Genomic DNA, 226,723 nt, shown 5'->3' on the forward strand with positions numbered 1-226,723 from the left:
TCGACCTCCTGGGGCACCAGCACCGCGGTCGGCTCGTCCAGGATCAGCGTGGTCGCCCCGCGGTAGAGCACCTTGGCGATCTCCACCCGCTGCCGGTCACCCACGCCCAGGTCCTCGACCAGGTCGTCGGGCTGCAGCCCCAACGCGTAGGCGTCGGAGATCTCGGTGATCCGGCGGCGGGCGGCGGCACCGATGCCGTGCGCCTTCTCCGCGCCCAGGACCACGTTCTCCAACACCGTCAGGTTGTCGGCCAGCATGAAGTGCTGGTGCACCATGCCCACGCCGGCCGCGATCGCGTCCCCGGGGCTCTTGAAGACGACCTCACGGCCGTCGAGCAGGATCTGCCCCTCGTCGGGGCGGTGCATGCCGTACAGGGTCTTCATCAGCGTCGACTTGCCGGCGCCGTTCTCCCCCACGATCGCGTGCACCTCACCGCGGGCCACCCGCAGCTCGATGTCTGAGTTCGCGACCACCCCGGGGAACCGCTTGGTGATCCCCCGCAGCTCCACCGCGAGGGGTGCTGACTCCGTCACTGGGTGCCTCTCTCGACGCCGTCTCGGTCGTGCCTCGTGGTCCTGCCCGGCCGCACGATCTGCGGCGGTGCGGGCGCGCAGGCCCGTCGTCGTCCCGACGGGAGGACGGTACACAGCAGAAACGGCGGGCCCGGACGTGTACCGCCCGGGCCCGCCGTCGCTGTGCAGGGAGTGCTGAGACCTCCGGTGCCGCGATCAGCGGCCCGAGGTCACGGGGTCTCGGGGACCGTGATCTCGCCGTCGACGATCTGCTGGGTGTAGTCGTCGATGGTGCTCTGGATGTCGTCGATGAACCCACCGGAGTAGGACAGGCCCACGCCCTCGGTGGACAGGTCGTTGACCACGTCGACGCCACCCTCGACGGACCCGTCGACGACGGTGCCGATGTAGGCCTCCACCGCGTTGTCCACGCGCTTGAGGACCGAGGTCATGATGACCGACTGCAGCGAGGCGTCACCGACGGTCTCGTACTGGTCGGAGTCGACGCCGATCGCCCGGCCGCCCGAGGCGGCAGCGGCCTGGAAGACACCGGTGCCCGAACCGCCGGCGGCGGCGTAGACGATGTCCGCGCCACCGTCGAACATGCCCTGGGCGACGACCTGGCCACGGGCCGGGTCGTTGAAGCCGGAGAAGTCACCGGCCGGGGAGATGTACTGCACGTCGACGATGACGTCGGGGTTCACGGCCTGCGCACCGGCGGTGAAGCCGGCCTCGAAGGACTGGATCAGCGGGGTCTCGACGCCACCGACGAAGCCGACGTGGTCGGTCTCGGACTTGGTGGCCGCCGCGACGCCGCCGAGGAAGGAGCCCTCGTTGGCGGCGAAGAGCAGACCGGTCACGTTGTCGGCGACGTCCACACCGGTGGAGTCGACGACCGCGAAGTCGACGTCGGGGTACTGGGTGGCGACCTCGCCGATGACGTCGCCGTAGGCGAAGCCCACCGCGATGATCGGGTTGAAGCCCTGGTCGGCCAGCTGGGTCAGCAGGTCCGCCCGGTTGGAGGCGTCGCTGTTGGGCGAGAGCTCCTGGATGTTGTCCTCGGCCGTGCCACCGAAGGCCTCCACCGCAGCCTCGACGCCGGCGTAGGCGGAGTCGTTGAAGGACTTGTCACCCCGGCCGCCGGTGTCGTAGGCGAGACCGATCTGCGGCATCTCGCTGCTGTCACCGCCGCCGCTGCCACCACTGCCGCTGGTGTCCTCGTCGCTGGCACACGCGGCCAGGGCCAAGCTGCCGGCCAGCAGCAGGGCTGCGGCCTTCATCCCACGCGCTCGGCGCAAGACGATCTCCTCTCGTATGGGGCTCCCGCCCACCCGCGGGTGGAGGGGTGCCCCGGGGTGTGCACTCCGGTCCCGCTGCCCGCAGCCACGCAGAAGACCGGTGGCGCCAGCAACGACTCCGGCACGCTAACCGCGGGCGCTCGGGCTGCGGGGGGTCCGGCCGGACACCGAGACCCGATCGTTAGGACCCGGCAACACCCACCACACACCCGGTCCCGGCCCAGCGCCCCGATCATCAGGACCCGGCAACACCCACCACACACCCAGTCCCGGCCCAGCGCCCCGATCATCAGGACCCGGCAACACCCACCACACACGCGCGCCGGGCCCCGCCCCGAGGACGCCGCGGTTAACGTCACCCCCCATGCGATCCCTGCTGCCCGCCGGGCGGACGGCCCGCCCGGCCCTCCGGGGGCTGGCCCTCACCCTGGTCGCCGGCCTCGCCGTCCTCGGCGCGGCACCGGCCGCCCTGGCCGAGGACGCCTCGGGCAGCGCGGCCCGGTTGACCGTCGACCCGGCGGCCCCGACCCCCACCGCGCCCCCGGACGGCGGTCCGCCGCAGGGCACCGCCCCCGACGGCAGCACGGTCGGCGGGGAGGGCCTGGACACCCGCGGCCTGGTCACCGTGGACGGCGCCCCGGCACTGCCCGAGGGCATCGACGCCCGAGGCTGGCTGGTCGCCGACATGGACACCGGCGAGGTGCTCGGCACCCAGGACCCGCACGGCCGCTACTACCCGGCCAGCACGCTCAAGACCCTGACGCTGCTCACCCTGGCACCCCAGCTGGACCCCGCCCTCGTCGTCGAGGGCACCCGCGAGGACGAGTCGGTCGAGGGCAGCCGGGTCGGGCTGGTCGCCGGCGGCCAGTACCCGGTGTCACTGCTGTTCGACGCCCTGGTCATGCAGTCGGGCAACGACGCGGCCAACGCCCTGGCCCGCGCGGCCGGTGGGGTCGAGGCCACGCTGGCCGCGATGAACGCCAACGCCCAGCGGATCGGCGCGCTGGACACCGTCGCCGGCACCCCGTCCGGACTGGACGTGGCCGGGCAGAGCTCCTCGCCCTACGACCTGGCCCTGGTGATGCGCCAGCTGGTGGAGGACCCCACGACCGCGGCGGTCCTGCAGACCCGCACCGCGCAGATGCCGGCCGTCCCCGGGCTGACCGAGGGCTACCAGATCCAGTCCCAGAACACCCTGCTCACCGAGTACCCGGGCACCCTGGGCGGGAAGACCGGGTTCACCGACGCTGCCCGGCACACCTTCGTCGCCGCCGCCGAGCGCGACGGGCGCCGCCTGGTGGTCAGCCTGATGCAGACCGAGCGCTTCCCCGTCTCCACCACCGAGCAGGCCGAGCGCCTGCTCGACTGGGGCTTCGCCACCCCGGGCGGGGACGCCGGGAACCCGCAGCTGGGCCGTCTCGTGGACCCCGGGGAGACCGAGCCGGTGGCGCTGCCCTCGGCCGCCACCCCCGCCGACGGCTCGCTGTCGGCCGAGGAGGCGGTCGCCCCCAGCCCCGCGTCGGCCGCGTCCACCACCGACGGGGAGTCCCCGCTGCTGCCGATCGGGCTCGCCGTCGGCGCGGTCGCCATCGTCGGCGCGACCGTCGTCGGACGACGTCGCGCCATGCGGCCGGTGGCCGTCGGCGCCGGGCTCAGCGCTCGGTCGGGACGTCGTCCCGGACCGGGCGACGCACCCGCAGACGGGGCAGCACCCTCGACGAGACGGCCCCCACCACAGCGCCGACCCCGACCAGACCGGCCGCCAGCCCCCAGGGCGTAGGTCCGCGTCCGCGCTCGTCCACGAGCACCACGTCGGGCAGCCGGGTCGGGGCCTCCGGGCCGAGCGGGACGTCGGTGTCGGCGTGCTCGACGGCCGGCAGGGTCGCCGTCCACGCGGCGGTGAAGAAGGCGAAGCGGGCCACCACGTTGATCCAGATGACCAGGCCGACGAAGCTGCCCAGCGCCGCGACGGTGACGTTGCCCGACAGCACGCGCAGGTAGTAGCCGCCCAGGAACTTCAGCAGCTCGAAGCCCACCGCGCCGAAGACGGCACCGGGCAGCAGCTCGCGGACCCGGTAGGGGGTGTTCGGCACGCCCTTGAGCACCCAGAGGAACACCAGGGTGTCCCCCACCAGGGCCAGCCCGATGCCCAGCGCGGCGGTGAGCAGGAAGAAGCCGGGCACCTCGTCGACGCCCAGCAGGTCCAGCACCCAGGACGAGGCCGCCGTCGTCCCGGTGGTCAGCGCGATCGAGGTGATGCCCGCGACGGCGAAGCCCAGCAGCACGACGAGGTCCTTGAGCCGGTCGCCGATGAAGTCGGGCTGGTCGGGCTGCCCGCGCCAGACCACGTCCATGCCGACCCGCAGCTTGTCCATCGCACCCAGGCCGACGAACAGGAACCCGACGAGCCCGATGACGCCGGTGGTGCCGCGGTTGTCGATGGCCCGGGTGACCTCCTGGGCCAGCGAGTCACCGGTGCCGCCGGGCACCGCGTCCCGGATGGCGTCGATGAGCTGCACCTGCAGCAGCGGGGACCCGGCCAGCACGAAACCGGCGATGGAGGCCAGCAGCAGCAGGACCGGGAACAGCGCCAGGAAGGCGTAGTAGGTGACGCTGGAGGCCAGCACGTCGCCCTGGGCCCGGTTGTACGTGCCGCCGGCGTGCACGGCGTGGTCCAGCCACGGGTGCCGGGCGCGCTGGTGGCGCAGCTGGTCGCGCAGGCGGTCCACCAGCCGGGTGATCACGTTGCCCTGCTGCTCGGGCGCGGGTGTGGTCACCGGGCCGATCTTCGCAGCTGGGGGTGGGCCGCGCCCGGCGGGCTCAGCGGGTGGGACCGGTGAGCGGGTACTGGCGGGCCACGGCCCAGGTGCCGTCGGGCAGCTGCTCGAACTCGGTGAAGTGCTCGACCCGGAAGTCCGCGGCCAGCTCGGCGAGCTCGCCGGCGGCCATGTCGAGCATGTCGGTGGGCACGTCGTGGGCCACGGTCACGTGCGGGTGGTACGGGAACGTCAGCGGCCGCTGCAGCGGTCCGCTGCGCACGTCGGCGGCGATCTGCGCGCAGTCGGGCACGCCCGCGGCGACGGCGACGTAGACGACCTCGGAGACCGGCCGGAAGGTGTCGGTGCCGCGTAGTCGCAGGTCGAAGGACGAGTGCCGGCGGGCGACCTCGGCGAGGTGCCCGGCGATGGTGGTGCGGTCAACGGTCGGCACCTCGGTGGGCGGCAGCAGCGTCACGTGCGGCGGGACCAGGCTGGCCTGGGGGTCCCCGCACTTGGTGCGCCACTCCACCAGCAGCTGCGCCCACGGCTCGGGGACGTCGACCACCACGCCGATCACCGCGGTGTCGGCGGTGCTGCGGCGGGCCCGACGCGGGACGAACGTGTCGTCGTGACGACGCGGGACCGGGCTCACCGGACCACCCTCCCCGTGCTCACGGGGCCCCCACGGGCCGCAGGAAGCCGATCCGGTCGTACACCGTGGCCAGCGTCGGGGCGGCGACCGCGCGGGCCTTGGCGGCGCCGGCGGCGAGCACCTGCTCGAGCTCGGTGGTGTCCGCCAGCAGCTCGGCGGTGCGGGCCTGGACCGGGGCGTAGGCGTCGGTCACGACGTCGGCGAGCTCCTTCTTCAGGTCGCCGTAGCCACGCCCGGCGAAGCGCTCCTCGAGGGCGGCCACGGTCTCCCCGGACAGCGCCGAGTGGATGGTGAGCAGGTTGCTCACCCCGGGCTTGTCCTGCGGGTCGAAGACGACCTCGCGGCCGGTGTCGGTGACCGCGCTGCGGATCCGCTTGGCGGTCACCTTCGGGTCGTCGAGCAGGTTCACGCAGCCGGCCTCGGGCAGGCTCTTGGACATCTTCTTGTCCGGCTGCTGCAGGTCCAGCACCTTGGCCGCACCCTGCGGGATGAAGGCCTCGGGCAGCACGAAGGTGTCGCCGAAGCGGCTGTTGAACCGGGTGGCCAGGTCGCGGGTGAGCTCCAGGTGCTGGCGCTGGTCCTCACCGACCGGCACCCGCTGCGCCTGGTAGAGCAGGATGTCCGCGGCCTGCAGGATCGGGTAGGTGAACAGCCCGACGCTGGTGCCCCCGGTGCCCTGCCGGGTGGACTTGTCCTTGAACTGGGTCATCCGACCGGCCTCGCCGAAACCGGTGAGGCACTGCAGCACCCAGCCCAGCTGGGCGTGCTCGGGGACGTGGCTCTGCACGAAGAGCGCACTGCGCGAGGGGTCGACGCCCAGCGCGAGCAGCTGCGCGGCCGAGACCAGGGTGCGGCGACGCAGCACCGCCGGGTCCTGCTCGACGGTGATGGCGTGCAGGTCCACCACGCAGTAGAAGGCGTCGTGGTCGGCCTGCATGGAGACCCACTGCCGCAACGCACCCAGGTGGTTGCCGAGGTGGAAGGAGTCCGCCGTCGGCTGGATGCCGGACAGCACGCGGGGGGCAGGCACGTCCCTCATCGAACCACGCGCCACACCCGCACCGGTCCCGGACCCGCGGGACCGGTCCCACCGGGTCAGGCCGGAGAGCCGACGCCCAGCACCTCGGGGGCCACCGCGTCCAGCGCCTCGAGGAAGACGTCGTCCTCCTCCGGGGTGCCCACGGTCACCCGCAGCCCCTCCCCGGCGAAGGGCCGGGTGATGACGGCGCGGGCCTCCAGCGCCGCGGCCAGCGCGGCCGTCCGCTCCCCCACCGGCAGCCACACGAAGTTGGCCTGGCTGTCGGCCAGGACGTGCCCGCGCTCGCGCAGTGCGGCGGTCAGGCGGGTGCGCTCGGCGGTCACCTCGGCCACCCGGCGGCGCACCTCGTCCTCGCTGGCCAGCGCCGCGACGGCGGCGGCCTGGGCGACCATCGAGACGCTGAAGGGCACGTGCGTCTTGCGCACGGCCTCGGCCACGGCCGGGTCCTCGGCGAGCAGGTAGCCCACCCGTAGACCCGCCAGGCCCCAGGCCTTGGAGAACGTCCGCAGCACCGCGACGTTGGGCCGCCCGCGCATCAGCACCACGCCGTCGGGCACATCGGGGTCGGTGACGAACTCGCGGTAGGCCTCGTCGAGCACCACCAGGGTGGACGCGGGGACGGCGTCCAGGAAGCGCTCCAGCTCGGCCCGCCGGACCGCCGTCCCGGTGGGGTTGTTCGGGTTGCAGACCAGCACCACGCGCGTGCGCTCGTCGATCGCGGCCAGCAGAGCGTCCAGGTCGTGGGTGTCGGCCACCCCGCCCTCGGCGCCGGCGGTCAACGACACCTGCACGGCGTCGGCACCGGCGACCTGGGCCAGCAGCGGGTACATCTCGAAGGACCGCCAGGCGAACACCATGCTGGTGCCCGGCTCGCTGTAGGCCTGCGCGACCTGCTGCAGCAGCGTCACCGCACCGCACCCGGTCGCCACCTGCCCGGGGTCGACGCCGTAGCGCTGCGCCAGCGCCGTGGTGAGGACGGCGGCGCCGTTGTCCGGGTACCGGTTGGACTCCCCCACCGCGGCGGTGACGGCCGCGACCACGGCGGGCAGCGGCGGGAACGCCACCTCGTTGGAGGCCAGCTTCACCGCCCTCGGGACGCCGATCTCGCGGGCCAGGTCCGCCGGGTTGCGACCGGGCCGGTAGACGGGCAGGGCGGACACGGCGGGGCGGGGGCTGACCACGGTCTCGAGCTCCTCCGGTGGGTGGCAGGCTGTGCGCATGCGAGTTCTGGTCGCCGGTGGAGCCGGCTACATCGGCAGCGTAGTCACGGCCTCCCTGCTGGAGGGCGGTCACGAGGTGACCGTGCTGGACGACCTGTCCACCGGTCACGGCGACGCCGTCCCCGACGGCGCGACCCTGGTCCGGGCCTCCCTGCACGACTCCGGCCCGGTACTGGCCGACGTCCGGCCCGAGGCGGTGCTGCACTTCGCCGCCAAGAGCCTGGTCGGGGCCAGCCAGGTCTCCCCGGAGGACTACTGGCACACCAACGTCGGTGGCTCGCTGGCGCTGCTGGAGGCCATGCGGGCGGTGGACTGCCGGCGCATCGTCTTCTCCTCCACCGCGGCCACCTACGGCGAGCCCGAGTCGGTGCCGATCACCGAGGACGCCCCCACCCGGCCGACCAACACCTACGGCGCCTCCAAGCTGGCCGTCGACCACATGCTGACCTCCTACGCGGTGGCGCACTCCTTCGCCGCGGTCAGCCTGCGGTACTTCAACGTCGCCGGCGCCGGGCACGGCCGGGGCGAACGGCACGCCACCGAGACCCACCTGATCCCGATCGCACTGCAGGTCGCGGCCGGCACCCGAGACGCGATCACCGTCTACGGCGAGGACTACCCGACCCCCGACGGCACCTGCGTCCGGGACTACGTGCACGTGCTGGACCTGGCCGACGCCCACCTGCTGGCCCTGCCGGCGCCGGCGCCGGGTGAGCACCGGGTCTACAACCTGGGCAACGGCACCGGGTTCAGCGTGCAGCAGGTCGTCGACGCCGTCCGCGAGGTCACCGGGCACCCGGTGCCCGTCGTCGTCGGCGCCCGGCGGGCCGGGGACCCCGCGCAGCTCGTCGCCTCCTCGGCGCGCATCCGGGCGGACCTGGGCTGGACCCCGCAGCACGCCGAGCTGACCACGATGGTCCGCGACGCCTGGGAGCTCGCCCGCCCGGCCTGACCCCTCCCGACCACCACGGGCCCCGGCGCTGCTGCGCCGGGGCCCGTGTCGTCAGCGCTCGGTGGCGGCCGCGCCCGCGCGCAGGGTCTCGCCGTCGATCTCCGGCGGCGGCGCCGGGGACACGCTGAGCCGGGCGATCCGCCGTCCGTCGAGCTCGGTGACGGTGAGCTCCCGGCCCTCCACCTCGACGGAGTCCCCGACGGTGGGGATGCGGCCCAGCTCGGCCAGCACCCAGCCGGCCACCGTCTCGTAGGGCCCCTCGGGCAGGTGCAGGCCGGTGGCCTCGGCGAAGTCGTCCAGGTTCAGCAGGCCCTCGACGTCGTGCGGGCCCTCGGCGGGGTCGTCGGTCTCGGGGGCGGCGTCCTCGTCGTACTCGTCGTAGATCTCGCCGATGACCTCCTCGATGAGGTCCTCCAGCGTCACGATGCCGTCGGTGCCGCCGTACTCGTCGACGACGATCGCCAGGTGCTGGCTCTCCTTGCGCATCTCCGACAGCGCGGTCAGCACCCCGGCCGTGCCGGGCAGCTGCTTGACCTCGCGCGCCAGGTCCCCGACGGTCGCGGCCCGCCCGGCCGGGTGGTTGGGCAGGAACAGGTCGCGCACGTGCACGAAGCCGACGACGTCGTCCTGGCTCTTGCCGACGACGGGGTAGCGGCTGCGGCTGGACTCCGCGACCTGCTTGGCCGCGCGGCTGGCGGTCGTGGAGGCCTCCAGGAAGTCGACCTCGGTGCGCGGGGTCATCACCTCGCGGACCTCCCGGTCACCGGCGCGGAAGACCTCGTCGATGAGCCGGCGCTCGTCGCTGGACAGCGACTCGTGCGCCGCGACCAGGTCGCGCAGCTCCTCCTGGCTGATCGACTCCCCGCTCTGCTTGGGGTCCCCGCCCAGCAGCCGGACCAGCAGGTCGGTGGAGCGCGACAGCAGCCAGATGACCGGCCGGAACGCGGTGGCGATCCGGTTCAGCGGCCCGGCGACGACGAGGGAGAAGCCCTCGGCCCGCTGGAGGGCCAGGCGCTTGGGGGTCAGCTCACCGACGACGAGGGACAGGTAGCTGATCCCGATCGTCACCAGCACGAAGCTCAACGGGTCCGCCACCCCCTCGGTCAGCCCGACGGAGACCAGCCACTCCCCCAGCGGTGCCGAGAGCGTGCTGGCACCGAAGGCGGCGGAGAAGAAGCCGGCCAGGGTGACGCCGACCTGCACCGCGGCCAGGAACCGGTTGGGCTCGCTGAGCAGCTTGGTCAGCGCGGTGCCGCGCTTGCCCTTCTCCCCCAGCGCGCGGACCTGGGACTCGCGCAGCGAGACCAGGGCGATCTCCGCACCGGCGAAGGCCCCGCCGATGAGCACGAAGACGACGACCATGACGATGTTGAGCCAGACGTCGCTCACCGGCGGCGTGCTCCTCTGTGGTTCGGGGCGGGTGCGGGACGGGGTGTCGTGCGCTGCGGAGCAGGCCCCAGGGTCCCGTGTCCAGGACGGACGGTCCACCCGGCAACGGCCGGACGGGCACCCGCGTTCCACAGGTGTTGCTGGTCACGGGCCTGCCGGCCACGCTCGTCGCTCTGCGTCACCGAGGGTGCACACGCTCCGCACACGGTTACGGTCCACCCCCATGACCGGACCCGGCAGACCCCGCCCTCGGCGCTCCGCCCGCAGCCTCGGCTCCCTGCTCAGGACGGGGTCCCGGCGGCGTTGGGTGCCCGCCGTCGTCGCCCTCGCCGTGCTCGCCCTGATCGGCGGCGTGCTGTGGCTCGTGCCCGGGTCCACGGACGCGACCCCGGCCGCGGCGGCCGGTTCGACCACCAGCCGGGCCACCACGTCGTCCGCGGCCACGTCCACGACCGTCCAGACACCGCCGCCCACGACGACCGCCGAGACGACGGCCGAGACGACGACGGAGGCCGTCCCCACCACTGCGGCGCCCACCACCACCGAGCCGCCCGCCGCCGCCGGCTCTGCGGCCGCTCCCCCGCCGGTGGAGGCACCGGCGCCTGCACCGGCACCGGCACCGGCAGCCGCGCCTGCACCGGCCCCCGCACCGGCCGGTGACCCGGGACTCGAGGGTGCCGTGCTCGACCTGGTGAACTCCGAGCGCGCCGCGGCCGGTTGCGGGCCGGTCGTCGCCGACACCGGTCTGGCCGCCGTGGCCCGGGCGCACAGCGCCGACATGCGCGACCGCGGGTACTTCAGCCACACCACGCCCGACGGGCTCAGCCCCTGGGACCGGGCAGCCGCGGCCGGGGTGTCGGGTGCCAGCGGTGAGAACATCGCGAAGGGCTACGGCGACGCGGCGTCGGTGATGGCCGGCTGGATGGCCAGCCAGGGCCACCGCGACAACATCCTCGACTGCGGCAACACCCGCCTGGGCACCGGCGTGGTCCAGGGCCCCGGTGGCCCCTGGTGGACCCAGCTCTTCGGTCGCTGACCACCCCGGTCTCGGGGACATCGGGCCCCAGGCGGCTCGTCAGGCCCCGCTCCCGTCCTCCGCCAGCTGACCGGGTACGCCGTGCCAGGCGCCGTCGCGCTCCAGGGCCACCCGCAGCTCGGGGAAGGCGAGGTCGACCCGCGCCGGCCAGCGACCCTCGTCGTCCCGGACCTCGAACTGCGGGACGGCGACCAGTCCGGCCAGCGCCAGGTGCACCCGCGTCCGCGACTCGGGCAGCGACTCGGGCAGCGACGCGGCGCGCGCGTCGGCCAGTCCCACCGCCCGTTCGGCCCGCCGCCAACCGGGACCGGCCCCGGCCGCTGCGACGCGGGCCCGCAGCTCGGCCGGTCGCACGAGCCCCCCGGGAGAGGAGGACGTCGAGCAGCGCGACCGCCTCGGCAGTCGGTTGGTCGCACGCCGTCCGCAGGGCAGTGGTGCGCCGACCGCCACCGGTCACGGCGACCTCGGCCCCGGGGATCTCCGACTGCCGGATCACCAGGCCGGTCACCGGACCGAACCGGTGGGCACGGGGGACGGTGACCTGCACGGGCGTCCCGGGCCCCGCCGCCTCACCCACCCCGAGCAGCCACGCGGCGCTGCGGCCGCTGAGCACCCCGGCCGGTGGGAGCAGCAGGCGAGCGCCTGCGACCCGGACACCGTGTGTGTCCGGCACCGCGGCATCGACGTGGACGCCTCGGAAGAGCCGCCGCCACGCAGAGCTGCGGAGCTGGTCGGCGGTCAGCAGCCCACACCCGACCACCCGGTCACCGCGGACGACGCTGCCGACGAGCTCGCCGGCCCGGGCCCCGGTGTCCCCGACACCGGGCGCCGGTCGAGAGACCCAGCACGCGCGACGGCCCCCTCGACCGCGGGGGTCGAGGGGGCCGTCGCGTGGAGCGCCTGCGTCAGGCCATGGCCTTCTGGAGGTTGGTGTCGATCGCGGCGAGGAAGTCCTGGGTGGTCAGCCAGGGGGCGTCCTTGCCGATGAGGAGGGCGAGGTCCTTGGTCATCTGGCCGCCCTCGACGGTCTCGATGCACACGCGCTCGAGGGTCTCGGCGAACTCGGTGACCTCGGGGGTGCCGTCCAGCTTGCCGCGGTGGGCCAGGCCCCGGGTCCAGGCGAAGATCGACGCGATCGGGTTGGTCGACGTCTCCTTGCCGGCCTGGTGCTGGCGGTAGTGCCGGGTGACCGTGCCGTGCGCGGCCTCGGCCTCGACGGTCTTGCCGTCCGGGGTGGCCAGCACCGAGGTCATCAGGCCCAGCGAGCCGAAGCCCTGCGCCACGGTGTCGGACTGGACGTCGCCGTCGTAGTTCTTGCACGCCCAGACGTAGCCGCCCTCCCACTTGAGGTTGGCCGCGACCATGTCGTCGATCAGGCGGTGCTCGTAGGTGATCCCGGCCGCCTCGAACTTCTCCTTGAACTCGGCGTCGAAGATCTCCTGGAAGATGTCCTTGAAGCGCCCGTCGTAGACCTTGAGGATCGTGTTCTTGGTCGACAGGTACACCGGGTAGTTGCGGGCCAGGCCGTAGTTCAGCGAGGCCCGGGCGAAGTCCCGGATCGAGTCGTCCAGGTTGTACATCGACAGCGAGATGCCGGCCGACGGGGCCTGGAAGACCTCGCGCTCGATGGTCTCGCCGCCGTCCTCGGGGGTGAAGACGACCTTCAGGGTGCCCGCGGAGGGGAACTTGAAGTCGGTGGCGCGGTACTGGTCGCCGTAGGCGTGACGGCCGACGATGATCGGCTTGGTCCAGCCCGGCACCAGGCGCGGCACGTTCTGCATGATGATCGGCTCGCGGAAGATGACGCCGCCGAGGATGTTGCGGATCGTCCCGTTGGGCGAGCGCCACATCTGCTTGAGGCCGAACTCCTCGACCCGCGCCTCGTCCGGGGTGATCGTGGCGCACTTGACGCCGACGCCGTGCTCCTTGATGGCGTTGGCCGCGTCGATCGTCACCTGGTCGTCGGTAGCGTCGCGGTTCTCCATGCCCAGGTCGTAGTACTCGAGGTCGACGTCGAGGTACTTGAGGATCAGCTCGTCCTTGATGAACTGCCAGATGATCCGGGTCATCTCGTCGCCGTCGAGCTCGACGACCTTGCCCTGCACCTTGATCTTGCTCACGAAACGCTGTCCCTCTCTGTTGGGGACCGACCCGTCAGGGGTCGGCTCTCACATGTCGGCGATGTCCGCCTGCTTGGCTCGTACGGCCTCGGCTGCCTCACGCAGCCCGGCCAGCTCGTCGTCGGTCAGGTCGCCCTCGACCACGCGGCGCACGCCACCGCGGCCGATCTCGGCCTCCACCCCCAGGTACACCCCGGAGATGCCGTACTCGCCGTCGACCCACGCGCACACCGGCATGACCGCACCGGAGTCCTCGATGACCGCCTTCGCCATCCGGGCCGCGGCCGCGGACGGCGCGTAGTAGGCCGAACCGGTCTTGAGCAGCGCCACGACCTCGGCGCCGCCGTTGCGGGTCCGGTCCACCAGGTGGGCGATGCGGTCGGCGGCCAGCACCTCGGACAGCGGCTTGCCGTCGACGGTGCACCGGCTGGGGACCGGGACCATGGTGTCGCCGTGACTGCCCAGGGTCAGCGTGCGCACCGAGGCCACCGGGACGCCGAGCTCGCGCGCGACGTTGTCGGTGAACCGGGCGGTGTCCAGCATCCCGGCCTGGCCCAGCACCTTGCTCGTGGAGAACCCGGTGGCCAGCTGCGCCAGCGCGGTCATCTCGTCCAGCGGGTTGCTGACCACGATCACCACGGCGTCCGGCGAGGTCCGCGCCACGTTCTCCGCGACCTGCCGGACGATGCCGGCGTTGGTCTCGATGAGGTCCATCCGGCTCATCCCGGGCTTGCGGGGCAGGCCCGCGGTGATGACGACGACGTCGGAGCCCTCGGTGCCCTCGTAGGAGCCACCGCCGACGCCCACGACCTCGGTCTCGAAGCCCTCGATGGACCGGGACTGGTTGATGTCGAGGGCCAGGCCCTCGGGCTTGCCCTCGACGATGTCGGTGAGCACGACGGTGTCGAACACGTCGTACTCCGCGAGACGCAGAGCGGTCGTGGAGCCGTAGAAACCGGCGCCCACGACGGTGACCTTGCCAGTACGGGGCTGCGCTGCCATGGCGCCAAACCTAGCGGCGATCAGGGGTTCCGTGCCCGCCGGGGCGCTCACACCGCGGGGATGGCCAGCGCGACGCCGGTGAGCAACAGCCCGGCACCCAGGCTCAGCACGACATCGGTGGTCTGGCTGCGGATGGCGAGGAACCCGACCCGGCGCACCGGCAGCAGCATCCGCAGGACCGCGGCGACCACCAGGGCCAGGCCCATCAGCACCAGACCGCGCCGCCAGTTGCCACCGGTCACGCTCAGCAGGCCGGCTGCCACCACCAGGAGCACGACGGTCAGGGGCAGCTGCCGCAGCACCCCGGCCAGCACCGGCCGCCGGAGGTACAGCGGGGTCCGCGTGACGGTGGGCACGACGCTCAGCCGACGACGACGGCGGGAGCCTGGGCCTGCTCGGCCAGGGCCACCACGTTGGACAGCAGCATCGCCCGGGTCATCGGCCCGACCCCGCCGGGGTTGGGCGCGACCCAGCCGGCGACGTCCCACACGTCGGCGGCCACGTCACCGGCGATCTTGCCGTCGACCCGGCTGACCCCGACGTCCAGGACGGCGGCACCGGGCTTGACCATGTCGGCGGTCAGCAGGCCCGGCACCCCGGCGGCGGCGACCACGACGTCGGCGGACCGGGTGTGGACGGCGAGGTCACGGGTCCCGGTGTGGCAGAGGGTGACCGTGGCGTTCTCGCTGCGCCGGGTGAGCAGCAGGCCCAGCGGGCGGCCGACGGTGACGCCGCGGCCGACGACGGTGACCTCGGCGCCGGCGAGCTCGACGCCGTGCCGGCGGAGGATCTCCACGATCCCCAGCGGGGTGCACGGCAGCGGGCCGGGGACGCCCAGCACGAGCTTGCCGAGGTTGGTGGGGTGCAGGCCGTCGGCGTCCTTGGCCGGGTCCATCGCGGCGAGGACGGCGGCCTCGGACACCTGGCGGGGCAGTGGGAGCTGGACGATGTAGCCGGTGCAGGCGGGGTCGGCGTTGAGCTCGGCGACGACGGCCAGCACGTCGGCCTCGGTGGCGTCGGCGGGCAGCTCCCGCTGGATGCTGGCGATGCCGACCTGGGCGCAGTCGGAGTGCTTGGCGTTGACGTACCAGCGGCTGCCCGGGTCGTCCCCGACCAACAGGGTGCCCAGACCCGGGCGCCGGCCGGCCGCGGCGAGGGCGGCCACCCGCTCGGTGAGCTCGGTGCGGATCGCCGCTGCGGTGGCCTTGCCGTCGAGTCGGGATGCGGTCACCGCGCCAGTCTGCCGCACGGACCGGGCGCCCATAAGCTCGTCCGCGCAGGAGCGGCGCTCCCCCGCCGCGGGATCTGCAGAGGAGACCCGATGACCGAGCCCCGCCCCCAGCCGACCGGCGCCACCGGCAGTGCCGCGGACCCGACCCGTCCGGTCGGTGCGTCCCCGGCACCGGTGGACCCCGCCCCGCGCGCCGACGCCGGCCCCGAGGACCGCACCCGGGTCGACCAGACGCGGGTGGACCACACCCCGCCCCGGGACCCGGTCGCCGAGCAGACCACCGCGGTGCACCCGCTCCCCGAACGGCACCGCGACGAGACGCTGCCGGGCACGACCCGCGCCGCGCACGTGCCCACCGACCCGGCGCCCGAGCGCACCACCTGGCACCCGGACTCCGACGTCGACCGCACCACCCCGGCCTGGTCCACCGAACCGGTCGCGGTCCGCCGGGCGGACTCGGTCGCGGCGTTCCTGCTGCTGCTGGCCGGGGTCGCCGCGGGCATCAGCCTGCTGCTGCCGTGGACGCCGGAGGGCCGCACCGGGCTGGACCTGCTGCGCGACGGGCTGGACCAGCTGGCCACCGACTGGACGGGCGTGTTCGACGCCGGCCTGTGGCAGCCGCTGGCCGTGGTGTTCGGCGGCGGGGTGCTCTTCCTGCTCGGCCTGCTGCTGCTGGTCCCCGCCAAGTCGCACCGGTTCCTCGGCGTGCTCGCACTCCTGGTCGCCCTGGCCGTGCTGGCCGGGGGCCTGGTGCCCCTGGCCGACACCGGCTGGGACCTCGCCGACTACGACATCGGCTTCTCCTTCGCCCTCGCCGTCGCCGGCCTGGGCCTGCTGGGCGCCCTCAAGGCCGCCTTGACCGGGCGGAAGCACGCCTGAGGCCCGCCGGCCCCCGTGCAGGGCCCCGGTCCGCGCGGAGCGTGGACCGGGGGGCACGGGGGTCCTCTCTCAGTGCGCGAAGTGCCGGGTGCCGGTGAGGTAGAGCGCGATGCCGGCTGCCGCGGCGGCTGCGGTGACCTCCTCGTCGCGGACCGACCCACCGGGCTGGACGACCGCGGTGACCCCGGCCTCCAGCAGCACCTGCAGGCCGTCGGCGAAGGGGAAGAACGCGTCGGATGCGGCGACCGAGCCCGTGGCCCGCTCCCCGGCCCGCTGGACGGCCAGGCGGGCGGCGTCGACCCGGTTGACCTGGCCCATGCCGACCCCGACGGTCGCGCCGTCGGCGGCGAGCAGGATGGCGTTGGACTTCACCGCGCGCACCGCACGCCAGGCGAAGACGAGGTCGTCGAGGGTGTCGGCGCTGACCGGGTCGCCGGTGGCCAGCGTCCAGGTGGTCGGGTCGTCGCCGGCGGCGTCGATGCGGTCGGGCTGCTGGACGAGCAGTCCGCCGCTGATCGGGCGCAGCTCGACTGCGTCGGTGCCGGCGCCCTCGGGCAGCCGCAGCAGCCGGATGTTCTTCTTCCGGGTCAGCACGGCCAGCGCGTCCTCGGTGAAGGACGGCGCGACGACGACCTCGGTGAACACCTCGGCGATCTGCTCGGCGGTGGACAGGTCGACCTCACGGTTGGCGGCGATCACGCCACCGAAGGCCGACACCGGGTCGCAGGCGTGCGCCTTGCGGTGGGCCTGCGCCAGGTCGTGGCCGGTGGCGATCCCACAGGGGTTGGCGTGCTTGATGATCGCGACGCAGGGCTCGTCGTGGTCGGCGGCGGCCCGGCGGGCGGCGTCGGTGTCGACGTAGTTGTTGTAGGACATCGGCTTGCCGTGGAGCTGCTCGGCCTGCGCGAGCCCGGTCGCCGTCCCGGCGGTGCGGTAGAGCGCCGCGGCCTGGTGCGGGTTCTCCCCGTAGCGCAGCACGTCGGCGCGGTCCCAGGACCCGCCCCACCAGGCGGGGAAGCCGGTCTCGTCGTCGGGGGCCAGCGTCGTCCCCATCCAGGAGGCGACGGCGGTGTCGTAGGCGGCGGTGTGCCGGAAGGCCGCGGCGGCCAGGCGCTGCCGCTGGCCCAGCTCGAACCCGCCGGCCCGGACGGCGTCGAGGACGTCGGCGTACCGGGCCGGGTCGACGACGACGGCGACCGAGGGGTGGTTCTTGGCGGCGGCGCGGACCATCGCCGGCCCGCCGATGTCGATCTGCTCCACGCACTCGTCGGGGGTGGCCCCGGAGGCGACGGTCTCGCTGAACGGGTAGAGGTTCACCACGACCAGGTCGAAGGCGGCGATGCCGAGCTCGTCGAGCTGGCGGACGTGGTCGGGCTTGCGGCGGTCGGCCAGGATGCCGGCGTGCACGGCCGGGTGCAGGGTCTTGACCCGCCCGTCCAGGCACTCGGGGAAGCCGGTGACCTGCTCGACGGGCGTGACCGGGATGCCGGCGGCGGCGATCCGGGCGGCGGTGGCCCCGGTGCTCACCAGCTCGACCCCGGCGTCGGCCAGGCCACGGGCCAGCTCCTCGACCCCGGTCTTGTCGTAGACACCGACCAGGGCGCGGCGGACGGGGGTGCGGTCGCTCATCGGGGTGCTCTCGTTCCTGGTCGGGGGTGCGGTCACGGCTGTGCGGTGCGGGTGGTCAGGGAGGTGACGGTGTCCACGAGGAGCTCGCGCTCGACGGCCTTGACCCGCTCGTGCAGCCGGGCCTCGTCGTCCCCGGCGAGGACGGGGACCGGCGCCTGGGCGAGCACCGGTCCGGTGTCCAGGCCGGCGTCGACCAGGTGCACGGTCGCGCCGGTCACCGGGACACCGGCTGCCAGGGCGTCGCGGACGGCGTGCGCACCCGGGAAGGCGGGCAGCAGCGAGGGGTGGCTGTTCACGAGCCGGCCACCGAAGGCGGCGAGCACGGCGGGGCCCAGCAGCCGCATGAACCCGGCGCAGACGACCAGGTCGGGCCGGTGGGCGGCCAGTTCGCGGGCCAGCGCGTCGTCCCAGGCGGCCCGGTCGGGGTGGTCGGCGGGCCGGACGACGAAGGTCGGCAGCCCGCGCTCGCGGGGGGCGGCCAGCCCGGCGGCCTCGCGGTCGGCGCCGACGGCCACGACCGTGAAGGGGCCGGGCTCCTCGCCGGGACCGGCCTGGGCCTGCAGCAGGGCCAGGCACAGCGACCCGACCCCCGAGACCAGCACGACCACCCGGGCGGGGGGCTCGCGGTCGACCGGCACGTGCAGGGACCCTACCGCCGCGCGGGCGGGCCGCCGACCGGTCAGCTGCTCCGGCGCCAGCGGGTGACGGCGGCCGACACCGCGGCGGCGAGGCCGGCCTGTGCGGCGATCGCCAGTCCGGTGGCCAGCGGGGGTGCGCCGACCTCGGCCAGACCGCCGTCCCCGAGCTGCCCCGAACCGGCGGCCACGACCAGACCGGCGAGCACACCCACCCCGACGCCGGCGACGACGCCCCACAGCGCGGCGGTCAGCGCACCGCCGTCGACGAGGGTCAGCCGGCGGGCCAGGGCCACCCCGGTGACCAGGCCGGCCAGCACGGGCAGCGCCTGGGAGAGGAAGGCCAGCAGCGGGACGGCCTGGGTGTCGGGCAGCGCGGCCAGCAGCGGGAGTGCGGGCACCGCCCCCAGGGTGACGCCGCCGGTGGACACCAGGGTCCCGGCGCCCACGAGGAAGCCGGGGCCGGCTGCCAGGCCGAGCACGGCGGCGGCGGCGTTGGGCAGCAGCAGGGCACCCAGCCCCAGCAGGCCGACCGCGCCGGCACCGGCGCCGCCCAGCCCGGTGGCCAGGGCGGCAGCGCCGCGGGCGTCACTGGCCAGGGCCACCGCGACGACGACGAGGGCCAGCGCGAGCAGGGTCAGCAGCCCCGCGAGGGCGCCCCGCGCCAGCGCGCGGGCCGGACCGGGCACGCGGTCGGCCAGCGCCCCCGCGAGACCGGACTCCCGGAGCGCTCCCCAGCCGCCGGCGGCCAGCACGAGCAGCAGCGCGCCGGTGAGCACCGGCACCAGGGCCACCCGCGCCCCGGGGGTGTCGACCAGGGCTGCGAGCGCAGCGGTCCCGGCGAGGTGGACGACGACGACGGCGCCGAGCACCTGGCCGACCGGGCGGGCGTCCCGCAGGTCGGCCCCGGCGACCACCGACCGGACGGCGCGGGAGAGCCCCCACGCCGCGCCGAGGGTGAGCAGCAGCGGGGCGATCGCCAGCGGACCGGACGCCAGGTCCAGCCGCCCGCCCTGGGCGAGCAGCCAGAGCTGGCCGGCCAGCCGGGCGTTCTCCCCCAGCGACAACCCGCCGTCGGGGTCCAGCGCGGCCACCACGACCAGCGCCAGGGCCAGGCCCAGCACCCCGACGACCGGGACGGCCAGTGCGGTCAGCGCGGCGAGCCCGGCTGGGTGGACGGCCCGACGGCCATCGCCGTCCCGCGCCGACGGACCCCGGCCGGGGAGTCGGGCGAGCAGGGAGGTCACCCCTCCACTGTCCCAAGTGCGGCGGCCTCGTGGGTGGTGCACGCGCCGTCGGCCGGGACTTCGCGGCGTCGGTGACGGATCGGTCACCCCCGACGGGTGGGTGGTGGGGTCGGGACGGGTGCGCCGGACGGCGGAGACCCGCCCCGGCAGGCGCCGGGGCGGGTCTCTGGTCGTGCGGGTGGCGGTCGGGGCACGGGCCCCGGCCGGTCAGCTCTCGCTGGGCCGCGGGCGGTCCGGGTCGGACCCGTCGCGGTCGGCGTCCCCGGAGGGGGTGGCCGAGGCACTGGTGCTGCCGGTGCTCCCGCTGCTCGCGGGCGGCGGCGGGGTCGACGGGGCGGCGTAGGTCGGCGGGGCCGGGGGCTGGCCCGCGGGCTGCGCCCACCCGCCCTGCTGCCCGGACGGCGTGCCGGGACCCTGCTCGGCGCCGGGCTGCCCCCAGCCCGCGGAGGGCTGGCCGTAGCCGGCGGAGGGCTGGCCGTAGCCGGCCGGCGGGGTCTGCTGACCGTAGGGCTGCGACGGCTGGCCCGGCTGCCCGTAGGACTGCTGCCCGTACGAGGACTGCCCGTAGGACTGCTGGCCCGGGGCCTGCTGGGCCGGGGCCTGCTGGCCGTGACCCTGCTGGGCCGAGGACTGCTGGTCGGAGCCCTGCTGAGCCTGCTGGCCGTACCCCTGGGGGGCGGGACCCTGCTGGCCGAAGCTCTGCTGGCCGTAGCCCTGCTGGGCCTGCTGGCCGTAGCCCTGCTGGCCGTAGCCCTGCTGGCCCTGCGGACCGTGGCCCTGCTGGCCGAACTGCGGTGCGGGCTGGTTGGCCCACTGGGAGGCGTTGGCCAGGCCGCCCGACAGCTGCGGCCGGTTTTTCAGCTCCGGGAGCAGCCCCAGCACGGCGAAGGCCAGCGCAGCACCGGAGACCAGGAAGGCCAGCAGCGCGAAGAAGCTGAAGCCGACCTCGAAGGTGCTGATCCACTCGACCAGGGTCAGCAGGAACGCCAGCCCGGTGAGACCCACGGTCACGAACCCGCGCGGGAAGGGCACGGCGAGGTCGATGACGGCCGGGAGCAACGCCCACACCGCGGCGACGAGCAGCAGGACGAAGGCGAAGACGACCAGCCCGGAGTCGAAGCCGTTGAAGGAGTACCCGAAGGAGAAGGAGTACCAGGGGAACAGCGCGGCGATCAGGTAGACGATCGCGGCACCGCCGACCACGTAGTCGGCGAGCTTCAGCTTCTTGAGGTCGAACCCGGCCCCCGCGGACTGCCCGGGAGCGCCGGCCACCTGCTGCCCGTAGGGCGGCTGGCCCTGGGGCTGGCCCCAACCGCCTGATCCCTGCTGCGGCCCCTGCTGCTGACCCTGCTGCGACTGGCCGTACGGGGACTGCCCGTAGGGCGGCTGACCGTAGGCGGCGGGCCCCTGTCCCGGCTGGCCCTGCTGCGGCTGGCCCTGCTGCGGCTGGCCCTGCTGCGGCTGGGACGGCGCCCACCCGCCGGACGGCTGGCCGCCGGGCTGGGACCAGCCGGGCTGGCCCTGCGGTGACTGGCTCTGGGGCGACTGGCTCTGCGGGGAGTCGCCCTGCGGGGACCGGCCCTGCCCGGGCTGGTCCCAGCCGCCGGGCTGCTGGGCCTGCGGGGCGCCGTACCCGGACGGACCCTGCTGCCCGGGACCACCCGGTGTCTGGTCGGGTCCACTGGTCGTCATCGCGCGGATTCTCCTGAGGTGTGGCGGGACTCGACACGGTGCCGTGTCGATCTTCCTCCGCGCATGGTCTCGACCCCGCCCTGCCGATGCAAACGCGGCGCGCGCGTCCCACCCGACCGGGTCGGGGGCTCCCGCGGCCACACGCACCGCTGCCCGGCACCCCACGAAGGGGGTGCCGGGCAGCCGGTGACGTGCTGGAACGGTCCCGTCGCAGGGCCCCGGGACGCGCGCAGCGTGTCCTGGGGGCGACGGGGTCCTCGTTCAGGCCCCGAGCAGCTCGCGCATCAGGCGGGCGGCCTCGGACGGGGTCTTGCCGACCTTGACGCCCGCGGCCTCGAGGGCCTCCTGCTTGGCCTGCGCGGTGCCGGCCGAGCCGGACACGATGGCGCCGGCGTGGCCCATGGTCTTGCCCTCGGGGGCGGTGAAGCCGGCGACGTAGCCGACGACGGGCTTGGTGACGTGAGCCTTGATGAACTCGGCCGCACGCTCCTCGGCATCGCCACCGATCTCACCGATCATCACGATGGCCTCGGTCTCCGGGTCGTCCTGGAAGGCCTGCAGCGCGTCGATGTGCGTGGTGCCGATGACCGGGTCGCCGCCGATGCCGATGGCGGTGGAGAAGCCGATGTCCCGCAGCTCGTACATCATCTGGTAGGTCAGCGTGCCGGACTTGGAGACCAGCCCGATCTTGCCGGCCTGGGTGATGTCGGCCGGGATGATGCCGGCGTTGGAGCGGCCGGGGCTGATCAGGCCGGGGCAGTTGGGCCCGATGATCCGGGTGCTCTTGCCCTGGGCGTAGGCCCAGAACTCGGTCGAGTCCTTGACCGGGATGCCCTCGGTGATGACGACGCACAGGCCGATGCCGGCGTCGATGGCCTCGGTGACGGCGCCCTTGGCGAACTTCGGCGGCACGAAGACGACGGTGACGTCGGCCCCGGTCTCCTTCATGGCCTCGGCGACGGAGCCGAAGACCGGCACGGAGGTGCCGTCGAAGTCGACGGTCTGGCCGGCCTTGGAGGGGTTCACGCCGCCGACGACCGCGGTGCCGGAGGCCAGCATGCGCTGGGTGTGCTTGCGGCCCTCCGAGCCCGTGATGCCCTGGACGATGACCTTGCTGTTCTCGGTGAGGAAGATGCTCATGTTCGAAAAGTCCTTCGGGGTCAGCAGGTCGGGATCAGGCGGCGGCGAGCTCGGCGGCCCGGCGGGCGGCGCCGTCCATGGTGTCGACCACGGTGACCAGCGGGTGGGCGGCCTCGGCGAGGATCCGACGGCCCTCCTCGACGTTGTTGCCGTCGAGCCGGACGACGAGGGGCTTGGTGGCCTCGTCGCCGAGGATCTCCAGCGCGGAGACGATGCCGTTGGCCACGGCGTCGCAGGAGGTGATGCCGCCGAAGACGTTGACGAAGACGCTCTTGACCGCGGCGTCGCCGAGGATGATCCCCAGGCCGTCGGCCATGACCTGCGCGGAGGCGCCGCCGCCGATGTCGAGGAAGTTGGCCGGGCGGACCCCACCGAACTCCTCGCCGGCGTAGGCGACGACGTCCAGGGTGCTCATGACCAGGCCGGCACCGTTGCCGATGATCCCGACCTCGCCCTCGAGCTTGACGTAGTTGAGGCCCTTCTCCTTCGCGGCGGCCTCGAGCGGGTCGGCGGCCGCGGCGTCCTCGAGGGCGTCGTGCCCGGGCTGCCGGAAGGCGGCGTTCTCGTCGAGGGTGACCTTGCCGTCCAGGGCCAGGACGGTGCCGTCGGGCGCCTTGGCGAGCGGGTTGACCTCGACCAGGGTGGCGTCCTCCTTGGAGAACACGTCCCAGAGCTTGATGGCGATCTCGATGACCTGGTCACGGACCTCGGCGGGGAAGGCCGCCGCGTCGACGATCTCCTCGGCCTTGGCGCGGTCCACGCCCACGGTGGCATCGACGGGGATGCGGGCCAGCGCCTCGGGCTTGGTCACCGCGATCTCCTCGATCTCCATGCCGCCCTCGACGGAGGCCATGGCCAGGAAGGTGCGGTTGGAGCGGTCGAGCAGGTAGGAGAAGTAGTACTCCTCCGCGATGTCGCTGGCCTGGGCGACCATCACCTTGCGGGTGACGTGCCCCTTGATGTCGAGGCCGAGGATGTCCGTGGCACGGGCCTTGGCCTCCTCGGGGTTGTCGGCGAGCTTGACGCCTCCGGCCTTGCCCCGGCCGCCGACCTTGACCTGGGCCTTGACGACGACCTGGCCCGCGATGTCGCGGGCGATGGCCTCGGCCTGCTCAGGGGTCTCGGCTACGCCGCCGGGGAGCACGGGGACGCCGTGCGCTGCGAACATGTCACGGGCCTGGTACTCGAAGAGATCCACGAAGAGGGACCGTAACGCGACCGGCACGTGCCTGCCGATGACGTCGGACGCACAGTGCGCGGCATCACAGGGTCCGGGGCACCTGGTCGCAGCCGGTCAGCGGGGCACGAAACGCTCGGCGGGGTCCTCGTCACCGGGCCGGACGGGGGCCGGCCGCCAGCGCCAGGCGAGCGCGGTGAGCCCCAGCGCCAGCAGGCCGACGACCAGCAGGCCGATCCCGGGGACGGTCCAGTCCAGGGCATCGGAGTGCAGCGCGTCGCGCCAGCCCGCCAGACCGGCCGCCAGCACGGCGACGGCGACGGCGAGCAACCCGCCGACAGCGCCGAGCCTGGGTCGCAGCGAGGGCGCGACGACGGCGGACAGCAGCAGCGCCCCGGCCAGCAGCAGCCCGCCGAGCAGGGCCAGGCCGGGCCGCTCGAGCAGCGCCCGGGGCCCCTCGGCCGAGACCACGGTGACCAGTCCGGTGGTGGGATCGGTGACCAGCCGGTCGGGGACGTCGGCGGCGGGCAGGGCGAGGCACAGCACGGCGCCGACACCCAGGAGCACCGCGCTGCCGGCGAGCACCGGGCGCAGCGGGTCCAGGGTGCCGGCGTCCTCCATGACGGTGCGGCCCCACGCGGCCAGGGCCACGACGCCGGCCAGCACGGTGAGCCCGAGGGCCACCACGCCGAGCGTCCAGCCCGCGGCGGTCTCGACCGAGGAGGTCACGACCAGGTCGCCGGCCAGCACCTCGGTCCCGGCCCGACTGGTCGAGGCGCTCCCCTGGTGGAGCTCGATGAGCAGTCGTCCGACGGCGAGGGACCCGGCGACGGCCGTGTAGGCCAGCCCGAAGCGCGGGACCCGGCCCAGTGCGAGGCCGACCCCCACGGCGACGGCCACCAGCGGGGCGACCAGCGCGACGAGCACGTCGGAGGGACCGGTGGCGAGAGACAGCTCGCGACCGCCCACCACCAGGTAGGTGGGCAGGGTCGCGGCGGCACCGACCAGTCCGGCCAGCGCGAGCGCCACCCCCGCGACCCTGGCGAGCACGGGCACGTCGCCGAGGACCAGCGTCTCCGGCGCACCGCTGTCGGCGACGGCGCGGGCCCGGGCGGCGCGCCGCTCGGCAGCGGTCCGTGGCGCGTCCGCGGGCCTCGCCCCGGACCGCCGTGCCGAGGCCGCGCCACCCGTCGTGCGTGCGCCGCGGGTGCGACCGCCGGTGCCGCTCGGGCCCCCGGTGGACCGGTCTCCTGGCTCGCGCTGTGCCACGCGGGTCCCTCCTCGGTGTCGCTGTGGGTCGTCGGGTGGCCTGGGTGGCCGGCGCCGCCGCGATGCCCGTCTCCGGGGCCGACCTGCGGCGAGTCCGTGCTGGTGGGCGGGCCGTCCGGTCGTGACCGGACCGTGATCGTGTCGCACCCCGGTGTGTGACGCTCGGCACACGCGGGCATTACCGTGTCGTGAACGGGGCAGGACGAGTGGGCTCCGACACACCCGTGCGGGCGCCGGCCCACCCCGCGGGCCCACCCGGACCGAGGAGGCGCACGTGACCACCCTGCACGTGGCAGCCAACACCGCCGGTCCGTCCCCAGCCTGGCACGACAGCGGGTCCGAGCCGCCGAACGGGGGCGTCGGCGGGTCCGCCGTCGCGACCGTGGCCGGCGCCGCCCGCGCCCTGCGGTCGCTGTGCACCCCCGCCACCGTCACCGGCGGGCTGACCGAGCTGGCCTGGGTCGGCGCGCACGCCCTGCTGTGGCCCCTGGGCACCCGGACGCAGCAGCGCGAACCCGACGCCGCGGTGCGCCCGGAGTGGCAGCCACCCGCCGTCCGGGCCTTCTTCGCCGAGGACCCGCTGGCCGCCCGGGTGCCCGTCGTCCTGGTGCACGGCATGGTCGACAACCGCTCGGTCTTCACCGTCATGCGGCGTGGCCTGCGTCGCCGCGGCTTCTCCTGCGTCGGCACCTGGGACTACAGCCCGCTGGTGCAGGACGTGCGCGAGGCCGCCGACCAGCTCGGCGCGCACCTCGAGCAGGTGTGCCGGGAGACCGGCCACGACCGGGTCAACGTCGTCGGGCACAGCCTGGGCGGCCTGGTCGCCCGGTACCTGGTGCAGCGGCTGGACGACAGCCGGGTCCGGTCCCTGGTCACGCTCGGGTCCCCGCACAGCGGGTCGCTGTGGGCACACGCGCTGCCCATCCCGCTGGCCAGGCAGCTGCGGCCCGGGTCAGCCCTGGTCCAGGAGCTCCAGCTGCCCGCGCCCGGCCGGCACACGCCGATCACCGCGGTGTACAGCGACCTGGACCAGCTGGTCGTGCCCTCGTCCTCGGGGCGGGTCGACCACCCCGACCTGCGCGCCCGCAACGTGCTCGTCCGCGGCGTGGGGCACATGTCGCTGCCCATCCACCGGGGCGTGGTGGAGGAGGTGGCGGCGACGTTCGCCGGTCACCGGTCGGTCGACCGTGAGCCGTCCGACACCGCGGTCGCCTGACACCGCGGTCGCCCGCCCGCCGCACGACCCCGCAGGTCAGCCCGGGTTGCGCCCCGGCCCGCCGACCGGGTCACCGAGCGTGACCTGAGGTCGACTCGGCGACACGCCGCGCGCCTCCGGGACCTCGGCACTCACCGGTGGTCACAATGCGATCACGCCGTCGGCAACCCCTGCCGGCGCACGTCGGACCCCTGACGTACCAACTGACACGACGTCGAACGCCCCGCACCCCGCCCGCCACGGTGGGGTGCACCCGCTCCCCCGGTGCGGACGACGTCTGGAGAAGGTGCCCGTTTGTCGCGCCAACGTGAGCTGGTGGGCCGCACCCGGCCCGGCCGCCCGGTCCGGGACCGGACCGCGGTCGAACCCCTGGTCGGCGACCCCGCCGGAGGACCCGTCGGGCTGCTCGACCGCCCGCTGACCGACCCCGGCACGCCGCGCGTCCCGCGCCCCCGGGGCGCCGACCCGACCGACACCGGCGCCCGCACCACCGGCCGCGATACCGCCCGCGACACCGACACCGACCTGCCGATCGTCCGGGTCCTGCAGGCCACCCCGGCCGGGGACGGCCGACGCGACACCGGGCCCGCCGGCACCGCCGCCGGGGCGAGCGGCCCGGCCCGCCGCCGTTCCCTCCCCCGCCCGCCCGGACGCCGCGCCCCGCTGCTGCTGGTGGCCCTCGTGGTCGGTGCCGTCATCGCCGCGCTCCCCGGGGGGATCGGCTCGCGCGCCGCCGCCCCGGCGCCCGTCGCCGCGGCCGGCGACTACGGCCTCAGCGCCGAGGACGCCAACTTCGCCGGCGGCATGGACGACGTCTCGGCGCGCCGGGAGATCACCGCCGCCGAGGCCGCAGCCCGCCTCGACGCCCTGGCCGCCTCCCGCGCCGAGCGCGAACCGGACTTCGTGCTGCCCACCGAGGGCCGGATGAGCACCTGCTTCTGCATGCGCTGGGGCACCATGCACTGGGGCGTGGACCTGGCCGCCCCGCTGGGCACCCCGATCCTCGCCGCGGCCGACGGGGTCGTCCTGCGCTCGGGCCCGGCCAGCGGCTACGGCAACGCCATCTACATCCAGGACGCCGACGGCAACGTCGAGATCTACGGCCACATGCGCTACCTCTACGTCGAGGCCGGGGACGTCGTCTCCGCCGGTGACCTGATCGCCAAGGTCGGCAGCGAGGGCCAGTCCACCGGGCCGCACCTGCACTTCGAGATCCACCTGGGCTCCATGACGGGCCGTCCCACGGACCCGCAGGAGTGGCTGGCGGAGCGGGGCATCGAGATCGGCTGAACCCCAGCCACAGACGCCACCGGGCGGTCACCCCTCGTGGGTGACCGCCCGGTGGCGTCCGTGGCTCCAGGGTGCCGGAGCCCGACGCCCTACAGCTTGACGAGGGGTGCGTACCGGAGCACCAGGCGCTTGGTGCCACTGGATCCGAAGTCCACGGTGGCCTGGGCCTTGTCGGCCGCACCGGTCACCTCGACGACGGTGCCCAGCCCGAACGCGTCGTGGCTGACCCGGTCGCCGACGTCGACGCTGATCACCTTGCGGTTGCCCAGCCCACCGCGCAGGCCGCCGGTGGACAGCCCCGTCGAGGCCACCCGCTGCTGCGCGGAGCCGTACTGCGCGCTGGGCTTGGGGTCGATGCCGGTCCAGTGCACGGTGTCCTCGGGCAGCTCGTCGAGGAACCGGGACGGCGGGTTGTACGCCGGCTGCCCCCAGCTGGTGCGCACCGTGGCACGGGACAGGAACAGCCGCTCGCGGGCACGGGTGATGCCGACGTAGGCCAGCCGGCGCTCCTCCTCGAGCTCCTTGGGGTCGCCCAGCGCACGCAGGTGCGGGAAGACGCCGTCCTCCCAGGCGGTCACGAAGACCACCGGGAACTCCAGGCCCTTGGCGGTGTGCAGGGTCATCATCGTGACCACCCCGGCGTCGTCGCCGGTGACCGGGATCTGGTCGGCGTCTGCGACCAGGGAGACCTGCTCGAGGAAGTCGGTGACCGTGCCCTCGGGGTTCACCACCTCGAACTCGGCGGCGACGCTGACCAGCTCGTGCAGGTTGTCCACCCGGCCCTCGTCCTGCGGGTCGGTGGAGGACTCCAGCTCCGAGAGCAGGCCGCTGCGCTCCAGGATCGACTCCAACAGTGCGCTGGGGCCCGAGCCGGTGGCGAGCAGGTGCTCGAACTCCTCCAGCAGCGACACGAACTCCTGGATCGCCTTCAGCGACCGGGTGGCCAGACCGGGGGCGTCCGCGGCCCGCCGCAGCGCGGTGGCGAAGGCGATCCGCTCCCGGTCGGCGAGCTGCTCCACCGCGGCCTCGGCGCGGTCGCCGATGCCGCGCTTGGGGGTGTTGAGCACCCGGCGCAGGCTGACCACGTCGGTGGGGTTGCTGACGACCTTCAGGTAGGCCAGGGCGTCCCGGACCTCCTTGCGCTCGTAGAAGCGCACCCCGCCCACGACCTTGTAGGGCATGCCGACCCGGATGAACACCTCCTCGAACACGCGGGAGGCGTTGTTGGTCCGGTAGAAGACCGCGATGTCGCGCGGCTTGGCCTTGCCCTCGTCGACCAGGGCGTCGATCTGCTCGGCGACCCAGGCGGCCTCGTCGTGCTCGTTCTCCCCGACGTAGCCCTCGATGAGCTCGCCGTCCCCGGCGTCGGACCACAGGTTCTTGGGCCGCCGCGCGGTGTTGCGGGAGATGACCTGGTTGGCGGCCTTGAGGATGCGCTGGGTCGAGCGGTAGTTCTGCTCCAGCACGATCGTGGTGGCGTCGGGGTAGTCGCGCTCGAACTCGTCGATGTTGCGGATCGTCGCGCCCCGGAAGGCGTAGATCGACTGGTCGGCGTCACCGACGACGCACAGCTCCGCGGGGGGCACCGGGCTGTCGCCGTAGCCGACGATCTCCCGGACCAGCGCGTACTGGGCGTGGTTGGTGTCCTGGTACTCGTCGACCAGCACGTGCCGGAAGCGGCGGCGGTAGTGCTCGGCGACGTCGGGGAAGGCCCGGAAGAGGTTGACCGTGGTCATGATCAGGTCGTCGAAGTCCATCGCGTGGGCCTCGCGCAGCCGCCGCTGGTAGAGCTTGTAGACGTCGGCCAGGACCTTCTCCGGCGGGGTGACCGGGGCGAAGGACTCCTCGTCGACCAGCTCGTTCTTCAGGTTCGAGATCTGCGCGGCCAGGCTGCGGCCGGGGTAGCGCTTGGCGTCGAGCTCCAGGTCCCGGGCCACCATCGTCATCAGCCGGACCGAGTCGCCCTGGTCGTAGATGGTGAAGCTGGTCTTCATCTGCAGCTTGGCGGCCTCGGCCCGCAGGATGCGTACGCACATCGAGTGGAACGTCGACACCCACATCGCCCGGGCGCGGGGCCCGACGAGCTGGGCGACGCGCTCCTTCATCTCACCGGCGGCCTTGTTGGTGAAGGTGATCGCCATGATCTCCCCGGGCGTGGCCCCGCGGGCGCCCAGCAGGTAGGCGATCCGGTGGGTCAGCACCCGGGTCTTGCCCGAGCCGGCGCCGGCCACGATGAGCAGCGGCGAGCCCTCGTGGACGGTCGCCTCGCGCTGGGGGCCGTTGAGCCCGGCGAGCATCCGCTCCAGCTCCCGGCCCACCTGCCCGCGGGGCTGACGGGGCAGGGCGGCGGTCCCGGGCAGGGAGGTCTGGGGGCTGCTCATGTCCCTCCCATCGTAGGCCGGACCTCCGACACCGACCGGGCGCTGTGGACGGGTCTGGCCCTCCTCCCGGGGCCTGTGTCAGACTCCACACGTGCTCAGCCAGCGAGAGTTCGCCTACGGCCACCGGGATCCGGTCGCCGTCTCGCCGAGCTAGCCGCTCACCGACACAGCCCCGGGCCCGATGCGCCCGGGGCTGTTCTGTGTCCGGGGCGCATGGGCCTCCCCCACCTGGAGGACCGACATGAGCACCACCGTGGAGAACACCGTGCCGAGCACCCCGTCCAGCGCCCCCGAGGGCAGCACCGGCAGCACCGGCCCCGAGCCCACCGCCCCGGCCGAACGGATCGCCGAGCTGCGGGCCGAGATCGACGCCTGCGACGCCGCGATCATCGCCGCCGTGCAGCGCCGGCTGGAGGTGTCCCGCGAGATCGGGCAGCTGCGCCGGGCCGCCGGCGGGACCCGCCTGTCGCTGGCCCGTGAGCAGGCCGTGCTGGCCACCTTCTCCGCCGCGCTCGGGCCGGCCGACGGGACGACGCTGGGCATGATGCTGCTGCGCCGCGGGCGCGGCGCCCTCTGAGCCCGCGGGGAACACCCCGGCCCGTGGCGGGCTTCCACGGTCTGTGACCCAGCCGAAGCAGCCCGCCGCCCACGTCGACCGGGTCCTCTGCGTCCTGGCCCACCCCGACGACGTCGACTTCGGCAGCGCCGGCACCGTCGCCACCTGGACGGCGGCCGGCACCGAGGTCGTCTACTGCATCGTCACGAACGGCGACGCCGGCGGTTTCGACGACACCCCGCGGGAGCAGATGCCGCTGCTGCGCCAGGCCGAGCAGCGCGCGGCGGCCGCAGCGGTCGGCGTCACCGACGTCCGGTTCCTGGGCTACCCCGACGGCCGGCTGGAGCTGACCCTGGACCTGCGCCGCGACATCAGCCGGGTGATCCGCCAGGTCCGCCCGCAGCGGGTGCTGACGTCGTCCCCGGAGCGCATGTACGACCGCATCGGGGCCAGCCACCCCGACCACATGACGGCCGGGGAGTCCACGCTGCGCGCGGTCTACCCCGACGCACGCAACCCCTTCGCCCACCCGGAGCTGCTGGCGGAGGAGGGCCTGGAGGCCTGGACGGTGGACGAGGTGTGGCTGGGTGCCAGCCCGCGGGCCGACCACGCCGTCGACGTCACCGACGTGGTCGAGCAGAAGTTCGCCGCGCTGGAGTCCCACGTCACCCAGGTCGCGCACCAGCCCGAGGGCCAGCTGCGCCAGTTCGTCACCGGCTGGATGGCCCAGACCGCCCGCACCCACGGCCTTCCCGAGGGCCGGCTGGCCGAGGCCTTCCAGGTCGTGCACACCGCCTAGGCAGCACCGCTCAGAGCAGGCGGTTCGTCGCCGCCCAGCGGGTCAGCTCGTTGCGGTTGGACAGCTGCAGCTTGCGCAGCACGTTCGAGGCGTGCGACTCCACCGTCTTGACCGAGATGAACAGCCGCTGGCCGATCTCCCGGTAGGTGTAGCCCCGGGCCAGCAGCTGCATCACCTCGCGCTCGCGGGCCGAGAGCAGGTCCAGACCGGGGTCGACGTCGGGCTCGGGCGCGGGGGCGGCCGGTCCGGCGGCGAAGGCGTCCAGGACGAAGCCGGCCAGCCGCGGGGAGAAGACCACGTCGCCCTCGGCGACCCGGGCCACGGCGTCGCGCAGGTCCGGCCCGGAGATGGTCTTGGTGACGTACCCGCGGGCGCCGGCCCGGATGACGGCGATGACGTCCTCGGCGGCGTCGGACACCGACAGCGCCAGCCACCGGACGTCGGGCAGCTCCGGGCGCAGCTGCTCCAGGACCGCACGCCCTCCCCCGCCGGGCAGGTGCACGTCCAGCAGCACGACGTCGGGCCGGGTCTCGCGGACCCCGGCGACCGCACCGGCGACGTCGGCGGCCTCACCGACCACCTCGACGGCGTCGCCCAGTTCGGCGCGCACGCCGGACCGGACCATCGAGTGGTCGTCGACCAGGAAGACACGGGTCACGACGACGCTCCTCGCTCGCTGCGCGGCAGGGTAAGTTCCACCTCGGTGCCCTCCCCGGGGTCGGAGTGCACGACGGCGGTCCCGCCGACGCGCTGCAGGCGGCCGACCACGGAGTCCCGCAGGCCGCGCCGGTCCAGCGGCACCCGGGTCGGGTCGAACCCGGTCCCGCGGTCCCGGACGAACACGGTCACCGCCGACGCGGTGACCTCGGTGTAGAGCGCCACCTCGGTGGAGCCCGAGTGCTTGGCGGCGTTGACCACGGCCTCGCGGGCGGCCTGGCCCAGCGCGGCGACGGCGTCGTCCACCGGCAGGTCGCCGACGACGACCGGGTCGACGGTGACCACGTGGTCGGCCTCGACCTCGGCCACCAGCCGCTCCACCAGACCTGCCCAGGTGCCGCCGGTGGCGACCTGTGGGGCGTACAGCCAGCTGCGCAGCTCGCGTTCCTGGCTGCGGGCCAGCCGGGCCACTTGGGTGGGGTCGGCGGCGTGCCGCTGCACCAGCGCCAGCGTCTGCAGCACCGAGTCGTGCAGGTGGGCGGCGACCGCGGCGCGCTCCTCCGAGCGGATCCGGGCGGCCCGCTCCTCGGCGCGGGAGTCCAGCAGCCGGCGCCACAGCGGGGCGGTGGCCAGCCCGATGCCGACCAGCACCACCAGGGTCGCGGCGAAGCCGTTGCGGGCGTTGACCAGCTGCCCGGTGGTGGCCAGCAGCAGCACGACCCCACCCACGCCCAGCAGCACCCCGACGACCAGCCCCCAGCGGGCGGTGGAGCGGGCCAGGGTGCGCTCGGTGTCCAGCTGGTACCAGATGACCGCCAGCCCGACCCCGGCCAGCAGCAGCGGCACGAGGACGTCGCCGCGGCCCCAGCTGGACAGCCGGCTGGTCAGCACGACGGCCACGACGCCGAGGAGCACCACGCCGACCAGCTGCCGCCGGCTCGGCGCGTCCGCCGCGGGCGGCCGCTCGGAGTCCGCCGGGGCGGCCTTCATCGACAGCCACAGCAGGGCGTAGGCGATGACGCCGATGCCCCCGACCGCCAGCAGCCCGAAGGCGACCCGCACCAGCACCGGGTCCAGCCGCAGGTGGTCCGCGGTGCCGGCGGCCACCCCGCCGAGCAGCCGGCCCGAGCGCGGGCGCAGCAGCGGCGGCCGGGCCGGGAGGACGGCGGCGGCCGGCGGCAGCGTCGTCGTCCCCGGGTCGGTCACGTGATCATCGTGTCACCGGCGACGGCCGCGCCACACCCGGTGACACCCTGAGTCCACCCGGGGCAGGACCAGGGTGTCCCCCGGTTCCGCCGGGCGCCGCGGGCGCGCAGGGTCGGGACGTGTCCCTCCACGGTCTGGCCCTGGCGTTGTGGTCCGCGCCCGCCGGACCGGCGCCGCTGGCCCGCTTCGCCGCCTCCGGTGGCACCGCCACGCTGGTGCAGTCCGCGGTGTTCCTGCTCGCCGGGGGCAGTCAGGCCGCGAACCTGCTCGCCACCGCGGTGGGGACCGTGCTGGCGAACGAGCTGCACCGCCGGGTCACCTTCCACGCCGGCGGCCGGACGACGTGGTGGCGGGCGCAGTGGACCGGTGGCGGGGTGGCCCTGGTCGGCCTGGCCGCCAGCAGCTCGGCCCTGGCCCTGTGGGAGACCTGGGCCCCGGGCGCGTCGGCCGCGGCCGCACTCGCGGTGCTGCTGGGGGTCACGACGGCCGTGGGGCTGGCCCGGTTCCTGGTGCTGCGCCGGGTGCTGTCCCCCACCCCGACCCGCGCCTGACCACCGGGAGAGACCAGGGTCGGGTCCGGGGGTTCCCCGATGGTGCGGGGCCCCCTCCCGTCGGCAGGCTGGTCCCCATGACGAGCACCGCCCCCCCGCTGCCCCCCGCACCCGAGGCCCCCGCCGCTCCCCCGCCGCCGCCCGGCGCGGACGGGCTGCGGCCCCCGCTCCGTCGCAGCCGCACCGACAAGGTGCTCGGCGGCGTCAGCGGCGGGCTGGCCGAGTACACCGGCATCGACGCGCTGCTGTGGCGGGTCGGGTTCATCGCGCTGGTCTTCGCCGGCGGCACCGGCGTGCTGGTGTACCTGCTGCTGTGGGTGCTCATGCCGCGCCGCCGCGACACCGACGGTGTGGCCCCGGTGCGGGTGGAGACCGGACCGCCCGAGCCGCGCTCACCCGTCCCGGGCATCACCGTGGCGGTGCTCCTCATCGTCGTGGGGATCATGGCCCTGGTCGCCCGCACGACGGCCTGGTCGCCCGACGCGACGCCGTTCCTGGCGGCCGCGCTGATCGTCGTCGGCGTCGGCCTGGGCGTCGGGGCGTTCGTCTCCGGCCGCAGTGCCCGCGGGCCGCTCATCGCCCTGGGCGTGCTGCTGTCCTTCTCCCTGCTGGTCAGCTCGGCCACCGACGGCGGCTTCCGGTCCGACGCCGGCCGCGGCGGGGTGGGCGACCGCGTCGAGACCCCGCTGACCGTCGACGACGTCCAGGACCGCTACCAGTCCGGGGTCGGGGACTACACCCTGGACCTGAGCGCGATCGACCTCAGCGACCTGGACGGCCCGATCCGCACCCGGGTCGACGCCGGTGTCGGTGACGTCGACGTGGTGCTGCCCACCTCGGCCGACGTCGAGGTCACCGTCTCCAACGGGCTGGGTGACGCCGACGTCTTCGGCCGGAGCTCCAGCGGCGGCACCTACGCCGGCCGTGGGTCGCAGCCGTGGACCGGCGACGACACCCCGGAGATCGTGCTCACCGTCGAGGCCGGCATCGGCGACGTGACGGTGTCCCGTGGCTGACCCGACCGACCGGCCGACCGCCGTCCCCCCGCAGGACCACCCCGCCGATCCTCAGGAGACCGCCGTGCACCCCACCGCCGAGCACCCCACCGCCGAGCACCCCACCACCGAGCACCCCACCACCGTGCTGCCGACCTACGAGGCACCGACGTACGGGCAGCCCACCGCGGAGCGGTCCGGCCCCGGGCGGCCCGGCCCCGGGCACCCCGTTCCCGAGCACCCCACCGGGATCCCGCAGCCGCAGTACGCCGGCTGGCACGACACGGCGGTGCTGCCCGGGGCACCCGAGGTCACGGCCACCGCACCCGGACGCCGGTCCCCCGACGTCGTCGCCCTGGTCGCCGGTGCGCTCTTCGTGCTGATCGCCGTCCTCGGGCTGATCGGGACGTCGCTGCCGGGCTGGGTGTTCGGCGGCGGCCTGGTGGCCGCGGTGCTGGTCGCGATCGGCGCCGTCCTGCTGGTCACCGAGCTCCGCCGCCTCCGCCGCTGACCCCCCGGACACAGCCGTCCTCCCCCCGCGCTGCGGAGGGAGGACGGCTGCATGGTCACGAGGCGGCGGGCTGGAACGGCCCGGCTGCAGGGGCCCAGGGCGTGCGGAGCGCGTCCTGGGGGGCAGCCGGGTCCTTCAACTCACTCCCACTCGATGGTGCCCGGGGGCTTGCTGGTCACGTCCAGCACCACCCGGTTGACCTCGGCCACCTCGTTGGTGATCCGGGTCGAGATCCTCGCCAGCACGTCGTAGGGCAGCCGGGTCCAGTCCGCGGTCATCGCGTCCTCGCTGGAGACCGGGCGCAGCACGACCGGGTGGCCGTAGGTGCGGCCGTCGCCCTGCACACCGACGGAGCGGACGTCGGCGAGCAGCACCACGGGGCACTGCCAGATCTCCCGGTCCAACCCGGCCGCGGACAGCTCGGCCCGAGCGATGGCGTCGGCCTTGCGCAGGACGTCCAGCCGCTCCGCGGTCACCTCACCGACGATCCGGATGCCCAGCCCGGGGCCCGGGAAGGGCTGGCGCCAGACCATCGACTCGGGCAGCCCGAGCTGGACGCCGACCTCGCGGACCTCGTCCTTGAACAGCGTGCGCAGCGGCTCCACCAGGGAGAACTGCAGGTCCTCGGGGAGCCCGCCCACGTTGTGGTGGCTCTTGATGTTCGCGGTGCCGGTGCCGCCGCCGGACTCCACGACGTCGGGGTAGAGCGTGCCCTGCACCAGGAAGTCCACGGTCTCGCCGTGCGCCGAGGCGTCGGCGACGACGTCGGTGGCGGCCTGCTCGAAGACCCGGATGAACTCCCGCCCGATGGTCTTGCGCTTCTGCTCGGGGTCGCTGATCCCGGCGAGCGCGCCGAGGAACTGCTCGCGGGCGTCGACCACCCGCAGGTCGACCCCGGTGATGGCGACGAAGTCCCGCTCGATCTGCTCGGTCTCGCCCTCGCGCATCAGCCCGTGGTCGACGTAGACGCAGGTCAGCCGGTCGCCGATGGCGCGCTGCACGAGGGCCGCGGCCACCGCGGAGTCCACGCCGCCCGACAGTGCGCACAGGGCGCGCTTGTCGCCGATCTGGGCGCGGATCGCCTCGACCTGCTCCTCGACGACGTTGGCCATCGTCCAGGTCTTCTCCAGGCCGGCGATGTCGAACAGGAAGTGCTCGAGGACGGTCTGCCCGTGCGCGGTGTGCCGGACCTCGGGGTGGAACTGGACGCCGGCGAGCTTGCGGTCGACGTCCTCGAAGGCCGCGACGGGGGCACCGGTGGAGGTGGCGGTGACGGTGAACCCGGGCGGAGCCGCCGAGACGGCGTCCCCGTGGCTCATCCACACCGACTGCTCCAGCGGGGTCTCCCCGAACAGCCGGTTGGCGGTGGTGACGGTCAGCGGGGTGCCGCCGTACTCCCGGTCGCCGGTGTGCGCGACGGTGCCACCGAGGGACTGGGCCATGGCCTGGAAGCCGTAGCAGATGCCGAACGCCGGGACTCCGGCCTCGAAGAGCGCCGGGTCGACCTGCGGGGCACCGTCGGCGTAGACCGACGACGGGCCGCCGGACAGCACGATGGCGGCCGGCTTGCGGGCCAGCACCTCCGCGACCGGGACGTCGGAGCCGACCAGCTCGGAGTACACCCCGGCCTCACGGATCCGGCGGGCGATGAGCTGGGCGTACTGCGCGCCGAAGTCGACGACGAGCACCGTGGGGAAGTCCATGCTCAGCCCCCGATGACCAGGTCGACCCGCTGGAACTCCTTGAGGTCCCGGTAGCCGGTCTTGGCCATGGTGCGGGCCAGCGCGCCGAACAGGTTGGTGCGGCCGTCGGAGTCCAGCGCCGGGCCGTGGAGCACCTGCTCCAGCGGCACGGTCGCCGTCACCGGCGCGGACACCTCGCCGCGCGGCAGCCGCGGGTGCGCCGCGACCGAGTCCCACCAGGCACCGCCGGCCGGGGCCTCGGCGGCCGAGCGCAGCGGCTCACCCAGCTGCACGGCGTCCGCACCGCAGGCCAGGGCCCGCGCGATGGCGCCGGAGGTCTCGATCCGGCCGTTGGCGATGACGTGCACGTAGCGGCCACCGGTCTCGTCCAGGTAGTCCCGGCGGGCCGCGGCGGCGTCGGCGATGGCGGTGGCCAGCGGCACCCGCACGCCCATGACGGCGTCACCGGTGGAGGCCGAGTCCGCACCGATGCCGACGATGACGCCGGCGGCGCCGGTGCGCATCAGGTGCAGCGTGGTCTGGTAGTCCGCGGCCCCGCCGACGATCACCGGGACGTCGAGGTCGGCGATGAACTCCTTGAGGTTGAGCGAGTCACCGGTGGTGGTGACGTGCTCGGCGGAGACGATCGTGCCCTGGATGACCAGCAGGTCGACCCCGCCGGCCAGCACCGCGGGCGCCAGCGCCTCGGTGTGCTGCGGGCTGATCCGCACCGCAGAGGTCACCCCGGAGTCGCGCAGCTCCTTGACCCGGGAGGTGACCAGGTCCGGCTTCACCGGCTCGCTGTAGAGCTGCTGCAGCAGCGCCACCGACGACGTCCCCGACGCCGCCGCCTCGCGCAGCTGGCGGTAGACGTCGGTCGGGTCGTCGTAGCGGGTCCACAGGCCCTCGGCGTTGAGCACGCCCAGCCCGCCGGCCCGCCCGACCCCGACCGCGGTGGCCGGGCTCATGACGGCGTCCGAGGCGCTGGCGACCAGCGGGATCTCGAAGCGGAAGGCGTCGATCTGCCAGGCCGTCGAGACGTCGTCGACGTCCCGGGTGCGGCGGCTGGGGACGATGGAGACCTCGTCGAGGTCGTAGCCACGGCGGGCGAAGCGGTTCAGCCCGATCTCGACGTTGTCACGCACAGGCACAGGGGGTCACCGGGTCCGGTTCTGGGGGGCGGGCGGGGTGGGGCGGGTCGAGCGGCTCATCGGGCCCGGTAGTTCGGGGCCTCGACGGTCATCTGGATGTCGTGCGGGTGGCTCTCGGTGAGGCCGGCCGCGGTGATCCGGGTCAGCTGGCCCTTCTCCTGCAGCTCGGCCACGGTCGCGGCACCCGCGTAGCCCATGGCCGCGCGGAGACCGCCGACGAGCTGGTGAGCCACACCGGACAGCAGGCCGCGGTAGGGCACCTGGCCCTCGATGCCCTCGGGGACGAGCTTGTCATCGGAGAGGACGTCGTCGGCGAAGTAGCGGTCCCGGCTGAAGGACTGGCCGCCACCGCGCTTCTGCATGGCCCCCAGGGAGCCCATGCCGCGGTAGGACTTGTACTGCTTGCCGTTCATGAAGACCAGGTCGCCGGGGGCCTCCTCGACGCCGGCGAACAGGCTCCCCAGCATCACGGTGTCGGCACCGGCCACCAGGGCCTTGGCGATGTCACCGGAGTACTGCAGGCCGCCGTCGGCGATGACCGGGATGCCGGCCGGGCGGCAGGCCAGCGAGGCCTCGTAGACCGCGGTGACCTGCGGGACGCCGACGCCGGCGACCACGCGGGTGGTGCAGATCGAGCCCGGGCCGACGCCGACCTTCACGCCGTCCACACCCGCGTCGACCAGGGCCTGCGCCCCGGCCCGGGTCGCGACGTTGCCGCCGACGACCTGGACGCCGAAGTCCTTCTTGACCCGGGCGACCATCTCCAGCACCGCGCGCTGGTGGCCGTGGGCGGTGTCGACGACGAGCAGGTCGACACCGGCGTCCACGAGCAGGCCGGCGCGCTTGTAGGCGTCCTCGCCCACGCCCAGGGCGGCCCCCACGACGAGCCGGGCGTCGGCGTCCTTGGTGGAGTGGGGGTACTGGTCGCGCTTGACGAAGTCCTTGACGGTGATCAGCCCGCGCAGCCGGCCGGCCTCGTCGATCAGCGGCAGCTTCTCGATCTTGTGCTGGCGCAGCAGGCCCAGGGCGGTCTCGCCGTCGACCCCGACGGGGGCGGTGACCAGCGGCAACGGGGTCATCACGTCGCGGACCAGGCGGTGCTGGTCGGTCTCGAAGCGCATGTCCCGGTTGGTGACCATGCCGACGAGCACGCCGTCGGCGTCGACCACGGGGGCCCCGGAGATGCGGTAGCGGCCCGAGAGGGCGTCGACCTCGGCGAGGGTGTTGTCCGGGGAGCAGGTCACCGGGTTGGTGATCATCCCGGACTCCGAGCGCTTGACCAGGTCGACCTGGCCGGCCTGCTCCTCGGCGGCCAGGTTGCGGTGCAGGATGCCCACGCCACCGGCCCGGGCCATGGCGATGGCCATCCGGGCCTCGGTGACGGTGTCCATGGCGCTGGAGACCAGCGGGATGGACAGCCGGATGCCGGTGGTCAGCCGCGAGGACGTGTCGACCTCGGCGGGGACGACGTCGGAGGCCCCCGGGACGAGCAGCACGTCGTCGTAGGTCAGGCCCAGCGGGGCGAACTTGGCCGGGAGCTCGGGGACCGTGGCTTCGGGCTGCATGCGTGCCGCCACCTCTCGTGTAGTGGTGCGGCGCCGGGGGCGCCCGACGGTGGAGCGCCGGGGTCGGCGCGCGAGGACCGCCCCCGATCGTAGGCTGCCAGGCCCGTCACACCCCCAGGCCGCCTACGCTGACCCCGTGACCTCGTGGGACGACGCGTTCGGGACCGACGGCGCCGGTGACTCACCGGCCCCTCCCCCGCTGACGATGGAGGAGCGCGCCGGGGTCCTCGACGACCTGGCGGAGCTGGAGGTCTTCCGCACGCTTCTGGAGCCCACCGGGGTCAAGGGCATCGTCGTGGACTGCCCGGACTGCGACGAGGAGCACCACGTCGACTGGGCGCTGATGCAGGCCAACCTGCGGCAGCTGCTGGACGAGGGTCAGACCGGCCGGCACGAGCCGCCCTTCGACCCCGACCCCGACGACTACGTCAGCTGGGACTACGCCAGCGGGTACGCCGACGGCGTGGCCGCCCGCGCCGAGGCCGAGGAGCCCCGCGAGGGCCGCACGCCGGGCCGGCACGCCCGCGAGGACTGACTCAGCTCATCATCCCCCGGCGGAAGCCGGTGGCGACGGCCTCGGCGCGGTCCTTGGCGCCGAGCTTGCGGAACAGCCGGCGCGCGTGGGTCTTGATGGTGTCCTCGGACAGGTAGAGCTCGCGGCCGATCTGGGCGTTGGACTTGCCCTGGCTCATGCCGGTGAGCACCTGCATCTCCCGGACCGACAGCGAGACCGCGGGGACGTCGACCCGGACCGCGGCCCGGACGGTGGTGGGGCCGGCGCCGGCGAGCGCGCTGGAACCCGACCAGGAGGCCGGCGCCGAGGAGGCGCCCACGGTGGACAACGGGCCGGCGTGCGGGGGGCGCAGGGGCTCGGCGCGCAGTCCGGCCCGGGAGACGCCCAGGCCCATCTCCACGGGCGAGGCGTCCCAGCGCAGGTAGCCGCGTGCCCCGAAGGCGACGGCGGCGCGGACGGTCTCGGCGTCGTCGGGGGCGCCCAGCACCAGCACCGACAGGCCCGGGTGGGAGCGCAGCACCTGGGTGGCGACGGCGAGGCCGTTGTCGGTGGCCCGCTGGGTGCCGACCAGCAGCACGTCGGGCTGGCGGGTGGCCAGTCGGGCCAGCAGCGAGGCGGGGTCGCCGACGGCCTCCACCCGGCCCACGAAGGGCAGGGCGACCAGCCGGGAGGCGACGTCGTCGCGGACGCGGCGGCGCTCGTCGAACACCCACACGACCGATCCGCCCGAGGAGGGCGCTGCCGCCCCGCCGTTGACGCCGGTCCGGGTCCTGTCCTCGATCACTGAGTACCTCCGTCGATGCACCGGCCACCCGGGGGTGGGCCGGCGGGGTGCCGGTGGCCGGGTGTCGCCCGACCGTGGCCGCACCGACCGGGGGGTCCCGGACGGCGGCGCCCCGGGACCACCCGCACGTGTCCGGCGGGGTGTCGCGGTGTCGCCCACCCAGGTGGTCGGCAGGGCCGGACACCACCTTGATCCACTCGACCGGGCGAGGACAGGGGATGTCACTCAGCGGGGTGAGACCGACACGGATGGTGGGCCCGCGCTGGTGGGGCGCCTACCAGGTGCGACCGACGGCGGGTCCGGTGGGTGGTCATCGCACACACCCGGGGTGCCCGCAACAGAAAGACCGGGTCTGGTGCGTTTGCGGGTGATCAACGTGGGACATACCCGGGTTGCGGCCGGGCAGCACCCCCGGCCGACCGAGTTGAGGAGGACCCCCCATGGCCGACATCCGCCGCCTGCCCACGCCCGTCGCCGAGGTCTGGGACTGGCAACTGCACGGCGCCTGCCGTGGTGAGTCCACGTCGCTGTTCTTCCACCCCGACGGTGAGCGCGGCCCGGCCCGCGCCCGTCGCCAGGCCGCCGCCAAGGCCGTCTGCGGCACCTGCCCGGTCGTCGAGGCCTGCCTCAAGCACGCCCTCTCCGTCCGCGAGCCCTACGGCGTCTGGGGGGGCATGAGCGAGGAGGAGCGCACCCGGCTCATCGCCGCCGAGCCCGCCCCCGTCGCCGCGGGCGTCTGAGCTCCCACTCCCCCCGCACCACCCCGGGACCCACGGGTCCCCCACGAACCCCCAGAGGGCCGGTCGACCACGGATGGTCGACCGGCCCTCTCGGCGTTCTTGGTGACGTGCTGGAACGGCCCCCTCGCAGGGCCCCGGGGTGCGCGCGGAGCGTGCACCCCGGGGGGCGAGGGGGTCCTTCTTCAGTGGCTGTGCCCGTGCCCGCCGCCGTGGCCGTGGGTGTGGTGCCCACCGCCGGCGTGCTCGTGGCTGTCCTCGGGCGCCTCGACGACCGCGGAGTCGGTCGTCAGGATCATCGCGGCGATCGAGGCCGCGTGGCCCAGGGCTGCCTTGGTGACCTTGACCGGGTCGATGACGCCCTCGGCCGCGAGGTCGCCGTAGACGCCGGTGGCGGCGTTGAAGCCGTTGCCGACGCCCAGCTCGCGGACCCGGCCGACGACGACCGCACCCTCGAAGCCGGCGTTGGAGGCGATCTGGGTCAGCGGGGCGTCCAGCGCCTTGCGGACCGACCGGGCACCGGTGAGCTCGTCGCCCTCCAGGGTCAGCGCGTCGACGGCGGTGGCGGCGTGCACCAGCGCGGAGCCACCACCGGGGACGACGCCCTCCTCGACCGCGGCGCGGGTCGCGGCGATCGCGTCCTCGATGCGGTGCTTCTTCTCCTTCATCTCGACCTCGGTCGCCGCCCCGACGCGGATGACGCCGATGCCGCCGGCCAGCTTGGCCAGCCGCTCCTGCAGCTTCTCGCGGTCCCAGTCGGAGTCGGTGTCCTCGATCTCGCGGCGGATCTGGGCGACCCGGTCGGAGACGGCGGTGGGCTGGCCGCCACCGTCGACCAGGACGGTGTCGTCCTTGGTGACGGTGATCCGGCGGGCGGTGCCCAGCACCTCGAGGCCGACCTCGGAGAGCTTGAGGCCGACGTCCTCGCTGACGACCTGGCCGCCGGTGACGATGGCGAGGTCCTGCATGAAGGCCTTGCGGCGGTCACCGAAGAACGGGGACTTCACCGCGACGACCTTGATGGTCTTGCGGATGGAGTTGACGACCAGGGTCGACAGCGCCTCCCCCTCGACGTCCTCGGCCACGATGAGCAGCGGGCGGGCGCCCGAGCCCAGCACCTTCTCCAGCAGCGGGAGCAGGTCGGGCAGCGAGCTGACCTTTCCGGCCACCAGGAGCAGCAGGGCGTCGTCGAGGACGGCCTCCATGGACTCCTGGTCGGTGACGAAGTACGGGGACAGGTAGCCCTTGTCGAAGGCCAGGCCCTCGGTGACGACCAGCTCGGTGTCCAGGGTGTTGGACTCCTCGACGGTGATGACGCCGTCCTTGCCGACCTTCTCCATGGCCTCGCCGATCAGGTCGCCGATGACGGCGTCCTGGGCGGAGATGGTGGCGACACCAGAGATGGCGCGGCGGTCGTCGACGGGGATGGCGACGGCGTCCAGGGCGGCCTGCACGGCGGCGACGGCGGCGTGGATGCCGCGGCCCAGGGCCGTGGGGTTGGCGCCGGCGGCGACGTTGCGCAGGCCCTCGTGCACGAGGGCCTGGGCCAGCACGGTCGCGGTGGTGGTGCCGTCACCGGCGACGTCGTTGGTCTTGGTGGCGACGTTCTTGGCCAGCTGCGCGCCGAGGTTCTCGAAGGGGTCCTCGAGGTCGACCTCACGGGCGATGGTCACGCCGTCGTTGGTGATGGTGGGGGCACCGAACTTCTTGTCGATGACCACGTTGCGGCCGCGGGGGCCGAGGGTCACGCGGACGGCGTCGGCCAGCTTGTCGACGCCGCGCTCGAGGCCGCGACGGGCGTCCTCGTCGAACCGGATGATCTTGGGCATGGGGACCTCTCGATCGGGGGGTGGCTTGGGGGTCACGCAGACCGCCCCGGGACCCGGTGGTGCTCGGGTCGCCCGGGGCGGTCGGTGGTGCGGCTCGCGGTGGTGCTGCTCGCGGGAGTGCTGCGCGCGTGGTGCTGGGTGTCGCGGTGGTGCTGTGCCCCGGGGGGCTCAGCTCACTTGACGACGACGGCCAGCAGGTCGCGGGCGGAGAGCACGAGGTAGTCCTCGCCGGCGTAGCGCACCTCGGTGCCGCCGTACTTCGAGTAGACGACGACGTCGCCCACGTTGACGTCCAGGGGGACGCGGTTGCCGTTGTCGTCGATGCGGCCGGGGCCCACGGCGATGACGGTGCCCTCCTGGGGCTTCTCCTTGGCGGTGTCCGGGATGACCAGACCGGAGGCGGTGGTGGTCTCGGCCTCGTTGGCCTGGACCACGACACGGTCCTCGAGCGGCTTGATGCTGACCTTGGTGGCGGTGGTCACGTCGTGACTCCCCCTTCAGTTCGTCGAGCAGGGCGTGATGGGGTGGTGCTGGTCGAGCTGATGCTGTGGCACGGGGTCGACGCACCTGCCGTCGCGGGGGTCAGGCACGACCCGTGTCGATTGGCACTCTACCCATCCGAGTGCCAGCCGCCAACACCGGTCGGAGCCGGGCCCGGCCGGTGGGCGAGGCTGTCGGGGTGGCAGAGGACCAGACCGCCGAGACGCTCCGTCAGCTCCGGGCCCTGGCGACGCCCGCGGGGGCGGCCGCACTGGCCCGGGCCGGCGAGCTGCTGGCCGCCCGCACCGACGTGGTCACCGCGCTGTCCCGGTTGCGCGCGGAGTTCGGCCCCGAGGTCGGTGGCCCCGCCTGGGGCGTGGCCCGCCAGCGGGAGAGGGCACGGCCCGCGTTCGGCGCCGACACCGACCGGCTGCTGTTCACCGGGGACACCCTGGAGCAGGCCGGCCGCCCGGAGCTGGCCGCCCGCCGGGCCGCCCGGCTGCTGGCCGGCGGTGCCACCTCGGTCGCCGACCTGGGGTGCGCCTCGGGCACCGACACCGTCGCGCTGGCCCGGGCCGGCGCCCGGGTGACCGCCGTCGACCGGGACCCGGTGGCCCGCGAGCTGACGGCGCTGAACACCGCGGCGCTGGGCCTGGGCGGGGTCACCGTCACCGACGCCGACGTGGTCGACCTGGTCGCGGACGCCGCCGACGGGCGGGTCGCCGGGTGCGAGGCCGCCGTGCTGGACCCCGCGCGGCGGGCCGGCGGTCGCCGGGTGCTGGACCCCGACGGCTGGTCCCCGCCCTGGTCGACGGTCACCGCGCTGCTGGAGCGCGTGCCGGCCTGCGTGGTGAAGGTGGCGCCCGGACTGGACCACGACCGGGTGCCGGCCGGGATCGAGGCCGAGTGGGTGTCGGTCGGCGGGTCGATCGTCGAGGCGCTGTTGTGGGGCCACGGCCCGTCGCAGACCTGGCGGCGGGCCACCCTGCTGCGCGCCGGCGTCCGGCACGAGCTCACCGCCGACGCCGACCCCGGCCGGGCACCGGTCGCGGCCCCCAGGGAGTGGCTGCACGAGCCCGACCCCGCCGTCATCCGGTCCGGGCTGGTCGCCACCGTCGCCGCGCAGCTCGGGGCCACGCTCGTCGACGAGCAGATCGCCTACCTGACCTCCGACGCCCCGGCCGACTCCCCGTGGGTCAGCTCCTACCGGGTCACCGACGTGCTGCCCTTCGCCGTCAAGCGGGTCAGGGCGCTGCTGCGCGAGCGCGGCATCGGCAGCGTGACGGTGAAGAAGCGCGGCTCCGCGGTCGAGCCGGAGGCGCTGGTCAAGCAGCTGCGCGGCAAGGGCGACGGGCACGCGGTCGTCGTCGTCACCCGGGTGCTCGACGTCCCGACCGTGCTGCTGTGCGAGCCCCTCAGACCGAGACCGTCGTGACCTGCAGGGAGCTGTCCGCGCCCAGGTCCGGCGCCGAGGGCGCCACCCCGGCCTCGACCAGCCGCGAGCCCAGCGCCGCGACCATCGCGCCGTTGTCGGTGCACAACCGGGGGCTGGGCACCCGCAGCACGATGCCCGCGGCGTCGCAGCGCTCCTGGGCCAGCGCGCGCAGTCGGCTGTTGGCCGCCACTCCCCCGCCGATCACCAGGTGGTCGACCCCGTGGTCCCGGCAGGAGCGGACCGCCTTGGCGGTCAGCACGTCCACGACGGCCTCCTGGAACGCCGCGGCGACGTCGGCCACCGGCACCGGCTCCCCGGCCCGCTCCCGGGCCTCGACCCAGCGCGCCACCGCCGTCTTCAGGCCGGAGAACGAGAAGTCGTAGGGGGCGTCCCGGGGGCCGGTGAGCCCGCGCGGGAACGCGATGGACCGGGGGTCGCCGTCGCGGGCGGCCCGGTCGATGGGCGGACCGCCCGGGAAGGGCAGGCCCAGCACCCGGGCGACCTTGTCGAAGGCCTCCCCCGCGGCGTCGTCGACGGTCTGGCCCAGGGGCTGCACGTCCTGGGCCAGGTCGGGCACCAGCAGCAGCGAGCTGTGCCCGCCCGACACCAGCATCGCGATGCTGGGCTCGGCGAGGCGCCCGTGTTCCAGCTCGTCGACGGCGACGTGCGCGGCCAGGTGGTTGACCCCGTACAGCGGCACGTCGAGGGCCAGCGCGTACGCCTTGGCCGCGGCGACGCCGACCAGCAGCGCGCCGGTGAGCCCCGGGCCGCTGGTGACGGCCACCGCGTCGACGTCGGCGAACCCGACGCCGGCCTCGGCGAGCGCCGCGTGCACGGTGGGGACCATGGCCTCCAGGTGTGCCCGGGAGGCGATCTCGGGGATGACCCCGCCGAAGCGCTCGTGCTCGGCCATGGACGTGGCCAGCGCGTCCGAGAGCAGGGTCTGGCCCCGGACCAGGCCGATGCCGGTCTCGTCGCAGCTGGTCTCGAAGCCGAGCACCAGCGGCCGGCTGTCAGCCACGCTTCATCACCACCGCGTCCTCGCCGCTGTTGGGGTAGTAGCCCGGGCGCACCCCGATGGGCACGAACCCGCGCCGGGCGTAGAGGCCCTGGGTGGCCTCGTCGGTGGCCCGGACCTCCAGCAGCACCACCGGGCTGCGGGTGTCGGCCTCGGCCAGCAGCGCGTCCAGCAGCCGGCCGCCGATCCCCTGGCCCTGGCGTGCACCGGTGACCCCGATCGTGGCGACGTGGGCCTCGTCGGGGTAGGCGATGAGCCCGGCGTAGCCGACCAGCTCCTCGCCGTCGACGGCCACGGTGTAGCTGCGGGTGTCGGTCATCGACAGCTCCTCCAGGTACATCGCCCGGGTCCAGGTGTCGGGGGCGAAGAGCTCCTCCTCCAGCCGCATGACGGCGGTGAGGTCCTCCCGGGTCATCGCGCGCAGCTCGATCACCGGGTCACCGGCTTGCGGACGACGTTGGGCACCGCGTCGGGGCGGCGCAGGTACAGCGGCACCAGCGGCGCCGCCGGGTGTGCCAGCAGCGGCGCGGCCGTGCGCAGCAGCCCCGCGGTGTCCACGTCGGCCGGGGTGACGTCGCGCCCGAGCCGCTCGGCGAACCGGACGTCGCCCACGACCGGCAGGTCGGGCAGCTCGACGACCTCGGGCCGGCCGACGGAGGGCCCGGTGAGCGGTGCGCCGTCGGCGTCGTAGGCGCGCCAGTGCACCTCCTTGCGCCGGGCGTCGGTGACGACGACCCGGGCACCGGAGCCGACCGCGTCCAGCGAGCACACGCCGTGCACCGGCAGCCCGCGGGCGTCCCCGAGCGCCGCGGCGGTCACGATCCCGACCCGCAGGCCGGTGTAGGGGCCCGGGCCCAGCCCGACGACCAGCGCCCCGACGTCGGCCAGGGTGACCCCGGCCCGGGCGAGGACGGCGGTGACGGTGGGGCTCAGCAGCTCGGCGTGCCGGGTGCCCGAGGCCTCGGCGGCCTCGGCCAGCACCCGGCCACCGGGGCCCGGCTCGCCGACGCCGACCACCAGGGTCGGGGTAGCGGTGTCGATCGCCAGGGTGAGCACGACGGAGAAGGCTAGTCGGCGGCCGGGGCCGGGACGGAGGACTCCTCGACGTCGGGCAGCTCGCGTGGCCAGGCCCCGGGGGTGCCGGCCAGGTCCCACAGCTCCGGCAGCAGCGCCGGCCAGACCGGCTCGGTGGCGTCCGCGAGCTCAGCACGGGTCCACCAGCGGTGCCCCAGGACGGTGCGCTGCTCGTCCTCGGTGAAGCCCACGGTGGACACCGCGAACGCCGGCACCCGGACGACGTGGAAGGCGTCGGCCTGGTCGACCAGCACGTCGCTGTAGCCGTGCACCACCTGCCGTCGGGCCAGCGGGCCGGCCACGTCGGCCCGGTCCACGACCAGCCCGGTCTCCTCGGCGACCTCGCGGACCACCGCGGTGACCTCGTCCTCGCCGTCCTCGATGCCGCCGCCGGGCGTCATCCACCAGCTGGCCGCCGGGTCCTGCGGGTCCAGGCCGGTGTCGCTGTCCCGGAACAGCAGGACCCGCTCCTCGCCGTCGTCACCGCGGGCCAGCAGCAGCACCCGCACGGTGGCGCGGGAGCGGCGCGGGCGCGGGTCGGCGGCGGCGAGCCGGGCGGTCCAGGACGGGCCGTGCGGCACCAGCACCGCGGTCCGGACGTCGTCGTCGGCCCGGTCGAGCTGCACGACGAGGTGCTCGTCGGCGAGCTGCTCGACCAGCCCGTGGCCCCACTCGACGACGGTGACCGCCTCCTCGGCGGAGGCGTCCAGGTCCAGGTCGTCGACGTCGGCGACCGAGCCGAGCCGGTAGGCGTCCACGTGCACCAGCGGCAGCCGCCCGCCGCGGTGCACCCGGGCCAGCACGAACGTCGGGGAGGTGACCGGGCCGGGCACGCCCAGACCCGCACCGATGCCCTGGGTGAGCGCGGTCTTCCCGGCACCCAGCGGTCCGGACAGCAGCACCAGGTCCCCGGCCCGCAGCAGCCCGGCGAGCTCGACGCCGAACGCGCGGGTGTCGGCAGGGGTGGCCAGCACCCGCCTCACCGGCCGACCTCGGCGGCGATCGTCGCCAGGTCCTCGACCAGCGCGGCCCGGGGGGCCCCACGCGGGCCGAACCGGATGGCCGCGCTGGGGTGGTAGGTCACCCACACCCGGCGGCCGTCGACCTCGTGCGCGCGGCCACGCGCCTGCCCCAGCACGGTCCCCGGCCCCAGGAACCACTTCGCCGAGGACAGCCCCAGCGCGAGGACCGCGGGCGGGTCGAGCAGGTCCAGCTGGCGGCGCAGCCAGCCGCTGCACCGTGCCACCTCGGGGCTCTTCGGCGTCCGGTTGCCCGGGGGACGGCACTTGACCACGTTGAGCACCGCGGTCTCGGCCCGGTCCAGGCCGGCCTCGCCCAGCAGCTGGTCCAGCAGGGCCCCGCTCCGTCCCACGAACGGCCGGCCGGTCTCGTCCTCGGTCGCGCCGGGGGCCTCGCCGATGATCGCCAGCCGCGGCCGACCCGAGACCGGGACGTCGCCGACCACCACGTGCTGCCGGGCGGCGGCCAGCTCCGGGCAGGCGGTGCAGGTCGAGGCGGCGGCGGCCAGCGTCGGCCAGTCCATGACGGCGGCGCGCTCGGTCAGCTCGAGCGCGACCGGGTCCGGGGCCCTCACCGGGACGCCCGCTGTCCGGCGCCGACCCGGCGCAGCAGCCGGGTGATCGCCGCGGTGACCTCGGCGGGACGCTCCAGGGGCACCAGGTGCCCGGCGACCGGGACGACGACGTACTCCTCGGGGCCCGCGCCCAGCTGCTCCATCCGGGCCACGATCCGGTCGCTGTGCCCGCGCGGGATCATCTTGTCCTCGTCGCCGGTGAGCACCAGGACCGGGATGCGGGTCAGCGGCTCCAGGGCGGCGTCGGCGTCCAGGCCGGCGATGGCCGGGTAGAACTCGGCGATGACGTCGACCGGGGTGCCGGCGATCATCGCGTCCACGTAGCGCACCAGCGCGGGGTCGACGTCGTCCCCGGCGAAGGACAGCGCCTTGACCGCGGCCGAGACCAGGTCGCGGGCGATCCGGCGGGTGCGCTCGGCCCACTGCGGGCGGTGGCGCATCGTGTACGCCGCGATCGGGAAGACCGCGGTGCGGACCCGGGTGAGCACGTGCGGCAGCCCGAGGTCCAGGTCGGCGAGCCCCCCGCTGGACGTGGACAGCAGCCCGACGCCGACGACCCGGGGGCCGAACAGCTCGGGCCGGTGGGCGGCCAGGGAGAGCACGGTCATGCCGCCCATCGAGTGCCCCAGCAGCACCACCGGCCCGCGCGGGACCCGGGCGTCCAGCACGCTGGCCAGGTCCTCGGCGAGCTGCTCGATGGTGGAGTGGTCGGCGGCCCCGCGGCCCGAGGAGCCGTGCCCGCGCTGGTCGTAGAACACCAGCCGGGCGTCGGGCCGGTGCCCGTTCCCGGTGGCCAGGGTGGCGGCGAGGTCGCGGCGCTGGAAGGTCCAGGAGGCCATCGACAGCGAGTACCCGTGCACGAAGACCACGGTCAGCGGCGCGTCGCCCGGGCCGATCTCCTCCACCGACAGCAGCACGCCGTCGGTGGTCTGCACCAGCGCCGTCCGGTCGGGCTCGCGGCTGCCCGCGCCGAGCGGGTCGTCCTCCCGCTGCACCGCCGCCGGGCGGTCGGTGGGGTCGACCGCGGCGGGCAGCTCGGCACGCTCGGCGGCCGGACCGAGCTGGGCGGCCGCGACCCGTCGTCCGGCCGCACGGGTGACGGCGACACCGACCGCGGCACCGGCAGCGGCCAGCCCGACGACCCCGCCCAGGATGCCGACGGTGCGGGGCGTGGGGTGCGGCACCGGGATGGGCGCCGGGCGCCGGTGCGGCGGCCGGGCGCTCACGCCGGCACCCCGGCCGTGCCGGTGTACGAGCGGGTGAAGCGCCCGCCGACCCGGGTGACCAGCTCGTAGTGGATGGTGCCCAGCGCCGTCGCCCAGTCCTGCGCGGTCGGCTCGCCGCGGTCGCCGGGACCCCAGAGCACCACCTCGTCGCCGGGGGCCACCTCGTCGTCGCCGACGTCGAGCACGAACTGGTCCATGCAGACCCGGCCGGCGATGGTGCGCTGGGAGCCCGCGGCCAGCACCCGGGCGGTGTTGCCCCCCGCCCGCGGCACGCCGTCGGCGTAGCCGACGGGGACCAGCGCGAGCGTGGTGTCCGCGGCGGTGTGGTGGGTGTGGCCGTAGGAGACCCCGGTGCCGGCCGGCACCCGCTTGGTCAGCGCGACCCGGGCGCGCACGGTCATCGCCGGCCGCAAGCCGTACTGCGCGGGGTCGCCCTCCAGCGGGTCCAGCCCGTAGACGGCGACGCCGGGGCGGACGGTGTCGTACCAGGTGTGCGGCAGCGCGATCGTGGCCGCGGAGTTGGCCAGGTGCCGGCGGGCCTCGGTGAGCCCGGCGGCCCGGGCCAGCGCGGTGGCCTCCTCGAAGACCGCGACCTGGGCGGCGATCGTCGGGTGCGTCGGGGCGTCGGCGTACGCCAGGTGGCTCCACAACCCGACGACGACGACCTCGCCCTCGGCCTGCGCCCGGGCGGCGGCCGCGACCAGACCCGGCCAGTCGGCCCCGGTGGCGCCCTCGCGGGACAGCCCGGTGTCGACGAAGAGCTGCACCCGGGCGGTGCGGCCGGTGGCCCGCGCCGCGTCGACGACCTCGGCGAGCGCCCACTCGGCGTTGACCGACAGCTCGACGTCGGCGGCGAGCCCGGCGGCGTAGTCCTCGCCCGGGCCGTGCTGCCAGGACAGCACCGGGGCGGTGACCCCGGCCGCCCGCAACGCCAGCGCCTCCTCCAGCACGGTGACCCCGAGGGCGTCGGCGCCGCCGGCCAGCGCGGCCCGCGCCGCGGGCACCAGCCCGTGGCCGTACCCGTCGGCCTTGACCACGGCCATCAACGGCCGGCCGGCCCGCTCGCGCAGGGCGGCGGCGTTGGCCGCGATCGTGTCCAGGTCGACCACGACCTCGGCCCTGCTGTGCTCGCTCACGTCGCCCAGTGTCCCAGCACCCTCCGCCCGGGCCCTGCTCCCGGGCCCCGGGCCCTCACGTGCCCGAACGCAGGCGGTGCAGCGTCTCGGGCAACCGGCGGACCAGGTCACCGGCGATCAGCGGGCCCCCGGCCGCGGCGAGCTGACCGGCCCGGCCGTGCACGTGGGCGGCCACCGCGGTGGCCTCGGTGGCGTCCAGCCCGGTGGCCAGGAGGGCCCCGGTGATCCCGGCCAGCACGTCGCCGGTGCCGGCGGTGGCCAGCCAGGGCGTGCCGGTGCCGTTGACGAACGTCGTCCCGTCCGGCCCGGCGACGACGGTCGCGTCGCCCTTGAGCAGCACGGTGACGCCCAGGTCGACGGCCGCGGCCCGGGCCGCCCCGATCCGGTCGCCGCCCAGCTCCCAGCCGAACCGGGTGAACTCCCGGTCGTGAGGGGTCAGCACGGTGGGCGCGCCGCGGCCCCGGGCCAGGCCGGGGTCCGCGGCCAGCAGGGTCAGACCGTCGGCGTCGACCACGACCGGCAGGTCGGTGGCCAGCACCTCGGCCAGCACGCTGCGGGCCTCGTCGTCGGTGCCCATCCCGGGACCGACCACCCAGGCCTGCACCCGCCCGGCACCGGCAGGGCGGCCCGCGGTGACGATCGCCTCCGGCCAGGCCGCCCGCACCCCCTCGGCGGCGGTGCCCGCGTAGCGGACCAGACCGGGTCGGGCCCGCAGCGCCGCTCCGGTGCAGAGCACCCCGGCGCCGGGGTAGGTCGCCGAGCCCGCGACGACGCCGACCACGCCCTGGCTGTACTTGTCGTCTCCCGAGCCGGGCTCGGCGAGCCGGTCGGCGACGTCGCCGTCGGTGAGCTGCCGGGCCGAGGGGGCCGGCAGCCGGAGCCCGATGTCCACGAGGTGCACCGTGCCCGCGTACCCCCGCCCGGCGCCGACCACGAGGCCGGGCTTCACCGCCCCGAAGGCCACCGTGTGCTGGGCCGGGAACGCCTCCCCCTCGACCGCACCGGTGTCGGCGTCCACCCCGCTGGGCAGGTCGACGGCGACCAGCAGGCCCGGCCCGGCCACCGCGGCGGCGATCGCGGCGGCGGCGTCGGCCCGCAGTCCCCCGCGCCCACCGATGCCGACGATGCCGTCCAGCACCAGGTCCGCCCGGTCCAGACCGGCCTCCTCGAGGCTGGTGGTCACCCGCCCACGCGCCCCGCGCAGGGCGGCGAGCCCGGTCCCGTGCGCCCGGTCGGGGGCCAGCAGCAGCGCGGTGACGGCGGCCCCGCGACGGGCCAGCAGCGCACCGGCCCACAGCGCGTCGCCGCCGTTGTCCCCGGCGCCGACCAGCAGCACCACCCGCAGGCCGTGCGCCCGGCCGGTCAGCCGCAGGCACACCGTGGCCAACCCGGTCGCCGCCCGCAGCATGAGCGCACCCACGGGCAGCGAAGCCAGCAGCGGCGCCTCCGCCGCCCGCACCTGGTCGGCCGTGTACAGCCCGGTCACGAGTCCGCCTCGGCGATCACCACGGCCGAGGCGATGCCCCCGTCGTGGCTCAGCGACACGTGCCAGGACGTGACTCCCAGCTCCTGCGCCCGCCGGGCCACCGTGCCCCGGACCTCCAGCAGCGGACGGCCCCGGTCACCGACCACCACCTCGGCGTCGTGCCAGTGCAGGTCGCCGGGGGCACCGAGCGCCTTGGCCAGCGCCTCCTTGGCCGCGAACCGCGCGGCGAGGGACTCCCCCGTCCGCTGGGCGCCCGAGGGCGTCACCTGCTCGGCGGCGGTGAACAGCCGGTCGCGCAGCCCCGGCGTGCGCACCAGCGAGGCGGCGAACCGCTCCACCGGGCACACGTCGATGCCGACCCCGACGATCACTCCACGGTGACGGACTTGGCCAGGTTGCGGGGCATGTCGACGTCCAGGCCGCGGGTGTCGGCGATCTCGCAGGCCAGCACCTGCAGCGGGATCGTCGTGACGACGGGGGCCAGCAGGGTCGGCGTCCGGGGCACCCGGATGACGTGGTCGGCGTAGGGCAGCACGTCGTCGTCGCCCTCCTCGGCGATGACGATGGTGCGCGCCCCGCGGGCCCGGACCTCCTGGATGTTGGACACGACCTTGCCGTGCAGCGACTCCCGCCCGTGCGGGGACGGCGCGACCACGATGACCGGGGTGCCCTCGCCGATCAGCGCGATCGAGCCGTGCTTGAGCTCGCCGGCGGCGAAGCCCTCGGCGTGGATGTAGGCCAGCTCCTTGAGCTTGAGCGCACCCTCCAGGGCCACCGGGTACCCGACGTGGCGGCCCAGGAACAGGATCGTGGACTCGGTGGCCAGCGACCGGCCCAGCGCCCGCACGTCGTCGAGCCCGGCGAGCACCTGGGTGACCTGCTCGGGCAGCTTGCGCAGCTCGGTGACGACCGCAGCGACCTCGTCCTCGTACTTCAGCCCGCGGACCTGGGCCAGGAACAGCCCGACGAGGTACACGGCCACCACCTGGGTCAGGAAGCCCTTGGTGGAGGCGACGGCGACCTCGGGTCCGGCCCGGGTGTAGAGCACCGCGTCGGACTCGCGCGGGATGGTCGACCCGTTGGCGTTGCAGATGGCCAGCACCCGCGCCTGCTGCTCCTTGGCGTGCCGCAGCGCCATCAGGGTGTCCATGGTCTCCCCGGACTGGGAGATGACCACGACCAGCGTGGAGCGGTCCAGCACCGGGTCCCGGTAGCGGAACTCGCTGGCCAGCTCGACCTCGACCGGGATGCGGGTCCAGTGCTCGATGGCGTACTTGGCGATCATGCCGGCGTGGTAGGCGGTGCCGCAGGCGATCACGAAGACCTTCGTGATCCCGCGCAGGTCCTCGTCGGAGATCCGCACCTCGTCCAGCACGATCTCCCCGCGGTCGCCCAGGCGACCCAGCAGGGTGTCGGCGACCGCCTGCGGCTGCTCGGCGATCTCCTTGAGCATGAACCAGTCGTAGCCGCCCTTCTCGGCGGCCTCGGCGTCCCAGTCCACCGAGTAGGCCAGCGGCTCGACGACCGTGCCGGCGAAGTCGGTGACGGTCACCCCACGGGTGCGGTGCAGCTCGACGACCTGGTCCTGCCCGAGCTCCAGGGCGTTGCGGGTGTGCCCGATGAACGCGGCGACGTCGGAGCCCAGGAAGTACTCTCCGTCCCCGACGCCGACGACCAGCGGGGAGTTGCGGCGCGAGGCGACGATCGTGTCGGGCTCGGCGACGTGGCTGGCGACCAGGGTGAAGGCACCCTCCAGCCGGCGGGAGACCACCCGCATCGCCTCGGCGAGGCGGCCTCCACCCTCGGGCAGCGTCGGGTAGACCGCGGCCAGCAGGTGCGCCACGACCTCGGTGTCGGTCTCGGAGGTGAACTCGACGCCGGTCGCCTCGACCTCGGTGCGCAGCGCGGCGAAGTTCTCGATGATCCCGTTGTGGATCACCGCGACGGTGCCGTCGGCAGAGGTGTGCGGGTGCGCGTTGCGGTCGGTCGGGCCACCGTGGGTGGCCCAGCGGGTGTGCCCGATGCCGATCGTCGAGGGCGGGAGCGCCTTCTCGGCCAGCTCCTTCTCCAGGTTCGCGACCTTGCCGGCCTTCTTCGCCGTGGCCAGCGCCCCGGCGGCCAGGACGGCGACCCCGGCCGAGTCGTACCCGCGGTACTCCAGCCGGCGCAGGCCCTCCAGGACCACGTCCAACGCGTTCTGAGGACCGACGTACCCCACGATGCCGCACATTCCAGCCAGGGTACCGGTGCCCGCCCGGACGCCGGCCCCGCTGCAGGACCCCGCGGCGAGCCTGCAGCCCGTACGGGTGACGCCCTCAGACGGCCGCGACGACCTCGGCGAGCCGCTGGGCGACGGCGTCGGCCTGCTCCTGGGTGGGGGCCTCGACCATCACCCGGACCAGCTGCTCGGTGCCCGAGGGACGCAGCAGCACCCGGCCGCTGTCCCCGAGCTCGGCCTCGACGTCGTTGACCGCCCGGGCGACGTCGTCGCTCTCCACGACGGCGAGCCGGTCGCTGACGGGCACGTTGACCAGGACCTGCGGCAGCTTCTGCACCACCGACGCCAGCTCGGCCAGCGACTGGCCGGTGGCCGACATCCGGGACAACAGGGCCAGTCCGGTGAGCAGGCCGTCCCCGGTGGTCGCCCAGTCCAGGAAGACCAGGTGGCCCGACTGCTCGCCACCCAGCGAGAGCCCGCGGGAGCGCAGCGCCTCGAGCACGTAGCGGTCCCCGACGGCGGTGGTGGCCACGGTGATGCCGGCGTCGCGCATCGTGTGGTGGAAGCCCAGGTTGCTCATCACCGTGGCGACGACGGTGTCGTCCACCAGGTTGCCGCTCTCGTGCAGCGCCAGGGCGCAGATAGCCAGGATCTCGTCGCCATCGACCAGGTCGCCCCGGGCGGTGACGGCCAGGCAGCGGTCGGCGTCGCCGTCGTGGGCGATGCCGATGTCGGCCCCGGTCCGGGCGACGGCGGCCTGCAGCGGTCCCAGGTGGGTGGAGCCGATGCCCTCGTTGATGTTCCACCCGTCGGGCTCGCCGCCGATCACGTGCACGGTGGCACCGGCCCGGCGGTAGACCTCCGGGGCGCAGCGCGAGGCTGCCCCGTGCGCGCAGTCCACGACGACGCGCAGCCCGGACAGCGGCTGCCGCAGCGCCGACAGCACGTGGTCGGTGTAGTCCTCGGCGGCGTTCGGCAGGTCCCGGACCCGGCCGACCCCGCCACCGGTGGGCCGGTGGTCGGGGGCGTCGGCAGGGGTCAGGTGGCCGGCGATGCGCCGTTCGATGGCCGCCTCGACCGCGTCGGGCAGCTTGTGCCCGCCGCGGGAGAACAGCTTGATGCCGTTGTCGGGCATCGGGTTGTGACTGGCGGAGATCATCACGCCCAGGTCGGCGCCGGTCCGACCGGTGAGGAACGCGACGGCCGGGGTGGGGACGACGCCCACCCGCAGCACCTCGGCACCGGCGCTGGTGAGGCCCGCGACGACCGCGGCCTCCAGCATCTCCCCGCTCGCGCGGGGGTCGCGGCCGACGACCGCGACGGGACGCGAGGTCCCGTCGCGGTCGGCGAGCACGCTGGCGGCAGCACGTGCCACCGAGAGGGCCAACTCCGGCGTGAGGTCGGCGTTGGCCCGACCCCGGACGCCGTCGGTCCCGAAGAGGCGACCCACGGACTACCCGGTCAGCGCTTGGAGTACTGGGGCGCCTTGCGCGCCTTCTTCAGGCCGTACTTCTTGCGCTCGATGACCCGGGGGTCACGAGTCAGGAAGCCGGCCTTCTTGAGGGCCGGACGGTCCTCGGGCTCGACCTCGATGAGCGCGCGGGCGATCGCCAGGCGCAGCGCGCCGGCCTGCCCGGAGACGCCGCCGCCGTTGAGCAGCGCGACGACGTCGTACTGCTCGCCCTTCTCCAGGATGGTGAAGGGCTCACGGATGAGCTGCTGGTGGACCTTGTTCGGGAAGTACTCCTCGATGGTCCGGCCGTTGAGCTTGAACTGGCCGGTGCCGGGGAGGAGCCGGACCCGGACGATGGCCTCCTTGCGGCGGCCCACCGTCTGGATCGGGCGGCCGTCGGCGTCGGTCACGGTCTGGGGCGCCGTCATCGGGGTGGTCACTGGGACACCTGCTTGATCTCGTAGGTCTGGGGCAGCTGGGCCTGGTGCGGGTGCTCGGGCCCGGCGTAGACCTTGAGCTTGGAGAGCATCTGCCGGCCCAGCGTGTTGTGCGGCAGCATCCCCTTGACGGCGCGCTCGATCACGCGGTCGGGGCGGGTCTTCAGCTCGTCGCCGACGTTGATCGCCCGCAGACCACCCGGGTAGCCCGAGTGGCGGTAGGCGATCTTGGCGTCGCGCTTGGAGCCGGTCAGCGCCACCTTGCCCGCGTTGATGACGACGACGAAGTCGCCGGTGTCCACGTGCAGGGCGTACTGCGGCTTGTGCTTGCCGCGCAGGAGCTGCGCGGTCTGGCTGGCCAGTCGACCGAGCACCACGTCGGTGGCGTCGATGACGTGCCAGGCCCGGGTGATGTCACCGGGCTTGGGGCTGTATGTGCGCACGGGGGCCCACTTCCTCGTCGTCGGGTGGCTGGTGGATCGCCTCACCGAGCACGGGAGACCGATCAACAGCGCGCGTGCACCAGCCGGCAGCGCGCGCCAACGGAGAACAGTACCAGCCCCGCCCCGGCGGCTCAGCCGTCGATGAGGTCGCGCTGGCGCGGGAGCAGGTCGTCCATCTGGGCCGTGTCGTCGATGGCGTCCAGCCCGGTGACGTCGACGCTGGCCAGGTAGGACCCGTACCCGACGTAGCAGCGCTGGTAGAAGCTGCCGCCGCCACCGTCGAAGGCGAAGCACGGGGCCTCCGGCAGCGCCGGCAGGACGAAGGGCGCCCCGCCGAAGGCGGTGGCCTCCAGCTGGGCGAAGCCCAGGTAGGCGGCGTTGGACTGCGCGGAGCTGGGGAAGGCGTACAGCGCCACCGCGAAGTCCAGCCCCAGCCCCTCGTCGGTGGACTGCTTGGCGAAGAAGCCGCTGAGCCCGTTGGTGGTCAGCAGCTCGCGCTCCACGACCGGGTCGATGGCCAGCCGCAGGTAGCCCTCCAGGTCGTAGGTGCCGGTGAACCGGTTGAGGTCACCGGGAGGGTCCAGCGCGAAGGCGGCCAGGCCCAGGTGGTCGTTGGGCAGGTCGGGCACCTGCGCCTGCGGGGTCGGGGTGAAGGTGGCCAGCAGGGCCAGCTGGTCGGTGAGCTGGCGGGTGATCAGGTCCGGCCCGCCGCCGGCCGGGGCGTCCAGGTAGGCGTAGGCCAGCAGGCGACCGGTGGGCACCCAGGCCTGGATCGTGTCCACGGAGCCACCCGCGGAGTCCGACCCGCCGGTGGTCTGCGCGGCGGTGACGCCGAGGCCGGTCAGCTCGACGGGCTGGTGGTCCCCGGCCTCGAAGTCCAACGCGATCTCGTTGAGGGCGGTGGCCGCAGCGACCGCCGAGTCCGGGTCCGACACCTCGGCGACCAGGGTCAGCGTCCCGTTGTTCGCCGCGTCCTGGGCGCAGTTGCCCCAGCCGGCCACGAAGCCCCACCGGTCCAGCTCCTGCTCGACCCGGCCGTCCCCGAAGTAGAGGGAGTCGACGCTGCGCGCGGTCCCGAAGGGCCCGCTGGGGAAGCAGGAGTCGGTGCGGTCCGGGCTGGTGCTGGCCGCCAGCGACGTCACCGAGGCCAGCCGGCGGGCCTCGGCACCGGTGCCCGGCCCGACCTCGGGGGCCGGGGTGACCTGCCCGGACGGGGCGGCCGTGGTGCTGGGGGCGGCGGTGTCCGAGGGCGGCGCACTGGTCGGGACGGCGCTGGCCGTGCCCTCGACGGTGGACGAGCAACCGGCCAGCAGCGTCACGGCCGCGACGGCGGCGGTCGCCAGGACCCCCCGCGTGCGCACGGTCAGACCACCTCGCGCAGCGCGCCGGTGGTCACGTCGTAGACCGTGCCGCGGACCTCGTGCGAGAGCAGGTAGGGCGTGGCCCGCAGCAGCCGCAGGGACTCCCGGACGTCGTCGTCGACGTCGGTGAAGGTGCGGCCCACCCACGGCGGCCGGTGTCCGGTCGCGGCCTCCACCAGGTCGGCCAGCCCGGCGTCGTCGGTCTTCTGCATCCCGCAGTCGGTGTGGTGCACCAGCACCGTCTCGCGGGTGCCCAGCAGGTGCTGGGAGATGGTCAGGGACCGCAGCGTGTCCTCGGTGACGACGCCACCGGCGTTGCGGATGACGTGGGCGTCCCCGACCTCCAGGCCCAGCAGCGGGAACAGCGGCATCCGGGAGTCCATGCACGCCACCACGGCGACGTGCCGGGCCGGGCGCACCGGCCGGGACCCGGGGAACTGCGCCACCCAGGCGGCGTTGGCGTCGAGGATGCGGTCGATCTCGGTCACCGGGGCAACCTATCGACCCCCGGGCCCCCCGTCACGACGGCCACCGGGCCGCCCGGGCCGCCCGCGGGTGAGGATGGTCCGGTGCGCACGGTCGAGGAACACCAGCAGGTCGTCGCCGCGCTGCTCCGGCAGCCCGGCACCGAGGAGGTGCCGCTGGCCCACGCCGCCGGCCGGGTGCTGGCCGAGGACGTGACCGCCGCCGTCGGGCTGCCCGTCTTCACCAACTCCGCGATGGACGGGTACGCCGCCCGCTGGGCGGACGTCGCGACCGCCTCCGACGACGCCCCGGTCCACCTGCCGGTCGCCGCCGACCTGCCCGCCGGTCGCACCGACGTGCCCGACCTGGCGCCCGGCACCGTGCACCGCATCATGACCGGCGCACCGATGCCCCCGGGCGCCGACGTCGTCGTCCCGGTCGAGCGCACCGACGGCGCCACCGACACCGTCAGGATCAGCAGCGCCCCGGCCCGCGACACCCACGTCCGGCACGCCGGGGAGGACATCGCCCGGGGCGAGGTCGCGCTGTCGGCCGGCGTCGTGCTCGGGTCCTCCCAGCTGGGTCTGGCCGCCTCGGTGGGCCGCTCGACCGTCGTGGTCCGCCGGCGTCCCCGCGTGCTGGTCCTCTCGACCGGGACCGAGCTGGTCGCCCCGGGCGAGCCGCTGGCGCCGGGGCAGATCTACGAGTCCAACTCGCTGCTGCTGGCCACCGCCGTCGAGGCCGCCGGCGGCGAGGCCCGCACACTGCACTTCGTCCCCGACGACGTCGACCAGTTCCTGTCCACCGTGCGGGCGGAGCTGGCCACCGCCGACCTGCTGGTCACCAGCGGCGGGGTCAGCATGGGCGCCTACGAGGTGGTGAAGGACGCCTTCGGGGCGCTGGGCACCGTCGAGTTCGTCAAGGTCGCCATGCAGCCCGGCGGCCCGCAGGGCTGCGGCACCGTGGACGGCGTCCCGGTGGTCACCCTGCCCGGCAACCCGGTGAGCTCCTTCGTGTCCTTCGAGGTCTTCGTGCGGCCCGCCCTCCGCGCCGCGATGGGCATCACCCACCCCCAGCGGCTGCGCACCACCGCCCGGCTCGTCGGCCCCCTGGTCTCCCCCGCCGCCCGCCGCCAGTACCTGCGGGGCTGGTTCGACGCCGGCGAGGTGTCCCAGGTCGGCGGGCCCGGCTCGCACCTGGTCGCGCACCTGGCGCGCGCGAACTGCCTCGTCGTCGTCCCCGAGGACGTCACCGAGCTGCCGACCGGCAGCGAGGTCGAGGTCGTCCTGATCGAAGGAGCCCTGCAGTGAGCACCGGATTCACCCACCTCGACGCCGCCGGCGCCGCCCGGATGGTCGACGTCACCGGCAAGGAGGTCACCGCCCGGGTGGCGACGGCGGCCGGCCGGGTGCTGGTCAGCCCCGAGGTCGTCGCGCTGCTGCGCGGGGAGGGCGTGCCCAAGGGCGACGCGATCGCCGTCGCCCGGATCGCCGGCATCGCCGGGGCCAAGCGGACCCCCGACCTCATCCCGCTGTGCCACCCGGTCGCCCTGCACGGGGTCACCGTGGACCTCGAGGTCACCGACGAGGCCGTGGAGATCACCGTCACCGCCCGCACCGCGGACCGCACCGGGATCGAGATGGAGGCCCTCACCTCGGTCGCCGTCACCGGGTTGACGGTCATCGACATGGTCAAGGCCGTCGACCCGCGCGCGGTCATCACCGACGTCCGGCTGCTCGCGAAGTCCGGCGGCAAGAAGGGCGACTGGACCCGATGACCCTCCCCACCGGCGCCCGCGCCGTCGTCGTCACCGCCTCCAACCGGGCCTCGGCCGGGGTCTACGAGGACCGCTCCGGCCAGGCGCTGGCCGCCGGGCTCCGCGAGCTCGGCTTCGCCGTCGAGGGCCCGCACGTCCGCCCCGACGACGTCGAGGCCCTCGCCGCGGTGCTGCGCGAGGCCGTGGCCTCCGGCGCCGACGTCGTCCTCACCACCGGCGGGACCGGGCTCACCCCCACCGACGTCACCCCCGAGGCGACCCGGCTGGTGATCGAGCGGGAGGCACCGGGCATCGCCGACGCCGTCCGCCGGTACGGGCAGCCCGCCGTGCCCACCGCCGTCCTGTCCCGTGGGCTCGCCGGCACCGCCGGGCGCACCCTGGTGGTCAACCTCCCCGGGTCCACCGGCGGGGTCCGCGACGGGCTCGCGGTGCTCGGGCCGCTGCTGCCCCACGTGGTGAGCCAGCTCCGCGGCGGCGATCACTGAGCCGGGAGCACCAACCGGCGGGTGTGGCTGTAGACGTTGCACCCGTCGCCGCGGAGGAAGCCGATCAGCGTGATGCCGGTGGACTCCGCCAGCTCCACGGCCAGCGAGCTCGGCGCCGACACCGCCGCCAGCACCGGGACGCCGGCCATCGCGGCCTTCTGGGTCAACTCGAAGCTGGAGCGCCCGCTGACCATGAGCACGTGCCCGGCCAGCGGCAGCCGCCCGGCACGCACCGCGTCCCCGACCACCTTGTCCACCGCATTGTGCCGGCCGACGTCCTCCCGCAGGGCCACCAGCTCGCCCTCGGCGGTGAACAGGCCCGCGGCGTGCAGCCCACCGGTCCGGTCGAACACGGCCTGAGCCGCACGCAGCCGGTCCGGCAGCGCCAGCAGCGTCGCCAGCGTCAACCGGGTCTCGTCCCCGGGGACGTCGAAGACCGTCTTGGTGCGGATCGCGTCGATGCTGGCCTTGCCGCAGACCCCGCACGAACTGGTCGTGTAGAAGTTCCGGTCCAGCGCCGTGTCCGGGGCCTCGACACCGGGCGCCAGGTCGACGTCGACCACGTTGTAGGTGTTGCGGCCGCTGTCGTCGACCGAGTCGCAGTAGCGCAGCGAGGAGACGTCGTCCAGGGACCGGATGACGCCCTCGGTGGCCAGGAACCCGTGCACCAGGTCGAAGTCGTCGCCGGGGGTCCGCATGGTGACCGCGAGCGGCGTCCCGTCCAGCCGGATCTCCAGCGGCTCCTCGCTCGCCACGGTGTCCGGGCGGGTGACGTGCTGGTCGCCCCGGATGCGCAGCACCGGTGTCCGGCTGGTGACTCGTCCCACGCGGACGACCGTACCCACCGTCGGCCACCTAGCGTCTGCCCCGTGGACGAGCAGGCACCGGACGACGACCGGGCGGGGCGGCTGCCCGCCTACGCCGCCCTCGTGCTGGCCGGTGGCCGCGCGGCCCGGCTGGGCGGGCAGCCCAAGCCCCAGCTGCAGGTCGGTGGGCGGTCGATGCTCGAGGCGGTCCTCGCCGCCGTGGCCGACGCCGACGAGCGGGTCGTCGTGGGCCCGCCCCAGCCCGTGCCGACGGGGGTGACCGTGGTGCGGGAGCAGCCCCCCGGCGGCGGGCCGGTACCCGCGATGCGCGCGGGTCTGGCCGCCGTCACCACCGAGGTGGTCGCCGTCCTCGCGGCGGACCTGCCGTTCCTCACCGCCGAGGTGGTCAGGGCCCTGCGCGAGCGGCTCACCGGAGACGGCGTCCTGGTCGTCGACGCCACCGGCCGGGACCAGTTCCTGCTGGGGGTCTGGCGCACCGCCGCCCTGCGCGCAGCCGTCGCCGACGTCCCCGGCCCCACCTCGGTACGGGCCGTGCTGTCCCCGCTCGCCGTCCGCCGGTACCGGCCCGACCTGGTGCCGGGCACCCCGCCGCCCTGGACCGACTGCGACACCCCGGCCGAGCTGGGCCGCGCCCGGGCCGCAGCACCGCCCGCCTGAGCCCCGGCACCCGCCGACGAGCGGTGTGACGCCGGGCGCTGACTGCCCGACCGCCCCCGGGGTACGTGTCCCCCATGCGCATCGTCATCGCAGGAGCCCACGGACAGATCGCCCGACGCCTCACCCGGCTGCTCACCGGACGCGGGGACACCGTCGTGGGCATCGTCCGCAACCCCGACCACACCCAGGACCTCACCTCCGACGGCGCCGAGCCCGTCGTCCTCGACCTCGAGCAGGCCTCCGTCGACGACGTCGCCGGCGTCCTCCGCGGCGCCGACGGGGTGGTGTTCGCCGCCGGCGGCGGACCCGACAGCGGCACCGCCCGCAAGGACTCCGTCGACCGCGGCGCCGCCGTGCTGCTCGCCGACGCTGCCGAGGCCGCCGGTGTGCGCCCCTACCTGCTGGTGTCCTCCGTCGGTGTGGACGCCGTCGCCGACGGTGCCACCCCCGAGGGCATGGGCGAGGTCTTCGTGGCCTACCTGCGCGCCAAGCTCGCGGCCGAGCAGGCCGTGCTCCCCCGCCCCGCACTGGACGTCACCGTCGTCCGACCGGTCACGCTCACGGACGACCCCGGCACCGGCCGGGTCGAGCTCGCCCGGCACGTCGAGCACGGCGAGGTCACCCGGGACGACGTCGCAGCCGTCCTCGTCGCCCTGCTCGACGACCCCAAGACCGGTGCCGTCGTGGAGCTGCGTGGCGGCGACGTCCCGGTGGTGGAGGCCGTCGCCGCCGTCGTCTGAGCGTGGCGCAGCGGTCAGTCGTCGTCGCGGCGGGCCCGGGTCACCCGGGTCCGCGCGGCGAGCTGGTCCTCCGGCGGGTAGTCCACCCGGATGAGCGTGAGCCCGCCGGCAGGTGCCACCGGCACGTCGTCGGCCCGGCTGGTGCGGCTCAGCAGCGACGCCGGCCAGTCCGGTGGGCGCCGCCCCTCCCCCACGGCCAGCAGCCCGCCGACCAGGCTGCGCACCATCGAGTGGCAGAACGCGTCGGCCGACGCCGCGACCGTCACCAGGTCGCCGTCGCGCACGACGTCCAGGTCGGTGAGGACCCGGATCGTGGTCGCGCCCTCACGGCGCCGGCAGAACGCCGCGAAGTCGTGCTGGCCCAGGAGCAGCGCCGCCGCCACCCGCATGGCCGGGACGTCGAGAGTGCGCGGCCAGCCCACCGTGTCCGCGCGCCGCAGCGGAGGAGGGCCGGCGACCGCATCGGTCAGCCGGTAGACGTAGTGCCGCCCCAGGGCGGCGAACCGGGCGTCGAAGTCCCCGGGCACCACCTGGGCCGAGGTCACCGCGATGTCACCGCTCAGCACGCCGCGCAGTCTGCGCAGCAGCTTGGGCTGGTGCTGGGACCACAGGTGGGCCGGCAGGTCGGTGTGGGCCACCTGACCGGTCGCGTGGACACCGGCATCGGTGCGCCCGGCGACGGTCAGCCCCACGTCGTGCCGCAACACCATCGCCAGGGCCAGCTCGAGCTCTCCCTGCACGGTGCGCTGGTCGGGCTGCCGCGCCCAGCCGTGCAGCGCCGTGCCGTCGTAGGACACCCCCAGCCGGACGCGGACGAGCCCGCCACCGGTGTCGGTGGCGGGCTCGTCGGCCGTGCTGTGGTTCAGCGCTGCGTCACTTCGGGTCGGGCTGGGACTCCCCGCCGGGGGCGGCGTCGCCGGTGGTGGCGGCGTCGCCCACCTCGGCGGCGTTCACCTCGGCAGCAGCGGCCTCGGCGACCTCGGGCGAGAGGGCGTCGTCGGCGACGACGACACCGTTCTCGGCCGTGGGCTGCGCGTCGGTGGTGTTCTCGTCCTGGACCTCACCGTCGGGGGTGAAGACCTCGGTCGTGGTGGCCTCGGCGTCGGCCTGGTCGCTGGCCTCGTCGGCGATCTCCTCGCTGGAGGCAGTGACCTCGCCGGCGGCGGAGGCAGCCCCGGCCCCGGCCGCGAAGCGGGTGCCGCGAGCGCGCTCGGCCTCGCCGACGGCCTGCTGGCCGACCGTGAGGGCCTCGACGAGCTCGATGACGGCCATCGGCGCGTTGTCGCCCTTGCGGGGGCCGACCTTCGTGATGCGGGTGTAGCCACCGGGGCGGTTCTCGAAGCGAGGACCGATCTCGGCGAAGAGGTGGTGCACGACGTTCTTGTCGCGGACGGTCGTCATGACCTGGCGACGGGCGTGCAGGTCGCCCTTCTTGGCCAGCGTGACGAGCTTCTCGGCCAGCGGACGCAGCCGCTTGGCCTTGGTCTCGGTGGTGGTGATCCGGCCGTGCTCGAACAGCGCGGTGGCCAGGTTGGCCAGCATCAGCCGCTCGTGCGACGGAGATCCGCCGAGGCGGGGGCCCTTGGTGGGGGTGGGCATGTCGATCCCTTCTCAGGCCGCCGGAGAACTGTGCCGGCCGCGCGTCTTCTGATGGGTGGTGCTCCGGTCCCGGTGGTCCGGGGTGCCGGCGGGACCCCGCCGACGACGGCCCCGAGGGGCAGTCGCCGGCGGAGTCCGTCGATCAGAGCTGCTCGGTCTCCCGGAAGTCGCCCTCGGTGTACTCCTGGCCGTCCGCGTACTGCGTCTCGCCCGGGAAGCTCTCGTCGTAGGTCTCGTCGTAGCTCTCCACCGAGGTGGGGACGAATCCGGGCGGGCTGTCCTTGAGCGCGAGGCCCATGGCGGCCAGCTTCAGCTTGACCTCGTCGATGGACTTCGCGCCGAAGTTGCGGATGTCCAGCAGGTCGGCCTCGGAGCGGGTGACGAGCTCACCGACGGTGTGCACGCCCTCGCGCTTGAGGCAGTTGTAGGACCGGACGGTGAGGTCCATGTCCTCGATCGGCATCGAGAAGTTGGCGATGTCGGCGGCCTCGGCCGGGCTGGGGCCGACCTCGATGCCCTCGGCGTCGACGTTGAGCTCGCGCAGCAGGCCGAAGAGCTCCACCAGGGTCGAGCCGGCGGAAGCGATCGCGTCACGGGGCTCGATGGAGGGCTTGGTCTCGACGTCGACGACCAGACGGTCGAAGTCGGTGCGCTGCTCGACGCGGGTGGCCTCGACGGCGTAGGTCACCTTCAGCACCGGGGAGTAGATCGAGTCCACGGGGATCCGACCGATCTCCTGGCCGGGCTGCTTGTTCTGGGTGGCCGGCACGTAGCCACGGCCACGCTCGACGACGAGCTCGATCTCCAGACGGCCCTTGGCGTTCAGGGTCGCGATGTGCAGCTCGGGGTTGTGCACCTCGACACCGGCCGGGGGCGCGATGTCGGCGGCGGTGACCTCACCGGGGCCCTGCTTGCGCAGGTACATCGTCACCGGCTCGTCGGAGTCGGAGCTGACGACCAGGCCCTTGAGGTTCAGGATCAGCTCGGTGACGTCCTCCTTGACCCCGGGCACGGTGGTGAACTCGTGCAGGGTGCCCTCGATGCGGATGCTGGTGACAGCGGCGCCGGGGATCGAGGACAGCAGGGTGCGGCGGAGCGAGTTGCCGAGGGTGTAGCCGAAGCCGGGCTCCAGCGGCTCGATGACGAACCGCGAGCGCTGGGCGTCGATCGTCTCTTCGGTCAGGGTGGGGCGCTGTGCGATGAGCATGTGGTTCTCCTCCAGGTCCGCCGGCGACCGCTATATGACGCCGAGGGGGATGGTGCCGGCGGGACGGACATCTGTCCGTCCGTCCCGCCGTCGTGCTGCCGCGTGGTGCTGCGGGTCGTTCAGTGGTGCAGGTGCGTCACTTGGAGTACAGCTCGACGATCAGCTGCTCCTGGACGGGGGTGTCGATCACCTGACGGGCCGGGATCGAGTGGACCAGCACCTTGAGCTGGCTGCTGATCACCTCCAGCCACGCCGGGACCGGACGCGAGCCGGCCTCGGCCTGCGCCACCTGGAACGGGACCATCTCGACGGACTTCGCAGCCACCTCGACGATGTCGTTCGCGGTCACCCGGTAGGACGGGATGTCGACCTTGCGGCCGTTGACCTTGATGTGGCCGTGACGCACCAGCTGGCGCGACATGTCACGGGACTTCGCGAAGCCGGCGCGGTAGACCACGTTGTCCAGGCGGGACTCGAGGATCTGCAGCAGGACCTCACCGGTCTTGCCCGACTTCTTGTTGGCCTCTTCGTAGTAGCCGCGGAACTGCTTCTCCAGCACGCCGTAGATGCGACGGGCCTTCTGCTTCTCACGCAGCTGCAGGAGGTACTCGCTGTCCTTGGTGCGACCGCGACCGTGCTCACCCGGGGGGTAGGGACGGATCTCGATCGGGCACTTGGCGGACTCGCACTTGCTGCCCTTGAGGAACAGCTTCATCTTCTCGCGCCGGCACAGGCGGCAGTCGGCTCCGGTGTAACGGGCCACGGTGGTGTCTCCCTGTTTTTCTAAGAGTCAGGAGCGTCGGGTCAGACCCGGCGACGCTTCTTGGGGCGGCAGCCGTTGTGCGGCTGGGGGGTGACGTCGGAGATCTGCCCGACCTCCAGGCCCGTGGCCTGCAGGGAGCGGATGGCGGTCTCGCGGCCGGAGCCGGGACCCTTCACGAAGACGTCGACCTTCCGCATGCCGTGCTCCTGCGCCTTGCGCGCGGCGCTCTCGGCAGCCATCTGCGCCGCGAACGGCGTGGACTTGCGGGAGCCCTTGAACCCGACGTGGCCGGCCGAGGCCCAGCTGATGACGTTCCCCGTGGGGTCCGTGATCGACACGATCGTGTTGTTGAAGGTGCTCTTGATGTGCGCCGCACCGTGAGCGACGTTCTTCTTCTCCTTGCGGCGCACCTTCTTGGCGCCTGCCGCGCGTGCCCTGGGAGGCATGACTCTCTTCTCTGTTCGTGGCCTGGGTGGAGCAGGGGTGGAGCGCCCGGTCGCCCCCTCTGCGGGGGCACGACGACCGGGCCGAGGCGCCTAGGCCCTCAGCGGGCCTTCTTCTTGCCGGCGATGGTCTTGCGCGGGCCCTTGGACGAACGCGCGTTGGTCTTGGTGCGCTGTCCGCGCACGGGCAGACCGCGGCGGTGACGCAGACCCTGGTAGCAACCGATCTCCACCTTGCGGCGGATGTCGGCAGCGACCTCGCGTCGCAGGTCACCCTCGACGCGGAAGTGCTCGTCGATGTAGTCGCGGAGCTTCAGCAGGTCCTCGTCCGAGAGGTCCTTGGCACGCAGGTCCGGGCTCACGCCCGTCGCCTCCAAGGTGGCCTTCGCCGAGGTCCGGCCGATGCCGTAGATGTAGGTGAGCGCGATCTCCATGCGCTTCTCGCGGGGGAGATCGACGCCAGCCAGTCGTGCCATGTCCTGTACTCCCTCAGCCCTGGCGCTGCTTGTGCCGGGCGTTGTCGCAGATGACCATGACCCGGCCGTGCCGGCGGATCACCTTGCACTTGTCGCAGATCTTCTTGACCGACGGCTGGACCTTCACCGGGCCGCCCTCATTTCCTGGTAGTTCGTGGGTCGCGGCGCCACCGTGTCGGGGCGCACCGCGGAGGTCACTTGTAGCGGTAGACGATGCGACCGCGCGTGAGGTCGTAGGGCGAGAGCTCCACGACGACGCGGTCCTCGGGCAGGATGCGGATGTAGTGCTGCCGCATCTTGCCGCTGATGTGCGCGAGCACGCGGTGCCCGTTCTGCAGTTCCACTCGGAACATCGCGTTGGGGAGCGGCTCGACGACTCGACCCTCGACCTCGATGGCCCCGTCTTTCTTCGCCATTCCCTACACGGCCTCCCGATCTGGTGTGCTCCAGTGCTGGTGCACTGACTCGCGTGCACCCATGCCGGAGGCACGGGTGTGTGGTGCTGGGTGTCTGGTGCGGGCGGTCTCGCAGAGGGCGCCCGCCGGTGTGCGGCCACAGCACGACGACGGACGGCGCGAACGCCAGCGGTCACTGTACCCCGCCAGCCTCAGCCGTTCCAACCCCGGTGCAGGTGACCCCCGCGACCCACCTCGACGGTGTCGAGGAGGACCGGGGACGGAGGACTGCCTCAGGTGCGGGCGGTGATGCCGAAGGGCGCGAGACCCGCCACCCCGCCGTCCTCCGCCGTGAGGACCCAGGGGCCCTCGGGCGTGATCGCGACGGTGTGCTCGAAGTGGGCGGCCCGCGAACCGTCCTTGGTCACCACGGTCCACCCGTCCTCGAGTTCGAGGGTGTCCGGCGACCCGACGGTGACCATCGGCTCGATGGCCAGGGCGAGCCCCGGGACGAGCTTGGGTCCACGACCGGCGCGCCCGTAGTTCAGCACGTGGGGGTCCTGGTGCATCTCGGTGCCGATGCCGTGGCCGCCGTAGTGGTCGACGATGCCGTAGTCGTGCTCGTGCGCCGAGATCGACTCCTCGACGGCGTGACTGATGTCGGTCAGCCGGCCACCGACCACAGCCCTGGCCAGCCCCGCCCACATGGACTGCTCGGTCGCCGCCATCAGGGCCGCGTCCTCGGCGGAGGGCTCCCCCACCGTCACCGTGATGGCCGAGTCACCGTGCCACCCCTGCAGGATCGCGCCGCAGTCGATGGAGATGTTGTCCCCGAGCTCCAGCACTCGGCTGGAAGCCGGGATGCCGTGCACGATCTCGGCGTTGATCGAGGCGCAGATGCACCCCGTGAAGCCGTGGTACCCCAAGAACGAGGGGATGGCCCCCGCGCTGCGGATGTGGTCCTCGGCGATGGCGTTCAGCTCACCCGTGGTGACCCCGGGCGCCACCCCGGCGCGCACCGCAGCCAGGGCGCCGGCGACCACCAGCCCCGCCGCCCGCATCAGCTCGATCTCGTGCGCGGTCTTGATCTGGATCATGCGTCCACTCCACTTCGCCAGCAGCGGCAGACGGGACAAGAGGTCAGCGCTCACGGCTCGACCCCCGTCATCGCCGTGCGGGCTGTCCGGCCGTCCCGTCGTCGTCGGACCCGGCGGCACCTCGCAGCGCCTCCAGGGCACGCCCGGTGACCTCGCCGATCTCGCCGATGGCGTCGATCGTCGCGAGCAGCCCCTCCTGGCGGTACCAACCCGACAGCGGAGCGGTCTGCTCCCGGTAGACGTCCAGCCGGTGCCGGACGGTCTCGGGCTTGTCGTCACCGCGCTGCACGGGCTGACCGTCGACGATCACGACGCGACCCGACAGGCGGCGCACCAGCTCGTCCTCCTCGACGACGAGCTCCAGGACACAGTCCAGGTGCTGCCCCAGGTCGACCAGGGAGTCCCGCAGCTGCTCGGCCTGCGCGATCGTCCGGGGGAACCCGTCGAGCAGGAAGCCCGCCTTCGCGTCGGGCTCGGCCAGCCGGTCGCTGACCATGGCCACGGTGATCTCGTCGGGGACGAGGTCGCCGGCGTCCATGTAGGCCTTGGCCTTCTCGCCGAGCTCGGTCTTGCCGGACACGTTGGCCCGGAAGATGTCTCCGGTCGAGATGGCCGGGACGCCGAGCTCACCGGCGATGATCTGCGCCTGGGTGCCCTTGCCCGCGCCGGGCGGCCCCAGCAGGACGACGCGCACTACTTCAGGAACCCTTCGTAGTTGCGCTGGTTCAGCTGCGTCTCGATCTGCTTCACCGTCTCCAAGCCCACTCCCACCATGATCAGCACCGCGGTCCCGCCGAACGGGAAGTTCTGGTTCTGCCCCTCTTGGGTCACCGAGAGGAACAGGTTGGGCAACACTGCCACCAGCCCCAGGTAGATCGAGCCCGGCAGCGTGATCCGGGAGAGCACGTACTGCAGGTACTCGGCGGTGGGCCGGCCCGGACGGATGCCGGGGATGAAGCCGCCGTAGCGCTTCATGTCCTCGGCGCGCTCCTCCGGGTTGAACGTGATCGACACGTAGAAGTACGTGAAGAAGACGATCAGCCCGAAGTAGATGGCGATGTGCACCGGGCTGGACTGGTTGATGACGTAGTTCTCGAAGAACCGTCGCACCGCGCCCGTCGAGTCACCCTGCAGCTGGCTGATGAGCTGCGGGAGGTACAGCAGCGAGGAGGCGAAGATGACCGGGATGACACCGGCCTGGTTCACCTTCAGCGGCAGGTACGTCGACGTGCCGCCGTACATCCGGCGACCGACCATGCGCTTCGCGTACTGCACGGGGATGCGCCGCTGCGCCTGCTCGACGTAGACGACCGAGGCGATGACCACCAGCGCCAGCACGCAGACCAGGCCGAAGATCAGGCCACCGCGGGTCTGCAGGATCGACCCGCCCTCGGCGGGGATGCGTGCAGCGATCGAGGTGAAGATCAGCACGGACATGCCGTTGCCGATCCCCTTCTCGGTCAGCAGCTCGCCCAGCCACATGATCACGGCCGTGCCGGCGGTGAGGGCGATGACCAGGACGACGGTGGTCCAGATCGAGTCCGAGGGGATGAGGTCCTGGGCGCAGTTCGGGAACAGCTGGCCGCTGCGGGCCAGGGCGATGATCCCGGTGCTCTGCAGGACCGCGAGCGCGATGGTCAGGTAACGGGTGTACTGGGTCAGCTTCTGCTGGCCCGACTGCCCTTCCTTCTTCAGCTGCTCGAAGCGTGGGATGACCACGACCAACAGCTGCACGATGATGCTGGCCGTGATGTACGGCATGATCCCGAGCGCGAAGATCGACAGTCTCAGCAGCGCCCCACCGGAGAACAGGTTCACCAGCGAGTAGACGTCTCGCTGGTCGGAGGCCTGCGCCTGGTCCAGACAGCTGTTGATGGCCTCGATGGAGACACCGGGACCGGGGACGCTGGCGCCCAGCCGGTACACGGCGATGATCGCCAGGGAGAACAGGATCTTGCGCCGGAGGTCTGGCGTCCGGAACGCCGCGGCGAACGCCTGCAGCACGTGCCCTCCCCGAGTCGGTCGTGTGAGGTTAGCAACGGGCCGGGAGGCCTCGACGGCGGGCTGTCCCCGGAGGGGAGGCTGCCGTGACGTCGGCGACGTCGTCCCGGTGGTGCCGGTCTCCGCCGGAGGCGGGGCCGGGCAGCAGACGACCCCCGGGGCGCAGGTGCACCCCGGGGGTCGTCGGCGGTCAGATCTGGGTGGTGCTGCCCCCGGCCGCGGCGATCTTCTCAGCCGCGGAGGCGGAGAAGGCGTGCGCGTGCACGGTGACATTGACACTGCCGAGCTCGCCGGTCCCGAGGACCTTGACGGGCTGGCCGCGCCGCACGGCGCCGACCTCGACCAGCGTGTCCGGGTTGACGGACCCGCCGTTCGGGAACAGTGAGGCGATCTTGTCCAGGTTCACGACCTGGAAGACGACCTTGTTCCGCGGGGTGAAGCCGGAGAGCTTGGGCAGACGCATGAACAGCGGCGTCTGACCACCCTCGAAGCGGGCCGAGACCTGGACACGAGCGCCCGAGCCCTTGGTGCCGCGACCGGCCGTCTTGCCCTTGGAGCCCTCACCACGACCCACGCGGGTCTTCTTGGTGTGGGCGCCCGGGGCGGGACGCAGGTGGTGGACCTTCAGAGTCATCGTCTTCCCCTGCTCAGCTGATCTCTTCGACGGTGACCAGGTGCGGCACCGTCGCGACCATCCCGCGGATCTCGGGACGGTCCTCCTGCACGACGGAGTCGTTGATCCGCTTGAGACCCAGCGAACGCAGCGTCTGGCGCTGGTTCGGCTTGGTCCCGATCGCCGACTTGGTCTGGGTGACCTTGATCTGGCTCACGTCAGGCCCCCTGTCCCGCACGGGCCCGCAGCATGGCGGCCGGCGCGACGTCCTCGAGGGGCAGACCGCGGCGGGCCGCGATCTCCTCGGGACGGACGAGGTCCTTCAGGGCCTGCATCGTGGCGTGCACGATGTTGATCGGATTCGAGGACCCGAGGCTCTTGGAGAGCACGTCGTGGATCCCGGCACACTCCAGCACGGCACGCACCGGGCCACCGGCGATGACGCCGGTACCGGGGCTGGCCGGCTTGAGCAGCACGACACCGGCCGCCGCCTCACCCTGCACGGGGTGCGGGATGGTGCTGGCGATGCGAGGCACCCGGTAGAAGTGCTTCTTGGCCTCCTCGACGCCCTTGGCGATCGCCGCGGGCACCTCCTTGGCCTTGCCGTAGCCGACACCCACGGTGCCGTCGCCGTCGCCCACGATCACCAGGGCGGTGAAGCTGAAGCGACGACCACCCTTGACGACCTTGGACACACGGTTGATGGCCACGACCCGCTCGAGGAACTGGCTCTTCTCGGCCGGGCCGCCGGGGCCGCGGCCCCCGCCGTCACGACGGTCGCGGCGGTCGTTGCCGCCCTGACCGCCCTGGCCGCCCTGTCCGCCGCCGGCGCCACCGGCACCACCGCCGCGTCGCTGTGGTCCTGGCATCAGAGGTCCCTCTCGATCTTCGTGTCAGTCATCAGAAGTCCAGCCCGCCCTCGCGGGCACCGTCGGCCAGCGCCGCGAGGCGGCCGGCGTACCGGTTGCCACCACGGTCGAAGACGACGGCGGTGATCCCCGCGGCCTTGGCGCGGTCGGCCACCAGCGCGCCGACCTGACGGGCGAGGGCGGACTTGTCGCCCGCAGCGCCCTTCAGGCTGGCGTCCATCGTGGAGGCGTGCACCAGGGTGCGCCCCTGGGTGTCGTCCACGACCTGCACATGCACGTGGCGCGAGCTGCGCTTGACCACCAGGCGCGGACGCTCGGCGGTACCGGCGACGCGCTTGCGGAGCCGGTTGTGTCGGCGCAGTCGCGAGGTGCGACGCGCGGTGCTGGCGTCGGTGCCCACGGGCTTGTGCACCCGGGACGCCTTCTCGTTGGTCTGTGTCTGTGCCATCACTTGCCCGTCTTCCCGACCTTGCGCTTGATGACCTCGCCCTGGTACCGCACGCCCTTGCCCTTGTACGGGTCGGGCTTGCGGAGCTTGCGGATCTTGGCGGAGACCTCGCCGACCAGCTGCTTGTCGATGCCGGCGACCCGGAAACGGGTCGGGGCCTCGACGGTGAAGGTGATCCCCTCGGGGGCCTTGATGAGCACCGGGTGGCTGAAGCCGAGCGCGAACTCGAGGTCCGAGCCGCGGGCCTGCACGCGGTAGCCGACGCCGACGATCTCGAGGGTCTTGGAGTACCCCTCGGTGACGCCGGTGATCATGTTGGCGATCAGAGTGCGGGACAGACCGTGCAGCGCACGGCTCTCACGCTCGTCGTCGGGGCGCTGCACGAGCAGCGCACCGTCGTCGCTCTTCTCGACGAAGATGGGCTGGGCCACCGTGTGGCTCAGTGCGCCCTTGGGGCCCTTCACGTTCACCGTGCGGCCGTCGATCGCGACGTCGACCCCACCGGGCACCGTGACCGGGAGTCGTCCGATCCGTGACATCTCGAGCTCCCCTTACCAGACGTAGGCGAGGACTTCCCCACCCACGCCCTTCTTGTTCGCCTGCTTGTCGGTCAGCAGACCGGTCGAGGTGGAGATGATCGCCACCCCGAGGCCGCCGAGCACCTTGGGCAGTGCGGTGGACTTCGCGTAGACCCGCAGACCGGGCTTCGACACGCGCCGGACACCGGCGATGCTGCGCTCACGGTTGGGGCCGTACTTCAGGTCGACCACCAGCTCCTTGCGGGTCTGGCCGTCCTTCTCGACGTCGTTGACCTTCCAGCCGGCGATGTAGCCCTCCTGCTGGAGGATCTCGGCGACCTTGGTCTTCAGCTTCGACGAGGGCATGGCCGCTGCGTCGTGGTACGCCGAGTTGGCGTTGCGGATCCGCGTGAGCATGTCCGCGATCGGGTCGGTCATCGTCATGTGTCGGTCGTGCCTCTCTCACCGCGGTTCCGCACGCGTCTCGCGCGGGCCTCTCGGCGATCGGTGGTGCAGGGGAGGTGCGGTGCCGTCCGGACGGGTGCCCGGACCGGCTCCGGTGCCGGGCCCGCACGAGGCGGGCCCGGCACCGGTCAGGTCACCAGCTGGACTTGGTCACGCCGGGCAGCTCGCCCGCGTGGGCCATCTCCCGGACGCAGATCCGGCACAGGCCGAACTTGCGGAAGACCGCGTGCGGACGACCGCAACGCTGGCAACGGGTGTAACCCCGCACCTTGAACTTGGGCGTACGAGCCGCCTTGTTGACGAGCGCCTTCTTGGCCATGGTGTCTCCTCGTCCCGGGTCAGCGGGTCGTCTGCACGACGGGCCGGCCGGCGAAGGGGAAGCCCAGGAGGCTGAGCAGCTCGCGACCCTCCTCGTCGTTCGTGGCGGTGGTGACCAGCGTGATGTCCATGCCACGCGGGCGGTCGATCCGGTCGACGTCGATCTCGCGGAACATCGACTGTTCGGTCAGGCCGAACGTGTAGTTGCCGTGTCCGTCGAACTGGGTCGAGGACAGGCCACGGAAGTCGCGGATGCGGGGCAGGGCCAGGCTCAGCAGCCGGTCCAGGAACTCCCACATGCGGTCGCCCCGGAGGGTGACCTTCGCGCCGATGGGCATGCCCTCGCGCAGCTTGAACTGGGCGATGGACTTGCGGGCCCGGACGACGGCCGGCTTCTGGCCGGTGATGGCGGTGAGGTCGCGGACCGCACCGTCCATCAGCTTCGCGTCGCGGGTGGCCTCGCCGACGCCCATGTTGACGACGATCTTCGTCAGACCGGGGATCTGCATGACGTTGCTGTAGCCGAACTCGCTCATCAGCGCCGGCGCGATGTCCGAGCGGTAGTGGGCGAGCAGCCGGGGCAGCTCACGGGTGGGTGCACTCATGGTGATCAGAGGTCCTTACCGGAACGCTTCGAGACCCGGATGCTGCGTCCGTCCTCGTCCTTGCGGTGGCCGATGCGGGTCGGGGTGCCATCGGAGTCGATGACCATCACGTTGCTCACGTGGATGGCGGCCTCCTGCGTCACGATCCCGCCCGACTGGGCGCCGCGCTGACTGGTGCTCACGCGGGTGTGCTTCTTGACGCGGCCGATGCCCTCCACGAGCACCTTGCCGGTCTTGGGGAAGGCGGCGATGACGCGGCCCTTCGCCCCCTTGTCCTTGCCGGACAGGACGACGACCTGGTCGCCCTTCTTGACCTTGAGAGACGGGGTCTTCTCAGCCATGGTCACAACACCTCCGGGGCGAGCGAGATGATCCGCATGAAGCGCTTGTCGCGAAGCTCACGACCGACGGGCCCGAAGATGCGGGTCCCACGCGGGTCGCCGCTGTCGCGGATGATGACGGCTGCGTTCTCGTCGAACCGGATGTACGAGCCGTCGGGACGACGACGCTCCTTCACGGTCCGGACGATGACGGCCTTGACGACGTCGCCCTTCTTGACGCCTGCGCCCGGGAGGGCGTCCTTCACGGTGCCGACGATCACGTCGCCGATGCCCGCGTAGCGCCTACCCGAGCCGCCGAGAACACGGATGCACAAGATCTCCTTGGCACCGGTGTTGTCGGCGACGCGCAGTCGCGACTCCTGCTGGATCACAGCTCTGCTCCTGAATCTGTCTGCTCGGTGACCGCCGGGTCCTGGTGGTGAAGCGGCGGTCGGGACTCACGTGCGACAGCCGGCGGCTCTCGCCGCCGGCCGTCAGGTCCCGGATGGGGCACACCCTCAGGTGCGCCAGTCGTCCAGAGTACGCGCGGCCACTCCCCCGGTCATCACCGGGGTCGTGGCCGCGACGGACTGGTTCTTACTTGGCCTTCTCCACGACGGACACCAGGCGCCAGCGCTTGGTGGCCGAGGTGGGGCGCGTCTCCATGATCTGGACACGGTCGCCGATGCCGGCGGTGTTCGCCTCGTCGTGCGCCTTGAGCTTGCTGGTACGGCGCAGCACCTTGCCGTAGAGCGCGTGCTTCACGCGGTCCTCGACCTCGACGACGATGGTCTTGTCCATCTTGTCGCTGACGACCAGGCCCTCACGGACCTTGCGGTAGCCGCGCCCGGCCAGGCCGGGACCCGAGGCGACGGCCTCGTTGGTGGTCTCGCTCATGCCACACCCTCGCTCGGTGCGACCGACAGACCCAGCTCGCGCTCGCGCATGATCGTGTAGATCCGGGCGATGTCGCGGCGGACGGTCTGCAGTCGCCGGTTGTTGTCCAGCTGGCCGGTGGCCACCTGGAACCTCAGGTTGAACAGCTCTTCCCTCGACTCACGCAGACGCGTGGCGAGCTCGTCCACCGAGAGCTCACGGAGCTCCGGGGCAGTGAGGCCGGCAGCCATCACACCTCTCCTTCACGGGTGATGAAGCGGCACTTCATGGGGAGCTTGTGGATGGCGCGGCGCATCGCCTCGCGGGCGATGGGCTCGTCGACACCGGACAGCTCGAACATGATGCGGCCGGGCTTCACGTTGGCGACCCACCACTCGGGCGAGCCCTTGCCCGAACCCATGCGGGTCTCGGCGGGCTTCTTCGTCAGCGGACGGTCCGGGTAGATGGAGATCCAGACCTTGCCGCCACGCTTGATGTGGCGGGTCATGGCGATACGAGCGGACTCGATCTGACGGTTCGTCACGTAGGCGGGCTCGAGAGCCTGGATCGCGTACTCGCCGAAGTTGATCGCGGTGCCGCCCTTGGCCCGACCAGTGCGGTCGGGACGGTGCTGCTTGCGGTGCTTGACGCGACGCGGGATCAGCATCTGTCAGCCCTCCGTGGTCTCGGCACCCGCGGCCTGCGCGGTCGCGGTGCCCTCGGCGCCGACGGCCTCGCCGACGCTCTGCGCGGGAGCGGCCTCGACCGTGGGCTCCACCGTGGTGACGGCGGCGTCCTCGGCGGGCTGCTCAGGGGCACCGGTGCCCGGGGCGGCCGCAGCGCGGCCGGCCTCGGTGCCACCGGCGGTGGTGCCGGTCGAACCCGACCGGCGCGGACGCTGGGCCCGCTCGCGACGCTCCTGGCGCTGGGCCAGGGCCTGCAGGGCCTCGCGCTCGGCCCGGGAGCCGCTCGCGTCACCCTTGTAGATCCAGACCTTGACGCCGATCCGTCCGAAGGTCGTGCGGGCCTCGTAGATGCCGTAGTCGATGTTCGCGCGCAGCGTGTGCAGCGGCACACGACCCTCGCGGTAGAACTCCGACCGGCTCATCTCCGTGCCGCCCAGACGCCCGGAGCACTGGACCCGGATGCCCTTGACCTGCGGGCTGCGCTGGGCCGACTGCATGGCCTTGCGCATCGCACGACGGAAGCTGACACGGCTGGAGAGCTGCTCGGCGACGCCCTGGGCGACCAGCTGCGCGTCGGACTCGGGGTTCTTCACCTCGAGGATGTTCAGCTGCACCTGCTTGCCGGTGAGCTTCTCCAGCTCGCCGCGGATGCGGTCGGCCTCGGCGCCACGACGCCCGATGACGATGCCCGGGCGGGCGGTGTGGATGTCGACGCGGACGCGGTCACGGGTGCGCTCGATCTCGACCTTCGAGATGCCGGCGCGCTCCATGCCCTTGCCCATCAGCTTGCGGATGGCGACGTCTTCCTTGACGTACTCCGCGTACTGCTTGTCGGCGAACCAGCGGGACTTGTAGTCCGTGGTGATGCCCAGGCGGAACCCGTGCGGGTTGACCTTCTGACCCACTAGCGGGTCCCTCCCTTCGAGTTGGACTGCGTCGGCTGCCCGGTCTGGGTGGCCGGGCCGGTCTGGCCGGTCTGACGGCGGGCCTTGCGGGACCGCAGGGCCAGCTCGGCGCTCGAGGCGACCTCACTGACCTCGACGGTGATGTGCGCGGTCCGCTTGTTGATGCGGAAGGCGCGACCCTGGGCCCGCGGACGGATCCGCTTGAGCGTCGGGCCCTCGTCGACGTAGGCGGCGCTGACGACCAGCGCGGCCGGGTCGAGCTGCAGGTTGTGCTCGGCGTTGGCCACCGCCGAGGCGACGACCTTGGCCACGGGCTCGCTGGCCGTCTGCGGGGCGAAGCGCAGCAGCGCGAGCGCCTCGTCTGTGGGCAGGTAGCGGATCATGTCGATCACGCGACGCGCCTTCATCGGGGTGACGCGGACGAACCGGGCCGTGGCCCGGGCGACCGGTGCGTCGGTCCCCAGCTGGGAAGTCATCTCAGGTTCTCCTCGTCCGCTCAGCCGCGCCGCGACCGGCGGTCGTCCTTGACGTGCCCGCGGAAGGTGCGGGTGGGCGCGAACTCGCCGAGCTTGTGCCCGACCATCGCCTCGGTCACGAAGACCGGGACGTGCTTGCGCCCGTCGTGCACGGCCATGGTGTGGCCGAGCATGTCGGGGATGATCGTCGAACGCCGCGACCAGGTGCGGATGACGTTCTTGGTGCCCTTCTCGTTCTGGGCGTCCACCTTGGCGAGCAGGTGGTCGTCGACGAACGGGCCCTTCTTCAGGCTGCGTGGCATTGTCTGTCGGCTCCTCTACCCGCTCAGCGCTTCTTGTTCGCGCGCCGGCGGCGCACGATCATCGCGTCGGAGGCCTTGCGCTTGCGCGTACGGCCCTCCGGCTTGCCCTTGGGGTTGACCGGGTGGCGTCCACCGGAGGTCTTCCCCTCACCACCACCGTGCGGGTGGTCGACCGGGTTCATGGCGACACCACGGACGGTGGGGCGCTTGCCCTTCCACCGCATGCGGCCGGCCTTGCCCCAGTTGATGTTCGACTGCTCGGCGTTGCCGACCTCGCCGATGGAGGCGCGGCAGCGGACGTCCACGTTGCGGATCTCGCCCGAGGGCATCCGCAGCTGGGCGAAGCGGCCCTCGCGGGCCACCAGCTGGACGCTCGTGCCGGCCGAGCGGGCGATCTTGGCCCCGCCACCGGGACGCAGCTCGATGGCGTGGACCACGGTGCCGACCGGGATGTTGCGCAGCGGCAGGTTGTTGCCGGGCTTGATGTCGGCGTTGGGGCCGCACTCGACCAGGTCGCCCTGCTTGAGCTTCGCCGGGGCGATGATGTAGCGCTTCTCGCCGTCTGCGAAGTGCAGCAGCGCGATGCGCGAGGTGCGGTTCGGGTCGTACTCGATGTGCGCGACCTTGGCCGGCACACCGTCCTTGTCGGCCCGACGGAAGTCGATGAGGCGGTAGGCACGCTTGTGCCCGCCACCCTGGTGACGCGCGGTGACGCGGCCGTGGACGTTGCGGCCGCCCCGGCCGTGCAGCGGGCGGACCAGCGACTTCTCGGGGTGGTCGCGGGTGACCTCGGCGAAGTCGGCGACGGACGAGCCGCGGCGGCCCGGCGTCGTCGGCTTGTACTTACGGATGGCCATGGTTCCTACTCAGTCCCTGTCTGGTCTCGGTGCAGTCGCTGGTCCGCGGACGCCGTCAGGCGCCCGGGCCGCCGAACAGCTCGATGCGGTCGCCAGGGGCCACGGAGACGATGGCGCGCTTGGTGTCCTTGCGCTTGCCCATCACGGCGCCCTTGGAGCGCTTCCGCTTGCCCTGCCGGTTGATCGTGTTGACGGCGAGGACCTTCACGTTGAAGACCTGCTGCACAGCGATCTTGATCTGCGTCTTGTTCGCGTCCGGGCGGACGATGAACGTGTACTTGTTCTCGTCGAGCAGCCCGTAGCTCTTCTCCGAGATGACCGGGGACAGCAGGACGTCCCGGGGGTCGCGGACGCTCATGCCTTCTCCTCGGTGGTCGCGGGTGCCACGGACGGCACCTCGCTGTCGATCTCGTGGGTCTCGAGGTCGGGCAGCTCGGAGCTGCTCGCGCGGCCCCGTCCGCCCTTGGCGGGACCGGCCACGTACTCGGCGAGTGCGGTCTCGGTGAAGACCACCTCGTCGGCACACAGCACGTCGTAGGTGTTCAGCTGGCCGGCCTCGATGAGGTGCACGTGCGGCACGTTGCGCAGGCTCACCCAGTTGAGGACGTCGTCGCGGTCGAGCACGACGAGCACCCGCTTGGCGGTGCTGATCGTGTTCAGCGCGGCCAGAGCGGCCTTGGTCGAGGGCGCGTCACCCTCGACGAACGCGGACACGACGTGCACGCGGTCCTCACGGGCCCGGTCGGAGAGGGCACCGCGCAGGGCGGCGGCCTTCATCTTCTTGGGGGTCTTCTGGTCGTAGTTGCGCGGCTGCGGGCCGTGCGACACACCACCACCCTCGAACTGCGGGGCGCGCAACGAGCCCTGACGGGCGCGGCCGGTGCCCTTCTGGCGGTACGGCTTGGCACCGGTACCACTGACCTGGGCGCGGGTCTTCGTCGCGTGCGTGCCCTGGCGGGCGGCAGCCAGCTGGGCCACCACCACCTGGTGCATCAGCGAGACGTTGGCGTTGGCGTCGAAGAGCGCGCCCGGCAGCGTGGCCGTGCCCGACTTCTCGCCGGCCGGCGTCCGGACGTCGACGGTCCGGTCGGTCCGCTCGGTCGTCGTGATGGTCACTTCGCGTCACTCCCCACGGCGCCGCCCTTGACCGCGGAGCGGACGAGCAGCAACCCACCGCGCGGGCCCGGGACGGCGCCCTTGATCAGGACCAGTCCCTTCTCCGCGTCCACCTTGTGCACCTTGAGGGACAGGGTGGTCGTGGTGACCGCACCCATCCGACCGGCCATGCGCATGCCCTTGAAGACACGACCCGGGGTGGCACAGCCACCGATCGAGCCGGGCGACCGGTGCTTGCGCTGGACGCCGTGTCCTGCGCCCAGGCCCTTGAACCCGTGGCGCTTCATGACACCGGCGGTGCCCTTGCCCTTGCTCTTGCCGATCACGTCGACCGTCGCCAGACCGGCGAGGACGTCAGCGGTCAGCTCCTGGCCGACCGTGTAGTCAGCAGCGTCCTTCGTGCGCAGCTCGACCAGGTGCCGTCGCGGCGTGACGCCCGCCTTGGCGAAGTGCCCGCCTTCGGGCTTGTTCACCTTGCGGGGGTCGATCGCGCCGAACCCGATCTGGACGGCCGAGTAGCCGTCCACCTCGGGCGTGCGCACCTGGGTGACCACGCACGGGCCCGCCTTGACCACGGTGACCGGCACGATGCGGTTGTTCTCGTCGAAGACCTGGGTCATCCCCAGCTTCTCGCCGAGGAGACCACGGAATGTGCTCGCCATTGTCTCGGTGCCCCTACTGGATGTTGACGTCGACCGAGGCCGGCAGGTCGATGCGCATGAGCGCGTCGACCGTCTTCGGCGTCGGGTCGAGGATGTCGATGAGCCGCTTGTGCGTACGCATCTCGAAGTGCTCGCGCGAGTCCTTGTACTTGTGCGGCGAGCGGATGACGCAGTACACGTTCTTCTCGGTCGGCAGCGGCACCGGGCCGACGACGCGCGCTCCGGTCTTCGTCACCGTGTCCACGATGCGACGCGCCGAGGCATCGATGGCCTCGTGGTCGTATGCCTTCAGCCGGATGCGGATCTTCTGTCCCGCCATCGCCTTGTCTCGCTCCTGCCGATCGGGTGTTGCTGGAAGACGTACTGGGTCGGTTGACCCGGGGGTTCCCGGGACGACCCGGGGTGGTGGGTGGCGGCCAGTCGGGGCCGCCACCCACCGGGGGACTACTGGTTGATCTTCACGACCCGGCCGGCGCCGACGGTGCGGCCACCCTCGCGGATGGCGAAGCGCAGGCCCTCCTCCATGGCGATCGGCTGGATCAGCTCGACCGACATCTCGGTGTTGTCGCCGGGCATGACCATCTCGGTGCCCGAGGGCAGCGTGACCACGCCGGTGACGTCCGTCGTCCGGAAGTAGAACTGGGGACGGTAGTTGTTGAAGAACGGCGTGTGACGACCGCCCTCGTCCTTCGAGAGGATGTAGACCGAACCCTCGAAGTTGGTGTGCGGGGTGATCGAGCCGGGCTTGACGACGACCTGGCCGCGCTCGACGTCCTCGCGCTTGATACCACGCAGCAGCAGGCCCACGTTGTCGCCGGCCTGGCCCTGGTCGAGCAGCTTGCGGAACATCTCGACGCCGGTGACGGTCGTCTTCGACGAGGTCGGGCGGATGCCGACGATCTCGATCTCCTCGGAGACCTTGACGATGCCGCGCTCCACACGACCGGTCACGACGGTGCCGCGGCCGGTGATGGTGAAGACGTCCTCGACGGGCATGAGGAACGGCTTGTCGATCTCACGCTCGGGCTCGGGGATGGAGCTGTCGACAGCGTCCATGAGCTCCATGAGCTTGTCGCCCCACTCGGCGTCGCCCTCGAGCGCCTTCAGCGCCGAGACGCGCACGACCGGGAGGTCGTCGCCCGGGAACTCGTACTCGGAGAGCAGCTCGCGGACCTCGAGCTCGACGAGCTCCAGGATCTCCTCGTCGTCGACCATGTCGGACTTGTTCAGCGCGACGACGATGTAGGGGACACCCACCTGGCGGGCCAGGAGCACGTGCTCCTTGGTCTGCGGCATGGGGCCGTCGGTCGCCGCGACCACCAGGATCGCGCCGTCCATCTGCGCGGCACCGGTGATCATGTTCTTGATGTAGTCGGCGTGCCCGGGGCAGTCGACGTGCGCGTAGTGGCGGTTCTCGGTCTGGTACTCGACGTGGGCGATGGAGATCGTGATCCCACGCGCCTTCTCCTCGGGCGCCTTGTCGATCTGGTCGAACGCAGACGCCTCGTTGAGGTTCGGGTACTTGTCGTGCAGGACCTTGGTGATCGCCGCGGTGAGCGTCGTCTTCCCGTGGTCGATGTGCCCGATGGTGCCGATGTTGACGTGCGGCTTGGTCCGCTCGAACTTGGCCTTGGCCACTGGGTTCCTCTCTGAAGTGTGATTCGCAGTCAGCTGCTGAGTCTGGGGTGCGGGCGGGCGCCCGCTGGGTCGGGCCGCCTAGGAGCTGCGGCCCGGCCCGGTCACTCTCCGGTCGCCTTGGCGATGATCTCCTTGGCGACGTTCGACGGGACCTCAGCGTAGGTGTCAAACACCATGGTGTAGCTCGCCCGTCCCTGGGTGCGGCTGCGCAGGTCTCCCACGTAGCCGAACATCTCCGACAGCGGGACCAGGGCCTTCACGACGCGGGCGCCGGAACGCTCCTCCATCGCCTGGATGGTGCCGCGGCGGGAGTTGAGGTCGCCGATGACGTCGCCCATGTTCTCCTCGGGCGTGACGACCTCGACGGCCATCATCGGCTCGAGCAGCGCGGGGTTGGCCTTGCGGGCCGCCTCCTTGAAGGCGATCGACCCGGCGATCTTGAAGGCCATCTCCGAGGAGTCGACCTCGTGGTACGCGCCGTCGAGCAGCGTGGCCTTGACCCCGACCATGGGGTAGCCGGCGAGGATGCCGTACTGCATGGCGTCCTGCATGCCGGCGTCCACCGAGGGGATGTACTCGCGGGGGATGCGGCCACCGGTGACCTTGTTCTCGAACTCGTAGGTCGCCGAGTCACCGCTCATGACGAGGGGCTGCAGGGCGATCTGCACCTTCGCGAACTGGCCGGAACCACCGGTCTGCTTCTTGTGCGTGTAGTCGTAGCGCTCGACCGTGCCGCGGATGGTCTCGCGGTAGGCGACCTGGGGCTTGCCCACGTTGGCCTCGACGTTGAACTCACGCCGCATGCGGTCGACCAGGATCTCCAGGTGGAGCTCGCCCATGCCGGAGATGACCGTCTGACCGGTCTCCTCGTCCAGGCGGACCTGGAAGGTGGGGTCCTCCTCGGCGAGCTTCTGGATCGCCGTGCCCAGCTTCTCCTGGTCGCTCTTGGTCTTCGGCTCGATGGCCACCGAGATGACCGGCGCGGGGAAGGTCATCGACTCGAGGATGACGGGCTTCTGCGGGTCGCAGAGGGTGTCACCGGTGGTCGTGCCCTTCATGCCGTTGACGGCGACGATCTCGCCGGCGCCGACGCCCGCACGCTCTTCACGCTTGTTGGCGTGCATCTGGTAGATCTTGCCGACCCGCTCCTTGCGGTCCTTGGTGCTGTTCAGCACCGGGGACCCGGCGTCGAGGCGCCCGGAGTACACGCGGATGTAGGTCAGCTTGCCCAGGTGCTGGTCGGTCTGGATCTTGAAAGCCAGAGCCGAGAAGGGCTCGGTCTCGTCGGCGTGACGCAGGACCTCGGTCTCGCCGTCCAGCGCGGTGCCGACGATCGCCTCGACGTCCAGCGGGCTGGGGAGGTAGTCGGTGACGGCGTCGAGCATGGGCTGGACGCCCTTGTTCTTGAACGCCGAGCCGGTGACGACCGGGTTGACCTCGCCGGCGATGGTGGACTTCCGGATCGCGGCCTTGAGGGTCGCGACGGAGATCTCCTCACCACCGAGGTAGGACTCCATGATGTCGTCGTGGAAGTCGGCCAGGTTCTCGAGGAACTTGGTCCGGTACTCGGCGGCCTGGTCGGCCAGCTCCGCCGGGATCTCCTCGACGGCGTAGTCCTCACCGAGCTTGGTCTCACCACGCCACGTGAGAGCGCGCATCTCGACCAGGTCGACGACACCGATGAAGTCGCCCTCGGCACCGATCGGGATCTGCAGGACCAGCGGGTTGGCGGCGAGCCGCTCCACCATCATGTCGACGCAGCGGAAGAAGTTCGCACCGGTGCGGTCGAGCTTGTTGACGAAGCACATGCGCGGGACGCCGTACTTCTCGGCCTGACGCCACACCTGCTCGGTCTGCGGCTCGACACCGGCGACACCGTCGTAGACGGCGACGGCACCGTCGAGCACGCGGAGCGAACGCTCCACCTCGACGGTGAAGTCGACGTGCCCGGGGGTGTCGATGATGTTGATGTCGAAGCCGTTCCAGGTGCACTTCGTCGCGGCGGACGTGATGGTGATGCCGCGCTCCTGCTCCTGCTCCATCCAGTCCATGGTGGCCGCGCCGTCGTGGACCTCACCGATCTTGTAGTTGATCCCGGTGTAGAAGAGGATCCGCTCGGTGGTGGTGGTCTTGCCGGCGTCGATGTGCGCCATGATCCCGATGTTCCGGGTCTTAACGAGGTCGGCCATGGGTGTTCCTCCTGCTCTGGGTCCTGATCGCGGGGCCCGGGGGTCTGCCCGGGGGCGCCGCGGGGTGGCGGCTGGTGGCGCTGGTGGGTGTCACCAGCCGCCGGTGGTCACCAGCGGTAGTGCGCGAAGGCCTTGTTCGACTCGGCCATCTTGTGCGTGTCCTCGCGGCGCTTGACCGCGGCACCGAGGCCGTTGCTGGCGTCGAGCAGCTCGTTCATGAGGCGCTCGGTCATGGTCTTCTCACGACGCGAGCGGCTGTACTGGATGAGCCACCGCAGGCCCAGGGTGGTGCTGCGCGAGGGACGGACCTCGATCGGCACCTGGTACGTGGCGCCACCGACGCGACGGCTGCGCACCTCGAGGGCGGGCTTCACGTTGTCCAGCGCACGCTTGAGGGTCACGACCGGGTCCGTGTCGTTCTTGGCCCGGACGCCCTCGAGGGCGCCGTAGACGATCGCCTCGGCGATGGAGCGCTTGCCGTCGACGAGCACCTTGTTGACGAGCTGGGTGACCAGCTGCGACTGGTACACCGGGTCGACGACGAGCGGACGCTTCGGCGCGGGGCCCTTGCGCGGCATTAGCTCTTCTCCTTCTTCGCGCCGTACCGGCTGCGAGCCTGCTTGCGACCGCGGACCGCCTGGGTGTCCAGGGAGCCACGGATGATCTTGTAACGGACGCCGGGGAGGTCCTTCACTCGGCCACCACGCACGAGCACCATGGAGTGCTCCTGCAGGTTGTGACCGACACCGGGGATGTACGCGGTGACCTCGACGCCACTGGTCAGCCGGACGCGAGCGACCTTGCGCAGCGCCGAGTTCGGCTTCTTCGGCGTCGTCGTGTAGACGCGCGTGCACACGCCGCGGCGCTGAGGGGATCCCTTCAACGCCGGGGTCTTGGTCTTCTCGACCTTGTCCTCGCGGCCCTTGCGGACCAGCTGCTGGATCGTGGGCATGGGTGGCCTTGATCTCCTGCCTGCGCTGGGTCGTGCTGTGGATGAGTGCGGTGCTGAGTGCCGTGGTGCCTGGGTCTCACTGGTGCTGCTCCCGGGTCCGCCCAGGCCTGTCGTCCGACCCCCGCACTCGGGCGTGTCGCCTCGTGCGTGGATCGGCCAGCGGGTGAGCCGGACTCGGTCGCCCCTCGCGCCTGGTGCACCGGGCAGTCAGTCCGCGGCGTGAGCCAGCGGGCTGGAACCCCTTGTGACCAGGCGGTCCGAGGACCGACCGGGCACACAGGTGCGCCGCGAACGGGAGCAGTCCCAGGTCTCCCTGGGCACGGCTGACCACGATACCCGGGCGGGTGGACCCGGTCAAAGCCGGGTCCGTCACGCCTGCGCTGGGCACCGTGACCGACGTCGTGCACCACCGGTACCCGGAGGCCGGACGTGGTGCGGACGACGGTCCCTGGGTGCCCGGCCACTGCGAGGGGAGACCCCGGGCAGCGGCCGGCCGGGACCAAACCAGAGGCGACGGTACCCGGCCCCCGGCCCCGTGTCAGGTGACGCGACCGCCGGGCCGCCCGATCGCTCCTGTCAGACCCTCCCCCTACCGTCGGGAGTCGAACGGTCACACCGGCCCGGGACCCACCCGGCTGGACCGCCCCCAGGAGGCCACCGTGCACGTCGACTCCGCCCGCGAGCTGAAGGCCCTGCTGTCCCGCCGGCTCTCCGAGGCGCCTCCCGGGTCGGTGGTGGCCAGTGGCGTCCCCTCGGGCTCGGACTGGAGCGGCGTGGCGCTCGGGCTGACCCCCGTCGGGCCGGGCCAGGTGCACCTCGCGGTCCGGCTGGTGGCCGAGACCGACGCGGCCCGCGTGCTCGAGGGGCTCGGCGAGGCTGCACGCAGCGAGGTCGACGTCCGGGTGATCGGCCCCGTCCGCCCCCTCACCTCCCCCACACCCGGGCAGCTGCAACGCCGCACCCGCCCGCTGGTGCCGGGTCTGTCGATCGCCCAGCGGGACGTGACGGCCGGGACGCTGGGAGGCTTCGTGCGTCGCGCCGGGGCGGGCGGGCTGCTCGTGCTGTCCAACAACCACGTGCTGGCCGACAGCGACCTGGCCACCGTCGGGGACCCGGTCCTGCAGCCCGGGCCGGCGGACGGCGGCACCGCACAGGACCGTGTCGGCGTGCTCACGGCCGCCCAGCGCTTCTCGGCCACCGGCAACCTCGTGGACGCCGCGGTCGCCGCCCTCGACGACGGGGTGGACGCCGACCCGGCCGGCTACCCGGGTGGCCCGCTGCTGGGCATCGTCGCTGCCGCGCTGGACGTGGACCCCGACGAGGACGTCGAGAAGGTCGGCCGGACCACCGGCCACACCCACGGCCGGATCACCGCCGTCGAGGTCGACGGGGTCGGCGTGCAGTACGACGAAGGCGTCTACACCTTCGACGACCAGATCGAGATCGAGGGCCGCACCGGCTCCTTCAGCGAGGGCGGTGACTCCGGCTCGGTCATCTGGCGCAGCCGGGACCGGGCCGCGCTGGGCCTGCTGTTCGCCGGCTCGACGACGGGTGGGGCCAACGGCGGGGGCGTCACCTTCGCCAACCCGCTGGCCACCGTCCTGGACGTGCTGGGGCTGGAGTGGGTCGCCGACTGACCCGTCCAGCCGGGTGAGGTCTGGGCAGGACCGCTTCCCGGGTGGACCATGGGTGCATGACCGCTGCCCACCCGGACCGCTCGGCCGCCCGTGCGGCCAAGACCGAGCTCGCCGCACGGCTGGCGGCCGAACCCGGCGTCGTGGGTGTGGGGCTGGCACGGCGGGACACCGAGTACGTGGTCCGCGTCGACCTGACCGACAGCGGTGCGGGCTCGCGCGTACCGGGGACGGTCTCGGGCGTCAGGGTCGTCACCCAGGTGATCGGCGGCGTCCGGGCCCTGCCCGCGACCTGACCCCGCTCCCCCGACACCCGCCGTCCACCACACCCGCTCCACCAGCCCACGCACTCCGCGACACCCGCTCCTGCATGAGCTCGCCGCCGGGAGGAGGCGCGTGTCACAGTGCCGGCAGACGGCGATCGTCGCCGCCGGCGAGGGGGCACACGTGCGCATCGGCATCCAGGCGGCCTACGCAGGGGACTTCCGGCAGACCGCGAGCGAGATCGCCGACCTCGAGCAGGTCGGCCTCGACGTGGCGGTCTGCGCGGAGGTGTACACCTTCGACGCGGTCAGCCAGCTCGGCTACCTCGCCGCGGTCACCGAGCGGGTCGAGCTGATGAGCGGGATCCTCCCCCTCTACAGCCGGACCCCGGCGCTGACGGCGATGACCGCGGCCGGCCTGGACTTCGTGTCCGGTGGCCGGTTCACCCTGGGTCTGGGCGCCTCGGGGCCGCAGGTCGTCGAGGGCTGGCACGGCGTCCCCTACGACGCACCGCTGGCCCGCACGCGCGAGCTGGTGGAGATCTGCCGGCAGGTGTGGCGCCGCGAGAAGCTGGAGCACGCCGGCCCCAAGTACACCGTTCCCCTGCCCGCGGACCAAGGCACCGGCCTGGGCAAGGCGCTCAAGCTGATCAACACCCCGGTCCGGGAGCGCATCCCGGTCATGCTGGCCGCGATCGGCCCCAAGAACGTCGAGCTGGCCGCGGAGATCGCCGAGGTCTGGGAACCCATCTGGTTCCACCCCGAGCGCGCAGCGGACGTCTGGGGGGACGCGCTGACCGCCGGGCGGGCCCGTCGCGACCCCGCCCTCGGCGAGCTGGGCATCGTGGCCGGTGTCCCGGTGGCCATCGGCGAGCACGTCGACCACCTGCTGGACGCCGTCCGTCCGGCCCTGGCCCTCTACGTCGGCGGGATGGGTGCCAGGGGGAAGAACTTCTACAACGACCTCGCCGTCCGCTACGGGTACGCCGAGGCCGCCGCGACCGTGCAGGACCTCTACCTGTCCGGCCGGAAGGACGAGGCGGCGGCCGCACTGCCCGAGGACCTGGTCCGGGCGGTGTCACTGGTCGGGCCGGAGTCCTGGGTGGCCGAGCGGATCGCCGCCTTCGCCGAGGCCGGGGTCACGGTGCTGACCTGCCAGCCGCTGGACGACAGCCGGGAGGGTCGGCGGGCGACCGTCGAGACCATGGCCCGGCTCTGCCACTGACCCGACCGGTGTTGCGTCACGTGACGCTCACGCGGGCGACCCCGGACGCAGAGAGGCCCCGCAGACCGGGTGGTCTGCGGGGCCTCTCCCACGTGCTGGGTCAGGCTCCCTGACGGGAGCCTGCCGTCAGCTCCGCCAGTCGTACTCCTCCAGGCGCACGGCCTCACCGGTGCCGGAGCCGAAGACGTCCGGGCTGTAGTACTGCCCGTCGTCGTAGCCCGCCATCGTGTAGACCGCGGCGCGGGCCTCCTCGGTGGGCTCGACCGTGATGTTGCGGTAGCGGCTGATCCCGGTGCCGGCCGGGATGAGCTTGCCGATGATCACGTTCTCCTTGAGCCCGAGCAGGCTGTCGCTCTTGCCCTGGATCGCGGCGTCGGTGAGCACCTTGGTCGTCTCCTGGAAGGAGGCGGCGGACAGCCACGACTCCGTCGCCAGCGACGCCTTGGTGATCCCCATGAGGACCGGACGGGCCGAGGCCGGCTCGCCGCCCTCGGACACCACCCGACGGTTCTCGGTCTCGAAGAGCGTCCGCTCGACGAGGGCACCGGGCAGGAACTCGGTGGCACCCGAGTCGATGATGGTCACCCGCTTCAGCATCTGGCGGATGATCACCTCGATGTGCTTGTCGTGGATCGACACGCCCTGGCTGCGGTAGACCTCCTGGACCTCGCGCACCAGGTGCAGCTGCACCTCGCGCGGGCCCATGATCCGGAGCACCTCGTGCGGGTCGACAGCACCCTCGGTCAGCTGCTCGCCGACCTCGACGTGGCCGCCGTCCTCGACCCGCAGCCGCGAACGACGCGACAGCTTCTCGTAGACGACGTCGTCGGAGCCGTCATCGGGGGTGATGGTGAGCTTGCGGAACTGCTCGCCGTCCTCGATGGAGACCCGGCCGGCCAGCTCGGCGATCGGGGCCTTGCCCTTGGGGACACGGGCCTCGAAGAGCTCGACGATGCGGGGCAGACCGTGGGTGATGTCGTCACCGGCCACACCACCGGTGTGGAAGGTGCGCATCGTCAGCTGCGTGCCGGGCTCGCCGATCGACTGGGCGGCGATGATGCCGACCGCCTCGCCGACGTCCACGAGCTTGCCGGTCGCCAGCGACCGGCCGTAGCAGGTGGCGCAGGTGCCCAGCAGCGACTCGCAGGTCAGCACGCAGCGGACCTTGACCTCGCTGATGCCGGCGTCGACCAGCTCGGCGATGAGGACGTCGCCCAGGTCGGAGCCAGCCGTCGCGACGACCGTCCCGTCCGAGGCCTCGACGTCCGCAGCCAGGGCGCGGGCGTAGACGCTGGTCTCCACGTGGGCGTCACGGGTGACCGTGCCGTCGACGACGGTGCCGATCGGCATGAGCACGCCGCGCTCGGTCCCGCAGTCCTCCTCGCGGATGATGACGTCCTGCGACACGTCCACCAGACGACGGGTGAGGTACCCGGAGTCGGCGGTGCGCAGCGCGGTGTCGGCCAGGCCCTTGCGGGCGCCGTGGGTGGAGATGAAGTACTCCAGCACGGACAGACCCTCGCGGAAGTTCGCCTTGATGGGCCGCGGGATGATCTCGCCCTTGGGGTTGGCGACGAGACCACGCATGCCGGCGATCTGGCTGATCTGCATCATGTTGCCTCGGGCACCCGAGTTGACCATGACCCAGACGGGGTTGGTGGTGGGGAAGTTGTCCACCATCGCCTGGCTGACCTCGGCGCGGGCCCGGGTCCAGATCTCGATGAGCTCGGCACGACGCTCGGAGTCGGTGATGACGCCGCGCTCGTACTGCTTCTCGATCTTGCGGGCCTCGTCCTCGTGACGCTCGAGGATGGCCGCCTTGGCCGGCGGGGTCACGACGTCGTCGATGGCGATCGTGATGCCCGCGCGGGTGGCCCAGTGGAACCCGGCCGCCTTGAGGGCGTCCAGCGTCGCCGCGACCTGCACCTTGGGGTAGCGCTCGGCGAGGTCGTTGACGATCGCCCCGAGCTCCTTCTTCGGCACCTGGTAGTTGACGAAGCGGTAGTCCTCGGGGAGCGCCTCGTTGAACAGCACCCGGCCCAGGCTGGTGTGCACCAGCGCGGGCTGACCCGGCTCCCAGCCCTCGGGGGCCTCCCACGCGTCGTTCTTCGGGCCGTTGTCGACGCCGAAGACCTCCGCGAGGCGGATCCAGACGCGCTCCTGGATGCCGAGGGCACCACGGTCGTAGGCCATGACGGCCTCGGACGTGGAGGAGTAGGCCTCCTTGAGCTCACCCTCGGCCGGCTCGTGGCCGGACGCCTTCAGGGTGGTCAGGTGGTAGAGCCCCAGCACCATGTCCTGGGTGGGCGCGGTGATCGGACGACCGTCGGCCGGGCTCAGGATGTTGTTCGAGCTCAGCATCAGGATCCGGGCCTCGGCCTGCGCCTCGGCCGACAGCGGCAGGTGCACCGCCATCTGGTCACCGTCGAAGTCCGCGTTGAACGCGGTGCACACGAGCGGGTGGATCTGGATGGCCTTGCCCTCGACCAGCTGGGGCTCGAAGGCCTGGATGCCCAGACGGTGCAGCGTCGGTGCACGGTTGAGCAGCACCGGGTGCTCGGTGATGACCTCTTCCAGCACGTCCCACACGACCGGGCGCGCACGCTCGACCATCCGCTTGGCGGACTTGATGTTCTGGGCGTGGTTGAGGTCCACGAGCCGCTTCATCACGAAGGGCTTGAAGAGCTCCAGCGCCATCTGCTTGGGCAGACCGCACTGGTGCAGCTTCAGCTGCGGGCCGACGACGATGACCGAACGACCGGAGTAGTCGACGCGCTTGCCCAGCAGGTTCTGGCGGAACCGGCCCTGCTTGCCCTTGAGCAGGTCGCTCAGGGACTTCAGGGGACGGTTGCCCGGACCGGTGACCGGACGGCCACGGCGACCGTTGTCGAACAGCGCGTCCACGGACTCCTGGAGCATCCGCTTCTCGTTGTTGACGATGATCTCCGGTGCACCCAGGTCCAGCAGGCGCTTGAGCCGGTTGTTCCGGTTGATCACGCGGCGGTACAGGTCGTTCATGTCCGAGGTCGCGAAGCGGCCACCGTCCAGCTGCACCATCGGGCGCAGGTCCGGCGGGATCACCGGGACGCAGTCCAGCACCATGCCCATGGGCGAGTTGCGGGTCTGCTGGAACGCCGCGACGACCTTGAGGCGCTTGAGCGCACGGAGCTTGCGCTGGCCCTTGCCGTTGCGGATGGTGTCGCGCAGCGAGACCGACTCCGCGTCGAGGTCGAAGTCCTTGAGCAGCTTCTGCAGCGCAGCCGCGCCCATGCCGCCCTCGAAGTACTCACCGAAGCGGTCGCGCAGCTCGCGGTACAGGCCCTCGTCGGAGATGAGCTGCTTGACCTCGAGCTTGCGGAAGGTGTCCATGACCTCGTCGAGACGGTCGATCTCCCGCTGGGCGCGGTCACGCATCTGGCGCATCTCGCGCTCGCCGCCCTCGCGCACCTTGCGGCGCACGTCGGACTTGGCGCCCTCGGCCTCGAGCTCGGCGAGGTCGGCCTCCAGCTTCTGCTGGCGACCCTCCACGTCGGCGTCGCGACGGCTCTCCAGGTTGTGCTTCTCGGCGCTGATCTCGGCCTCGACGGTGGGGAGGTCGCGGTGGCGGGCCTCGTCGTCGACGGTCGTGATCAGGTAGGCCGCGAAGTAGATGATCTTCTCGAGGTCCTTGGGCGCCAGGTCGAGCAGGTAGCCCAGCCGCGACGGCACGCCCTTGAAGAACCAGATGTGGGTCACCGGGGCGGCGAGCTCGATGTGCCCCATGCGCTCACGACGGACCTTGGCCCGGGTCACCTCGACGCCGCAGCGCTCGCAGATGATGCCCTTGAACCGGACGCGCTTGTACTTGCCGCAGTAGCACTCCCAGTCCCGGGTGGGACCGAAGATCTTCTCGCAGAAGAGACCGTCCTTCTCCGGACGCAGGGTCCGGTAGTTGATGGTCTCCGGCTTCTTCACCTCGCCGTGGGACCACTGGCGGATGTCGTCACCGCTGGCGAGGCCGATGCGCAGTTCGTCGAAGAAGTTGACGTCGAGCAACTGATTACCCCTTTCCGGGGCTAGTTCTTCGTTTCTTGAGTCACGAGGTGGTGGCCGGCCGGCCCCGGGTCACGGGGCCGGCCGGCGGTCGATCAGACGTCCTCGACGGAGGAGGGCTCACGACGGCTGAGGTCGATGCCCAGCTCCTCGGCGGCCCGGAAGACCTCGTCGTCGGTGTCGCGCAGCTCGATCGCGTTGCCGTCGGAGGAGAGGACCTCCACGTTCAGGCACAGCGACTGGAGCTCCTTGAGCAGCACCTTGAACGACTCGGGGATGCCCGGCTCGGGGATGTTCTCGCCCTTGACGATGGCCTCGTAGACCTTCACGCGGCCCAGGATGTCGTCGGACTTGATCGTCAGCAGCTCCTGCAGCGCGTACGCGGCGCCGTAGGCCTGCATCGCCCAGCACTCCATCTCACCGAAGCGCTGACCACCGAACTGCGCCTTACCACCCAGCGGCTGCTGCGTGATCATCGAGTACGGGCCGGTGGAGCGGGCGTGGATCTTGTCGTCCACCAGGTGCAGGAGCTTCAGGATGTAGACGTAGCCCACCGAGATCGGCTCGGGGAAGGGCTCCCCGGAACGACCGTCGAACAGCCGGGCCTTGCCGGTCTCCTTGACCAGACGCTCGCCGTCACGGGTGAGGGTCGTGGAGCCCAGCAGGCCCACGATCTCCTCCTCGCGCGCACCGTCGAAGACGGGGGTGGCGGTCCGGGTGCCGGGAGCGGCACCGCGGGCGCCGGCGGGGAGCTTCTTGGCCCACTCCGGGTCGCCCTCGACCTGCCAGCCCGTCTTGGCCACCCACCCGAGGTGGGTCTCCAGGACCTGACCGACGTTCATCCGGCCGGGCACGCCCAGCGGGTTGAGCACGATGTCGACCGGGGTGCCGTCCTCGAGGAAGGGCATGTCCTCCTGGGGGAGGATCTTGGAGATGACGCCCTTGTTCCCGTGCCGGCCGGCGAGCTTGTCGCCGTCGGAGATCTTGCGCATCTGGGCCACGTAGACCCGGATGAGCTCGTTCACGCCGGCGGGGAGCTCGTCGCCGTCCTCGCGGGAGAACACGCGGACGCCGATGACCTTCCCGGACTCACCGTGCTTGACCTTGAGGCTGGTGTCGCGGACCTCGCGGGCCTTCTCACCGAAGATGGCGCGCAGCAGGCGCTCCTCGGGGGTCAGCTCGGTCTCGCCCTTGGGCGTGACCTTCCCGACCAGGATGTCGCCGGGGACGACCTCGGCACCGATGCGGATGATGCCGCGCTCGTCGAGGTCGGCGAGGACCTCCTCGGAGACGTTCGGGATGTCCCGGGTGATCTCCTCGGCGCCCAGCTTGGTGTCGCGGGCGTCGACCTCGAACTCCTCGATGTGGATCGAGGACAGGACGTCGTCCTGCACGAGGCGCTGCGACAGGATGATCGCGTCCTCGTAGTTGTGGCCCTCCCACGGCATGAAGGCCACGAGCAGGTTCTTGCCCAGCGCCATCTCGCCCTGGTCGGTGCACGGACCGTCGGCGATGACCTGGCCGACCTCGACCCGCTGGCCCTCCTCGACGACCGGGGACTGGTTGATCGAGGTGCCCTGGTTCGAGCGGCGGAACTTCAGCAGCCGGTAGGTCTGCCGGGTCCCGTCGTCGGCCATGACGGTCACGAAGTCGGCGGTGGAGTCCTCGACCACACCGGCCTTCTCCGCCACGACCACGTCGCCGGCGTCGACGGCGGCACGCAGCTCCATGCCGGTGCCGACCAGCGGCGCCTCGCTGCGCAGCAGCGGGACGGCCTGACGCTGCATGTTCGCGCCCATCAGGGCGCGGTTGGCGTCGTCGTGCTCCAGGAACGGGATCATCGCGGTGGCGACCGAGGTCATCTGTCGCGGCGAGACGTCCATGTAGTCGACGTTCTCGGGGGCGAGGTAGTCGACCTCACCGCCCTTGGTGCGGACCAGGACCCGCTCCTCGGCCAGGCGGCCCTTCGCGTCCAGCGGGCTGTTGGCCTGTGCGACGACGAAGCGGTCCTCCTCGTCCGCGGTGAGGTAGTCGATCTGGTCGGTGACGGTGCCGTCCTCGACCTTGCGGTAGGGGGTCTCGATGAACCCGAAGGCGTTGACCCGGCCGAAGGAGGACAGCGACCCGATCAGGCCGATGTTCGGGCCTTCCGGGGTCTCGATCGGGCACATCCGGCCGTAGTGGCTGGGGTGCACGTCACGCACCTCCATGCCGGCGCGCTCACGGGACAGACCACCCGGGCCCAGCGCCGACAGGCGGCGCTTGTGGGTCAGGCCCGCGAGCGGGTTGGTCTGGTCCATGAACTGCGAGAGCTGGCTGGTGCCGAAGAACTCCTTGATGGAGGCGACGACGGGCCGGATGTTGATCAGGGTCTGCGGCGTGATCGCCTCGACGTCCTGGGTCGTCATCCGCTCGCGGACCACGCGCTCCATGCGGGACAGGCCGACCCGGATCTGGTTCTGGATCAGCTCACCCACCGTGCGCAGGCGACGGTTGCCGAAGTGGTCGATGTCGTCGACGCCGTGGTCGGGCTCGCCGGCGTGCAGACGCACGACGTACTCGATCGTGGCGACGATGTCGTCCTCGGTCAGCGTCTGCGTCGGCTGCGGGACGGCGACGCCGAGCTTCTTGTTGACCTTGTACCGACCGACGCGGGCCAGGTCGTAGCGCTTGGGGTTGAAGAACAGGTTCTCCAGCAGCGCCTGGGCCGACTCACGCGTCGGCGGCTCGCCCGGACGCAGCTTGCGGTAGATGTCCAGCAGCGCCTCGTCCTGGCCGGCGATGTGGTCCTTCTCCAGGGTGGCCAGCATCGTGGGCGACCACTGGAAGTGCTCGCGGATGCGGTCCTCGCTCCAGCCCAGGGCCTTGAGCAGCACGGAGACCGGCTGACGGCGCTTGCGGTCGATGCGCACGCCGACGGTGTCGCGCTTGTCGACGTCGAACTCCAGCCAGGCACCCCGGCTGGGGATGACCTTGGCGGAGAAGACGTCCTTGTCGCTGGTCTTGTCCAGGGTCTTGTCGAAGTAGACGCCCGGGGAGCGGACCAGCTGGGAGACGACGACGCGCTCGGTGCCGTTGATCACGAACGTGCCCTTGCGGGTCATGATCGGGAAGTCGCCCATGAACACCGTCTGGCTCTTGATCTCGCCGGTGGTGTTGTTCATGAACTCGGCGGTGACGAACAGCGGCGCCGCGTACGTCATGTCCTTGTCCTTGCACTCCTCGAGGGAGGCCTTGACGTCCTCGAAGCGCGGGTTGGAGAAGGACAGCGACATCGAGCCGCTGAAGTCCTCGATCGGGGAGATCTCCTCGAGGATGTCGGCCAGGCCGCCGACGGCGGTCTCCGCGTCCTCGGGGGACAGCGTCGCCTTCCACTCCTGGCTGCCGACCAGCCAGTCGAAGGAGGCGGTCTGCAGCGCCAGCAGGTCCGGGACCTCGAGAGGCTCGTGGATCTTGGCGAAGGAGACGCGCAGGGGCGCGCCCGGGATCTTCTGCGCGGCCGTGCCGGCGGTGTGCGCGCTGTTCTGGGGGTCGTCCGGGATGATCTGCTCGGTGCTGGTGGTGTCCGTGCTGGTGGGGCTGGAGCCTGCCAAGATGCGTCCTTTCAAGGACCTCACGACGTGCGGGCGGTCGGTGCGGGTCGTCCGTCGGCGGTGTAGGCGGCGCTGCTCCCCGACGCCCGTCAGACCACCCGTCCGAGCAGGTCAGCGCGGGGTGGGCCGGGGTTGTTCCCGGCCTCCCGGGGCGACCCGGATCAGCGGGTGGACGGGCAGAGGGCAGCGCAACAGGTGACCCTACCCCTACCGGGGCCCGATGTCCATGCGGGGTCACCGGACCCCACCCCTCCCCGCGCCCGGCCCGGGTCCGGCCCGGGCGGGCGCCCCAGTGGGGGGCGCGGGCGGGGCCTCACGGGCGGGACGCGGAGGACGCGTCCGCGGTGATGATGCCAGCGACGGGCCCTCCCCCGCACCGCCACGCCGGGCGCGACCGCATCCCGGGCGCCCCGGAGTCAGCTGGTGGTCAGCAGGGTGAGCTCGCTGATCTTCCAGTCGCCGTCGACCTGCGTGACCGTGACCCGCACGGTCTGGGTGCAGGACTGTGCGCCGTCGGCGGTGACGGTGCACTCGGAGCCGGCCGGGGCGGCCTGGGTGCCGGAGTTCACCGAGGACACCACGTACTGGCCGAAGACGACCAGGGTCGCCTGGTCCTGGGACTCGGCCACCTGCTGCAGGCCCACCTCGAGCACGTCGTAGCTGGTGGTCGCCGAGACCTGCTCGTAGGTGTCGATGATCCCGCCCTGGGACAGATCGGCCTCGTACTGGTCGCGCAGGTCCCCGGTGAGGGCGTCCAGCTTGCGCTGCACGCTGCCCTCGGAGTCCTGGTAGTCGTAGGCGTAGACGTCCTGCACGCCTTCGCGGGCGGCGGTGAACACCTCGGCGTCGACGGTGGCCGGGTGGGTGCGCTGCCACAGCAGCCAGCCACCGCCGGCCGCGGTGAGCACGCACAGCAGGGCCAGCACGAGCACCAGAGCCGGGACGCGGCCCCGCGAGGACGGTCCCGACGAGGACGCTGAGGACGGCGCGGCCGGTGACGACGACGCACGGGCCGACGACGCACGGGCCGACGTCGCACCCCGCGTGGTCCGCCCGGCCCGGCGTGGCCCGTCGTCCGCGGCTGCAGCCCGGGCCGTAGCGGCGGCGGCCGCGGTCGTCGGCGTCGCGGCGGCGGTCGACCGCGCGCGCGGGCTGGGCCGTCGACGTGCGGTGGCCTCCTCGACCGCTCCCGCCGGCGGGGCCGGGGCCGGGGCTGCGGCCGGAGCCGGAGCCGCCTCGTCCTCGTCGGCCCGGCGGCTGCCGGCCACCCGGGGACGCGGGGAGGGCCGCAGCGCCGGCCGGGCGGCGCCGGACCTGGGCCGGGGGGTGGGTCGCGGGCGGTCCGCCCGGGTGCCGCCGACGGGCGTGTCGTCCGCGGGGGTGCCGTCAGAGGGGGTGCCGTCAGAGGGGGTGCCGGTCACGTCGCTCACCGTCCCGTGATCCCGGACAGCAACCAGCGGTCGCCGTCCTTGGTCAGGTCGACCTGGATGCGGTAGCGCTGCACCTGGGTCTGCTCGGAGGCACTGCTGGACTGGGTGGACTGGATGACCATGTAGACGGTGGCGCTGTCGGTGCCGGCCGCCCCGACGGCGGCACCCACGACCTCGGTGTTGACGACGGCCTGGGCGGCGGTGATCTCCTGCCGGCGGCTGTCGAGCTGGTCGACGGACTCGGTCTGCAGGTCCCCGGTGGTGACCGAGCGGATCTGCTGGATGTCGTCGTCGAGGGTCACGTGGTCGAAGGAGGCGACGTCGACGATCCCGGCGCGGGCGGCCTGCAGGACGTCGACGTAGTCCTCGGTGCGCACCGAGGAGCCCTCGGGCCGGGTGGCCAGCAGCCAGCCGGTCCCGGCCAGCAGCAGGACCAGCAGGACGGCGAGCACCGGCACGAGGGGCAACGAGGCCCGCCGGCGGTGCCCGGCCGCGTCGGACCCGTCCTCGGGCTCGGTGTCGGTGCCCGCGTCGGGGACGTCGACACGTTCCTCCGCGTCGGCTCCGCGCTCGTCGGCTCGGGTGTGGTCGGCCACGGGGCGCTCCTCTCGTGCGGTCGGTCGTGGGGTGGGCTCGGGCGGGCCCGTGGCGGCGATCACGCCAGCGCCCGCGTCGGGGGCGCCGCGGTACCCGGCCGGGCGGGTCAGCCGGTGACGGTGGAGAACGGGGAGGCCCGCAGCAGGCCGCCCAGCACGTCCTGCAGCACGGTGGACAGCGTCCCGCCGCCGGCGGCTGTCCCGCCCTGCGGGCCGGCCGAGGCGGTGCCGCCGTCCCCGCCGATGTTCTGCTCACCGCGGATGTTGGAGCCGCTCTCGTCGATGCCGTCGGAGGGGTCGGGGTCCACGCCGGCCACCACGTCGCAGCCGACGGCCGAGGTGTCCAGGGCCGCGACGGCCGCGGGGCTGGGCGCGTTGCCCGTGGAGCTGTAGCCGCTGATGCAGGCCTGCGGGTCGTTGGCGTTGAGGACGAAGCCGAAGTGCGCCCGCATCTGGCCGTCGGGGTCCCGCCGGACGGTGCTGAAGGCGCCGGTGACGACCTCGGGGTAGGTGACCAGCAGCTGCTCGACGCCGTCCAGGCGGGGGGCCGTGACGTCGTTGAGGACGTCGACGTTGCGGATCAGCGAGCCCAGCCCGGGGCCGGCGTCGGTGACCAGCTGCTGCAGCGCGGCACCGGCGTCGGGGGCGTTGACCAGCAGCGCCCGCAGGTCGCCGTCACTGCTGACCAGGGTGTCCGAGAGCAGGCGCAGGTCCGCGGCCCAGCTCTGGATGGCCGAGCGGGAGTCGACCTGGGTCTGCAGCACGGTCTGCCCGTCGGTGATCAGCTGCAGCGTCTGCGGCAGGGACTCCTCGGCGCGGGTCAGCAGCAGGTTGCCGTTGTCGATGAGCCGGCTCAGGTCGTCCCCGGCGCCGGCGAAGGCGGTGCCCAGCTCGTCGACGAGGATCCGCAGGTCCTCCAGGTCGATGGACCCCACGAGCCCGTCGACGTCGAGCAGCAGCTGCTCGACCGGGATCGGGATGGAGGTGTTCTGCACCGGGATGACGGAGCCGTCGGCCAGGAAGGGACCGTCGCCGTCCGGCGGGCGCAGGTCGACGTACTGCTCGCCGACGGCGCTGCGGTTGGCGACGGCGGCGAGGGTGTCGGCCGGGATCTCCGGGGCGTCCGGGTCGATCTCCAGCTCCACCTCGACGCCCTCGTCGGTCAGGGTCATGTCGCTGACCCGGCCCACGCCGACGCCGCGGTAGGTGACCTCGGCGTTGACGAAGATGCCGCCGGAGTCGGTGAACTGGGCGGCGACCTGGTAGCCGCCCCCGAAGACCAGCCGGTCCAGTCCCACGTAGCGGAAGCCGACGAAGCTCATCCCCAGCAGGGCCACCAGGGCGAAGGCCAGCAGCTGGATGCGGGTGGTCCGGGTGATCACGGGGTGGCTCCGCTCGTCAGGCCCGGGATGGCCGGCAGGCCCAGCAGCGTGCTGCCGGTGCCGGCGGTCGGGTCGGGCAGGATCGCGGTCAGGTCGCCGGGCAGCGTGGGCACGCTGAAGGCCTGGACGCCGGGGTCGGCCGGTGCCGCCGTCGCGGACGGGCCCGCTCCCCCGCCCGGGCTGCCGGCCAGCCCGCAGGTGTCGCCGACGACGTCGCGCGGGAGCAGGGTCAGCGCCCCGGTGGTCTGGTCCACCACGTACCGGCAGAAGAGCTCCTGCAGGTCCAGGTTCAGGTCCGCGGTCATGTTGGTGAACAGGCCGTACCCACCGGTGCGCTGGTCGGGGCGGTACTGCAGCGAGCTCAGCGAGGACGCCGGGAACGGGAAGGTGAGCAACAGGTCCAGGGAGCCGGCCAGGTCGGGGCCGGCGGCAGCGAGCTGGGTGAGGATCGGCTGCAGCAGCTGGAGGTCCGCGACCGTGTCGGCGCCGGCCTGGTTGACCACGCGGGTGCCGACGTCACCGAGCTGGGCCAGGGACTGCAGCATGCCCACGAGCAGGCCGCGCTGGTCCTCCAGGACGTCCAGGCCCGGGCCGATGGTGTCCAGGGCCGTCTCCAGCGTGCCGCTGCCGACCGCCAGGGTGGCGGCCAGGGCGTCGACGCTGTCCAGGGCCCGGCTGATCTCGGCCTTCTGGTCGTCCAGTCCGCCGATGAAGACGTCGAGCTGGTCCAGGGTGTTGCGGACGGCGTCCTCGCGGCCCTCGAGGGCCTGACCGAGCTCGCTGGTGATGGTCTGCAGCTGGGTGAGCCCACCGCCGTTGAGCACCAGGCTCAGCGCGCCGAGGACCTCCTCGACCTCGATGTTCCGGTTGGTCCGGTCCAGGGTGATCGTGGCGCCGTCGTCCAGCACGCCGGCGGCGGGCTCACCGCCGGGCGAGGCCAGTTCGACGTACTTCTCCCCCAGCAGCGAGGACTGGCCGATCATCGCCACGGCGTTGGCCGGCAGCTCGACGTCCCGGTCGACCTCCACGGTGACCAGCGCGGTCCAGTCCTCACCCAGTTCGACGTCGGTCACCTTGCCGACCGGCACGTCGGCGACCCGGACCGCGGACTGCGGCACCAGGTCCAGCACGTCGGCGAACTGGATCTGCACCGCGTACGGGTCGTCGCCGGTGTCGGCACCGCCGGGCAGGTCCAGGGAGTAGGCGCCTCGGAAGCCGCAGCCCGACACCAGGGCGGCGACGGCCAGCACCGCGGCGGCGCGACGGGGCAGGTGGCTCACTGGCCGGCTCCCGGGATGGTGGGCAGGCCGGGCAGGGTGGTGATCCCGGCCAGCCCGGCGGAGGGCGAGAAGACCGCGGTGAGCAGCTCCTGCAGGTCGGGCACGCCGTTGGCGTTGAGGTCGTCGACCGCGCCGTCACCGCCCGGGTCCCCGGAGAGCAGGCGGGCGCAGACCTGGTCGATCGGCGGCAGGCCCAGCAGTCCGGGCAGGTCGCCCAGGTCCAGCCCGGCCAGCTGCAGCCGACCGGTCTGGCCCAGGAGCTGGCAGACCACGACGTCGGCGTTCTGGCTGCCCAGGGAGTTGTCCCGGGTGTCCAGCGTGCCGTAGTCGGGGTTGTAGGCGTGCGCGAGGTTGCCGATCGCCGCGGGGGCGACGTCGAGGACCTGGGCCAGGGCCTGGCGCTGCTGCACCAGGGTGAGGGTGACGGCGGCGAGCCGGTCGACGTTCGTCGTCAGCAGGGTGGTGTTCTGCTGCACGAAGGCCGCGACCTGGCCCAGCGAGGACGACAGCAGGGCGATGGCAGCCGCCAGGTCCTCCCGCTCGCCGGCCAGCTGCTCGGCGACGGCGGCCAGGTTGGTGTTGAACTGCCCGACCTGGCTGTCGATGGTGGCCAGCGCGCTGGTGAAGGTCTGCAGGGAGTCCACGGACCCGAACAGGTCCTGCCGGTTGTCCGACAGCGTCTCCACGGCCTGGGAGAACCCGGTGAGGGTGTCGTTGAGGGCCTGGCCGTTGCCCTCCAGGTTGGCCGCGCCGGTGCTCACCAGGTCCGCCAGGGCCCCGTCCTCGTTCGCCCCGGTGGGGCCCAGCGCGACCGACAGGTCGTCGAGGGCGCCGTAGACCTGGTCCAGCTCGACCGGGGTGGCGGTGCGCTCGATGGGCACCTCGGCGCCGTCGGTCATCACCGGGCCGCCGGAGTACACCGGGGCGAACTGCACGTACCGGTCGGCGACCAGGGAGGGCGCGAGGATGACGGCGGCGGCGTCGGCGGGGACCTGGTAGTCCTCGTCGACGAGCATCTCGACCCGCACCCGGTCGCCCATCGGCGTGACGTCGGTGATCTCCCCGACGTCGATGCCCAGCACCCGCACGTCGGACCCCTCGTAGAGGCCGACGGTCTGGCCGAACCAGGCGGTGACCCGCATCTGACCGGCCGGGCGCAGCACGATCCAGCCCAGCGTGCCCACGAGCAGGAGCGCCGCGGCGGCCGCGACCAGGCGCTGCAGGCGGCCGGTCACGGGGCGCACCCCAGCAGCCCGCCGGTGTTGCCGGCGACCGTGCCGCACAGCACCCCGCCGACGACGCCGGGGACCAGGTTGTCCACGAAGCTGTCGAACCACCGGCCGTTGCCCAGCGTGTTGGTGAAGACGGTGACGAAGGGCGCCATGTTCGCCACGGTGTCCCCCAGGTCCTGCCGGTTGCGCTCGAGGATGTCGGTCACCGTGGACAGCTGGGCCAGCGCGGCCTGGTTGTCCTGCACCAGGCCGGCGAGCTGGGTGGCCAGCGTCTGGGTGTTGGTCAGGACCGAGTCGATCAGCGCGCGGCGCTCCTGGACCTCGGTGAGCAGGGTGTTGGAGTCCAGGATGAGCTGGGTGAACTCGCCGTTGCGGTCGGCGAGCACCTGGGTCACGTCCCGCGTCGCCGACAGCAGCGTCTGCAGCTGGGCGTCGCGGGAGGCGATCGTCTCCGACAGCCGGGACAGCCCGGTCAGCGAGGCCTGCACCTCGTCGGGGGTGTCGGCGAAGGTCTCGCTGAGCACCTCGAAGGACTGCGCGAGCTGCGCGGTGTCGACGTCGTCGATGGTCTGGGCCAGCCCGCTGAAGGCCTGCACCACGTCGTAGGGCGAGGCGGTGCGCTCCAGCGGGATGCGCTCGTCGGGGTCCAGCTCGGTCTCCCCGCGCGGCACGAGCGCCAGGAACTTCGCCCCCAGCACCGTCTCGATCGCGATGGCGGCCTCGCTGCGGTCGCCCACGAAGGCGTCCCGGACGCGGAAGGCGACGGTGACCGCGCCGTCCTCCAGCTGCAGGCTCTCCACCTGTCCGACCTTCACCCCGGCCACCCGCACCGGGTCGTCCACGCGCAGCCCGGCGGACTCGCTGAACTGCGCGGTGTAGACCGTGCCCCCGCCGATCAGGGGGAGCGACTGCGCGTTGAACGCCAGGAGGACGAAGAGCGCGATCACCGACAGGCTCACCGCCCCGATCGTGACCGGGTTGCGGTCCCGGAAGGGCCTGGACTCCCGCGCCATCAGCTGCACCCCGCCGATCCGTTGGCCGCCCCGCCGGGCGGCAGCTGGGTGTCCCCGACGACGGGCAGGGACACCAGCCCGGACGCCGAGCACAGGTAGAAGTTGAACCAGCTGCCGTTGACCGCCGTCCGCGTGATGAGGTCGATCTTGGTCGGGGCGAGCTGCAGGAAGTCCTCCACGACGTCACCGGTGTCGGCCAGGTTGGTGGCCAGGTCGCCCAGGGCGGTGATGTCGGCGGCCAGGGGTGCCCGGGCGTCGGCCAGGAACTGCGACGTGGTCACCGCCAGCCCGTCGATGGTCTGCAGGGAGTCGAAGACGGCGTCGCGGTCCGCGGTCAGCCCGGACACGAACTGCTGCAGGGAGACCACCAGGTCCGACAGCTGCTGGTCCCGCGCGGCGACGCTGCCCACGACGGTCGTCAGGTTGTCGATCACGCTGCCGATGACGGCGTCCTCGTCGGCCAGGCTGTTGGTCAGCGAGGCCACGTGGGTCAGCAGGCTGGAGATCGTCCCGCCCTCGCCTTGGAAGACCTGGATCAGCTCGTAGGACAGCCGGTTGACGTCGTCGGGGCTCAGCGCCTGGAACAGCGGCTGGAACCCGCCGAACAGCGTGGTCAGGTCCAGCGCAGGGGTGGTCTGGGCCAGCGGGATGACGTCGTCGGCGGCCAGCGTGCGACCGGAGGACCCGTCGCCCTCGGTCAGCGCGACGTACCGCTGGCCGACCAGGTTGCGGTAGCGGATGGTGGCCTGCACCCCGGCCGGGAGCGGGACGTCGGTGGAGACCTCCAGGCCGATCTCGGCGACCGGTCGCTCCCGGTCCTCGCTCAGGCCGATGCTGGTGACCTGGCCGACGCGCACCCCGGCGATCCGGACCTCGTCGCCCTCGACCAGACCGGCGACGTCGCTGAACTGCGCCCGGTAGGTGGTCTGCTCGCCGTAGCCGGCGTTCGTGATGGTCGCGATCAGCACGTAGCTGGCCAGGATCGTCACCATCGCGAAGACGACGAGCTTGACGATCGGCGCGGTCAGGCCCCTCATCGGACCATCACCTGCGTGCCGCGCAGCAGCGGCGCCATGGACGACGCGGCGAGGTCGGACACCTCGGCCGGGGCGACCCCCGTCTGGTAGCCCAGCAGGTTGCGCACGAAGTCCAGCTCGGCACTGCTGCCGGCCAGGCTGCCGCTCGCCCCGCCGTCGGTGAGCCCGGGCGGGAACGCCGAGGCCAGGGACAGGTCGGTGCCGGCCCCCGTGCCGTCGCGGCCCACGCGGGTGTCCTCCGAGGGCAGGTCGGTCGGGCCCGTGCCGCCCAGGCAGACCGGGTTGCCGCTGACCGGGTTGTCGGTGGAGTCCACGCCGTCCAGCGGTGGCACCGGGCAGTAGTACTCGCCCTGGGCCGCGGCCGCGATCACGCCGTCGATGTCGTCCAGGCCCCGGCAGTCGGGCCCGGACACGTCGTCGTAGGCGGGCTGGTCGCCGGGGGCGTAGGGGTTGCGCGGGGGCAGCGTGACGGTGAGGTTCAGGTTCAGCGCGGGGTCGCCGTCGCCGCCGAAGGCCTCGGTGATCAGCGGGTTGAAGCGGGACAGCCCGTTCAGCAGGCAGGGGTACTCCGGGGAGTACTCGGCGAACAGGCCGAGCACCGGCCGGGACCCGGCGGCGAGGGAGATCAGGGCGTCCTCGTTCTGGGTCAGGAAGGAGGCGGCGGTCTGCGCCGAGCTGCCGACCACGGTGAAGGTGCGGCGCAGCTGCTCGGCCTGGTCGGTGACCGTGGTGGCGGTCACCGAGAGGTCCTCCAGCACCGCCAGCACGTCGGGGGCGGCGGCGTCGTAGGTGTCGGCGACGTCGGCCAGCAGCGAGATGTCGGCCTGCAGCTCGGGCAGGACGGTGTTGACCTGCTCCACGTAGGCGCCGGTGTCGGCCAGGTTCTCCCCGAGCACGTCGCCGCGCCCGCGCAGCGCGTCGGCCACCGCGCCCAGGGTCGCGGACAGGTCGGCGGGGTCGACGGCCTGCAGCAGCGGGAGCAGGCCGTCGATGACCCGCTCGAGCTCGATGGCGTTCTCGGTCCGGTCCTGGCCGATGACGTCGCCGGCGGCCAGCCGCTGCGGGGTGGGGTCGGCCGGGGGCACGAGGGCGACGAACCGCTCGCCGAACAGCGTCTTGGGCAACAGCCGGGCGTCGACGTTGCTGGGGATCTGGGCCAGCGCCTCGGGCTCGATCGCCAGCGTGACGACGGCGCCACCCTCCTGGGCCTCGACGGCGCGCACCTCCCCGACGATGACGCCGCGGATCTTCACGTCGCTGGCGGTGGCCAGCTGGTTGCCGATGCTGTCGGTCTCCAGCCGCACCTCGACGGCGTCGCTGAACGCCTTCTGGTACGTGGCGACCGCCAGGCCCAGCAGCAGCGCGATGACCACCAGGAACGCCAGCCCCTGCAGCCGCTGACGGACCACGGCTCCCCTGCCCCGGCTCATCCTGCGATCCTCACCGTCGTCGTGGAGCCCCAGATGGCCAGGGACAGGAACAGGTCGATGACCATCACGGCCACGATCGAGAAGCGCACGGCACGACCGACGGCCAGGCCGACGCCGGCGGGCCCGCCGCCGGCCCGGTAGCCGTAGTAGCAGTGGCTCAGGATGATCACGACGCTGAAGACGAGCACCTTGAGGAAGGACCACAGCACGTCCTGCGGGGGCAGGAAGAGGTTGAAGTAGTGGTCGTAGGTGCCCGCCGACTGGCCGTAGACCGTCGTGGTGATGGTGCGGGTGGCGAAGTAGCTGGTCAGCAGCCCGATCACGTAGAGCGGGATGACGGCGACGAAGCCGGCGACGATGCGGGTGGTCACCAGGAACGGCAGCGAGGGCACGCCCATGACCTCCAGGGCGTCGATCTCCTCGTTGATCCGCATGGCACCGATCTGGGCGGTGAAGCCGCAGCCGACGGTGGCCGACAGGGCGAGCCCGGCGACCAGCGGCGCGATCTCCCGGGTGTTGAAGTAGGCCGAGAGGAACCCGGTGAACGCCGAGGTGCCCAGCTGGTCCAGCGCCGCGTAGCCCTGCAGGCCGACCTCGGTGCCGGTGAAGAAGGACAGGAACGCGATGACGCCGACGGTGCCGCCGATGACGGCCAGCGCGCCGGTGCCGAAGCTGACCTCGGCCAGCAGCCGGAGCGTCTCCCGCTTGTAGCGCTTGAGCGTGCGCGGGGTCCAGGCCAGCGCGCGCCCGTAGAAGCCGAGCTGGTCCCCGAGGTCGTCGAGCACCGTGAGCGGACGGCGGTAGACGGTCGCCACGATCCGGCGGGTGCGGACCTTGACCCGGTCGACGGGTGAGAGGAGGGCCACGGTCACTGGCCCTTCGGCGGCACGAGCTGGAAGTAGATCGCGGTGATCACGAAGTTCACCGCGAACAGCAGCAGGAACGTGATGACCACGGCCTGGTTCACCGCGTCCCCCACGCCCTTGGGGCCACCACCGGCGCGCAGCCCCTTGTAGGAGGCGACGATCCCGGCTATCAGGCCGAAGACCAGGGCCTTGATCTCCCCGGACCAGAAGTCCGCGACCTGCGCCAGAGCGCTGAAGGAGGCCAGGTAGGCCCCCGGCGTCCCGCCCTGCAGGATGACGTTGAAGAAGTACCCGCCGACGACGCCGACGACCGAGACCAGGCCGTTGAGCAGCACCGCGACCAGCATCGAGGCCAGCACGCGCGGCACCACCAGTCGCTGGATCGGCGAGATGCCCAGCACCTCCATGGCGTCGATCTCGTCGCGGATCTTGCGGGCACCCAGGTCGGCGCAGATCGCCGAGCCGCCGGCCCCGGCGATGAGCAGCGCGGTGACGATCGGGCTGGCCTCGCGCAGCACGGCGAGCACCGAAGCCGACCCGGTGAAGGACTGGGCGCCCAGCTGGCGGGTCAGCGACCCCAGCTGCAGGGCGATGACCGCGCCGAAGGGGATGGCCACCAGCGCGGTCGGCAGGATCGTCACCGAGGCCACGAACCAGGTCTGCTGGATGAACTCACGCAGCTGGAAGGGCCGCCGGAACACCGCCCGGACGACGTCCAGGGCGAAGGCGAACAGGTTGCCGCTGGCCTTGAGCGGGCGCAGCGGCGACAGCTTCCCGTCCAGCAGACCCGGCGCCGTCGGCTTCTCGCCGGGTGCGCTCACGGACGGCCCCGCGGGTCGGGCACGACGAGGTCGGCGCCGTCCTCGGTGCGCCACTCGCGGCTGCCGACCGTCGTGGGCCGGTAGCTGCCGGAGTCGGCCAGCGCGAGCAGGTCGGCGGGCAGGCTGGCCCGGATGGCGTCGGCGGTGGTCGGGTCGTAGGTGTGCAGCATCCGGGCCACCCGCTCCTGCCGGCGGCGGACGGCCTTGCGCTCGGGCAGGCCCGGGGAGGGTTCCAGCTGCGGGGGCACGGCCTCGCCGCCCGAGGCGCCCTTGGGTCCGACGCCGTTGTGCTGGTCGCCCCCGCGCGCCTCCAGGGCGGCCATCTCGGCCTCCACCTGGGCGACGTCCTTCTCCTCGCTCATCCCGATCGGCCCCTCGCGGCGGCCGTTGAGGAACTGGCGGACGACGGGCTCCTGGCTGGTGAGCAGCTGCTCGCGCGGGCCGAACATGGCCAGGTGCCGGCGGAAGAGCAGGCCCAGGTTGTCCGGCACGGTCCGGGCGGTGCCGATGTCGTGGGTGACGATCAGGAAGGTGGCGTCGATCTGGGCGTTCAGGTCGACGATCAGCTGGTTGAGGTAGGCGACGCGGACCGGGTCCAGGCCGGAGTCCGGCTCGTCGAAGAGGATGACCTCGGGGTCCAGGACCAGGGCGCGGGCGATGCCGGCGCGCTTGCGCATGCCGCCGGAGATCTCCCCGGGCAGCTTCCCCTCGGTGCCGGACAGGCCGACCATGTCCATCTTCTCGCGCACGATCGCGCGCACCTCGGACTCGCTCTTCTTCGTGTGCTCCCGCAGCGGGAACGCGACGTTGTCGTAGAGGTTCATCGACCCGAAGAGCGCGCCGTCCTGGAACAGCACCCCGAACAGCCGCCGCACGTCGTAGAGCTGCCGCTCGGAGCAGGTGACGATGTCGGTGTCGCTCATGACGATCGAGCCGCGCTCGGGCTTGAGCAGACCCACCAGCGACTTCAGGAAGACCGACTTGCCGGTGCCGGAGGGGCCGAGCATCACCGAGATCTCCCCGGGCGGGAGCGTCAGCGTGACGTCGGACCAGATGTTCTGGCTGCCGAAGGACTTGGTGAGCCCCTCCACGTGCACGGCGACACCCACGACCGACCTCCTCCACCGACCCACACCGGTCCACGTCACCCCCGCTCCAGTGCGGGGCCCCGGCAGCGCGCGGCCACCTGGGCGGTGACGCGCGTCCTACTGAGGAGCAACGACGCAGGAGGTTAGTGGTTACGTGGGTCACGCCTAACGCGTGGCCCCCGTCTCACCGACGCGCGCCGTCCCGGAGACGCCAGAGGGGCCGTCCTCCAGGTGGAGGACGGCCCCTGCGGGTCGTGCGGTGGTGCAGGTGTCACCCGTGGGTGACGTGCCCGGCGAGCGCCGGGCGGGGTGTCACTTGACGGTGACGGTGGCGCCGGCGCCCTCGAGAGCGGCCTTGGCCTTCTCGGCAGCGTCCTTGGCGACCTTCTCCAGCACCGGCTTCGGCGCGCCGTCGACCAGGTCCTTGGCCTCCTTGAGGCCCAGGGAGGTGAGACCGCGCACCTCCTTGATGACCTGGATCTTCTTGTCGCCGGCAGCCTCGAGGATGACGTCGAACTCGTCCTGCTCGGCCGGGGCCTCAGCAGCGGCACCGGCGGCGGCCGGGGCAGCGGCGGCCACGGGGGCGGCGGCGGTGACGTCGAAGGTGGTCTCGAACTCCTTCACGAAGTCCGACAGCTCCAGGAGCGTCATCTCCTTGAAAGCGTCGAGCAGCTCCGTGGTGGACAGCTTGGCCATGGTGTCTCCTTCTGGTCAGTCGTCGCTGGCCGCAGGCGCGGCGTCAGCGTCGGTGGTGTCGGGGGTGGTGGGTGCAGCAGCGGTCTCGTCCGCGGCGGGAGCGTCGGCGGCGGGCAGGGTCTCCCCGGCCGCCTCCTTCTTCTCCTGCAGTGCGGCGGCCAGGCGGGCGACCTGCGACAGCGGGGCCTGGAACAGGCCGGCGGCCTTGGTCAGGTTGCCCTTCATCGCGCCGGCCAGCTTGGCCAGCAGGACCTCACGGGACTCGACGTCGGCGAGGCGGGTGACCTCGGCGGCATCGACCGTGCGGCCCTCGACGACGCCGCCCTTGACGACCAGGGCCGGGTTGGCCTTGGCGAAGTCGCGGATGGCCTTAGCGGCCTCCACCGGGTCACCGGAGATGAACGCGATGGCGGTCGGGCCGTTGAGCAGCGGCGCCAGGTCGGAGTGACCGACCTGGTCCGCGGCCCGCTTCGTCAGGGTGTTCTTGACGACGGCGTAGCTGCTGCCCGCACCGAGGGAACGACGCAGCTGGGTCAGCTGCGCCACGGTCAGCCCGCGGTACTCGGTGAGCACCGCCGCACTCGAGTCCTGGAACCGAGTGGTGATCTCAGCGATCGCCTCGGCTTTGGCCTGCGTGGGCATGGGCCTCCTCTCTCAGTCGGGGCGACCACCGGAGGAGGCACGGGGCGCAGACGATCGAGAGGGCCTGGACCTCGTCAGAGACGACAGACGCCCCGGCGCAGGGCGCACGGGGCGAGAGAGCAGGCGTAGGACGCCTGTCGACCGGACCGTCCACCTGCGCGGGTCGCCCGGGGATCCGGGACCTTCGATCACACGCGCACGTGCGACGACCAGCGGTCTGGGGGGAACTCCGGCAAGAGTACGCCATCGGCGACACGGGCGGCGGCCGGGCCCATCCGCCGGGACCGCCCGCCGCGAACCCGGGAGGATCTCGGCCAGTCCCCCGCACGACAGGAGCACCGACGCATGTCCAGCACCACCTCCCCCGACCGGTCCGTCGCCGGGCGGCTCGCCGCCCTGGTCGGCGAGGTCCTCGGCGGCCGCGTCCCGGTCCGCATCCGCGCCTGGGACGGCAGCGAGGCCGGCCCGCTCGACGCCCCCGTGGTCGTGCTCCGCAGCCGCACCGCGCTGCGCCGGCTGCTGTGGGACCCCAACGAGCTGGGTCTGGCCCGCGCCTACGTGGCCGGCGAGATCGACGTCGAGGGCGACCTGGCCGAGGGGTTGTCCCGGGTGTGGTCGCTGGTCCGCGAGCGCCCGCCGGCGCTGCCCACGCTGCGCGACCAGCTCCGCTGGGGCCGGACGGCGCTGCGGCTGGGCATCGTGGGCCCGCGTCCGCCCGCCCCTCCGGAGGAGGCGGTGCTGTCGGGTGAGAAGCACTCGACCGACCGGGACAGCGACGCGATCAGCTACCACTACGACCAGAGCAACGACGTCTACCAGGCACTGCTGGACGAGCACATGGCCTACTCGTGCGCCTACTTCCGCGAGGACCCGGCCACCGACCCCGGCGCCGCCGACGGCAGCTACACCGTGACCGACGCGCAGCGGGACAAGCTCGAGCTGGTCTGCCGCAAGCTGGGTCTGCAGCCGGGGATGCGGCTGCTGGACGTGGGCTGCGGGTGGGGCTCGATGCTGCTCTACGCCGCTCAGCACCACGGCGTGCACGCCACGGGCGTCACCATCTCCGCCCAGCAGCGCGACCACATCGAGAAGCTCGTCGCCGAGCGCGGGCTGGCCGACCGGGTCACCGTGCGGCTGCAGGACTACCGCGACGTGCCGATGCCCGCCGAGGGGCCCTACGACGCGATCAGCTCGATCGAGATGAGCGAGCACGTCGGCCAGGAGCAGTACCCGGTCTACGCCGAGACGCTGCACCGGCTGGTCAAGCCCGGCGGCCGGGTGCTGGTGCAGGCCATGAGCCACCCCAGCGCCCCCGGCGGCGGCGCGTTCATCGAGCGCTACGTGGCCCCCGACATGCACATGCGGCCCACCTGGGGGACGGCGGAGATGCTGGCCCGGCCCGGCCTGGAGCTGCGCGACGTGGAGAGCATCCGCGAGCACTACGACTGGACCGTGCGTGCCTGGGCGCAGCGCCTGGAGGACCGCTGGGACGAGGTCGTCGCCATCATCGGCGTCGCCGGTGCCCGGATCTGGCGGCTCTACCTGGCCGGCGGTGGGCTCACCTTCGCCGAGAACCGGATGGGGGTGGACCAGCTGCTCTTCGTCAAGCCCCGCCCCGACGGGCGCAGCGGGATGCCCGCCACCCGTCGCGGCTGGGACGTCACCCCGGGCTGACCGCCCCACCCGCGACGACCCGCACCACCTGATCGACCGCGACCGCCGGTCGGCCACCCCCTCCGGGGTGTCCGGCCGGCGGTGACGCGTGCACGCACACCCGGCAGGACATGCTGGAGGGACGGGTCAGCCACGGCCCGAGGACGAGGAGCACACACGGATGGACGTCGGGGTCGACTGGGGCGCGTTGGGCGTCAACGCGCTGATCACGCTGGGCGTGCTGCTGGCGGTGTTCACCGGCACCTGGCTGCTGGCACTGCGGCTGGGCCGGCACTCGGTGATCGACGTCGTCTGGGGGCTGGGCTTCGTCGTCGTGTCCCTGGTGGGGCTGCTGGTCGCGCAGGCCGGTGACCACGGCGACGCCGGCCGGCAGCTGCTGGCCCTGGCGCTGACGACGGCGTGGGGCGTGCGACTGGCGGTGCACATCGGCCGGCGCAACGGGTCGAAGGAGGACCCGCGCTACGTGGACATCCTGGCCCGGGCGAAGGGCTCGCCGGCGGCGCACATCTACCGCCGGGTCTACCTGAGCCAGGTCGCGGTGCTCTTCGTGGTCTCCCTGCCGCTGCAGGTCGCCGCCTACCAGGAGGGCCCGGCGACGTCGGGCTGGCCGCTGGTGGTCGCGCTGCTGGGGGTCGTCGTCTGGTCGGTCGGCTTCACCTTCGAGACGGTCGGTGACTGGCAGCTCGAGCGCTTCAAGGCCGACCCCGCCAACGCGGGCGAGGTGAACGACCGTGGGCTGTGGAAGTACACCCGTCACCCCAACTACTTCGGGGACGCCGCGGTCATGTGGGGCCTGTGGCTGCTCACCGCCGGGCACTGGTCCGGGCTGGTCTTCGTCCTCTGCCCGGTGCTCATGACCCTCAACCTGGTGAAGGGCTCCGGCGCGGCCATGACCGACAAGCGGATGAAGAGCTCCCGCCGCGGCTTCGCCGAGTACGTGGAGCGCACCAGTGGGTTCTTCCCACTCCCCCCGAAGAAGCACTGAGACGCAGGAAGGGCCCCGCAGCGTCAGCTGCGGGGCCCTTCCTGTCGGCCCCCTCGCAGGGCCCCTGGTCGCGCGGAGCGTGACCAGGGGGGCGAGGGGGCCGACAGGGTCCGTCGACTACTGGGTGGGCTCGTCCACCAGCAGGTTGCGCGTGCGGTTCGGGTCGACCTGGATGCCCGGGCCCATCGTCGTGGAGACGGTGACCTTGCGGACGTAACGGCCCTTGGCGGCCGACGGCTTGGCGCGGAGCACCTCGTCCAGGGCTGCGGCGTAGTTCTCCACCAGCTTGGCCTCGTCGAAGGAGACCTTGCCGATCACCAGGTGCAGGTTGGACTGCTTGTCGACGCGGAAGTTGATCTTCCCGCCCTTGATGTCGTTGACGGCCTTGGTGACGTCGGGGGTCACGGTGCCCGTCTTCGGGTTCGGCATCAGGCCACGGGGGCCGAGGATGCGGGCGATGCGACCGACCTTGGCCATCTGGTCCGGGGTGGCGATCGCGGCGTCGAAGTCCAGGAAACCGCCCTGGATGCGCTCGATCAGGTCGTCGGAGCCCACGACGTCGGCGCCGGCGGCCTCGGCCTCGGCGGCCTTGTCACCGGTCGCGAAGACGATGACGCGGGCGGTCTTGCCGGTGCCGTGGGGCAGGTTGACCGTGCCGCGGACCATCTGGTCTGCCTTGCGCGGGTCGACGCCCAGGCGCATGGCGACCTCGACGGTGGCGTCGTAGGACGTGGTCGACGTCTGCTTGGCCAGACCTGCAGCCTGCAGCGGGCTGTACAGGTGGTCGCCGTCGACGAGCTCGGCTGCCTTGCGGTAGCCCTTTCCGTGCTTGGCCATTCGAGGATCCCCTCGTTCGGGTCGCGCCCGGGGCGCGACTGCGTGGTGTGCGGGCCTGGCTGGGCCCTCCCACAAGAGCTCTGGTGCAGGTGCGGGGGTGGTGCCGGTCGTGCAGTCGGGCCCGTGAGGTGGTGCCCGTGCCGTGTCGCTCCGTGCCGTGTCGCTCCGTGCGGTGTCGCGGGGCCGCCCGCCGGGCGGCCCGACGTCACGCGACGGTGATGCCCATCGACCGGGCGGTGCCGGCGATGATCTTCTCGGCCTCGTCGAGGTCGTTGGCGTTCAGGTCGGCCATCTTGGTCTGCGCGATCTCGCGGACCTGGTCACGGGTGACCGTGGCGACCTTGGTCTTGTGCGGCTCGCCCGAGCCCTTCTCGACACCGGCGGCCTTGAGCAGCATGCGCGCGGCCGGCGGGGTCTTGGTGATGAAGGTGAACGAGCGGTCCTCGAAGACGGAGATCTCGACGGGGACGACGTCGCCACGCTGAGACTCGGTCTCGGCGTTGTACGCCTTGCAGAACTCCATGATGTTGACGCCGTGCTGGCCGAGCGCCGGACCGACGGGCGGTGCGGGGGTGGCCGCGCCGGCCTTGATCTGGAGCTTGATGACCGCGGTCAACCGCTTCCTGGGGGGCATGACTTCCTTCTTCTGTCTGGCGACCGGAACTGCATGGTCTGGGATGGAACGGCTTCGGAGCAGGGGCCCAGCCCGCGCGGAGCGTGGGCTGGGGGGCTCCGAGGTCCTTCAGCTACAACTTCTGGACCTGGCTGAAGGACAGCTCGACCGGGGTCTCGCGGCCGAAGATCGAGACCAGCACCTGCAGCTTCTGCTGCTCGGCGTTGATCTCGTTGATGGTCGCGGGCAGGGTCGCGAACGGCCCGTCCATGACCGTGACCGACTCCCCGACCTCGAAGTCGACGAGGGGCGTGGTGGCCGAGCCACCAGGCGTCGACGGCGTCTCGGGGGAGGCGGCCTGCTTGTGGGTGGTCGCGGGGACCAGGAGCTTGACGACCTCGTCGATGCTCAGCGGGCTGGGCCGGGAGGTGGCGCCGACGAAGCCGGTGACGCCGGGGGTGTTGCGGACCGCGCCCCACGAGTCGTCGGTGAGGTCCATCCGGACCAGCAGGTAGCCGGGCAGCACCTTGCGGTTGACCTGCACCCGCTTGCCGTTCTTGATCTCGGTGACCTCTTCGGTCGGCACCTCGATCTGGAAGATGTAGTCCTCCATGTCCAGGCTGGTGATCCGGGACTCGAGGTTGGTCTTCACCTTGTTCTCGTAGCCGGCGTAGGAGTGGATGACGTACCAGTCACCGAACGCCCGGGTCAGCGCCTTGCGCATCGCCTCGGCGGGGTCCTCGTCCTCCTCCTCGGCGGTCTCGAGGACCTCCTCGGTGAGCGGGTCGTGGTCCGGCGCCGGCTCGGTGTCGGCCCCGACGAGCGCGTCGTCCACGGCACCACGGGCGTTGCCGCTGCCGCCGGCGACCGCGTCGGCCATCGGGTTGTCGGCGGTCAGGTCGCCGGTGTCGACGGAGCCCTCGGCAGCGCCCGTCTCACGCACGCCGGTCTCGGCGTCGACGGCACCGGTGGCGTCCTCGACGGCGGCGTCGTCGGCCTGCTCGTCGAGCGTCGCGTCGGTGGCCTCGAGGGCCTCGTCGGTCTCGCGGGGGTCGGTCACGGGGAGGGTCTCTTTCCTGTGCGTCGGTGGTGCGTCGAGCGTCGGTGGTGGTGGCTCAGCCGAAGACGGCGAGCACGCCCTGGGCGAAGAGGATGTCCAGGCCGGCCACGAGCGCGACCATGAAGGCCACGAAGACGATCACCACGGTGGTGTAGGTGATGAGCTCCTTGCGCCCGGGCCAGATGACCTTGCGGAGCTCGGCGACGACCTCGCGCAGGAACCGGCCGATGGAGCGCTTGTCCCGCAGCTCCTCGGCCCGGGCCTTCTCCGCTGCCGCCCGCGAGCGGGTGCCCTCACCGTCAGCGGCCTTCGAGCCGGTGTTCTTCCCGCCGGCGGGCCGCGTGGTGCGAGCCTCGCTGGCCGGACGGCCACCGGGCCGGTCACGGCGCCGGACCCGCGGAGCGGCCCCGGTGGCGTCGTCGGTGTCCTCGTCGTCGGCGTCGTCGGCGGTGATCGCGCCACGACGACGCCGGGCCGGGGTGGCCACGACCTTGTCCTCGTCCTGCGCGGCCTCGGCGGCGATCTCGTCCTCGGCCGCCTCGAGCTCGGCGGCGTCGTCGACCCCGGGGGTCTCGGCGTCGATCTGCTCGTCGGTCAGCTCGCCGTCCGCGGCGGCCGGCGTGGCGTCGGCGGGGGTGCTGTCCCCGGCGCCGGAGGCGGAGCTGCCCGTGGCGGTGGCGTCGTCGGCGGCACCGCCGGAGGCCCGGCGTGCACGGCCGTCCTCGGTGCCCGGCTCCTCGTCGCTCACTGCGCCTCGCCTCGTCGTCGGTGGTCGGTGGCCGGGTCTGTTCCCGGCCCTGACGGTCCGGTCGACCCGACCGTGGTCCTGCGCCGCGCGGGGCGGGTCGTGCAGGCCGCCGGCTGGCCGGCGGCACGAGCAGGGGTGACAGGACTTGAACCTGCAGCCTGCGGTTTTGGAGACCGCTGCTCTGCCAATTGAGCTACACCCCTAGGTGCCCGACCGGGGTCGGACACCGGGACCCCCGCCTCGCCGCCGGGGCGGTCCAGGGCACCCTCGGACTGCTCGATGAGGTGGCCCCGGGGCACGCCGGTGGCGGGGTCGCGAGCCCCAGGACGAGAAGTGTACGGGACCCGGGACACCGGTTGCCGACACACCGTCCCCGGACCCCCCGGGAGGGTCTCCGCCCAGGTCGGGGACCGTGCCGCCACCCGGTCCACGCCCAGGCCGCCCCCGGGCCGCCGGCGACCCCGCTGACGACCGGGTCGTGACCGCACCGTGACCGGGCTGACACGATGGTGCCCATGACCGCCCTGTCGTCCCCGGGGCCCGCCGCGTCGGAGCCCGCTCCCGCTGCAGCCTCCCCCGCCGCCCCCTCCCCCGCCGACCGCCGTGTCTCGCGCCGGATCGCCGCGATCGCGGAGTCCGCGACCCTGGCCGTCGACGCCAAGGCCAAGGCGCTCAAGGCCGCGGGCAAGCCGGTCATCGGCTTCGGGGCCGGCGAGCCGGACTTCCCGACGCCGGACTACGTCGTCGAGGCCGCGGTGGCCGCCGCGAAGGACCCCAAGTACCACCGCTACACCCCCGCCGGCGGGCTGCCCGCGCTCAAGGAGGCCATCGTCGCCAAGACGCTGCGCGACTCCGGCGTCCAGGCGACCCCCGCGGACGTGCTGGTGACCAACGGCGGCAAGCAGGCCGTCTACGAGGCGCTGGCGACCATGCTGGACCCCGGTGACGAGGTGCTGCTGCCCGCGCCGTACTGGACCACCTACCCCGAGGCGATCCGGCTGGCCGGCGGCGTCCCCGTTCCGGTGGTCGCCGACGAGCAGTCCGGCTACCTGGTCTCGGTCCGCCAGCTGGAGGCCGCGCGCACCCCGCGCACCAAGGTGCTGTTGTTCTGCTCGCCGTCCAACCCCACCGGCGCCGTCTACCCGCCCGAGCAGGTCGAGGAGATCGGCCGCTGGGCTCTGGAGACCGGCCTCTGGGTGCTCACCGACGAGATCTACGAGCACCTGACCTACGGCGGGGTCACCGCCCCCTCGATGCCCGCGGTCGTGCCCGAGCTGCAGTCGCGCTGCGTCATCGTCAACGGGGTCGCCAAGACCTACGCCATGACCGGATGGCGGGTGGGCTGGATCCTCGGCCCCTCCGACGTCGTCAAGGCCGCCACCAACCTGCAGTCGCACGCCACGTCCAACGTGGCCAACGTGTCCCAGGTGGCCGCCATCGCCGCCCTGACCGGCGACCTGTCGGCCGTCGAGGTGATGAAGACCGCCTTCGACCGCCGCCGGCACACCATCGTGGACATGCTGCGCCAGATCCCCGGCGTGGCCTGCCCCGAGCCGCAGGGCGCGTTCTACGTCTACCCCTCGGTGAAGGCCCTGCTGGGCCGCGAGATCGCCGGCCGCACGCCGCAGACCAGCGTGGAGCTGGCGGAGCTGGTCCTGGAGGAGGCCGAGGTGGCCGTCGTCCCGGGCGAGGCCTTCGGCACCCCGGGCTACCTGCGGCTGTCCTACGCCCTCGGGGACGACGACCTGGTCGAGGGGATCACCCGGATGCAGCGGCTGCTGGGCTCCGCCGGCTGACCCGACCGACCCGTGCGGGCCGTCTCCCCCCGGGGAGGCGGCCCGCGGTGCGTCCGGGGGTCAGTCCGGGAGGTCCTCGTCGTCCAGCGCGCCGGCGTCGAGCAGCACGCGGGTGGCGGCCGGCAGGTCCTGCAGGGCCAGCGCCAGGTCGGCCGGCGTCGCCGTCGTCCAGGCGGCGGCCTCGACGTAGCAGCGCAGGGCGGCGTCGAAGGCCGCCGGCCCGGCTGCGGCCCGCGCAGCCAGCAGCGCCGCCGCGCCCTTGCCGTACACGGCCTGGACGTACTGCCGGTCGTCGGCGTAGTCGGTCATCGCACCCCCGACCGGGACGTCCGAGCGCAGCCGGGCCTGCAGCTGGGCCTCGGTGAGCGGTGCGTCCTGCACCGACTCGGCGTAGCTGGCGAAGGCCTCGTCCAGCCAGGGGTCGCGGGCCTGGTCGTCCCCGACCATCCCGTAGAACCACATGTGCGCGACCTCGTGCAGCAGGACGACGGGGTCCGGGCTGGCCATCAGGATGGAGCTCGGGTACTCGATCCCACCGCCGAAGTCGGGCAGCACCGGCACGGTGAGCGTCGCGTAGGGGAAGTCCCCGAACCGGGCGGCCAGGTCGGCGATGTCGGCCACCGTGGCGTCCGCGACGGCCTGCGGGTCGGTGGCGTCGGCGGGGAGCACCCCCGCGGTCACCTGGACGCCGTCGACCTCCGCGGTGGCGGTGCGGAACTCCCCGACGGCGACGCTGACGTCGCGCGCCACCGGCTCGTGCGAGGTCCAGACCCGTCGGCCGTCACCGGCGTCCACGGGCTCGTCCTGGTCGCCGGTCATCAGCACGGTCAGAGCGGCCGACGCCTCGACCGACACCCGGGTGTCGGCGACCGGGCTGGAGGCCGTCTCGCCCAGCAGCTCCACGAAGGGCGCCCGGGACCAGCCCACACCGGGCTCCCAGGCCAGCAGCGGGGCGCCGCTGGCCCACCAGGACACCTCGTCGTCGGCACCGAACCGGTCGAACCCGCCGACGCCCAGCGCCAAGGTGAAGTCCAGCTCCACCTCGGTGGTGTCCCCGGCCGCGAGCTCACCTGCCAGCTCCACCACGTACAGGCCGCCGGGCCCGACCGCACCGGCGGACTCGTACCCGCCGCGCTCGACGTCGTCCCCGCGGACGTCGTCGACGGTGAGGCCGGAGCCCGCCTCGACCGAGCCGGGGCCGTTGGGCACCAGCCGGAACACCAGCTCCTCGGTGTCCAGGTCGGGGGCGAAGGAGACCGTCTCGGTGCCGGTGACGGTGCGCCCGTCCTCGGCGAGGGAGAACTCCAGATCCACCCGCGGCCGGTCCGGGTCGGGCTCGGCCCGCTCGGCGGGGCAGGCCCCGGGCTCGGTGGTGGGTGCCGGGGTCGACGGCACTGCGCCCGGCGTGGTGCCGTCGGCGGCGGTGCAGCCGGCCAGCAGGAGGACACCGGCGAGCAGCACCGCTGCCCGGCGCACGGTCAGCTCAGCGCGACGACGGCGCGGGCGAGGGAGAGGACCTTCTCGCCGCCGCTGGTGACGGTGAGGTCGACGCGCACGCGGCCGTCCTCCAGCACGGCCGCGACCCGGCCACGCACGACGAGCTCGGCGCCGACGCCGTCGTCGGGGACGACGACCGGGCGGCTGAAGCGGACCGAGTACTCGACGAGGGCTCCCGGGTCGCCGGCCCACGCGGTGACGGCGCGGGCGGCCAGTCCGGCGGTGAGCATGCCGTGGGCGATGACGCCGGGCAGGCCGACCTCGGTGGCGACCCGTTCGTTCCAGTGGATGACGTTGAAGTCACCCGAGGCCCCGGCGTAGCGGACCAGGTCGGCGCGGGTGACCGGGGTGACCTGCTCGGGGAGCTCGGTGCCGACCTCGACGTCGGCGGACCGGACGACGGCGGCCATCAGGCGGTGCCCCGCGCGACGAGCATCGAGCTGGTGCGGCACACCGGCTCACCGTCCTCGGTGGCCAGGTCGACGCGGGTGGTCAGCATGTCGTTGCCGGCCACGCTGCGCACGGCCTCGACGGAGGCGGTGGCGACCAGCCGGTCCCCGGCGCGGATGGGGCGGTGGTGCACGAACTTCTGCTCCCCGTGCACGACCCGGCTGTAGTCGATGGCGACGTCGGGGTCCTCCAGGACCACGTTCCCGGCACCCAGGCTCAGCACGATGGCGAACGTGGGCGGGGCGATGACGTCGGGGTGGCCGGCCGCGCGGGCGGCGGCGGGGTCCCGGTAGACCGGGTCGGGGTCACCGATCGCGGTGGCGAACTCGGCGATCTTCTCGCGACCCACCTCGTACACGACGGAGGGCGGGTAGCTGCGCCCGACCAGTCCTGCGTCCAGCGCCATGCTCCCCGCCCTCCGTCGTGTCTCGCGGTCCTGCTGGGGTCAGCGGGTCTCGCGGTGGACAGTGTGCTTCTTGTCCTTGGGGCAGTACTTCTTCAGCTCGAGCCGGTCGGGGTCGTTCCGACGGTTCTTGCGGGTGATGTAGTTGCGGTTCTTGCACTCCTGGCAAGCCAGGGTGATCTTCGGGCGTACGTCGGTGGCTGCCATGAGCGTGTCCTCGCCTTGTGCTGGGTGGGTGGAGTGTGGGAGGTCCCCACACGCCGACGGACCCCGCGAGGGGGTCCGTCATGGGTAGCGGCGACCGGACTTGAACCGGTGACACAACGATTATGAGCCGTTTGCTCTACCAGGCTGAGCTACGCCGCCGCGATCGTCAGGCCCGGTCTGGCGACCGGCCCGGGCTGATCGGAGCCCCTTTACGGAATCGAACCGTAGACCTTCTCCTTACCATGGAGACGCTCTGCCGACTGAGCTAAAGGGGCCTGCTTGCTCCCGGAGACCTTACCCCCGGCCCTCTCGGGCGGGTGCTCGGCCCCTCTCGGAGCGTGCCCGGAGACTCTAACAAACGCCCCGGAGGTCGTGTCGCAGGGTGTCCCGTGCGCGTCTCAGGAGCGCACGAAGAGCCGACGGTGCGCGGCCCCGGGTGCGGCGGAGCGGATGCCGGTGCGGGCCAACAGCCAGTTCTCCAGCCGGTCGTCGGGCAGCGGACGGCTCACCAGGAAGCCCTGGAGCTTGTCGCAGCCCATCTCGGCCAGCAGGTCCCGGGTGACCTCGTCCTCGACGCCCTCGGCGACCACGCGCAGGCCCAGGTTGTGCGCCAGCTCGACGATCGACCGGGCGATGAAGGACTCGCTCTGACTGGTCGACATGCCCAGCACGAAGGACTTGTCGATCTTGAGCTCGTCGATGGGCAGCTGGCGCAGCTGGGACAGCGAGGAGTAGCCGGTGCCGAAGTCGTCCATCGACAGCCGCAGACCCAGCGAGTGCAGGTCGGCCAACACGGTGGAGTTGCGCACCGAGTCGTCGACGACACTGCCCTCGGTCAGCTCCAGGGTCAGCAGCTCGCCCGGCACGCCGTGGTGGCGCAGGGCGGCGCGCACCCGGTCGACCAGGTCCACCTCGGCCAGGCAGCGCGCGGACAGGTTCACCGCCACCGACAGTGCGATGTCCTGGTCCAGCCACTTGCGGCAGCGGGCCAGCGCGAGGTCGAGCACGTAGTCGGTGACCATGCCGATCCGGCCGATCTGCTCGGCCAGGCCGATGAAGTCGTCCGGGGGCACGTTGCCGTACCGCGGGTGGGCCCAGCGGACCAGCGTCTCCACCGAGAGGATGTCGGAGGTCACCGCGTCGACGATGGGCTGGAAGACCACGGTGATCTGCTTCTCGGCCATCGCGGACTCGAGTTCGGTGCCCAGCTGCAGACGGCGCAGGCTCTGCTGGTCCAGCACCGGGTGGTAGCTGGCCACGCCGCCCGAGCTGTGGCCGGCCAGCAGGGCGACGTCGGCACGCTGCATGAGCGTGCCGGACTCGTCCCCGTGCACCGGGGAGGCGGCCACGCCCAGGGTCAACGAGATCTCCAGGTCCAGCCCGGCGACCCGGGCCCGGGTGCTCGCGGCGTCCCGGAGCCGGCGGGCCGCGCGCTCGGTCGCCGGCAGGCTCAGCCCCGGCAGCATGACGGCGAACTGGCCACCCTCCATCCGGGCGACCAGCGCGGTCGGCGGCGCGTGCTCGCGCAACAGGCCGGCGGTCACCAGCAGCAGCTCGTCGCTGGCGGCGTGCCCCAGGGTGTCGGTGACCTCGGTGTAGTTGTCCAGCAGGGCGAAGACCAGCCCGACCCGGGCGTTCCCGGCGTCGACGGCGAGCAGGGCGTCGACCTCGGCGGCCAGCCGCTGGCGGTTGGGCAGCCCGGTGAGCCGGTCGTGGTCGGCGTCGTAGCGGATCCGGGTGAGCAGCTGCTGCTGGCGGATCGCGGCGTTGACGTGGGTGAGCATGGAGTCCAGCGCCGCCCGGTCGCCGGAGGCGAAGGAGACGACGTCGCTCTGCCGGTCGCAGACCTCCAGGTAGCCCGGCTCGCCGGCCGCGGTCATCACCGGCGCACCGAGGACCTCCGCGGCACCGCGACGGGACAGCGCCACGAGCTCCTCGGGCGTCGCCCGGGCGGTCGACAGCAGGACCGGCCCCCCGCGCTCGGGGTCGACCGCACGCCGGCGGACGAGGTCGTCGGGGTCGCTGGGGCCGTCGTACCAGGCCTCACCGTCCCCGGCCTGGTCGACGACCAGGCGGGGTTCCTCGTCGAGGTAGGGCGGCAGCCACAGGGCCACGCGCTCGGCGTTGAGGAGCTCCCGGACGGCGGTGACGATCTGCCGGGTGCCCTCCTCGTCGGGGCTGACCTCCTCCACGCGGCGGGCGAAGTCGTAGACCCGCTGGACGTCCCGGCGCTCGCGGGAGGCGCGGGCGGCCTGCCGGAATGTCAGCACGACCGCGGCGACCAGCGGCAGGGTCAGGACCGGGGACCACGCGGTCTGCTCGTTGAGCAGCAGCACGACGATCCCGACCGCCACGCTCAGCGGGCTGATCGCGGCCTGCGACCCCAGCGTGGTGACGACGAAGGACCACCCCGGCCACGAGCTGCTCAGGGTGATGGCGCAGGCGACCATGCAGGCGCCGATGACCCCGGAGGACCCGACCGCCAGCAGGAGCGAGGCCCAGGCCAGCGGGTCGGCGAGGTCCTGCACGGGGAGCACGGACAGCACCAGCGTGGCGGTGGCCACCTCGACGACCGCCTGACCCAGGTTGAACAGGGCCTTGCCGACCGGGTAGCGCTCGCGGACCAGCACCAGGGCCAGCGCGGTGACGCGGGCGGCCAGGGTCCAGAGCCCGCCGATCTCGACCAGGGCGACGACGAGGGCCACCTCGGTGAGGGTGATCGTGAACGTCTGTCGCCGGAACTCCACGTGCAGCGTGACCGAGTCGGTGACCAGGAAGGCCAGGAAGACCACCAGCACGAACCACGACGGCGCGGACGGCGCGACCTGGGAGAAGACGGGCAGGCCGAGGGCCGCCGCGAGCGACAACGCCAGCACGGCGATGCCCCAGGGCGTCCGGAGCAGGCGCACCGCTCGGCGCGGTGTGCCCCACTGAGACTCGGCCAACGTCACCCTGTCTGTCGGGAAGCGCGTCGGCCGAGGCTAACAGCGGGTGAGCACCCCCAGGGGGCACCTCACCCGCACGGGGCACGGCCGCGTCGCCGGAGCGGCGACGTCGGCCGTGCCCGCGGGGTGCTGGAGATCAGCTCCAGCGGGAGCCACGGCTCCAGCGGGAGCCACGGCTCCAGCGCGAACCGCGGGCGGAGGTGCTGGTGCTGGACATGGCGGTGGTGCTGGACATGACGCCTCCTCAGGCATGGCAGGACTGCTCGTTGTGCGGCAGCCGCCCACGCGGGGGCAGAGCAAGGTCGGCAAGGACCGCTGTGAGCAGATTGCGGCGGCTCACCCGTTCGGGCAAGCCAGGACGCGCACGTTCGGGTGATCATCTGGGGCGTCATCACCCACCGTGAGGTCAGATGACCTCAGGTCACCGATCGTGTGACACCCGAGGCGGGTGGTGCGACACGCCGCCCCGGTGGACACCTGGGTGTGACCGCTCACTGACCGACAGGTGTGACCGGGATGCCCCGGGCGGCCGTCCACACGTCGTGCGGCGGGCGCCGCCCCACGGCGCCGCACCCGCCCTAACCTGTCGCCGTGCACACCCGGCGACGCGGCTCCGAGGACGGCTCGACGCTGCCCTTCGTGCTGGTCTGCTGGCTGGTGGCGGCCCTGATGGCCTTCGGTGCCATCGCCGCCTCTGACGCCTTCCTGGAGCAGCAGCGCGTCCAGTCGGTCTGCGACGGCGCCGCCCTCGCCGCGGCCAACCAGACCGACGAGGGCACCGTCTACTCCCAGGGGGTGGGCGCGGCCCTGCCGCTGAGCCGGGCCGGGGCGGAGGCCGCGGTCGCCGACCAGCTGCGCGACGGCGGGAGCCGGCTGGACTCCTGGTCGGCCAGCACCGACGGGGTCGAGGTCACCGTGCGGTGCACGCGCACCGTGGACATCGCCTTCGGCTGGCTGTTCCTGGCCGGCCGGTCGCTGGAGCGCACCGCCGTGGCCAGCGCCCGGGCCCCCACGGCCTGACGGGCCGACCACCCGGGTACGACGACGGCCCCCGACCTGGTGGTCGGGGGCCGTCGTACCGGAGTGCGTGGCGGGTGAAGGATTCGAACCTTCGAAGGCTAAGCCGACGGATTTACAGTCCGCTCCCATTGGCCACTCGGGCAACCCGCCCCGGTGTGGTGCCCGACGAGCGTACAAGATGCAGGCGGACCCCTTCAGCAGTGGTCCACCCACGACAGAGAGGAGCCAGACATGGCCGATGCGTCCTTCGACGTCGTCAGCAAGGTCGACCGCCAGGAGGTCGACAACGCCCTGAACCAGGCGGGCAAGGAGCTGTCCCAGCGCTTCGACTTCCGCGGCACCAACGCCGCGATCGCCTGGGCCGGCGAGGAGGGCGTCACGCTCACCGCCGACACCGAGGAGCGGGTCGCGGCGGCCCTGGAGGTCTTCAAGGAGAAGCTGGTCAAGCGCGGCATCTCGATGAAGGCGATCGACGCCGGCGAGCCGCAGGCCTCGGGCAAGAGCTACAAGATCGCCGCGACCATCCAGCAGGGCATCGCCTCGGACAAGGCCAAGCAGATCGCCAAGGCCATCCGGGACGAGGGTCCCAAGGGCGTGCAGGCCCAGATCCAGGGCGACTCGCTGCGGGTCAGCGGCAAGAAGCGCGACGACCTGCAGGCCGTCCAGGCCCTGCTCAAGGGCAAGGACTTCGAGATCGCCCTGCAGTTCGACAACTACCGCTGAGCGTCTGCGGCGCCCCGTCGGGGCGCCGCAGCGCCGGTCAGCGCTGCTCGAGCCGGCGGGCCATCTCCTCCAACCGGGTGATCCGCTCCGCCATCGGCGGGTGGGTCCGGAACATCGACGCCATCCCGGCACCGCGGAACGGGTTGGCGATCATCAGGTGGCTCTGGGTCACCAGCCGCTGGTCCTGTGGCAGCGGGCGCATCGCGACCCCGGACTCCAGCTTGGCCAGAGCCGAGGCCAGCGCCAGCGGGTCCTGGCTGAGCCGGGCCCCCGACGCGTCGGCCTGGAACTCCCGGCTCCGGCTGACCGCCATCTGCACGACGCCGGCCGCCACCGGACCCAGCACGACCAGCAGCAGGCCGCCCAGCGCGTTGCCCCCACCGCGCTCCCCCGACCTGCCGCCGAAGAGGTTCGCGAACGCCGCCAGCTGGGCCAGGTACGTCACGACGGTGGCCATCGCCCCGGCCACCGAGCCGATCAGGATGTCGCGGTTGTAGACGTGGGACAGCTCGTGGGCGAGCACCCCGCGCAGCTCGCGGCGGTCCAGCAGCTCCAGGATCCCCTGCGTGCAGCACACTGCGGCGTTGCGCGGGTTGCGACCGGTGGCGAACGCGTTGGGCTGGTTGGTCGGGCTGACGTAGAGCCGGGGCATGGGCTGGCGGGCCTCGGTGGCCAGCTCGCGCACGATCGCGTAGACCTGCGGCGCCTGGGTCTCGGTCACCGGGAACGCCCGCATCGACCGCAGCGCCAGCTGCGCGCTGTTGAACCACGCGTAGCCGTTCACGCCCAGGGCGACCACCAGGGCGACCAGCAGTCCGCCCCGGCCACCGATGGCCGCACCGGCGAGCAGGAGGAGCCCGGCCATGAGGCCGAGCAGCAGCGCGGTCTTCAGACCGTTGTTCCAGCGGTGCACGCCCGCTCAACGCCGGGGCCGGGACCGCCGTTCCCCCACCTGGGAGCTGGCCAGGACCCTTCATCAGGACCCCTTATGCTGACTCCCCTGAGCGCCGTCCCCGGCGCCACGGGTCACCTCCCCCGTCCCCCAGGAGCCGGGAGCGCGCGGCGACCATGAGCACCGACACCAGCCCCACGAGCACCGGCGAGCAGCCCGCCGTCGCCCTGCCGAACCGGTCCTCGGGCCGTGACGTCGCCGCCCTGGTGTCGGCGGTGTCGGTCGCCCGCCCGGGTGCCGTGGCGCAGGTGGTGGAGACGCTCACCGGACCCCAGGTGCACGGCAAGGACATCACCGAGCTGCTGCAGCGGATCGCCGACCTCGCCAAGGCCGTCATCGACGACTGCGACTCGGCCGGGGTCACCGCCCTGCAGGACGGGACGCCGTTCACCTCGGCCTTCACCGACGAGCGCACGCTCGCCGTCGACCGGGACCAGTACGACGTGGACGAGGGCCCCTGCCTGCACGCTGCCCGCGAGGGCGTCGTCGTCCGGGTGACGGTGTCCGAGAGCGCGCAGGCGTGGCCGGAGTTCACCCGGGCCGCCGTCGCCGACGGGATGCGCGCCTTCCTGGCCTGCCCACTGCAGGTCGACGGGGTGGGCTTCGGCGCCCTGAACGTCTACAGCCACTCCCTGGACGGCTTCAGCGACGACGACGAGGCCCTCGCCGTGCTGATCAGCCGGATCGGCACCGGCCTGGTGGCCGGGCAGCTGCAGCACCACCGGTCGGCGACGCTGATCAGCCAGCTGGAGGAGGCGATCGCCTCCCGGGCGGTCATCGAGCAGGCCAAGGGAGCCGTCGCCGTGGTCCGGCGGATCACCCCGGACGACGCCTTCGGGGTGCTGCGCAAGGTCTCCCAGGAGAGCAACGTGAAGCTGCGCGAGGTCGCCGTCCGCACGCTGGCGGAGTTCGGCGCGCTCACGAACTGACCCCTCCGGTGAGGGCACCCTGTGTGCTCTCCACCACTGCACGGTCCTGAGCGCTCGGCCGGTGCCCCCCGCGACGTAACCTCGGTCGGTGGAGGTACACCCCTGATGAGCGAGAGCACCCCCTCGACCGAGCCCACCACCCTGACGCAGGCCTCTGCGCCCGGTGGCCTGGTCAAGAGCGTCGTCCAGCTGGACCGGGTCGTCATCCGACTCGCCGGCGACTCCGGCGACGGCATGCAGCTGACCGGCAACCGCTTCACCAGCGAGACCGCGTCCTTCGGCAACGACCTGTCGACGCTGCCCAACTTCCCTGCCGAGATCCGGGCGCCCACGGGGACCCTGCCGGGTGTGTCCAGCTTCCAGCTGCACTTCGCCGACCACGACATCATGACCCCGGGGGACGCCCCCGACGTGCTGGTCGTGATGAACCCGGCCGCGCTCAAGGCCAACATCGCCGACCTCCCCGGCGGCGGTCTGCTGATCGCCGACTCCGACGAGTTCACCGCCCGCAACCTGGCCAAGGTCGGGTACGCGGAGAACCCGCTCGAGGACGGCTCGCTGGACGGCTGGCAGCTGGTCAGCGTCCCGCTGACCTCGATGACCACCGATGCGCTCGCGGGCTCGGGCCTGGGCAAGAAGGAGGCCGAGCGGAGCAAGAACATGTTCACCCTCGGCCTGCTGTCCTGGATGTACCACCGGCCCACCGAGGGCACGATCCGGTTCCTCGAGCGCCAGTTCCGCAAGAAGCCCGAGATCGCCGCGGCCAACATCGCCGCGTTCCGGGCCGGGTTCAACTACGGCGAGACCACCGAGGCGTTCGCGGTCTCCTACGAGGTCAAGCCGGCCCCGATGGCCCCGGGCACCTACCGCAACATCTCGGGCAACCAGGCGCTGGCCTACGGCCTGGTCGCGGCCGGGCAGCGCTCGGGCCTGCCGGTCTTCCTGGGCGCGTACCCGATCACCCCGGCCTCGGACGTGCTGCACGAGCTGAGCAAGCACAAGGCCTTCGGGGTGCGGACCTACCAGGCCGAGGACGAGATCGCCGGCATCGGTGCGGCCCTGGGCGCCAGCTTCGGCGGCGCGCTGGGCATCACCACGACGTCGGGCCCGGGCGTGGCGCTCAAGGGCGAGACGATCGGCCTGGCGGTCATGACCGAGCTGCCGCTGGTCATCGTCGACGTCCAGCGCGGTGGGCCCTCCACCGGCCTGCCCACCAAGACCGAGCAGTCGGACCTGCTGCAGGCCCTCTTCGGCCGCAACGGCGAGGCCCCCGTCCCGGTGGTGGCCCCGCGATCGCCCGGGGACTGCTTCGACGCCGCCATCGAGGCGTGCCGGATCGCGCTGACCTACCGCACCCCGGTCTTCCTGCTCTCCGACGGCTACCTGGCCAACGGCGCCGAGCCGTGGGCCGTGCCCGACGTCGAGTCGCTGCCCGACCTGCGGACCGAGTTCGCCACCGAGCCCAACGGCCCGGACGGGGAGTTCCTGCCCTACCTGCGGGACCCCGAGACCCTGGCGCGGCCGTGGGCGGTGCCCGGCACCAAGGGCCTGCAGCACCGGATCGGTGGGCTGGAGAAGGCCGACGGCACGGGGAACATCTCCTACGACCCGGCCAACCACGACTTCATGACCCGCACCCGCCAGGCCAAGATCGACGGGATCGCGGCGTCCCTGCCGCCCACCGAGGTCGACGACCCCGACGGCGACGCCACCGTCGCGGTGATCGGCTGGGGGTCCACGTACGGGCCGATCGGGGCCGCCTGCCGGCGGATCCGCCGGTCGGGCCGGTCCATCGCGCAGGTGCACCTGCGCCACCTCAACCCGCTGCCGGCCGACCTCGGCGACATCCTGCGGTCCTACGACCGCGTGGTGTGCCCGGAGATGAACCTCGGCCAGCTCTCCATGCTGCTGCGCGCCAAGTACCTCGTCGACGTGCAGAGCCACACCCAGGTGCGCGGGCTGCCCTTCCGGGCCGCCGAGCTCGCCGCCGTCCTGCAGGACGTCATCGACGGGGCGGCCACCACGGCCGACCCCGTCCTGTCCGGAGGCCAGTCGTGACCACACCCATCGACGCGCACGTCCACGAGCTGGGCATGCCCGCGTTCGACCAGCGCATCGCCGACGCCGTCGCCCGCTCCGTGGAGCTGGGCGGTGAGAAGCAGACGACGCTCAAGGCCAAGGACCTCAAGACCGACCAGGAGGTCCGCTGGTGCCCCGGTTGCGGGGACTACGTGATCCTCAACGCCGTCCAGTCGTTCCTGCCCAGCCTGGGCATCGCCCGCGAGGACATGGTCATCGTGTCCGGGATCGGCTGCTCCTCGCGCTTCCCGTACTACATGAACACCTACGGGATGCACTCGATCCACGGCCGCGCCCCGGCCATCGCGACCGGGCTGGCCGCCTCTCGGCCGGAGCTGTCGGTGTGGGTCGTCACCGGGGACGGCGACGCGCTGTCCATCGGCGGCAACCACCTGATCCACACGCTGCGCCGCAACGTGAACCTGACGATCCTGCTGTTCAACAACCGGATCTACGGTCTCACCAAGGGCCAGTACTCCCCCACCTCGGAGATCGGCAAGGTCACCAAGTCCACCCCGATGGGCTCGCTGGACCACCCGTTCAACCCGGTGAGTCTCGCCCTGGGGGCCGATGCGACGTTCGTGGGCCGGGCGATGGACTCCGACCGCAAGGGGCTCACCGACGTGCTGCGGCAGGCTGCCGAGCACCAGGGCACCGCGCTGGTGGAGATCTACCAGAACTGCAACATCTTCAACGACGGTGCCTTCGAGCTGCTCAAGGACCCGTTGACCGGCACCCAGTGGACGATCCCGCTGGTGCACGGGGAGAAGCTGGTCTTCGGCCCGGACGGCGCCTCGTGCGTCGTCGCCGACGGGGCCGGCGGGCTGCGGATCGCCGAGACCAACCAGGTCGAGGAGTCCCAGATCGTGGTGCACGACGCGCACCGGACCGACCCGTCCTACGCGTTCGCGCTGTCCCGGCTGTCCAGCCAGGACCTGCGGTACACCCCGATGGGCGTCTTCCGCTCGATCCAGAAGCCGACCTACGAGGCGATGATGGCCGACCAGCTTGAGGACGCCCGGTCCGGGCAGCCTGCGGACCTGGCGGGGTTGCTCGCCGGGAACGACTCGTGGACAGTCGAGGCGTGACTCGCGGACACACGTACTCCCTCGCCGGCCACCAGCGCCGGTGAGCACCGGGACCGACAGCGTCGTCCGTCCCGGTGAGCCCAGGACGGCGATCGGCCGGCTCACCGCCGACGCCGCCCTGGGCCTGCGGATCGGTGCACTGCGCGCCGGCGGCCTGGCCCTGGCTCTGCGCGGGGACCGGGTGGCCCGGCTGCTGCACCGGCCGTGGCGGCTGGACCCCTACCCGGTCTACGCCCAGCTGCGCGCCGCCCAGCTGGCCGGCGGCCCGGTCCGCTCGGGCACCGGGCTGACGGCGCTGGCCACGCACGCCTCGGTGGAGGCGGTGCTGCGCGACCGGCGGTTCGGCGTCCGGCTCTCCGACGGCGGCGACCGGCTCGGCGGCGGCGAGGACTCGCTCCTGGAGCCGGTGGACCTGTCGCTGCTCACCCTGGACGCACCGGAGCACACCCGGCTGCGCCGGCTGGCCCAGCCGGCGTTCGCCCCGCGGCGGCTGGCGCACTACCGGGAGGTGGCCGAGCGGGTCACCGCACAGCTGCTGGACACCGCACTGGCCCGCCGCGGCCCGTTCGACCTGGTCACCGAGCTGGCATCCCCGCTGCCGATCACCGTCATCGCCGCCCTGCTGGACGTGCCCGACGTGGACAGCGAGCGGTTCGCCCGCTGGGGCCGCGCGCTGGGCTCGGCCCTGGACGGCGTGAAGAGCCCCGCGCACGCCCGGGAGCTGGCCCGGGCCACCGCGGACCTGCGGGCACTGTTCGCCCAGCTGCTGGAGCAGCGCCGCCTCGACCCGGGCGAGGACGTCGTCTCCACGCTGGCGACCGCCGTCGACGGCGGGACCGCCACCGCCGACGAGGTGCTGGCCCTGGCCCAGCTGCTGCTGGTGGCCGGGTTCGAGACGACCACGAACCTGATCGGCAACGCCGTGCAGGCGCTGCAGCGCACGCCGGGCGAGTGGGCGGCACTGGTGGCCGACCCCGGCCTGGCGGGCGCGGCGGTCGAGGAGACCCTGCGCTTCGACCCGCCGGTGCAGCTGACCGCCCGGTTCGCCCACTCCGACGTGGAGATCGAGGGGCGGGCGGTGCGCCGGGACAGCGGCGTGCTGCTGCTGCTGGCCAGCGCGAACCGCGACCCGGCGGTGCACACCGACCCGGACCGGTTCGACCTGCACCGCGTGCAGGCCGCCCCGCACCTGGCGTTCTCCGGGGGCGCGCACTACTGCCTGGGTGCCCCGCTGGCCCGGCTGGAGGGCGAGGTGGCGCTGCGGGTGCTGGCCGAGCGGGCCCCGGGGATGCGGCTGGCCGGCGCGCCGACCCCGCGGGTGGCGACCGTGCTGCGCGGTCCGCTGGCCCTCCCCGTCAGGGTCTGACGCCCCGCAGGGCCCCGGTCAGCACGGCGAGGGCGTCGACCAGCTCCGCCCGGGTGGGCGCTGCCCAGCCGACGACGAGCCCGGCCGGCCCCCCTGCTGCCGTGGTGTGCCGGGCCAGCCCGTCCACCGCCACCCCACCGGCCAGCGCGTCCGCACGGACCCGCTCCTCGGTGGCCCGGTCGGCCAGCGGCACCACCAGGTGGGCCCCGGCGGCGTCGCCGACCGTGCGGTGCCCGGCGTCGGCGACGGCCCCGCGGACCAGGTCGCGGCGGGCGGCCAGCTCGCGGCGGAGCCGGCGCAGGTGCCGGGACAGGTCGCCGTGCCCGGCCAGCGCGGCGAGGACCCGCTGCCCGGCCCGGGCCGGCCGGGTGCCGGTCGCGGTGCGGGCTTCCACCAGCCGGTCCCGCAGTGGCCGTGGGGCGACCAGCCAGCCGACGCCCAGGGTCGGGCTGAGCACCTTGGACGTCGTGCCGAGGTGGACGACGACGTCGGGTGCCAGCGAGGCCAGCAACGGGAGCGGGGCGACGTCGTAGCGCAGCTCGCCGTCGTAGTCGTCCTCCAGCACCAGGGTGCCCTCCGCGCGGGCCCACTCCACCAGCGCGACCCGGCGGGCGGCGGGCAGCCGACCGCCGAGCGGGAACTGGTGGGCCGGCGTGCAGTAGACCGCGGCCAGCCCGGCGGGGACCTCGTCGACGACCAGGCCGTCGTGGTCGACCCGCAGCGGGACGACCGTGACGCCGGTGGCCAGCAGCGCACCGACCGCCCTGCCGTATCCGGGGTCCTCCACGCCGACCCGGGAGCCGGGCGGCAGCAGCCGGGCCACCTCGGCGACGCCGGCGGAGGTGCCGCTGGTGCCCAGCACGTCGTCCGGGTCGGCGGGCAGGCCGCGGTGGCGCAGCAGGTGCTCGACGACGGCCGTGCGGAAGGCGGGGGTGCCGATCGGGTCCCAGCCGACGTCGGGCGGCTCGTCCCCCGCGGCGCGCCAGGCCCGGCGCCAGGCGGCCCGGTCCAGGACCTCCAGGCACGGTGCCCCGGGTCGCAGGTCCACCGCGACCGAGGGCGTCGGGTCGGGGCGGGACCGCCGGTCGACCGGTGCAGCCGGGGGCGTCCCGACGACGAAGGAGCCCACCCCACGGCGGCCCTCCAGCCAGCCCTCGGCGAGCAGCTGGTCGTAGGCGGCCGCGGTCACCGTGCGGCTGACGCCGAGGGTGCTCGCCAGCTGCCGGGTGGAGGGCAGCCGGTCCCCGACGCGGAGCACCGGGGAGGAGCGCAGGCCGTCGGCGAGCTGGACGGCCAGCGGCACGCCGCTGCGCCGGTCCAGCAGGACGGGCGGCTCGGTCATCGTCGCTCCGGTGGACTGGTGGGATCGGTGCGGATTGGCCCTGGGAGGATGCCACGCCGGCGGCCACCCTGGGACCGTGACCAACCTGCCGCTCTCCCCCACCCCCCGGTCCACCGTGCGCCGCAACGCCGTGCGGGCCCGGACCGACCGCGCCGAGCTGTACGCCGTGCTCGACGCCGGCCTGGTGGGGCACCTGGGCATGACACTGCCGACCGGCCCGCTGGTGCTGCCCACCGGCTACGGCCGGGACGGCGAGACGCTGTACCTGCACGGCTCCACCGGGGCGGCCACGCTGCGCGCGGCGGCATCGGGCGTGCCGGTCTGCTTCACCGTCACCCACGTCGACGGGATCGTCTACGCCCGGTCCTCCTTCCACCACTCGATGAACCACCGCAGCGCCGTCGTGCAGGGCGTGGCCCGGCTGGTCACCGACCCGGACGAGCGGTGGCACGGCCTCGGCGTCCTCACCGAGCACCTGGCGCCGGGCTCGTGGACGGCGTCCCGACAGCCCGACCGCAAGGAGCTCGCCGCGACGTCGGTGCTGGCGCTGGACCTCACCGAGGCCAGCGTCAAGACCCGGACCGGCCCACCCGGGGAGGACGAGCGCGACCTCGCCGACCCCGTGGCGGACTGGGCCGGGGTGCTGCCGCTGCGGACCGCGTGGGGCACCCCGGAGCCTTGCCCGCTGTTGCCGGCGGGCACCCCGGTGCCCGCCCGGGTCAGCTCGCGGGGGTGACCCGGAGCAGCTGGTCCTCGCCGTCGCCGTTGTCGGTGGTCAGGTACAGCGCGCCGTCGGCGCCCAGCTGCGGGCTGCGCACCCGGCCGTAGGTGCCCTCGAGCTCGGGGACGCGGAACTGCTCGACCAGCGAGCCGTCCTCGCCCAGCCGCAGGGCCAGCACGCCGGTGTCCTTCTGCACGCCCAGCAGCAGCAGCCCGTCGTAGGCGCCCCACTCCTCGCCGTCGAGGAAGGTGATGCCCGAGACCGCGATCGTGGGGTCCCCGGAGGACCAGACGGCCTCGATCGCGCCGGGGATCTCGGTGTCGGTCATCGGCACCGACTCGTCGTAGTCGCCCGCACCGACCGGGTCCCAGCCGTAGTTTCCGCCGTCGGTGGCCAGGTTGACCTCGTCGTCGACCTGGCTGCCCTGCTCGGCGGTGAAGACGGCGCCGGTGCCCGGCCGGACGGCGAGGCCCTGCACGTTGCGGTGCCCGTAGCCGACGATCGCGTGCGAGGTGGGGTCGGTCAGCTCCAGGAACGGGTTGCCCGCCGAGGGCTGCCCGGTCTGCGGGTCCACCCGGAGCACCTTGCCGGCCAGCGTGGACAGGTCCTGGGCGTTGGTGCCGACGGCGTTGTCCCCGGTGCCGACCAGCAGCTGTCCGGCGTCGTCGAAGCGCAGCCGGCAGCCGCCGTGCCGGCCGGAGTCTGCGTTGACCGGGATGCCACCGACCAGCGGGTCGGCGACCCGGGTGGCCGCGGTCCAGCCCTCGTCCACGGTCCAGGCGGTGACCTCGATGCCGGGCCCGCCGTCGGCGCCGCCGTCGGTGATGCCCGAGCAGGTGTAGAACCGGCGGCTGTCGTCGAAGGCCGGGTCGAGCACGAGGCCCATCAGACCGGTCTCGCCCTCGGCCCACACGTCGTCGAGGTCGGCGTCGAGCGCACGGGAGGTGCCGTCGGGCAGGACGACGGTCAGCCGGCCGTCCCGCTCGTCGAGCAGCAGCGTGCCGTCGGGGGCCTGCGCGACGTCCCAGGGGTGGTCCAGGCCGTCCAGGACCGTCTCCACCTGCAGCGCGGGGGCTCCGGCGGGCGGTTCGGCGGCGGCGTCGGCCGCGTCGGCGGAGTCGGCGGCGCTGCACCCGGCGAGCAGCACCGCACCGGCCAGCAGAGCGGTCAGTCGAGCGGTACGTGGGTTCCCCATGCCCCCCACTGTCCCTGCCGTCCGGCCACGCTGCAGGGGCCCGCCGCGGGCCCTCGAGCGGTGGGGGCGGCGTGACCCTCGTTCAGGCGCTGCGGGTGACGACGTACGCGCACAACGCGGACAGCGCCTCGCGGACCTCGCCGTCGGGCACGCTGCCCAGCCGGGCGCGGGCCCGGTCGGCGTACTGCTCGAGCACCTCGGTGGCGCGGGCCAGCGAGGCCGAGGAACGCAGCAGGGCCAGCGCCTCGGCGTGCTCGGCGTCGTCGGTGACGGGGCCGGCCACCAGCTCGCGCAGCCGGGCCTCGGCCGGGTCGTCGCCGGCCAGCGCCAGCAGCACCGGCAGGGTGGCGATGCCCTCGCGCAGGTCCGTGCCCGGGGACTTCCCCGAGGTGCCGGACTCGCTGACGATGTCGATGAGGTCGTCGGAGAGCTGGAAGGCCACCCCGACCTCCTCGGCGTAGGCGGTGAGGTCGGCCACGACGGCCGGGTCGACGCCGGCGAAGGTGGCCCCGAAGCGGGCCGAGGTGGCGACCAGGGACCCGGTCTTGTCCGCCAGCACCGACAGGTGGTGGGCGATCGGGTCCTCGCCGGGTGCCGGGCCGACGGTCTCCCGGATCTGGCCGGTGACCAGCCGCTCGAAGGTGCGGGCCTGCACCCGGACGGCGTCGGGGCCGAGGTCGGCGAGCAGGTCCGAGGCCCGGGCGAAGAGGAAGTCGCCGGTCAGGATGGCGATGCTGTTGCTCCACCGGCTGTTGGCGCTCGCCGCGCCCCGGCGGACGGCGGCCTCGTCCATGACGTCGTCGTGGTACAGCGTGGCCAGGTGGGTCAGCTCGCAGACCACCGCGGCGGTGGCGACCTGGGGGTCCTCGGCGTCGCCCAGGTGGGCGGCCAGCAGGGCCAGCACCGGGCGGAAGCGCTTGCCACCGGCGGTCATCAGGTGCGCGGCTGCCTCGCCGACGAACTCGTGCTCGCTGACGACGGCGGCCTGCAGTTCGCTCTCGACGCGGGCCAGGCCCGCCGCGAGGGACTCCCCCAGCTCACCCTCGGGCAGCCAGGCCCCGATCGTGGACGCCGGGGTGGCAGACCGGTTCCACAGCTGCGTCTGGCTCCCGCCCCCGGGGGTGGCGGTGCTGGCTCCGGTCATCAACGGTCGAAGATAGACGGCCTGGCTGGACGCCCGGTGGGCGGCTCCACCGGCCCGCTCACCCGACCAGCGTCGCGGCGCGGTCGGCCAGGTCCAGCACCGAGCCGGGGACCACCCCGAGGACCAGGGTGGCGGCCACCGTCACGGCCAGCACGATGGTCGTGGGCAGGCCGGGGACGCCGACCGTGGCCCCGTCGACGGCCGGGTCGGAGAAGTACATGAGCACGATCAGCCGCAGGTAGAAGAACGCGGCGACCGCGCTGGCGACCAGCGCGATGACCGCCAGCGGCCAGGCGCCGACCTCGATGGCGGCCCGGAAGACCGCGAACTTCCCGGTGAACCCGCTGGTCAGCGGGATGCCGGCCAGGGCCAGCAGCAGGAACGCCATGATCCCCGCGGTCAGCGGGGACCGCGTGGCCAGGCCGGCCCACTGGGACAGGTGGGTGGCCTCGCCGTCGCCGTCGCGGACCAGGGTGACCACGGCGAACGCGCCCAGCGTGGTGAGCCCGTAGGCCAGCAGGTAGAACAGCGTCGCCGCCAGGCCCGAGCCGGTCCCCCCGCCCAGGCCGATGACGCCGGTGAGCAGGAACCCGGCGTGCGCGATGGAGGAGTAGGCCAGCATCCGCTTGACGTCGGTCTGGGTGAGCCCCAGCACCGCGCCGACCAGCATGGAGACGATGGCGATGCCGTAGACGATCGGGCGCCAGGTCCAGTCCGCCGTGCCGAAGGCGACGTAGAGCAGCCGCAGGATCGCGCCGAAGGCGGCGACCTTGGTGCAGGCGGCCATGAACGCGGTGACCGGGGTGGGGGCGCCCTGGTAGACGTCCGGCGTCCAGGTGTGGAAGGGCGCGACGGAGGCCTTGAACAGCAGGCCGACGACGAGCAGCCCGAGACCCAGGACCAGCAGCGTGCCGGTGCCCTCGGTGGTGACGGACTCGCGGATCCCGGAGAGCCGGATGGTGCCGGTGGCTCCGTAGACCAGCGCCAGGCCGTAGAGGAAGAACGCGGAGGCGAAGGCACCGAGCAGGAAGTACTTGACCGCCGCCTCCTGGCTCAGCAGCCGGCGCCGGCGGGCCAGTCCGGAGATCAGGTACAGCGGCAGGCTGAGCACCTCGAGGGCGATGAACATGACCAGCAGGTCGTTCGCGGTGACGAAGAGCATCATCCCGCCGACGGCGAAGACGGCCAGCGGGTAGACCTCGGTCTGCACCCGCTCGCTGGTGAGCAGCTCGCGGTCGCGCGGGCTGCCGGCGGGGACGGCGGCCGCGGCCACGAAGGAGGACCGGGCCGGGTCCAGCCCGCGCTCGGCGAACAGCAGGACCGACAGCGCGCCCAGGCCGGCGATGGTGGCCTGCAGGAAGAGCCCGGCGCCGTCGACGGCGAGGGCGCCGGCGGCGGTGACCTCCTCGGTGCCGTCCACGGCCAGCAGCAGCGTGGCGAGGAACGCCCCGACGGTGCCGACCAGGGCGAGGGCGACCTGGACGGGGTGCCGGACGGCGCGGGGGGCGAACGCCTCGACGAGCACGCCGATCGCGGCCGCCCCGAAGACGAGGAGCAGCGGGGCGAGCGCGGCCAGCGACAGCGACGGCGCCTGGATCGGACCCATCAGTCGGCTCCCTGCTCAGAGGTGGGTTCGGCGGTGACCGGCTCGGTGCCCGCCGGGTCGGAGCCGACGTCGACCATGGTGGCGGCGACGGCGGGGTCGATCAGCGCCAGCAGCGGCTGCGGGTAGACGCCCAGCCCGATGACCAGCGCGATCAGCGGCGCGACGACGACCAGCTCGCGGCGGCCCAGGTCGCGGAACGCACCCGGCTTCTCCAGCACCAGGCCGCGAGCCGGGCCGTGCATGGTGCGCTGGACCATCAGCAGCACGTACAGCGCGGCGAGCACGATGCCGACGGTCGCGAGCACGGTGGCGACCGGCCAGGTCGGGAACGACCCGATGAGCACCAGGAACTCGGACACGAAGCTGTTGGTGCCCGGCAGCGCGAGGCTGGCCAGGCCCGCCACCAGCAGCACCCCGGCGAGCAGCGGGGCCTTCGTGGCGACGCCGCCGTAGTCGCCGATCTGCCGGGACCCGCCGCGGGCGATCAGCATGCCGACGACCAGGAAGAGCAGCCCGGTCGAGATGCCGTGGTTGACCATGTAGAGCACCGCGCCGGTGCCGCCCTCGGTGGTGAAGGCGAAGACGCCCAGCGCGATGAAGCCGAAGTGCGCGATCGACGTGTAGGTGACCAGCCGCTTGAGGTCGGACTGGCCCATCGCCAGCAGCGCGGCGTAGCCGATGCCCAGGACCGCGAGCACCAGCACGTACGGCGCGAAGTCGCGGGCGGCGTCGGGGAACAGCGGCAGGCAGTACCGGATGAAGCCGAACGTGCCCACCTTGTCCAGCACGCCGACCAGCAGCACGCCGCCGCCGATCGGGGCCTCGGCACCGGAGTCGGGCAGCCAGGTGTGGAAGGGCACCAGCGGGGCCTTGATGGCGAAGGCGATGAAGAAGCCGAGGAAGAGCAGCTTCTGCACGCCCGGGTCGATCTCCAGCTGGCGCAGCGCGTCGAAGGCGAACGTGCCCTCGCCGAGCTGGCTGTTGCTCACCACGTACAGCCCGATGACCGAGGCCAGCATGACCAGCCCGCCGAGCAGGCTGTAGAGGAAGAACTTCACCGCGGCGTACTGCCGGCGGGGTCCGCCGAAGCTGCCGATGATGAAGTACATCGGGACGAGCATCGCCTCGAAGAAGACGTAGAACAGGAACACGTCGGTGGCCACGAAGACCCCGACCATCATCGCCTCGAGCACCAGCAGCCAGGCGAAGTAGGCCTTCATCGGCCGCCCGCCGGGCCCGGTGTCCCGCCAGGACGCGACGACGACGACCGGCACCAGCACCCCGATGAGCAGCAGCATCACCAGCGCGATGCCGTCGACGCCCAGGGCGAAGTCGACGCCGAACGCCGGGATCCAGGAGACCGACGTCGCCAGCTGGAACCGCTCGCCGCCGACGTCGAAGGCGACGGTGGCCAGCACCGCCAGGACCAGCACGACCAGGCTGACGGCCAGCGCCACGACCTTGGCCTGGGCGTCCCGGCCCCTGGGCAGGGCGGCGACGACGGCGCCACCCACCGCGGGCACCGCGATCATCGTGAGCAGCCACGGGAAGTCGCTCACGGGGTGTGCTCCCTGGGTCCGGAGGAGGTGTGGGCGGGCACGGGGACGGGCCTCACGAGGCCACCGCCAGCAGGGCGGCGGCGACGAGCACGGCGCCGCCGAGCATGCCCAGGGCGTAGGAGCGGACGAAGCCGGTCTGGGTGCGGCCCAGCCGGGACGAGGACCCGCCGAGGCCGGCGCCGATGCCGTTGACCAGGCCGTCGACGCCGCGGTTGTCGACGTAGACCAGGGCCCGGGTGAGCCACATCCCCGGCCGCATGAAGACCGTCTCGTTGACGGTGTCGGCGTAGAGGGCGTTGCGGGCCGCGCGCACCGGCAGCGACACGCGCTCGGGCGCGACGACGGGCACCTCTCGGCGGCCGACGAACAGCCAGGCCACCAGCACCCCGACCGCGACGACGAGGGTCACCAGCACGCTGACCGCCAGCGGCGGGACCACGTGCGCGGTCGCCTCCTCCGGCGCCCCGAACACCGGGGCCAGCCAGTCGGCGAGCGGGAACACCTCGACCAGCAGGAAGCCCGCGGCCACCGACCCGACGGCCAGCACCACCATCGGCGCCGTCATCACCGCGGGCGACTCGTGCGGGTGCACGCCGTCCTCCCAGCGGGGGCGGCCGGCGAACGTCATCAGCATCAGCCGGGTCATGTAGAACGCGGTCAGCCCGGCCCCCAGCACGGCGACCCCGCCCAGCAGGTACCCGGACACCCCGCCCCGGTCGAAGGCGGCCTCGATGATCGCGTCCTTGGTCCAGTAGCCGGACAGGAACGGGAAGCCGATCAGGGCGAGGTAGCCCAGCCCGAAGGTGACGAACGTGGTCTTCATCCGCCCGGCCAGTCCGCCGAAGCGGCGCATGTCGGTCTGGTCGCCCATGCCGTGCATGACCGATCCCGCGCCCAGGAACAGCCCGGCCTTGAAGAAGCCGTGGGTGAGCAGGTGCGCGATGGCGGCCACGTAGCCGACCGGGCCCAGCCCGACGGCCAGGAACATGTAGCCGATCTGGCTGACCGTGGACCAGGCCAGCACCTTCTTGATGTCGTCGAAGGCGCAGCCCGCGACCGCGCCGATCAGGATCGTGATCGCACCGACCACCAGCACGACGGTGCGGGCGGTGGGGCTGGCGTCGAAGACCGGGGCACTGCGGGCGATCAGGTAGACCCCGGCGGTGACCATGGTGGCCGCGTGGATGAGCGCCGAGACCGGGGTCGGGCCCTCCATGGCGTCGGGCAGCCAGGCCTGCAGCGGGAACTGCCCGGACTTGCCGCACGCGCCCAGCAGGAGCAGCAGGCCCAGCGCGGTGACCGTGCCGCCGGCCAGCAGGCCGACCGAGCCGAGGACACCCGCGTAGGACGTCGTCCCCAACTGCACGAACATCACGAAGACCGCCAGGGCCAGGCCGACGTCCCCGACCCGGTTCATGACGAACGCCTTCTTGGCGGCGGTGGCCGCGGCCGGGCGCTGGTACCAGAACGCGATCAGCAGGTAGGAGGCGAGACCGACGCCCTCCCAGCCGACGTAGAGCGCCACGAAGCTGTCGCCCAGGACCAGCAGCAGCATCGCGGCGACGAAGAGGTTCAGGTAGGCGAAGAACCGGCGGCGGGCCGGGTCGTGAGCCATGTAGCCGACCGAGTACACGTGGATGAGCGCGCCGACCCCGGTGATCAGCAGCACGAAGACCGCCGACAGCGGGTCGTAGAGCAGCCCCGCGGTCACGTCCAGCTGCCCGGTGGAGATGAAGGTGAACAGCTCCACGCCGACGCTCTTCGTGGTGAGCCCGGACAGCTGCACGGTGCTCGCGACAGCGAGGACGAACGCGGCGACGACGGTGCCGATGGCCAGCAGGTGGCCCCACCGGTCGGTGCGCTTCCCGCCCAGCAGCAGCACGGCCGCGCCGGCCAGCGGCAGCGCGATCAGCAGCCAGGACGCAGCGAGCAGGCCCGTCGCGGGCACGGTTTCCACGAGTCTGCTCCGCTCAGTACTTCAGCAGGTTGGCGTCGTCGACCGACGCCGATCGGCGGGTGCGGTAGATCGACATGATGATCGCGAGACCGACCACGACCTCGGCCGCGGCGACGACCATCACGAAGAACGCGATGACCTGCCCGTCGAGGGTGCCGGTGGCCCGGGCGAAGGTGACCAGCGTCAGGTTCACCGAGTTGAGCATCAGCTCGATGCACATGAAGACCACGATGGCGTTGCGTCGCACCAGCACGCCGACCGCGCCGATGGTGAACAGCACCGCGGCCAGCACCAGGTAGTTCGTCAGGCTCATCGGAGCTCTCCCCCGGTCCCGCGGGTGGTCCCCAGCGCGCCGTCGGGGCCATCGCCCCGCCCTGCCCCCGGACCCCACCCGCCACCGCTGTGGCCGCCCGGCGGCAGCTCGTCGACCACCTGGGGCTCGACCCCGGTGGCGAAGCTGGCCTCGGACGGGCTGCCGTCGGGCAGCCGGCCGGGGGCGGCGATCGAGTTGGCCCGGGCGTAGATGCCGGGGCCGGGCAGGGTCTGCGGGTGCTCGGAGGTGAGGAACCGGGCGCGGGACAGCTCCTTCTGGGTCTGCCGGCTGCCGGGTTCGCGCTCGATGTGCGCCAGCACCATCGCCCCGACCGCGGCGGTGATCAGCAGCGCGCTGGTGACCTCGAAGGCCGGCAGGTAGCGGGTGAACAGCAGCCGGGCGATCGCCTCGATGTTGCCGTCTGCCGCTCCCCCGGCGCCGCCCTGCACGGCCTCCAGGCCCGCGACCGGGAGGTCCTGGGTCGCCCGGGCGATGCCGGCCCCGACCAGGCCGGCGAAGCCGACGCCCAGCACGGTGGCCGCGACCCGCTGGCCCCGCAGGGTCTCCACCACGGAGTCCGAGGAGTCCCGGCCGACCAGCATCAGCACGAAGAGGAACAGGATCATGATCGCGCCGGTGTAGACGATGATCTGCACCGCGCCGAGGAACGGTGCCTCCTGGACGACGTAGAAGACGCCGAGTGCCAGCATCGTGTTGACCAGGAACAGCGCCGAGTGCACGGCGTTGCGGGCGAAGACCATGCCCAGCGCCCCGGCCAGCGCGATCGGGCCCAGCACCCAGAACGTGACGGCCTCGCCGGTGCCGATCTCGACGGCGGCCAGCACGTCGGTCACGAGCCCGCCCCCGGCACCCGCAGGTAGTAGTCCTTCTCGTCGTCCCCCAGGCGCATCGGGTGCGGGGGCTGCTCCATGCCGGGCAGCAGCGGGGCCATCAGCTGCTCCTTGGTGTAGATCAGCGACGCGCGGTCGTCGTCGGCCAGCTCGAAGTCGTTGCTCATCGTCAGGGAGCGGGTGGGGCAGGCCTCGATGCACAGCCCGCAGAAGATGCAGCGCAGGTAGTTGATCTGGTAGACCGCGCCGTACCGCTCCCCCGGGGAGAACCGCTGCTCCTCGGTGTTGGTGCCGCCCTCGACGTAGATGGCGTCGGCCGGGCAGGCCCAGGCGCAGAGCTCGCAGCCCACGCACTTCTCCAGGCCGTCCGGGTGCCGGTTGAGCACGTGCCGGCCGTGGTAGCGCGGCTTGGTGACCTTGGGGGTCTCCGGGTACTGCTCGGTGGTCACCTTCGTGAACATCGTGGCGAAGGTGACGCCGAAGCCCTGGGCCGGTGCCGGCAGCCAGCTGGTCCGCTTGGCCGGCGCGGACGCCGTCCCCCCGGACTGCTCGACCTCACCGCCGGAGCGCCGGGCGGGGGTCTGCTCAGGCATCGGGTTCCTCCGTGGCGGGGGTCGGGCGGGAACGGCGGCCGGTGCTGACGACGGACCCGGCGGCGACCGGTTCGCCGTCGCCCAGGCGGGGCGAGGGCGGGACGACGAGGTCCATCGGCGGGATGGGGAACCCGCCCTCGGCGCGGGCCGGGCCGGAGCGCTGCGCGGGCCGGCGGCGGGCCCCCGCGGTGCGCACCGGGGGCAGCACCTCGGGCTCGGTCGGGTTGATCGACCCGGCCGCGGCGTTGAGCGCGGCGATCCGGGTGTCCCGGTTGGCCCGCCGGGAGGCCACCAGCAGCACCCCGAGCACGACCGCCGCGATCGGGACGCCGACGTAGAGCGCGACCTCGCCGCTGGACAGGTCGTACTCCCGGGAGACGGTGCGCATGGTGGCCACCGCGAGGATCCACACCAGCGCGGTGGGGACCAGCACCTTCCAGCCGAAGCGCATGAACTGGTCGTAGCGCAGCCGGGGCAGGGTGCCGCGCAGCCAGATGAAGACGAACAGCGCGGCGACGACCTTGCCGGCGAACCACAGCAGCGGCCACCAACCGGTGTTCGCGCCGTCCCAGACCGAGATCGGCCAGGGCGCCCGCCAGCCGCCCAGGAACAGCGTCGCGGCCAGCGCGGAGACGGTGACCATGTTGACGTACTCGGCGAGGAAGAAGAGCGCGAACTTCAGCGAGGAGTACTCGGTGTGGAACCCGCCGACCAGCTCGGACTCGGCCTCGGGCAGGTCGAAGGGCGCCCGGTTGGTCTCCCCGACGACGGCGATGACGTAGATGACGAAGGACACCGGCAGCAGGACGGCGTACCAGGACGGGCCCTGGAAGGTGAGCCCGAAGAAGTCCAGCTCGTTGCCCCCGGCCTGGGCCGCGACGATCTCGGAGGTGCTCATCGTGCCGGCGTAGAGGAACACCGCGACGATGGAGAGCCCCATGGCGATCTCGTAGCTGACCATCTGGGCAGCGCTGCGCAGGCCGCCCAGCAGCGGGTACGTCGACCCCGACGCCCAGCCGCCGAGCACGATCCCGTAGACGCCCATCGCCGAGCAGGCCAGCACGATGAGCACCCCGATCGGGGCGTCGATGAGCTGCAGCGGCGTCTGCTGGCCGAAGATCGACACCTCGGGGCCCAGCGGGATGACCGAGAAGGCCAGGAACGCCGGGATCGTGGCGACGACCGGGGCGATGAAGTAGACCGGCTTGTCCGCCATCGCCGGCATGACGTCCTCCTTGAACGCCAGCTTCAGCCCGTCGGCCAGGCTCTGCAGGTAGCCGCGCGGGCCGACCCGGTTGGGCCCCGAGCGCTGCTGCATCCGGGCGACGACCTTGCGCTCGAAGACGATCGCGAACAGCGTCATGACCACCAGCACGCCGAAGACGCCGACGACCTTGATGACGACGATCCACCAGACGTCGGTGCCGAAGTCCTCCAGCGTGGGCTGGTCGGTGGCGGCCAGGACGCTCACGCGGCGCTCCCCGGGGTGAGCCGGACGACGGCGCCGGGGCCGGCACCCAGGCCGGTGCGGACGTGGCTGCCCGGTGAGCGCATCGGCACCCACACCACCCGGTCGGTCATCTCGGTGACCTGCACCGGCAGGGTGATCGACCCGGCCGGGCCGGTCAGGGTGACCGGGTCCCCGTCGGCGACGCCCAGGCGCAGCGCGGTCTCCTTGCCCAGCCGGGCGACCGGCGGGCGGGCGGTGCCGGCCATCGCCGGCTCGTCGCGCTGCAGGGTGCCGTCGTCCAGCAGCTGGTGCCAGGAGGCGAGGACGGCGTCGTCGGGGCTCAGCCGGGGACTGGCGGCGGGGGCGACGTCCAAGCCACGGACCTCGCGGGTCCGCCCGGCGCCGCCCAGCTCCACCAGCTCGCGGCGGGCCGCGTCCACCCCGGCCAGCCCGAGGCGGACGCCGAGGGCGTCGGCCAGCCCGGTGAGCACCCGGGCGTCGGTCAGCGCGCCGGTGCCGTGCAGGGTCGCGTCGAAGGGGCGGACCCGGCCCTCCCAGTCCAGGTAGCTGCCGGCCTTCTCCGGGGCGGCGGCCACCGGCAGGACGACGTCGGCGTGGTCGGTGACCGCGGTCGGGAAGAGCTCGAGGCTGACCACGAACCCGGCGGCGGCCAGCGCGGCCTCGGCGAGCGCGGGGTCGGGCAGGTCGGCGGGGTCGACACCGCCGACGAGCAGGCCACCGAGCCGGCCCTCGCGGGCGGCGGTGAGGATGCCGGTGGTGTCCCGGCCGGGCTTCACCGGCAGCTCGGCGCCCCACAGCGCGCCGACCTCCTCGCGGGCCACCCGGTCCTCCACCGCCCGGCCGCCGGGCAGCAGCGCGGGCAGCGCGCCGACCTCGACGGCACCGCGCTCCCCGGCCCGCCGGGGCACCCAGCCGATCCGGGCGCCGGTGACGCGGGCCAGGGCGGACAGCGCCGACAGCGCGCCCGGGGTCTCGGCCAGCCGCTCACCGGCCAGCACGACGGCACCCTCCAGCCGCAGCGCCGCCGCGGCCGCGGCGCCCACACCACCGGCCGAGTCGGCGGCCAGCGCGCGCAGCACCGCCCCCTCCAGCCCGGGCGGGGTGGCCAGCAGGGTGGCGTCCAGCTTCTCGTCGGCCCGGGTGGCGAACGGGGCGACGTCGAAGACCGGCAGGGCCCGCTCGCGGACCGCCCGACGCAGCCGGAGGAAGACGATCGGCGACTCCTCCTCGGGCTCGAAGCCGACCATCAGCACCGCGGGGGCGGCGACCAGCTCGTCGTAGGTGACCGCCCCGGCGCCGGGCGCGGTGCCGGCGACGTGCGCGGCCAGGAAGGACAGCTCCTCCGCGGAGTGCGCGCGGGCCCGGGCGTCGACGTCGTTGGTGCCCAGGGCGACCCGGGCGAACTTGGCGTAGGCGTAGGCGTCCTCGACGGTGAGCCGGCCGCCGGGCAGCACCCCGACCCCGCCGTCCGCACGGGCGGCGGCCAGGCCGGCGGCCGCGGCGGCCCAGGCCTCGGGCCAGGACGCCGGCTGGAGCACGCCGTCCCGGCGGACCAGCGGGGTGGTGAGCCGCTCGTTGGCCGCGGCGTAACGGAAGGCGAACCGGCCCTTGTCGCAGTTCCACTCGGTGTTGACCGCCGGGTCGTCGCCGGCCAGCCGGCGCATCACGGTGCCGCGCCGGTAGTCGGTGCGCTGGGCGCAGCCCGAGGCGCAGTGCTCGCAGACGCTGGGCTCGCTGCGCAGGTCGAAGGGGCGCGATCGGAACCGGTAGGCCGCGCTGGTCAGCGCACCGACCGGGCAGATCTGCACCGTGTTGCCGGAGAAGTAGGACTCGAAGGGCTCGCCCTCGCTGACCGACACCTGCTGCAGCGCGCCGCGCTCGAAGAGCTCGATGAACGGGTCGCCGGCGACCTGCTGGGAGAACCGGGTGCAGCGGGCGCAGAGCACGCAGCGCTCCCGGTCCAGCAGCACCTGGGAGCTGATCGGCAGCGGCTTGGGGTAGGTCCGCTTGGTCTCGACGAACCGGCTCTCCGAGCGCCCGTTGCTCATCGCCTGGTTCTGCAGCGGGCATTCCCCGCCCTTGTCGCAGACCGGGCAGTCCAGCGGGTGGTTGACCAGCAGCAGCTCCAGGGTGCCCTGCTGGGCCTTCTCGGCGACCTCGCTGGTCAGCTGGGTCCTCACCACCATGTCCGGGCTGACCGGCACCGTGCAGCTGGCGACCGGCTTGCGCTGGCCCTCCACCTCCACCAGGCACTGCCGGCACGCCCCGACCGGCTCCAGCAGCGGGTGGTCGCAGAACCGCGGGATCTGCACCCCGATCTGCTCGGCGGCCCGGATGATCAGCGTGCCCGCGGGCACGGCGACGTCGAAGCCGTCGATGGTGCAGCGGACGTGGTCGGCCGGGGTGTGCGGTCCGGGGACCGCGGGCGCCTGGGCGGGGGCGGGTTCGGGGGTGGTCATGCCTTCGCTCCCACGGGCTCGAGACGCAGCGAGCGGCCCAGCCGGCCCTGCTCGTCGGGGGGCAGCAGCGCGACGTAGTCGTCGCGGAAGTACTTCAGGCTCGAGGCGATGCAGCTGGTCGCGCCGTCGCCCAGGGCGCAGAAGGAGCGGCCCAGGATGTTGTCGCAGGTGTCGGTGAGCAGGTCCAGGTCGGTGGCCCGGCCGTGCCCGGCGACCAGCCGCTCCAGGATCTGGGTCAGCCAGTACGTGCCCTCCCGGCAGGGGGTGCACTTGCCGCAGCTCTCGTGGGCGTAGAACTCGGTGAAGCGCATCGTGGCCTCGACGATCGAGTCGGTCTCGTCGAAGACCATCAGCGCCGTCGTCCCCAGCATGGAGCCGGCCGCCGCGACCGAGTCGAAGTCCAGCGGGACGTCGAGGTGGTCGGCGGTGAAGTACGGGGTGGAGGAACCGCCCGGCGTCCAGAACTTGAGCTGGTGCCCGGGCCGGACGCCGCCGGCCATCTCCAGCAGCTCGCGCATCGTGGTGCCCATCGGCGCCTCGTACTGCCCGGGGTGCACCACCCGGCCCGACAGCGAGTAGATCTTGGGCCCGGGCGACTTCTCCGGCCCGAAGGCCTTGAACCAGGCCGACCCGCCGCGCACCACGAACGGCACGCTGGCCAGGGTCTCCACGTTGTTGACCACCGTCGGGGCGCCGTAGAGCCCGGCGACGGCGGGGAAGGGCGGCTTGAGCCGCGGCTGCCCGCGCATGCCCTCCAGGGAGTCCAGCAGCGCCGTCTCCTCCCCGCAGATGTAGGCGCCGGCCCCCGCGTGCACGACGACGTCGAGGTCGAAGCCCGAGCCGTGCACGTCCCTGCCGAGGTGGCCGGCGGCGTAGGCCTCGGCGACGGCGGCGACCAGCCGGCGGTGGGCGTGCACGGCCTCGCCGCGGACGTAGACGACCGCGTAGTGGCAGCGGATGGCGTACGAGGCGATGGCCACGCCCTCCACCAGGGAGTGCGGGTCGGCCATCATCAGCGGGACGTCCTTGCAGGTCCCGGGCTCGCCCTCGTCGGCGTTGACCACCAGGTACTTGGGCTTGGCGGCCGGTCCGGTCGGGGTCTCCCCCGGCTTGGGCTGCGGGATGAACGACCACTTCATCCCGGTCGGGAACCCGGCGCCGCCGCGGCCGCGCAGGCCGGAGTCCTTCACCAGGGTCACCAGCTCGTCGGGCGTCATGCCCAGCGCCTCCCGCCAGGCCACGTAGCCCTCGGTGCGCTCGTAGGTCTCGATGGTCCAGGACCGGTCCTCGGCGTAGCGCGTGGTGAGGACGGGGGTGAGCGGCATGGCTCAGACCTCTCGCTCGATCGAGGTGCCGGACCCGGACTGGGCCTGCTCGGCGGGGTGCTCGACGCCGGCGTCCCGGTCGGCCGCGGCACGGCCGGCCGGTTCGGGGCGGTCGGGGTGGTTGGACAGCGCGCCGGCCCGCTCCGCCGGGTTGTCCGCGGCGGCGACCTCGGCGTCGGCGGCCTGCTCGCCGGGCGTCCCGCCGTCCCCCGCCCCGCCCTGGCGTGGGATCCCCTGCACATCGCTGGCACCGTCTGCCGTGTGCGAGGGATCCCATGCCGCGGCGGCGGGGGTGGGCATCAGGGGTGCCGACTCGCCGCGCTCGGCGGCCAGCCGCACCCCGCGCAGGGTGGGGACGCCGGCCGAGGGCCCGTCGACGGCGGCCTGCGCGGCCACGGCGTCGGCGTGCTGGGACAGCCCGGCCAGCTGCCGGGAGACGCCGCGGAAGTCGGTCAGCGGGGCACCGCGGGTGGGCGGCGGCTTCTCGCCCCGGCGCAGCGCGGCGACCAGCTCGAGGGCGGACTCGACGTCCTGCTGGTCGTAGAACTCGTAGTCCACCGTGACGACGGGGGCGTAGTCGCAGGCCGCCAGGCACTCGGCGTGCTCCAGGGTGACCGAGCCGTCGGCGGTCGTCTGGTCGTGGCCCACGCCCAGCTCGGCCGACAGCCGGTCGTAGACCCGCTGGCCGCCGAGCACCGCGCACAGCGTGTTGGTGCAGACGCTGACCAGGTGCCGGCCGGTGGGACGGCGCTTGTACATCGTGTAGAACGTCGCGACCGCGCCCACCTCGGCCTTGGTCAGGCCCAGCTCCTGCGCGCACAGCGCGATGCCCTCGGGCGAGACGTACCCCTGCACCGACTGGACCAGGTGCAGCATCGGCAGCAGCGCCGAGCGGGGCACCGGGTAGCGGGCCATCAGCTCCCGGCACTCGGCGCGGGTGGTGTCGGTGAGCGGCGGGAGGTCCGCACGCACCTCGGTCGGGCTGGAGTCCAGCCCGGTCACCGCCGTCCCCTCCGCGGATCCCGGCAACGCGGTCATCGGTCCACGCCTCCCATCACGGGGTCGATCGAGGCGATCGCGGCGATGACGTCGGCGATCATGCCGCCCTCGCTCATCGCCGCCGTCGCCTGCAGGTTGGTGAAGCTCGGGTCGCGCACATGCACCCGGAACGGGCGGGTGCCGCCGTCGCTGACCACGTGGAAGCCGAGCTCGCCGCGGGGGGACTCGATGGCCTGGTAGACCTGCCCGGCCGGCACCCGGAACCCCTCGGTGACCAGCTTGAAGTGGTGGATCAGGGCCTCCATCGACTGGCCCATGATGTGTTTGACGTGGTCCAGGGAGTTGCCCATGCCGTCGGCGCCCAGGGACAGCTGCGCGGGCCAGGCGATCTTCTTGTCCTCGACCATCACCGGGCCCGGGCGCAGCCGGTCCAGGGCCTGCTCGACGATCTTCAGCGACTCGTTGACCTCGGCCATCCGGACCAGGTAGCGGCCCCAGGCGTCGGAGGTGTCGGCCGTGGGGACCTCGAAGTCGTAGGTCTCGTAGCCGCAGTACGGCTCGACCTTGCGCAGGTCCCAGGGCAGCCCGGCGCTGCGCAGGATCGGGCCGGTGACGCCCAGGGCCAGGCAGCCGGTGACGTCGAGGTAGCCCACGTCGCGCAGCCGGCGCTGCCAGATGGGCTGGCCGGTGAGCAGCCGGTGGAAGCCGGCGACCCGCTCGGGCATGACGGTGAGGAACTCGCGGATCTTGGCCTCGACCCCGTCGGGGAGGTCCTGGGCCAGGCCGCCGGGGCGCACGTAGGCGTGGTTCATCCGCAGCCCGGTGATCTCCTCCAGCAGGTCCAGCACGAGCTCGCGCTCGCGGAACCCGTTGGTCATCCCGGTGAGGGCGCCCATCTCCATGCCGAAGGTGGCCAGTCCGACCAGGTGCGAGGCGATCCGGTTGAGCTCCATGACCAGCACCCGGATGGTGGTGGCCCGCTCGGGCACCTCGATGCCCAGCAGCTTCTCCACCGCCAGGCAGTAGGCGGTCTCGTTGAACAGCGGCGCCAGGTAGTCCATCCGGGTCACGAAGGTCGTGCCCTGGGTCCAGGTCCGGTACTCGGTGTTCTTCTCGATGCCGGTGTGCAGGTAGCCGATGACGACGCGGGCCTTGGTGACCGTCTCGCCCTCGAGGTCCAGCACCAGCCGGAGCACCCCGTGGGTGGAGGGGTGCTGCGGCCCCATGTTCACGACCAGCCGCTCCTCGGCGAGCGGGTCCGAGCCGAAGGTCAGGTCCCAGTCGCCCCCGGTGACCGTGTAGACCCGGCCCTCGGTGGTCTCGCGCGAACCGGCGTAGGGGTCGGTGGTGGTCACCGGTAGGACCGCCTCTCGTCCGGGGGCGGGATCGTCGCGCCGTGGTACTCCACGGGGACGCCGCCGAGCGGGTAGTCCTTGCGCTGCGGGTGCCCGTCCCAGTCGTCGGGCATGAGGATCCGGGTCAGCGCCGGGTGGCCGTCGAAGACGACGCCGAACATGTCGAAAGCCTCCCGCTCGTGCCAGTCAGCCGTCGGGTACACCCGGGTCACGCTGGGCACGTGTGGGTCCTCCGCGGTGACGGCGACCTCCAGCCGGACCCGGCGCCGGTAGGTCATCGACGTCAGGTGGTAGACGACGTGCAGCCGCTTGCCGGCCGGGCCGCCGGCGTCCAGGTAGTCCACGCCGGACACCGAGGAGCACAGCTCGAAGCGCAGCGCGTCGTCGTCCCGGAGGGCCTGGACGAGGGCCAGCAGGTGCTCGCGCTCGACGAAGTAGGTGATCTCGCCGCGGTCGACGAGCACCCGCGGCACGGCGGCGTCGTAGGTGGCCTGCCCGACGGCGTCCACCAGGGCGTCGGTGACCTCGTCGAACCAGCCGCCGTAGGGCCGCTCGGTGGAGTGCAGCGCGACCGCACCGCCGGGCTCGACCCGGACCAGGCCGCCGAAGCCGGAGGTGTCACCGCTGCCGCTGACGCCGAAGGCGCCGGTGCGGAAGCCGGTCACGACCGCTCACCCGGCAGCAGGACGGCGTTGCCCCCGCGCTGCTCGATGGCGAACTGGCCGGTGCGGCCGCGGGCGGCGGCGTCCTCGTAGGCCTTCTTCGCCGCCTTGTCCACGCGCACCGTGGAGGGCATCGCGACGTGCAGGTCGGGGGCGGTGCCGTCGGCCCGGGCAGCGGCGAGCGCCGCCGCCCGCTTGGGGCCCAGCGGCTCGTGCTGGATCTTGTGGTGCAGCTTGAGGATGGCGTCCATCAGCATCTCCGGCCGCGGCGGGCAGCCGGGCAGGTACATGTCCACCGGGACGATGTGGTCGACGCCCTGGACGATCGCGTAGTTGTTGAACATCCCGCCCGAGCTGGCGCAGACGCCCATCGACAGCACCCAGCGCGGCTCGGGCATCTGGTCGTAGATCTGGCGCAGGACCGGCGCCATCTTCTGGCTCACCCGCCCGGCCACGATCATCAGGTCCGCCTGTCGCGGGGAGGCCCGGAAGACCTCCATGCCGAAGCGGGCCAGGTCGTAGCGCCCGGCGCCCGAGGCCATCATCTCGATCGCGCAGCAGGCCAGGCCGAAGGTGGCCGGCCACAGCGAGGACTTCCGGGTCCAGTTGACCAGCTTCTCGACGCTGGTCAGCAGGACGCCGCTGGGGAGCTTCTCTTCCAGGCCCATGTGCTCAGTCCCATTCCAGTCCACCGCGACGCCAGACGTAGGCGTAGGCGATGAACACGGTGGCGATGAAGACGGCCATCTCGACCAGGCCGAAGACCCCGAGCTGGTCGTTGGCGACCGCCCAGGGGTAGAGGAAGACGATCTCGATGTCGAAGACGATGAACAACATCGCGGTCAGGTAGTACTTGATCGGGAAGCGGCCGCCGGTGAGCGGCTGGTCGACCGGCTCGATGCCGCACTCGTAGGCCTCGAGTTTGGCGCGGTTGTAGCGCCGGGGGCCGATGAAGGGCGCCGCGGTCACCGAGAACAGCGCGAACCCCGCCGCCAGCACGAACAGCCCGACGAGCGGGACGTAGGTCGCGAGCACCGCTGCTGCCTCCCCCGGGGTCCTCGACGAGCTTGTGAATTGGTTCACAAGCCGTTCTGGTTCGACCCTATGTCGGAGATCACACCGGAGGGAAGAGACCCCCCGACGGCGTGGCGGAACTGAGGGTGCCCTTCCCTGCTCGCGGGCAGGTCACGGGCGGGGTCCCGCGGTCAGGCGGCGGGCAGCACCCGGGTCAGGACGGCGAGGGTCCGGTCCAGGGCGTCGCCGTCCCGGCCATCGTGCAGGTTGCCCATCAACCGCAGCGCGGCGCGCACCAGTGCGGGGCGTTTGAGACCGTGCGCCAGGGCGAACCGGGTGAAGTCGGGGCGGGCGAGCATCGCCAGGAAGCCCGCGCCCAGCCGGTGGTGCCCGCCGTACTGCTCGGCCAGCCGCACCGGGTAGCGGCGCAGCGCGGCCTCCCGGGCCGGGCCCTCGGGCAGCGCCAGCGCCTCCACGGCCACCGCGGCGGCGGTCGCCGCGGTCTCCATGGCGTAGCTGATGCCCTCCCCGTTGAACGGGTTGACCGACCCGGCGGTGTCCCCGACCAGCAGCAGACCGCGGGTGTAGGCCGGCCGGCGGGACAGCGACGTGGGCAGCCCCGCACCGCGCAGCGGGGTGGCCGCCTCGACGTCGAGCTCCCACTCCGGGGGAAGGGTCGCCAGCCAGCGGCGGTAGACCGTGCGGGCGTCGTCGTCGGCGGTGCGGCGGGTGTCCAGGAAGCCGAAGCCGACGTTCGCCGTCCCGTCGCCCATCGGGAACAGCCAGCCGTAGCCGGGCATCGACGCGGCATCGGGCCCGCGGTCGGTCAGGTCGAAGGAGATGTCCAGGTACGGGTCGGCGCCCCGCGGCGTCGGCACGTACTGCCGGACGGCGACCCCCAGCGGCAGGTCGGTGCGCCGGTTGAGGCCCAGCGCCTTGGCCAGCCGGCCGGACAGGCCCTCGGCGGAGACGACCAGCGGCGCCCGCCAGGTGACCGGTTCCTTGTCCGGGCCGACCTGGGCCCGCACGCCGCAGACCCGGCCGGCGTCGTCGAGCAGCGGGTCGGTGACGGTGACGCCGTGGTGCACCTGCGCGCCGGCGGCCTCCGCGTGCCGCGCGAGCTGGTCGTCCAGGTCGGCGCGGGTGCGGATCAGCCCGTACCCCGGCCACCGCGACAGCTCCGGCCAGTCGACCTCGGTGACCTGCCCGCCGCCGAAGACCCGAAGGCCGCGGTGCCGGACCCAGCCCTGCGAGGTGTCCACGCCCATCGCGTGCAGCGCGGCGACCCCGCGCGGGGTGAGGCCGTCGCCGCAGACCTTCTCCCGCGGGAAGTGCGCCTTCTCCAGCACCACCACGTCGAGCCCGGCGGCGGCCAGCCAGTACGCGGCGCTCGACCCGGCCGGCCCGGCGCCCACGACCACGACGTCCGCGGACCGACCGGTGGGCTGGGGTGCGCTCGTCACCGGCCGATCCTACGGACGCTCAGCTGGGCGGCGGCGCGATCGGGTCGGTCGGGCTGGGCACCGGGGACGTCGGCGGGGACGTCGGCGGGGTGGGCTCGGACGGGACCGGGTCCACCGGGGTGGGCGGGAGGCCGTCGGGACCGGGGTCGGGTGTCGCGGGGAACGTCATGCCCGGGGGTGCCCCGGCCGGCACCCGCCCAACCGCCTCAGACCCGGGTGCCCCGGTGCAGCGCCACGATGCCGCCGGTCAGGTCCCGCCAGGCCACGTCGGCCCAGCCGGCGGCCTGCAGCTTCGCCGCCATCGCCGGCTGCGCTGGCCAGGCCCGGATCGACTCGGCCAGGTACACGTAGGCCTCGGGGTTGCTGCTGACCGCGGTGGCGATCTTCGGCAGCGCCTTCATCAGGTACTCGGTGTAGACGGTGCGGAACGGCGTCCAGACCGGGCTGGAGAACTCGCACACCACCAGCGTGCCGCCTGGGCGGGTGACCCGGCGGAACTCGCGCAACGCGGCGTCGGGGTCCGCGACGTTGCGCAGCCCGAAGGAGATGACGACGCCGTCGACGCTCTCGTCGGCCAGCGGCAGCGCCATCGCGTCCCCGGCGACCATCGGCACCGGCCGGTGGGACCCGGCACGCAGCATCCCCTGGGAGAAGTCACAGGCGATGGCGGTGACCCCACCCGAGGCCAGCTCGACGGTGGAGACCCCGGTGCCGGCGGCGACGTCCAGCACGGTCTGCCCGGGGCGGGCGCCCAGCGCCTCGCGGGTGGCCCGCCGCCAGCCGGCGTCCAGCCCGCCGGAGAGCACCGTGTTGGTCAGGTCGTACTTGCCCGCGACCCGGTCGAACATCGCGGCGACCTCGGCGGGGCGCTTGTCCAGCGTCGCGCGGTAGCCCGTGCCCTGTGTCGGATCTCCTGAGCTCACGCCCGACGACGATACGGCGGTGCTCCTACTCTGGAGCAGGTGAGCACGGTGGCCCTGGGCACTCCCCCAGCGACGGACGCCGTGGTCACGACCCCGCTCGGCACCCGCCGGACCCCCCTGCTCAACCTGCTCCCGGTCCAGGGCGCGGTCTCCTGGGTCCGCCGCGGCGAGGGCCTGGTCGGCTGGGGCGAGGCTGACCGGCTCGAGGTCAGCGGCCCCGGTGCGCTCGCCGAGGCCTCGGCCTGGTGGGCCGACCGCTGTGCCCGCACCGACGTCACCGACCCGCTCGGCGTCCCCGGCTCGGGGCCGGTCGTGTTCGCCTCGGTCGCCTTCGACCCCGCCGTCGGGACGTCGGTCTTCGTCGTCCCCGAGGTCGTGGTCGGACGACGGGGCGGGCAGACCTGGGTGACGACGACCGGCGACGCCGCCGACCGCCCGGTGCTGGAGACCTCCGGCGAGGAGGCCGACACCTCCATCGGCCAGCTGGCCTACGCCGACGGCGCCCTGGACCCGGTGACCTGGTGCGGTGCCGTGGCCCGGGCCGTGGAGCGCATCGACGCCGGTGAGCTGGCGAAGGTGGTGCTGGCCCGGGACCTGCTGGTCACCGCCGACCACCCGCTGGACCCGCGCCGGCTGCTGCTGCGCCTGGCCAGCCGGTTCCCCGACTGCTGGACCTTCGCCGTCGACGGGTTGCTGGGCGCCACCCCCGAGCTGCTGCTGCGCCGCACCGGCCGGGAGCTGTCCTCCCGGGTGCTGGCCGGCACCGCCGCCCGCGGTGCCGACGCCGAGGACGCCCGGCTCGCCGACGCCCTGGTGCACTCGGCCAAGGACCTCGCCGAGCACGAGTACGCGGTGGCCTCCCTCGCGCAGGCGCTGCGCCCGTTCTGCGCGACGCTGGACGTGCCGTCGTCCCCACAGCTGCTGACGCTGCCCAACGTGCGGCACCTGTCCACCGACGTGCGCGGCACCCAGCGCCGGGACTCCACCGCCGGCCTGCTCGACCTGGTCGACGCGGTGCACCCGACCGCCGCCGTCTGCGGCACCCCCACCCCGGCCGCGGCCCGGGTGATCGCCGAGCTCGAGGGCATGGACCGCGGCCGGTACGCCGGCCCGGTCGGCTGGCTGGACGCCCGCGGCGACGGCGAGTTCGGCCTGGCCCTGCGCTGCGCCCAGCTCACCGGTGGCGACGGCGGCGCCCAGGCCCGGCTCTTCGCCGGCTGCGGCATCGTCGCGGGCTCGGACCCGGAGGCCGAGCTGGTGGAGACCAAGAACAAGCTCGCCGCCTTCCAAGCCGCCCTGGAGGACTGACCCCCCAGCGTCGGCATCCCAGCGTCGGCATCCCCGCGTCGAGTGCGGAGCCATGCCGGTCACCGGCAGCGGATGACCGGCATGACTGCGCACTCGACGGGCTCACGCGAGGACGGCGGCGAGGGTGGTGCGGGCGGCCGCACCGTTGTCGGGATCTGCCAGGGTGATCACGGCCTTCCAGAGCGCCCAGCCGCGGCCGCGGGCCCAGGTGTCGTCGTCCACGGCCAGTCGCTCCCGGTAGACAGCGCGGGCCTCCCCCTCGAACACCGTCCACGCCGGGACGACGTCGCACGCGGGGTCGCCGACGCCGGCGCAGCCCCAGTCCAGCAGGGCCGTGAACCGGCCGTCGCGGACCAGGACGTTGTCCGCCGCGACGTCGCCGTGGAACCAGACGGGTGGGCCCTCCCAGCGGGTCGCCACCGCTGCGTCGAGCACCCGGTCGGCACGCTCGCGGTCCGCCGCGGGCAGCGCACCCACCGCCGTCCGGGCCTCCGCCTCGTAGTGCCGGAGGGACGCACCACGGTGGGCGCTGTGCTGCCCGGGCGGTGGCCCGTCGGCGGCGGGGACGGCGCGCAGCGCGACCAGGGCGTCCGCCAGGTCGCCGGCCAGTGTCAGCGGGTCGCCGTCCGCCCGGGACGCGACCTCACCGGGCAGCCAGCGGCGCACCGACCAGGGCAACGGGAAGACCTCGTCCGGCTCGACCACGGCCACGACCTCGGGCACCGGGTGTGCCAGGTGCGCGGCCAGGTGCGGCAGCCACCGCACCTCCTTCACCAGCTGCGGCACGTACCCGCCGGCGGTGGGCAGCCGGACGGCGAGGGCGTCGCCCAGCCGGTACGTGCGGTGGTCGTGGCCCTGCGGGTCGACGGCCCGCAGCGGCAGCCCGGCCCACGCCGGTAAGGCCCGCGCCACCACCCGGGCGGCGAGGTCGAGGTCGGGGTGTGTCACGGGACGATCCTGGCCGCCCCGTCCAGCGGGTTCCCCGGGGTCAGGGCGTCCCGGGGTCAGGGCGTCTCGGGGTCAGGGCGTCTCGGGGTCGGGCTCCCACTCCAGGAGGTCGCCGGGCTGGCAGTCCAGCACCCGGCACATGGCCTCCAGGGTGCTGAACCGGACGGCCTTGGCGCGCCCGTTCTTGAGCACCGCGACGTTGGCCGGGGTGAGGCCGACGCGTTCGGCGAACTCCCCGACGCTCATCTTGCGGCGGGCCAGCTCGACGTCGATCCGCACGACGATGGGCATCAGATGACCTCGTCGAGGTCGCTGCGCAGCACGGTGGCCTGCTTGAGCAGCGACCGCATGACGACGACGACCAGCCCGAGGACGGCGACGCCGGTGGCCACGAGCAGCACCAGCAGCAGGAAACCGGGGTCGTCGGCGGTGGCGCCGACGAGCACGAGCAGGCACAGCAGCAGCAGCTCGGCCCCGGCGACCGCGTAGACGATGGTGTCGACCCAGCGGATGGAGGCCGTGGTGAAGATCTGGTCGCGCTGCACCAGGGTCAGCAGCCGCCACGTGCAGACCAGCACGACCTGCACGCAGAGGACGCCCAACACCGCCCCGACGGTGAGCGGCCAGCGCAGCCAGGCCGACCCGGGGTCCTGCTCGGCCATGTGCCTGAACTGGCCGGGCAGCGACATCACCTGCAGCAGCAGGAGCACCGCGAAGAGCACCACCAGGCCGGCCCGGAGGAGCGGCACCACACGTCGGGTCGTCAACACCCATCGATCGTCGATGGGAAACGATCGGGTGTCAACCACCGTCACCCGAGCGCGTCGGCAGCCAGCCGCCCCAGCCGCACGGCGAGCTCGGCCTCGGCCCGCTGGTCGGTCCGCACCACGACCACCCGGGGTCCCCCGGCCCGCAGCGCCGCCACCAGCTGGCCCGGCTCACCGACCGCGGTCGCCGCCCAGCCCAGCGACCGGGCCACCGCCACCAGGTCCCGGCCGTGCGGGGTGCCGAACACCCGGCGGTAGGACGCCGCGTGCTCCGAGCGGCCCGGCTCCAGCTGGGCGAAGATCCCGCCGCCGTCGTTGTCCGGGACGACGACGGTCAGGTCGGGCACCGGCTCGCCGTCCCCGGTGAGCAGGCCGGTGAGGTCGTGCAGGAACGTCAGGTCGCCCATCAGCGCGAACGCCGGACCCCCGCCGGCGCCCTGGTGGGCCAGGGCGGCGCCGATCGCGGTGGAGATCGTGCCGTCGATGCCGGCGACCCCGCGGTTGGCCAGCACGGTGAGCCCGGCCCGCGGCACGGCCAACCGGTCGACGTCCCGGATCGGGTTCGAGGACCCGACCACCAGCAGCGCCCCGGCCGGCAGCGCGGCGACCAGGTCGCGGGCCAGCCGGGCGGCGGTGAGCCGGGGGGCGGCGTCCAGCTCGGCGTCCAGGGCCGCACCCACGCGCTGCGACGCCGTCGCCCACGCCTGCACCCAGCCCTCGGCGGGCCGGTGCCCGGAGGAGTCCAGGCCACCCAGGGCCGCGCCCGGGTCGGGCAGCACGCCGCTGACCGAGGCCGACCCGCGGCCGGCGTCGGCCCAGTGCGGGTGCGGCGTGAAGGTCTCCACGACGACGTCGGGGTCGGCCAGCAGCGCGCTCACCGGCCGGGTCAGCGTGGGCCGGCCGACGACCAGCACCCGGTCGGGCCTGTGCTCCGCGGCCCAGGCGCCCGACCCCAGCAGCAGAGCACCCGCCCGGACGGCGCCCGCGGCACCCCAGGCGCCGCTGCTGGGCTCGGCGACCACCGGCCAGCCGCGCTGGTCGGCGACGACGGAGGTGCTGCGGCCGACGGCCGACGGGGCGTCCCCGGCGACGACGAGGGTGCGTCGCTGGCGGGGCCGGGTGGTGGTGGCGCTCGGCGGCAGCGGCGTGGTGGTCATCGGACCGGTGCCCGGGGCGGCCGTGGTCCAGGCCGCGCCGTCGGGACGGCCGGCCCACGGGCCCTCGGGCACGGCCGGGCGCGGGTCGGCGCCCTCGGGCATCAGCGGCTCGCGCAGCGCCAGGTTCAGGTGCACCGGGCCGGGGTCGCCGGACAGCGACCCCCGGGCCACCAGCAGCGCGCGGGCCACCAGCGAACGCCAGTACCGGTTCTGCTGGGCCTCCCGGCCCACCTCCGGCGTCCCGAGGTCGGCGGCCAGCCGGACGGCGCCGCCGTACAGCCCGACCTGGTCGATCGTCTGGTTCGCCCCGGTGCCGCGCAGCTCCGGCGGGCGGTCCGCGGTCAGCGCCAGCAGCGGCACCCCGCTGTGCGAGGCCTCCAGCACGGCGGCGTGCAGGTGCGCGGTCGCCGTCCCCGAGGTGGTGAGGACCGGCACCGGCCGGCCCGAGGCCTTGGCCAGCCCGAGGGCCAGGAACGCCCCGGTGCGCTCGTCGATGCGCACGTGCAGCCGCAACCGGCCGGACAGCTCGGCCTGGTGCAGCGCGAGGGCCACCGGCGCCGAACGCGACCCCGGGCAGACGACGGCGTCGGTCACCCCACCGCGGACCAGCTCGTCGACCAGGACCCGGGCGAAGGCGGTGGAGGGGTTCACGCGGCGACCCGCTCGAGCCGCTCGCGCCAGCGGCGGTCGGTGTCCGCGTCGGCGGCGACGTCGTCGACCCGGTCGGGGACGACGGCGCCCACCGGCAGCGCACCGTCCACCGCGAGCAGCGGCGTGGAGCTCACGTCGGCGGTGAACAACGCCAGCGAGCCCAGCCCGCACGCGAAGGGCAGCTCCGGCAGCGCCGCGGCCAGCGCGACCCCGGCGGCCAGGCCGACCGAGGACTCCAGGGCCGAGGACACCACGCACGGCAGCCCGTGCGCCTGGGCGACCGCCAGCGCCGCGCGGACGCCGCCCAGGGGCTGCACCTTGAGCACGACCACGTCGCAGGCCTCCCGCAGGTCCACGCCCAGCGGATCGGCCGCGCGGCGGACCACCTCGTCGGCGGCGACCCGGACGTCGATCCGGCGGCGCAGCGCGACCAGCTCCTCGACGGTGGCCACCGGCTGCTCGACGTACTCCAGGCCGAACCGGTCCAGCACGGCGATCCGGGCGACGGCGGTGTCGACGTCCCAGGCGGCGTTGGCGTCCACCCGGAGGCCACCGGAGGGGCCCAGGGCGTCCCGGACGGCCTCGACCCGGGCCTCGTCGTCGGCGGCGATCTGGCCGGGCTCGGCGACCTTGACCTTCGCCGTCCCGCAGCCCGAGGCGGTCACGATCGCGTGCGCCTGCTCGGGGCCGACCGCCGGCACGATGCAGTTGACCGGGACCGAGGACCGCACCGGGTCCGGCCAGCCCACGGTCGCGGCCTCCACGGCACTGGCCCACCAGCGGCGGCTCTCGACGTCGTCGTAGTCCCAGAACGGGGAGAACTCGCCCCAGCCGGCCGGCCCGCGCACCAGGACGCCGTCCCGGACGTCGATGCGGCGGAACCGGGTGCGCAGCGGGGTGCTGTAGACCCGCACGTCGGACAGGCCCTCGATCACCGGCCCAGGGTATGCGGGCACCGCCGTACCCTGGTCCCTCGTGGCCCGGCAGCTCTCCCTGGTGCCCGCGCCGCCCCTGGGCCCCGCGGTGCTCGACGACGTCTGGCCGGCCCTGCGCGCGGCCCTGGACGGCGCCGCCCCGCTGGCCGTGCTCCCCGCCGGCGACGGCCCGGCCGCGGCCGCCCGTGCCGCGCTGCGCGCCGACGAGCCGCTCGAGGACGGCGCCGACCTCGTCGTCGTCACCTCCGGGTCCACCGGGACGCCGCGCGGGGTGCTGCTGTCCGCCGACGCCGTCCGGGCCAGCGCGACCGCCACCCTGGACCGCCTCGGCGGACCCGGCGACTGGCTGCTCGCCCTGCCGGTCAGCGCCGTCGCCGGGCTGCAGGTGCTGGCCCGCTCCGCGCTCGCCGGCCGCACCCCCACCGTGCTGGCCGCCGGCGGCTCGCTGACCGACGCGGTCGCCACGATGCCCGCCGGACGCCGCTACACGGCCCTGGTGCCCACCCAGCTCCGCCGCGCCCTCGCCGCCGAGCCCGACGCACTGCGCGCCTTCGACGCGGTGCTGGTCGGCGGCGCCGCCACCGACCCCGACCTGCTCGCTGCCGCCCGCGCCGCCGGGGTCGCGGTGGTGACGACGTACGGCATGAGCGAGACCGCCGGCGGCTGCGTCTACGACGGCGTCCCGCTGGACGGCGTCGCCGTGCGGGTCACCGACCACGGCATCGAGTTGTCGGGCCCGCAGCTGGCGCTGGGCTACCGACTCGACCCGGCCGGCACCGCCGGCACCTTCACCCGCGACGCCGACGGCGCGCGCTGGTTCCGCACCCGGGACGCCGGCGCCCGGGAGCCGGACGGCGAGCGACGACTGCGGGTCCTGGGCCGGCTCGACGACGTCGTCGTCTCCGGCGGCGTCAACGTCTCCCCGCAGGCCGTCGAGGCCGCGCTGCGCGCGCACCCTGCCGTCGCCGACGCCGTCGTCACCGGTCTGCCCGACCCCGAGTGGGGGCAGCGGGTGGTGGCTGCCGTCGTCCCGGCGCCCGGGGAGACCCCCTTGCTGACCGCCCTGCGCCCGTGGGTGACCGAGCGGCTGGGTGCGGCGTCCGCCCCGCGCGAGCTGCACCTGGTCGCCGCCGTCCCCCTGCTGCACTCCGGCAAGCCCGACCGCCGGGCCGTCGCCCGGCTCATCGAAGGAGCCTGACCATGGCCACCCCCGCGCAGTGGGTCGCCGGCGCGCGACCCAGGACGCTGCCCGCCGCCCTCGCCCCGGTCCTCGTGGGGTCCGGCGTCGCGCAGGCCCTGGACGGCTTCCGGCTGGTGCCCGCCCTGCTGGCACTGGTCGTCGCGCTGGCCCTGCAGGTCGGGGTCAACTACGCCAACGACCACTCCGACGGCAAGCGCGGCACCGACGCCGACCGGGTCGGCCCGATGCGGCTGGTCGGCTCCGGGGCGGCCAGCGCGTCCGCCGTCCTGGTGGCCGCACTGCTGGCCTTCGCCGTCGCCGGCGTCGCCGGGATCGCCTTGGCCGCGCTGTCGAGCTGGTGGTTGGTCGCCGTCGGCGCGGTGAGCATCGTGGCTGCCTGGACCTACACCGGCGGCCCGATCCCCTACGGCTACCGGGCGCTGGGCGAGGTCTTCGTGTTCGTCTTCTTCGGCCTGGTCGCAGTCGTCGGGACGACGTTCGCCCAGACCCGGACCGTCGAGGGCCTGGCGTTCGCCGCCGCCGTCCCGGTCGGGCTGCTCATCACCGCGATCCTGGTGGTGAACAACCTGCGCGACGTGCACGGCGACGCCGCCGTCGGCAAGCGGACGCTGGCCGTGCTGCTGGGTGAGCAGGCCACCCGGTACGCCTTCACCGGGCTGATCGTGGGCGCCTTCGTGGTGGTGGCGCTCATCGGGCTCAGCCACCCGTGGGCCCTGCTGGGGCTGCTGGCGGTGCCCCTGGCGGTCCCGCCGGTGCGCACGGTGCTGCGCGGCGGCGTGGGCCCGGCGCTGATCACCGCACTGTCGGGCACCGGGCGGCTGACGCTGGTCGCCGGGGTCGTCCTCGCCGTGGGGCTCGCCCTCAGCTGATCCGTGCGTGTCCGGTCGGCTCAGCCGATCGGGTCGTCGGTGCCCTTCAGCCGGGCCCGCAGGTCTTCCTTGCCGGCCTTGCGCGTGGAGGACCGGGCTGCCATGGCCTCGGTGAGCCGCTCGCGGATCGGCTTGAGCAGCACGAAGGACAGCGGCATGGACAGCAGCAGGCCGAACAGCAGCCCGGGGAAGCTGCCCAGGCCCAGCACCCACAACAGCGCCACGAGCGCGGCGGCCAGCGCCAGCCGGCCCAGCGTGTAGAGCGCCAGCAGCGGCCAGACCGACGGCGGCTGGGCCGGGCCCCCGGTCGGGCTCACGGGACGGTTCTCACTCGGTGCGGCCATGACGGCCCTCCCACTTGGTCGACAGCACGACGGTCGTCCGGGTGCGTGCGACGCCCCGGATCCGGTTCAACGCGCTGATGGTGTCCTCCAGTGCCGGGATGTCGGTCACCCGGACCTTGAGCACGTAGCCCTCGGAGCCCGCGGTGCGCCAGCAGTCCTCGACCGAGGGCAGCGCGGACATCGCCTCCTCCAGGCCGACGTCGTCGACCTGGTCGCTCTCGATGACCCCGACCAGCGCCGTCACGCCCAGCCCCACCTTGGGCGGGTCCACCAGGGCCGTGTAGCCGGTGATCACCCCGCTGCCCTCGAGCTTGCCGACCCGCTCGTGCACGGCGGGTGCGGACAGGCCGACCTGCCGGGCGAGCTCGGCGTAGCTGGCCCGCCCGTTGGCCCGCAGCAGGTCGATCAGCTGCTCGTCGACGGCGTCGATGGGGGGCCTCCAGGGGCGTGGATCGGTCGGCGTGTGCGGGTCGGCGCGCGGGCGACCGGGGACGGGGTGCGTGATCACCCGACCCGAGTATCGCCGCGGTCGTACATTGGGTGCAGAGCGGGTCGGTGCACGCAGGACGCAGGTCGGGGAAGAGGGTGGCCCAGTGGTCTTTCTGGTGATGCTGGTGATCGCGATCGGCGTGGTGGTGCTGGTGATGCGCGCTGCCGCCGTGCAGGGCGGGGGTCCCGGCGGCTCCGACGGGCGCGGCGGCACCCGGGCACCGCGGCCGCCGCGTGGGCCCAAGCCGCCGCAGCGCTTCCTGGCCCCGGACGACGACCCGGACTTCCTGCGCGAGCTGGACCGTCGCACCAAGCGCGACGACGGCACGCCCAGCGCCTGACCCACGGCCGGCACCACGGAGGCCCCACCCGCACGCGGGTGGGGCCTCCGTCGTCTGCAGGGGGGCGTCAGGCGGCGCTGGTGCCCGACCGCGCCGAGGTGTGACCGCCGCCGAAGAACCGGCGCCAGCCCGCCCGCCGGGGCGTCTCGGACTCCGCTGCGGTGGACTGCCCGGCGACGTCCGCGGCCTCGAGGGCGGCGATCACCGAACCGTCGTCGGCGGCGTCCCGGGCGGGGTCGGTGGCCGGCTCGGGCTCAGCGGGCCAGCCCAGGCCCTCGCCACGACCCGGGGCCTCGGGCCAGCCGACCGCCGAGGCGACCGGGCCGGTCGGGGGCAGTGCGGCCACGACGTTGGGCGCGCCGGGCCGGTGCGTGCCGGTCCCGGGCGCGGCCCGACGCTGGAGGGCCTGGGCCACCAGGGGGTGCACGACGGCCTCGTCGAGGGCGGTGTGCTTACCCACGGTGGGGTCCACAGAGCTCGCTCATGCGTGCAGCGTCGCACGACATGCGCGTTCGAGCACGTGTTCCCGGTGCGACACCCCTCGCAGGAGTGACGCTGTGTCAGCACCGGGAGTCGGTCAGCTCACCCCACCGTAGGAGTGCAGGCCGGTGGAGACCATGTTCACGTACAGCAGGTTGAAGACCATGACGCCCAGGCCCACCACGTTGACCCATGCCGAAGGACGCCCCCGCCAGCCGGCGGTCGTGCGGGCGTGCAGGTAGGCGGCGTAGACGACCCACGCGATGAACGCCCAGGTCTCCTTGGGGTCCCAGCCCCAGAACCGGCCCCAGGCGCTCTCTGCCCAGATGGCGCCGGCGATGACGGCGAAGGTCCAGATCGGGAAGCCGAAGACAGCGGTGCGGTGCGCGGTGCGGTCCAGCGCGGCAGCGCTGGGCAGCCGGTGCACGATCCGGGACAGCGGGCGCTCACCGGCGGCGATCTTGGCCTCGTAGCGGGAGCGCACCAGGTACATGACGCTGGCGATGCCGGAGACGAAGAAGATGCCGAAGCCCAGGATCGCGGTGCTCACGTGCACGGCGAGCCAGCTCGAGCGCAGCGCGGCGACCAGCGGGCCGGCCGAGGCGTAGAGGAACAGGCCGATGCCGACCATGGACAGCACGACCGGGGCCAGCACGAAGACGCCGATGTGCCGCAGCGCCGGCGTGCGCAGCGCGAGCACCACGTAGACGACGACGGCGACCAGCACCACGGCGGTGCCGAACTCGTACATGTTGCCCCAGGGCAGCCGGTCGGTGGCCACCCCGCGGGTGACCAGCACCCCGGCGTGCACGACCGCGCCCAGCAGCGTCAGCCCCATCGCGACGGCGCCGACCCGACGGGCCTTGACCGGCTCCTCGTCCACGGGCGGGAGGCTCGCCGCGGTGGTCGACCCACCACCGGCGCCGACCAGCTCACGGGACACCGCGGGGGCCTTCTTGCCGCCGAAGGCCAGTTCGGCGCAGAACGCGACGACCGCCACCGAGTACAGCGCCACGGCGATGGAGAACAGGGTGTCCGACAGGGCGGCGAGCGAGGGGTCTGTCACGAGCTGGGGTTCTCCTTGGCCGTGGCCCGGCGGCGCAGCGCCGCCGAGACGTCGTCGGTGAGTGCGGTGAAACGTGGAGCGGTCTCGGCGCTGCCCCGGGTGAGGGAGCCGACGCTCAGGACGGTACCCGCGTCGCCGGGGCCCGGGCCGACACGGGCGAAGACCCGCTCCCGGCGCAGCAGCAGCATCCCCAGCAGCCCGACCAGGACCGCGACGGCAGCACCCAGCACGTAGACCTGCCCCGGGTCGTGGGACAGCTGCATGGCCGCGAACTCCTTGAGCCCGGAGAACGTGACGACCGTCCCGTCGGCCAGCGTGGTGGACTCCCCGATCGCCAGGTTGGCCCGGCCGACCTCGGTGAGGCTGCCGCGGTCGATCTGGGTCTGGTCGACCGAGTACACCGACTGCGGCAGCCCGGAGTCCAGGCCCAGGTAACCCGAGTAGACGAAGAGGGCGACCTGCGGGTCCAGCGGGCGCGGGTCGATCGAGGTGAGGACCCCGCCCTGGGTGGAGCCGGTGGGGGCGAAGAAGCCCTCCAGCGCGAGCTGCTCGTCCGACCCGGGGACGTCGGGCAGCTTGAGCGCGCCCTGGCTGGCCATCGTGGTCGTGTCCGAGGGCAGGAACGGCGCACTGACGTCGGTGAAGCTCTGCCCGCCCGGGAACGTCACGGTGAAGACCGGGGAGAAGCCGTGGCCGGTGACGTAGACCCGGTCGCCGTCCACCCGCAGCGGGGAGTTGACCCCGATGGTCGCGTTGCGGCTGGCGGCACCGGCCAGCCCGTAGCCGATGTCGGCGGTGAAGGAGGCCGCGGTCAGGTTCTCCTCGTACTCGGCCTTGAAGTCCTCCAGCGTCACGCACAGCGGCGTCATGTCCGAGGCGTCGACCAGGGCCCCGGACCGCGAGGTGTCGTACTGCTGGAAGGTGTTGCAGAACCGGTCGCCCTCGGTGACCAGGATGCTGCCCTCGTAGCCCCAGAGCTTGCCGCCGGCCAGGCCCAGCAGCAGCGCCAGCAGGGCCAGGTGGAACACGACGTTGCCGGTCTCCTTGAGGAAGCCCTTCTCCGCCGACAGCTCGGGACCGTGACGGCCGTCGCGGCGGACCACCCGGAAGCGGCGGACCCGCAGCTCCTCCTCGACCACGTCCAGGGTGGCCGCGGCGTCCAGCTCGGAGTCCAGCGTCGCGCTGTCGGGCAGCCGGTGCAGGTGCCGCGGCGCCGGCGGCGGCTGGGCCAGCACGGCACGGCCGTGCTCGATCGCCCGCGGGACGACGCAGCCGATCAGCGAGATGAACAGCAGCAGGTAGATCGCGGCGAACCACGGCGAGCTGAAGACGTCGAAGAGGTAGAACGCGTCCAGGACCGGGGCCAGCGTCTCGTGCTCGCGGAAGTAGCCGGTGACCTGGCTCTGGGACAGCGACCGCTGCGGGAGCAGGGACCCCGGGATCGCGGCGAGCGCGAGCAGGAACAGCAGGATCAGCGCGGTGCGCATCGCGGTCAGCTGCCGCCACCAGCGCAGCAGCGTCGTCCCGACCCGGCGCAGCGGCGAGGGGGCCGGCGGCGGGCCGGGGGCGGCGGCCGCGGGCCGCTCGACGGTGGTGGTCACAGCAGGCCCTCCCCGAAGCCGGTGGCAGCCAGCCAGGAGCGGAACCAGAGCATCATCTCCGTCCAGGCACCGGTCAGCAGGAGCAGTCCGACGACGACCAGCACGACCCCGCCGAAGCGGGTGACGGCGGCGGCGTGCCGGCGCAGGAACGAGGTGGCCCCGACCGCCCAGCGGGCGCCGAGCGCCACCAGCACGAACGGCACGCCCAGGCCCAGGCAGTAGGCGACGCCCAGCAGGGCCCCGCGACCGGCGGTGGCCTCGGAGAAGGCCAGGTTCTGCACGGCGGCCAGCGTCGGGCCCAGGCAGGGCGTCCAGCCCAGCCCGAAGACGACGCCCAGCAGCGGCGCGCCGGCCAGCCCGGCGGCGGGGCGCACGGTCATCCGCTTGGTGCGCTGCAGCAGCGGGAGCCAGCCCAGGAAGCCCAGGCCGACCAGCACGGTCACCCCGCCCATGACCCGGGTGATCTCCTCGTTGTAGACCAGCAGCAGCCGGCCCAGCCCGCCCACGGCGGTGCTGATCGCCACGAAGACGGCGGTGAAGCCCAGCACGAAGAGGAACGCGCCCAGCACCATCCGCCCGCGCGGGGAGCGCTCGTCCACCGCGGGCCGGACGGCGGTGGCCACCGACCCGTCACCGGCGGGGCCGGCAGCAGCCGGGGTCGTCGTCCGGGCGCCGCTGCCGACCAGGCCGGTGACGTAGGACAGGTAGCCGGGCACCAGCGGCAGCACGCAGGGCGAGGCGAAGCTGATCAGGCCCACGAGCGCCGACACCGCGGCGGCCACGAGCAGCGGGCCGTCGGTGACCAGGCCGGCGAAGGTCTCCCCCACGTCAGTCCTCCTCGCCCAGGACGCGCTCGAGGACGGCGCGCAGGTCCTCCTGGCTCACCGTGCCGGTGTAGACCGCCGCCACCCGGTAGTCGCCGTCCAGCACGATCGTGCTGGGGATCGCCGAGGCCGGGTAGTCGCGGAAGGCGAGGGCGACCTCGCTGGCCGGGTCGTACAGGGAGGGGAAGGTGATGTCGGCGTCGGTGACGAAGGCGTCGGCGAACTGCTGGTCGGTCTCCTTGACGTTGATGCCGAGGAACTGGACCCCCTGGCTCTCGACCTCCTCGTAGACCTCCTGGAACTCCGGGGTCTCGACGCGGCACGGCGGGCACCAGGAGCCCCAGAAGTTGAGCACCGCGACGTCGCCGGACAGCTCGCGGGACTCGAAGTCCTCCCCGGACAGCAGCGTCCCGGCGAACTCGGGCGCCAGCGCGCGGTCGGCGACGTCGATGACCTCGCCGGCCGGGGTCGCCTCGACGAACCGGAACTGCCCGCCGTTGTTGACGTCCACGGCCCCCGACCCGGTGCTGCAGCCGGTGAGCGCGACCGCGGCCAGGGCCGTCACCAGTGCCTTCCTCATGCGCCACCCACCGTGCCCCGGCCGGCCGGGCCGGCGGGCTCGGCGTAGTCCACCCGGGTCAGCTCGTCGCCGGCGTAGGTCAGCGAGGTGACGCTGGCCAGGCCGCACTGCCGCTTGCGGGGGTCGTGCAGGTAGCGGCGGCCCTCCACGTGCAGGCGCAGCGTCCAGATCGGCAGCTGGTGGCTCACGCAGACCGCGGCGCTCCCCCGGGCGGCGTCCCGGGCGGTGTGCACGGCAGCCAGCATCCGGGCGGCGATCTCGTCGTAGGGCTCGCCCCAGCTGGGCTTCCACGGGTTGCGCAGCCGCCACCAGTTGGCCGGGTGCTTGAGCGCGCCGTCCCCGACGCCGAAGGTCTGCCCCTCGAAGTCGTTGCCGGCCTCGATCAGCCGGTCGTCGGTGGCGATCGGCAGGTCCAGGGTCTCGGCGATCGGGGCCGCGGTCTGCTGCGCCCGGACCAGCGGCGAGGCCACCAGGTGGGTGATCGGCCGGCGGGTGCCGAAGAACCCCGCGGCGGCGCGGGCCATGCCGTGCCCGGCGTCGGACAGCTCGAAGCCGGGCAGCCGCCCGTAGAGCACACCCGTGGGGTTGAAGACCTCGCCGTGGCGCAGCAGGTGGACGACGGTGGTCTCGGGGGCGGTCACGGCTGCAGCGCCTGGGCGTCGTGGGAGACCGCCGGGGCGGTGCCCGGGGTCGCGGCGGCCGCGGCGCGGGCCGCCGCCGGCAGCGCCTGCAGCACGTGACCGACGGCGTCGTCGTCCATCGCGGCGTTGACGAACCAGGACTCGAAGGCCGAGGGCGGTAGGTAGACCCCGGAGGCCAGCATCGAGTGGAAGAAGGCGGTGTGCCGGGCGGTCTCCTGGGTGCGCGCGTCGTCGTAGTCGCGGACGCGGCGCTCGTCGGGCACGAAGAACACCGAGAACATCGACCCGGCCTGCTGGACCCGGTGGGCGACGCCGGCGGCCATCAGCTCGGCCGACACCGCCCCGCGCAGGGTGGCGGCGACGGTGTCGCAGCGGTCGTAGACGTCGGGGGTGCAGTGCCTCAGCGTGGTGAGCCCGGCCGCGACGGCGACGGGGTTCCCGGCCAGCGTGCCGGCCTGGTAGACCGGGCCCAGCGGGGCCAGCTGGTCCATCAGGTGTGCCTTGCCGCCGAAGGCCGCGGCCGGCAGTCCGCCGCCCATGACCTTGCCGAAGGTGAACAGGTCGGCGTCGACGGGGTCCAGGCCCTGCCAGCCGGCGCGGGTGACCCGGAAGCCGGTCATCACCTCGTCGATGACCAGCAGCGCCCCGTGGGCGGCGGTGATCCGGCGCAGGTGGGCGTTGAACCCGTCCAGTGGCGGGACGACGCCCATGTTGCCGGCGGCGCCCTCGGTGATGACGCAGGCGATCTCGCTGCCGCGCTCGGCGAAGACGGCCTCGACGGCGGCCACGTCGTTGTAGGGCAGCACCACGGTGTCCGCGGCGGCCCCGGTGGTGACGCCGGGGGTGTCGGGCAGGCCCAGGGTGGCGACGCCGGAGCCGGCCGCGGCCAGCAGCGCGTCGACGTGGCCGTGGTAGCAGCCGGCGAACTTGACCACGACGGGGCGGCCGGTGGCGCCGCGGGCCAGCCGGATCGCCGACAGCACGGCCTCGGTGCCGGAGTTGACCAGCCGGACCTTCTCCACCGCGGGGACGCGGTCCACGATCTCGGCGGCCAGCTCGACCTCGCCGGCGGTGGGGGTGCCGAAGGAGAACCCGCGGGAGGCGGCCTCGACGACGGCCTCCACGACGGCCGGGTGCGCGTGGCCCAGGATCATCGGGCCCCAGCTGCTGACCAGGTCGACGTAGCGGCGGCCGTCGACGTCGGTGATCCACGGGCCGGACCCGGACGCCATGAAGCGCGGGGTCCCGCCGACGGCGCGGAACGCGCGGACCGGGGAGTTCACCCCGCCCGGGGTGACCTGGGCGGCGCGGTCGAACAGCGCCGCCGACGTCGGGGCCTCGTAGGGGTACGGGGTGTTCACGGCTCCACTCTCCCAGGCTCGTCGGTCGGGGCGGCGGCCCCGGGGTGGGCTGTGAGCAGGGCCTCCGTCAGCTGTGCGGGGTGCCGGGTGGGCACCAGCACGGTGGTGCCGTCGGTGCGCCGCAACGGCAGCCCGACCCGGCCGCGCGGGAGGACGGCGCCACCGCCCAGCACCGGGGCGCCCACGTCGACGCCGGCCGACCCGCTGACCAGGGCCTCCCGGTCGACGTCGGCCAGCCGGAGGTCCTCCCGGCCCACGGTCAGCACCGCGTCGGGGCCGCGACCGGCAAGCCGGACCGACCAGACACGGTCGGCCGCGACCACCCCGGTGGCCACCACGCCGAGCACCGCGACCACCGCCACGACCCACACCAGCAGCGGCACGTCACCGCCGGGGAGGGCGACGTCGAGCACGACGAAGACGCCGGCCAGCGCGCCGAACGTGCGCCAGGAACCGCCGCGCTCGGTGTACCGGGCGGCGTCCCCCGCGGGCATCAGCGCAGCCAGCGGGCGGCCTCGACCGCCCAGTAGGTCAGCACGGTGCTGGCGCCCGCGCGGCGGATCGAGGTCAGCGTCTCCAGCACCGCGCGCTTGCGGTCGACCATGCCGCGCTCGGCGGCGGCCTCGACCATCGCGTACTCACCGCTCACCTGGTACGCGCTGACCGGGACGTCGACGGCGTCGGCGACCCGGCGCACGATGTCCAGGTAGGGCAGCGCGGGCTTGACCATCACGGCGTCGGCGCCCTCGGCGAGGTCCTGCCGGACCTCGCGCAGCGCCTCGTCGGCGTTGGGCGGGTCCATCTGGTACGTCGAGCGGTCGCCGAACTGCGGGGCGCCCTCGGCGGCCTCGCGGAACGGGCCGTAGAAGCCCGAGGCGTACTTGGCGGCGTAGGCGAGCACCGGGGTCTCGGTGAACGCGGCGCTGTCCAGGCCGGCCCGGATGGCGGCGATCTGGCCGTCCATCATCCCGCTGGGGGCCACCAGGTGCGCCCCGGCCTGGGCCTGGGCGATCGCCACGGCGGCGTAGCGGTCCAGCGTGGGGTCGTTGTCCACGACCCCGGCCGGGGTGACGACGCCGCAGTGCCCGTGGTCGGTGTACTCGCACAGGCACAGGTCGGCCATCAGCACGAGCTCGTCGCCGAGGTCGGCACGCAGCTGCTGCAGCGCGACGTTGACGATCCCGTCGGCGGCGTCGGCCTGGGAGCCCACCGCGTCCTTCACGGCCGGGATGCCGAAGAGCATCAGCCCCGAGATCCCGGCCTCGGCCGCCTCGTGGGCGGCCCGCCGCAGCGAGTCCAGCGAGTGCTGGACGACGCCGGGCATCGAGCTGATCGGCACCGGCTCGGACACGTCCTGCTTGACGAAGACCGGCAGCACGAAGTCGGCGGGGGCCAGCCGGGTCTGCGCCGTCATCCGGCGCATGGCCGGGGTCGAGCGCAACCGCCGTCCCCGGGCGAAGCCCGGGTTCGCGCCCTGACTCCGCCCTGCGCCCGGATCCCGCCGACCCGGCAGGCCCCCGCCGGTCACTCGGCGTCCTCGGCGGTGTCCTCCGCGGGGGCGGCCGCCGGGGCGGCGGTGCCCTCGGCCTCGGCCCGGCGGGCCTCGGCGAAGGCGGCCAGCGCGTCGACCAGCGGGCCGACCGCGGCCGTCTCGGGCTGGACGTCGACCCGCAGGCCGAACTCGGTGGCGCTGCTGGCGGTGGCCGGCCCGATCACCGAGACGACGGTGCGGGCGTGCGGCTTGCCGGCGATGCCGACCAGGTTGCGCACCGTCGAGGAGGAGGTGAAGCAGACGGCGTCGAAGCCGCCGCCCTTGATGGCCTCGCGCACGGCGGCAGCCGGCGGCGCGGCGCGCACGGTGCGGTAGGCGGTGACGTCGTCGACCTCCCAGCCCCGGTCCTTGAGGCCCGCGGTGAGGGTCTCGGTGGCGATGTCGGCTCGGGGCAGCAGGACCCGGTCGATCGGGTCGAACACGTCGTCGTAGGGCGGGAAGTCCACCAGCAGGCCCTCGGAGGACTGCTCGCCGGCGGGCACCAGCTCCGGGACGATGCCGAAGTCGCGGACGGCCTGGGCGGTCTGCTCCCCGACGCAGGCGACCTTGACCCCGGCGAACGCGCGGGCGTCCAGGCCGAGCTCGGCGAACTTCTCCCGGACCGCGCGCACGGCGTTGGTCGAGGTAAAGACGATCCAGCCGTAGCGGCCGGTGACCAGGCCCTTGACGGCGCGGTCCATCTGGGCCGGGCTGCGCGGGGGCTCCACGGCGATGGTGGGCACCTCGACGGGGACGGCGCCGTAGGCCCGCAGCCGGTCGCTCATCTCACCGGCCTGCTCGCGGGTGCGGGGCACCAGCACGCGCCAGCCGAACAGCGGGCGGGACTCCCACCAGGAGAGCTTGCCGCGCTTGTCGACGACGGAGCCGACGGTGGCCACCACGGAGCCCGCGAGCGCCTCGAGGCCGGCGGTCTTCTCCGCGATCGCCGACAGCTTGGCCACCACGGACTTCTGCGCGGTGCCGGTGCCCTCGGCGGTGACGACGACCGGGGTGTTGCCCGACAGCCCGCCCTCGAGCAGGCCGGTGGCCACGGTGGGCAGCTGGTCCACCGCGACCTGCAGCACCAGCGGGCTGTTGGTCCCGGTGGCGGCGGCGGCGAGCGCAGCCGGGTCGGCCGGGGACTCCCCGCGCAGGTCGGCCTGCACGGAGCCCGCGCCCAGCGCCACACCGGCGTAGGCCGGCACGGCGGTGCCGACGGCCACCCCGGGGACGACGTCGAAGGCGATGCTGGTCCGGGTGACCGCCAGGGTCTCCTTGACCACGCCGTCGGTGGTGAACGGGTCACCGGCGACCAGCCGGACGACGACGGAGCCGTTCTTGGCCGCCGTCACCGCGGTCTTGGCGATCTCGGCCGGCTCGCCGGACACCACGCTGATCTCCACGTCCGGGTGGGACTCCCGGATCGCGTCGGTCAAGGGCGCCGGGACGTCGCCGTCGGTCAGCACCAGGTCGGCGGCGGCCAGCGCGTCGGCCGCCCGCGTGGTCAGCAGACCGGGGTCGCCGGGGCCGGCCCCGACGAAGACGACTCGACCGGGCTGCTTGCGTGAGCGCGTCATCGCGTGCTCCTCATTCTGATCCCCGCGGGTGCGGGGTCGGTGCGGGTGGAACAGGGCAGGTGGGGGGTGTGGTTCACCGGCTGGCCGCCATCAGGTCGGCGGCGCCGCGGTCGAGCAGCTCGGCGGCGAGCTCGCGGCCGAGCCGCGCCGCGTCGGGTGCGGGCCCGGAGGTCGACCCGCGGACGGCGTCGCTGCCGTCCAGCGCGGTGACCGAGGCCCGCAGGTAGAGCTCGTCGGTGCCGTCCTCGGCCTCGCCGACCTCGGCGTGGGCGGCGACGGGGGCACTGCAGCCGGCCTCGAGGGTGGCCAGCACGGTGCGCTCGGCGACGACGCAGGCGCGGACGGCGGGGTCCTCGAGCGAGGCGAGGGCGGCCAGGGTGGCCGCGTCGTCGGTGCGGCACTCGACGGCCAGCGCGCCCTGGGCGGGCGCGGGCAGGACCTGGAGCGGGTCGAGGACCTCGGTGACGGCGTCGAGGCGGCCCAGCCGGGCCAGGCCCGCCCGGGCGAGCACGACGGCGTCGAGGTCGCCGTCCTGGCTGCGGCCCTTGACCCGGCGCATCCGGGTGTCCACGTTGCCGCGGATCGGGACGACGTCCAGACCCAGGCCCAGGGCCCGCAGCTGGGCGACCCGGCGCGGGGCGCCGGTGCCGATGGTGGAGCCGGGCGGCAGTTCGCCGAGGGTCAGGCCGTCGCGGGCCACCAGGGCGTCGCGGGGGTCCTGCCGGGCAGGCACCGCGGCGATGGTCAGCCCCGGCTCCTCCGCGGTCGGCAGGTCCTTGTAGCTGTGCACGGCCAGGTCCACGGTGCCGGCGTGCAACGCGTCGCGCAGGGCACTGACGAACACCCCGGTGCCACCGAGCTGGCTGATGGCGGCGGAGTTCACGTCGCCCTCGGTGGTGATGTGCACCAGCTCCACCGGCGTGCCGGTGGCCGCGGTGATCGCATCGGCGACGTGCTGGGACTGGGTGAGGGCCAGCAGGCTCCGGCGGGTGCCCAGCCGCAGCGGGGCGGTCACGAGACCTCCCGGTCGACCGGCAGCTGGCTCAGCGACGTCGCCGCCGGCAGTGCGGGGTCGACGGTCACCGCCCCGGCCAGCGAGGACGTGGTGTCGGCGTCCAGGCCGAGGCCGAACAGGGCCCGCAGGGCGTCGGCGTAGTCGGTGCCACCGGGGGCACTGGCCAGCTCCTTGACCCGCACGGTGGGCTCGTGGAGCAGCTTGTCGACCACCCGGCGGACGGTGCGGGCGATCTCGCTGCGCGCGCGGGCGTCCAGGTCGGGCAGCCGGGAGGACAGCCGCAGCAGCTCGGCGTCGACGACCTCAGCGGCCTGGCTGCGCAGCGCGGACACCGTGGGGGCCACCGAGGCTGCCTGCCGCTCGGCGCGCAGCAGCGAGGTCTCCAGCTCGACCAGGGCGTGGGCGGCGGCGATGTCGTCGGCGGCCACGGACCCGGCGACCGGGCGGCCGTGCTCGTACCGCTCGCCCTGCAGCATCGCCAGGTCCACGACGTGCACGCCGGGCAGGGTGGCGACGGCCGGGTCGACGTCGCGGGGCAGGGCCAGGTCCACCACGACCAGCGGGCGGTCGCCCCGGCCGGCCATCGCGGTGGTGACGACGTCGGTGCCGATGACCGTGCCCGTCGCGCCGGTGCAGGTGACCAGCACGTCGGCGACGGCGAGCTCGGCGGGCAGCGTCTCCAGGTCGGCGGAGCGGCCCTCGATGGCCTCGGCCAGCCGGGCGGCCGAGGCCGGCGTCCGGCTGGAGACGGTGACGGCCGCGCCGCGGCGGGCCAGCGTGGTGGCGGCCAGCGCGCCCATGGAACCGGCGCCGACGACCAGCACCGGGCGCCCGGTGAGGTCACCGATCCGGTCGGTGACCCGCTCCAGGGCGACCGACACCAGCGAGGCGCCGGCCTTGTCGATGCCGGTCTCGGCGTGCACCCGCTTGCCCACCCGCAGCGCGCGCTGGGTGATCGGGTGCAGCTCGCGGCCGACGGTCCCCTCCTGCTGGGCCAGCGCGTAGGCCGCCCGCAGCTGGCCGAGCACCTGGGTCTCCCCGACCACCATCGAGTCCAGCCCGGCGGCGACGGTGCACAGGTGCCCGATGGCCTGGTCCTCGTAGTGCACCGTGACGTAGGGCGACAGGTCCTCCACGGTGGCCCCGGCGTGCCGGGCGAGCACCCGGCTCACGTCGGTGACCCCGCCGTGGAACCGGTCGACCTCGGCGAAGACCTCCACCCGGTTGCAGGTGGCCAGCACCAGCGCCTCGGTGACGTGCTCGCTGTCGAGGAGCTCGTGGAGGGTCTTGACCGTGTCGTCGCCGTTCATCGCGACCTGCTCGAGCAGGGCGACGGGCGCGGTCTGGTGGCTGATGCCGACGGCGAGCAGGCTCATCGGGTGGCCGCCTGCGGGACGGTGAGGTCGTTCGGGACGGTGTCGGGCACCAGCTGCACGCCCTTCTGCTGGTCGAGGAAGGCGAGCACCTGCAGCTCGACCGAGAGGTCCACCTGACGGACGTCGACCCCGGCCGGCACGCTGAGCGTCTGCGGCGCGAAGTTGACGATGCTGCGCACCCCGGCGGCGACGAGCCGGTCGCAGACCGACTGGGCGACCGTGGCCGGGGTGGTGACGACGGCGATGGTCACGCCGTGCTCGGCGACCACGGCCTCCAGCTCGTCGACCGGACGCACCGCGGTACCGCCGACGACGGTGCCGACCCGCTGCGGATCGGCGTCCAGCAGGCCGACGAAGGAGAAGCCGCGGCTGCCGAAACCGGCGTACCCGGCCAGCGCCGAGCCCAGGTTGCCCATGCCGACCAGCACGCAGGCCCGGTCGGACTCGACGCCCAGCGCGCGGGCCAGCCGTTCGCGCAGGGAGGGCACCGAGTAGCCGACGCCACGGACACCGCACGGGCCCAGGTAGGAGAGGTCCTTGCGCAGCCCGGCCGGGTTGACCCCGGCCGCCGAGGCCAGCTCGCCGGAGGACACGTGGCTGCGTCCACCGTCGGCGAGACCGCTGAGCACCCGCAGGTACACGGCCAGCCGGGCGACGGTGGCCTCCGGGATGACCCGGGGGCGCGGCTCTGGCACGCGTCCTCCTCGGTGTCGCTGGGCCTGGACGTCGCGGGGACGTCGCGGGGCGGTGGTCGTCGGGCGCCTCACCGGGCACCACCGGGGGTGGGATCGGGTGCGAGGAGGGCGGTCGTCCGGCGTGCGTCTCCCGCCGGCAACTCCACGGTAACCGCTTGTGAACGCTGGAACAAAGTCGCTGAGGGCGTCGGCGCAGGTCACAGCGCCCTGCTGTGGCCGACGCCACGCACCGGACGCCTACCACGGGGGTGGACCAGCGGGTCAGGCGGTCCCGAGGTCGCGGCGCAGCCGGTCGACGTCGACGGTGAAGTAGGAGTGCTCGCGGCCGTCGAGCAGCACGACCGGCACCCGGTCGCCGAACTCGGCCTGCAGGTCGGGGTCGGCGTCGACGTCGACCGCGGTGACGGCCAGCCCGGCCTCGGCGGCCAGCCGGTCCAGGGTCTCCGCGGCCGCCACACACAGGTGGCAGCCCTCCCGGGTGAGCAGCTGCAGCTCGCGCTCAGGCACCCTCGCCGACCCCCTCGACCGTCTCGGTCTCGGCGGCCATCCGGTCCAGCCCCAGCTCGCGCAGCCGGGCCCGGCTGACCTTGCCGGTCAGGGAGTGCGGCAGCTGCGCGACGAAGGTGAACGTGGCCGGCACCTTGAACCGGGCCAGCGAACGCGCCGCGTGGGCCCGCAGCGCGTCGGCGTCCACGGTGCTGCCGGACGTGCGGACGACGACCGCGCGCACCGACTCACCGGTGCGGTCGTCGGGCATCCCGACGACCGCGGCCTCGGCCACCTCGGGGTGCTCCTCCAGGACCCGCTCGACCTCACCGGGGTAGACGTTGAAGCCTCTGACCAGCACCAGGTCGCGGCGGCGGTCGACCAGGTGCAGGTCGCCGACGGCGTCCCGGTAGGCGATGTCGCCGGTGAGCAGCCAGCCCTCGGCGTCCGGGCCGTCGGCGCCGTCGGGCCAGTAGCCGCTGAACAGGTTGGCCCCACGCACGCAGACCTCGCCGGCAGCGTCGGCCGGGTCGTCGCCGAACGGGTCGCCGAAGACGTCCTCGCGGACCTTGCTGCCCGGGTCCGGGCCCGCACCGGGCCCACCTGCGGTGTCCCGCAGCACCAGCTCCACGCCGGGCAGCGGGGCGCCGATGCACTCGGGCTCGGCCCGGCCGGTGACCAGCGTGGTGGCCAGCACGGGGGCGGCCTCGGTGAGGCCGTAGCCCATCCACACGGTGACCGCGGCCCGGTCCCGCATCGCCGTCCAGATGCGGGCGGGCAGCGGGGCGGCCCCGCAGCTGGCGGTGTGCACGGCGGCGAAGGCCCGGCGCAGCGCGGTGTCCGAGCCGGCGGCGTCGGCCGCGGCCAGCCAGGCCTGGTACATCGGCGGCGCACCGGGGACGGCGCTGACGCCCTCGCGGGCCATCAGCTCCAGGGTGGCGACCGGGTCGAAGGAGTCGACGAGCACGCCGCACGCCCCGGTCGCCGCGACCAGGCCCAGGGCGCCGTTGAGGCCGTAGACGTGGAACAGCGGCAGCACCAGCAGCACGACGTCGCCGGGGCGGACCGGGGCCGGCTGCACGGAGAGCACCTGCTGCTGGTTGGCCAGCAGCGCGGCGTGGGTGAGCATCGCCCCGCGGGGGCGACCGGTCGTGCCGCTGGTGTAGCAGAGGACGGCCAGCGCGGAGGGGTCGTCGCGGTCGGCCGGCGGCGCGTCGTCGGAGGCCGGGGGGCCGGCCAGCGCGGGCACCCCGCCCGGGGCGGTCCGCTCGGTGGTGCCCACCAGCAGCCGGGCGCCGGAGTCGCCGAGCAGGTGCTCGAGCTCGGGGTCGGTGTAGGCGGTGTTCACCGGGACGACGACCAGCCCGGCGCGCAGCGCGCCCACCACCGCGACCACCCAGTCGACCCCGTTGGGCAGCTGGACGGCGACCCGCTCCCCCGCGGTCAGCCCGCGGGCGGCGTAACCGGCCGCGGCCCGGTCGACCGCGGCGTCCAGCTCGGTCCAGCTCAGCCGGCGCTCGCCCTGGACCAGCGCCGGGGCCGACCCGGAGGCGGTCGCGGCGGCGCGCACCAGACCGTCGAACGTGCGGACGTCGCTGCGGCCAGCCGGCACCGGGACCACCCTCCTGCTCAGGCCGCGTCCTCCGCACGGGTCACCGCCCCACCGGGTCGGGGGCGGTCGCGTGGACGCAGGCGCACGATGTTGTCACCATGGGGCCTGCCCGCGCAGGTCAGGAGCGGTCCGACACCGTCGCCGGGCCCCCGACCAGCCCCGTGACGAGGAGGTGGACGAGGCCGTGCCCCGCCCACGCTCCACCGACACCGGCGACCTGACCGCGCGGTTCGCCCCCGACGGCCTGCACGCCGGGGCACCGGTCGACGGGATCGCGGTGCCGCACCCCCGCCCCGGTGACGCCGCCCGGCCCACGCCCCGGCCGCGCCCCACCCCGCGCCCGCGCCTCCCGGCCGAGGACGCCGTCGCGCCCGCCGCCGACGCCACCGCCCCCGTCCCGGCCCCCGTACCCGTCGACGGGGTCCCGCGGCACGCCGCGACCCCCGACGAGCCCGCGGAGCCCGCCGAGTCCGCCGAGCCCGCCGAGCCCATGGAGACCGACGGGACCGACGGGACCGAGGAGGACGACGACCTCGAGGGCCTGCCCACCGAGCCCGAGGGCGAGGAGCAGATCGCCGTCTGGGCGCTGGTCGCCGACGCCCAGCAGGGCCGCGCCGAGGCCTTCGGCGAGCTCTACGACCGGTACGCCGACATGGTCTTCCGCTACCTCTACCACCGGGTGTCCGACCGGCAGACCGCCGAGGACTTCACCAGCGAGACCTTCGTCCGGGCCCTGCGGCGCATCGACTCGCTGAGCTTCCAGGGTCGCGACGTCGGCGCCTGGCTGGTCACCATCGCCCGCAACATCGTCCGGGACCACGTGAAGAGCAGCCGGTTCCGTCTGGAGGTCAGCACGGCCGACATGCGGGACGCCGACCGGGCCACCGACGGCCCCGAGGACGCCGTGCTGCAGGGCCTGACCAACGAGCAGCTGCTGGCCTGCGTGGCCCAGCTCAACGACGAGCAGCGCGAGTGCATCGTGCTGCGCTTCCTGCAGGGCCTGTCGGTCGCGGAGACCGCGGCCGCGATGGGCAAGAAGGACGGCGCCATCAAAGCCCTGCAGCACCGCGCGGTGAAGCGGCTGGGCAACCTGCTGCCCGAGGGCCTCCGGTGACCGCGTCCTCACCCCCGGGAGGGGGCCGGGCAAGTTACCGGTGGGTACCCCGTACCCACCGCTCGGGGGCTTCGTTGGTCGCCGTGGTACCCACCGGGTCGGCCCACGGGGCGCGACCGGCACGGCGACCGGGCAGGACCCACGGGGCAGACGGAGGACAGCGGTGAGGGACGGGCAGCGGACGGCGGGCGTGGACGCCCCGTCCGGCGCGGTGCTCGAGGACGCCCTCGCCGCCCGCCTCACCCTGCTCGGCCAGCACGCCCCCACCCTCGACGACGACGTCCGGGCCCGGCAGCGCGCCCGGCTGGTCGCCATGGCCGCCGTCCGGACGCCGGAGCCCACGCCCTCGCTGGCCCAGCGGCTGCTGTCCGGACGGGCCGTGGACACCCCTGCTGCGCGCTGGCGGAGCCGGCTCACCGCCGGACTGACCGGAGCCGCGCTCACGGTGGCGACGCTGTCGGGCCTGGTGGCCCTCGCCCAGGGCTCCGAGCCCGGCGACCTGCTCTACGACGTCAAGCGCGGCACGGAGCAGACCCAGCTCGCCCTGGCCTCCGACACCGACCGGGGCCTCACCCTGCTCGGGTTCGCCAGCACCCGGCTCACCGAACTGGAGCAGCTGACCGGGGTGGAGGCCGGCGCCCTGGCCGTCCCGGTGGCGGCGCCGGTCGCGCCGACCGCCGACGGGTCCGACGCGGTCCTGGCAGCCGACGGCACCGACGTGGGCACCGTCCGCGACGTGCTGGCCACGATGGACCAGCAGACCACCGAGGGCACGGACTCGCTGACCGGCACGATCGTGGCCGCCGGGGACCCCGCCCCACTGGCCACCCTGGACGGCTGGACCGTCGCCCAGCGCGAGGGGATCGCCGCCGTGGAGGCCGCGCTCCCCGCCGAGGCCCGACCCGACGCCGCCGCCTCGCTCGCCCTGGTCGACCGGGTGGCCGCCCGGTCGGCGGCCCTGCAGACCGGCTTCGCCTGCCCCGGTGGGCTGCAGACCGCGGGCTCCGACGAGCTGGGTCCCGTGCCCGCCCCCTGCGCGACCCCGACCGACCCCTCGGGGACGTCGACGCCGTCCGCGACACCCATGCCCAGCACCCCGGCCACGGCCGCACCCACCACCGGGGCACCGGCGAGCGAGACCGCACCGGCCCCCGCCGGTGGCGGCGCGGCCCCCACCGGCACCGCCGGCCCGGGCGGCGGTGTCGGGGGTGGCGGTGGCGGGGGTGGCGGCGCACCTGCCCCGACCGGCGGCGCGGCCCCCAGCCCCACGGCCGCCGTCCCCAGCCCGGCGCCGGCGCCCGTCGTCCCCACGGTGGTGCCGACGGCGCCCCCGAGCACCGGCGGCGCCCTCGTCGAGGTGCCCCCGCTGGTCCCCGGCGTGCAGGTCTGCGCGCCCCCGCTGATCACCGTGGGCTGCTGAGACCCTCCGGATAGGGTCGGCAGCGGCGCTCCCGCACGGGGGCCGGCAGCACGAGGGGGTGGCAGCAGTGGTCCGGGTGCCCTTCCGCGGTGACCGCGCCCGCACGCCCGCCGGCATCGAGGACGAGGAGGCCCGCGCGCTCGTCGCGGGCGCCGCCTCCGCCGCCGCGGCCGATGTCGAGGCGCCCCCGGCGGTCACGCCCGACCCCACCGCGGCCGCGTTCTTCGACTGCGACAACACGATGATGATGGGCGCCTCGCTGTTCTGGTTCGCCCGCGGGCTGGCCGCCCGCAAGTACTTCACCGGCCGCGACGTGGCCAGCTTCGTCTGGCAGCAGGCCAAGTTCCGGGTCGCCGGCAGCGAGTCCGCCATCGACGTGCACGCCGTGCGGGACAACGCGCTGGCCTTCATCGCCGGCAAGACGGTCACCGAGATCGTCGACGCCGGTGAGGAGATCTACGACGAGCTGATGGCCGACCGGATCTGGTCGGGCACCCGCCTGCTGGCCCAGCAGCACCTGGCCGCCGGTCAGCGGGTCTGGCTGGTCACCGCCACCCCGGTCGAGCTGGCCTCGGTCATCGCCCGCCGGCTGGGCCTCACCGGCGCCCTGGGCACGGTGTCGGAGATCGTGGACGGCGTCTACACCGGCCGGCTGGTCGGCGAGCTGATGCACCACGAGGCCAAGGCCCAGGCGGTGCTGGCGCTGTCCGAGCGGGAAGGACTGGACCTGAGCCGCTGCACCGCGTACAGCGACTCCTCCAACGACCTGCCCATGCTGTCGATGGTCGGCACCGCGGTCGCGGTCAACCCCGACAGCGAGCTCAAGGCCGTGGCCCGCTCCCGCGGCTGGGACGTCAAGGACTTCCGCACCGGCCGCAAGGCCGCCCGGATCGGCGTCCCCACGCTGGGTGCGGCCGCCGTCGGGGGCGGCGCGGTCAGCGGCCTGATCGCCCTCCGGCGCCGCAACCGCTGGCCCTTCTGAGCCTCAGGAGAAGACGGACCGGCGCTTGAGCAGCAGCTGGTACAGCGACTGCTGGATGTTCTCCCGCACCTGGTCGGTGAGGTTGAAGACCAGCATCGGGTCCTCGGCTGCGCCCGGGCCGTAGGAGGCGGTCTCGATGGGCGCCCCGAAGGCGATGAACCACTTGGAGGGCAGCGGGACCGCCCCGAGCGGGCCCAGCAGCGGGAACGTCGGGGTGATCGGGAAGTAGGGCAGGCCCAGCACCCGGGCCGCGGTCTTCGCGTTGCCGATCATCGGGTAGATCTCCTCGGCCCCGACGATCGCGCACGGCACGATCGGCACGCCCGTGCGCAGGGCGGCCGTGACGAACCCGCCACGGCCGAACCGCTGCAGGGTGTACCGCTCGCTGAACGGCTTCCCGACGCCCTTGAACCCCTCGGGGAAGACCCCGACCAGCTCACCCTCGGTGAGCAGCCGTTCGGCGTCCTCGTTGCAGGCCAGCGTGGCACCCAGCTTGCGGGCCATGGCACCGATGAAGGGGACCTGGAAGACCAGGTCGGCGCCCAGCAGGCGGAAGCGGCGGGCGGCGGGGTGCTCGTCGTGCAGCGCCACGGTGGTCATCAGCGCGTCCATCGGGACCGTGCCCGAGTGGTTGGCCACGATGAGCGCACCGCCGACGTCGGGCACGTTCTCCAGTCCGACGGTCTCCACCCGGAACCAGCGCTCGAACAGCGGGCGCAGCACCGGCAGCAGCAGGTGGTCGGTGAGGTCGGGGTCGAAGCCGAACTCGTCGGTGTCGTAGTCACCGGTCAGCCGGCGACGGAGGAACTCCAGGCCGCCGGCGACCGAGGCGTCCCAGCCGCGGCCGGGGACGGTGGGCTCCACCGGCTCCTCGGGGCCGTCGGGGTGCAGCCGGATGACCCGGGCCTCAGGCATCGCGCACCGCCTGCAGGTGCGTGCCCGACGGGGTCGGCCGGGTGGTCCGGCCGACGTCGTCCAGCACGGACGCCAGTCGGCCCACGGCCCGTGCGGCGTTCGCGGTCAGCCCGCTGACCAGCTCGGGGGCGACGACGGGGGCCACCGTGCGGCCGTAGTCGGCCAACGCGGCGGCGGTGGTGAAGCGCGGGGAGTAACCGAACTCGTGGCGCAGTCGGGTGGTGTCCACGACGCGGCCGAAGTTGAGGAAGCGCATCTGCTCGGGTGAGTAGTCGGTGATGCCGGCCCGCCGGGTCAGCTTGCCCAGCGGGCCCATCGCCTGGGTGGGCAGCGGCAGCGCCACCCGGCCCAGCCGCCGGATGGCCTGGGACAGCAGCACCGTGCCCTCGGCCCCGACGTTGACGGTGCCGGCGAAGTCACCGGTGGTGGCGCGGACCAGCACGGCCACCGCGTCGTCCTCGTGCAGCAGCTGGACGCGGGCGTCGAACCCCAGCGCCGTGGGCACCACCGGCATCCGCAGGAAGCCGGTGAGCAGCGAGTCGATCCGCGGGCCGATGAAGTTGGTGAACCGCAGCACCGCCACGTCGACGTCGGGCCGCCGGCGGGAGTAGGCCCGCACGTAGCCCTCGACGTCCAGGCTGTCCTTGGCGAAGCCGCCCCCGGGCACCCGGCGGGCCTGCATGGCCTCGGTGAACACGGCGGGGTCGCGGGGGCTGGCCCCGTAGACCGCGCTGGTGGACTTCAGCACGAACCGGCGCACCGAGGGAGCGCGCTGGCACGCGGCCAGCAGCTGCATCGTGCCGATGACGTTGAGTTCCTTCATCGACGTGCGCCCACCCGACCCACCGGGGGTCGAGGAGATGTTCATGTGCACCACGGTGTCCACCGACGCGGCGGACACGACCTTGCCGATCAACGGGCTGCGGATGTCGGCCCGGACGAACTCGGTGCGCCCCAGACGCCGCAGCATCTCGGGGCCGGGGGGCACGGTGTCCACCCCGATGACCCGCTCGATGGAGGGGTCTGCGGCCAGCTCGCCCGCCAGCGCGCCGCCCAGCCACCGGCTCACGCCGGTGACGAGGACGACCGCGGGCGGCACGAGCGTCAGCTCACTTCTTGTTACGACGCTGGACGCGCGTCTTCTTGAGCAGCTTGCGGTGCTTCTTCTTCGCCATCCGCTTGCGGCGCTTCTTGATGACCGAACCCATGTGCCTGCTCCCGACGTCGAGGACGCGTGGGACCCGGGACAGTGACCGGTGGTCACGCCGGGCACCGCGCGAGGGTGTTCCGCTCGTGTGCGCCGCAGCCCCCGGAGGGAGCGGTACGACGCTCGACGGTCGAGACTACCCGGCCCGGGGGCCGGGGGTGTCGCCGAGTCGGTCCGTCGTGGACGGGCCGACCCTGGGTGGTCGCGGCACGGGGGCCGCGACCACTCAGGCGATGTCGGTGTAGGCGTCGCGCAGGTAGTCCTGCACGGCGCGCTCGGGGACGCGGAAGGAGCGGCCCACGCGGACGGCGGAGAGCTCGCCGCCGTGCACGAGGCGGTAGACCGTCATCTTCGACACGCGCATCATCGCGGCGACCTCGGCCACGGTGAGGAACGTGACGGCCGCACGCTGCGGCTGCATCGGGGCCTGCCGGTTGACCGGTGCGGCAGCCGGGTGCGGGGCACCGACCGGACGGGCCACCGAGGCGGCCGACACGGGACGGGCGACCGGACGCGGGCCGGACTGGACCGGACGGGCGTTGTAGGTGGCGCGCTGGGGCATGGTCATCAGTTCATCTCCGCTACTAGCACGCATCGGGCCGCCGGCTTCCCCACCGGCGGACGGGACACGTACGTGCTGGAACAGACGTTAGGGGGCTGGTGGGACAGAAGCGATGGGTGAATCGAACATGCGGACCGGTCCGTACTGGGCACATGTCGACACGACGACCCCGCTCCCTCGTTCGACGGCGCGTCGTCCCCAGACCGTCGGCCTGTGATCACGCTCCGTCCCCAGGAAGTGTGGACAAGTCGACTCACAGGTGCAACACGGACACCACGCGTGAGGACGGATCAGTCCGCAACGGCCGGTTGCCCACATCTCGCCCACACCCCGCGGCCCGGCACCGACCGCCGCCCGCCGTCCGCCGTCCGCCGTGGACGACGCGGCAGGGCTCAGCGGCCGAGCTCGACCGAGCGGTCGTGCGCGGCCTCGATGGCCGCGATCAGCGCCGCCCGCACACCGTGGCGCTCCAGCTCCCGGATCGCCGCGATCGTCGTCCCGCCGGGGCTGGTGACGGCCTCGCGCAGCTGCACCGGGTGCTCCCCGGAGTCGCGCAGCATGGTCGCGGCACCCAGCGCCGTCTGCACGATCAGGTCCGCGGCCAGCGTGCGCGGCAGGCCCAGCAGGATGCCGGCGTCGATCATCGCCTCGACCAGGAAGAAGAAGTAGGCCGGCCCGCTGCCCGACAGCGCGGTGACCGCGTCCTGCTGGGACTCCGGGACCCGTCGCACCTGACCCACGGCCGACAGCAGCGCCTCCGCCTCGTCCAGGTGCGCCTCGGTGGCGTGCGCCCCGGCCGACAGCACGCTCATGCCCTCGTCGACCAGCGCCGGGGTGTTGGGCATGACCCGCACGACCGGCGTGCCGGCGGGCAGCAGCGCCTCGATCCGCGCCGTGGGGACGCCGGCAGCCACCGAGACCACCAGGTGGTCGCCGTCGACGTGCGGGGCCAGCAGGCCCAGCAGGGCGTCGACGTCCTGCGGCTTGACCGCCAGCAGCAGCACCCGGCTGGTGGCGGCGGCCCCGGCCAGGTCCAGCGCCCGGACGCCGTACCGCTGCTCCAGCTGCGCGGCCCGCTCGGGGCTCCGCTCGACCACGGCGATCGAGGAGGCCGCCCCGGGACGACGGACCAGCCCGGAGACCAGGGCCTCCCCGATCTTGCCGCCGCCCACGAGGGCGAGTCCGGACCGGGCGGGGGCGTCTGCGCTGCTCACCCCCAGGACGCTAGTGCGGCTCAGGTGCCCGAGAGCAACCCGGCCGCCGGGACGACGACCAGCAGCGTCCCGGCGAACAGCAGGACCAGCAGGATCCGGGTCTCCAGCTGGGGCTGCCCGTGCCGCCGACGCCAGAACGCGACCCCGCCGACCAGTCCGGTGAGCACCAGCGGGGCCAGCACCACCGCGAGGTAGGGCAGGACCTCCCAGAGCACGGTGAACAGGTAGTAGACGCCGACACCGACCGCCAGGGCCAGCACGAGCTCGCCGACGAAGCGGGCCCAGGCGACCGCGCTCTGGGCCGGGGTGAGCGGCTCGGCGGGCTCCTCCTCGGCCGGCAGGACGATCTTGGGGATCGGCCCGGTGGAGGCCAGGTCCGGTGCGCCCGACCGGGAGCCCACCGTGGAGCCGGGCACCCCCGGGGTACGGGCGGGGCGCAGACCCGGGATGGCGGCCGTGGTGGGGCCCCCGGTGGGGAAGAGCTCACCCTGGCCGGGCGCCACGGGCTCGGGCAGGTCGACGTCGGTCTTGCGTCGTCCCACCCGGGGTGCCGCCGGCTCCGCGGCGGGTGGGGTGGCGTCATCGGCCCGGCGTCCGCCGCTGGTGCGGCGGTCCCGGCCGGTGGCCTCGGGCCGGGAGGAGGGCGGGTCGTCGACGCCACGACGGCGCTGCGAGGCGCGCACGGGTCCGGTCGTGCCCGGCCGGGTGCCGGCCTCGGACTCCAGGCCGTGCTCCCGGAGGATCTCGGCCAGCGAGCGGACCGAGTGGTCTGCGGGGTCGGTCATGCGCCCTCCAGTCCGTCCAGCCGGCGCAGGATGATGCCCTCGCGCAGCGCCCAGGGGCAGATTGCCACGTGCGGCACGTCGACCGCGCGCAGGGCGGCGCGCGCCACGACGGCGCCGGCCGGGACCTGGTGGGCCCGGTCCACCGAGACGCCCTGCAGTTCGGCCAGCGCACCGGAGTCGATCCGGGAGACGAAGCCGACGAGCTGGCCCAGTCCGGCCGTGCTCAGCGTGCGCGGCACCCGCAGCCCCGCGGAGTAGGGCGCCGCACCGGTGAGGCGGGCCAGGGTGCGGAAGGTCTTGGAGGTCGCCGCGACCAGGTCCGGCGGCCCGGCCGCCGCCAGCCGGCGGGCGGCGGGCGCCAGCAGCCGGGCGGCGTGGGTGTCCAGCTCGCCGAGCGCCTCCAGGCTCGGGCGGCCCCCCTCGTGCGCCTCGGGCAGGAACCGCCGGGTCATCCGGCCGGCGCCCAGCGGCAGCGACAGGGCGACGTCGGGGTCCTCGTCGATGCCGGTGGCCAGCTCCAGGGAACCGCCACCGATGTCGAGCACCAGCAGCCGCCCGGCGCTCCAGCCGAACCACCGGCGGACGGCGAGGAAGGTCAGTCGGGCCTCGTCCTCCCCGGAGAGGACCTGCAGGTCCACCCCGGTGGCCTCGCGGACCCGGTCCAGCACCTCGGGGCCGTTGGAGGCCTCCCGGATGGCGGAGGTGACGAAGGCCAGCAGCTCCTCGCAGCCCTGCTCGGCAGCGACCTTGCGGGCCCGGCGGACCGCGGTGAGCAGCCCCTTCTCCCCCGCCTTGGACAGCACGCCGTCCGCGCCCACGTGCTCGGCCAGCCGCAGCACCGACTTGTCGTCGTGGGCCGGGGTGGGGTGCGCACCACGGTGCGCGTCGACCACCAGCAGGTGGACGGTGTTCGAACCGACGTCGAGCACTCCCAGCCGCATGGGACGACAGTCTGCCGGGTGCCGGTGGGGCCGTGGTGGACTGGGCCGGTGGCGCAGCAGCTGGAGGACGGTCCCCCCGACGAGGTGGACCTGGACTTCTCCCGCGAGTGGGTCGAGTTCACCGACCCGGCCGACCCCGACCACCGGGTCCGGGCCGACCTGACCTGGCTGACCTCGGCCTGGACGTGCGTCTACGGCCGGGGGTGCGCCGGGGTGGTCGAGGGCCGGGCCGAGGACGGCTGCTGCAACCACGGCGCCTTCTTCACCGACACCGAGGACCTGGAGCGGGTCGGGGCCGCCGTCGCCGAGCTCACCGACGCCGACTGGCAGCGCCGTCCGCAGTGGGCAGCGGACTGGACCGAGCCCGACGTCCTCGACGAGTCCGACGAGGACGGCGGGACCGCGCTGCGCACCCGGGTCGTCGACGGCGCCTGCGTCTTCCTCAACCGCGCCGACCACCCCGGCGGGGGCGGCTGCGCGCTGCACGGGCTGGCCCTGCGCACCGACCGGCACCCCCTGGAGACCAAGCCCGACGTGTGCTGGCAGCTGCCGGTGCGTCGTGAGCAGGAGTGGGTGGACCGCCCGGACGAGACCCGGGTGCTGGTCAGCAGCATCGGGGAGTTCGACCGCCGCGGCTGGGGCCCGGGCGGCCACGACCTGCACTGGTGGTGCACCGGCTCCCCCACCGCGCACGTGGCCGCCGAGCCGCTGGTGCTCACCTACGCCGCCGAGCTCACCGAGCTGCTGGGGCGCGCCGCCTACGCCGAGCTACGCCGGCTGACCGAGGCCCGCCTGGACGCCGGTCTCGTCGCGCCGCACCCGGCCAGCCCCCGGCCGGTGGACGTCCAGCTGCACCGCCGCCGACCCGTCACCTGAGCCCAGCCCGGTGCGGAAGGCCTGCCGGTAGGCGCGCGGGCTGATCCCCCGGCGACGGGCGAACTGCTCGCGCAGGCCCGCCGCGGTGCCGAAGCCCACCAGCCGGGCCACCTCCTCGACGGGCGCGTCGGAGTCGGCCAGCAGCGTCTCGGCCGCGGCCAGCCGCTGGGCCAGCAGCCAGGCGTGCGGCGTCGTCCCGGTGGTGGCCTTGAAGCGGCGGGCGAAGCTGCGCGGGCTCATCAGCGCCCGGCGGGCGAGGTGGTCGACGCTGATGTCCTCGGCCAGGTTCTGCTGCGCCCAACCCAGCACCACGCCCAGCAGGTCGTCCTCGCAGCGGGCGACGGGGGCGTCGACGTACTGGGCCTGGCCGCCGTCGCGGTGCGGGGGCACGACCATCTCCCGGGCCAGCCCGTTGGCCGCGGCCGGGCCGTACTCGCGGCGCACCCAGTGCAGCAGGGCGTCGACGCCCGAGGCCGTGCCCGCCCCGGTGATGATCGAGCCCTCGTCGACGTAGAGCACCCGCGGGTCGACGACGACGGCGGGGAACAGCGCCGCCATGTCCCCGGCCATCCGCCAGTGGGTGGTCGCCCGGCGGCCGTCGAGCAGTCCGGCGGCGGCCAGCACGAACGCCCCGCTGCAGTGGCTGATCAGCTGCCCGCCGCGGGCGTGCACGGCGCGCAGTGCGTCCAGCACGGCCGGCGGACAGGGCCGGGCCAGGTCCTCCCAGGAGGTGACCAGCACGACGTCGGAGACCGCCAGCCGCTCGAGGCCGTGCTCCACGACGAGCACCAGGCCGGTGTCGGTGCGCACCGGGCCGGGGTTCTCGGTGACCAGGGCGAGGTCGAAGCGCGGCATCCCGAAGCGGGTGTGGTCGTAGCCGAAGACCTCGCTGGCGACACCGAGGCCGAAGGCCCCCAGGGCGCCGTCGCAGGCCAGGACGCTCACCACGAGGGGACGCTGTGCGGTCATGCGGGCAGCATGGCAGGAAATCGGCGTTCATGGTCGTTCCTGCCACTCGTCCGGGCTGCTCGACCCCGCCAGGCTGACCGCATGCTGCTGATCACCTGCCCCGTGACCCACGCGACCGAGCTCGTCGCGGACCGCAGGCTGCGGCCCGTCGCGGACCCGCGCACCCGCCCCGGCGTGGTCGCCGTGGCCGTCCTCTGCCCCTGCGGTGCGGACCACGTCTTCCTCACCGGACGGCGGATCGAGGAGGCCCGTGCGCGACTGCGGTGCGCCGACCGCGTGGCGCCGGCGACGGCACCGGCCGTTCGCCGCGCGGACTCCCCGGTCCCGGCGTAGCTTCGAACACATGAGCGAAGCAGACTCGAAGGTCAACACCGGCCAGCCCGGTGACCCCACGGCAGAGAAGGACCCCTCCGACTGGGTGACCGGCGACGAGCCCGCCACCGGTGCCCAGAAGAGCTACCTGAGCACGCTGGCGCAGCAGGCCGGCGAAGAGGTCCCCGAGGACATCAGCAAGGCCGACGCCTCGATCAAGATCGACGAACTGCAGGAGGAGACCGGCCGCGGCAAGTGACGCGACGGTCGACGTGGACGGCCCCGGTGCTGCGCACCGGGGCCGTTCGCGTTCGGACTGGTGCTCTCAGGCCTCGAACTTGTAGCCCAGGCCCCGCACGGTGACCAGCCACTTCGGCGTCGCCGGGTCGGGCTCGAGCTTGGCCCGCAGCCGCTTGACGTGGACGTCGAGGGTCTTGGTGTCCCCGACGTAGTCCGATCCCCAGACCCGGTCGATGAGCTGCCCGCGGGTGAGCACCCGGCCGGCGTTGCGCAGCAGCAGCTCGAGCAGGTCGAACTCCTTGAGCGGCAGCGACACGGTCTCGCCGTCGACGGCCACGGTGTGCCGCTCGACGTCCATCCGGACCGGACCGGCGGTCAGCGTGGCGTCGGCGGGCAGGTCGGTGTCGGTGCCGCGGCGCAGCACCGCCCGGATCCGGGCCAGCAGCTCCCGGGCGGAGTAGGGCTTCGTGACGTAGTCGTCCGCACCGAGCTCCAGGCCCACGACCTTGTCGATCTCGGTGTCCTTGGCCGTCAGCATGATGATCGGGACGGCGCTCTTGGCGCGCAGCGTCCGACACACCTCGGTGCCCGACAGGCCCGGCAGCATCAGGTCCAGCAGCACGATGTCGGCGCCGCTGCGGTCGAACTCGGCGAGCGCGTCGATGCCGTTGCCGGCGACCACGGCCTCGTAGCCCTCACGACGCAGCATGTAGGACAGCGCGTCGGAGAAGGACTCCTCGTCCTCCACCACGAGCACTCGGGTCATGACCGTCCTCTCTGGGGTTCTCCGGCACCGGCGGGGGTCGCGGTGACGGCAGCGCGCAGGGCGGCGACCCGGTCGACGGACCGGCCCGCCGGGTCGGTGGTGGCCGGCGGCGGGGCGTCGGCCGGGGCGAGCGGGACGCGCAGGGTGAACGTCGACCCCAGGCCCTCCTCGCTCCAGACGGTGACCGAGCCACCGTGGTTGGTGGCCACGTGCTTGACGATCGCCAGGCCCAGGCCGGTGCCACCGGTGGCGCTGGCCCGGGACTGGTCGACCCGGTAGAAGCGCTCGAACACCCGAGCCCGGTCGGCCCGGGGGATGCCGATGCCCGAGTCGGTCACCGCGATCTCGGCGAACCCGGAGCGGGCCCGGGTGCCGACGGCGATCTTGGCCTTCTCCGGGCTGTAGGCCACGGCGTTGGCGAGCATGTTGGTGACGGCGGTGGCCAGCTGGGACTCCACACCCCGCACGACGAGCCCGGGCTGCTCCCCCACGGCCAGCTCGATGCCCTTGGCGGCGGCGGCCAGCCGGGTGCGGTCGACGGCTTCCGCCACGACGGTGGTCACCTCGACGGGGGCCAGGTCGGGCAGCGGCTCGGCACCCTGCAGCCGGGAGAGGTCGATGAGCTCCCGGACCAGCCGGGCCAGCCGGTCGGCCTCGTGGGTCATCCGGGCGGCGAAGCGCTGCACGGTCTCCGGGTCGTCGGCGGCACCCTGGGTGGCCTCGGCCAGCAGCGCCAGCGCGCCCACCGGGGTCTTCAGCTCGTGCCCCACGTTGGCCACGAAGTCCCGGCGGACGGCCTCGACCCGGCGGGCCTCGGTCACGTCCTGCAGCACCAGCGCGACGGGGCCGGGCTCGAGGGCCGGACCGCTGTCCAGCCGCACCCCGTGCACGCCCACCATCCGCGGCCCGGCGCCGACCAGGTCGCCGGGGAGCTGGACGTCGGAGCGCCGTCCACCGGCGGCCCGCACCTCCTGGGCCACCGTGATCAACCCGGGCACCATCAGCCGGGTGCCGCGCACGATGCCCAGCGCGCGGGCGGAGGGGTTGGCCAGCAGCACCTCGTCGGCGGCGTCGAGCAGCACGACCGCGGGGTCCATCAGGTCGACCAGACGGCGCGACAGGGCCGCCTCACCGGGCGCGGTGGCCGGGGGCGGGGACCGGTCGGGGGCGGCCGGGGGCGCCCAGGGGTGGGCCCGGGCGACGAGGAGGCCGACGACCCCGCCCGTCACGAGGCCGAGCGCCAGCCACAGCAGCGGGTGCACGCTGCCGATGCTAGGCCCGCCGGGGGCATGGTCCGCCCCGATCCGGGCTCTGGACCCCCCGGATGGGGAGCTGTTCACGGCCGCGTGTCCCGTCGTTCACCTGCAGGGTCCGTCGGCGGGTCGGAACTGTCTCTAGGCTGCTCTGCAGGCGCCAGAGACGCATCCAGACGAGGGTGCGGCCGGCCCGACGACGCAGCGGCACCCCGGGGGGTGCCGTTCCCTGGAGGAAGACGTGCGGGACAGCTACCGCGAAGAACTCGACGACATCAACGCCTGCCTGGTCGACATGACCAACTCGGTCGGCTCCGCGATGAGCAAGGCGACGACGGCCCTGCTCGACGCCGACGTGGCACTGGCCGACCTGGTCATCGCCGGCGACCAGCACATCGACCTGGTGCGCGAGAACGTCGACGAGCGCTGCTTCACCCTGCTGGCCCGCCAGCAGCCGGTCGCCACCGACCTGCGGGCCATCACCACCGCCATGGCCACGGTGCAGGACCTGGAGCGGATGGGCGACCTGGCCCAGCACATCGCCAAGGTCGCGCGGATGCGCTTCCCCGACCACGCCGTCCCGCAGGAGGTGCGCCCGGTCTTCCTGGACATGGGGCACATCGCGGAGAGCCTGGTCGCCAAGGCCGGCACGATCATCGCCAAGCGCGACGTCGAGGCCGCCGTCGAGCTCGAGGCCGACGACGACCTGATGGACCGCAACCACCAGCAGCTGTTCCGCGAGCTTCTGAGCAACGAGTGGCCGCACGGCATCGAGTCGGCCATCGACATCACCCTGCTGGGCCGCTACTACGAGCGCTTCGCCGACCACGCGGTCAGCGTCGCCCGTCGCGTCGTCTACCTGGTCACCGGCGAGCGCCCGCTCCCCATCGCCGCCGCCAGCTGACATCCCGCACGACGAGAGGGCCCCGGACTCACCGAGTCCGGGGCCCTCTCGCGTCGTCCCTCCCCGGGCAACGTCCGGTCCCGCGGGTCCACCCCGGGGACCGGACGATGAGCCGGTGCACGACGCGGCTCGAGGTCCGGTCTCCTGGGTCGACCCAGGAGACCGGACGTTGAGCCGGGCGGGCTACTTCTTGCCCTGGGCGGCCACGGCCTTGATGGCCTCGGCGGCGGCGTCGGGGTCCAGGTAGCGGCCGCCGGGGGTGGTGGGCTTGAGGTCGGCGTCCAGGTCGTAGCGCAGCGGGACGCCGGTGGGGATGTTGAGGCCGACGACCTCGTCGTCGCCCATGCCGTCCAGGTGCTTCACCAGGGCGCGCAGGCTGTTGCCGTGCGCGGTGACCAGCACGGTCTTGCCGGCGCGCAGGTCCGGCACGATCGCGTCGTACCAGTAGGGCAGCATCCGGACGACGACGTCGGCCAGGCACTCGGTGGCCGGGCGGGCCTCCGGAGGCAGGAAGGCGTAGCGCGGGTCGGCGTCCTGGCTGTACTCGCTGCCGGCGTCGATGGGCGGCGGCGGGGTGGCGTAGCTGCGCCGCCAGGTCATGAACTGCTCCTCGCCGTACTCGGCGAGGGTGGCGGCCTTGTCCTTGCCCTGCAGGGCGCCGTAGTGCCGCTCGTTGAGCCGCCAGGACCGCTTGACCTCGATCCACTGCCGGTCGGCCGCGGCGAGGGCCAGCTCGGCGGTGGTGATGGCGCGCTTGAGCAGCGAGGTGTGCAGCACGTCGGGCAGCAGGCCCTCGGCGACCAGCAGCTCACCGCCGCGGGCGGCCTCGGCGCGGCCCTTCTCCGACAGGGAGACGTCCACCCAGCCGGTGAACAGGTTGGCCTTGTTCCACTCGCTCTCGCCGTGGCGGAGCAGTACCAGGGTGCCGGTCTCAGTCACGGGTCCATCCTGCCCGACGCTCAGCGGGTGAGGGACGGCCAGGCCAGCCACAGCTCGAAGACCCCCGGTGGCACCAGCCCCAGGAGCAGCCAGGGGCTGGTCACCCGGCGGCCGGTGCTCCACCGGACGACGGCGGCGATAGCCACGCACAGCAGCACGGCCAGACCGCCCCACCACAGCGCGTCGACCGGGTCGCGGGTGAGGTACTGGGCCAGGGCGAGCTGCACCGCGCACAGCAGCAGCGGGTAGACCAGCGCGCTGGCGACCACCACCCCGGTCAGCTGGCGGGTGCGCTCCCGCGCAGCCCCGTCCCGTCCCGCATCGTCTCGTCCCCCGGAGACCACGCCGTCCCCGTCAGGGCAGGGTGCCGGCGCGCCAGCGGCGGGCGGAGGCGGCCAGCTGGTCGGCGGTGCGGCCCAGGGCGTGGCCGCCGCGGGTGACCCGGTCGGCGGCGGCGCTGTCGACGTCGTCGAGCTCGTCGGCCAGCGCGGCCCGGCCGCCGGCGACGACCCAGCAGAACGCGGCGGCCCGGTCCAGGGCGACGTCCAGGTCGCCCTCGAAGACCCCGGTGAGGACGGCGTCGGCGAGGTCCCGGACGCCGTCGGGGCCGGGCGGGTCGGCCAGCCCGGCGACGACCTCGCGGGGCAGCACCCGGCCGCGCCCGGCCTCGAACTGGCGGGCCGCGGCGACCGGGTCGCGCTGCACCCAGGCGCGCAGCAGGTACAGCCGCCACAGCGAGCCCGGCAGCGAGACGGCGGGGCTGTCGGCCCACAGCTCGGCGAGCTCGTCGAGGCCCTCGTCGTCGGCCAGGGTGACCAGCCGGCGGGTGACCTCGGGGTCGTCGGTGACCCGGGCCCGGTCGACCAGGGCGTAGGCGACGCCGCGGGCGGCCTCGGCGGTGGCGATCGGGTCGACCTCCCCGGCGAGGTGGTCGCCGAGGGTGGCGCGCAGCAGCGGGCGGCGGGATCGGGCGGCCATCGGTCCTCCTCGTGGGTGACGGCCGCGGATCGGACGACCTCTACCGTTGTACGTGGACTCAGGGTGCTCCTGCCACCCCCTCAGCTGTGGGGGGACTCGCGCTCCGCCGGGTTGCGCCGAGGTCCTCCCGGCCCCCGGGTCTGGTCACCACGCGTCGGGTCACGACCCGTCGGGGCGGCGCTGCACGAACTCGGCGAAGGCCTCCAGGTTGCGCAGGGACTCCCCGCGCTTGACCCGCCAGTCCCACTCCCGGCGGATGGAGCTGCCGAAGCCGATCTCCAGCATGGTGTTGAAGTGGTCGTCGGCGTAGCTGAGCACCGCGCCCAGCAGTCGGTCCAGCTCCTCGGCGGTGACCGCGGCGTGACTGAGCCGGCCGGTCAGGTAGACGTCGCCGACGCTGTCGATGGAGTAGGAGACGCCGTACATCCGGGAGTTGTGCTGCAGCAGCCAGGTCCACAGCTGCTCGCGGTTCTCGTCGGGCTGGCGGCAGACGAACGCCTCGACCCGCAGCCCGTGGTCACCGAGGATCAGCCCGCAGACGGTCTTGAGCTTGTTGTGGCCGGGCAGGTCGACCAGGAACCGGCCGCGGGCGGGGTGCTCGAAGACCAGCTCGGCGTCCCGCAGGGTGGCGTCGACGACGGCCTCGAGCTCGTCGAGGGACCTCACCGGGTGACGCCGCTGGCCGACAGCGCCCGGACGGCGTCCCGGACCCGGTCGCGGGGCGAGCGGACCAGCGGGGGCACGGCCATCTCGGCCATGGCCGCCGAGTAGGCGTCCACCAGGGACCCCGCCGTCCGGTCCCAGCTGAACCGGGTGGCGTGCCGGCGCGCCCCGGCGGACAGCAGCTCCCGCTGCTCCACGACCTTGCGGATCGCCGCGGCGTAGTCGGCCGGGTCGTGCCCGTCGACGAGCACGCCGGAGACGCCGTCCTCGACCGCGGTGGGGAGCCCGCCGACGGCGGCGGCGACCACCGGGGTGCCGCAGGCCTGGGCCTCGAGCGCGACCAGGCCGAAGGACTCGTTGTGGCTGGGGACGACGGTGACGTCGGCGGCCCGGTAGTGCTCGGCCAGGGAGTCCGGGGCCTGCGGCGGCACGAACCGGACGACGTCGGCGATGCCCAGGGAGACGGCGAGCTCCTGCAGCTGGCGGGGCTCGGCCAGCCCGCTGCCGCTGGGCGCACCGACGACCAGCACCTGCAGCCGCGTCCGGAGGGCGGGCTCGTCGGCGAGCATCCGGGCAGCAGCGTGCAGCAGCACGTCGGGGGCCTTCAGCGGCTGGATCCGGCCGACGAACAGCAGCACCAGCGCGTCGTCGCGGACGCCGACGGCGCGGCGGGCGGCGGCCCGATCGCCCGGGGAGAAGCGGTCCAGGTCCACCCCGGGCGGGACGACGAGGGTGCGCGCCGGGTCGGCGTCGTACCAGCGGACCAGCTGGCGGGCCTCCTCGGCGGTGTTGGCGATCAGCCGGTCGGCCTCGGCCACGACCTGCTCCTCGCCGATGACCCGGGCCCGCGGCTCGGGGCTGTCGCCCTCGGCCAGGGCGGCGTTCTTGACCTTGGCCAGGGTGTGCGCGGAGTGCACCAGCGGCACGCCCCAGCGGTCCCGGGCCAGCCAGCCGACCTGGCCCGAGAGCCAGTAGTGGCTGTGCAGGACGTCGTAGAAGCCGGGCTCGCGCCGGGCCTCCTCCCGCAGCACGGCGGCGGTGAAGGCGCACAGCTGGGCCGGCAGGTCGTCCTTGCCCAGGCCCTCGAACGGGCCGGCGGAGACGTGCCGCACGGTCACGCCGGGGACCATCTCGACCACCGGCGGCAGGTCCGAGGACGTCGCCCGGGTGAACACCTCGACGGCGATGCCTCTGGCGGCCAGCCGGCGGGACACCTCGACGATGTAGACGTTCATGCCCCCGGCGTCACCGGCGCCGGGCTGGTCCAGCGGGCTGGTGTGCACGCTGAGCGTGGCCACGCGGCGCGGGAGCAGGGGCTGACCGGGCCGCGGGGCGGGCCGGAGCGGGCGGCGTGCAGGCACCTGGACCTCCCGCCCGGGCTCGGTACAGCACCCGGACGGGCGCCTGTGTCGACTCACCATCCTGCACCAGCACACTGGGCACATGCCTGCCGAGACCCCCTCCCCGCTCCCCTCGCCCGGCGCCGGCCGGGTCGCCGTCGTCACCGGTGCCTCCAGCGGCATCGGTGCCGCCACCGCGCAGCGACTGGCCGCCGACGGGTTCTCCGTCGTGCTGGGCGCCCGGCGGCTGGACCGGCTGACCGAGCTGGCCGAGCGCATCGGCGGGCGGGCGGTGCAGCTCGACGTCACCTCCGAGGAGTCGGTCGCGGCGTTCGCCGCGGGGCTCGACCGGGTCGACGTGCTGGTCAACAACGCCGGGGGCGCGTTCGACGCGGCCCCGGTCGCCGACGCCGACCTGGACTCCTGGACCCGCAGCTTCGAGGTCAACGTGCTGGGCAGCGTGCGGGTCACCAAGGCGCTGCTGCCGGCGCTGCGCGCCTCGGGCGCCGGGGACGTGCTCTTCGTGGGCTCGACCGCCGGCCTGGTCAGCTACGAGGGCGGGGCCAGCTACACCGCGGCCAAGCACGGCGTGCACACCCTGGCCGGGACGCTGCGCCTGGAGCTGGTGGGCGAGCCCGTCCGGGTCATCGAGATCGCCCCGGGCATGGTCAAGACCGACGAGTTCGCCCTCAACCGCACCGGGGACGCCGACAAGGCGGCCGCCGTCTACGCCGGGGTGCGCGAGCCGCTGGTCGCCGACGACGTCGCCGACTGCATCGCCTGGGCCGTCACCCGCCCGCACCACGTGAACATCGACCTGATGGTCGTGCGCCCGCGCGCCCAGGCCGCCCAGCACAAGGTCGCCCGGGAGTCCTGACCCCGCGGTGGCATGGGATCCCCCGCATAACGCAGGAGCGCTCAGCCGTATGCGGGGGATCCCATGCCCGGGCGGCCGGGCTCAGCCGGGGCGGACGGCGGTGGGCTCGGGGACCAGGGTGACCCCGAAGCGGTCCCGGACGGCGTCGACGACGCGGCCCGCGAAGGCCAGCAGCTCCTCGGCCGTGGCGCCGGGCTCGGTGGTGAGCGCCAGGCTGTGCCGGGACGACGTCCCGACGTGGCCGGAGCGGGTGCCACGGCCGAACCCGGCGTGCTGGACGAGCCAGGCGGCGGACAGCTTGACGTCGTCCCCGGCGGGCCAGCTGGGGCAGCCCTCGACGGCCATCGAGGCCGGGACGACGGGGTTGGTGAAGAAGGAGCCGGCGCTGCGGGAGTCGGGGTCGGCCGGGTCCAGCACCATGCCCTTGCCGCGGCGCAGCTCCAGGACGGCGGCGCGGACGTCGGCCAGCGGCGCCCGCTCCCCGACCTCGACGCCCAGCCGGCGGGCCAGCTCGGCGTAGCCCACCGGCATCGACAGTGCGCTGTCGGTGAGCCCGAAGGTCACGGTGAGGACGACGAACACCCCGGGGTGCTGCTTGAGGGCACTGTCCCGGTAGCCGAAGCCGCACTCGGCGGGGGTCAGGGTGCGCTCGGTGCCGTCCCGGCGGTCCAGCACCCGGACGGCGGTGATGGTCTGGGCGACCTCCTGGCCGTAGGCGCCGACGTTCTGCACCGGGGTGGCCCCGGTGCTGCCCGGGATGCCGGACAGCGCCTCGATGCCGGCCAGCTGCTCGGTGACGGTGTGCGCGACCAGGTCGTCCCAGGGCTCACCGGCCTGCACCTGCAGGGAGTCCCCGGTGCGCACCACGCCCCGCGACCGGACGGCGACGACGGTGCCGGGCCAGCCGGCGTCGGGGGCCACGACGTTGGAGCCACCGCCGAGCACCAGCAGCGGCCGGCCGGCGGCGTCGGCCTCGCGGACGGCGTCGGCGAGCTCGGCGGCGTCGGTGACCTCGACGAGCCGGTCGACCGGTCCCCCGACCCGCAGGGTGGTCAGCTCGGACAACGGGACACCGGTGAGCGACTGCACGCCGACCACGGTAGCCACCACGCGACTACGCTCCCGCCAGGTGAGGGACAGCGACCACACCCGCAAGGCGGTGCTTCCCCCGACCCGCAAGCAGCCACGGCTGGCAGCCGGCCGGGCGCGGGCCCTGGGCCTGCCCACCCGCGGGACGACGAACGCGAACCGGCTGCGCCGGGTGGACCGCTGGCTGGTGGCCACCCAGGTGCCCCGGCTGCGGGACGCGGCCCGCCCGCTGGTCGTGGACCTGGGCTACGGCGCGTCGGCGGTGACCACCCTGGAGCTGGTGGACCGGCTGGCCGACGAGGTGGACGGCCTGGAGGTCGTCGGGCTGGAGATCGACCCGGAGCGGGTGGCCGCGGTGGCCGCCGACCGGGACCCGCCGCGGGTGGACTTCCGGGTCGGCGGGTTCGAGCTGGCGGGGCTGAGCCCGGTGCTGGTGCGCGCGTTCAACGTGCTCCGGCAGTACGACGAGGAGTCCGCGGCGCGGGCCTGGCAGACGATGTGTGCGGCGCTGGGGCCGGGCGGGCTGCTGGTCGAGGGCACCTGCGACGAGTGGGGACGGCGGGCGACCTGGGTGGCGCTGGACGACTCCGGCCCGCTGACGCTGACCCTGGCCGCCCGGGCCTCGGACATCGAGCGACCCTCGGACCTGGCCGAGCGGCTGCCCAAGTCGCTGATCCACCACAACGTGCCCGGCCAGCCGGTGCACGCGTTCCTGCAGGCCTTCGACGCGGCCTGGGCCTCGGCGGCCGGGCTGTCGACGTTCGGCCCCCGGCAGCGCTGGGTGGGCGCGGTCGAGGGGCTGGCCGCGCAGGGCTGGCCGCTGGTCGGCTCCAGCCGACGCTGGCGGCACGGCGAGATGACGGTCCGCTGGTCCGCCGTGGCGCCGGTGGGAGCGCCGTCGTGAGCGCTGTCGTGGGCGATGTCCCGCTCGACCGGCTGGTGGACGCCGTCGTCGCCGACGGCGAGCGGTTCGGCGTCGTGGCGGAGCTGCTGGACAACGGCCGGACACCGGTGCAGGGCGGTCTCGACGTCACCGTGCCGTGGGTGCCGGACTGGACCGCCCGGGACCTCGTCGTCCACCTGGGCACCGTGCACCGCTGGGTCACCGGCATCCTGCGCAGTCCGGACCCCACTCCCCCGCCGGCGCCCCGCTTCCCGCCGCACGAGGACCTGCACGGCTGGTTTGCCCTGGGCCTCACCGAGCTGGTGGCCACGCTGCGCACCACCGACCCGGTGAAGCCGACCTGGCACATGAGCCCGGCCGCCGACACCGCCGGGCACTGGGTGCACCGGCAGGCCAGCGAGCACCTGGTGCACCGGCTGGACCTGGAGACCGCCGCCGGCCTCGACCACGCCCCGGTCGACCCCGCCCTGGCCGCCGACGGGGTGGCCGAGCTGCTGGGCGTCGTCCTCCCGCGGTGGGCGCACACCGAGCCGCTGCTCACCGCCCGCGCGCACGTCCTGGTCCGCGCCACCGACCTGGACACCAGCTGGGACGTCGGCCTGCGCGACGGCGCGGTCACGGTGGGGACGTCGGCCGAGCCGGACGCCGTGCTGTCGGGCACCGCCGAGCAGCTGCTGCGCCGGCTGTGGGGCCGCCCCGCCGAGGTCGAGGTCAGCGGCGACGCGACCGCCGAGACCCTGCTGCGGGGGCGCTGAGGTGGCCCGCCGCGAGCGCAAGGCTCCGCCGTTGGAGCACCCGGAGCTGCCCGGTCCCACGCAGACCGTGGGCGGGACGGCGGAGATCCTGGGCGACGCCGACCGGGAGCGCTCCTACGTGCTGATGCTCGACGGCGTCCCGCAGTCCCACGTGGACCTCGACGACCCGGCGCACCTGGAGTTCGAGTACGTCCGCCGGATGGGGCACGTGCTGGACCTGCACGGCGAGGACGGCGCGGCACTGGACGTCGTGCACCTGGGCGGCGGCGCGCTGACCCTGGCCCGCTACGTGGCGGTCACCCGGCCGGGCTCCCGGCAGCGGGTGGTGGAGCTGGACGAGCCGCTGACCGACCTGGTGCGCAGCACCCTGCCGCTGCCCCGCGGGGCCCGCGTGCGAGTGCGGGCCGCCGATGCCCGGGCCGGCCTGGAGGCGCTGCCCGACGCGAGCGCCGACGTCGTCCTGGTGGACGTGTTCGCGGGGGCCCGCACGCCGGCGCACCTGACCTCGACGGCGTTCGCCGTGCAGGTGGCCCGGGTGCTGCGCCCGGGCGGGGTGACGGCCTGGAACGTCTCCGACGGCCCGCCGCTGCGCTTCCTGCGCACCCAGGCGGCGACGCTGTCCGCGGTCTTCGGGCACGTGCTGCTCATCGCCGAACCCGGCACGTTGCGCGGGCGCCGCTACGGCAACACGGTCGCCGTCGCCTCCGACGTCGAGCTCCCGGTCGCCGGGCTCACCCGGCGTACGGCCGGCGACCCGATGCCGGCCCGGGTGGTGGCCGGTGCGGACCTGACCGCGTTCGTGGGCACCGCCCTGCCGGTCGACGACGCGACCGCCGTGCCCTCCCCCGAGCCCCCGGCCGGCGTCTTCGGCTGAGGCGTGCGGGGCCGCTCCCCAGGCGATGCCCAGGTCAGCGCCTTACGGTGTACGACATGACCTCTCCCGCACGCTTCGCCCGCGACACCAACAACAAGGTCATCGCCGGGGTCTGCTCGGGCCTGGCCCGCCGCTTCGGCATCTCACGCACCGCGCTGCGCATCGCGGCGGTGGTGTCCTGCATCCTGCCCGGCCCGCAGTTCATCGCCTACATCGTGCTGTGGATCTTCATGCCCAAGGGCTGAGCCCCGCCAGGTCAGCAGCGGCTGGTCACCAGCTGCTGTTGCCCTGCTGCAGGCCGCGCAGCGCCGGCCGGACGTCGACCAGGTAGACGATGATCGCGATGATCGCCGGCAGGCCCAGGAAGCTGATCGGGCCCAGGTAGAACGCGGCCAGGGTGGCGATGACGGTGATGGCCACCCAGGCGGGCTTGCTGAGCTTGCCGGCCGCGACGTAGCCGTCGGCCGGGCGGATCAGCGCGTCGACGACGGCCCACGCCCCCAGCGCCAGCACGGCGTAGGTGATGACCGCGAACAGGGTCGAGTCGAAGCCGGGCATGCACCCAGGTTACCCACGCAGGACGCCGCAGGGCCCGGAGCGAGACGCTCCGGGCCCTGCGGTGTCGTGCGGGTGGGTCAGCTGTCCGAGGACGGCGCGGTGCTGGTGGCGGCCGGGGCGTTGCTGCTGGCCGACGGGGCGCTGCTGCTGGCCGAGGGCGCGGTGGCCTTGCGGGCCGGGGCGCGCTTGGCGGCGGCCTTGCGGGCCGGGGACTTGCGGGCGGGCTTGGCCGGCACGTCCTCCGGGGTGGGGGCGGCGGCCGACCGGACGGTGCGCTTGGTCGACCGGGCCTGGTCGGCGGCCTCGGTCTTGGTCTCCTCGACCGCGGCGTCGGTGTCGGACTTGGCCTTCTGCGCGACCGAGGTGACCTTGGCGGCGGCCTTGTCTGCCTTGGACGAGGCCTTCTGCGCGACCGAGGTGATCTCGTCGGAGGCCTGGGCCACGGCGTCGTCGGTGCTGTCAAGCACGTCCTCGAGGGCGTCCTCGACGGTGTCTACGGCGCGCTCGGTGCGGCGCACGACGGAGCGGAACGCGGGCTGGCGGCGCAGGTCCTCGATGACCTCCTCGCCGCGGGCGGCCAGCCCGGACAGCGTGCTCACGGCTTGGTCGCGGACGGTGCCGGCGACGCCGGCGACGGTGCCCCGGACGGTCTCGGGACGGGCGGCGGACGACGCGCGGTCGGCGGCGACCTCGGCGCGGCTGCGGGCCTCGCCCACGGCGCGGGAGGCCTTGTCGCGGGCGGCCTCGGCCCGGGTGCGGACCTCCTTGGCGGCCAGGTCGGCCTGGACCTGGGCCTCGCCGGGCAGCGCCTCGGCCTTGGAGCGCAGCACGCCGACGGCGGACAGCGCGCGCTCGACGACGACGTCGCCGGCGCCGATGGCGGCCAGCACGCCGGTCTTGCCGGTCTCCACGAGGCTGCCGGCGACCTTGCGGCCCTCGGACACGGCGGCCTCGCCGTAGCTCTTCACGGTCTCGGTGGGCTTGCTCATCAGGACTCCTGGGGGGTGGTGGGGGCGGGGGACGCCGGGAGGACGGCCAGCTGCTCGTACATCTCCAGCAGCAGCGTCTTGTGCCGCTCGCTCAACGCCGGGTCCGATCGGATCGCCGCGACCGTGTCCGGGGTGCCGGAGCGACGGTCGAGGATGCCGGCCTGCTCGTAGAGCGTCTCGGCGGAGATCTTCAGGCCCCGGGCGATCTGGGCCAGGATCTCCGCCGACGGCTTGCGCAGTCCCCGCTCCACCTGGGAGAGGTAGGGGTTGCTGACCCCGGCGGTGCGGGCCAGCTCGCGCAACGACACCTGGGCGGCGTTGCGCTGGGTGCGGATGAAGTCGCCGACCTGCGAGCTGACCGCGGTGGACACCGTGGTCGCCTCGGCAGCAGCGGACGCGGCAGCACTGGTCACGCTCTCGCGGACCGTGCTGACGATCTCCGACGGGTTCTGCACGTCCCTTACCCTAGGCCCGGGTGCTAGCTCCTGCAAGCGGGGGGCTAGCAGCGTGAGGAAGACCTCACTGCAGGACGTCGGCCGCCCGGACCTCGCCCACGGCGCCGTCCCCACCGCTGACCGGGGTGACCACCCACCGGGCCACCGCGTCCGCGGCGACCCCGATGCGCGGCAGCGCCGCGCACAGCGCGGGCATCCGCCCGCGGTCCCCGCCGTCGTCGAGCTTGAGTGCCACCGCACCGCCACCGGGGTGGGCGGCCACGTGCACGCCGTCGGCCCCGCCCTTGACCAGCAGGCCGGGGACGGCGTCCATCAGCAGCGTGTCGTCCCGGCCGGTGCCGGCGACCAGCCACGGGTGGGCACGCATCGCGTCGGCGACGGAGCGGTCCCGGCTCCCCTCGGGGGCCTGCACCAGCGACAACACGCCACGGGCCAGCGCCGTCACCGACAGCGCGTGCTGGGGTGCCCCGCACCCGTCGACGACGACGGCGCTGACCGGCTCGCCGCCGGCCTCGCCCAGCCGCGCCTGGATCGCCTGCTGCAGCGGGTGCCCGGGGTCCAGGTAGCCGCGGGTGGGCCAGCCGGCGGCCACACAGGCCGACAGCATCGCCGCGTGCTTGCCCGAGCAGTTCATCGCCGCACGTCGGGGCGTGGTGCCGGCCGCCGTCCACAGCGCCTTCTGGTGCTCGTCGGAGGGCAGCGCGGGCGGACAGCCCAGGTCGTCCTCGGTCAGCCCGACGGCGGCCAGCATCGCCAGCGCCAGCTCGACGTGGCCGGGCTCCCCGGAGTGCGAGCCTGCGCCGATGGCCAGCTCCTGCGCCGAGCGCGGCGTCCAGCCCGCGGCCAGCAGTGCGGTGGCCTGCACCGGCTTGTTCGACGAGCGGGGCAGTGTCGGGGTGTCCACGGCGCCGACCGCGAGGGTCACCGCACCGTCGGCGTCCAGCACGACCAGCGATCCGCGGTGCACCGACTCCAGGAAGCCCGAGCGGACGACCTCGACCAGGACCGGGTTGTCGGGGTAGCTCTGCACGGCTAGTGGCGGCCCTCGGCGGCGAGCAGCTGCGCGACGTCGGCCTCGCCGTCCCGGTAGCGGCGGCCGAGCTCACCGGCCAGGCCGTCCATGACCTTCTGCACGCCACGGCGGCGCTCGGAGAGCCCGCGCTCGCCGGCGGCCAGCGCGCGGGCGGCGGTCTCCAGCTGGTCGTCGGGCAGGTCGCCGACGTCGGAGAGGTCGACCCCGGGGGCCAGGGAGTTCACCCAGTGCTCGTGGTCGGCGGGCGAGCTGGGCTGCACGGTCTGGTGCCGGCCCAGGCCGTGGGCGGGGCCGCGGCCCTTCTCGGACAGGATCTCGGGCAGCAGGTCGACCAGCGACCGGCCGTCGTGCTCGGCGCGGCGCTGCAGCTCGCGGCGGACGATGTCCAGTCGGCCCTGCAGCAGGCGGCGGGTGTAGGACAGGTCGACCTCGGACTGCTCGGCCTGCCGGCGCAGCCCGCGGACCTCGCCCATCGTGCGGGTCTCGACGCCCTCCAGGAAGGCCGGGTCGAGCAGCGCGTCGACCGCGGACCCGCCGGCCTTGCCGGCGGTGGGGTGGTCGGTCGGGGACTCGGTCACGGGGTTGCCTCCTGGGCTGCGGTCGGGCGGGGTGCCGGCTCGGCGGGGGCTGGCTGACGGGGCGAGATGCCCAGCATCTCGCGGGCCTGGGTGGTGGACAGGGCGGGGCGCTGGGCGATCCGGGCGAGCCCGGCCGCGCGGGCGACGAGCTGCACGTTGTCACGGACCGGCTCGCCCGGGGCGTAGGTGAGCGTGTCCTCCATGCCGACCCGCAGGTGCCCGCCGGCGGACAGGGCGGCCAGCATGACCGGCAGCGACGTCCGGCCCACGCCGGTGGCGGCGAAGGTCCAGGTCGGGTCGATCTCGGGCAGGCAGGCGGCCAGCGCGCGGGTGGTGCCGGGCATCCCGCCGGGCACGCCCATGACCAGGTCGACGTGCACGTGGCCGCCGTGCGGCAGGCCGTGCCGGTCCAGCAGGCGGCGCAGGGTGGCCAGGTGGCCCAGGTCGAAGGCCTCGTACTCGGGGACGATGCCGCGGGCCTGCATCTGGGTGTGCATCTCGACGATCAGGTCCCAGGGGTTGCTGAACACGTCGCGGCCGAAGTTGACGGTGCCCAGCGACAGGGACGCGGCGTCCGGCTCGGCGTCGAGCACCGCGACCCGGTCGGGCAGCGGGTCGGTGACGGCGCCGCCGGAGGACAGCTGCACCACCAGGTCGGTGGACTCCCGGACGGCGGCGACCACCTCGCGGACCCGGGCGAGGTCCAACGTCGGGCGGGTGTCGGTGCCGCGGACGTGCAGGTGCACGACGGCGGCGCCGACCGCCTGGCAGTCCCGGGCCGTGGCCACGACCTCCTCGACCGTCACCGGCAGCGCGGGGACGTCGGCCTTGGCCGACTCGGCGCCGGTGGGCGCGAGGGTGATCAGCGTGCCGGCGGTCGGGACTGCTGCGCTCACCGGCCGATCGTCGCAGACCGCACGGCCCGCACGCGCTCGCGGGCGGCCGCCACGGCCTCGTCGGTCTCCACGGCCAGGTCGTCGGTGTCGACGACGGCCACGCTGGGCTCCACGCGCAGCTCGACCGCTGTGCCGGTGGCGAGCTTCTCCAGCACCGAGGACTTCACCAGCGCCAGGCCGACGACGCCGAGCTCGTGGTGCCGGACGACGGTGCCGACCCGGCCCACCTCCTTGGTGCCCGACAGCACCGGCGTGCCGGCCGCGGGCAGGTGCTCCTCCATGCCGTCCAGGTGCAGGAGCACCAGGCGGCGCGGCGGCCGGCCCAGGTTGTGCACCCGGGCGACGGTCTCCTGGCCGCGGTAGCAGCCCTTCTCCAGGTGTACGGCGGTGCGCAGCCACGGCGTCTCGTTGGGGATGGTGCGGTGGTCGCTGTCCACGCCAGGACGGGGACGGCGGGCCTCGACGCCCAGCGCGGTGAGCGCGTCGACGCCGGCCAGGGTGGCGCCGGCGGCCAGCAGCGCGTCGGCGCGGGCCGCCAGCTCGGCCCGCGGGACCAGCAGGTCGACCACGGCGGCGGAGCCGTCGCCCAGCGGGCTGGAGCGGCGGGCCCAGCCACCGCCCTCCAGCGGCAGGACCTGGTCCACGGCGGCCGGGACGGGCAGCCCGGCAGCGGTCAGGACGTCGTCCCCGCGGGGACCGACGAGGGTCAGCAGCGCCCAGTCCGGCGTCACCAGGGCGGGCTCGACGCGCAGCATGAACCGCATCCGGTCCAGCCAGGTGACCAGCGCGGCGCCGGCGCCGGGCTCGGTGTCGCCCCAGGTGGTGCCGCCGGTCTCGGCGAGCGCGACGTGGTGCTCGACGTGGCCCTGCGGGCTGAGCACGAGGGCCTCGGTGGCGGTGCCGTCGGCGAGGGCGTCCAGGTGCTGGGAGAGCAGGCTGTGCAGCCAGCTCAGCCGGTCGGCACCGGGGACGACGAGGACGTCGCGGTCGCTGCGGTCGACGAGGACGGCGGCCTCGGCGGCGCGGCGCTGCTCGGGCAGCGGCTCTCCGTAGTGCGCGGCGACGGCGCCGCCCTCGACGGCGACGGCGCCCGGGCGGTCGAGCAGGGGGGAACGCATGTCAGGACTCCTCCGGGGCCTCGGCGTCTCGGCAGTCCCGGCAGGTGCCGGACAGCGCCACGTGGCCCACGTCCAACGTGAAACCCAGATCGGCGCCCAGACGTTCCGCGACGCCGTCCATCAGCCGGGGGTCGACGGAGTCGATCCGGCCGCAGGTGGCGCACACGACGTGCAGGTGGGGGTGTTCGGCGGCGTGGTAGACCGGCGCGCCCTTGCCGAGGTGGGTGTGCCAGACCAGGCCCAGCTTCTCCAGCAGCTCCAGGTTCCGGTACACCGTCGAGGTGTCCGGGGCGGCGCCGCCGGGACCGGCCTGCTCCTTGAGCCAGGAGCTGATCTCCTCGGGCGTGCCGTGCTCCAGGGCGCCGACGGCGGCCAGCACGCGCTGGCGCTGGGTGGTCAGTCGCAGCCCGCGCGCCTTGAGCTGCGCGGCCAGTGCCGGCGGCGTCGCGGGCTCGTGGGCGTGGTCGGTCACGGGTCGAGCCTAGGCCCGGTCCCACCGGTCCAGGACCCGTCGCGCACCGAGGGTGAGCCAGCGCGAGGGCTCCCCCTGGGGCACGTCGACCGGGAACCAGACGGCCCCGGGCTGCACCGGCCCCTGCAGCCAACGGCCATCGGGCTGCCGACCGGCGCGCAGCAGCTCGACGGCCTCGGCGGCGCGGGGGTCCGGTGCGGTCCCGTCGTGCAGGCCCGCGGAGCGCAGGTGGTCCAGCGCCCGCAGCACGTCGTAGCGCCACCGGGACGGCGCGGTCGGGGGCACCAGGCAGGGCGCCAGCGGCTCATCGGTGGACAGCCGGCGGGTCAGCCGCCGCTCCAGCAGGTGCTCCTCGCCGCGGTGCCGGGCCGTGCGCAGCTCGTCGCTGCCGCCGGTGGCGACCTCGTGGGCGAGCAGTCCGCGGACGGCGTTGAGCGTGGAGTGCACCGAGGACCGGGTGGCCCCCTCCACCCACTCGCAGTTCCACCCGCCGTCGCCGAGCTGGTGCTCGGGGAACCAGCGGGCCAGGGCCTCGACGTCGGCGCCGAGCCAGACGCCGGAGGCCAGGGTGTTGGCGTTGATGCAGACATCGGTCTCCCCGCCCCAGTAGGGCAGGTCCTCGTACTCCCAGCGGCAGTGCTCGGCCAGCCGGTCCGCGGTGTCACCGAGGGCAGCGGGGTCGCAGCCCCAGTCGCGGAGGGCGGCCAGCGACCAGGTGGTCGCCGTCCACGGCTGGCCCTCGTCGTCGTCGGCGGGCCACTGCACCTCGCCGCCCACGCGGGGGAAGAAGGCACCGCCGGCCCACTGGCCGTCCGGGTCCTGCAGCGCCAGCAGTCGGGCGCCCCAGCCCTCGGTGGCGACCCGGGCCCGGGTGGCCCGCCAGACCTCCCCGGGTGCGCCCACGAGGTCCCGTTCGACCTGCCAGCGCAGGGCCGGGTCGCTGTCTGCGAGCCAGGTGAGGACGTCGTCCGCCATGCCGGGACGGTAGTGCGCTCCTAGGGTCTGGGGCGTGTTCTTCTTCTTCGGGTACGGCAGCAAGCAGAAGGAGCTCGGTCCCGGCTCGACGCGGACCTGCCCGCGCTGCAACAACACGACGACGTGGGCGCGGGTGAAGCGCTACAAGCAGTTCACGGTGTTCTTCGTGCCCGTGCTGCGGTGGGGGCGGCAGCAGGCGGAGGTCTGCACGATCTGCGGGACCACGGTCGCCGTCTGAGCGTCGGTGCCGTGCGGCAGGCTGGGCCCGTGACGGACGACGTGCGCGCGGTGGCGGTCTGGCGGGACGGGTCCGCGGTGCGGGTGCCCGCCGACGAGCCGGTGGTGACGGCGTTCGACACCGGGCTGGCCCGCGGCGACGGCGTGTTCGAGTCGGTGCTGGTCGTCGGGGGACGCACCCCGTACCTGGCCGACCACCTGGCCCGGCTGCACCGCTCGGCGGCGTTGCTCGACCTGCCCGAGGTGGGCGACGACGTCTGGGGCGCCCTGGTCGCAGCCGCGACCGACGGCTGGCCGGCCGACGTCGAGGGCGCCTGCCGGCTGTTCCTGACCCGCGGCCTCGGCGAGGGTGCCGCGCCGACCTGCCTGGCCCTGCTGGCGCCGGTGCCCGCAGAGACGCTGCGCCAGCGGACCGCCGGCATCGCCGTGGTGGCCCTGACCCTGGGTGTGGCCGCGGACGTGCGCGCGGTGTCCCCGTGGCTGCTGGGCGGGGCGAAGACGCTGTCCTACGCGGTCAACATGGCCGCCGGCCGGTACGCGCACTCCGTCGGTGCCGACGACGTCGTCTTCACCTCGGTCGAGGGCCGGTTGCTGGAGGGCCCGACGTCGACCGTCGTCTGGGCGTCCGGCGGCACGCTGCACACCCCGCCGCTGGACACCGGCATCCTCGCCGGCACCACCCAGGCCCGGCTGTTCACCTGCGCCGCCCCCGACGGCTGGGCCACAGCCGTCACCCCTGGGACGGTCGCCGACCTGCACGCCGCCGACGCCGTCTGGCTGCTCTCGGGCATCCGCGGAGCGGCGCCGGTGACGTCGCTGGACGGCATCGCCCGCGGGGACGCGGGACTGACCTCGAGGGTGCAGGAGCTGCTGGCCCGCTGAGTCGGGCCCGTGCCGTCCACCGTCCGGTGGACCCTCGGTGGACGCTGGGTCCTCGGACGGCTGTGGCCAGGGTGCTCAGTCCGGTCGGGTGGGTGGCCTCGTCCTCGGCCGACAGCGCCCACCCCCTGCCGCACGTGCACTCGTCCGCACGGGCCTGAGGTGCCACTGCTGCAAGCTGGTCCCGTGATCGCTCGGGGACGTGACGCGCAACGGTGGCCGACCACAGCTGGAGGGACGGCGAGCACTCCTGCGCAGTGGGCCGCCGCCGAGGCGGCACTTGCCGACGCCCTCACCCCGCCAGACACCAGTGGCCGGACCCTGGACGGCGGGAGCCTCGCGATCTCCTACGTGCCCTTCACCGACTGGGGTCGCGACGAGGGCCTCGACCTCTCGTGGGAGGTCCAGGCCGACTGGGGGACCAGACCCTGGCGTCCCACTCGTGTCGAGATCGGCGCGGGCGCAACCCTCGTCGAGGCGCTGGAGGACCTCCTCCTCTCGCGGCAGGTTCCTGCGCAGCACACGAACGCCGTGCAGCTGCGGTCCGCCGCAGCCACAGTCCTCGAGCAACAGTGGGTGGGGTGGAGCAGTCTCCTTGCTCGAGCGGCCGCCGTCGCCTCCCGTGGCCCCGCGTCGGCCGACGAACCCAGCTCGAGCAGCGTCGACATGGTGGTGCGGTGGGACGACCACCGGCCCCCGCCCCACTGGGGGTGGGAGGTGACCGTGCCGTGGATCGACACGAGAGGCTCAGAACTCGGTGCGCACCGCTGGCTCGGCGACACCCCTGCCGAGGCCCTGCGGACTGCCTTGGCCGACGCACGTGAGTGGTACCGGCCCACCCCGGCGAAACGATTCGGACGACGCACGAGGTCGAGCTGATCCGGCGGATGGGGCCCATCACGTGTGTGGCTGGGACGACCTGCCCGCCGATCGGTGCTCGCGCACACATCTGGGCTGCGGTGTGATGCCCTCGACATGACGTGGAGTCTTCTCGTCTCTGGCAACGCAGCGACGCGGCCGCCCGACGGTAGGGCTCGCCCCGCTTCGGCGGGGAGCGTGCCGAGACCACATGAGGAGGTCACGCAGGGCGGGGGTTGGCGTGCATGATCGGTGCATGTCTGCGCCGTCGGGATCCGATCCCGGGCCGACCCCGGCCGGAAGACGCCCCAGGAGATCCGCGAGTCCCACGCTGCTGCTCGTCATCGGGGGCGCGTTCACCGCTCTTGCGGTTTCGGCCTGGACACTCGGAGACAGTTGGTTGATGGCCGTCAGCCAGTCGGCTCTGGCGGTGTACTACCTGGGCATGGCCGCGCACGCGCGACGACACGCAGACGACCCCGTCCCTCCCGGCGCCGACAGCACCAGTCGTTGGGGTGGCGGCCGCCCGGAGGAGCGCTGGAACCAGGGGACAGGGACAGGTCCGGCGCCCACCTCGTCGTCGGATGGGTACACACGAGCACGACGGTGCACTGCCCGCTGACTGTTCCGATGGCAGGTCAGTGGCGGGCGACGACGGCCGCACCGGTCTCGACACCAGGCCGTGTGCGGCGCCTCCTGTGGGCCTCGCGCCGACCGGGCGGGCGCGCGACTCTCCGCCGCGGGTCGATCCCGTGGCGGTGCGGCACTCAGCCACGATGATGAGCAGGCGCACGCGCTGCCCACGCCAGTGGACGAGAGAGGGAGCAGGTGCACCGGTGACCAGCTACCGCCTCGCGGTCCCCAGCCGGGTGTTCATCGGCTGTGTCGCACTCGTGGTCGTCGTCGGGGCGCCCCTGCTCCTCGCCGGCAGGATCGATCTCGGCCCGGAGATGCGTGACCCTGTCGGCACCAGCGTCGTCTCGATCGGCTCCTGCGCGATCGCCGCACGGCTGTGGATGCTTCGAGTCACCGTCGATGCCAACACGATCGAGATCGTGAACTTCTTCTCGACCTCGCGGGTCCTGAAGCACGACGTCGTCGCGTTCCGACGAGCATCGAGTCTGCTCGACGCGTCGGGAGAGCTCTCGCTCCTGGCCAGCGACGGCCGGGTCATCCCCCTGCAGGTCGCCGCGGGTGCGGCCCCCCTCTACGAGTCCAGGCGTGTCTCCGAGATGGAGAGAGACCTGAACGTGTGGCTCACTCGTCGATGAGGACGCCGGCACCGCCGTCGGCATGGTCGTGCGCGACAGGGAGCTTGCTGGGTGGGGTCATGCAGTGCTGCTCGGTTCGCCCCGCGAGGAAGGCGGCTCGTCACGTGGGGGCGGGTGACCCAGCTGAGTCCGGGAGGCTGGACGCCGTCGCCCGGCCCGCTGTCCGGCCGGTTCTGACCGCCTCCTGAACGCGGTGCTTGTACTGCCGCGCGAGACTGCGTGTCGTCGGGGGCTGACTGCTGGCACCACCTGTGACCGCTGCAGCCCGGTGGACAGCTCGGCTCGGCGGACCCGGTCTGACGGTCGCCGCGACCGGTCGCTGGCGGGGCAGACTCGGAGGGTGAGCTTCGACGTCTTCCTGATGCGCTTCCACGACGGGGACGACGGGGGCGGCAACGCGGCTGTCCGGGTCGCACTGGCGCCGCACCTGGTGCGCGTGGGCAGCGGGGACATCTGGCACCTGCGGACCGGGGACAGCCAGGCCGACGTCTACGGCCTGGACCAGCCGAGCGGCTTCATGGCCAACCACATCGGCGACGCGATCTGGGACCTGCTGGTGGAAGCCGCACGGGTCGGGCGCTTCGTGATCCTGCCGATGAGCGGACCCGCGTGCGTCGTCGACCCCGACCACGTCGAGGACCTCCCACCCGACGCGCGGGAGGCCGCCGTGGTGGTCCAGAACGGTGCCCAGCTGCTGGCCGCCATCGAGGAGCTCGGCCGGCACTGAACCCTGGCCTCGAGCGCCGGTCAGGCCGGGCGCGCTCAGGCCGGCGACGAGCCCAGCACGATCGCCGACCCGTCGGGCCGGGTCGTCCGCCACCGCTGCCCCGGCGGTGCCCCGTCGTCCCGCTCGACCCGGAACCCGTGGTGCACCTTCGTGTGGTGCCGCTCGCAGAGCAGGGCGGAGTTGTCCAGGCTGGTGTCGCCCTGGTCGAGGACCCACTCGGCGAGGTGGTGGACGTCGCACCAGTGGGTGGGGGCGGAGCAGCCGGCGAAGACGCAGTGCCCGTCGCGCTGCTCGACGGCCCGGCGAATGTGCGGCGGGACGACCCGCTTGGTGCGGCCGACGTCCAGGGGCAGGCCCTCGGGGCCCATCACGATCCGGGTGACGGCCGAGTCGCAGGCGACCCAGCGGGCCCGGGCCGCGGAGAGCCGGGCGCCGAAGCCGGTGGTGGAGGTGTCGTGGCCGGTCGAGGGGTCGACGAGGTCCGCCAGGTCGACGGTCACGACCACGTGCGGCTTGACCGTCCGCAGGAACGGCAGGGACCCGGCGGCGAGGGTGTTGTCGGCCCACTGCACCAGCGCGTCGCCCTGCTGCTGCGCCCGGTTGCGGGTGTCGCCCTGCGGCCGGTCGGCCTGGACCATCGACTCGATCACCGCGGCGACCTTCTCCGGGCCGACCGCGTCCAGGTCGAAGCGGCCCGAGCCGCTGCCGTCGTCGTGCCTGGTGATCGTCAGCCGGCGTCGCTCGGTGGGGTCGGGCTCGGGGCCGTCGGGGTCCAGGGCGTGACGGAAGGCCTGCACCGCCGTCCCCAGCTTCGCGTGCGGCAGCGTGCGGGCGACCTCGGTCCACGCCTCGTCGAAGGCGTGCAGGTCGACGCCCTGCTCCTCGGCTGCGGCGATGTCGCAGGGCCGGAGGGCGGCCGCGACGACGCCGACCTGGGCGGCGGTGACCGCACCCTCGGCGAAGGCGGACTCGAACCGCGGCAGGTGCTCCAGCACCCGGCCGGCCCGCACGACAGCCGCCGCTGCACCGGGTGGGAAGTGGTGGTGGCCGCGCAGTACCGACTGCATGGTCCGCAGCCCGTCGTGCTCGGCGGCACCGACGACGTCGGCGTGCCGCACGGTGCGCACCAGCTCGGCCTGCAGCCGGTTGATGGTCCGCGCGAGCTCCGAGGTGCTGTCGAGCAGCTGACCGTCGCGCAGCGCGTGCAGGTCGTCCGCGGCGAGCGCCACGACAGCCGACCGGAGCTCGCTCACCACACCTCCACGGACTCGAACACGTGTTCGAAGTGTAACCGTCCGAGGCGCGATGATCAAGTCGAAAGCGCAGCTCAGGGGCACGTCGGGGTCGTGAGCGAGGATGACCTCCCCCGAGAAGGAGACCCAGTGATCCTCCCCAGCGTCCGCGACCCACGCCTGGTCACCGTCCGCCGCGGCGGAACCCTCACCGACGCCGACCACCACCTGCTCGCCCTGTGGGCCGCGACCTGCGCCGAGCACGTGCTGCCGCTGTTCACCGCCGCCGTCCCCGGCGACGACCGCCCGCGCGCGGCGATCGAGCACGTCCGGGCCTGGACCCGTGGCGAGGTGTCGATGACGGCGTCCCGCGCGGCCGGCGGGCACGCCATGGGCGCCGCCCGCGAGCTGCGCGGCGCGCCCCGGCACGCCGCCTACGCCGCCGGGCAGGCCGGCGCCGTCGCGCACGTCGCCGAGCACGACCTGGGGGCCGCGGCCTACGCGATCAAGGCCGTCCGCGCCGCCGAGGACGACGACGCCGGGCGGCGGGAGTGCCGCTGGCAGCACGATCAGCTGCCGGACGCCGTCCGGGACCTGGTGCTGGAGGACCAGGCCCGCCGCAACGAGCTGTGCTGGTCGGTCTTCGAGGCCTGATCCCGGTACCCTGGCCCACGGTGCGCCGGGAAGTCTGGTCGGCAACTCCTCAGTCGACCCCGCACCCTGGAGCCACCCCTGATGTCGAGCCCATCCCGCCTGTTCGCCCGCGGCACCTACGGCGAGGCCACCCGCATCGCCGCACTGCTCCGCAAGGAGACCGTCGGCGGCGTCCTGCTGATCCTCGGCGCGGTCATCGCCCTGGTCTGGGCCAACACCCCCTGGTCGGCGGCCTACGAGACGCTGCGCGACACCCGCGTCGGGCCGGCCTCGCTGCACCTGGACCTGACCCTGGGCACCTGGGCCGCCGACGGCCTGCTGGCGGTCTTCTTCTTCGTGGCCGGGCTGGAGCTCAAGCGCGAGTTCGTCGCCGGCGACCTGCGCGACCCACGCAAGGCCGCCCTGCCCGTCGCGGCCGCCGTCGGCGGCATCGCGGTCCCCGCCGTGATCTACACCGTCATCAACCTGGGCAGCGAGGACGGACTCACCGGCTGGGCCATCCCCACCGCCACCGACATCGCCTTCGCCCTCGCCGTCCTCGCGGTCATCAGCACCCACCTGCCGGCCGCGCTGCGCACGTTCCTGCTGACCCTGGCGATCGTCGACGACCTGCTGGCCATCACGATCATCGCGGTCTTCTACACCTCGTCCCTGGCGTTCGGCCCGCTCGCGCTGGCTCTCGTCCCGCTGGCGCTGTTCGGGTTCCTGGTGCAGAAGCGGGTCCGGCACTGGTGGCTGCTGCTGCCCCTCGCCGTCGCCACCTGGGTGCTCGTCCACGAGTCCGGCGTGCACGCCACGGTCGCCGCGGTCCTGCTCGCCTTCACGGTGCCGGTGGTCCGCCAGGCCCCCGGGGAGGGCCCCGGCCTCGCCGAGCACTTCGAGCACCGCATCCGGCCGATCTCGGCCGGCATCGCCGTCCCCGTGTTCGCGTTCTTCTCCGCCGGCGTCACCGTCGGCGGGCTGTCCGGGCTGGGCGCCTCGCTCACCGACACCGTGGCCATCGGCATCGTCGTGGGCCTGGTCGCCGGCAAGGCCATCGGCATCACCGGCGCCACCTGGCTGGTCAGCCGGTTCACCAAGGCCGAGCTGGACACCGACCTGCGCTGGCCCGACGTGATGGGCCTGTCCCTGCTGGCCGGCATCGGCTTCACCGTCTCGCTCCTGATCGGCGAGCTGGCCTTCGGCGCCGGCTCGTTGCGCGACGAGCACGTCAAGGTCGGCGTCCTCACCGGCACGCTGATCGCCGCGCTGCTGGCCACCGCCGTGCTCAAGCCGCGGGACCGGGTCTACCGCCGCCTCGCCGAGGCCGAGGCCCGGGACGACGACGGCGACGGCATCCCCGACGTCTACCAGCGGGAGGGCCTCAGACCTCCGCGGGAGACCGTCGACGAGGCCTCCGAGCGACGCCGGAACCCCTCCGCCGAGAGCTGAAGAAGGGTGTTGCGCGGTCGGGAAAACCGGTCGTACCGTGGTGTCACACGAGAGAGGAGGTGGTCCGAACAATTGATGTCGTTCAGGACGCGTGAGGTGGCTGTCCGCTAGCCGCCGTCCAGATGGGCCGCCCGCTCAGCACCGGATCAACCCGGTCTGACGCGTGTGGCATCGCCCGTCCGCCGATGGCGGCGAGCGAGAACCGGACAGTCACCCGACCCCCGGGCCGCCGACCCAGTCCAGTCGGCCCGCGCGCAGCTCCCCCGCCCACCAGCAGGGTCCAGCGCCGCGGAGCAGCCCGGGGGTTGTCCGTTCTCCGGAGGACCTGCGCACGACCCGCGGGAGACCCGCGAGGTCCCTAAGCTCGGCCCGTGCAGTTCGCCGGCCGGGAGCCCGAACCCGACGTCACCGTCGGTGCGTGGATCGCCGGGGCCGTCCGCCCCGGCGCCGGGCTCGCCGCCCTGATGCCGCCGGTCTTCCCGGCCACCGCCCGGGTGCTGCACCCCGCCGCCCGGTACGTCGGGGACGACGACGTCGACGTCCGCTGGGCCGACGTCGCCGCGGCCAACGGCACCACCGCGCACCCGCAGATGACGTGGGGCGCGATCACCGGCTCCCTCGACTTCTACGAGGAGGCCGACCAGAGCCCGCTGTGGGAGGGCGCCCCCGCCCGTGGCCACCTGACCGAGCAGGTCGCCGAGGTCCTGGTCGACGTCCTCGCCCGACACACCGGCACCCCCGGGGACTGCTGGTTCGGCGTCTGGGACGCCCATCCCGGGCTGCACGCCCACCAGGCCCGGCTGACCGTCGGGCCCCGGTCCTACTGGCTGGTCCACGGCCCGGTGACCCTGGCCTGCCAGAACATGGCCCCCGAGCCGCTGGACCAGAGCGCCAACCTGTGGTGGCCGGCCGACCGGGCCTGGTGCGTGCTCACCGACGTCGAGCTGGTCAGCACCTACGTCGGCGGCTCGACCGCCTGCATCGCCGAGCTGCTCGCCGACCCCCGGCTGGAGTGCCTGCCGGCCACCGCCGACCAACCGGTCGGGGACGACGCCGACACGGTCAACCCGCCGCCGGACTCCTGAACCGCTGCGCGGCCACGACGCCGGCGGGCAGGTCGGCCTCCAGCGGGCCGAGCACGTCGGCCAGCTGCTGCACGGTCAGCTCCGGACCGGCCGCGCCCAGCGCCGCCACCGCCGGCCACGGGGCACGCCACTCGCCCAGGCCCTGGTCGTCGGCGACGCCCTCGGCGTAGGTGTCGACCAGGCCGTACAGCGTCTCGGCGTCGACCGGCAGGCCGACCCGGGTCGAGCCGTCCACCAGGTCCGAGGGCACCCGCGACCAGGCCGTACCGTCCCAGCCGAGGACGAAGGACACCTCGACGGCGGGGTCCAGGGCGCGCAGCGGCTCCGACCACCAGTCCGGGGCGTCGGTCAGCAGCTCCCCCGTCGGCTCGCCGTCGGGACGGCGGGACAACCGGGTGACCGCCTCCCGGTCCCAGCCCAGCAGCACCGCCCGGTCCGGGGCCAGCAGCACGACCTCGGCCCAGTTGCCGCCGCCGTCGTCCAGGCGCCAGCGGTCCCCGCGGGCCGATGCCGTCTGCGGGAAGCCCAGCGCGGTCACCACCGCGGCCGCGGCCGCCCAGCGGTCCCGCAGCAGGTCCAACGACGGCAGGTCCACGACGGTCAGCTCCACGTCAGCAGACTGTAGGACCATCGTGGGCATGCACCCCGCCACCGTGGAGACCCGGCTGACCACCGTCCTGGGCGGCTGGGCCGCGGCCTCCGTCGTCGCCGGCGCGGCATTGTCGCTGTCGCCGCGGACCCGTGGCTTCGGCCGGCAGACCGCGGCCTGGGGTGCGGTCGACGGGGTCATCGCCGGCGTCGGCGCCCACAACCGCCGCCGTCGCGGGCCCACCGATCCGGGTCGGCTGCGCCGGGTGCTGCTGGTCAACGCCGGGCTGGACGTGGGCTACCTGGCCCTGGGCGCCGCACTGCTGCGCACCGACCGCTGGCGGGGCGACGGCGCGGCGGTCGTCGTCCAGGGGGCGTTCCTGCTCGCCCTGGACTCGACCGCCGCAGCCGCCCTCAGGCCGTGAGCCTCACAGCCGGCTGAGCTCGTCGGCCAGGTCGTCCAGGCCCAGGCTGCCCTGGGACAGCGCGGCCATGTGCCAGGCCTTGAGGTCGAAGGCGTCCCCGTGTGCGGCCTGCGCGGCCGCCCGGCCCTGCAGCCAGGCACGCTCCCCCAGCTTGTAGCTGATCGCCTGCCCGGGCATGCCCAGGTAGCGGACCAGCTCGCTGTCCAGGAAGTCGGTGTCCCGGCCGCAGTACTCGCCGAAGAACGCCCGGGCCAGCTCGGGGGTCCACCGCTGCCCGCGGTGCTCGGCCAGCGCCCCGTCGGCGTCGGCGGGGATCGGCAGCTCCAGGTGCATGCCGATGTCCACGACGACCCGGACGGCGCGCATCTGCTGGGCGTCCAGGTAGCCCAGCCGGGCGCCGGGGTCGGTGAGGAAGCCCAGCTCGTCCATCAGCCGCTCGGCGTAGAGCGCCCAGCCCTCGACGTTGGCCCCCACCGACCCCAGCGAGGTCTGGTAGGTCGACAGGTCCCCGCTCACGTAGGCCCACTGGGCCAGCTGCAGGTGGTGGCCCGGGACGCCCTCGTGGTACCAGGTGGACACCAGGTCCCACAGCGGGAAGCGGTCCTTGCCCAGCGTGGGCAGCCAGGTCCGGCCTGGGCGGGAGAAGTCCTGCGCGGGGCGGGTGTAGTACGGCGCGGCCGCGCTGCCGGGCGGGGCGATCATGGCCTCGACCCGGCGGATCGGCTCGGCCAGCTCGAAGTGCGTGCCGTCCAGGGCCTCGATGGCGTCGTCCATCATCTGCTGCAGCCGCAGCCGGACCTGCTCGACGCCCTCGACGGCGGGCCCGTTCTCCCCCAGCCAGCGCATCGCCTGCATCGGGGTGGCCCCGGGCAGCACCTGCTCGGCGGCGGCGCGCTGCTCCTCGCGGATGCGCAGGTGCTCGGCCCAGCCCCAGGCGTAGGCGTCCTCGAGCCCCGTGCCGTGGCCCAGGTCCGTGCCGTTCCAGGACCGGGCGAAGCGGGCGTACCGGTCCCGGCCCACGGCGTCCGGGGTGCCCTGTGCCTGGCGCAGGTAGGTGTCGCGGAGGAAGTCGCGCACCTGGGCGACGGCGTCGTCCGCCGCAGCGGCCGCGGCGTCCAGCTCGGTGCGCAGCTCCGCGGGGCCGGCCGCGACGACGCCGGCGTAGTACGGCCCGGCCAGCCACTCGTCCAGCTGCCCGATCACGGTCTCCACCTGGCGCGGGGCGGCGAAGAGCCCGCGGGCCGCACCCTCGGTCAGCGAGGCCAGGTACCCGCGGTGCGCCTCGGGCACCCGGGCGAGCCGCCGTCCCAGCACACCCCAGTCCTCCACTGTCGCGGTCGGCATCATCGTGAAGGCCTGCCGCACCTGGTGGACCGGGGAGAACAGGTTGGAGACCTCGCGCAGGCCCTCGCCGGCCTCGTGCAGGTCCAGCGCGGCACCCAGCCGCTCGCGCAGCAGCCGGGCGCAGCGCGCCTCGACCGGGTCCTCCGCCAGCGCCGGGTCCTGCTCGAGCGCCCGGTCCAGGTCGGCCAGGGTGTCCCGCTGCAGCTGTGCCTCGGCGGCCAGGCCGGCCGGGGACAGGTCGGGCAGTCCGTCGACGGCCTGCCCGAGGCCGGTGGCCACGATCGGGTTGAGCTCGCAGACGGCGGCGACGTGGGCATCGGCGATCTGGCGCGGGGTCATCGGATCCTCTCCAGGCGGGCGGACATCACCGGGCGGAGCTGGCCGTCGGCACCGGCGTGGTCCACGGCGTACATCAGCGCACCCTCGACGATCCCGTAGAGCCGGGCCGCCTTGGTGACGTCGGGGTGGTCGGGGGTGCGGGCCAGCACGTCGGTGGCCAGCTCCCAGCTGGTGGTGCTGCGGGCGGTGCCGACGAGGATCTCGACCAGGCCCTCCGGGTGGGCGACGAGGAGCTCGACCTCGTCCTCCCCGCGCGGCCGCCAGAAACCGGACTCCCGGACGTCGGGGCCGGCGACCGTGCCGTCCTCGGCGATCCGCCAGGTCCGGGACTCGTAGGACAGGAAGTCCCGCCCGTCGTGGGCGAACCGCACCCACTGCCCGAACCGGTGGTCCCCGGCGGACCCGGCGGCCTGCCCCTCCCCGTGCCACTCGCCCAGCAGCGGCAGCACCGAGAGCAGCTCGTGCGCCACCTCCGGCCCGGTCCGGACGTCGGTGGTCTCCTCCACCGGCAGCTCGGTGCGGCCGGCGACCGGCTGCTCGGGCAGCCCGGCGGGCGTCGGGTTCGTCACCGGACACCCCCGCTGCGCTCGCGACGTGTCAGCCGCACGGCCCCGGCGGCGCACCACAGCGCGGCGAGGACGGCGAGGGCGACGAGGACCCAGGCAGTGAGCAGACCCATGCCCGCCACGGTAGCGAGCGGGTTTGCCGCCGTCCCCCCGCGCGCACCCCCGGGAGGTGGAGACCACCGCGCCGACGCCGTCCGGGACCGAGCCGTGGGAGGGGTGGGCCGGGCACCACGCGACCGCCCGGGCGCTGGTCGAGCAGCTGACCCTCGCCGAGGCGGTGTCCCTGGTGAGCGCCCCGATGGGCATCGGCCCGGACGCCCCGGCCGACGCCGTGGGGTCAGCAGCGCACACCCCGGGCGTCGAGCGGCTGGGCATCCCCGGCTGGGACGAGTCCGACGCGAGCCTCGGCGTCACCAACCCGATGGGCGCGCGCGGACCGGACGACGACGCCACCGCCTTCCCCTCCGGACCCGCCCTGGCCGCGACCTTCGACCCCGACCTGGCCCGGCAGGTGGGCGAGGCGGTCGGCGCGGAGGCACACGCCCATGGCGTCGCCGTCCAGCTGGCCGGCGGGATGAACCTGGTGCGCGACCCGCGCGGCGGGCGGGTCTTCGAGTACCTGTCCGAGGACGTGCTGCTGTCGGGCGTGCTGGCCGGGGCCTCCGTGGCCGGCATCCAGTCCCGGGGGGTGGCCGCCACCCTCAAGCACTTCGCGCTGAACCCCTCGGAGACCGGCCGGGTGGTGGTCAGCTCCGACCTGTCCGAGCCGGCGCTGCGCGAGTCGGACCTGCTGGCCTTCCAGATCGCCCACGAGCGCGGCCGCCCGCGTGCGGTGATGCCCGGCTACAACCTGGTCAACGGCGTCTACGCCAGCGAGTCCCACCACCTGCTCACCCAGGTGCTCAAGGGCGACTGGGGCTTCGGCGGGTTCGTGATGAGCGACTGGGGCGCCACCCACTCCACCGTGCACGCCGCCGTCGCCGGGCTGGACCGGCAGTCCGGCCACGGCCTGGACACCCGGCACTTCTTCGGCGCCGACCTGCTCGCCGCCGTCGAGTCCGGGCGGGTGCCCCGGGAGCGGCTGGACGACATGGTCACCCGCATCCTCACCGCGCTGGCCTCCGTCGGCGCCCTCGGCGAGCGCCGCCGGCCCCGTGCCCTGGACCTCGCCCCGCACGCCGCCCTGGCCGCCCGCGTCGCCGCCGGGTCGGTGGTGCTGCTGCGCAACACCGACCACGTGCTGCCCCTGGCGGGCACCGGCCGGCTGCTGGTCGTCGGCGCGCACGCCGACACCGGCGTGATCAGCGGCGGCGGCAGCTCGACGGTCACCCCGCCCGGCACGGTCACCGACGGCGGCTCGCAGATCGCCCAGATGGAGCTGCCCCGCGCCTTCCACGCCCCCGCCCCGCTCGACGCCCTGCGCGAGCGGTGGGACGGCGAGGTCAGCTGGCTCGACGGCGCCGACGTCCCGGCGGCGGTGGCCGCCGCCGGGTCGGCCGACACCGTCGTGGTGGTCGCCGAGAAGTGGTCCACCGAGGGCCAGGACTCCCCCGACCTGTCCCTGGGCGACGGGCAGGACGAGCTGATCACCGCGCTGGCCGCGGCGAACGACCGGCTCGTCGTCGTCCTCACGGTGCCCTCGGCGGTGACCATGCCCTGGCTCGACGACGTCGCCGCGGTGCTGGTCGCCTGGTACGGCGGCCAGGCCGGGGCGGGTGCGATCGCCGACGTGCTCACCGGGGTGGCACCGCCCGCGGGCCGGCTGCCGATCACCTTCCCGCGGTCGGAGTCCCAGCTGCCCCGACCCGACGTCCTGGACCCGGCCGGGCTGGCCTCCAACCCCGGCGAACCCCGCCGGGGCGGGTACCCGCGGGTCTCCTACGACGTCGAGGGCGCCGACGTCGGGTACCGCTGGTTCGAGCGGGAGCGGCTGGACCCGCTGTTCCCCTTCGGCGCCGGGCTCTCCACCACCACCGTCGAGTGGTCGCAGGTGTCGGTCGCGGTGGAGGACGGCGCCCCGGTGGCCACCCTCACGCTGACCAACACCGGCACCCGGGCCGGGGTCGAGACCCCGCAGGTGTACGTGGCCCCACCCGCGCTGCCCGACCGCTCGGCCACCCGGCGGCTGGCCGGCTGGGCCCGGGTTGCGCTGGAGCCCGGCGAGAGCCGCACGGTGTCGATCCGCTGCGACGAGCCCCGGGTGCTGTCCGCCTACGACGCCGACGACCCGGGCTGGACCCGGGCCGCCGGCCGGTACGCCGTCCGGGTGGCCCGGGACGCCGCCGCCCGCCCGGTGCTGGAGGCGGAGGTCGAGCTGCCCCGGTTGCGGCTGGCGCCCTAGCCCGGGAGTGCCCCGGCGGTCGTGCGCACGACCTGGTCCCACGGGGTGGGCGCGACGCCCAGCACCGCGGTGGTCTCGCTGCCGTCGACGACGAAGTCGGCGTCCCACTGGTGCCGGATCGCCACGACCTCCCGCAGCAGCGGGACGACCGTCCCGAGGGCCCGGAGCACCGGCCACGGCGTGCTGGACACCCGCGGCGCCGGCGCCCCGAACACCGCGGCGAAGTCCCCCAGCGCCTCCCGCTGGCTGCGCGAGGGGGCGCTGGGCACCACCCACGCCCGGCCCCAGGCCCGCTCGTCGGTACCCAGCGTGGCCAGCGTGGCGCCGACGTCGGGCAGGTAGGCCCAGCTGTGCTGCACGTCGGGGTCACCGATCACCCACACCCGCCCGCCCGCCCGCACCCCGGCCAGGCTGCGACCCAGGTAGGAGTTGGCCGGGGGCACGTCGGGCCCGACGAAGTCCGACGCCCGGGCCTCGGTCACCCGCACCCGCCCCGCTTCGTGCGCGGCGGCCATCTGCTCCCACATCGCCACCCGCACCCGGCCCTTGACGTCGGTGGCGGCCAGCGGGCTCCGCGCCGTCATCGGCCCGGTCGGACGGCCGTGCCCGTACAGGTTGCCCATCGCGACCAGCACCGCACCGCTGCGCTCGGCAGCACCCAGCAGGGCGGTGGCGATCGGCGGCCACTCCGTCGCCCAGCGGTGGTAGGTGGGGTTGACCGCGTTGTAGACCACGTCCGCACCGGCCGACGCGGTCGCCAGCGCCTCGGTGTCGGCCGCGTCCACCGCGCGGTGCTCGACGTCGTCGGTCGACGTCCCCCCGCTGCGCGAGAGCACCCGCACCCGGTGCCCGGCCCGCACCAGCTCACCGGAGACGGCGGTGCCGACCGGTCCCTTGCCCACGACCACGTGCAGTCCCACGACGTCTCCTGACGACTGACGAGAGCGGTGCTCTCGTTCTGGAGCGACAGTGACTCCCTCTCCCGAGCTGTCAAGAGCGGTGCTCTCGGATGAGATCGGTGCTAACGTCCGCGGGGTGGTGAGCACGGCGAGGGAACGCGCCCGCAACGCGCTGACCGAGGAGATCCTCGAGTCGGCACGCGGCCAGCTGGCCACGGTCGGCGCCGCCGCGCTGTCGCTGCGCGCGGTGGCGCGGGACCTGGGCCTGGCGTCCTCCGCGCTGTACCGGTACTTCCCCAGCCGGGACGACCTGCTGACCCGGCTGATCATCGAGGGCTACGACGCACTCGGCGCCGCCGCCGAGGCCGCCGACGACCCCACCGCACAGCCGCGCACCCGCTGGCACGCCATCTGTGCCGCCGTCCGGGCATGGGCGCTGGCGCACCCGCACGAGTACGCCCTGCTCTACGGCTCACCGGTGCCCGGCTACGCCGCCCCGCAGGACACCGTCGCCGCCGCCGGCCGGGTCGGTCTCGCACTGGGCCGGGTCCTCGGCGACGCTGCCCGGGCCGGTGTCCTGCCACCCGCGGAGGGACGCCGCACCCACCTGGTCACCCCTGCCGCCGCCGCAGGACTGGGCGGCGAGCACCCCGACCTCGACGACGCCGTCCGGGCCCGCGCCCTGCTCACCTGGAGCTCGCTGTTCGGGCTGGTCAGCTTCGAGCTGTTCGGCCACTTCGTCGGCGTGCTCACCGATCCCGACGCCTTCTTCACCGAGCAGGTCGGCGAGCTCGCCGACGTCCTGGGTCTCTGAACGGCCAGGGCCCGCCACCGCGACAGCGGTGACGGGCCCTGGTGGGGTGCTGGAACGGCCTGGCTGCAGGGTCCCGTGCCGCGCGGAGCGTGGTGCGGGGGGCAGTCAGGCCCTCCTTCAGACGATCGCGAGCGTCGTCTCGTTCAGCCCGACCTCGGCGGCCAGCACGCGCTCGGCGCGGCCCACCGGGGCCAGCGAGCGCAGCTTCCAGTCACCGGGGGCGGCGAAGAAGCGGAACTCGCCCTCGGGGCTGGTGACCACCTCGGCGGTGAACTCGTCGGTCGAGTCCAGCAGCCGGACGTAGGCGCCGGCGACGGGGTTGCCGTCGTGCCACACCTGGCCCTGGATGACCGTCTGGGTGCTCAGGTCGATGCCGGCGAGGGAACCGCCCTGCTTCGGGGACGCGCACACGGTCAGGCCCCCTTGGCGATCGGGACGCCGACGAGCGAGCCGTACTCGGTCCAGGAACCGTCGTAGTTCTTGACGTTCTGGTGGCCGAGCAGCTCCCGCAGGACGAACCAGGTGTGGCTGGAGCGCTCCCCGATGCGGCAGTAGGCGATGGTGTCCTTGGAGTCGTCGAGGCCGGCGTCGGCGTAGAGCTTCGCGAGCTCCTCGTCGGACTTGAAGGTGCCGTCCTCGTTCGCGGCCTTGCTCCACGGCACGTTGACGGCCGAGGGGATGTGGCCGGGACGCTGAGCGCCCTCCTGCGGCAGGTGCGCGGGGGCCACGAGCTTGCCGGCGAACTCGTCGGGACTGCGCACGTCGACCAGGTTCTTGGTGTCGATGGCGGCCACGACCTCGTCGCGGAAGGCGCGGATCGAGGTGTCGGGCTCGGCGGCCTGGTAGGTGGTGGCCGGGCGCTGCACGGTGTCGGTGGACAGCGGGCGGCCGTCCAGCTCCCACTTCTTGCGGCCGCCGTCGACGAGCTTGACGTCGCGGTGGCCGTAGACCTTGAAGTACCAGTAGGCGTAGGCGGCGAACCAGTTGTTGTTGCCGCCGTAGAGCACCACGGTGTCCTCGTTGCCGATGCCCTTGGCACTCAGCAGGGCGGAGAAGCCCTCGCGGTCGACGAAGTCACGGGACTCGGCGTCCTGCAGGTCGCTCTTCCAGTCCAGCTTCACGGCGCCCTCGAGGTGGCCCCCGTCGTAGGCGCTGGTGTCCTCGTCGACCTCGACGAAGACGATCCCGGCGTCGCCGAGGTGCTCCTGGGCCCAGTCGGCGGTGACGAGCACGTCGTTGCGGCTCACGGTGTTCCTCCAGTGGTCGGTGGTCAGGGGGTGCTGCGGGGGGTGCGGTCTGTCGGGTGGGGCGGTCAGGCGGCGCGGACGGGGCGGACCCGTCGCGCGAGCAGGTACAGCTCACAGCCGAGGCAGAAGCCCACGGCGGCGTTGAGGAGGGCGGCCACCAGGGCCAGCCCGGCGGCGACGGCGCCCAGGACCGGCGCCCCCGCCAGGTACCCGACGGCCCCCACCAGGGCGAAGAACAGGCCGACGAGCTGGGCGAACCGCGGCGGCGCCTCCGCCTCCCGCTCGCTGACCGGGCCCAGCCGGGGGGCCACGAGCACCCGGAACAGCAGGCCGTAGGGCGCGTACCGCAGCCCGGCGAGGCCGCCGACGGCGAAGACCACGGCCTGCGCCGCGAGCAGCCAGCCGTTGCCGGTGAGCAGCACGACGACCAGGACGACGGTGGTGACCCACGCGCCGAAGCGCGGGCCGCGGACGTCGACCATCGGCCCACCGGTGGCGGGCGGGGACGTACGGGGGTGCTGGGGGGATGTCACGGTGTGGGGCCTTCCGACGGCGGTCAGGGCGCGTCGAGGCGGGTCGTCAGCCTCGTCAGGAGGCGCGACACAGGCAGCTGCCCAGGCGGCACAGGTCCACTGTGCGTCGCTGAGTCAGCAGGGTGCCCACGGCGCGAGGGTAGCAACACCCAGGTCGGGGCGTGATCACGAGGTCCGGACCGCCGGTGCGTGCGCGTCGACGATGGCCGTCAGCTCGTCGGGGCGGGGGGCTCCGCTGCTGCGCCCGAGCACCCGGCCGGACCGGTCCAGGTAGAACAGCGTGGGCGTGCGCCGGACGTCCAGCGCACGCACGGCCTCCAGCTGGCTCTCGGCGTCCACGTGGACGGCGGCCAGGCCGGGGCGGGTGGTCTGCAGCTGCGCCAGCCGGGCCTTGGTCGCGCGGCAGGGCGCGCAGAACGCGGTGGCGAACTGGACCACGGTGAGGTCGGCG

The 226,723-nt window shown here is 73.8% G+C and carries 233 protein-coding genes, 4 tRNA genes and 5 pseudogenes (2 of these 242 cut by a window edge); 58 read left to right on the forward strand and 184 right to left on the reverse strand.

Annotation, left to right across the window (positions count from 1 at the left end; genetic code table 11):
- Together ASG41_RS02095 and ASG41_RS02100 are read right to left on the reverse strand one after the other, a co-directional pair.
- Positions 1–533, reverse strand: the 5' portion of a protein-coding gene (locus tag ASG41_RS02095; protein ID WP_056288974.1) for an ABC transporter ATP-binding protein. 1,000 nt of this gene lie to the left of the window's left edge; 533 of the gene's 1,533 nt are visible here — the first part of the coding sequence; the start codon lies at positions 531–533; the stop codon falls past the left edge of the window.
- A 209-nt stretch (positions 534–742) separates the two neighbouring features.
- On the reverse strand, positions 743–1,810 hold the full coding sequence (locus ASG41_RS02100; RefSeq protein WP_235564365.1) for a BMP family protein: 1,068 nt from the start codon (positions 1,808–1,810) through the stop codon (positions 743–745).
- A gap of 364 nt (positions 1,811–2,174) precedes the next feature.
- Here ASG41_RS02100 and ASG41_RS22735 point away from each other — a divergent pair, with 364 nt between their 5' ends.
- Entirely contained in the window at positions 2,175–3,590 is a 1,416-nt protein-coding gene (locus ASG41_RS22735) for a D-alanyl-D-alanine carboxypeptidase family protein (protein ID WP_082556463.1), read from the forward strand.
- A gap of 109 nt (positions 3,591–3,699) precedes the next feature.
- On the opposite strand, the pseudogene ASG41_RS24460 reads toward ASG41_RS22735, so the two are convergent.
- The 4 genes and pseudogenes from ASG41_RS24460 to hisC all read right to left on the reverse strand — a co-directional run.
- Positions 3,700–4,587: pseudogene (locus tag ASG41_RS24460) on the reverse strand (YihY/virulence factor BrkB family protein); the annotation flags it as partial.
- A 43-nt stretch (positions 4,588–4,630) separates the two neighbouring features.
- Positions 4,631–5,221: a 2'-5' RNA ligase family protein gene (locus ASG41_RS02125; protein ID WP_056288991.1), complete on the reverse strand. Its 591-nt coding sequence runs from the start codon at positions 5,219–5,221 to the stop codon at positions 4,631–4,633.
- A 19-nt stretch (positions 5,222–5,240) separates the two neighbouring features.
- Complete coding sequence (gene trpS / locus ASG41_RS02130; protein WP_056288993.1) at positions 5,241–6,260, reverse strand: tryptophan--tRNA ligase; 1,020 nt, start codon at positions 6,258–6,260, stop codon at positions 5,241–5,243.
- 56 nt (positions 6,261–6,316) lie between these two features.
- On the reverse strand, positions 6,317–7,441 hold the full coding sequence (gene hisC / locus ASG41_RS02135; RefSeq protein ID WP_235564368.1) for a histidinol-phosphate transaminase: 1,125 nt from the start codon (positions 7,439–7,441) through the stop codon (positions 6,317–6,319).
- Positions 7,442–7,478: 37 nt separating this feature from the next.
- Here hisC and galE point away from each other — a divergent pair, with 37 nt between their 5' ends.
- Positions 7,479–8,432: a UDP-glucose 4-epimerase GalE gene (gene galE / locus ASG41_RS02140; RefSeq protein WP_056288999.1), complete on the forward strand. Its 954-nt coding sequence runs from the start codon at positions 7,479–7,481 to the stop codon at positions 8,430–8,432.
- Positions 8,433–8,483: 51 nt separating this feature from the next.
- On the opposite strand, the gene ASG41_RS02145 is transcribed toward galE, so the two are convergent.
- Positions 8,484–9,821, reverse strand: a complete 1,338-nt coding sequence (locus ASG41_RS02145; protein WP_056289002.1) for a hemolysin family protein — start codon at positions 9,819–9,821, stop codon at positions 8,484–8,486.
- Between the two features lie 307 nt (positions 9,822–10,128).
- Between ASG41_RS02145 and ASG41_RS24465 the strand changes: the two genes are divergently transcribed.
- Complete coding sequence (locus ASG41_RS24465) at positions 10,129–10,857, forward strand: CAP domain-containing protein (protein WP_056289006.1); 729 nt, start codon at positions 10,129–10,131, stop codon at positions 10,855–10,857.
- Between the two features lie 39 nt (positions 10,858–10,896).
- On the opposite strand, the gene ASG41_RS02155 is transcribed toward ASG41_RS24465, so the two are convergent.
- The 5 genes from ASG41_RS02155 to ASG41_RS02175 all read right to left on the reverse strand — a co-directional run bounded on the left by ASG41_RS02155 (position 10,897) and on the right by ASG41_RS02175 (position 15,210).
- On the reverse strand, positions 10,897–11,211 hold the full coding sequence (locus ASG41_RS02155) for a hypothetical protein (RefSeq protein ID WP_056289009.1): 315 nt from the start codon (positions 11,209–11,211) through the stop codon (positions 10,897–10,899).
- 551 nt (positions 11,212–11,762) lie between these two features.
- Entirely contained in the window at positions 11,763–12,977 is a 1,215-nt protein-coding gene (locus tag ASG41_RS02160; protein WP_056289012.1) for an NADP-dependent isocitrate dehydrogenase, read from the reverse strand.
- A 48-nt stretch (positions 12,978–13,025) separates the two neighbouring features.
- The gene (locus tag ASG41_RS02165) at positions 13,026–13,979 is read right to left on the reverse strand and encodes a malate dehydrogenase (RefSeq protein ID WP_056289014.1); all 954 of its coding nucleotides are present in this window, start codon (positions 13,977–13,979) and stop codon (positions 13,026–13,028) included.
- A 47-nt stretch (positions 13,980–14,026) separates the two neighbouring features.
- Positions 14,027–14,335: a DUF3017 domain-containing protein gene (locus ASG41_RS02170; protein WP_082556466.1), complete on the reverse strand. Its 309-nt coding sequence runs from the start codon at positions 14,333–14,335 to the stop codon at positions 14,027–14,029.
- Between the two features lie 5 nt (positions 14,336–14,340).
- Positions 14,341–15,210 carry a bifunctional methylenetetrahydrofolate dehydrogenase/methenyltetrahydrofolate cyclohydrolase gene (locus ASG41_RS02175; protein WP_056290173.1) on the reverse strand — a complete coding sequence of 290 codons (870 nt, stop codon included), beginning with the start codon at positions 15,208–15,210 and terminating at the stop codon, positions 14,341–14,343.
- Between the two features lie 90 nt (positions 15,211–15,300).
- Here ASG41_RS02175 and ASG41_RS02180 point away from each other — a divergent pair, with 90 nt between their 5' ends.
- The gene (locus tag ASG41_RS02180; protein ID WP_235564370.1) at positions 15,301–16,089 is read left to right on the forward strand and encodes a hypothetical protein; all 789 of its coding nucleotides are present in this window, start codon (positions 15,301–15,303) and stop codon (positions 16,087–16,089) included.
- Between the two features lie 69 nt (positions 16,090–16,158).
- Here the strand turns inward: ASG41_RS02180 and purH are convergent, their stop codons facing one another.
- The 7 genes from purH to ASG41_RS02215 all read right to left on the reverse strand — a co-directional run bounded on the left by purH (position 16,159) and on the right by ASG41_RS02215 (position 24,878).
- Positions 16,159–17,718: a bifunctional phosphoribosylaminoimidazolecarboxamide formyltransferase/IMP cyclohydrolase gene (gene purH / locus ASG41_RS02185; RefSeq protein ID WP_056289018.1), complete on the reverse strand. Its 1,560-nt coding sequence runs from the start codon at positions 17,716–17,718 to the stop codon at positions 16,159–16,161.
- Positions 17,719–17,750: 32 nt separating this feature from the next.
- Positions 17,751–18,356 carry a phosphoribosylglycinamide formyltransferase gene (purN, locus tag ASG41_RS02190; protein WP_056289021.1) on the reverse strand — a complete coding sequence of 202 codons (606 nt, stop codon included), beginning with the start codon at positions 18,354–18,356 and terminating at the stop codon, positions 17,751–17,753.
- Between the two features lie 41 nt (positions 18,357–18,397).
- Positions 18,398–19,600: a DUF6350 family protein gene (locus ASG41_RS02195; RefSeq protein ID WP_056289024.1), complete on the reverse strand. Its 1,203-nt coding sequence runs from the start codon at positions 19,598–19,600 to the stop codon at positions 18,398–18,400.
- Positions 19,601–19,807: 207 nt separating this feature from the next.
- Complete coding sequence (locus ASG41_RS24080) at positions 19,808–21,292, reverse strand: hypothetical protein (RefSeq protein ID WP_056289027.1); 1,485 nt, start codon at positions 21,290–21,292, stop codon at positions 19,808–19,810.
- 261 nt (positions 21,293–21,553) lie between these two features.
- Positions 21,554–22,432, reverse strand: coding sequence for a succinate--CoA ligase subunit alpha (gene sucD, locus ASG41_RS02205; protein ID WP_056289031.1), 879 nt, complete (start codon positions 22,430–22,432; stop codon positions 21,554–21,556).
- A gap of 34 nt (positions 22,433–22,466) precedes the next feature.
- The gene (gene sucC / locus ASG41_RS02210) at positions 22,467–23,630 is read right to left on the reverse strand and encodes an ADP-forming succinate--CoA ligase subunit beta (protein WP_056289035.1); all 1,164 of its coding nucleotides are present in this window, start codon (positions 23,628–23,630) and stop codon (positions 22,467–22,469) included.
- A 96-nt stretch (positions 23,631–23,726) separates the two neighbouring features.
- Entirely contained in the window at positions 23,727–24,878 is a 1,152-nt protein-coding gene (locus ASG41_RS02215) for a hypothetical protein (protein ID WP_235564372.1), read from the reverse strand.
- A gap of 274 nt (positions 24,879–25,152) precedes the next feature.
- Between ASG41_RS02215 and ASG41_RS02220 the strand changes: the two genes are divergently transcribed.
- Positions 25,153–26,094: an alpha/beta fold hydrolase gene (locus ASG41_RS02220; protein ID WP_235564374.1), complete on the forward strand. Its 942-nt coding sequence runs from the start codon at positions 25,153–25,155 to the stop codon at positions 26,092–26,094.
- A 294-nt stretch (positions 26,095–26,388) separates the two neighbouring features.
- Positions 26,389–27,384, forward strand: a complete 996-nt coding sequence (locus tag ASG41_RS02225) for a M23 family metallopeptidase (RefSeq protein ID WP_235564375.1) — start codon at positions 26,389–26,391, stop codon at positions 27,382–27,384.
- An 89-nt stretch (positions 27,385–27,473) separates the two neighbouring features.
- On the opposite strand, the gene pcrA is transcribed toward ASG41_RS02225, so the two are convergent.
- Positions 27,474–29,765, reverse strand: coding sequence for a DNA helicase PcrA (pcrA, locus tag ASG41_RS02230; RefSeq protein ID WP_056289040.1), 2,292 nt, complete (start codon positions 29,763–29,765; stop codon positions 27,474–27,476).
- 241 nt (positions 29,766–30,006) lie between these two features.
- Between pcrA and ASG41_RS02235 the strand changes: the two genes are divergently transcribed.
- Both ASG41_RS02235 and ASG41_RS02240 read left to right on the forward strand, forming a co-directional pair.
- Positions 30,007–30,342 (forward strand): chorismate mutase, encoded by a 336-nt coding sequence (locus ASG41_RS02235; RefSeq protein ID WP_056289044.1) that lies wholly within the window; start codon positions 30,007–30,009, stop codon positions 30,340–30,342.
- Positions 30,343–30,385: 43 nt separating this feature from the next.
- Entirely contained in the window at positions 30,386–31,120 is a 735-nt protein-coding gene (locus ASG41_RS02240) for a PIG-L deacetylase family protein (protein WP_056289047.1), read from the forward strand.
- A gap of 10 nt (positions 31,121–31,130) precedes the next feature.
- Here the strand turns inward: ASG41_RS02240 and ASG41_RS02245 are convergent, their stop codons facing one another.
- Both ASG41_RS02245 and ASG41_RS02250 read right to left on the reverse strand, forming a co-directional pair.
- On the reverse strand, positions 31,131–31,778 hold the full coding sequence (locus ASG41_RS02245) for a response regulator transcription factor (protein WP_082556468.1): 648 nt from the start codon (positions 31,776–31,778) through the stop codon (positions 31,131–31,133).
- Positions 31,775–32,983, reverse strand: coding sequence for an ATP-binding protein (locus ASG41_RS02250; RefSeq protein ID WP_056289050.1), 1,209 nt, complete (start codon positions 32,981–32,983; stop codon positions 31,775–31,777). Before ASG41_RS02250 ends, ASG41_RS02245 begins: the two co-directional genes overlap by 4 nt.
- Positions 32,984–33,102: 119 nt before the next feature.
- Between ASG41_RS02250 and ASG41_RS02255 the strand changes: the two genes are divergently transcribed.
- The 3 genes from ASG41_RS02255 to ASG41_RS02265 all read left to right on the forward strand — a co-directional run bounded on the left by ASG41_RS02255 (position 33,103) and on the right by ASG41_RS02265 (position 35,040).
- Positions 33,103–33,534, forward strand: coding sequence for a GtrA family protein (locus tag ASG41_RS02255; RefSeq protein ID WP_056289053.1), 432 nt, complete (start codon positions 33,103–33,105; stop codon positions 33,532–33,534).
- A gap of 77 nt (positions 33,535–33,611) precedes the next feature.
- On the forward strand, positions 33,612–34,550 hold the full coding sequence (locus ASG41_RS02260; protein ID WP_056289056.1) for a PspC domain-containing protein: 939 nt from the start codon (positions 33,612–33,614) through the stop codon (positions 34,548–34,550).
- The gene (locus tag ASG41_RS02265) at positions 34,543–35,040 is read left to right on the forward strand and encodes a phage holin family protein (protein WP_056289057.1); all 498 of its coding nucleotides are present in this window, start codon (positions 34,543–34,545) and stop codon (positions 35,038–35,040) included. The genes ASG41_RS02260 and ASG41_RS02265 overlap by 8 nt, the downstream gene beginning before the upstream one ends.
- A 140-nt stretch (positions 35,041–35,180) precedes the next feature.
- Here ASG41_RS02265 and guaA read toward each other — a convergent pair whose 3' ends face one another.
- From guaA to guaB, 3 genes are all read right to left on the reverse strand, one after another.
- Entirely contained in the window at positions 35,181–36,743 is a 1,563-nt protein-coding gene (guaA, locus tag ASG41_RS02270; protein WP_056289061.1) for a glutamine-hydrolyzing GMP synthase, read from the reverse strand.
- Between the two features lie 2 nt (positions 36,744–36,745).
- Positions 36,746–37,867, reverse strand: coding sequence for a GuaB3 family IMP dehydrogenase-related protein (locus tag ASG41_RS02275; protein WP_056289064.1), 1,122 nt, complete (start codon positions 37,865–37,867; stop codon positions 36,746–36,748).
- Between the two features lie 62 nt (positions 37,868–37,929).
- Complete coding sequence (gene guaB / locus ASG41_RS02280) at positions 37,930–39,438, reverse strand: IMP dehydrogenase (RefSeq protein WP_056289067.1); 1,509 nt, start codon at positions 39,436–39,438, stop codon at positions 37,930–37,932.
- Between the two features lie 136 nt (positions 39,439–39,574).
- On the opposite strand from guaB, the gene ASG41_RS02285 reads away from it, so the two are divergent.
- On the forward strand, positions 39,575–39,973 hold the full coding sequence (locus ASG41_RS02285) for a DUF5319 family protein (protein ID WP_056289070.1): 399 nt from the start codon (positions 39,575–39,577) through the stop codon (positions 39,971–39,973).
- Position 39,974: 1 nt separating this feature from the next.
- On the opposite strand, the gene ASG41_RS02290 is transcribed toward ASG41_RS02285, so the two are convergent.
- Positions 39,975–40,736 (reverse strand): response regulator transcription factor, encoded by a 762-nt coding sequence (locus tag ASG41_RS02290; RefSeq protein WP_056289073.1) that lies wholly within the window; start codon positions 40,734–40,736, stop codon positions 39,975–39,977.
- Positions 40,737–41,176: 440 nt separating this feature from the next.
- On the opposite strand from ASG41_RS02290, the gene ASG41_RS02295 reads away from it, so the two are divergent.
- The gene (locus tag ASG41_RS02295) at positions 41,177–41,476 is read left to right on the forward strand and encodes a WhiB family transcriptional regulator (protein ID WP_056289076.1); all 300 of its coding nucleotides are present in this window, start codon (positions 41,177–41,179) and stop codon (positions 41,474–41,476) included.
- A gap of 182 nt (positions 41,477–41,658) precedes the next feature.
- On the opposite strand, the gene groL is transcribed toward ASG41_RS02295, so the two are convergent.
- Together groL and groES are read right to left on the reverse strand one after the other, a co-directional pair.
- Positions 41,659–43,302 (reverse strand): chaperonin GroEL, encoded by a 1,644-nt coding sequence (gene groL / locus ASG41_RS02300; RefSeq protein ID WP_056289079.1) that lies wholly within the window; start codon positions 43,300–43,302, stop codon positions 41,659–41,661.
- Positions 43,303–43,475: 173 nt separating this feature from the next.
- A complete protein-coding gene (gene groES, locus ASG41_RS02305; RefSeq protein WP_055764705.1) occupies positions 43,476–43,784 on the reverse strand; it encodes a co-chaperone GroES in 309 nt (102 codons plus the stop codon).
- A 197-nt stretch (positions 43,785–43,981) separates the two neighbouring features.
- Between groES and ASG41_RS02310 the strand changes: the two genes are divergently transcribed.
- Positions 43,982–45,217 (forward strand): class I SAM-dependent methyltransferase, encoded by a 1,236-nt coding sequence (locus ASG41_RS02310; RefSeq protein ID WP_056290191.1) that lies wholly within the window; start codon positions 43,982–43,984, stop codon positions 45,215–45,217.
- On the opposite strand, the gene tsaD is transcribed toward ASG41_RS02310, so the two are convergent.
- The 15 genes from tsaD to ASG41_RS02385 all read right to left on the reverse strand — a co-directional run bounded on the left by tsaD (position 45,198) and on the right by ASG41_RS02385 (position 59,151).
- On the reverse strand, positions 45,198–46,238 hold the full coding sequence (tsaD, locus tag ASG41_RS02315; protein ID WP_056289081.1) for a tRNA (adenosine(37)-N6)-threonylcarbamoyltransferase complex transferase subunit TsaD: 1,041 nt from the start codon (positions 46,236–46,238) through the stop codon (positions 45,198–45,200). The two genes, ASG41_RS02310 and tsaD, sit on opposite strands and share 20 nt — an antisense overlap.
- Positions 46,231–46,668 carry a ribosomal protein S18-alanine N-acetyltransferase gene (gene rimI / locus ASG41_RS02320; RefSeq protein WP_235564378.1) on the reverse strand — a complete coding sequence of 146 codons (438 nt, stop codon included), beginning with the start codon at positions 46,666–46,668 and terminating at the stop codon, positions 46,231–46,233. The genes tsaD and rimI overlap by 8 nt, the downstream gene beginning before the upstream one ends.
- The gene (tsaB, locus tag ASG41_RS02325) at positions 46,665–47,291 is read right to left on the reverse strand and encodes a tRNA (adenosine(37)-N6)-threonylcarbamoyltransferase complex dimerization subunit type 1 TsaB (RefSeq protein WP_056289085.1); all 627 of its coding nucleotides are present in this window, start codon (positions 47,289–47,291) and stop codon (positions 46,665–46,667) included. The genes rimI and tsaB overlap by 4 nt, the downstream gene beginning before the upstream one ends.
- A gap of 11 nt (positions 47,292–47,302) precedes the next feature.
- A complete protein-coding gene (tsaE, locus tag ASG41_RS22745) occupies positions 47,303–48,292 on the reverse strand; it encodes a tRNA (adenosine(37)-N6)-threonylcarbamoyltransferase complex ATPase subunit type 1 TsaE (protein WP_082556469.1) in 990 nt (329 codons plus the stop codon).
- Complete coding sequence (locus ASG41_RS02335; protein ID WP_235564380.1) at positions 48,289–48,903, reverse strand: uracil-DNA glycosylase; 615 nt, start codon at positions 48,901–48,903, stop codon at positions 48,289–48,291. Before ASG41_RS02335 ends, tsaE begins: the two co-directional genes overlap by 4 nt.
- Positions 48,900–50,129 (reverse strand): alpha/beta fold hydrolase, encoded by a 1,230-nt coding sequence (locus ASG41_RS02340; RefSeq protein WP_056289090.1) that lies wholly within the window; start codon positions 50,127–50,129, stop codon positions 48,900–48,902. The genes ASG41_RS02335 and ASG41_RS02340 overlap by 4 nt, the downstream gene beginning before the upstream one ends.
- Positions 50,126–51,265, reverse strand: coding sequence for an alanine racemase (gene alr, locus ASG41_RS02345; RefSeq protein WP_056289092.1), 1,140 nt, complete (start codon positions 51,263–51,265; stop codon positions 50,126–50,128). The genes ASG41_RS02340 and alr overlap by 4 nt, the downstream gene beginning before the upstream one ends.
- Before the next feature lie 55 nt (positions 51,266–51,320).
- Positions 51,321–52,751: an NAD(P)H-hydrate dehydratase gene (locus ASG41_RS02350; RefSeq protein ID WP_056289095.1), complete on the reverse strand. Its 1,431-nt coding sequence runs from the start codon at positions 52,749–52,751 to the stop codon at positions 51,321–51,323.
- A complete protein-coding gene (locus tag ASG41_RS02355) occupies positions 52,748–53,122 on the reverse strand; it encodes a holo-ACP synthase (RefSeq protein ID WP_056289098.1) in 375 nt (124 codons plus the stop codon). The genes ASG41_RS02350 and ASG41_RS02355 overlap by 4 nt, the downstream gene beginning before the upstream one ends.
- Complete coding sequence (gene glmS / locus ASG41_RS02360) at positions 53,119–54,981, reverse strand: glutamine--fructose-6-phosphate transaminase (isomerizing) (protein ID WP_056289101.1); 1,863 nt, start codon at positions 54,979–54,981, stop codon at positions 53,119–53,121. Before glmS ends, ASG41_RS02355 begins: the two co-directional genes overlap by 4 nt.
- An 85-nt stretch (positions 54,982–55,066) precedes the next feature.
- A complete protein-coding gene (gene glmM / locus ASG41_RS02365; RefSeq protein ID WP_056289105.1) occupies positions 55,067–56,419 on the reverse strand; it encodes a phosphoglucosamine mutase in 1,353 nt (450 codons plus the stop codon).
- An 11-nt stretch (positions 56,420–56,430) separates the two neighbouring features.
- Positions 56,431–56,850 carry a 30S ribosomal protein S9 gene (gene rpsI / locus ASG41_RS02370; RefSeq protein WP_056290201.1) on the reverse strand — a complete coding sequence of 140 codons (420 nt, stop codon included), beginning with the start codon at positions 56,848–56,850 and terminating at the stop codon, positions 56,431–56,433.
- Between the two features lie 8 nt (positions 56,851–56,858).
- Positions 56,859–57,302 (reverse strand): 50S ribosomal protein L13, encoded by a 444-nt coding sequence (gene rplM / locus ASG41_RS02375; RefSeq protein WP_056289109.1) that lies wholly within the window; start codon positions 57,300–57,302, stop codon positions 56,859–56,861.
- Between the two features lie 131 nt (positions 57,303–57,433).
- On the reverse strand, positions 57,434–58,663 hold the full coding sequence (locus ASG41_RS02380) for a hypothetical protein (RefSeq protein ID WP_056289112.1): 1,230 nt from the start codon (positions 58,661–58,663) through the stop codon (positions 57,434–57,436).
- A gap of 2 nt (positions 58,664–58,665) precedes the next feature.
- A complete protein-coding gene (locus ASG41_RS02385) occupies positions 58,666–59,151 on the reverse strand; it encodes a carbonic anhydrase (RefSeq protein WP_056289117.1) in 486 nt (161 codons plus the stop codon).
- A gap of 81 nt (positions 59,152–59,232) precedes the next feature.
- On the opposite strand from ASG41_RS02385, the gene glp reads away from it, so the two are divergent.
- Genes glp through ASG41_RS02400 form a run of 3 tightly spaced genes read left to right on the forward strand, consistent with a single transcriptional unit; the run spans position 59,233 to position 61,390 of the window.
- The gene (gene glp, locus ASG41_RS02390; protein WP_056289122.1) at positions 59,233–60,438 is read left to right on the forward strand and encodes a gephyrin-like molybdotransferase Glp; all 1,206 of its coding nucleotides are present in this window, start codon (positions 59,233–59,235) and stop codon (positions 60,436–60,438) included.
- Positions 60,435–60,905 carry a cyclic pyranopterin monophosphate synthase MoaC gene (gene moaC, locus ASG41_RS02395; protein ID WP_056289125.1) on the forward strand — a complete coding sequence of 157 codons (471 nt, stop codon included), beginning with the start codon at positions 60,435–60,437 and terminating at the stop codon, positions 60,903–60,905. The genes glp and moaC overlap by 4 nt, the downstream gene beginning before the upstream one ends.
- Positions 60,902–61,390, forward strand: a complete 489-nt coding sequence (locus ASG41_RS02400; protein ID WP_056289128.1) for a molybdenum cofactor biosynthesis protein B — start codon at positions 60,902–60,904, stop codon at positions 61,388–61,390. Before moaC ends, ASG41_RS02400 begins: the two co-directional genes overlap by 4 nt.
- Here the strand turns inward: ASG41_RS02400 and fdhD are convergent.
- Entirely contained in the window at positions 61,384–62,217 is an 834-nt protein-coding gene (fdhD, locus tag ASG41_RS02405; protein ID WP_056289131.1) for a formate dehydrogenase accessory sulfurtransferase FdhD, read from the reverse strand. The two genes, ASG41_RS02400 and fdhD, sit on opposite strands and share 7 nt — an antisense overlap.
- Positions 62,218–62,259: 42 nt before the next feature.
- Between fdhD and ASG41_RS02410 the strand changes: the two genes are divergently transcribed.
- Both ASG41_RS02410 and ASG41_RS02415 read left to right on the forward strand, forming a co-directional pair.
- Positions 62,260–62,874 carry a molybdenum cofactor guanylyltransferase gene (locus ASG41_RS02410; protein WP_235564385.1) on the forward strand — a complete coding sequence of 205 codons (615 nt, stop codon included), beginning with the start codon at positions 62,260–62,262 and terminating at the stop codon, positions 62,872–62,874.
- Between the two features lie 74 nt (positions 62,875–62,948).
- Positions 62,949–63,614 (forward strand): SDR family oxidoreductase, encoded by a 666-nt coding sequence (locus ASG41_RS02415; RefSeq protein ID WP_056289134.1) that lies wholly within the window; start codon positions 62,949–62,951, stop codon positions 63,612–63,614.
- 14 nt (positions 63,615–63,628) lie between these two features.
- Here the strand turns inward: ASG41_RS02415 and truA are convergent, their stop codons facing one another.
- The 36 genes and pseudogenes from truA to rpsL form a co-directional block, all read right to left on the reverse strand.
- Positions 63,629–64,411 (reverse strand): tRNA pseudouridine(38-40) synthase TruA, encoded by a 783-nt coding sequence (gene truA, locus ASG41_RS02420; RefSeq protein WP_235564387.1) that lies wholly within the window; start codon positions 64,409–64,411, stop codon positions 63,629–63,631.
- A gap of 454 nt (positions 64,412–64,865) precedes the next feature.
- Positions 64,866–65,213, reverse strand: a pseudogene (gene rplQ, locus ASG41_RS24470) (50S ribosomal protein L17); the annotation flags it as partial.
- 142 nt (positions 65,214–65,355) lie between these two features.
- On the reverse strand, positions 65,356–66,420 hold the full coding sequence (locus ASG41_RS02430; RefSeq protein WP_056289144.1) for a DNA-directed RNA polymerase subunit alpha: 1,065 nt from the start codon (positions 66,418–66,420) through the stop codon (positions 65,356–65,358).
- Positions 66,421–66,556: 136 nt separating this feature from the next.
- Positions 66,557–67,183, reverse strand: coding sequence for a 30S ribosomal protein S4 (gene rpsD, locus ASG41_RS02435; protein WP_056289148.1), 627 nt, complete (start codon positions 67,181–67,183; stop codon positions 66,557–66,559).
- Between the two features lie 41 nt (positions 67,184–67,224).
- Entirely contained in the window at positions 67,225–67,629 is a 405-nt protein-coding gene (gene rpsK, locus ASG41_RS02440; RefSeq protein ID WP_056289151.1) for a 30S ribosomal protein S11, read from the reverse strand.
- A 98-nt stretch (positions 67,630–67,727) separates the two neighbouring features.
- Entirely contained in the window at positions 67,728–68,102 is a 375-nt protein-coding gene (gene rpsM, locus ASG41_RS02445; RefSeq protein WP_056289154.1) for a 30S ribosomal protein S13, read from the reverse strand.
- 13 nt (positions 68,103–68,115) lie between these two features.
- Positions 68,116–68,229 (reverse strand): 50S ribosomal protein L36, encoded by a 114-nt coding sequence (gene rpmJ / locus ASG41_RS02450; protein WP_012950458.1) that lies wholly within the window; start codon positions 68,227–68,229, stop codon positions 68,116–68,118.
- Between the two features lie 67 nt (positions 68,230–68,296).
- Complete coding sequence (gene infA / locus ASG41_RS02455) at positions 68,297–68,518, reverse strand: translation initiation factor IF-1 (RefSeq protein ID WP_012950459.1); 222 nt, start codon at positions 68,516–68,518, stop codon at positions 68,297–68,299.
- A 272-nt stretch (positions 68,519–68,790) separates the two neighbouring features.
- Entirely contained in the window at positions 68,791–69,594 is an 804-nt protein-coding gene (map, locus tag ASG41_RS02460; protein WP_056289157.1) for a type I methionyl aminopeptidase, read from the reverse strand.
- Positions 69,595–69,661: 67 nt separating this feature from the next.
- Positions 69,662–70,288: an adenylate kinase gene (locus ASG41_RS02465; protein ID WP_056289161.1), complete on the reverse strand. Its 627-nt coding sequence runs from the start codon at positions 70,286–70,288 to the stop codon at positions 69,662–69,664.
- The gene (gene secY, locus ASG41_RS02470; RefSeq protein ID WP_056289164.1) at positions 70,288–71,598 is read right to left on the reverse strand and encodes a preprotein translocase subunit SecY; all 1,311 of its coding nucleotides are present in this window, start codon (positions 71,596–71,598) and stop codon (positions 70,288–70,290) included. Before secY ends, ASG41_RS02465 begins: the two co-directional genes overlap by 1 nt.
- Positions 71,599–71,785: 187 nt before the next feature.
- Positions 71,786–72,223 (reverse strand): 50S ribosomal protein L15, encoded by a 438-nt coding sequence (gene rplO / locus ASG41_RS02475; protein WP_369799971.1) that lies wholly within the window; start codon positions 72,221–72,223, stop codon positions 71,786–71,788.
- A gap of 19 nt (positions 72,224–72,242) precedes the next feature.
- Positions 72,243–72,425, reverse strand: coding sequence for a 50S ribosomal protein L30 (gene rpmD / locus ASG41_RS02480; protein WP_056289172.1), 183 nt, complete (start codon positions 72,423–72,425; stop codon positions 72,243–72,245).
- A gap of 1 nt (position 72,426) precedes the next feature.
- Positions 72,427–72,927: pseudogene (rpsE, locus tag ASG41_RS02485) on the reverse strand (30S ribosomal protein S5); the annotation flags it as partial.
- A 181-nt stretch (positions 72,928–73,108) separates the two neighbouring features.
- Positions 73,109–73,525, reverse strand: coding sequence for a 50S ribosomal protein L18 (gene rplR / locus ASG41_RS02490; RefSeq protein ID WP_056290207.1), 417 nt, complete (start codon positions 73,523–73,525; stop codon positions 73,109–73,111).
- The gene (rplF, locus tag ASG41_RS02495; RefSeq protein WP_056289179.1) at positions 73,525–74,064 is read right to left on the reverse strand and encodes a 50S ribosomal protein L6; all 540 of its coding nucleotides are present in this window, start codon (positions 74,062–74,064) and stop codon (positions 73,525–73,527) included. The genes rplR and rplF overlap by 1 nt, the downstream gene beginning before the upstream one ends.
- 12 nt (positions 74,065–74,076) lie before the next feature.
- Positions 74,077–74,487 carry a 30S ribosomal protein S8 gene (gene rpsH / locus ASG41_RS02500; RefSeq protein ID WP_056289182.1) on the reverse strand — a complete coding sequence of 137 codons (411 nt, stop codon included), beginning with the start codon at positions 74,485–74,487 and terminating at the stop codon, positions 74,077–74,079.
- A gap of 154 nt (positions 74,488–74,641) precedes the next feature.
- Positions 74,642–74,827: a type Z 30S ribosomal protein S14 gene (locus tag ASG41_RS02505; RefSeq protein WP_014742845.1), complete on the reverse strand. Its 186-nt coding sequence runs from the start codon at positions 74,825–74,827 to the stop codon at positions 74,642–74,644.
- A 19-nt stretch (positions 74,828–74,846) separates the two neighbouring features.
- Positions 74,847–75,431 carry a 50S ribosomal protein L5 gene (rplE, locus tag ASG41_RS02510; RefSeq protein ID WP_056289185.1) on the reverse strand — a complete coding sequence of 195 codons (585 nt, stop codon included), beginning with the start codon at positions 75,429–75,431 and terminating at the stop codon, positions 74,847–74,849.
- Positions 75,432–75,436: 5 nt separating this feature from the next.
- Positions 75,437–75,772, reverse strand: a complete 336-nt coding sequence (rplX, locus tag ASG41_RS02515) for a 50S ribosomal protein L24 (RefSeq protein ID WP_056290210.1) — start codon at positions 75,770–75,772, stop codon at positions 75,437–75,439.
- 2 nt (positions 75,773–75,774) lie between these two features.
- Entirely contained in the window at positions 75,775–76,143 is a 369-nt protein-coding gene (rplN, locus tag ASG41_RS02520; protein WP_014377983.1) for a 50S ribosomal protein L14, read from the reverse strand.
- Between the two features lie 205 nt (positions 76,144–76,348).
- Positions 76,349–76,648: a 30S ribosomal protein S17 gene (gene rpsQ / locus ASG41_RS02525; RefSeq protein ID WP_056289188.1), complete on the reverse strand. Its 300-nt coding sequence runs from the start codon at positions 76,646–76,648 to the stop codon at positions 76,349–76,351.
- On the reverse strand, positions 76,645–76,878 hold the full coding sequence (gene rpmC, locus ASG41_RS02530; protein WP_055765175.1) for a 50S ribosomal protein L29: 234 nt from the start codon (positions 76,876–76,878) through the stop codon (positions 76,645–76,647). Before rpmC ends, rpsQ begins: the two co-directional genes overlap by 4 nt.
- Entirely contained in the window at positions 76,878–77,294 is a 417-nt protein-coding gene (gene rplP / locus ASG41_RS02535; RefSeq protein ID WP_056289191.1) for a 50S ribosomal protein L16, read from the reverse strand. The genes rpmC and rplP overlap by 1 nt, the downstream gene beginning before the upstream one ends.
- Positions 77,295–77,297: 3 nt before the next feature.
- On the reverse strand, positions 77,298–78,218 hold the full coding sequence (rpsC, locus tag ASG41_RS02540) for a 30S ribosomal protein S3 (RefSeq protein ID WP_056289193.1): 921 nt from the start codon (positions 78,216–78,218) through the stop codon (positions 77,298–77,300).
- Positions 78,219–78,340: 122 nt separating this feature from the next.
- Positions 78,341–78,694: pseudogene (rplV, locus tag ASG41_RS02545) on the reverse strand (50S ribosomal protein L22); the annotation flags it as partial.
- Positions 78,695–78,714: 20 nt separating this feature from the next.
- The gene (gene rpsS / locus ASG41_RS02550) at positions 78,715–78,996 is read right to left on the reverse strand and encodes a 30S ribosomal protein S19 (RefSeq protein ID WP_055764633.1); all 282 of its coding nucleotides are present in this window, start codon (positions 78,994–78,996) and stop codon (positions 78,715–78,717) included.
- Positions 78,997–79,019: 23 nt separating this feature from the next.
- On the reverse strand, positions 79,020–79,853 hold the full coding sequence (gene rplB / locus ASG41_RS02555; RefSeq protein ID WP_056289203.1) for a 50S ribosomal protein L2: 834 nt from the start codon (positions 79,851–79,853) through the stop codon (positions 79,020–79,022).
- A gap of 55 nt (positions 79,854–79,908) precedes the next feature.
- Entirely contained in the window at positions 79,909–80,211 is a 303-nt protein-coding gene (rplW, locus tag ASG41_RS02560; protein WP_014742856.1) for a 50S ribosomal protein L23, read from the reverse strand.
- Complete coding sequence (gene rplD / locus ASG41_RS02565) at positions 80,208–80,969, reverse strand: 50S ribosomal protein L4 (protein ID WP_056289206.1); 762 nt, start codon at positions 80,967–80,969, stop codon at positions 80,208–80,210. Before rplD ends, rplW begins: the two co-directional genes overlap by 4 nt.
- Positions 80,966–81,631, reverse strand: a complete 666-nt coding sequence (gene rplC, locus ASG41_RS02570) for a 50S ribosomal protein L3 (protein ID WP_056289211.1) — start codon at positions 81,629–81,631, stop codon at positions 80,966–80,968. The genes rplD and rplC overlap by 4 nt, the downstream gene beginning before the upstream one ends.
- A gap of 13 nt (positions 81,632–81,644) precedes the next feature.
- Positions 81,645–81,950 carry a 30S ribosomal protein S10 gene (gene rpsJ, locus ASG41_RS02575; RefSeq protein WP_014742859.1) on the reverse strand — a complete coding sequence of 102 codons (306 nt, stop codon included), beginning with the start codon at positions 81,948–81,950 and terminating at the stop codon, positions 81,645–81,647.
- 125 nt (positions 81,951–82,075) lie between these two features.
- Positions 82,076–83,269, reverse strand: coding sequence for an elongation factor Tu (gene tuf / locus ASG41_RS02580; RefSeq protein ID WP_056289215.1), 1,194 nt, complete (start codon positions 83,267–83,269; stop codon positions 82,076–82,078).
- A gap of 101 nt (positions 83,270–83,370) precedes the next feature.
- Positions 83,371–85,458 (reverse strand): elongation factor G, encoded by a 2,088-nt coding sequence (gene fusA, locus ASG41_RS02585; RefSeq protein ID WP_056289217.1) that lies wholly within the window; start codon positions 85,456–85,458, stop codon positions 83,371–83,373.
- A 107-nt stretch (positions 85,459–85,565) separates the two neighbouring features.
- The gene (rpsG, locus tag ASG41_RS02590) at positions 85,566–86,036 is read right to left on the reverse strand and encodes a 30S ribosomal protein S7 (protein WP_056289219.1); all 471 of its coding nucleotides are present in this window, start codon (positions 86,034–86,036) and stop codon (positions 85,566–85,568) included.
- Positions 86,036–86,410 (reverse strand): 30S ribosomal protein S12, encoded by a 375-nt coding sequence (rpsL, locus tag ASG41_RS02595; RefSeq protein WP_055764615.1) that lies wholly within the window; start codon positions 86,408–86,410, stop codon positions 86,036–86,038. The genes rpsG and rpsL overlap by 1 nt, the downstream gene beginning before the upstream one ends.
- A 659-nt stretch (positions 86,411–87,069) precedes the next feature.
- Between rpsL and ASG41_RS02600 the strand changes: the two genes are divergently transcribed.
- From ASG41_RS02600 to ASG41_RS02610, 3 genes are all read left to right on the forward strand, one after another.
- On the forward strand, positions 87,070–88,047 hold the full coding sequence (locus ASG41_RS02600) for a hypothetical protein (protein ID WP_056289224.1): 978 nt from the start codon (positions 87,070–87,072) through the stop codon (positions 88,045–88,047).
- A 56-nt stretch (positions 88,048–88,103) separates the two neighbouring features.
- Positions 88,104–88,340, forward strand: a complete 237-nt coding sequence (locus ASG41_RS02605; protein WP_056289227.1) for a hypothetical protein — start codon at positions 88,104–88,106, stop codon at positions 88,338–88,340.
- A 100-nt stretch (positions 88,341–88,440) separates the two neighbouring features.
- Positions 88,441–89,532, forward strand: coding sequence for an LLM class F420-dependent oxidoreductase (locus ASG41_RS02610; protein ID WP_235564388.1), 1,092 nt, complete (start codon positions 88,441–88,443; stop codon positions 89,530–89,532).
- 126 nt (positions 89,533–89,658) lie between these two features.
- Here ASG41_RS02610 and ASG41_RS02615 read toward each other — a convergent pair whose 3' ends face one another.
- From ASG41_RS02615 to rplJ, 15 genes are all read right to left on the reverse strand, one after another.
- The gene (locus tag ASG41_RS02615) at positions 89,659–93,567 is read right to left on the reverse strand and encodes a DNA-directed RNA polymerase subunit beta' (protein ID WP_056289230.1); all 3,909 of its coding nucleotides are present in this window, start codon (positions 93,565–93,567) and stop codon (positions 89,659–89,661) included.
- Between the two features lie 92 nt (positions 93,568–93,659).
- On the reverse strand, positions 93,660–97,052 hold the full coding sequence (rpoB, locus tag ASG41_RS02620; RefSeq protein WP_056290216.1) for a DNA-directed RNA polymerase subunit beta: 3,393 nt from the start codon (positions 97,050–97,052) through the stop codon (positions 93,660–93,662).
- Between the two features lie 521 nt (positions 97,053–97,573).
- Positions 97,574–98,083, reverse strand: a complete 510-nt coding sequence (locus tag ASG41_RS02625; protein WP_157518913.1) for a hypothetical protein — start codon at positions 98,081–98,083, stop codon at positions 97,574–97,576.
- A gap of 500 nt (positions 98,084–98,583) precedes the next feature.
- Positions 98,584–99,183: a hypothetical protein gene (locus ASG41_RS02635; RefSeq protein WP_056289240.1), complete on the reverse strand. Its 600-nt coding sequence runs from the start codon at positions 99,181–99,183 to the stop codon at positions 98,584–98,586.
- A gap of 107 nt (positions 99,184–99,290) precedes the next feature.
- Positions 99,291–100,565 carry an MCE family protein gene (locus ASG41_RS02640; protein WP_056289243.1) on the reverse strand — a complete coding sequence of 425 codons (1,275 nt, stop codon included), beginning with the start codon at positions 100,563–100,565 and terminating at the stop codon, positions 99,291–99,293.
- Positions 100,562–101,845, reverse strand: a complete 1,284-nt coding sequence (locus ASG41_RS02645; RefSeq protein ID WP_056289246.1) for an MCE family protein — start codon at positions 101,843–101,845, stop codon at positions 100,562–100,564. The genes ASG41_RS02640 and ASG41_RS02645 overlap by 4 nt, the downstream gene beginning before the upstream one ends.
- Positions 101,842–103,080 carry an MCE family protein gene (locus ASG41_RS02650; RefSeq protein ID WP_056289248.1) on the reverse strand — a complete coding sequence of 413 codons (1,239 nt, stop codon included), beginning with the start codon at positions 103,078–103,080 and terminating at the stop codon, positions 101,842–101,844. The genes ASG41_RS02645 and ASG41_RS02650 overlap by 4 nt, the downstream gene beginning before the upstream one ends.
- A complete protein-coding gene (locus tag ASG41_RS02655) occupies positions 103,077–104,090 on the reverse strand; it encodes an MCE family protein (RefSeq protein ID WP_056290219.1) in 1,014 nt (337 codons plus the stop codon). The genes ASG41_RS02650 and ASG41_RS02655 overlap by 4 nt, the downstream gene beginning before the upstream one ends.
- Positions 104,090–105,127, reverse strand: a complete 1,038-nt coding sequence (locus ASG41_RS02660; protein ID WP_056289251.1) for an MCE family protein — start codon at positions 105,125–105,127, stop codon at positions 104,090–104,092. Before ASG41_RS02660 ends, ASG41_RS02655 begins: the two co-directional genes overlap by 1 nt.
- Complete coding sequence (locus ASG41_RS02665) at positions 105,124–106,557, reverse strand: MCE family protein (RefSeq protein WP_082556471.1); 1,434 nt, start codon at positions 106,555–106,557, stop codon at positions 105,124–105,126. The genes ASG41_RS02660 and ASG41_RS02665 overlap by 4 nt, the downstream gene beginning before the upstream one ends.
- Positions 106,554–107,375 (reverse strand): ABC transporter permease, encoded by an 822-nt coding sequence (locus tag ASG41_RS02670; RefSeq protein WP_200938703.1) that lies wholly within the window; start codon positions 107,373–107,375, stop codon positions 106,554–106,556. The genes ASG41_RS02665 and ASG41_RS02670 overlap by 4 nt, the downstream gene beginning before the upstream one ends.
- Before the next feature lie 50 nt (positions 107,376–107,425).
- Entirely contained in the window at positions 107,426–108,184 is a 759-nt protein-coding gene (locus tag ASG41_RS02675; RefSeq protein ID WP_200938704.1) for an ABC transporter permease, read from the reverse strand.
- 56 nt (positions 108,185–108,240) lie between these two features.
- On the reverse strand, positions 108,241–109,353 hold the full coding sequence (locus ASG41_RS02680) for an ABC transporter ATP-binding protein (protein WP_082556473.1): 1,113 nt from the start codon (positions 109,351–109,353) through the stop codon (positions 108,241–108,243).
- Positions 109,354–109,644: 291 nt separating this feature from the next.
- A complete protein-coding gene (gene rplL, locus ASG41_RS02685) occupies positions 109,645–110,028 on the reverse strand; it encodes a 50S ribosomal protein L7/L12 (RefSeq protein ID WP_056289260.1) in 384 nt (127 codons plus the stop codon).
- Between the two features lie 15 nt (positions 110,029–110,043).
- A complete protein-coding gene (gene rplJ, locus ASG41_RS02690) occupies positions 110,044–110,670 on the reverse strand; it encodes a 50S ribosomal protein L10 (RefSeq protein ID WP_056289261.1) in 627 nt (208 codons plus the stop codon).
- Positions 110,671–111,015: 345 nt separating this feature from the next.
- Between rplJ and ASG41_RS02695 the strand changes: the two genes are divergently transcribed.
- Together ASG41_RS02695 and ASG41_RS02700 are read left to right on the forward strand one after the other, a co-directional pair.
- Entirely contained in the window at positions 111,016–112,344 is a 1,329-nt protein-coding gene (locus ASG41_RS02695; protein WP_056289264.1) for a cyclopropane-fatty-acyl-phospholipid synthase family protein, read from the forward strand.
- Positions 112,345–112,504: 160 nt separating this feature from the next.
- Positions 112,505–113,329 (forward strand): DUF1295 domain-containing protein, encoded by an 825-nt coding sequence (locus ASG41_RS02700; protein ID WP_056289266.1) that lies wholly within the window; start codon positions 112,505–112,507, stop codon positions 113,327–113,329.
- Positions 113,330–113,446: 117 nt separating this feature from the next.
- Here ASG41_RS02700 and rplA read toward each other — a convergent pair whose 3' ends face one another.
- The 5 genes from rplA to ASG41_RS02725 all read right to left on the reverse strand — a co-directional run bounded on the left by rplA (position 113,447) and on the right by ASG41_RS02725 (position 116,790).
- Entirely contained in the window at positions 113,447–114,166 is a 720-nt protein-coding gene (rplA, locus tag ASG41_RS02705) for a 50S ribosomal protein L1 (protein WP_056289269.1), read from the reverse strand.
- A 205-nt stretch (positions 114,167–114,371) separates the two neighbouring features.
- A complete protein-coding gene (gene rplK, locus ASG41_RS02710) occupies positions 114,372–114,800 on the reverse strand; it encodes a 50S ribosomal protein L11 (RefSeq protein ID WP_056289273.1) in 429 nt (142 codons plus the stop codon).
- A 112-nt stretch (positions 114,801–114,912) separates the two neighbouring features.
- On the reverse strand, positions 114,913–115,839 hold the full coding sequence (nusG, locus tag ASG41_RS02715) for a transcription termination/antitermination protein NusG (RefSeq protein ID WP_056289276.1): 927 nt from the start codon (positions 115,837–115,839) through the stop codon (positions 114,913–114,915).
- Positions 115,840–115,894: 55 nt separating this feature from the next.
- The gene (gene secE, locus ASG41_RS02720) at positions 115,895–116,587 is read right to left on the reverse strand and encodes a preprotein translocase subunit SecE (RefSeq protein ID WP_235564392.1); all 693 of its coding nucleotides are present in this window, start codon (positions 116,585–116,587) and stop codon (positions 115,895–115,897) included.
- A 130-nt stretch (positions 116,588–116,717) separates the two neighbouring features.
- Positions 116,718–116,790, reverse strand: a tRNA-Trp gene (locus ASG41_RS02725).
- A gap of 312 nt (positions 116,791–117,102) precedes the next feature.
- Here ASG41_RS02725 and ASG41_RS02730 point away from each other — a divergent pair.
- Positions 117,103–118,383 carry a pyridoxal phosphate-dependent aminotransferase gene (locus ASG41_RS02730; RefSeq protein ID WP_056290232.1) on the forward strand — a complete coding sequence of 427 codons (1,281 nt, stop codon included), beginning with the start codon at positions 117,103–117,105 and terminating at the stop codon, positions 118,381–118,383.
- A gap of 60 nt (positions 118,384–118,443) precedes the next feature.
- Here ASG41_RS02730 and ASG41_RS25025 read toward each other — a convergent pair whose 3' ends face one another.
- The 7 genes from ASG41_RS25025 to ASG41_RS02765 all read right to left on the reverse strand — a co-directional run bounded on the left by ASG41_RS25025 (position 118,444) and on the right by ASG41_RS02765 (position 123,849).
- A complete protein-coding gene (locus ASG41_RS25025) occupies positions 118,444–119,859 on the reverse strand; it encodes a M1 family aminopeptidase (RefSeq protein ID WP_056289279.1) in 1,416 nt (471 codons plus the stop codon).
- A gap of 2 nt (positions 119,860–119,861) precedes the next feature.
- Positions 119,862–120,290: a MaoC family dehydratase gene (locus ASG41_RS02740; protein WP_056289282.1), complete on the reverse strand. Its 429-nt coding sequence runs from the start codon at positions 120,288–120,290 to the stop codon at positions 119,862–119,864.
- Entirely contained in the window at positions 120,290–120,736 is a 447-nt protein-coding gene (locus ASG41_RS02745) for a MaoC family dehydratase N-terminal domain-containing protein (protein WP_056289286.1), read from the reverse strand. The genes ASG41_RS02740 and ASG41_RS02745 overlap by 1 nt, the downstream gene beginning before the upstream one ends.
- 39 nt (positions 120,737–120,775) lie before the next feature.
- Positions 120,776–120,940 carry a 50S ribosomal protein L33 gene (gene rpmG / locus ASG41_RS02750; protein WP_056289289.1) on the reverse strand — a complete coding sequence of 55 codons (165 nt, stop codon included), beginning with the start codon at positions 120,938–120,940 and terminating at the stop codon, positions 120,776–120,778.
- A gap of 85 nt (positions 120,941–121,025) precedes the next feature.
- A tRNA-Met gene (locus tag ASG41_RS02755) sits at positions 121,026–121,099 on the reverse strand.
- Between the two features lie 43 nt (positions 121,100–121,142).
- Positions 121,143–121,215 (reverse strand) — tRNA-Thr (locus tag ASG41_RS02760).
- Between the two features lie 123 nt (positions 121,216–121,338).
- Positions 121,339–123,849: a bifunctional diguanylate cyclase/phosphodiesterase gene (locus ASG41_RS02765; RefSeq protein WP_157518915.1), complete on the reverse strand. Its 2,511-nt coding sequence runs from the start codon at positions 123,847–123,849 to the stop codon at positions 121,339–121,341.
- A gap of 627 nt (positions 123,850–124,476) precedes the next feature.
- Between ASG41_RS02765 and ASG41_RS02770 the strand changes: the two genes are divergently transcribed.
- Entirely contained in the window at positions 124,477–124,905 is a 429-nt protein-coding gene (locus ASG41_RS02770; protein ID WP_056289292.1) for a pilus assembly protein TadG-related protein, read from the forward strand.
- Between the two features lie 68 nt (positions 124,906–124,973).
- Here the strand turns inward: ASG41_RS02770 and ASG41_RS02775 are convergent.
- A tRNA-Tyr gene (locus ASG41_RS02775) sits at positions 124,974–125,055 on the reverse strand.
- 81 nt (positions 125,056–125,136) lie between these two features.
- Between ASG41_RS02775 and ASG41_RS02780 the strand changes: the two genes are divergently transcribed.
- Positions 125,137–125,628: a YajQ family cyclic di-GMP-binding protein gene (locus tag ASG41_RS02780; protein ID WP_056289296.1), complete on the forward strand. Its 492-nt coding sequence runs from the start codon at positions 125,137–125,139 to the stop codon at positions 125,626–125,628.
- A gap of 37 nt (positions 125,629–125,665) precedes the next feature.
- Here ASG41_RS02780 and htpX read toward each other — a convergent pair whose 3' ends face one another.
- The gene (gene htpX / locus ASG41_RS02785; RefSeq protein ID WP_056289299.1) at positions 125,666–126,541 is read right to left on the reverse strand and encodes a zinc metalloprotease HtpX; all 876 of its coding nucleotides are present in this window, start codon (positions 126,539–126,541) and stop codon (positions 125,666–125,668) included.
- Between the two features lie 155 nt (positions 126,542–126,696).
- Between htpX and ASG41_RS02790 the strand changes: the two genes are divergently transcribed.
- From ASG41_RS02790 to ASG41_RS02805, 4 genes are all read left to right on the forward strand, one after another.
- On the forward strand, positions 126,697–127,509 hold the full coding sequence (locus tag ASG41_RS02790; RefSeq protein WP_056289302.1) for a GAF and ANTAR domain-containing protein: 813 nt from the start codon (positions 126,697–126,699) through the stop codon (positions 127,507–127,509).
- Positions 127,510–127,614: 105 nt separating this feature from the next.
- Positions 127,615–129,567, forward strand: a complete 1,953-nt coding sequence (locus tag ASG41_RS02795; RefSeq protein ID WP_056289305.1) for a 2-oxoacid:acceptor oxidoreductase subunit alpha — start codon at positions 127,615–127,617, stop codon at positions 129,565–129,567.
- Positions 129,564–130,676, forward strand: a complete 1,113-nt coding sequence (locus ASG41_RS02800) for a 2-oxoacid:ferredoxin oxidoreductase subunit beta (RefSeq protein WP_235564394.1) — start codon at positions 129,564–129,566, stop codon at positions 130,674–130,676. Before ASG41_RS02795 ends, ASG41_RS02800 begins: the two co-directional genes overlap by 4 nt.
- 40 nt (positions 130,677–130,716) lie before the next feature.
- Entirely contained in the window at positions 130,717–132,042 is a 1,326-nt protein-coding gene (locus ASG41_RS02805; RefSeq protein WP_235564396.1) for a cytochrome P450, read from the forward strand.
- On the opposite strand, the gene ASG41_RS02810 is transcribed toward ASG41_RS02805, so the two are convergent.
- Positions 132,032–133,384: a PLP-dependent aminotransferase family protein gene (locus tag ASG41_RS02810; protein ID WP_056289308.1), complete on the reverse strand. Its 1,353-nt coding sequence runs from the start codon at positions 133,382–133,384 to the stop codon at positions 132,032–132,034. The genes ASG41_RS02805 and ASG41_RS02810 overlap by 11 nt on opposite strands.
- Positions 133,385–133,460: 76 nt before the next feature.
- Between ASG41_RS02810 and ASG41_RS02815 the strand changes: the two genes are divergently transcribed.
- Entirely contained in the window at positions 133,461–134,120 is a 660-nt protein-coding gene (locus ASG41_RS02815) for a pyridoxamine 5'-phosphate oxidase family protein (protein WP_200938680.1), read from the forward strand.
- Here ASG41_RS02815 and ASG41_RS02820 read toward each other — a convergent pair.
- From ASG41_RS02820 to ASG41_RS02905, 18 genes and pseudogenes are all read right to left on the reverse strand, one after another.
- Positions 134,104–135,300 carry a sorbosone dehydrogenase family protein gene (locus ASG41_RS02820; RefSeq protein WP_056289310.1) on the reverse strand — a complete coding sequence of 399 codons (1,197 nt, stop codon included), beginning with the start codon at positions 135,298–135,300 and terminating at the stop codon, positions 134,104–134,106. The two genes, ASG41_RS02815 and ASG41_RS02820, sit on opposite strands and share 17 nt — an antisense overlap.
- 82 nt (positions 135,301–135,382) lie before the next feature.
- Complete coding sequence (locus ASG41_RS02825; RefSeq protein WP_082556475.1) at positions 135,383–136,444, reverse strand: polyprenyl synthetase family protein; 1,062 nt, start codon at positions 136,442–136,444, stop codon at positions 135,383–135,385.
- Between the two features lie 58 nt (positions 136,445–136,502).
- Positions 136,503–138,050 (reverse strand): NADH-quinone oxidoreductase subunit NuoN, encoded by a 1,548-nt coding sequence (nuoN, locus tag ASG41_RS02830; protein ID WP_056289313.1) that lies wholly within the window; start codon positions 138,048–138,050, stop codon positions 136,503–136,505.
- Entirely contained in the window at positions 138,050–139,609 is a 1,560-nt protein-coding gene (locus tag ASG41_RS02835) for an NADH-quinone oxidoreductase subunit M (protein WP_056289316.1), read from the reverse strand. The genes nuoN and ASG41_RS02835 overlap by 1 nt, the downstream gene beginning before the upstream one ends.
- A 52-nt stretch (positions 139,610–139,661) precedes the next feature.
- The gene (nuoL, locus tag ASG41_RS02840) at positions 139,662–141,566 is read right to left on the reverse strand and encodes an NADH-quinone oxidoreductase subunit L (RefSeq protein WP_200938681.1); all 1,905 of its coding nucleotides are present in this window, start codon (positions 141,564–141,566) and stop codon (positions 139,662–139,664) included.
- Between the two features lie 13 nt (positions 141,567–141,579).
- Entirely contained in the window at positions 141,580–141,879 is a 300-nt protein-coding gene (nuoK, locus tag ASG41_RS02845) for an NADH-quinone oxidoreductase subunit NuoK (protein ID WP_056289320.1), read from the reverse strand.
- On the reverse strand, positions 141,876–142,733 hold the full coding sequence (locus tag ASG41_RS02850; protein ID WP_056289322.1) for an NADH-quinone oxidoreductase subunit J: 858 nt from the start codon (positions 142,731–142,733) through the stop codon (positions 141,876–141,878). Before ASG41_RS02850 ends, nuoK begins: the two co-directional genes overlap by 4 nt.
- Positions 142,730–143,323, reverse strand: coding sequence for an NADH-quinone oxidoreductase subunit NuoI (gene nuoI / locus ASG41_RS02855; RefSeq protein WP_082556476.1), 594 nt, complete (start codon positions 143,321–143,323; stop codon positions 142,730–142,732). Before nuoI ends, ASG41_RS02850 begins: the two co-directional genes overlap by 4 nt.
- Positions 143,316–144,794 (reverse strand): NADH-quinone oxidoreductase subunit NuoH, encoded by a 1,479-nt coding sequence (gene nuoH, locus ASG41_RS02860; protein WP_056289326.1) that lies wholly within the window; start codon positions 144,792–144,794, stop codon positions 143,316–143,318. Before nuoH ends, nuoI begins: the two co-directional genes overlap by 8 nt.
- Positions 144,791–147,253 (reverse strand): NADH-quinone oxidoreductase subunit G, encoded by a 2,463-nt coding sequence (locus ASG41_RS02865; RefSeq protein WP_056289330.1) that lies wholly within the window; start codon positions 147,251–147,253, stop codon positions 144,791–144,793. Before ASG41_RS02865 ends, nuoH begins: the two co-directional genes overlap by 4 nt.
- Positions 147,250–148,578, reverse strand: coding sequence for an NADH-quinone oxidoreductase subunit NuoF (gene nuoF / locus ASG41_RS02870; RefSeq protein ID WP_056289331.1), 1,329 nt, complete (start codon positions 148,576–148,578; stop codon positions 147,250–147,252). Before nuoF ends, ASG41_RS02865 begins: the two co-directional genes overlap by 4 nt.
- 3 nt (positions 148,579–148,581) lie before the next feature.
- Positions 148,582–149,616 carry an NADH-quinone oxidoreductase subunit NuoE gene (gene nuoE, locus ASG41_RS02875; RefSeq protein ID WP_056289335.1) on the reverse strand — a complete coding sequence of 345 codons (1,035 nt, stop codon included), beginning with the start codon at positions 149,614–149,616 and terminating at the stop codon, positions 148,582–148,584.
- On the reverse strand, positions 149,613–150,932 hold the full coding sequence (locus tag ASG41_RS02880) for an NADH-quinone oxidoreductase subunit D (RefSeq protein WP_056289339.1): 1,320 nt from the start codon (positions 150,930–150,932) through the stop codon (positions 149,613–149,615). Before ASG41_RS02880 ends, nuoE begins: the two co-directional genes overlap by 4 nt.
- A complete protein-coding gene (locus tag ASG41_RS02885; RefSeq protein ID WP_056289341.1) occupies positions 150,929–151,597 on the reverse strand; it encodes an NADH-quinone oxidoreductase subunit C in 669 nt (222 codons plus the stop codon). The genes ASG41_RS02880 and ASG41_RS02885 overlap by 4 nt, the downstream gene beginning before the upstream one ends.
- Before the next feature lie 197 nt (positions 151,598–151,794).
- Positions 151,795–152,262, reverse strand: a pseudogene (locus tag ASG41_RS02890) (NADH-quinone oxidoreductase subunit B family protein); the annotation flags it as partial.
- Positions 152,263–152,266: 4 nt separating this feature from the next.
- Positions 152,267–152,629 carry an NADH-quinone oxidoreductase subunit A gene (locus ASG41_RS02895; protein ID WP_056289347.1) on the reverse strand — a complete coding sequence of 121 codons (363 nt, stop codon included), beginning with the start codon at positions 152,627–152,629 and terminating at the stop codon, positions 152,267–152,269.
- A 170-nt stretch (positions 152,630–152,799) separates the two neighbouring features.
- On the reverse strand, positions 152,800–154,071 hold the full coding sequence (locus ASG41_RS02900) for a geranylgeranyl reductase family protein (protein WP_056289350.1): 1,272 nt from the start codon (positions 154,069–154,071) through the stop codon (positions 152,800–152,802).
- A 206-nt stretch (positions 154,072–154,277) separates the two neighbouring features.
- Complete coding sequence (locus tag ASG41_RS02905) at positions 154,278–154,994, reverse strand: demethylmenaquinone methyltransferase (RefSeq protein WP_082556477.1); 717 nt, start codon at positions 154,992–154,994, stop codon at positions 154,278–154,280.
- A 39-nt stretch (positions 154,995–155,033) separates the two neighbouring features.
- On the opposite strand from ASG41_RS02905, the gene ASG41_RS02910 reads away from it, so the two are divergent.
- Positions 155,034–156,302, forward strand: coding sequence for an isochorismate synthase MenF (locus tag ASG41_RS02910; RefSeq protein WP_082556478.1), 1,269 nt, complete (start codon positions 155,034–155,036; stop codon positions 156,300–156,302).
- 102 nt (positions 156,303–156,404) lie between these two features.
- On the opposite strand, the gene ASG41_RS02915 is transcribed toward ASG41_RS02910, so the two are convergent.
- The 5 genes from ASG41_RS02915 to ASG41_RS02935 all read right to left on the reverse strand — a co-directional run bounded on the left by ASG41_RS02915 (position 156,405) and on the right by ASG41_RS02935 (position 160,781).
- On the reverse strand, positions 156,405–157,250 hold the full coding sequence (locus ASG41_RS02915; protein ID WP_056289355.1) for an aminoglycoside phosphotransferase family protein: 846 nt from the start codon (positions 157,248–157,250) through the stop codon (positions 156,405–156,407).
- 72 nt (positions 157,251–157,322) lie between these two features.
- Complete coding sequence (locus ASG41_RS02920; protein ID WP_056289357.1) at positions 157,323–157,541, reverse strand: helix-turn-helix transcriptional regulator; 219 nt, start codon at positions 157,539–157,541, stop codon at positions 157,323–157,325.
- Positions 157,541–158,002, reverse strand: coding sequence for a DUF2975 domain-containing protein (locus ASG41_RS02925; protein WP_235564397.1), 462 nt, complete (start codon positions 158,000–158,002; stop codon positions 157,541–157,543). Before ASG41_RS02925 ends, ASG41_RS02920 begins: the two co-directional genes overlap by 1 nt.
- A gap of 59 nt (positions 158,003–158,061) precedes the next feature.
- A complete protein-coding gene (gene menD, locus ASG41_RS02930; RefSeq protein ID WP_056289362.1) occupies positions 158,062–159,825 on the reverse strand; it encodes a 2-succinyl-5-enolpyruvyl-6-hydroxy-3-cyclohexene-1-carboxylic-acid synthase in 1,764 nt (587 codons plus the stop codon).
- Positions 159,822–160,781 carry an o-succinylbenzoate synthase gene (locus ASG41_RS02935; protein ID WP_056289365.1) on the reverse strand — a complete coding sequence of 320 codons (960 nt, stop codon included), beginning with the start codon at positions 160,779–160,781 and terminating at the stop codon, positions 159,822–159,824. Before ASG41_RS02935 ends, menD begins: the two co-directional genes overlap by 4 nt.
- A 19-nt stretch (positions 160,782–160,800) precedes the next feature.
- Here ASG41_RS02935 and menE point away from each other — a divergent pair, with 19 nt between their 5' ends.
- Together menE and ASG41_RS02945 are read left to right on the forward strand one after the other, a co-directional pair.
- On the forward strand, positions 160,801–161,958 hold the full coding sequence (gene menE / locus ASG41_RS02940) for an o-succinylbenzoate--CoA ligase (RefSeq protein WP_056289366.1): 1,158 nt from the start codon (positions 160,801–160,803) through the stop codon (positions 161,956–161,958).
- Between the two features lie 2 nt (positions 161,959–161,960).
- Positions 161,961–162,830, forward strand: a complete 870-nt coding sequence (locus tag ASG41_RS02945) for a 1,4-dihydroxy-2-naphthoate polyprenyltransferase (RefSeq protein WP_056289369.1) — start codon at positions 161,961–161,963, stop codon at positions 162,828–162,830.
- Positions 162,831–162,850: 20 nt separating this feature from the next.
- Here ASG41_RS02945 and ASG41_RS02950 read toward each other — a convergent pair whose 3' ends face one another.
- Together ASG41_RS02950 and ASG41_RS02955 are read right to left on the reverse strand one after the other, a co-directional pair.
- On the reverse strand, positions 162,851–163,147 hold the full coding sequence (locus ASG41_RS02950; RefSeq protein WP_235564399.1) for a DUF4229 domain-containing protein: 297 nt from the start codon (positions 163,145–163,147) through the stop codon (positions 162,851–162,853).
- Positions 163,148–163,157: 10 nt separating this feature from the next.
- Entirely contained in the window at positions 163,158–163,682 is a 525-nt protein-coding gene (locus ASG41_RS02955) for an Lrp/AsnC family transcriptional regulator (protein ID WP_235564401.1), read from the reverse strand.
- Positions 163,683–163,767: 85 nt separating this feature from the next.
- Between ASG41_RS02955 and ASG41_RS02960 the strand changes: the two genes are divergently transcribed.
- Positions 163,768–164,004: a hypothetical protein gene (locus ASG41_RS02960; protein WP_056289374.1), complete on the forward strand. Its 237-nt coding sequence runs from the start codon at positions 163,768–163,770 to the stop codon at positions 164,002–164,004.
- Positions 164,005–164,071: 67 nt separating this feature from the next.
- On the opposite strand, the gene ASG41_RS02965 is transcribed toward ASG41_RS02960, so the two are convergent.
- The 15 genes from ASG41_RS02965 to ASG41_RS03035 form a co-directional block, all read right to left on the reverse strand.
- Entirely contained in the window at positions 164,072–164,464 is a 393-nt protein-coding gene (locus ASG41_RS02965) for a hypothetical protein (protein ID WP_157518917.1), read from the reverse strand.
- A gap of 117 nt (positions 164,465–164,581) precedes the next feature.
- Positions 164,582–165,550 carry a c-type cytochrome biogenesis protein CcsB gene (gene ccsB / locus ASG41_RS02970; protein ID WP_056289379.1) on the reverse strand — a complete coding sequence of 323 codons (969 nt, stop codon included), beginning with the start codon at positions 165,548–165,550 and terminating at the stop codon, positions 164,582–164,584.
- Complete coding sequence (locus tag ASG41_RS02975) at positions 165,547–167,151, reverse strand: cytochrome c biogenesis protein ResB (protein WP_056289382.1); 1,605 nt, start codon at positions 167,149–167,151, stop codon at positions 165,547–165,549. Before ASG41_RS02975 ends, ccsB begins: the two co-directional genes overlap by 4 nt.
- A complete protein-coding gene (locus tag ASG41_RS02980) occupies positions 167,148–167,978 on the reverse strand; it encodes a cytochrome c biogenesis CcdA family protein (protein ID WP_056289386.1) in 831 nt (276 codons plus the stop codon). The genes ASG41_RS02975 and ASG41_RS02980 overlap by 4 nt, the downstream gene beginning before the upstream one ends.
- Before the next feature lies 1 nt (position 167,979).
- Positions 167,980–168,555 (reverse strand): TlpA disulfide reductase family protein, encoded by a 576-nt coding sequence (locus tag ASG41_RS02985; RefSeq protein ID WP_056289388.1) that lies wholly within the window; start codon positions 168,553–168,555, stop codon positions 167,980–167,982.
- Positions 168,552–169,196, reverse strand: a complete 645-nt coding sequence (locus tag ASG41_RS02990; RefSeq protein ID WP_056289391.1) for a histidine phosphatase family protein — start codon at positions 169,194–169,196, stop codon at positions 168,552–168,554. The genes ASG41_RS02985 and ASG41_RS02990 overlap by 4 nt, the downstream gene beginning before the upstream one ends.
- Positions 169,193–170,557, reverse strand: coding sequence for a glutamate-1-semialdehyde 2,1-aminomutase (gene hemL, locus ASG41_RS02995; protein WP_056289393.1), 1,365 nt, complete (start codon positions 170,555–170,557; stop codon positions 169,193–169,195). The genes ASG41_RS02990 and hemL overlap by 4 nt, the downstream gene beginning before the upstream one ends.
- Positions 170,554–171,051 carry a hypothetical protein gene (locus tag ASG41_RS03000; RefSeq protein ID WP_056289396.1) on the reverse strand — a complete coding sequence of 166 codons (498 nt, stop codon included), beginning with the start codon at positions 171,049–171,051 and terminating at the stop codon, positions 170,554–170,556. The genes hemL and ASG41_RS03000 overlap by 4 nt, the downstream gene beginning before the upstream one ends.
- Positions 171,051–172,085, reverse strand: a complete 1,035-nt coding sequence (hemB, locus tag ASG41_RS03005) for a porphobilinogen synthase (RefSeq protein ID WP_255352951.1) — start codon at positions 172,083–172,085, stop codon at positions 171,051–171,053. Before hemB ends, ASG41_RS03000 begins: the two co-directional genes overlap by 1 nt.
- Positions 172,082–173,665, reverse strand: coding sequence for a uroporphyrinogen-III synthase (locus ASG41_RS03010; RefSeq protein WP_056289398.1), 1,584 nt, complete (start codon positions 173,663–173,665; stop codon positions 172,082–172,084). The genes hemB and ASG41_RS03010 overlap by 4 nt, the downstream gene beginning before the upstream one ends.
- 73 nt (positions 173,666–173,738) lie before the next feature.
- The gene (gene hemC, locus ASG41_RS03015; protein WP_056289401.1) at positions 173,739–174,680 is read right to left on the reverse strand and encodes a hydroxymethylbilane synthase; all 942 of its coding nucleotides are present in this window, start codon (positions 174,678–174,680) and stop codon (positions 173,739–173,741) included.
- Positions 174,677–176,056 (reverse strand): glutamyl-tRNA reductase, encoded by a 1,380-nt coding sequence (locus ASG41_RS03020; RefSeq protein ID WP_056289404.1) that lies wholly within the window; start codon positions 176,054–176,056, stop codon positions 174,677–174,679. Before ASG41_RS03020 ends, hemC begins: the two co-directional genes overlap by 4 nt.
- Positions 176,053–176,751, reverse strand: a complete 699-nt coding sequence (locus ASG41_RS03025) for a redox-sensing transcriptional repressor Rex (RefSeq protein ID WP_056289406.1) — start codon at positions 176,749–176,751, stop codon at positions 176,053–176,055. The genes ASG41_RS03020 and ASG41_RS03025 overlap by 4 nt, the downstream gene beginning before the upstream one ends.
- 261 nt (positions 176,752–177,012) lie before the next feature.
- Entirely contained in the window at positions 177,013–177,258 is a 246-nt protein-coding gene (locus tag ASG41_RS03030) for a glutaredoxin family protein (protein WP_056289409.1), read from the reverse strand.
- The gene (locus ASG41_RS03035; protein WP_056290270.1) at positions 177,251–178,849 is read right to left on the reverse strand and encodes a class I adenylate-forming enzyme family protein; all 1,599 of its coding nucleotides are present in this window, start codon (positions 178,847–178,849) and stop codon (positions 177,251–177,253) included. Before ASG41_RS03035 ends, ASG41_RS03030 begins: the two co-directional genes overlap by 8 nt.
- Positions 178,850–179,033: 184 nt before the next feature.
- On the opposite strand from ASG41_RS03035, the gene ASG41_RS03040 reads away from it, so the two are divergent.
- The 3 genes from ASG41_RS03040 (at position 179,034) to ASG41_RS03050 (ending at position 182,365) form a co-directional block, all read left to right on the forward strand.
- Positions 179,034–179,963: a sigma-70 family RNA polymerase sigma factor gene (locus tag ASG41_RS03040; protein WP_255352952.1), complete on the forward strand. Its 930-nt coding sequence runs from the start codon at positions 179,034–179,036 to the stop codon at positions 179,961–179,963.
- A gap of 190 nt (positions 179,964–180,153) precedes the next feature.
- Complete coding sequence (locus ASG41_RS03045) at positions 180,154–181,383, forward strand: DUF5667 domain-containing protein (protein ID WP_056289411.1); 1,230 nt, start codon at positions 180,154–180,156, stop codon at positions 181,381–181,383.
- Between the two features lie 58 nt (positions 181,384–181,441).
- Entirely contained in the window at positions 181,442–182,365 is a 924-nt protein-coding gene (locus ASG41_RS03050; protein WP_235564404.1) for an HAD family phosphatase, read from the forward strand.
- A 3-nt stretch (positions 182,366–182,368) separates the two neighbouring features.
- Here ASG41_RS03050 and ASG41_RS03055 read toward each other — a convergent pair whose 3' ends face one another.
- The 7 genes from ASG41_RS03055 to ASG41_RS03080 form a co-directional block, all read right to left on the reverse strand.
- Complete coding sequence (locus ASG41_RS03055; RefSeq protein WP_056289417.1) at positions 182,369–183,280, reverse strand: lysophospholipid acyltransferase family protein; 912 nt, start codon at positions 183,278–183,280, stop codon at positions 182,369–182,371.
- The gene (locus ASG41_RS03060; RefSeq protein ID WP_056289419.1) at positions 183,273–184,379 is read right to left on the reverse strand and encodes an NAD-dependent epimerase/dehydratase family protein; all 1,107 of its coding nucleotides are present in this window, start codon (positions 184,377–184,379) and stop codon (positions 183,273–183,275) included. The genes ASG41_RS03055 and ASG41_RS03060 overlap by 8 nt, the downstream gene beginning before the upstream one ends.
- Before the next feature lie 10 nt (positions 184,380–184,389).
- Positions 184,390–184,488: a 30S ribosomal protein bS22 gene (locus tag ASG41_RS22755; RefSeq protein WP_012854759.1), complete on the reverse strand. Its 99-nt coding sequence runs from the start codon at positions 184,486–184,488 to the stop codon at positions 184,390–184,392.
- Between the two features lie 225 nt (positions 184,489–184,713).
- Positions 184,714–184,908 carry a helix-turn-helix domain-containing protein gene (locus tag ASG41_RS25350; protein ID WP_056290276.1) on the reverse strand — a complete coding sequence of 65 codons (195 nt, stop codon included), beginning with the start codon at positions 184,906–184,908 and terminating at the stop codon, positions 184,714–184,716.
- Positions 184,909–185,441: 533 nt separating this feature from the next.
- Complete coding sequence (gene proC, locus ASG41_RS03070) at positions 185,442–186,263, reverse strand: pyrroline-5-carboxylate reductase (RefSeq protein WP_056289421.1); 822 nt, start codon at positions 186,261–186,263, stop codon at positions 185,442–185,444.
- A 20-nt stretch (positions 186,264–186,283) separates the two neighbouring features.
- Complete coding sequence (locus ASG41_RS03075) at positions 186,284–187,048, reverse strand: hypothetical protein (protein ID WP_056289425.1); 765 nt, start codon at positions 187,046–187,048, stop codon at positions 186,284–186,286.
- Entirely contained in the window at positions 187,045–187,989 is a 945-nt protein-coding gene (locus ASG41_RS03080; protein WP_056289428.1) for a hypothetical protein, read from the reverse strand. Before ASG41_RS03080 ends, ASG41_RS03075 begins: the two co-directional genes overlap by 4 nt.
- Before the next feature lie 48 nt (positions 187,990–188,037).
- Between ASG41_RS03080 and ASG41_RS03085 the strand changes: the two genes are divergently transcribed.
- Entirely contained in the window at positions 188,038–188,865 is an 828-nt protein-coding gene (locus ASG41_RS03085; protein ID WP_056289431.1) for a hypothetical protein, read from the forward strand.
- Here the strand turns inward: ASG41_RS03085 and ASG41_RS03090 are convergent.
- Positions 188,758–189,834: a helix-turn-helix domain-containing protein gene (locus ASG41_RS03090; protein ID WP_056289434.1), complete on the reverse strand. Its 1,077-nt coding sequence runs from the start codon at positions 189,832–189,834 to the stop codon at positions 188,758–188,760. The genes ASG41_RS03085 and ASG41_RS03090 overlap by 108 nt on opposite strands.
- 81 nt (positions 189,835–189,915) lie before the next feature.
- Between ASG41_RS03090 and ASG41_RS03095 the strand changes: the two genes are divergently transcribed.
- Together ASG41_RS03095 and ASG41_RS03100 are read left to right on the forward strand one after the other, a co-directional pair.
- On the forward strand, positions 189,916–190,167 hold the full coding sequence (locus tag ASG41_RS03095) for a hypothetical protein (protein ID WP_056289436.1): 252 nt from the start codon (positions 189,916–189,918) through the stop codon (positions 190,165–190,167).
- A 10-nt stretch (positions 190,168–190,177) separates the two neighbouring features.
- A complete protein-coding gene (locus tag ASG41_RS03100; RefSeq protein ID WP_056289439.1) occupies positions 190,178–190,405 on the forward strand; it encodes a DUF3072 domain-containing protein in 228 nt (75 codons plus the stop codon).
- 66 nt (positions 190,406–190,471) lie between these two features.
- Here the strand turns inward: ASG41_RS03100 and ASG41_RS03105 are convergent, their stop codons facing one another.
- Positions 190,472–191,152: a response regulator transcription factor gene (locus ASG41_RS03105; RefSeq protein ID WP_056289442.1), complete on the reverse strand. Its 681-nt coding sequence runs from the start codon at positions 191,150–191,152 to the stop codon at positions 190,472–190,474.
- Positions 191,149–192,414 (reverse strand): cell wall metabolism sensor histidine kinase WalK, encoded by a 1,266-nt coding sequence (locus ASG41_RS03110; protein WP_082556480.1) that lies wholly within the window; start codon positions 192,412–192,414, stop codon positions 191,149–191,151. Before ASG41_RS03110 ends, ASG41_RS03105 begins: the two co-directional genes overlap by 4 nt.
- A gap of 232 nt (positions 192,415–192,646) precedes the next feature.
- Here ASG41_RS03110 and phoU point away from each other — a divergent pair, with 232 nt between their 5' ends.
- Positions 192,647–193,309, forward strand: coding sequence for a phosphate signaling complex protein PhoU (phoU, locus tag ASG41_RS03115; RefSeq protein WP_056289444.1), 663 nt, complete (start codon positions 192,647–192,649; stop codon positions 193,307–193,309).
- Between the two features lie 183 nt (positions 193,310–193,492).
- Here phoU and ASG41_RS03120 read toward each other — a convergent pair whose 3' ends face one another.
- From ASG41_RS03120 to mshA, 5 genes are all read right to left on the reverse strand, one after another.
- Positions 193,493–194,248 (reverse strand): phosphoglyceromutase, encoded by a 756-nt coding sequence (locus tag ASG41_RS03120; protein WP_056289447.1) that lies wholly within the window; start codon positions 194,246–194,248, stop codon positions 193,493–193,495.
- 20 nt (positions 194,249–194,268) lie between these two features.
- The gene (locus ASG41_RS03125) at positions 194,269–194,520 is read right to left on the reverse strand and encodes a hypothetical protein (protein WP_157518919.1); all 252 of its coding nucleotides are present in this window, start codon (positions 194,518–194,520) and stop codon (positions 194,269–194,271) included.
- A gap of 82 nt (positions 194,521–194,602) precedes the next feature.
- Positions 194,603–195,226: a hypothetical protein gene (locus tag ASG41_RS03130; protein ID WP_056289452.1), complete on the reverse strand. Its 624-nt coding sequence runs from the start codon at positions 195,224–195,226 to the stop codon at positions 194,603–194,605.
- Positions 195,227–195,385: 159 nt separating this feature from the next.
- On the reverse strand, positions 195,386–195,892 hold the full coding sequence (locus ASG41_RS03135) for a YbjN domain-containing protein (RefSeq protein WP_056289454.1): 507 nt from the start codon (positions 195,890–195,892) through the stop codon (positions 195,386–195,388).
- Positions 195,889–197,250, reverse strand: a complete 1,362-nt coding sequence (gene mshA / locus ASG41_RS03140; RefSeq protein WP_235564409.1) for a D-inositol-3-phosphate glycosyltransferase — start codon at positions 197,248–197,250, stop codon at positions 195,889–195,891. Before mshA ends, ASG41_RS03135 begins: the two co-directional genes overlap by 4 nt.
- An 82-nt stretch (positions 197,251–197,332) precedes the next feature.
- On the opposite strand from mshA, the gene ASG41_RS03145 reads away from it, so the two are divergent.
- Positions 197,333–198,106, forward strand: coding sequence for an SDR family oxidoreductase (locus tag ASG41_RS03145; RefSeq protein WP_056289457.1), 774 nt, complete (start codon positions 197,333–197,335; stop codon positions 198,104–198,106).
- A gap of 81 nt (positions 198,107–198,187) precedes the next feature.
- Here ASG41_RS03145 and ASG41_RS03150 read toward each other — a convergent pair whose 3' ends face one another.
- Positions 198,188–199,333, reverse strand: coding sequence for a UDP-N-acetylmuramate dehydrogenase (locus ASG41_RS03150; RefSeq protein WP_369799963.1), 1,146 nt, complete (start codon positions 199,331–199,333; stop codon positions 198,188–198,190).
- Between ASG41_RS03150 and ASG41_RS03155 the strand changes: the two genes are divergently transcribed.
- The 4 genes from ASG41_RS03155 to ASG41_RS03170 are packed head-to-tail and all read left to right on the forward strand — an operon-like array spanning position 199,236 to position 201,973.
- On the forward strand, positions 199,236–200,099 hold the full coding sequence (locus ASG41_RS03155) for a class I SAM-dependent methyltransferase (protein ID WP_082556483.1): 864 nt from the start codon (positions 199,236–199,238) through the stop codon (positions 200,097–200,099). The genes ASG41_RS03150 and ASG41_RS03155 overlap by 98 nt on opposite strands.
- Positions 200,096–200,854: a maleylpyruvate isomerase family mycothiol-dependent enzyme gene (locus ASG41_RS22760; protein WP_157518921.1), complete on the forward strand. Its 759-nt coding sequence runs from the start codon at positions 200,096–200,098 to the stop codon at positions 200,852–200,854. The genes ASG41_RS03155 and ASG41_RS22760 overlap by 4 nt, the downstream gene beginning before the upstream one ends.
- 31 nt (positions 200,855–200,885) lie before the next feature.
- Complete coding sequence (locus tag ASG41_RS03165) at positions 200,886–201,728, forward strand: spermidine synthase (RefSeq protein ID WP_157519004.1); 843 nt, start codon at positions 200,886–200,888, stop codon at positions 201,726–201,728.
- A gap of 56 nt (positions 201,729–201,784) precedes the next feature.
- Positions 201,785–201,973 (forward strand): PspC domain-containing protein, encoded by a 189-nt coding sequence (locus ASG41_RS03170; RefSeq protein ID WP_056290288.1) that lies wholly within the window; start codon positions 201,785–201,787, stop codon positions 201,971–201,973.
- A gap of 25 nt (positions 201,974–201,998) precedes the next feature.
- Here ASG41_RS03170 and ASG41_RS03175 read toward each other — a convergent pair whose 3' ends face one another.
- From ASG41_RS03175 to ASG41_RS03215, 9 genes are all read right to left on the reverse strand, one after another.
- Positions 201,999–202,286: a DUF2516 family protein gene (locus tag ASG41_RS03175; protein WP_056289465.1), complete on the reverse strand. Its 288-nt coding sequence runs from the start codon at positions 202,284–202,286 to the stop codon at positions 201,999–202,001.
- A gap of 77 nt (positions 202,287–202,363) precedes the next feature.
- Positions 202,364–203,275, reverse strand: coding sequence for a hypothetical protein (locus ASG41_RS03180; protein ID WP_162245524.1), 912 nt, complete (start codon positions 203,273–203,275; stop codon positions 202,364–202,366).
- Positions 203,275–203,730 (reverse strand): helix-turn-helix domain-containing protein, encoded by a 456-nt coding sequence (locus ASG41_RS03185; protein ID WP_082556485.1) that lies wholly within the window; start codon positions 203,728–203,730, stop codon positions 203,275–203,277. Before ASG41_RS03185 ends, ASG41_RS03180 begins: the two co-directional genes overlap by 1 nt.
- A gap of 64 nt (positions 203,731–203,794) precedes the next feature.
- Positions 203,795–204,760 (reverse strand): asparaginase, encoded by a 966-nt coding sequence (locus ASG41_RS03190; RefSeq protein ID WP_082556486.1) that lies wholly within the window; start codon positions 204,758–204,760, stop codon positions 203,795–203,797.
- Between the two features lie 2 nt (positions 204,761–204,762).
- Positions 204,763–205,341: a hypothetical protein gene (locus ASG41_RS03195; protein ID WP_056289467.1), complete on the reverse strand. Its 579-nt coding sequence runs from the start codon at positions 205,339–205,341 to the stop codon at positions 204,763–204,765.
- On the reverse strand, positions 205,338–206,237 hold the full coding sequence (locus ASG41_RS03200) for a 3-keto-5-aminohexanoate cleavage protein (protein WP_056289470.1): 900 nt from the start codon (positions 206,235–206,237) through the stop codon (positions 205,338–205,340). The genes ASG41_RS03195 and ASG41_RS03200 overlap by 4 nt, the downstream gene beginning before the upstream one ends.
- Positions 206,234–207,355: a folate-binding protein YgfZ gene (locus ASG41_RS03205; protein WP_056289472.1), complete on the reverse strand. Its 1,122-nt coding sequence runs from the start codon at positions 207,353–207,355 to the stop codon at positions 206,234–206,236. The genes ASG41_RS03200 and ASG41_RS03205 overlap by 4 nt, the downstream gene beginning before the upstream one ends.
- 1 nt (position 207,356) lies before the next feature.
- The gene (locus tag ASG41_RS03210) at positions 207,357–207,827 is read right to left on the reverse strand and encodes a Fur family transcriptional regulator (protein ID WP_056289475.1); all 471 of its coding nucleotides are present in this window, start codon (positions 207,825–207,827) and stop codon (positions 207,357–207,359) included.
- Positions 207,828–207,836: 9 nt separating this feature from the next.
- Positions 207,837–208,802 carry a hypothetical protein gene (locus ASG41_RS03215; protein WP_056289479.1) on the reverse strand — a complete coding sequence of 322 codons (966 nt, stop codon included), beginning with the start codon at positions 208,800–208,802 and terminating at the stop codon, positions 207,837–207,839.
- A gap of 34 nt (positions 208,803–208,836) precedes the next feature.
- On the opposite strand from ASG41_RS03215, the gene ASG41_RS03220 reads away from it, so the two are divergent.
- The 4 genes from ASG41_RS03220 (at position 208,837) to ASG41_RS03240 (ending at position 212,774) form a co-directional block, all read left to right on the forward strand.
- Positions 208,837–209,040 carry a zinc-ribbon domain-containing protein gene (locus tag ASG41_RS03220; protein WP_056289482.1) on the forward strand — a complete coding sequence of 68 codons (204 nt, stop codon included), beginning with the start codon at positions 208,837–208,839 and terminating at the stop codon, positions 209,038–209,040.
- Positions 209,041–209,069: 29 nt separating this feature from the next.
- Positions 209,070–209,921: an aminotransferase class IV gene (locus ASG41_RS03225; RefSeq protein WP_056290297.1), complete on the forward strand. Its 852-nt coding sequence runs from the start codon at positions 209,070–209,072 to the stop codon at positions 209,919–209,921.
- A 1,691-nt stretch (positions 209,922–211,612) separates the two neighbouring features.
- Positions 211,613–212,047: a hypothetical protein gene (locus ASG41_RS03235; protein ID WP_056289486.1), complete on the forward strand. Its 435-nt coding sequence runs from the start codon at positions 211,613–211,615 to the stop codon at positions 212,045–212,047.
- Between the two features lie 340 nt (positions 212,048–212,387).
- Positions 212,388–212,774 (forward strand): hypothetical protein, encoded by a 387-nt coding sequence (locus tag ASG41_RS03240; protein WP_056289488.1) that lies wholly within the window; start codon positions 212,388–212,390, stop codon positions 212,772–212,774.
- Between the two features lie 35 nt (positions 212,775–212,809).
- On the opposite strand, the gene ASG41_RS03245 is transcribed toward ASG41_RS03240, so the two are convergent.
- A complete protein-coding gene (locus ASG41_RS03245; RefSeq protein ID WP_056289498.1) occupies positions 212,810–214,027 on the reverse strand; it encodes an HNH endonuclease signature motif containing protein in 1,218 nt (405 codons plus the stop codon).
- 129 nt (positions 214,028–214,156) lie between these two features.
- Between ASG41_RS03245 and ASG41_RS03250 the strand changes: the two genes are divergently transcribed.
- The 3 genes from ASG41_RS03250 to ASG41_RS03260 all read left to right on the forward strand — a co-directional run bounded on the left by ASG41_RS03250 (position 214,157) and on the right by ASG41_RS03260 (position 217,176).
- Complete coding sequence (locus tag ASG41_RS03250) at positions 214,157–214,660, forward strand: putative immunity protein (RefSeq protein WP_056289501.1); 504 nt, start codon at positions 214,157–214,159, stop codon at positions 214,658–214,660.
- 81 nt (positions 214,661–214,741) lie between these two features.
- A complete protein-coding gene (gene nhaA / locus ASG41_RS03255; protein WP_056289505.1) occupies positions 214,742–216,091 on the forward strand; it encodes a Na+/H+ antiporter NhaA in 1,350 nt (449 codons plus the stop codon).
- A 371-nt stretch (positions 216,092–216,462) separates the two neighbouring features.
- The gene (locus ASG41_RS03260) at positions 216,463–217,176 is read left to right on the forward strand and encodes a hypothetical protein (RefSeq protein WP_056289508.1); all 714 of its coding nucleotides are present in this window, start codon (positions 216,463–216,465) and stop codon (positions 217,174–217,176) included.
- On the opposite strand, the gene ASG41_RS03265 is transcribed toward ASG41_RS03260, so the two are convergent.
- A complete protein-coding gene (locus ASG41_RS03265) occupies positions 217,154–217,786 on the reverse strand; it encodes a hypothetical protein (RefSeq protein ID WP_056289509.1) in 633 nt (210 codons plus the stop codon). The genes ASG41_RS03260 and ASG41_RS03265 overlap by 23 nt on opposite strands.
- A gap of 28 nt (positions 217,787–217,814) precedes the next feature.
- Between ASG41_RS03265 and ASG41_RS03270 the strand changes: the two genes are divergently transcribed.
- A complete protein-coding gene (locus tag ASG41_RS03270) occupies positions 217,815–218,189 on the forward strand; it encodes a hypothetical protein (protein ID WP_082556545.1) in 375 nt (124 codons plus the stop codon).
- A gap of 3 nt (positions 218,190–218,192) precedes the next feature.
- Here ASG41_RS03270 and ASG41_RS03275 read toward each other — a convergent pair whose 3' ends face one another.
- A complete protein-coding gene (locus ASG41_RS03275) occupies positions 218,193–219,872 on the reverse strand; it encodes a DUF885 domain-containing protein (RefSeq protein WP_056289517.1) in 1,680 nt (559 codons plus the stop codon).
- Positions 219,869–220,441 carry an FABP family protein gene (locus tag ASG41_RS03280; RefSeq protein WP_056289521.1) on the reverse strand — a complete coding sequence of 191 codons (573 nt, stop codon included), beginning with the start codon at positions 220,439–220,441 and terminating at the stop codon, positions 219,869–219,871. The genes ASG41_RS03275 and ASG41_RS03280 overlap by 4 nt, the downstream gene beginning before the upstream one ends.
- 166 nt (positions 220,442–220,607) lie before the next feature.
- Here ASG41_RS03280 and ASG41_RS03285 point away from each other — a divergent pair, with 166 nt between their 5' ends.
- Positions 220,608–222,779 carry a glycoside hydrolase family 3 protein gene (locus tag ASG41_RS03285; protein ID WP_200938682.1) on the forward strand — a complete coding sequence of 724 codons (2,172 nt, stop codon included), beginning with the start codon at positions 220,608–220,610 and terminating at the stop codon, positions 222,777–222,779.
- Here the strand turns inward: ASG41_RS03285 and ASG41_RS03290 are convergent.
- Positions 222,776–223,699, reverse strand: coding sequence for an NAD-dependent epimerase/dehydratase family protein (locus ASG41_RS03290; RefSeq protein ID WP_056289525.1), 924 nt, complete (start codon positions 223,697–223,699; stop codon positions 222,776–222,778). The genes ASG41_RS03285 and ASG41_RS03290 overlap by 4 nt on opposite strands.
- Positions 223,700–223,817: 118 nt before the next feature.
- Here ASG41_RS03290 and ASG41_RS03295 point away from each other — a divergent pair, with 118 nt between their 5' ends.
- Positions 223,818–224,492 carry a TetR/AcrR family transcriptional regulator gene (locus tag ASG41_RS03295; RefSeq protein ID WP_235564412.1) on the forward strand — a complete coding sequence of 225 codons (675 nt, stop codon included), beginning with the start codon at positions 223,818–223,820 and terminating at the stop codon, positions 224,490–224,492.
- A 117-nt stretch (positions 224,493–224,609) separates the two neighbouring features.
- On the opposite strand, the gene ASG41_RS03300 is transcribed toward ASG41_RS03295, so the two are convergent.
- The 4 genes from ASG41_RS03300 to ASG41_RS03315 all read right to left on the reverse strand — a co-directional run.
- Positions 224,610–224,903, reverse strand: coding sequence for a DUF1416 domain-containing protein (locus ASG41_RS03300; protein WP_056289537.1), 294 nt, complete (start codon positions 224,901–224,903; stop codon positions 224,610–224,612).
- Between the two features lie 2 nt (positions 224,904–224,905).
- Entirely contained in the window at positions 224,906–225,739 is an 834-nt protein-coding gene (locus ASG41_RS03305) for a sulfurtransferase (RefSeq protein WP_056289540.1), read from the reverse strand.
- 65 nt (positions 225,740–225,804) lie between these two features.
- Positions 225,805–226,221 (reverse strand): DUF4395 domain-containing protein, encoded by a 417-nt coding sequence (locus ASG41_RS03310; RefSeq protein ID WP_056289543.1) that lies wholly within the window; start codon positions 226,219–226,221, stop codon positions 225,805–225,807.
- 216 nt (positions 226,222–226,437) lie between these two features.
- Positions 226,438–226,723 carry the 3' portion of a thioredoxin family protein gene (locus ASG41_RS03315; RefSeq protein ID WP_235564413.1) on the reverse strand. It continues 173 nt past the right edge of the window, so only the last 286 of its 459 coding nucleotides appear in the window; its start codon lies off the right edge, out of view; it ends in the stop codon at positions 226,438–226,440.

This window comes from Modestobacter sp. Leaf380, assembly GCF_001424485.1.
In the GTDB taxonomy this organism is placed as follows: Bacteria; Actinomycetota; Actinomycetes; order Mycobacteriales; family Geodermatophilaceae; genus Klenkia.

Bases quoted from the DNA above. Each gene is read 5' to 3' on its own strand.
- pcrA (WP_056289040.1), bottom strand. From the start codon at position 29,765: ATGAGCAGCCCCCAGACCTCCCTGCCCGGGACCGCCGCCCTGCCCCGT.
- ASG41_RS03090 (WP_056289434.1), bottom strand. From the start codon at position 189,834: ATGACCGCACAGCGTCCCCTCGTGGTGAGCGTCCTGGCCTGCGACGGC.
- ASG41_RS02665 (WP_082556471.1), bottom strand. From the start codon at position 106,557: ATGAGCCGGGGCAGGGGAGCCGTGGTCCGTCAGCGGCTGCAGGGGCTG.
- ASG41_RS02260 (WP_056289056.1), top strand. From the start codon at position 33,612: ATGACGAGCACCGCCCCCCCGCTGCCCCCCGCACCCGAGGCCCCCGCC.
- rpsS (WP_055764633.1), bottom strand. From the start codon at position 78,996: ATGCCACGCAGCCTGAAGAAGGGCCCGTTCGTCGACGACCACCTGCTC.
- rpmC (WP_055765175.1), bottom strand. From the start codon at position 76,878: ATGGCTGCCGGCCTCACTGCCCCGGAGCTCCGTGAGCTCTCGGTGGAC.
- ASG41_RS02730 (WP_056290232.1), top strand. From the start codon at position 117,103: ATGACCGCCCTGTCGTCCCCGGGGCCCGCCGCGTCGGAGCCCGCTCCC.
- rpsG (WP_056289219.1), bottom strand. From the start codon at position 86,036: ATGCCGCGCAAGGGCCCCGCGCCGAAGCGTCCGCTCGTCGTCGACCCG.
- ASG41_RS03170 (WP_056290288.1), top strand. From the start codon at position 201,785: ATGACCTCTCCCGCACGCTTCGCCCGCGACACCAACAACAAGGTCATC.
- ASG41_RS02165 (WP_056289014.1), bottom strand. From the start codon at position 13,979: ATGGCAGCGCAGCCCCGTACTGGCAAGGTCACCGTCGTGGGCGCCGGT.
- rplB (WP_056289203.1), bottom strand. From the start codon at position 79,853: ATGGCCATCCGTAAGTACAAGCCGACGACGCCGGGCCGCCGCGGCTCG.
- ASG41_RS02235 (WP_056289044.1), top strand. From the start codon at position 30,007: ATGAGCACCACCGTGGAGAACACCGTGCCGAGCACCCCGTCCAGCGCC.
- ASG41_RS03215 (WP_056289479.1), bottom strand. From the start codon at position 208,802: ATGGCGGACGACGTCCTCACCTGGCTCGCAGACAGCGACCCGGCCCTG.
- rplW (WP_014742856.1), bottom strand. From the start codon at position 80,211: ATGAGCGTCCGCGACCCCCGGGACGTCCTGCTGTCCCCGGTCATCTCG.
- ASG41_RS02820 (WP_056289310.1), bottom strand. From the start codon at position 135,300: ATGGGGAACCCACGTACCGCTCGACTGACCGCTCTGCTGGCCGGTGCG.
- ASG41_RS03130 (WP_056289452.1), bottom strand. From the start codon at position 195,226: ATGGCCGCCCGATCCCGCCGCCCGCTGCTGCGCGCCACCCTCGGCGAC.
- ASG41_RS02430 (WP_056289144.1), bottom strand. From the start codon at position 66,420: ATGCTCATCGCACAGCGCCCCACCCTGACCGAAGAGACGATCGACGCC.
- rplP (WP_056289191.1), bottom strand. From the start codon at position 77,294: ATGCTGATCCCGCGTCGCGTCAAGCACCGCAAGCAGCACCGTCCCGAC.
- rplE (WP_056289185.1), bottom strand. From the start codon at position 75,431: ATGAGTGCACCCACCCGTGAGCTGCCCCGGCTGCTCGCCCACTACCGC.
- rplC (WP_056289211.1), bottom strand. From the start codon at position 81,631: ATGGCGAGCACATTCCGTGGTCTCCTCGGCGAGAAGCTGGGGATGACC.
- ASG41_RS02700 (WP_056289266.1), top strand. From the start codon at position 112,505: ATGGACGTCGGGGTCGACTGGGGCGCGTTGGGCGTCAACGCGCTGATC.
- ASG41_RS03310 (WP_056289543.1), bottom strand. From the start codon at position 226,221: ATGGTCGACGTCCGCGGCCCGCGCTTCGGCGCGTGGGTCACCACCGTC.
- ASG41_RS02400 (WP_056289128.1), top strand. From the start codon at position 60,902: ATGACCCTCCCCACCGGCGCCCGCGCCGTCGTCGTCACCGCCTCCAAC.
- fusA (WP_056289217.1), bottom strand. From the start codon at position 85,458: ATGGCCGACCTCGTTAAGACCCGGAACATCGGGATCATGGCGCACATC.
- rpsI (WP_056290201.1), bottom strand. From the start codon at position 56,850: ATGACGGCGCCCCAGACCGTGACCGACGCCGACGGCCGCCCGATCCAG.
- ASG41_RS02655 (WP_056290219.1), bottom strand. From the start codon at position 104,090: ATGGCGCGGGAGTCCAGGCCCTTCCGGGACCGCAACCCGGTCACGATC.
- ASG41_RS03175 (WP_056289465.1), bottom strand. From the start codon at position 202,286: ATGCCCGGCTTCGACTCGACCCTGTTCGCGGTCATCACCTACGCCGTG.
- ASG41_RS02945 (WP_056289369.1), top strand. From the start codon at position 161,961: ATGGCCACCCCCGCGCAGTGGGTCGCCGGCGCGCGACCCAGGACGCTG.
- rplR (WP_056290207.1), bottom strand. From the start codon at position 73,525: ATGGCACAGACACAGACCAACGAGAAGGCGTCCCGGGTGCACAAGCCC.
- nuoN (WP_056289313.1), bottom strand. From the start codon at position 138,050: ATGGGTCCGATCCAGGCGCCGTCGCTGTCGCTGGCCGCGCTCGCCCCG.
- nuoE (WP_056289335.1), bottom strand. From the start codon at position 149,616: ATGACCGCGTTGCCGGGATCCGCGGAGGGGACGGCGGTGACCGGGCTG.
- ASG41_RS02920 (WP_056289357.1), bottom strand. From the start codon at position 157,541: ATGCCCATCGTCGTGCGGATCGACGTCGAGCTGGCCCGCCGCAAGATG.
- ASG41_RS02780 (WP_056289296.1), top strand. From the start codon at position 125,137: ATGGCCGATGCGTCCTTCGACGTCGTCAGCAAGGTCGACCGCCAGGAG.
- ASG41_RS25350 (WP_056290276.1), bottom strand. From the start codon at position 184,908: ATGCAGCCGCAGCGTGCGGCCGTCACGTTCCTCACCGTGGCCGAGGTC.
- rpsJ (WP_014742859.1), bottom strand. From the start codon at position 81,950: ATGGCGGGACAGAAGATCCGCATCCGGCTGAAGGCATACGACCACGAG.
- groL (WP_056289079.1), bottom strand. From the start codon at position 43,302: ATGCCCAAGATCATCCGGTTCGACGAGGACGCCCGTCGCGGCCTCGAG.
- ASG41_RS02825 (WP_082556475.1), bottom strand. From the start codon at position 136,444: ATGACCGGAGCCAGCACCGCCACCCCCGGGGGCGGGAGCCAGACGCAG.
- galE (WP_056288999.1), top strand. From the start codon at position 7,479: ATGCGAGTTCTGGTCGCCGGTGGAGCCGGCTACATCGGCAGCGTAGTC.
- ASG41_RS02865 (WP_056289330.1), bottom strand. From the start codon at position 147,253: ATGACCACCCCCGAACCCGCCCCCGCCCAGGCGCCCGCGGTCCCCGGA.
- nhaA (WP_056289505.1), top strand. From the start codon at position 214,742: ATGTCGAGCCCATCCCGCCTGTTCGCCCGCGGCACCTACGGCGAGGCC.
- rplX (WP_056290210.1), bottom strand. From the start codon at position 75,772: ATGGCTGAGAAGACCCCGTCTCTCAAGGTCAAGAAGGGCGACCAGGTC.
- ASG41_RS02810 (WP_056289308.1), bottom strand. From the start codon at position 133,384: ATGACCGAGCCGCCCGTCCTGCTGGACCGGCGCAGCGGCGTGCCGCTG.
- ASG41_RS03180 (WP_162245524.1), bottom strand. From the start codon at position 203,275: ATGAGCAAGCCCACCGAGACCGTGAAGAGCTACGGCGAGGCCGCCGTG.
- ASG41_RS03010 (WP_056289398.1), bottom strand. From the start codon at position 173,665: ATGACGCGCTCACGCAAGCAGCCCGGTCGAGTCGTCTTCGTCGGGGCC.
- rpsM (WP_056289154.1), bottom strand. From the start codon at position 68,102: ATGGCACGACTGGCTGGCGTCGATCTCCCCCGCGAGAAGCGCATGGAG.
- ASG41_RS02415 (WP_056289134.1), top strand. From the start codon at position 62,949: ATGCGCATCGTCATCGCAGGAGCCCACGGACAGATCGCCCGACGCCTC.
- ASG41_RS02795 (WP_056289305.1), top strand. From the start codon at position 127,615: ATGAGCGAGAGCACCCCCTCGACCGAGCCCACCACCCTGACGCAGGCC.
- ASG41_RS02985 (WP_056289388.1), bottom strand. From the start codon at position 168,555: ATGAGGAAGGCACTGGTGACGGCCCTGGCCGCGGTCGCGCTCACCGGC.
- rplJ (WP_056289261.1), bottom strand. From the start codon at position 110,670: ATGCCCACGCAGGCCAAAGCCGAGGCGATCGCTGAGATCACCACTCGG.
- ASG41_RS03075 (WP_056289425.1), bottom strand. From the start codon at position 187,048: ATGACCGACCCCGCAGACCACTCGGTCCGCTCGCTGGCCGAGATCCTC.
- ASG41_RS22755 (WP_012854759.1), bottom strand. From the start codon at position 184,488: ATGGGTTCGGTCATCAAGAAGCGCCGCAAGCGGATGGCGAAGAAGAAG.
- ASG41_RS02605 (WP_056289227.1), top strand. From the start codon at position 88,104: ATGACCGCTGCCCACCCGGACCGCTCGGCCGCCCGTGCGGCCAAGACC.
- ASG41_RS02660 (WP_056289251.1), bottom strand. From the start codon at position 105,127: ATGAGGGGCCTGACCGCGCCGATCGTCAAGCTCGTCGTCTTCGCGATG.
- ASG41_RS03055 (WP_056289417.1), bottom strand. From the start codon at position 183,280: ATGCCTGAGGCCCGGGTCATCCGGCTGCACCCCGACGGCCCCGAGGAG.
- ASG41_RS02695 (WP_056289264.1), top strand. From the start codon at position 111,016: ATGTCCAGCACCACCTCCCCCGACCGGTCCGTCGCCGGGCGGCTCGCC.
- ASG41_RS02740 (WP_056289282.1), bottom strand. From the start codon at position 120,290: ATGGCCGCCGTCGTCCGGTCCGCCGACGTCGAGGTCGGCACCGAGCTC.
- trpS (WP_056288993.1), bottom strand. From the start codon at position 6,260: ATGAGGGACGTGCCTGCCCCCCGCGTGCTGTCCGGCATCCAGCCGACG.
- rpsQ (WP_056289188.1), bottom strand. From the start codon at position 76,648: ATGAGCGAGACCACCAACGAGGCCGTCGCCTCGGGTCCCGGCCTGGCC.
- guaB (WP_056289067.1), bottom strand. From the start codon at position 39,438: ATGCAGCCCGAAGCCACGGTCCCCGAGCTCCCGGCCAAGTTCGCCCCG.
- nuoI (WP_082556476.1), bottom strand. From the start codon at position 143,323: ATGCCTGAGCAGACCCCCGCCCGGCGCTCCGGCGGTGAGGTCGAGCAG.
- ASG41_RS03105 (WP_056289442.1), bottom strand. From the start codon at position 191,152: ATGACCCGAGTGCTCGTGGTGGAGGACGAGGAGTCCTTCTCCGACGCG.
- ASG41_RS02505 (WP_014742845.1), bottom strand. From the start codon at position 74,827: ATGGCCAAGAAGGCGCTCGTCAACAAGGCGGCTCGTACGCCCAAGTTC.
- guaA (WP_056289061.1), bottom strand. From the start codon at position 36,743: ATGGACTTCCCCACGGTGCTCGTCGTCGACTTCGGCGCGCAGTACGCC.
- sucD (WP_056289031.1), bottom strand. From the start codon at position 22,432: ATGAGCATCTTCCTCACCGAGAACAGCAAGGTCATCGTCCAGGGCATC.
- ASG41_RS02295 (WP_056289076.1), top strand. From the start codon at position 41,177: ATGGCCGACATCCGCCGCCTGCCCACGCCCGTCGCCGAGGTCTGGGAC.
- ASG41_RS03275 (WP_056289517.1), bottom strand. From the start codon at position 219,872: ATGACCCCGCGCCAGATCGCCGATGCCCACGTCGCCGCCGTCTGCGAG.
- ASG41_RS03080 (WP_056289428.1), bottom strand. From the start codon at position 187,989: ATGCGGCTGGGAGTGCTCGACGTCGGTTCGAACACCGTCCACCTGCTG.
- glmS (WP_056289101.1), bottom strand. From the start codon at position 54,981: ATGTGCGGCATCGTGGGGTACGTCGGTCCTCAGAACGCGTTGGACGTG.
- ASG41_RS03020 (WP_056289404.1), bottom strand. From the start codon at position 176,056: ATGAGCCTGCTCGCCGTCGGCATCAGCCACCAGACCGCGCCCGTCGCC.
- ASG41_RS03095 (WP_056289436.1), top strand. From the start codon at position 189,916: ATGCTGCTGATCACCTGCCCCGTGACCCACGCGACCGAGCTCGTCGCG.
- ASG41_RS02745 (WP_056289286.1), bottom strand. From the start codon at position 120,736: ATGGCGCTGGACGCAGGACTGGTCGGGCGCAGCTACCCGCCCTCCGTC.
- rplK (WP_056289273.1), bottom strand. From the start codon at position 114,800: ATGCCCCCCAGGAAGCGGTTGACCGCGGTCATCAAGCTCCAGATCAAG.
- rpmG (WP_056289289.1), bottom strand. From the start codon at position 120,940: ATGGCAGCCACCGACGTACGCCCGAAGATCACCCTGGCTTGCCAGGAG.
- ASG41_RS02790 (WP_056289302.1), top strand. From the start codon at position 126,697: ATGAGCACCGACACCAGCCCCACGAGCACCGGCGAGCAGCCCGCCGTC.
- ASG41_RS24080 (WP_056289027.1), bottom strand. From the start codon at position 21,292: ATGACGACCAGTGGACCCGACCAGACACCGGGTGGTCCCGGGCAGCAG.
- map (WP_056289157.1), bottom strand. From the start codon at position 69,594: ATGATCCAGATCAAGACCGCGCACGAGATCGAGCTGATGCGGGCGGCG.
- ASG41_RS03270 (WP_082556545.1), top strand. From the start codon at position 217,815: ATGCACCCCGCCACCGTGGAGACCCGGCTGACCACCGTCCTGGGCGGC.
- rpsL (WP_055764615.1), bottom strand. From the start codon at position 86,410: ATGCCCACGATCCAGCAGCTGGTCCGCAAGGGCCGCGAGGACAAGGTC.
- purH (WP_056289018.1), bottom strand. From the start codon at position 17,718: ATGAGCGACCGCACCCCCGTCCGCCGCGCCCTGGTCGGTGTCTACGAC.
- rplF (WP_056289179.1), bottom strand. From the start codon at position 74,064: ATGTCACGGATCGGACGACTCCCGGTCACGGTGCCCGGTGGGGTCGAC.
- nuoF (WP_056289331.1), bottom strand. From the start codon at position 148,578: ATGCCGCTCACCCCCGTCCTCACCACGCGCTACGCCGAGGACCGGTCC.
- rplL (WP_056289260.1), bottom strand. From the start codon at position 110,028: ATGGCCAAGCTGTCCACCACGGAGCTGCTCGACGCTTTCAAGGAGATG.
- rpsK (WP_056289151.1), bottom strand. From the start codon at position 67,629: ATGCCTCCCAGGGCACGCGCGGCAGGCGCCAAGAAGGTGCGCCGCAAG.
- nuoK (WP_056289320.1), bottom strand. From the start codon at position 141,879: ATGAGCCTGACGAACTACCTGGTGCTGGCCGCGGTGCTGTTCACCATC.
- ASG41_RS03145 (WP_056289457.1), top strand. From the start codon at position 197,333: ATGCCTGCCGAGACCCCCTCCCCGCTCCCCTCGCCCGGCGCCGGCCGG.
- ASG41_RS03100 (WP_056289439.1), top strand. From the start codon at position 190,178: ATGAGCGAAGCAGACTCGAAGGTCAACACCGGCCAGCCCGGTGACCCC.
- rplA (WP_056289269.1), bottom strand. From the start codon at position 114,166: ATGGCCAAGCACGGAAAGGGCTACCGCAAGGCAGCCGAGCTCGTCGAC.
- ASG41_RS03205 (WP_056289472.1), bottom strand. From the start codon at position 207,355: ATGCGTTCCCCCCTGCTCGACCGCCCGGGCGCCGTCGCCGTCGAGGGC.
- rpsH (WP_056289182.1), bottom strand. From the start codon at position 74,487: ATGACGATGACCGACCCGATCGCGGACATGCTCACGCGGATCCGCAAC.
- ASG41_RS02180 (WP_235564370.1), top strand. From the start codon at position 15,301: ATGACCGAGCCCCGCCCCCAGCCGACCGGCGCCACCGGCAGTGCCGCG.
- ASG41_RS22735 (WP_082556463.1), top strand. From the start codon at position 2,175: ATGCGATCCCTGCTGCCCGCCGGGCGGACGGCCCGCCCGGCCCTCCGG.
- infA (WP_012950459.1), bottom strand. From the start codon at position 68,518: ATGGCGAAGAAAGACGGGGCCATCGAGGTCGAGGGTCGAGTCGTCGAG.
- ASG41_RS03000 (WP_056289396.1), bottom strand. From the start codon at position 171,051: ATGCCCGCGGGGGACGCCGCCCGGTACACCGAGCGCGGCGGTTCCTGG.